This is a genomic window from Streptomyces sp. NBC_00690 (genome assembly GCF_036226685.1).
GTDB lineage: Bacteria > Actinomycetota > Actinomycetes > Streptomycetales > Streptomycetaceae > Streptomyces.
The window spans coordinates 5788603-6018517 of sequence record NZ_CP109009.1 but is presented as its reverse complement, the minus strand read 5'-3'; the positions used below and the strand labels follow the sequence as shown (position 1 = coordinate 6018517).

Sequence of the window (229915 nt, the reverse complement as noted above, 5' to 3'; positions counted from 1 at the left end):
GTTGGACTCCGAGCGCGGCTTCAGTCAGGCGCTGCGTTCCCAGGCCCATGAGGCCGCCAACCGCCTGCACACCGTCGTGTCGCTCATCGAACTGGGGCGGACCGAGCAGGCACTGGCCTTCGCCACGGCGGAGTTGGAGTTGGCCCAGGTGCTCACCGATCGGGTGGTGGGCGCGGTCGGTGAACCAGTGCTGGCGGCCCTGTTGCTGGGGAAGGCGGCGCAGGCGAACGAGCGGGGGGTGGAGTTGGTGTTGGCGCCGGACAGCCGTATCGACGACGGGGTGCTGCCGCCGTCGTTGGCGGCCCGTGATCTGGTGACGATCCTCGGCAATCTCATCGACAACGCGGTGGACGCGGCGTCCGACGCAGCCGCCGCACGGAGCCGAGCGGCGCTGTGGGAGCGGCCCGCCGAAGGCGGCGAAGGCCACACGGACGATACAGACGGCGAAGACACAGTGAGTCAGCGCGAGGGAGGAAGTGCCATCGAGGGCGAGCAGCTCCAGCAGTGCGAGGGGGGTGGTGCGGCGCTGGTCCCGCCGGCCCGCGCGCCCGAGGTCCGGGGCGCGCACAACCTCGCCCCAGAATTCGACGCGCACCTCGACACGCGCCTCGGTACGGACCCTTCCCCGGAGCGGGCGCGCGTCACCGTGACGGCCCTCGCCGGGGAGGGCGAACTGCTGATCCAGGTATACGACACCGGAGCGGGCATCTCCCCGGAACGCACGGACGATGTGTTCCGCCGCGGCTGGTCCACCCATGGCTCCGGTCGGGGGCTCGGTCTCGCGCTCGTCCGACAGGTCGTGGATCGCAGTGGGGGCACGGTGGACCTTATGCCAGGTCCGGACGGCGGCGCCCAGTTCACCGTACGGCTGCCGCTTCGACAGGAGGTGTCGTGATGAGCGAACCGGTGCGCCCCATCCGGGTGTTGGTGGTCGAGGACGACCCGGTGGCAGCCGATGCCCACGCCCTGTACGTCGAACGGGTCTCCGGCTTCACGGTGGTCGGGGTGGTCCACTCCCGGACGGCGGCCGTCCGCGCCCTGGAGCGGACCCCTGTCGATCTGCTGCTGCTGGACCTCTACCTCCCGGACGGCCATGGGCTGCACCTGGTGCGGTCGCTGCGCGCCGCGGGGCACGCGGTCGACGTCATCGCGGTCACCTCGGCACGTGATCTGGCCGTGGTGCGCGAGGGCGTTTCGCTGGGGGTGGTCCAGTACGTGCTGAAACCATTCACCTTTGCGACACTGCGCGATCGGCTCGGTCGGTACGCGGAGTTCCGGGCGGCGGCCGGAGAGGCGAGCAGCCAGGACGAGGTGGACCGGGCGCTCGCCCCGCTCAGGGCCCCTCAGCGCGGGGACCTGCCGAAGGGATTGAGCGGACCGACCCTCGATGCCGTCACCCGCGCACTGCGGGACTCCACCGTGGGGATGACCGCGTCCGAGGTGGGCAGTGCGGTGGGCATCTCGCGGATCACCGCCCGCCGCTATCTGGAGCACCTGGTCAAGGGCGAGCGGGCGGCGCGGAGTCCGCAGTACGGGCAGATCGGCCGCCCGGAACTCCAGTACCGCTGGCTGCGCACCCAGCGCTGAGCACCCATGGGTTCCGGGCTCAGAACACCGACTCGGCCTCGTACATCCGGTCCAGCGGGACCGTCTTGAGTTGCGTCACCGCGTCAGCCAGCGGGGCCATCACCACGTCCGTGCCGCGCAGCGAGGTCATTCGGCCGAACTCGCCCCGGTGCGCGGCCTCCACCGCGTGCCAGCCGAAGCGGGTCGCGAGGACCCGGTCGTAGGCCGTCGGCACTCCACCGCGCTGCACATGGCCCAGGATGACCGGCTTGGCCTCCTTGCCCAGTCGGTACTCCAACTCGGCCGCGAGCCGGTTGCCGATGCCCTGGAAGCGCTCGTGGCCGTACTGGTCGATCTCGCCCTTGCCGTAGTCCATCGACCCTTCGGCGGGGTGGGCGCCCTCGGCGACGCAGATGACGGCGAACTTCTTGCCGCGCGCAAAGCGCTCCTCGACCATCTTCACCAGGTCGGCGACCTCGAAGGGCCGCTCCGGCAGACAGATGCCGTGTGCGCCGCCGGCCATGCCGGACTCCAGGGCGATCCAGCCCGCGTGGCGGCCCATCACCTCGACGACCATCACACGCTGATGGGATTCGGCGGTGGTCTTCAACCGGTCGATGGCCTCGGTGGCGACCGTGACGGCGGTGTCGAAGCCGAAGGTGCGATCGGTGGCGGAGATATCGTTGTCGATGGTCTTCGGCACGCCCACGACGGGCATCCCGGCCTCGGCGAGCATCCTCGACGCGGTGAGAGTGCCCTCGCCACCGATCGGAATCAGTACGTCTATGCCGTACCGCCGCTGCAACTCCCCGCAGTTCTCGGCGGCTTCGCGCAGTCGGGAGCGCTCCAGCCGGGCCGAGCCGAGGATGGTCCCCCCGCGCGCCAGGATGCCGCTGACGGCGTTGAGGTCGAGGGGGCGGTAATGGCCGTCCAGCAGTCCCTTGAAGCCGTCTTCAAAACCGATGACCTCGTCGCCGTGCCCCGTCAAGGCCCGGTGCACGACTGACCGGATCACAGCGTTCAGTCCGGGGCAGTCGCCCCCTGCGGTGAGAACTCCGATGCGCATCGTGCGGTGTCTCCTGCTCGTCGGTGTTGCCAGGGTGACAGGTGATCCAGGAATGAATTGTTTCACGCGCCCGGCGGCTACGCCTTCCATTGACCTTTTCTCCGACTACCCCCTGTCCTACCGGCAAGAACGTCGACACCGGTCCCCGCGCACCCGTACAGGGCCCGGCGAGGGCCTCTTCCGACGCTTCCGCACCGCGCTTCCCACCCACCCGACCCGGCAGGCGCTCTAGCTACCCTCGGAGGTATTGTCAAGAGGGAAAAGCCGCCCTCCAGCGGTTTTTTTGTACGAGCTTTTGTACGAGCCGACACCGGGGCAGCCGTACGAGGGCCGGCGGAGGGCACGGGCCGGTACGGACATGGGCGAGCAGGACGGGAGAGCTACGCGTGACGCGCAGCGTGTATGTGACCGGAATCGATCGCGGCGACGGCCGCCAGGTGGTCGAACTGGGGGTCATGGAGCTCCTCACCCGGCAGGTGGACCGAGTCGGCGTCTTCCGCCCCCTGGTGCACGACGGCCCCGATCGACTGTTCGAGCTGTTGCGGGCGCGCTATCGACTGGCCCAGGACCCGGCGACCGTCTACGGCATGGACTACCACGAGGCATCGGCCCTCCAGGCCGAACAGGGCACCGATGAGCTGGTCTCCCAGTTGGTCGAACGGTTCCACCAGGTCGCCCGCGAGTACGAGGTGGTACTCGTGCTCGGCACCGACTTCGCCGACACCCAGTTCCCCGATGAACTCGCGATCAACGCCCGGCTCGCCAATGAGTTCGGCGCCTCCGTGATCCCCGTGGTGGGCGGCCGGGGCCAGACCGCCGAGTCCGTGCGCGCCGAGGCCCGCAACGCGCATCGCGCGTACGAGGCCCTCGGCGCCGAAGTGCTCGCCATGGTCGTCAACCGGGTCGCACCCGAGGACCGCGCGGTCATAGCCGAGCGGCTGGCCGCCCGGCTGCCGGTGCCCTGTTACGTCCTGCCGGACGAGCCCGCGCTCGCCGCCCCCACCGTCGCCCAGATCACCCACACCCTGGGCGGCACGGTGCTGCTCGGCGACGATTCAGGACTCGCCAGGGACGCCCTCGGCTTTGTCTTCGGCGGGGCCATGCTGCCGAACTTCCTCAAGGCCCTCACCCCCGGGTGCATGGTGGTGACCCCGGGCGACCGCGCCGATCTGGTCGTCGGTGCGCTCGCCGCGCACTCCGCGGGGACCCCGCCGATCGCCGGTGTGCTGCTCACCCTGAACGAACGGCCCAGCGAGGGAATCCTCACCCTGGCCTCGCGGCTCGCACCGGGGACCCCGGTGATCTCGGTTCCCGGCACCAGTTGGCCCACCGCCGCGGAGCTCCTCGGCCTCGAAGGCAAGCTCAACGCCACCACGCCCCGCAAGGCGGAGACGGCGCTCGGCCTGTTCGAACGCCATGTGAACACCAGCGAACTGCTCGACCGACTCGCGGTCGCCCGCAGCGGCCATGTCACGCCCATGATGTTCGAGCACGAACTGTTGGAGCAGGCCCGTTCCGACCGGCGCCGGGTGGTGCTGCCCGAGGGCAGCGAAGAGCGGGTGCTGCGCGCGGCCGATGTGCTGATGCGCCGCGACGTCTGTGATCTGACCCTCCTCGGCGACCTGGAAGTCATCCGGAAGAAGGCCGCCGATCTCGGGATCGACCTCAGCGACGTCCAGCTGATCGACCCCAACACCTCTGAACTGCGCCAGCCCTTCGCCGAGCGCTATGCGGAGCTGCGGGCCCACAAGGGCGTATCGGTGGAGTTGGCCTACGACGTCGTGGCGGATGTGAACTACTTCGGCACCCTGATGGTGCAGGAAGGTTTCGCCGATGGGATGGTCTCGGGCTCGGTGCACTCCACCGCCGCCACCATCCGCCCCGCGTTCGAGATCATCAAGACCAAGCCCGATGCCTCGATCGTCTCCTCAGTCTTCTTCATGTGCCTGGCCGACAAGGTCCTCGTGTACGGCGACTGCGCGGTCAACCCCGACCCCGACGCGGCGCAGCTCGCGGACATCGCCGTCCAGTCGGCGGCCACCGCGGCCCGCTTCGGCGTGGACCCGAGGATCGCGATGCTCTCGTACTCCACCGGCACCTCGGGCTCCGGCGCCGACGTCGACAAGGTACGGGAGGCCACCGAGCGGGTCCGCGGCTCGCACCCCGAGCTGAGGATCGAGGGCCCGATCCAGTACGACGCGGCCGTCGAACCGAGCGTCGCCGCCACCAAACTGCCCGAATCCGAGGTGGCCGGCCGGGCGACCGTGCTGATCTTCCCCGACCTCAACACCGGCAACAACACCTACAAGGCCGTCCAGCGCTCCGCGGGTGCGGTGGCCGTCGGTCCGGTGCTCCAGGGCCTGCGCAAGCCGGTGAACGACCTCTCCCGCGGCGCGTTGGTCAGCGACATCGTGAACACCGTCGCCATCACCGCCATCCAGGCCCAGCCGGACCCCGCCGCGAGCGGCCCGGCCGCGTCGACGACCCGCCCGGCGACGTCAGCGGGCGGCCCGGCAGCGTCCGCGTCCCGATGAACCCGTCCACCACAGCCTCCCGCCGCGAAGAGAGCCCCATGACCGCCACCCGCGTACTCGTCCTCAACTCCGGCTCGTCGTCGGTGAAGTATCAACTGCTCGACATGAGCGACGGCGCCCGGCTCGCGGTCGGGCTCGTGGAGCGCATCGGCGAGCAGACGTCCCGACTGGTGCACACACCGCTGGGCACGGGCGGCGAGCCACGCGAGCGCACCGGACCCGTCGCCGACCATGCGGCGGCGCTGCGTGCCGTGGCCGAGGAACTGTCGTCCGACGGTCTTGGACTCGACTCCCCCGAACTCGCGGCGATCGGCCACCGGGTGGTGCACGGCGGGTTGAAGTTCAGCGAGCCGACCGTCGTCGACGATGAGGTGCTCGCGGAGATCGAGCGGCTGATCCCGGTGGCTCCCCTCCACAACCCGGCGAACGTCACGGGCATCCGCACGGCTCGGGAACTGCGCCCGGACCTGCCCCAGGTGGCGGTCTTCGACACCGCATTCCACACGACCATGCCGGAATCGGCCGCCCGATACGCCATTGATGTGGAGACGGCCGACGAGCACCGCATCCGCCGGTACGGTTTCCACGGGACCTCGCACGCCTACGTCTCCCGGGAGACGGCGAAGCTGCTGGGCAAGGCTCCCGAGGACATCAATGTGATCGTGCTGCACCTCGGCAACGGCGCGTCCGCCTCGGCGGTCGCGGGTGGCCGGTGCGTGGAGACCTCCATGGGGCTGACCCCATTGGAGGGCCTGGTGATGGGGACGCGTTCGGGCGATATCGACCCGGCCGTGACATTCCACCTCAAGCGGGTCGCGGGAATGTCCATAGATGAGATCGATGTACTGCTCAACAAGAAGAGCGGGCTGATGGGACTGTGCGGCGACAACGACATGCGGGAGATCCGACGAAGGATCGACGCGGGAGATCGACGCGCGCTGCTCGCATTCGAGATCTACATCCACCGGTTGAAGAAGTACATCGGTGCGTACTACGCGGTACTCGGCCGGGTCGACGCGGTGGTGTTCACCGCCGGCGTGGGCGAGAACGCTGCGCCGGTGAGGGCCGCGGCAGTGGCTGGCCTGGAGGAACTCGGTCTCGCCCTGGACGCGGGGCGCAACGAGGAGCGGTCGGGCGAGGCCCGTGTCATCTCGGCACCGTACGCCCGGGTGACGGTGGCCGTGGTGCCCACGGACGAAGAGTTGGAAATCGCCCGTCAGACCTTCGCATTGGTGGGTGGAAATCCGCCCGAGTGAGCACCATCGCGCCCATGTGTTCTTTTCACCAGCCGAAATATTCCGAGTCGAAACAAACCGATAGGATCGCCTTATGCGCCGTTCCAAAATCGTCTGCACACTGGGCCCCGCCGTCGACTCGTACGAGCAGCTGAAAGCTCTCATCGAGGCCGGTATGAACGTGGCCCGTTTCAACATGAGCCACGGATCACACGCCGAGCACGAGGAGCGGTACCACCGCGTCCGCAAGGCCGCCGAGGACACCGGCCGCGCGCTGGGAGTGCTCGCCGACCTCCAGGGCCCGAAGATCCGTCTGGAAACCTTCGCCGAGGGTCCGGTGGAGTTGGTCCGGGGCGATGAGTTCACCATCACCACCGAGGACGTGGACGGCGACAAGTCCATCTGCGGCACCACGTACAAGGGCCTGCCGGGCGATGTCTCCAACGGCGACCAGATCCTGATCAACGACGGCAACGTCGAACTGCGGGTCGTCGAGATCGAGGGCCCCCGGGTGAAGACGATCGTCGTCGAGGGCGGTGTGATCTCCGACCACAAGGGCATCAACCTGCCCGGCGCCGCCGTCAACGTCCCCGCGCTGTCCGAGAAGGACATCGACGACCTGAAGTTCGCCCTGCGGATGGGCTGCGACCTGGTGGCCCTCTCCTTCGTCCGTGACGCCCACGACGTCAAGGACGTCCACAAGGTCATGGACGAGGTCGGCCGTCGGGTGCCGGTCATCGCCAAGGTGGAGAAGCCGCAGGCGGTCGCCAACATGGAGGACGTCGTCATGGCGTTCGACGGGGTGATGGTCGCCCGCGGAGACCTGGCGGTGGAGTACCCGCTGGAGAAGGTCCCGATGGTGCAGAAGCGGCTGATCGAGCTGTGCCGCCGCAACGCCAAGCCGGTGATCGTGGCGACCCAGATGATGGAGTCGATGATCACCAACTCCCGTCCCACGCGCGCCGAGGCGTCCGACGTCGCCAACGCGATCCTGGACGGAGCGGACGCGGTGATGCTCTCCGCGGAGTCCTCCGTGGGCGCCTACCCGATCGAGACGGTCAAGACGATGTCGAAGATCGTGACCGCGGCCGAGGAAGAGTTGATGTCCAAGGGCCTCCAGCCACTGGTCCCGGGCAAGAAGCCCCGTACGCAGGGCGGTTCCGTGGCCCGGGCCGCGTGCGAGATCGCGGACTTCCTGGACGGCAAGGCGCTCATCGCCTTCACCAAGTCCGGTGACACCGCCCGCAGGCTCTCCCGCTATCGCGCGTGTCAGCCCATCCTCGCCTTCACCACCGAGGTCGCCACGCGCAACCAGCTGGCGCTGAGCTGGGGCGTGGAGGCTTTCGTGGTGCCGCACGTGCACAACACCGACGCCATGGTGGAGCTGGTGGACGCGGAGCTGCTGAAGCTCCAGCGACACAACGAGGGCGACACCATGATCATCACTGCCGGCTCGCCCCCCGGAGTGCCCGGCACGACCAACATGGTGCGCGTCCATCACCTGGGCGGCCAGAGCTGACGCCTGCCGGTCATCTCACAGGGCCGCGCTCCTCCCGCCATCGTCGGAGGAGCGCGGCCCTTGGCATGTCCGCCCTGGACCCGCAGATCTCGCGGATCCCCCGCCACTCGATGCGACAGCGGGAGTCATCTGCGTCAGTCGTCGTCCTCGCCCGTTTCCACGTAGTTGCGCAGTCCCGGCACGGTCAGCGTGCCGCCGAACTGGCCCGCCTGCCGCACCGTGACATCGGTGAACACGGCGAACGGAACGTCGAGCGGAGGTGGGGTCTGTGGACTGAAGGTGACCGGGATGATGCCGAACAGATTCCCCTTCAGGGACTCCGTGTACATCGTCACCGTGCCTTGCCGGATGGTCGACGTGGAATCCTCCCTGGCCTTCACGTGCATCGTGCTGCCTCCCGGGTACCGGGCCGTCTGGTGGAGGTCCTTGATGTCCACGCTCGACGCCGTGAACTTCAGTGCCTTCTTGACGGTGCCCGCGCCGGTCCGCACCTCGACGATGCCGTGGTAGTTCAGACCCCGGAGGGTCAGCACGGAACTCCGCAGCACCCAGGGGTGTTCGGGCAGCAGCGGGATGCCCGGCTCCAACTCGGCGGCGGCCAGGGCTTCGGGATCGGCGGTGGGGCAGGGGAAGCGCGGCTTCGCTCCGTCCGGGACGTCCTCGTCCTTCTTCGGTTCGAGCCCCTTCGCCTCCTCGTCCAACTCCTTGACGGTGGCGCCGACTTGCTCGGCGGCCTCCTTGATGGCTTCCTTCGTCGGGTCGGCGGATGGCCTCGCCTCTGAGTCCGCAGAGGGCTCCGGGTCCGCCGTCGGGCGATCGGTGCCTTCCGACGCACCCGTCGAAGCGTCGTCCGGCCCGTCGGGGGCTTCATCATCGGGATCTTCCCGGGACTCTTCGCCCTGCACCGCACCGGACTCTGCACCGGACTCGTCGGACTTCTGGGGCGGTTTCCCGTCCGACTTCCCGTGCGACTTCCCTGCGGGTTTTGCCTCTGGCTTGCCGGCGGGCTTCCCGGCCGAACCGGTGGCCGTCGGCCGGTCGGAAGGTTTCTTCTCGTCATCCCCGGTGGACTTCCTCGCCGGAGGGTTCACCAACCCCTCGATGAGGTCCTTGACCGCGTCGCCCACTCCCAACGGATCCAGCGGGTTCCTGGTCTTGGAGGCGGACGGAGACGGCTTCGGAGACGAAGTCGGCCCGGATCCCGACGCCGACTGTGCGCCCCCCGGCAGGTCCTGGGCCGAGGGGGACGCACCGGGCCGGGCATCCTCTTCTTCGCGGCCGTCGTCGCCATCGTCGCCCGGTTCCTCGGAACCATCCGGCCCGTCCGGTTCAGCGGTCGGCCGTGACGGCGATGGCGAAGGCACCGGCGATACGGAGGTGGACGGGCTGGGTTCGGGAGGCGATTTCGTGGGCTCCACCGGTTCGTCCGAGCGGGTGACGCACGGCCCGGGTGCGAAGGGGATCTCCTTCTCGTCGGCCAGGGCCATGCGAGGAGTGAGCCCCATGCCGACCAGGACCGCGGTCGGCATCGCAGCCAGGGCCATCGCCTTGCCCGCGGGCAGTTGGAGCCTGGTCAGCAGGGACTTGCGCGGAGCCGCATGGCGGGGGCCCTTCCTGGCCCGCCCGCCGTCCCCCTCGGGGGGTGTCAGCGGCGAGATGTCACCCTGCACTCTTCCTCCCGCCGTTGGTTTCGGTGGTGGTCTCGGGTGTGTCCGAAGTGGCCGGGACCGGGGCACCCCACTCCCCCGGCTCGATGGAGGACTCCGCTGGGAGAGCGGCAGCCTCGGGCACGGCACGGTCTTCGGCGGGGGTGCCCTCAGCGGTCGGCGGCAGTGGCTCGCCCGGCATCCACGCAATGGAGAGCGCACCGCCGATCATGGCGAAGAGGAATCCGAATACGAAGCCGCCGATGTTGGCCACCGGTAGGGAGACCAGTGCCAGGATGATCGCCGCGACGCCCGCGAAGACCCGGACGAGTGCGTGGAACCACATCGTCAGACCGAGGGTGACCAGCAGTACACCGATGATCAACGAGCCGGCGCCGGCCGTGGTGGCCATGGCGATGGTCAGATTGCCGAGCCGAACGTCGGCGTAAGGGAAGTAGGCGATCGGAACGCCACCGAGCATGGTGAACAGCCCTGCCCAGAAGGGCCGTTGTCCCCGCCAGGTGCTGAACCGCCGCCGAAGGCCGCGGAGGAAGTGCTCATCGTGTCCGGTGGCCATGGACTCGGCGCTCATGGAAAACAGCTCCCTGCTAGCGGTCGTGCGGTGAGAGGGGAGGACGGGCGGGAGCGACCGCGAGAGCCGACGCTCCCGCCCGTCCAGATGTGCCGGATCCCGCTAGCCGGGGAAGCACTCCTTGACGCCCTTGTGCAGCTTCAACTTGAGCCCGCTGAGCTTGAAGGTGCCTGCGGTGGTGGCCCACGCCTTCTGCTTAACGTCGGTCAGCGTCGCCAGGTCGGCGCGCTGAGCGAAGCCGTTCGCGTTCACCTTCCCCTCGGTGCCCGGCTGGATGCCCGGGGCGCCGACGGAACCGGCCGCCACTCCGATGTCGATATTGCGGAACTCGGCGTCCGCCTCCAGGTAGGAGACGTCGAGGTAGAGGTCCTTGGCGGTCACCGGATTGTCGGGATCGGTGCCCGCAGTCAACTCAAGGCTGACGTTGCCGACGAACGGCACCTTCGGCGTGACCACCGACTGACACATGTTGGTGATGGTGGCAGTGCTGAAGCCCGACACGGCGACGGGCTCCGCGAACGGGTTCCCTTCGAGGTCCTTGCCCGATGCGACACTGCCGTACTGAACGAAGTCATGACCGACGAGTGAGTCGGCAGTGACCTTGAACTCCTGGCCGGAGATGCTGAATGACGCGGCGAGTGCTCCTTGGGCCAGACCGATGCCGATCGCGGCCGTTGCGGCCATGCTCGGCACCATGACAAGGGCGAACCGCTTCCATCTGGTTCCGCCACGAGCCAAAGACTCCATGATTTCCTCCTTCTCGGACGTACATCTCCGGATCGGACCGCCAGGTCCGTCCTGAAATGGGAGAAGTGCTTACGTCCTCGGGAAGGAGAGCGCCGTACCGTCCGGCGCATAGCGCGTCCGAAGCACCGGCGATCACCCCCGAGCGACAACCACTGGTCGCGCCTGATGCCTCACGCACAACCTGATTCAGACAGGCCCCACCGACGGTGGGAACCCCCCTGTCCGCGACCGGAGTTGAGGCCGGCCGGCCCGGTGGGGACCCAAGGCGCGTCACACGGCTGGAGACCGGGCGTTGCGGTGTTTGGACCGAGCGTCGCCGATCGTGGTGCATTCCACGCCCGGACACAAGGGGGTTCGTTACTGGCTAGTAACGGGTCGGTGCCGGCGGTATGGCCGACCGCTTTCGCGCGGCCACACAGGGTGCCGCACATCGCCCCACCAGATGCGGAAATCGGTGACCATAGGGGGACAGGAGAGTGCTTTTGCTTTACTACGAGTAACAGCTCGCCGAATTACCAAGTTTTGGTAAAGGGCCGCCACTAGTAGGCATCGCGTCAACAAAAGCGGCGGTGGCGTTCCCGGAACGCCACCGCCATCGACTTCATCGCCCGCCGGGGCCGCAAGGGCCCCCGCGTGCGCGGGTCAACAAGGTCGGAATCAGAAGAGGACCCGGGCCAGGGCCGAGCGGGCCGCCGTCACCCGGGGGTCATCCGGCCCGATCACCTCGAAGAGCTTCAGCAATCGCACCCGTACGGCATCGCGGTCCTCGCCCGCCGTGCGCCGAACGGCCTCCACCAGGCGCCCGAAGGCGTCCTCGACATGTCCGCCGACCAGGTCGAGATCGGCCGCATCGATCTGCGCGTCGGCATCGGCGGGGTCACTCGCCGCCTTGTCGCGCACCTTCTGCGGATCCATGCCGGCGACCCTGCCCAGCAGTTCGGCCTGCGCCAGGCCGAGCTTGGCCTCCGAGTTGCCGGGGTCGTCGGCGAGCACATTGCGGTACGCCTGCACGGCGCCGCCGAAGTCTCCCGCGTCCAGCGCCTGTACGGCGGCTTCCAGCAGGGCGTCATAGGGGCCGACGGGCACCGGGGCGGGGCCGGCCTCCGCAGCGGGCGTCGCATCGGAGTCGACCACGATCCCGGTCAGCCCGAAGCGCTCCTCGCCGACCTGGATCAACTGATCCAGTGTCTGACGGATCTGCTCCTCGGGTGCGGCTCCCTGGAAGAGCGGCAGCGCCTGCCCGGCGACCACCGCAAAAACGGCTGGAATGCCCTGGATACCGAACTGCTGCATCAACATCTGGTTGGCGTCAACGTCCACCTTGGCCAGGACGAACCGGCCGTTGTACTCCAGCGCAAGACGCTCCAGCAGGGGGCTGAGCTGCTTGCACGGCTGGCACCACTCGGCCCAGAAGTCAAGGACGACCGGGACCTCGGCGGACTGCTGGAGCACATCGCGCTCGAAGCCCGCCTCGTCGACGTCGATCACCAGACTGGACGGGGACACGGCACCCCCGCCGCCGTGGCGGGCGGCCTCAGCACGGGCCTGCTCCGCCTTGGCCTTGGCCTCGTTGGCCGCCTTCACCGCGGCGAGGTCGACGACGCCGCTCATGGACATGTTCCTAGGCTGCATGAGTACATCCTCCCCCTTCCGCGCGCGCAAACGAAAAGTACGGACCTTTAGACCGTACGAACCCATGGACGCAGGTACTGCACATGGCTCAAACTGTTCGGCGCGGGGTCCCCACCCGATGCGCCAGTGGTTGTCGCGGAGCGCCTCAGCGCTTTCGCTACGACTCGTAGCGTATCTGTTCGACTTCCGTTCCGTCGCCTCCCACGTGTGAGATTCCTCCGGTGAACTGGCTCACACCAAAGCGCCTACCCGCCGGTATGGTCGCCGTCATGTGCAGCCGTCCCCACCCCACATCAGTACGTACCGGTCGTACGGGACGCCCTCGCAGCACCGAGGCCGACATCGCCATCCTCGAAGCCACCCGGGCGGCACTCGTCGATCTCGGTTGGTCAAAACTGACCATGGGCGATGTGGCGGCCCGGGCCAAGGTCGCCAAAACCACGCTCTACCGCCGCTGGGCGGGCAAGAGCGAACTGGTGATCGACGCCGTGGCCGTGCTCTTCGACGAACTCGAACTACCCGACCGCGGCAGCCTGATGGCCGATGTGGAGGGCGTGGTGTTGCAGTTCGCGAAACTGCTGGAACGACCGGAGACCAGGACCGCACTGATGGCCGTGGTGGCGGAGTCCACGCGGGACGAGGCGCTGCGGGGTCGTATCCGCTCCGCCATCGTGGACCGGCAGAAGTGCTTGGTACTGGAGGGCAGGGCCCGCGCCCAGGCGCGTGGCGAACTGCCCTACGAGGACGACGCAGAGTCCGCCGCACGCAACGCCGATCTGATCTTCGACGTGATCGCCGGGGCAGTGGTCCACCGGACCCTGGTCAGCGCGGAGCCGGTCGACGAGGCATGGGCCCACAGCTTCACCACCCTGCTGCTCTCGGGACTGACCTCCCTGAAGAAGGGCTGACACCGCCCCGGACCGGCTTTCACCTGATCAGTACCGGTCCACGGCATCGGCACCGACGCACGCCGATACGGCACGCACGGCGACGGGCAGAAAAACCACCCGATCACCGTGCGCACCGCGACGGACGATCAGAACCCGGGCGGCTCGGTGTAGGTCCCCCACTCGTCCCGGAGCACATCGCAGATCTCGCCCAAGGTGGCCTCGGCCCGTACGGCGTCCAGCATCGGGCCGATCATGTTCGAACCGTCCCGGGCCGCCGCGAGCATCGCCTCCAGACAGGCACGGACGGCGGCGTCATCCCGGCGCGCCCGGCGTTCGGCGAGCGTCTGCACCTGGTCGCGCTCCACCTCGTGGCTGACCCGAAGGATCTCCAGATCACCGGTGACCGAGCCATGGTGGACATTGACGCCCACGACCCGCTTCTCGCCCTTCTCCAGTGACCGCTGGTAGCGGAAGGCAGACTCGGCGATCTCGCCGGTGAACCAACCGTCCTCAATGCCGCGCAGGATGCCGGAGGTCATGGGGCCGATGGGGTGCTGCCCGTCGGGGTGGGCGAGCCGGCCGCGGTCCTTGATCCGTTCGAAGACCTTCTCGGCCTCGGCCTCGATCCGATCGGTCAGTTGCTCCACGTACCAGGAGCCGCCGAGCGGGTCGGCCACATTGGCGACCCCGGTCTCTTCCATCAGCACCTGCTGGGTGCGCAGGGCGATCTCGGCGGCCTGGGCGCTGGGCAGGGCGAGCGTCTCGTCCAGGGCGTTGGTGTGCAGCGAGTTGGTGCCGCCGAGCACGGCGGAAAGTGCCTCCACCGCGGTGCGCACGACGTTGTTGTACGGCTGCTGTGCGGTGAGGGAGACACCCGCGGTCTGGGTGTGGAAGCGCAGCCACTGGGCCTTGTCCGTCCGTGCTCCGTACACCTCGCGCATCCAGCGGGCCCAGATCCGCCGGGCGGCACGGAACTTCGCGATCTCCTCGAAGAAGTCGAGGTGGGCGTCGAAGAAGAAGGAGAGCCCGGGGGCGAAGGTGTCCACGTCCAGACCACGGCTGAGCCCGAGTTCCACATAGCCGAAGCCGTCGGCGAGCGTGTACGCCAACTCCTGCGCGGCCGTCGCCCCGGCTTCGCGGATGTGGTAGCCGGAGACGGAGAGCGGCTTGTACGCCGGGATGTCCCGGGCGCAGTGCTCCATCAGGTCGCCGATGAGCCGAAGATGGGGCTCGGGCTGGAAGAGCCATTCCTTCTGGGCGATGTACTCCTTGAAGATGTCGGTCTGGAGCGTGCCGTTCAACACGGCCGGATCGACGCCCTGCCGTTCGGCGGCGACCAGGTACATGCAGAAGACCGGTACGGCCGGGCCGCTGATGGTCATGGACGTGGTGACATCGCCGAGGGGGATGTCCCCGAAGAGGACCTCCATGTCGGCCGCGGAGTCGATGGCGACCCCGCAGTGGCCGACCTCGCCGAGTGCGCGGGGGTCGTCCGAGTCCCGTCCCATGAGGGTGGGCATGTCGAAGGCGACGGAGAGCCCGCCGCCGCCCGCGGCGAGGATCATCTTGTACCGCTCGTTGGTCTGCTCGGCGTTGCCGAAGCCGGCGAACTGGCGGATCGTCCACGTTCGGCCGCGGTAGCCGGTCGGGTGCAGTCCTCGGGTGAAGGGGTACTCGCCGGGCCAGCCGATCCGGTCGAATCCCTCGTAAGTGTCTCCGGGGCGGGGTCCGTAAACAGGCTCGACGGGGTCTCCGGAGAGCGTGCTGAAGTCGGCGTCCCGCTTCCGGGCCTGGTCGTAGCGGGCCTGCCAGCGTCGGCGGCCTTGCTCGATGGCGTCAGCGTCCATACAGTCAATTTACTAGGACGTCCTAGTAAATGTCGATGGGAGACCGCCGCGAGCCATACGCACGCGGCGGTGGGGGTCAGGCTCCGGCCGGAACCTTGTTGCCGTCGGTGATCAGGGCGCGGGCCTCACGGCTGATCTTCGGCTCGACAAAGAAGGAGGCCACAGGGATGCAGCCGGCCGCGAGCACCCAGAGCAGCTTGCCGAAGGGCCACTTCGCCTTGGAGCCCAGATCGAACGCGAAGATCACATAGACGATGAAGAGAACACCGTGGATCTGCGAGATCACCATGGTGTCGCCGGTCTCGAAGCCGTACTTCAAGATGATGGCGCCGGTGAAGACGAGCAGCCAGACGGCAGTGATGTACGCCATCACCCGGTAGCGGGTCAGCACGGTTTGTTTCATGGGGTCGAGCGTATCCGGGCAGTCGATGCCCTGTGCCAGCGGGTCTGACCCGTTCCCACCGGCCCCGCAGCCGCTGATGACGGGGATGCGGGGACGAACCCGACGAGCCCCTGCGAAGGAGCGTCGGCGCCGGTTTAGCGTTCGTCGAAATCGGCTGCCGAGACCCGCAACGGCCGCAACATCGCGAAGATCTCCGCACACTCCTCGGAGTCGTACGCGCCGAGCCCGAAGTCCATCTCCATCAGGTCGCGGGTGGCCTCTTCGACGACGCTCCGCCCCTTGTCGGTGATCGACGCGAGGGTGCCGCGCCCATCGTTCGGATTGGGCCTCTTGTCCACGAGACCGGACCGCACCAGTCGGTCCACGGTGTTGGTGACGGAGGTCGGATGCACCATCAACCGCTCACCGATCTTCGACATCGGCAGCTCACCGGCCTTGGAGAAGGTGAGCAGCACCAGGGCCTCGTACCGGGCGAAGGTCAGCTCATAGGGCTTGACGACCGCGTCGACCTCGGCGAGCAGGATCTGCTGCGCGCGCATGATCGAGGTGATCGCCGCCATGGAGGGTACGGGCCCCCAGCGCTGCCGCCAGAGTTCGTCGGCGCGTGCGATGGGATCGAAGGGGAGGCTGAGCGGCTTCGGCACGGCTCCGACCCTATCCATGGACCGCGGGCAGGTCAGCCCCGTCTCGCCCCTCGGTCCGATCACCGTATGAACTCGGCCGATCCAGCGCCGACAAGGCGGAAAACACCTCGGGGCGGGTCGAGTGATCGACCCGCCCCGAGGGAAGTGCCTATGCCTCGACGACACCCTCGCGGCGAGCGCGGGAGGCGATGACCTCGTCGTCCGCGGCACGCTTCAGCTTGCGCTCGGCGTAGAAACCACCCAGCGGCAGGACCGAGAGGACGAAGTAGAGCGCGGCGGTCTTCAGGTCCCACTTGGTGCGGTTCCAGGCGTCCAGCCAGAACAGCACGTACAGGATGAACAGGACTCCGTGGATCATGCCCAGGGCCGGCACCGCGTTGAAGTCGGTGGTCCGCTTCAGCACGGAGGCCACGAGCAACAGGATGAAGGAGACGGCCTCCGGTGCGGAGACCAGGCGGAGACGGTGGAGGGAGGAGGCGGTCTTGATGTCCACGGAGGCACCTTCAGTGGGAGACGATCTTGTGAATGCGCTCACAAGCGCGGGCCCATTGTGTCAGCTTCCTTTGCCATCCCTTTGTCCGGGGTGGGTCCGAGCCGCACGGGTTACTCCCGGATGGCTGTCCTAGTCCCCCATCGGGCGGCTACCGTCGCTATGTGGCAACGTTCCGGCTCCAGGGGAGCAAGGTGCTCGCGGTTGACATGACCGGCGACGCCGTGAAGGCAAAGAACGGGTCAATGGTCGCGTACGACGGCCAGATGGCCTTCAAGAAGCTGTCCGGCGGCGGTGAGGGCATCCGCGGCATGGTGACCCGCCGGCTGACCGGTGAGCAGATGGTCATGATGGAGGTGAAGGGGCAGGGCACCTGCTACTTCGCCGATCGGGCGTCCGAGATCAACTTGGTGGGCCTGCACGGGGACAAGCTGTACGTGGAGTCGAGCAATCTCCTCTGCGCGGACGCCGGGCTGCGGACCGGCACCAGCTTCACCGGGCTGCGCGGCGGGGCGACGGGCAACGGCCTGTTCACCACCACCGTCGAGGGCACCGGCCAGGCGGCCATCATGTCCGACGGACCCGCGGTGGTCCTGCGCGTGACCCCGCAGTACCCCCTGGCGGTGGACCCCGGCGCGTACATCGCCCATCAGGGGAACCTCCAACAGAACTTCCAGTCCGGTGTGACGTTCCGCACCTTCCTCGGCGAGGGCGGTGGGGAGGCGTTCCAGATCCGGTTCGAGGGTGACGGTGTCGTCTACGTCCAGCCCAGTGAGCGCAACACCATCGGAGGGGATGCGTAGCCATGCCGTTCCGAGAGATCAACTCCAGGATGGTCGAGGCGGCCGTCTTCCCCGGCCAGCGGATCTTCAGCCAGCGCGGCGCGATGCTCGCGTACAAGGGCGAGGTGTCCTTCACCCCGAACACCCAGGGCGGTCAGGGCGGGTTGGCATCGATGATCGGGCGCCGGGTGGCCGGCGAGGCGACCCCGCTGATGACGGTCGAAGGCAGTGGCACGGTGATGTTCGGTCACGGCGGCCACCACGTCCACCTCGTACACCTCAGCGGCGACACCCTCTATGTGGAGGCCGATCGACTCCTCGCCTTCGACGGCACCCTGGAGCAGGGGACGATGTTCCTCGGCTCGCAGGGCGGGGTGATGGGCATGGTGCGCGGCCAGGTCACCGGGCAGGGGCTGTTCACCACCACCCTGCGCGGCAGCGGAGCGGTCGCGGTCATGGCCCACGGCGGTGTGGTCGAACTGCCGATCACGCCGGGGCGCTCGATCCATGTGGACCCCCAGGCGTACGTGGCGCATCGCGGTGACGTACAGAACAAGCTCACCACGGCGCTCGGCTGGCGCGACATGGTGGGACGCGGCTCGGGCGAGGGGTTCCAGTTGGAGCTGAGCGGCAGCGGTGCGGTCTACGTCCAGGCATCGGAGGAGAAGCTGTGACCACCCCCGCGCAGAGCTACATCTGGGACCCGACCACCCTGCCCAGCGACGACAACGTCAACCCGTACACCTTCTGTGTGGAGTTGAAGGGCGGTCAGTGGTTCCTCCAAAAGGGGAAGATGATCGCCTACTACGGCCGGATCGACTTCAACGGCATCGGCCACGGCCGGCTGGACCGACTGCTGCGGACCTCGTTCCATTCGCCGCTGCACGCGAGCGACTGGGTGGTGGCCGAGGGCAGCGGCAAGATGCTGCTCGCGGACCGGGCCTTCGATGTGAACTCGTACGACCTGGACCAGGGGAATTTGACGATCCGGTCCGGGAACCTGCTGGCGTACCAGCCGTCGCTGGCGCTGAAGCAGTCAATCGTGCCGGGCTTCCTCACCCTGATCGGTACGGGGAAGTTCGTGGCGGCCTCCAACGGCCCGGTGGTGTTCATGGAACCCCCCATCCGGGTGGATCCGCAGGCACTGGTGGGCTGGGCGGACTGTCCGTCACCGTGCCACCACTACGACCACGGCTATATGACCGGGGTGATGGGCGGGCTGCGTGCCCTGACGGGGATCGGTGGGGCCTCTGGGGAAGAGCATCAATTCGAGTTCGTCGGGGCGGGAACCGTACTGCTCCAGTCGACCGAGACGCTGATGCCGGAGACGGCCACGGGGGCGACGCCGCACCAGGCGGGAGTGCCCGGGGGGCACGGCTCCCCCGCACCGGGCCAGCAAGGTCAACACGGCTCCGCTCCGCGTCTCCCAGGTCAGCTGGGTGATCTCACCCGCCGCTTCGGCCTGTGAGCGGTAGTCTGCGGAGTGTGACGTCGAACGTCTGCACCCCCAGTACGCTGCGGGCTCCGTGCTGACTCCCTGGCCAGTGCCGGGCGTCACACCATGACTTCGTCCGTCTTTCAACTTCTTAGGTAGAATCCATATATGGAGACCGAGACGGCCACTCGCTGGCTGACCGATGACGAGCAGCGCACCTGGCGCACTCACCTGGACGTCAGCCGGCTGCTGATGCACCAACTCGAAAAGGACCTCCAGCCGTTTGGCCTGACCAACAACGACTACGAGATCCTGGTCAACCTCTCCGAGTCCGCGGACCAACGGATGCGGATGAGCGACCTCGCCGCTGCCACGCTCCAGTCCAAGAGCCGCCTCTCCCACCAGATCACCCGCATGGAAACCGCGGGACTGGTCCGACGGGAGAACTGCGAATCCGACCGACGCGGGCTGTACGCGGTGCTCACCGAGCAGGGTACGGAGACCATGCAGCGGGTCGCACCGCACCACGTGGCCTCCGTGCGCCAGCACTTCATCGATCTGATGACGCCCGAGGCACTGGCCGATCTGCGGGCGTCCCTCGCACCGGTCGCCGATCATCTCCGCGGCCGACGCGGCAAGGGCTGAGCGAGGAACACCAGGAAGATCCGGAAGGCGGGCCTTGGGGGGCTCTCTTTCGGATCTCGCCGGATGATCCTCCCGTACCCGGTTCGGCATCTGCCCGCCCGCTGCCACGAGCGGCCGGTGGGCATCCGTACGCGAGCGGGACCCGCCGCCCTTCCGCAGCTGAGGGTCAGACCTACCACCCAGCCGGGCCGACGGCCCGAACGGCCCGGCGAACACACCGCTCACTGGGGCTCCTGATCCTCCCCGCCGGCCCCGGGCGCCCCCGGCAGACTCACCTCGAAGAGCGCACCGCCCTGGGGTCCCTGCCGCACCGTGAGCGTCCCACCGTGACGCTCGGCCACATCGCGGGCGATGGCCAGCCCGAGCCCCGCACCCCCGTCGTCCCTGGTGCGGGCGTCGTCGAGCCGCACGAAACGCTCGAAGATCCGCTCCCGTTCGAGCTCCGGGATCCCCTCACCGTCGTCGGCGACCGTGAGCACGATCCGGTCCCCTTCCGCGCGCACCGCCGCCGTGACCGACTCGTCCGCGTGACGCTGGGCGTTGTCGAGGAGATTGCCGAGCACCCGGGCCAGCTGGGAGCGCGAGCCCACCACGTCCAGCCCGTCGACGACGTCCACCGTGACCGCGATGCGGTCGTGCGTCCGCTGGGAAGCCTCCTCCCGCACCATCGCCCCGAGATCCAGCCGGGCCCGACCCGGCCGCTCCCCCGCGTCCAACCGGGCCAGCAACAACAGGTCGGCCGCGAGTTGCTGAAGGCGTACGGTGTCGGCCACCGCACCCGAAACGTCCAGCAGATCCGGGTGTGCCTCGCCCACTTCGAGTTGGGTGCGCAGCGATGCGATGGGGCTGCGCAGTTCGTGGGAGGCGTCGGCGACGAATCTGCGCTGGCGTTCGACCGAGGCTTCGAGCGCGGCGAGCGTCTCGTTGGTGGTGCGGGCGAGCCGGGCGATCTCGTCGTGCGAGTCGGGCTCCGGAACGCGCCGGGAGAGGTCCTCCGATGCGGTGATGGCCGCCATCTCCGCGCGGATGTCCTCCACGGGCCGTAGCGCCCTTCGGGTCACCAGCCAGGTCACCGCGCCCACGACGACCAGCAGGGCGGGCAGGCCGATCAGCATGGCGTCCCGAACGCTCTCGACCGCCTCCTGTTCGGTGGCGCGCGGTGCACCCCCGAACACGGTGACGGTGGTCCCGCTGCTGTTGGTCGCCTCGACGGCGGCGAAGCGGTAGGGGGCGCTGTCGCCGTCGACGGTGGCGCTGCCGTCGCTGAACTTCTCGCTGCCCGAGACCTGGCCGCGGGCAGGGTCGTCGGAGTCAGCGTCAGCGTCGGAATCCGGGTCGGAATCGGCATCGGAGTCGGTGTCGTTGTCGTTGTCGGCATCCGTGTCGGTGTCGGTGGCTGAGTCCGTGTCCTGGTCCGGGCCGTTCTCCGGGCTGTTTTCCGGGCCTTCGGACGGATCGCTGGACGCGGCACCGGACGGGTCGCGCTCGGACTCGTCGCCCTGCCGTTCGGGCTCGTCGTCCTGCTCGGTGCTCAGCGAGGGCAGCGGTACGGGCCGCACGCTTTGGCTGCTCGTGCCCTCGACGCTCTGGAGATCCGGTGAGACGGCGATGACCTGCCTGTTCTCACCCACCACCTGGACGGGACGGTCCTCGGGGCTCGGTAGGACGAGCTTGTCGGCCGGGGTGTCGAGGGCGAATTGGGAAGCGACCTCGCGGGCAGCGATCTCCGCCTGGAGGTTGATCTTGCCCTCCAGGTTCTGGCGGAGCACGAGGAGCACCCCGAGCCCCGCCGTGATCAGCGCGATCGCCACGACGAGGGTGGCGCCGATGGCCGCCTTGGCCCGTACGGATCTCATGGCGCGGCCACCAGTCGGTATCCCGCACCGCGCACGGTCTGGATGCGGGGGGCGCCCAGCTTTCGACGCAGGGCGCTGATGTAGACCTCGATGATGTTGGGGTCGCCGTCGTAGGCGAAGTCCCAGACGTGTTCGAGGATCTCCGCCTTGCTGACCACGTCACCGGCGCGCACGGCGAGTTGCTCCAGCACGGCGAACTCCTTGGCGGTGAGCGTCACCTCCTCGTCCCCGCGGAAGACCCGACGGGCCGCGGTCTCCACCCGTAGGTCACCCACGGTGAGCCGGGGCGAGCCGCCGGAGCGACCGCGGCGGCGCAGCAGCGCCTTCACCCTCGCGACGAGGACCACGTACGAGAACGGCTTGGTCAGGTAGTCGTCGGCGCCGGTGTCGAGACCCTCCGCCTCGTCGTACTCACCGTCCTTGGCGGTGAGCATCAGGATCGGCACCTCGTCACCCGCGGCCCGGAGCGACGCGCAGACGCGATAGCCGTTCATCCCGGGCAGCATGATGTCGAGGATGACGAGGTCGTACGAGCCCTCGGACGCCTGGTGCAGCCCTTCGAGGCCGTCGTGGACCACGTCCACCGCATAGCCTTCGGCCGTCAATCCCCTGGCAAGGGAGAGCGCCAGCCTCTTCTCGTCCTCCACGATCAACAAACGCATGCGCTCAGGGTCGCAAATCGAAGCTGAAGATCCCTTCAGGTGGCTTCAGGTTGGGTTCAGCATCTCCCCGGCAGATTGGTGTCCACGAAGCCAGCAGGTACGGGGAGGAACCCTCATGAAGCGCAAGATTGCCGTCGCCGTCGCCGTGATCGCCCTGGTGGGCGGCGGTACCTACACTGCGGTCGCCGCGTCCGGCGACCCCGCTCCCTCGTCGAGCATTTCGGCGTCCGAGGCCGCCGGTGCGGCACTGAAGAAGAGCCCGGGGTCGATCGAGTCCATCGGCCTGGACGACGACGCGAAGGGCCAGTGGGAGGTGGAGGTCGTCAGCAAGAACGGCGACGACCAGGACGTCCGGGTGGACGCGAAGGGCAAGGCGTCCCTGTTCTCGGACGACGATGACCGCGACGACGGTGACGACCGCGACTCCGCTGACGACAAGGCCGAGCGCGAGGCCCTGAACGCCGCGAAGGTGAACGCCGAGCAGGCGGCATCCGCCGCCCTGAAGTTCCGTGCGGGCTCCGTCACCGAGGTCGACTTCGACAACGGCCACTGGGAGGTCGAGGTCCGGGACAAGGACGGTCGCGAGCACGAGGTGCGGGTGGACGCCACGACCGGCAAGGCATCGGTCTCGGCAGAATCCAACAACGGCGATGACGCCGATGACAGCGACGACACCAACGACGCCGATGACCGTGATGGCACCGACGACCGTGATGACAGGGACGACAAGAACGACCGCGACGACGACTGATCCCCCCTACCGGGCGGCGCTCCCCCTAGTCGTGGACTGAACGTGGGCTGAACGTGGGCCCAGACCATGGGCATCGCCGCCCCCACAGCCAGGGGCATGCCCCCGGGGCGCCCCGCAGCGCCCCGCCCCTGAACCCCGGCCCGGCCTTGGACCAATCCCCCCGCGTCCAGGCCGGGTCGGGCCTTTGCCCGCCCGGCCCCGGGGCGTCCCGGCCCAGGGGCGTCCCGGCCCAGGGGCCGTCGGATGCGCTACGTCTGCGTCAGTCCCGCCACCAGTTCGTCGGCCGCCGAGTAGGGGTCCGTCTCCCCCGCCACGATCCGCTCGGCGAGCGCCCCGAGCCGACGGTCCCCGTGGAGATCACCGATCCGCTCGCGCAGGGCGGTGACCGCGATCGTCTCCACCTCGACGGCGGCCCGTCGTACCCGGCGCTGTGCGAGGACCCCGTGCTCCTCCATCCAGGCGCGGTGCTTGTCCAGGGCGGCCAGGACCTCGTCCGTGCCCTCGCCCCGGGCCGCCACCGTCTTGACGATGGGGGGACGCCAGTCACCGGGCGAGCGGGCCTCGCCCAACCCGAGCATGTGGTTCAACTCCCGGGCGGTGGCGTCCGCGCCGTCACGGTCCGCCTTGTTGACGACGTAGACGTCCCCGATCTCCAGGATGCCGGCCTTCGCGGCCTGGATCCCGTCCCCCATACCGGGGGCGAGCAACACCACGGAGGTGTCGGCAGCAGCCGCGATCTCCACCTCCGACTGACCCACGCCCACGGTCTCCACCAGGATCACATCGCAGCCCGCGGCGTCCAGGACACGGATCGCCTGCGGGGCCGCCCATGCCAGACCGCCGAGATGGCCTCGCGTGGCCATGGACCGGATGTAGACGCCCGGGTCGGACGCGTGTTCCGACATCCGGACCCGGTCTCCGAGCAGGGCGCCGCCCGAGAACGGCGAGGACGGGTCCACGGCGAGCACCCCCACCCGTTTTCCCGCCTTGCGGTAGGCGCTCACCAGGACCGATGTCGACGTCGACTTGCCGACACCGGGCGAACCGGTGAGGCCGACGACGTACGCGCCCCCGGTCAGCGGGGCCAGTGCCGCCATCACCTCGCGCAGCTGCGGGGACGCCCCCTCCACCAGGGAGATCAGCCGGGCCACGGCCCGTGGCCTGCCCTCCCTCGCATCAGCGACCAGTTGGGGGACGTCCACCATCACTCGGCTCCTCTGTGGTTCGACCGGCCCGAACGGCATGTGCCTGAAGGGATCAGCTCGCCGGTACGCGGACGATCAGGGCGTCGCCCTGTCCACCGCCACCGCAGAGCGCTGCGGCCCCGACGCCACCGCCCCGGCGCTGGAGCTCCAGCGCCAGATGCAGCACCAATCGGGCGCCCGACATACCGATGGGGTGGCCGAGCGCGATCGCACCACCGTTGACGTTCACCTTTTCCGGGGACACCCCGAGGTCCCGCATTGACTGCACGGCGACCGCGGCGAACGCTTCGTTGATCTCGATCAGATCGAGATCGGCGACTTCAAGCCCTTCCTTGCGCAGGGCGTGCGCGATCGCGTTCGAGGGCTGCGAGTGGAGGGAGTTGTCGGGGCCTGCGACATTGCCGTGGGCACCGATCTCGGCGATCCACTCCAACCCCAGCTCCTCGGCCTTGGCCCGGCTCATGACCACGACCGCAGCCGCACCGTCGGAGATCTGCGACGCGGTGCCCGCCGTGATCGTGCCCTCGGCGGCGAACGCCGGACGGAGCCGGCCCAGCGACTCCACGGTGGTCTCGGGCCGGATGCCCTCGTCCTTGGTGACGACGACCGGCTCGCCCTTGCGCTGCGGAATCTCGATGGGCGTGATCTCGGCGTCGAAGACCCCGTTCTTCTGCGCGGCGGCGGCGCGCTGGTGGGAGAGGGCCGCGATCTTGTCCTGATCGGTACGGACGATCTTCAGCAGGGCGTTGTGCCGCTCGGTCGACTCGCCCATCGCGATGTTCTCGAAGGGGTCGGTGAGCCCGTCGTGCGCCATGGCGTCGAGCATTCCCACGGCCCCGTACTTGAAGCCCTCGCGCGACTTCGGCAGCAGATGTGGCGCATTGGTCATCGACTCCTGGCCACCGGCCACGACGATCTCGAATTCACCCGCGCGGATCAATTGGTCGGCCAGTGCGATGGCGTCGAGGCCGGACAGACAGACCTTGTTGACGGTCAGGGCGGGCACGTTCATGGGGATGCCGGCCTTGACCGCGGCCTGGCGTGCCGGGATCTGCCCGGCACCGGCCTGAAGCACCTGCCCCATGATCACGTACTCCACCTGCTCGGGGGCGACGCCCGCGCGCTCCAGCGCCGCCTTGATGGCGAAGCCGCCGAGATCCGCGCCCGAGAAGGACTTCAGGGAGCCAAGGAGCCGTCCCATGGGCGTCCTGGCGCCCGCGACGATCACTGAGGTGTTACCGGTCGTTCCTGACATGAGACAAGATCCCCTTTCAGCACGGAGGCTGAGGAGTGAACGAGGGTTTACCTCAAATGTACTGAGGGGTCCACCACGAGGTCACCGGGCGGTCGGTGTGATCGCGCGCACGTTGCGTAACCGCCGGTACGGCGCTGCACTGGGGGGATGCTGACGCGAATCGACCACATCGGAATTGCCTGCCACGACCTCGACGCGACGGTCGAGTTCTACCGTTCCACGTACGGTTTCGAGGTCCACCACTCCGAGGTGAACGAGGAGCAGGGCGTACGGGAGGCCATGCTCCGGATCAACGGCACCTCCGACGGAGGCGCTTCCTACCTCCAGCTGCTCCAGCCGATCCGGGAGGACTCCCCGGTGGGGAAATGGCTGGCCAAGAACGGGGAGGGAGTTCATCACATCGCGTTCGGCACCGCCGATGTGGACGGTGAAGCGGCGGCCATCCGCGAGAAGGGCGTGCGCGTGCTGTACGACCAGCCGCGCATCGGCTCCATGGGGTCGCGGATCACCTTCCTCCACCCCAAGGACTGCCATGGTGTTCTGACCGAACTTGTCACCTCTGCAACGGAGCACTGACCTCCGGATTCCTGGCCCGGTAGAGTGGGCAATTCCGGGCCGGGGCCGGGTCGGGGCCGCGACGCGTCCTCTCATGTTGATCTGTCACCATTTCCCCGGGGAGCCCGTTCGCCCGGCGAGCGGTGAGAGTGTGAAGCCAGTTGCGACCAGGGGACGGATGGGACCGCGCAGTGCGGGGCTACGAACGCCAGGAGAGCCACCGAGCTGACGACGACCACCTTTCGCGGTTCGAAGCCGAGATGGAACGGCTGAAGACCGAGCGGGAGAAGGCCGTCCAGCACGCCGAGGACCTCGGCTACCAGGTCGAGGTATTGCGCGCGAAGCTCCATGAGGCGCGCCGCAGCCTCGCATCACGCCCCGCCTACGACAACGGCGACCTCGGCTACCAGGCCGAGCAGATGCTCCGCAACGCCCAGGTCCAGGCCGATCAGATGCGGGGGGACGCCGAGCGCGAACTGCGCGAGGCCCGTGCCCAGACCCAGCGCATCCTCCAGGAGCACGCCGAACACCAGGCCCGACTCCAGGCCGAACTGCACACCGAGGCCAACCAGCGCCGCCAGCGACTCGACCAGGAGTTGGCCGAGCGCCGCCAGACCGTCGAAGCCCACGTCAACGAGAACGTCGCCTGGGCCGAGCAACTGCGCGCCCGTACCGAGTCCCAGGCCCGCAGGCTGCTCGACGAGTCGCGCGCCGAGGCCGAGCAGGGCCTCGCCGCGGCGCGCACCGAGGCCAAACGGCTCGCCGACGAGGCCCGCCAGCGGGTCAGCTCGGAGACGGAGAGCGCCCGGTCCGAGGCCGAGTCGATCCTGCTGCGTGCCCGCCGGGACGCCGAACGGCTGATGAACGCCGCATCCACCCAGGCGCAGGAGGCCACCAGCCACGCCGAACGGCTGCGTTCGTCCACCACCGCGGAGTCCGACCAGGCGAGGCAGCAGGCCGCCGAACTGAGCCGCGTCGCCGAGCAGCGGATACAGGAGGCGGAGGAGAAGCTTCGCGAGGCCCGTACCGAGTCGGAACGGGTCCTGACCGAGGCCAAGGAAGCCGCCGCCAAGCAGTTGACGTCCGCGGAGTCGGACAACGAGCAGCGCGCCAGGACCGCGAAGGCGGAGATCGCCCGACTGGTCGGCGAGGCGACCACCGATGCCGAGGCGCTGAAGGCCGAGGCCGAGCAGATCCTCGCCGATGCCCGCGCCGAGGCCGACAAGCAGTTGGCGACCGCCACCGAGAAGGCTCGGACGGCTGCCGCCGAGGACTCCGCAGCAGCGCTCGCCAAGGCCGCCCGAGCGGCCGAGGAGGTCTTGACGAAGGCGTCCGAAGACGCCCAGGAGACCACCCGGAAGGCGAGCGCGGAAGCCGAACGCATCCGCCGCGAGGCCGAGGCCGAGGCGGACCGGCTGCGCGGCGAGGCCGCGGAGCAGGCCGACCAGCTCAAGGGCGCGGCCAAGGACGACACCAAGGAGTACCGGGCCAAGACCGTCGAGCTCCAGGAGGAGGCGCGCCGGCTGCGCGGCGAGGCCGAACAGCTCCGGTCGGAGGCGGTCGCGGAAGGCGAGCGCATCCGTGGCGAGGCCAGGCGGGAGGCCGTCCAGCAGATCGAGGAGGCGGCCAGCACCGCGGAGGGGCTGCTCACCAAGGCGCGCACCGATGCCGATGAGCTGCGCTCCACGGCCAGCGGCGACAGCGAGCGGGTGCGCACGGAGGCGATCGAGCGTGCGACGGCGCTGCGCCGACAGGCCGAGCAGGGCCTTGCCTCAGCGCGCACCGAGGCCGAGCGGCTGCGCGCCGAGGCCGAGGAGCTCGCGGAGGGTGTGCGGGCGGCGGCCGAACGGGCAGCGGCGGAGTTGCGCGAGGACGCCGAGCGGGCGATGGCCGCCCGGCAGGAGGAAGCCGCCGAGGAGCTGGGCCGTCTCCATGCCGAGGCCCAGTCCCGGCGTCAGGCCGCCGATGAGGCGCTGACCGAGGCCCGTGCGGACGCCGAGCAGCTGCGCCGGGACACCGGCGACGAGATCGAGCGGTTGCGCCGGGAGGCCGGCGAGCGGCTGCGTGCGCTTCAGGCCCAGACCGAGCAGGAAGCCGAGCGGCTGCGGACCGAGGCCGCAGCGGACGCAGCGGGCACCCGCGCCGAAGCGGAGAACGCAGCGGTACGGCTGCGCTCCGAGGCCGCGGCCGAGGCGGAGCGGCTCAAGAGCGAGGCGAAGGACACCGCCGACCGGTTGCGCGCGGAGGCAGCAGCGGCTTCCGAGCGGGTGGGTGCCGAGGCCGCGGAAGCGCTGGCAGCAGCTCAGGAAGAGGCGTTGCGCCGCCGCCGCGAGGCCGAGGGCATGGTGGATTCGGCGCGCGCCGAAGCCGACCAGGAGCGCGAGCGGGCCCGCGAGCAGAGCGAGGGGCTCCTCGCCTCCGCCCGCAAGCGGGTCGAGGACGCCCAGGCCGAGGCCCACCGGCTGGTCGAAGAGGCGGACCAGCGGGCCACGGATCTGGTCGCCGCGGCCGAGCAGACCGCGAAGCAGGTGCGGGATGCCGTCGCCGGCCTGCACGAGCAGGCCGAACAGGAGATCGCCGGGCTGCGTTCGGCGGCCGAGCACTCGGCCGAGCGGACCCGTACCGAGGCACAGGACGAGGCGGACCGGATTCGCTCCGACGCCCACGCCGAGCGGGATCGCGCGGCGGAGGACGTGTCCCGGTTGCGGACGCGGGCGCAGGAGGAGACCGAGGCAGCGAACGCGCTGGCCGAACGGACCGTCACCGATGCGATCGAGGAGTCCGAGCGGCTGCGCACGGACACCGCGGAGTACGCCCAACGGATGCGTACGGATGCGTCGAACGCGCTGGCGACGGCCGAGCAGGACGCTTCCCGTACCCGTGCGGACGCCCGGGACGACGCCAACCGGATCCGTTCCGAGGCCGCGACCCTGTCGGATCGGCTCGTGGGCGAGGCGAGTGCCGAGGGCGAGCGGATCAGGACCGAAGCCGAACGACTGCTCGACGAGGCACGCCAATCGGCCGACAAGCGCCGTTCCGAGGCCGCGACCGTGTCCGATCGGCTCGTGCGTGAGGCGACCGCCGAGGGCGAGCGGATCAGGACCGAAGCCGAACGACTCCTCGATGAAGCACGCCAATCGGCCGACAAGCGCCGTACGGATGCGGCGGAGCAGGCCGATCAGTTGATGGCGGAGGCAGGCACGGAGGCGGAGCGGCTGCGCGCCGAAGCCGCGGACACCGTGGGCTCCGCCCAGCAGGCGGCGGAGCGGATGCGGGCCGACGCCCGCAAGGTCGTGGCGGATGCGGAGGCCGTGGCCGAGCGGATGCGCGCCGATGCGCGGGCCGCGGCGGACCGCACGGTGGACGAGGCGCGCGAGGCTTCCGCCAAGCGCCGTCGGGATGCCGCCGAGCAGGCCGACCAGCTCATCAACCGGGCTCAGGAGGAGGCGCTCCGCGCTGCGCTGGAGGCGGAGGAGATGGCCGACACCATGGTGGGGGCCGCCCGCAAGGAGGCCGAACGGCTGCTCGCCGAGGCGACCATCGAGGGCAACACCCTGGTGGAGAAGTCCCGTACGGACGCGGACGAGTTGCTGGTGGGTGCCCGTCGGGACTCGACCGCGATCAGAGAGCGTGCGGAGGAGTTGCGCACGCGGATCGAGAGCGAGGTCGAGGAGCTGCACGAGCGGGCCCGCCGGGAGACCTCCGAGCAGATGAAGACCACCGGCGAGCGGGTCGACCAGTTGATGACGGCGGCGCGCGATCAGCGTGCGGAGGCGGACACCAAGTCCAAGGAGCTGCTGGCCGAGGCGAATTCGGAGGCCAGTTCGGTCCGTATCTCCGCGGTCAGGAAGGCGGAGGGCCTGCTCAAGGAGGCCGAGCAGAAGAAGGCCGAACTCGTACGCGAGGGACAGCAGATCAAGGCCGATGCGGAGGTCGAGGCCAAGCGGCTCGTCGGCGACGGCAAGCGGGAGTTGGACGTCCTGGTGCGCCGTCGCGAGGACATCCAGACCGAGATTTCCCGTGTCCAGGACGTTTTGGAGGCGTTGGAATCCTTCGAGGCGCCGACCACCAACACCAAGGGTTCGAGCGGTTCCTCAGGTGGTGTCAGGGCGGGCGCGACAGCGGGCGCCACCCGTTCGAGTGGCAAGACGTCTGACGGCTAGCCACTCAAAAGGCTGGACATTCTCCAGATCAAACCTGTATCCACTCGATGACACGCCGCTTAGGCCCCTAGGATTCCCTCTATCACCTCACCGGTCTCATTCGACAGGAACCCCATGAGCGACACATCCTCCCCATTCGGCTTCGAGCTCGTGCGGCGTGGCTACGACCGCGGCCAGGTGGACGACCGCATTACCAAGCTCGTCGCCGACCGTGATAGTGCGCTGGCGCGCATCACCTCGCTGGAAAAGCGCATCGAGGAACTCCACCTTGAGACGCAGAACGCCCAGGCCCAGGTCACCGACGCGGAGCCGTCGTACGCCGGACTCGGAGCGCGCGTCGAAAAGATCCTCCGTCTTGCCGAGGAGGAGGCCAAGGACCTGCGTGAGGAGGCCCGTCGGGCCGCCGAGCAGCACCGTGAGCTCGCCGAGTCCGCCGCCCAGCAGGTCCGCAACGACGCCGAGTCGTTCGCCGCCGAGCGGAAGGCGAAGGCGGAGGACGAGGGCGTCCGGATCGTCGAGAAGGCGAAGGGCGACGCCACTCAGCTGCGTACCGAAGCGCAGAAGGACGCGCAGTCCAAGCGGGAGGAGGCGGACGCCCTCTTCGAGGAGACCCGTGCGAAGGCCGCCCAGGCTGCCGCCGACTTCGAGACCAACCTGGCCAAGCGCCGCGAGCAGTCCGAGCGGGACCTGGCATCGCGTCAGGCCAAGGCCGAGAAGCGCCTCGCGGAGATCGAGCACCGCGCGGAGCAGCTGCGCCTGGAGGCCGAGAAGCTGCGTACGGACGCCGAGCGTCGGGCCCGCCAGACGGTGGAGACCGCGCAGCGTCAGTCCGAGGACATCGTGGCCGACGCCAACGCCAAGGCCGACCGGATCCGCAGCGAATCGGAGCGCGAGCTGGCGGCGCTCACCAACCGCCGCGACTCGATCAACGCGCAGCTGACCAACGTCCGCGAGATGCTGGCCACGTTGACCGGTGCCGCGGTGGCCGCGGCGGGCAACCCCGTCGACGACGAGCCCATCTCCCGGGGCGTCCCGGCCCAGCAGTCCCGCTGATCCCCGCCCCGCTCGGGGCCGCGCATGTCGAAAGCCCCCCGCCGCTCAAAAGTGGCGGGGGGCTTTGCGCACGCCGTACGGTGTCCGCATGATCGAGCTGGATGGCCTCACCAAACACTTCGGGAGCAAAGTCGCCGTCGACCATCTGTCATTCCAGGTCAGACCAGGGGTCGTGACCGGATTCCTCGGTCCGAACGGCGCGGGCAAGTCGACGACGATGCGCATGATGCTCGATCTGGACAACCCGACCAGCGGCGATGTCCGGATCGATGGCAAGCACTATCGGGAACTGGAAGAGCCGCTGAAGTACATTGGCGCGCTGCTGGACGCCAAGGCCATGCACGGTGGGCGAAGTGCCTACAACAACCTCCTCTGTCTGGCGCAGGCGAACCGCATTCCGGCGTCCAGGGTGGATCAGGTTCTGGACATCGTGGGATTGACCGCGGTGGCCAAGAAGAAGTCGAAGGGGTTCTCCCTCGGCATGGGTCAGCGCCTGGGTATCGCGTCCGCGTTGCTCGGTGATCCCGAGATCCTGATGTTCGACGAGCCGGTGAACGGGCTCGACCCGGAGGGCATCCATTGGATCCGCAATCTGATGAAGGCTCTGGCGTCCGAGGGGCGGACGATTTTCGTCTCCTCGCACCTGATGAGTGAGATGGCCCTGACGGCCGATCACCTCATCGTCATCGGGCAGGGGCGACTGCTGGCTGACACCTCGATGGCGGACTTCATCCAGGAGAACTCCCGTAGTTTCGTCCGACTGCGCTCGCCCGATCAGGAGCGGTTGCGGGACGTGCTCCGGGAAGGGGGCTTCACCGCGATCGAGGCGGGCTCGGGGGTCCTGGAGATCGACGGCGCGACTTCGGAGGAGCTGGGCGAGTTGGCGGCCCGTCACCAGATCACCCTGCATGAGCTGAGTTCCCAGCGGGCCTCGCTGGAAGAAGCGTTCATGCAGATGACCGCAGGCGCGGTGGAGTACCACGCCCACGGGACGAGCCATGCAGGCCCGCCGTCCGATCAGCAGCCGGGGCCCCAGTGGGGCCAGAGCTACCAGAGCAGCAAGGGAGCCTGACCCATGGCCTCGGTACCCGCGGTCCTCCAGTCCGAGTGGACCAAGATCCGTACGGTCTCCTCGACCACCTGGACGCTGGTGTGCGCGTTCTTGGTGACCGTCGGACTGAGCGCGGCCCTGTGCGCCCTGACGAAGGCGACCTTCGACGACCTCAGCCGCGAGGAGCAGTTCACCTTCGACCCGACCCTCATGAGCTCGTCGGGGATGATCCTCGGCCAGTTGGCGATGGTGGTGTTCGGTGTGCTGGTGGTGGGCACGGAGTACAGCTCCGGGATGATCCGCACGTCGCTGGCCGCCGTACCGCAGCGGGCGACCTTCCTCTTCAGCAAGATCACCGTGGCCACGGCACTGGCCCTGGGCGTCGGACTGGCGACAAGTTTCGCGTCCTTCTTCATCGGTCAGGCACTCCTCGGCGAGCACCGGACGACGATCGGCGCGGAGAACGTCCTGCGCGCGGTCATCGGTGGCGGGCTCTACATGGGCCTGATCGCGCTGTTCTCGATGGCGGTGGCCACGATGCTGCGCAGCTCCATCCTGGCGCTGGGCATCCTGATGCCGTTCTTCTTCCTCGTCTCGCAGATCCTCGCCTCGGTTCCGAAGGCCAAGGAGGTGGCGCTCTACTTCCCCGACCAGGCCGGCGCCAGGATCATGCAGGTGGTCCCGGACGCGCTGGGCAGCGAGGAAACGCCGTACGGGCCCTGGGGCGGGCTGGGCATCATGCTGATCTGGGTCGTGGTGGCGCTCGCCGGCGCCTACCTCCTGTTGAAGAAGCGCGACGCCTGACCTCCGCGCACGGACATCGGTGGGCCCGGGTCGCCGGAAGGCGGCCCGGGCTTCTGCGTGTCCGGTGGCGCTGCCGGCGATGCGACCGACAGTCAAAAACCCCGGTGGGAGGTCGCCGATGCCCCGGAAACGACGTCCCGCGGTCGGTCGGGCACGCTCTGCGACGACGAAAGGTCCACGGCCGGGACCCGCAGGCGGACCATGTGTTACCGCCTAGGACGAACTGGGGAGAAAAAGTTATCCTCCTAGTTCTTACGGGGGGCGTGCGGCTGACCAGCCTGGGCCCCGATGACCAGAAGTCGATGGGGCTGGAGAATGATCGAGGCAGTCGGCCTGACGAAGCGCTACGGCGCGAAGACGGCCGTGTACAACCTTTCTTTTCAGGTGAGGCCGGGTGCCGTCACCGGGTTCCTCGGTCCCAACGGTGCTGGCAAGTCCACCACCATGCGGATGATCCTCGGGCTCGACAACCCGACCGAGGGCAAGGTGACCGTGGGGGGTCAGCCGTTCCGGCAGACGACGAACGCACCCCGGCAGGTGGGCGCGCTCCTGGACGCCAAAGCGGTGCACGGCGGGCGGAGTGCCCGTAACCACCTGCTGTCGTTGGCGCAGCTCTCGGGCATTCCGGCCCGCCGGGTGGACGAGGTCCTCGGCGTGGTGGGGCTCCAGGAAGTCGCCCGGAAGCGCTCCAAGGGCTTCTCGCTCGGCATGGGCCAGCGGTTGGGGATCGCGGCGGCCCTGCTCGGCGACCCCCAGGTGCTGCTGTTCGACGAGCCGGTGAACGGGCTGGACCCGGAGGGCATCCTGTGGGTCCGCAATCTGATGAAGCAGCTCGCATCCGAGGGGCGTACGGTCTTCGTCTCCTCGCACCTGATGAGCGAGATGGCCCTGACCGCGGACCATCTGATCGTCATCGGCCGTGGGCAGTTGCTCTCGGACATGAGCGTGAAGGACTTCATCTCCGCCAACTCGGCCGACTTCGCCCGGGTGCGGACTCCGGACAGTGATCCCCAGCTGCGGGAGAAGCTGTCCGCCGCATTGAGCGAGGCCGGCGGGCACGTGGTGCCGGAGCCGGACGGCGGACTGCGGGTGATGGGGCTGCCGCTGCCGCGGATCAGTGATCTGGCGCACGGGGCGGACGTCCGACTGTGGGAGCTGTCTCCGCACCAGGCATCGCTGGAGGAGGCGTACATGCGGATGACGCAGGGAGCGGTCGACTACCGCTCCTCGACGGACCAGAAGGCCGGGCTGATGCAGCAGCCCCAGCCGGGATTCGGTCCGCCGCCGCAGGCCCCCGAGGTGCCGCAGCAGAGCTGGTACGCGCCACCGCCGCCGCAACACGGCCAGCAGCCGCCGGCCCCCGGCGGCCAGGGCCCGGCTCCGACCGCGGCTGCCGTTCCGACCGCGGATCCGCGGCTGCCGGCCGCCTCGACGCCCACGGCCCCGGCCGCGCCCGCGTCCACCCCTGCCGATCTGACCAAGTCCGAGGACCCGCGATGACCACCCCCTACCAGCAGCAGCACGCGCCCGGAGTCGGTTACACCTCGCCGATCCCGATCCGCCGTGCCCACCTCGGTGACGCCATCGCATCGGAATGGACCAAGATCCGTTCCGTACGGTCGACGATCTGGACGCTCGGCGTGATGGCGCTGCTCCTCATCGGCATCGGTCTGGCCATCGCGGCGGCGATCTCCGGCAGTGACACCGATGTGGACGGGCAGCCGATCCTGTCGCTCGGGTTCTTCGGCGTGCTGCTCAGCAGCATCTGTGTGATGACGCTCGGCGTGCTGACGATCGCTTCGGAGTACGGCACCGGGATGATCCGGACCACGCTGACGGCCTGTCCCTCCCGCGGGAGGGTGCTCACGGCCAAGGCGATCGTCTTCTTCGCGCTGGTGTTCACGGTCACCCTGGCCTTCACCCTGCTCGTGGGTGCGGCCCAGGTGGCGATCATCGACCAGGGTTCGCCCAGCTCCGAGGAGTGGCTGCGCTCCACGCTCGGCGTCAGTCTCTATCTGGCCCTGCTCGGTCTGCTCTCCCTGGCCGTGGGCTCGCTGATCCGGCACTCCGCGGGTGCGATCACGATCATGATCGGGTTGGTGCTGCTGCCGCTGGTGATGGCCATGTTCATGTTCACCGAGTCCCTGTCGTGGCTCCAGGACGCACTGCTCGAATACTCGATCCCCAGCCAGCTCGGCGTTCTCTACGACAACTCCGTGACCGACTCGGGCCCCACGGGTTGGGAGCCCTTGTGGATCATGCTCGGGGTCGCGGCCGTCGCCCTGGGGTCCGCGTACGCGACGATGAACGCGCGGGACGTCTAACGACGTTCAGCCGGCACCGGGCGCAAGCTCAGTGCTTGGGAGCATTCCGGGACCGCTGCACCCGTGAGGTGCGGCGGTCCTTGGCGTTCCAGCACGCCTTGTGCCAGTGGCGCCGGTCCTCGACGCCGCCGTGCTGGGGCCAGGCCACGACGTGCGGCATCCCCGACGGGATCTCCTGGTCGCACCCGGGGCAGCGGTACCGCTTGCCGGCGGCACTTGCTCCGGCGACGTGGCGCACGGACCAACCCTCGCCCTGCCAGGACTCGGTACGACCGAAGCCGCCGTACCTGTCCCCGGGGTCACCGGAGGGCTCGGAGGGATTGTCGCCGCCCTTGGGGCGGTTACGGCGCGGGGACACGTGATACCTCACGGGGCAAGTACGGACGTTTCCTGTCGAGTCCAAGCCTACGGTCCAGGGTCGGGGGTACACGTACTACTCAGCGTGAGAGCTGGCCACTCCTCAGGAGCAGTTACCGGAAAATCGCAAGAACTTCACTTCGTGCCGTGCCTTTGGCACGTGTCAGACGTTATTGCCGTCAAGGGGAGTGACGCGTCGGCCGCAAGGAGGCACAAGGCGATGCGCGTGGGTACGTTCGTACTGGCAGCCCAGTTCCCGGGCCAGGGCCAGGGGGAGGCGCTCCACCGAGCGGTGCGATCCGCGGAGGTGGCGGAGGAAGCCGGCTTGGACACGGTGTGGCTGGCGGAGCATCACTTCGTGCCGTACGGCGTCTGCCCGTCCGCCGTGACGCTGGCCGCGCTCCTCCTCGGCCGCACCCGGCGCATCCGGGTGGGCACGGCCGTGAGCGTGCTCCCGAGCGCCCATCCGGTGACCCTGGGCGAGCAGGCCGCGCTGCTCCATCTGACCAGTGGTGGCAGGTTCTCGCTGGGGGTGGGCCGAGGAGGGCCCTGGATCGACCTGGAAGTCTTCGGCGGTGGTCTGCGCGCGTACGAGTCGGAGTTCCCCGAGTCCCTGGATCTACTGCTGCGCTGGCTCCGTGAGCCCCGCGTGAGTGCGCACGGCCCCCGGTTCTCCTTCCGCGAGGTCGAGGTGGTGCCCCGCGCTGGAGAGCTGCTCGACGGTAGTGCGGGCCCCGAGGTCATCGTCGCCTGCACCTCGCCGAAGAGCGTCCGGCTCGCCGCCGAGCGCGGACTGCCCATGCTGCTGGGCATGCACAGCAGTGATGCCGAGAAGGCGGAGATGGTCGGGCTCTGGCGCAGCCACGCCCTGGCGGTCGGCAGATCCCCCGATGAGGTCGCGGAGGTCGCCCATGTGTCGGCAGGAGTGGCTCAGATCGCGGACACCGCGGCCGAGGCGATGGAGACGCTGCTGAAGGCCATGCCCGGCTGGCTCAAACAGGGGTTGGACGCCCATGTCACCGTCGACGGCCGACGCCGGGTGATGCGCGACCCCGTCGCCTACACCGAGCTGCTCTGCGCACTGCATCCCGTGGGCCCGCCCGCTCTCGCCGCCGATCGCCTGGCTGCGACCGCCGAACGCACGGGCATCACGCGCTTCGCCCTGCTGACCGAGGGTTCGGGGGACCTTGCGACCACGGAGGCCAATGTGCGCAGCCTCGGGACCGAGGTTCTGCCCCTGCTGGCTTGAGCCGCCCCGGAGCCATTCGATCGGTGCCCGCAGGAGGGCGCCGCGATCACGCTCCCCGCTCAAGACCCATGCTGCCGCTCCGACATCACCCGTCACGACTCTCGTGATGCGGAGCGGCAGCAAAAGACATCAGCAGTCGCGCATCTCCGGCGACTGGTTCAGCAACTGGCCCCTGATGGAAGTGAAGCGGGCCAGCCGCTCGTCCACCGACGGGTCCAGCGGGAAGACCGCGACGCGATGGCAGTTCTGGAACGCCAGACGCACGCCGAAGTGCCGTTGGAGCGCACCTCGGATCGCATCGCTGGCGAGAGCGCGCAGCAGTTGACCACGTGCCTGCTCATCCGGCGGGGGCGTCTGGTTGTCGGCAAACTCGCCGCCGTCGACCTTCAGCTGTGCCACCAACGTAGTGATCATCTCCCATGCGTATGGCAGGGAGGTCCGGACGCAGTCGACGAAAGCGGCTTCATCGACTTCGCCTCGCTCGGCCTGTTCCAACAGCGCCGGTGAGACGTCGAGCGACATGGGTTCTCCTCTCGCGACCCCGGGTCACGGGGTCATACGGGCAGGGAAGTAGGCGCCGGAGACACCGCCGTACGGTATGTCGTACGGCGACACAGAGTGCGCACCCGGCGACCTGCTGCATCCACGGTAAGTGCGCCGTCCAGAGCGCACCAGGAGATTGGGAGGACAACCGGCCAACGACGAACGGGGACAAGTGGGGCGACCCGAACTGCCTCAGCCAACCGCAGTGGGGCCTCGCAGCAGGGGAGCGTAGGAGGAATCGCGCCGGGTGGGGCAGGTCGAGTAGCGTTGCCCCTCATGCGCCTTGTCATCGCCCGCTGCTCCGTGGACTACGCGGGCCGGCTCACCGCCCATCTGCCCTCAGCTCCCCGTCTGATCCTGATCAAAGCGGACGGCAGCGTCTCCATCCACGCGGACGACCGCGCCTACAAGCCACTGAACTGGATGTCCCCTCCGTGCTCGCTCAAGGAGGGTGACGGCGATGTGTGGACGGTCACCAACAAGGCGGGCGAGAAGCTGATCATCACCATGGAGGAGGTCCTCCATGACTCCTCGCACGAACTGGGAGTGGATCCGGGTCTGATCAAGGATGGCGTGGAGGCGCACCTCCAAGAGTTGCTCGCCGACCGTATTGAGACGCTGGGCAGCGGATACAGCCTGATTCGGCGTGAGTACCCCACGGCCATCGGTCCGGTGGACATCCTCTGTCGCGATGCCGATGGTGCGACCGTCGCCGTGGAGATCAAGCGGCGCGGTGAGATCGACGGGGTGGAGCAGCTGACCCGCTATCTGGAGTTGCTGAATCGCGATCCGCACCTGGCGCCGGTCAAGGGGCTGTTCGCGGCTCAGGAGATCAAGCCCCAGGCGCGGGTGCTGGCGACGGACCGGGGCATCGGCTGCGTCGTCCTCGACTACAACGCCCTGCGGGGCATCGAGGACGACAAGCTCAGACTCTTCTGAGCCCTCTCGAACAGACGCGGTGCGGCCCAGGAAGCCTGGCTTCCTGGGCCGCACCATGCGTTGGGGGCGTTCAGACCAGGGACGGTGAGGCTCCACCGGGCCCCGCCGGCGCGGACGCCGACGACGGCGATCCGCTCACGGGCGCGCTGCTGATCGGTGCGCTCGCGGTGATCCCGCCACCGGACGTGGAGGGTCGGGGAGTGCTCGAACCGGTCGACGACTGGGACGAGGAGGGCTCGCCCGGGTTGGAGGGTCCGGTGGGCGGCCTGCTCGTCGGCGGTGCGGACGACGGCGGTGAAGTGGGCCGGGTCGACTGCGAGGACGACGGACTCTCCCCCGGCTCCTGTGAGCCGCTCGACGACGGGCCCTCGCTGGACCCGGGGGAGCCGGTGGAACCACTGGATTCGCTTGGCCGTGAGGATTCGAACGTCCTGGAGGACGTGGGGCCCGGGTCCACCTCATCGGAGCTGTCCGGGAGCGGGCTCGTGGAGGCGTCCGGGTCAGCGGGGTCGTCGGCGGACTCGGTATCCGGCTCGTCGGCCTGGAGACCGTCCTGTTCGTCGTCCACGTTCGCGGACTGCCCGTTGCGGACGTTCACGCTGGGCGGCTCCTCACCGTCCCCGGCCATGCCCAGGGCGAGCACCGTGCCAAGGAGGGCGACGATCACGGCGCCCGCACCCGCGGCGACCAGATTGCGTCGGGCGCCGCGCAGAACGGCGAACCGCTTGCCGGGCGCCGAGCGCGGCTCCTTGCGGTCGAAGGAGTAGAGCGGCGGCGCCTGCGAGGCCACCAGGGTCTCCGGGATGACCGCGGTCTCCTGGGTACGGGGCTCCGGTTGCTCGTCGCGTTCATCGCGCTCACTGCGGGTGTCGCCCGGGTCGCTTTCATGGGCGAGTTCGGGCGGGACGACGGCTAGACCGGCCGGCAGGGCGAGGGCGGTCCGACCCGGTGGCAGTTCCAGCTCCGGGGCGGGCACCGGCGGCGGCACGGGGGCCGGGACCGCACTGGGCACCAGACCGTTCTCACGGTCGGCGACCAGTGCCAGTGCGCGGCGCCCTGCGACGGTGCCCCGCTTGTCGGCGAGTGCTCCGCGCATGGCGATGGAGGCTTCCAGCTCCGCCCGGGCCCGGTCCAGGCTGTCCGTGCAGAGGGCCAGAACGCCGAGTTCATGGTGGAAGTACGCCTCTTCGGCCACCTCTCCCGCGATGCGGGCGGCCTCCGAACCGACGCGGAGGACGCGCTCCCAGGCACCCCAGTACAACCCCGCGGCGAAAGCGGGCGCAGCACTGCGGGCGAGGAGGACGGCCGCGCTCGCGTCGGCGGCTTCCGTGCCGGGCACCAGAGCGGTGAGCGCGGCCACGATGGCGTCCGCCTCGGCGACGGCCCGCTCAGGGGTGACGGAGGGGTGCGCAGTCCACCAGGCGTAGTGCTGTGCAGTGGTACGGGCGTGGGCCGCGGCCTCGTCGGCGTACCCGCGCTCGGTGAGTTGGACCAGCACGCCCGCGGCGAGCCGGTATCGCCCGCCGACAGGTGAGAGCAGTCCGCAGCGCATCAGTTCGCCGATGGCGGTGTCCGCGTGGGTGTCGCCGATGAGCGCAGGCAGATGGGCCTGGTGCGGGACCTCCCCGCCGAGGGCGACCGCGAAGCGCAGGGTGTTGCGGGCGGACTCGCTGAGCCGCGAGGCGAGCAGGGCCGCGGGCGCCGCACCCTGGCCGAGCGTCGGCAGGGGGACCTCGCCGCCCGTGGCGTCCATGCGGGCGAAGGCTTCGAAGGCGTCGGGGTCCTCTTGGAGTTCCTGGATCTCCTGACGGAGCGCATCGCACTGCCGCAGGAGCGCGCCGGCCTGGACGAAGCGCAGGGGCAGTCCCTCGGATTCGAACCAGAGGTCGCCGGCCCAGTTCTGCTCGTCCTCGGTGAGGGGCCGGTCCACGGCGCGCTTGAGGAGTTCCAGGGATGCGGGGCGGCCGAGTCCGACCAGGGTGACCTCTTCGAGCCGTGAGGCATCGGTGGGGCCGGGCACCTCAGGGGTGGTCGCCGTCAAGAAGGCGCACTCGGGTGCCGCGTTGAGGAGTTCATCGAGGGCCGCGCCGCCGAAGTCGAGGTCGTCGAGGACGACGATCGCACCGATCTCCCCGATGTGGGAGAGGAGTTGGTCTCGGTCGGGACGCTGCTGGGGGGTGGTGTGGATCGCGTTGAAGAGGTCGTTCAGCAGATCGCTCGGAGTGCGTTGGCGGCCGTTGAGGCGAACGACTCCGTCGGGTGCGAGGTCGGTGCACTCCGCGGCCACGGCGTTCAGCAGGGTGGTGCGTCCGGAGCCCGCGGCCCCGGTGACGCGTATCGAGCGGCCCCGGGCGAGCATGCGTATCAGGCGCTCGCGCTCCTCGTCCCGCTCCAGGAGCGGCAGTCGGGGGGTGGCGGGCCCGGCGAGCGCAGGCGGCCTGCCGATGCGCTCGTGTTCGATCCGTTCCGTGGTACTGCGGCGTACGGCGGTGGTGAGCCGGCTCAGGCCGTCAGGGGTGCCTCCCGGTGGGCAGAGCTCGACTTCGCTCCCGTCCACGGGATTGACGGTCAGCAGAAAGTCGCCGGAGATCAGTCGGACCATGCGGGCCGGTGCCTGCCCGGTCTGTCCGAAGCCCGGTGCCGCGGCGTCCCGGGACGGGCGTACCGTGCCTTCTTGTTCGCCGAAGCTCTCGTTGTCCATCGTCCAAGCCCCCAAATGCACTGTGCATAGGTTCGTCCGCCGCCGCGGTCTTCGCGGAGCCCGCGACGGAGGCAGGTACGAAGGAGCCCCTCCCGGTCCACTTCGTACGCCCGGCCGTCGCTTTGCCCCCCGCCAGCCGTACGAGCCCCGTTGCGGCGCTGGCACGGCGGATGAGTGGGCCCAAGACCCCCGCAGGGTATCCACCTGCGGTGGGGTGCTGCCCCGTCCGCGACGTCACAGTCTCATGAGAATCGCCGCAGGGGTCAGCTCAAAGCCGACTACCGGGCTCTGTCGCCGCAGGTGTTGTACAGCTGTTACCGCGCGGTCGCAGGAGCGTCACCGCTGGCACGCGCCTTTTTCACATCACGGTCATCCCACGGAATCCGGAGCATCCCGGAGATCCCGGGAGGTGACACGGGGTGTGGATCAGACCCGAGGAAGCGATTCAGCGGCCAGGCCGCCTTCGATCGCGAGGATGCGGTGCAGCCGGGTTGCCACCAGCAGGCGCTGCATCTGCGGCGGTACGCCACGCAGCACAAGGCGTCGGCCGCAGCGGCCGGCCCGGCGGTGGGCGCCCATGATGACTCCGAGCCCCGTCGCGTCCCACGAGTCGAGGTCGGTCAGGTCGAGTACGAGGTCGCCGTGACCGTCGTCGACCGCCGAGTGCAGGACCGTGCGGGCGTCCGCCGCGCTGCGCACGTCGAGGCGGCCCCCGACGACCAGCTCGGTGTGGTCGCCCCTGATGTGCATATGCGCTCCCCGGGAAGTGCCTCAGTGCCCTGTGCGAATGCCGCCGGCCGCCCTGGCGTCACTCACGCTGGCTGCTCTGACTGTGCTCGTTCGGTGTGCTTGTCGCTCGTTCGCAGTTCTTGGACGTACTTGTCTTTCACCAACTGACTGCCCGAAGGGCACTCCAGTTGCTGGTTGTAAGCGAACCGATACCGAATTCACCCCTGAGGGTGATGTTCGATGGCCTGTCAGCGGGTTTCGTGGGTGTAGAAGCCCTGGCCGCTCTTGCGTCCGATGTCCCCGGCGTCCACCATCCGGCGCATCAGCTCCGGCGGGGCGAACTTCTCGTCCTGGGACTCGGTGTAGATGTTGCTCGTGGCGTGGAGGAGGATGTCCACGCCGGTGAGGTCGGCCGTGGCGAGCGGGCCCATCGCATGACCGAAGCCCAGCTTGCAGGCGAGGTCGATGTCCTCGGCCGATGCCACTCCCGACTCGTAGAGCTTGGCCGCCTCGACGACCAGCGCGGAGATCAGTCGGGTGGTGACGAAGCCCGCCACGTCGCGGTTGACGACGATGCAGGTCTTGCCGACCGACTCGGCGAACTCCCGCGTGGTGGCGAGGGTTTCGTCGCTGGTCTTGTAGCCCCGCACCAACTCGCACAGCTGCATCATCGGCACGGGCGAGAAGAAGTGTGCGCCGACGACCCGCTCCGGATGTTCGGTGACCGCCGCAATCTTGGTGATGGGGATGGCGGACGTGTTGGAGGCGAGTACGGCGTCGTCGCGCACAAGCCGGTCGAGAGCGCGGAAGATGTCGTGCTTGACGTCCAGCTTCTCGAAGACCGCCTCGACGACGATGTCCGCATCGGCGACGGCGTCGAGGTCGGTCGTGGTGGTGATGCGGGCCAACGCCGCTTCGGCCGCGTCCGCTTCGAGCTTGCCCTTGGCCACGAACTTGGCGTACGAGGCCCGGATGCCATCGGTGCCGCGGGTCAGCGCCTCGTCGGTGACATCGCGCAGGACCACGTCCCAGCCCGCCTGGGCGGAGACCTGTGCGATCCCGGCACCCATGAGTCCGGCCCCGATGACGGCAAGCTTCCTGGCCACTGCGACACCCCTTAACACACGTTTACATTTCGCCTCTCGGGCGGAGGTTAGCGCTCCGCGGCGGCCGTGTGGCGGTGAAGAGATGCGCGTCACGTCTCAAATGACGGACATCACACCGGGGTCGGTCAGTGAGGCGTCCGCACGGCGTAGTCATGGACCTTGGCGCTCAGCAGGTCCTCGATCTCGTCCAGGACGGCGAGGGCTTCCCGGGAGACCTCCTCCGGAGGGCGGCCGGCCATCATCTCGGTCCCGATGAAGCTCATGATGGCCTCGTGCGCCCAGGTGATCTGACCGGCGATCAACTGGGGCAGCGGGTCCACGGGACCCGTCGCCAGTTCGGCGCGAAGCTCCGCCTCCAGGTTCTCCCGCACTTCTTGCTGCATCCCCCAGAGACTGGAGCGCAGCGTGGGCGCGGCATGGACGACCAGCAGGAATCGCTCCCATCCGGCGACCAGTCCCACCCGCGGGGAGACTGCTTCGACCTCCGCGCGCAACTCGCGCAGGACGGCGGCGGCGGCCGACTCCCCCGCCGGCCGCCCACGCACCCAGCGGGCGAGGCGCGTGGTCACCTCCCTGCTGCGGTCGAGGAAGAGGTCCTCCTTGGTGGCGAAGTAGTTGTAGACGGTGTTGACGGAGACATCGGCCGCCTCGGCGATCTCCGCGATGGTCACCGCGTCAAAACCCCGCTCCAGGAAGAGGCCGGTGGCGGTGTCGGAGATGTGCTGTCTGGTCTGGCGCTTCTTGCGCTCTCTGAGTCCCTCGGCCATGCCGGGCATCGTAGCTTTTTACTCCCCCGCTTAAATTTTAGAGTCATTGCAAAGTTTCAGCGACTCTGCTTTTCTGGGGCCATGGCAGTCATCAGTGCAACCGGGCTCGCCCGGACCTTCCCCAGCAAGAACGGACCTGTAGAGGCCGTGCGCGGGATCGACCTCACGGTCGAAGGCGGCGAGATCATCGGCTTCCTCGGCCCCAACGGCGCCGGCAAGACGACCACCCTGCGCATGCTCACCACCCTGTTGGCACCCACGGGCGGCCACGCCACCGTCGCCGGCTGCGATCTGGTGCGCGATCCCGCGGGCGTACGTCGCCGGAGCGGCTACATCGCCCAGTCCGGCGGGCTCGACCCCTACGTCAGCGTCCGGGAGGAACTCACCACCCAGGGCAGGCTCTACCGCATGCCCAAGGCCAAGGCCGTGGCACGGGCGGCAGAACTCGCCGAGGACTTCGGCTTCGCGGAGTTGATGGACCGTCCGACCGCGGCCCTCTCCGGTGGCCAGCGGCGGCGGCTCGACATCGCCATGGGCCTGATGCACAGGCCCGACGTGCTCTTCCTGGACGAGCCCACCACCGGGCTCGACCCCGGCAGCCGGGCCGACCTCTGGGAGCTCGTGCGCAGGCTGCGCGACGACCACGGCACGACCGTCTTCCTGACCACGCACTACCTGGACGAGGCGGACGCACTCGCGGACCGGCTGATCATCGTCGACCAGGGCGTGGTCGTCACCGAAGGCACCCCCACCGCCCTCAAGATCCAGTACGGCGGCTCGCAACACGCCACCCTCCAGGACGCCTTCCTCGCCGTCACCGGCCGCGCTCCGGCCCCCGCCGACGCCACCCCACTCACCGTCTGAGGAGTTCCGATGCTGCTCCACGACACCGCACTGATCTTCGGGCGCTATGCCCGGCAGACCCTGCGCTCCCGGTTCCACATCCTCATCGGCATCCTGACGCCGCTGCTCTACCTGCTGTTCTTCGGGCCGCTGCTCACCGGCTTACCCCTGGGTTCCCGGGGCGACTCGTGGCAGGTCCTGGTCCCGGGGCTACTGCTCCAACTCTCCCTCTTCGGGGCGTCCTTCGCCGGCTTCGGCGCCATCGTCGAGCAGGGACAGGGCGTGGTGGAGCGGATGCGGGTCACCCCCGTGAGCCGTCTCGCGCTGCTGCTGGGCCGGGTCCTGCGGGACACCGCACTCGCCGTCTTCCAGGCCGTGCTGCTGGTGCTCGTCGCGCTGGCGATGGGCCTGCGCGCACCGCTCGCCGGAGTCCTCATCGGTCTGGTGTTCGTGGCCCTGCTGGTCGTCTCGCTGGCCTCGTTGTCGTACGCACTGGCGCTCAAGGTCAGCACCCCCCACGAGTTCGGCCCCGCCGTCAATGCCTTCGTGATGCCGTCCATGCTGCTGTCGGGCCTGATGCTGCCGATGACCCTGGGGCCCGACTGGCTGGACGGGCTGTCGCACGCCGTGCCGTTCCGCCATCTGGTCGACGCCGTCCGGGACGCCTACGTGGGCGAGTACACGAGCGCCTCCATGCTGTACGGCGGGATCGTGGCGGTCGCGTTCGCCGCGCTGGGCGTGACGGTGGGCACACGGGTCGTCCGTACGGCCAGCGCATAACTACGCTGGGCCCATGGTCAACCTGACACGCATCTACACCCGTACCGGCGACCAGGGCACGACGGCCCTGGGCGACATGAGCCGCGTCCCCAAGACGGACCTGCGGATCTCCGCGTACGCCGACGCCAACGAGGCCAACGCCGCACTCGGCACGGCGATCGCCCTGGGGCAGCTGCGGGAGGACGTCGTCGGCGTGCTCGTCCGCGTCCAGAACGACCTCTTCGACGTGGGGGCGGACCTCTCCACGCCGGTGGTGGCGGAGCCGAAGTACCCGCCCCTGCGCGTCGAACAGTTCTACATCGACCGGCTGGAGGCGGACTGCGACCGCTTCCTTGAGGAGTTGGAGAAGCTGCGCAGCTTCATCCTGCCCGGCGGCACCCCGGGCGCCGCCCTCCTCCATCAGGCGTGCACCGTCGTGCGCAGGGCGGAGCGTTCGACCTGGGCTGCCTGGGAGGTCCACGGCGAGAGCATGAACCCGCTGGCGGCCACCTATCTCAACCGCCTCTCCGACCTGCTGTTCATCATGGCTCGGCTGGCGAACAAGGAGACCGGTGACGTGCTGTGGGTACCCGGCGGAGATCGCTGAACCCTCGGTGTACCGCTTCGGCCCCGTCGACCTGGATGACCAGGTGGACGGGGCCGAAGCGCCGAGAACTCCAGAAACTCGCAGAACACCGCACGGGCCTTCGCAGCCCGCACGGGCCTTCGCAGCCCGCTCGGGCCGGGCCCTACGGGCGGCGCACCCGGACCGGCTCACGATCCGGCTTCTGGTCGCTCTGCTCGTCCGCCTTCCGGCCCGGCTTCTGGCCGCCGGGGCCCTTGTGGGGCCAGAGCGCGTACGACAGCGCGATCACACCGTGAATGGCGGTGATCTTCCACGCCTGGTAGATCCAGCCCTCCAGCGAGGCGGAGCGGCTCGGGTCCCCGACGTACCAGATCGCCAGGAGCAGCAGTCCGCTCGCAACCGCGGCGCCCACCACCGTCCCGAACCAGATCTTCGCCTCGTGAACGGCCCGTCCCTTTCCGTAGCGCGGCGGCTTCACAGGCGGCGGCGCGCCACCGAACCGATGGGCCGCATGGCCGTCGAGCCAAGTGACCGTGCGGTGCCCGTGCCCGACGGTGTAGCCGATGTAGAGGGCCGCCAGACCGTGCTTCCAACTGGGGTCCGCGCCGTTCTTGAGGTCGATCGCGGTGACGACCAGCAGCACGACCTCCAACAGGGGCTCGCAGAGCAGCAAGGCCATGCCCGTCTTCGGCTTCTTCAGGATGTAGCGCGTGGCGAGCCCTGCCGCCAGCAGCACCCAGAATCCGACCTCGCAGATGATGATCAGCGTGACGATCACGGCACAACTCCTTTCACCGACTCCAGCGTCTCGCTGAAAGAGCCGCCGATCGTCGTCGCCAGTGACGAAGTCGTGCTGCATCTTTCGATGTACTCGCAGCTCACCCGGGCTGCGGACGCCCTGCACCCGTCCCGCCGTGTTGGATGGGCAGGTGACGTTTCCCCGCCCTCACCGTGACGATGTGATCCTCGCCGTCACCGCGTTCCTCGGCGGTGTGCTGCTCTGGTCGCTGGGGCTGTACACCCAGTCCTCCCGCAACGCGCTGCCCCCCTGGGCGGCCCTGGTGCCGCTGGCCGTGATGTCCGCCCAGTCGCTGCTGCGCCGGATACTGCCGCTCGCGATGCTGGCGATCGCCACGGCCGCGCTGATCGCCGATCAGTTCACGGTCGGCAGCCTGGTGACGGTCGTGGTCTTCACGGATGCGGTGTACGCGGCGGTCGTCTACAGCTCCCCCACCGCGGCCCGTCGGGTCCCCGTGGTGTCCGGACTGATCACCGTGGCGTCGACGATCACCCTGCTCGCCGTGTTCCAGGAACCGGTCGGACTGCTGATCGGGGTCATCATCGGACTGATCACTCTCGCCCCCGCCGTCACCGGGAGCATCATCCGCAACCACCGGGAGGCGGCCGACGCGGCCCGGCTGCGAGCCGAGCAGACAGCGCTGCTCGCCGAGATGGACCGGGTGCAGGCGGTGACGGCCGAACGCAGCAGGATGGCGCGCGAACTGCACGACATGGTGGCCAACCATCTCTCGGCCATCGCCATCCACTCCACGGCCGCGCTCTCCCTCAACGACCCGCGCACAACCGAGGAGGCGCTCGGGGTCATCCGGGAGAACAGCGTCGCCGGGCTGTCCGAGATGCGGCGGCTGATCGGGTTGCTCAGACAGAGCAGCGATGACAACGAACCGGCGGCTGCCCCCACCCTCGCCGGCCTCGATGCCCTGATCGCCCAGGCAGGTACCAACGGGGCTGCCAGCGGGCTCACCTTCAGCCTGAACGACCGGCGGGAGGCAGCGAACTCGCTGCCCGCGCCGGTGGAGTTGGCGGCGTACCGCATCGTCCAGGAGTCGGTGACGAACGCCCTCAAGCACGCGGAGTCGGGCCAGGTGGAGATCCATCTCTCCCATGAGCGGGGGCACGCCCTGACCGTGGAGGTGAACAGCCCGTTCGGGAGGAGACCGGGCCCGCGGGCACCGGGCTCAGGGGCTGGGCTAGTCGGGATGCGGGAGCGGGTCGCCCTGTTGAAGGGCGAGTTGACGGCGGGTCCGGTCGAGGGGCCACCGGGCGGCCCGGCCAAGATCTGGTGCGTACGGGCAGTGCTCCCCGTACGGGACGACGACAAGGAGCCATCGACATGACGGACGAACCCGACGAAAGAAGCGGTCGGCGGACCGGGCGGATCCGGGTACTGGTGGCGGAGGACCAGAGCGCGGTGCGCGCGGGACTGGTGCTCATCCTCAGGAGCGCTGCGGACATCGAGGTCGTCGCGGAGGCCGCGGACGGCGAAGAGGCGGTGGAGTTGACCCGGAGCCTCCGTCCGGATCTGGTGTTGATGGATATTCAAATGCCCCGTCTCGATGGGGTTTCAGCCACCCGACAGATCGTTGAGGACCGTCTCGCAGATGTCTTGATCCTTACTACGTTTGATCTTGACGAGTACATCTTCGGCGCGCTAAGAGCTGGCGCCTCCGGATTCCTGCTGAAGAACACCGAGGCGCAGGGTCTGCTGGACGCCGTTCGCACGGTCGCCCACGGAGAGGGCCTGATCGCCCCGGCCGTGACCCGGCGTCTGATCGCGGAATTCGCAGCTCCCAGCCCCGTTCGCTCCCCTGACGCCCCAGACCCCGCCGTACTGGACGTCCTCACCCGGCGCGAGCGAGAGGTCCTCGTGTGTCTCGGCCAAGGACTGTCGAATGCCGAAATCGCGGTACGGCTGTGCATGGCTGAGGCTACTGTGAAAACGCATGTGAGCCGACTGCTGGGAAAGCTGGACCTCCGTAGCCGGGTCCAGGCGGCCGTTCTTGCGCAGGAGTTGGGAATCTGACCCCATCTCTTCACGCCACCGGCTAGCTTTGGTCTGGACCTATTGACGATTGGTCCAGACCTCCTTACTCTCACCGCAACACACGCTGCAGTGAGCCACGCAGAGTGCGCAGTGCACGGTCCTACCCCACTATCCGGACCTCCCCAAGGAGCACCCTTGAGCACTCAACCCCCACCACTCAACGGCTTGAGAAAACGTATGTCTAAAAGATCACGAATAGTCGCGGGTCTGACCGCGCTCGCCCTGCCCCTGGCCGCAATGGTCGCCATGGCATCCCCCGCACAGGCCGCCACCTCGGCCTCCGCGAGCTATGTCAAGGGATCTGACTGGGGCAGCGGCTTCGAGGGCAAGTGGACGGTGAAGAACACCGGCACCACGGCCATCAATGGATGGACCCTTGAGTGGGACTTCCCCACCGGAACCAAGGTCCTCTCGTCCTGGGACGCCGACGTGACAAGCGCCGGCAACCACTGGACGGCGAAGAACAAGCCCTGGGCCAACAACCTGGCCCCCGGTGCTTCCGTGACCTTCGGCTTCAACGGCCAGGGCACCGGTGCCCCGACCGGCTGTAAGATCAACGGCGCTTCCTGTGACGGCACCCCGCCCGGCGACGCTCCCCCGAGCGCTCCCGGCACCGTCACCGCTGGCGACGCCGATGTGACGGAGACCCAGGCGAAGATCAGCTGGGGCGCCGCCACGGACGACAAGCAGGTCAAGAACTACGACGTCTTCCGGGACGGGGCCAAGGTCGCCACCACGACCTCCCTCACCCACACGGACACGGGTCTGACCAAGGGCACCACCTACTCGTACACCGTGCAGGCCCGTGACAGCATCGACCAGCTCGGTCCGCTGTCCGGAGCCCTCTCGGTGACGACCAAGGGCGGGGTCATCGACCCGGGCGCCAAGAAGAAGATGGGCTACTTCACCAACTGGGGCGTCTACGGACGCAACTACTTCGTGAAGAACCTGGACACCTCCGGCACGGCGTCGAAGATCACCCACATCAACTACGCCTTCGGTAACGTCCAGAACGGTCGCTGCACCATCGGTGACGCCTACTCGGACTACGACATGGCGTACGGTGCGGACAAGTCGGTCGACGGTGTCGCTGACACCTGGGACCAGCCCCTGCGCGGTAGCTTCAACCAGCTGCTCAAGCTGAAGAAGAAGTACCCGCACATCAAGGTTCTGTACTCGTTCGGTGGTTGGACCTGGTCCGGCGGCTTCGGCCAGGCCGTTGCCAACCCGACCGCGTTCGCGCAGTCCTGCTACGACCTCGTTGAGGACCCGCGCTGGGCCGGTGTCTTCGACGGCATCGACCTGGACTGGGAGTACCCCAACGCCTGTGGTCTGACCTGTGACACCAGTGGCCCTGCATCGATCACCAACATGATGAAGGCCATGCGGGCGAAGTTCGGCCCGAACTACCTGATCACCGCGGCCACCACGGCCGACGCGTCTGACGGTGGCAAGATCGACGCGGCCGACTACGGCGGCGCCGCTCAGTACCTCGACTGGTACAACGTGATGACGTACGACTTCTTCGGCGCCTGGGACGCAAAGGGCCCGACGGCTCCGCACTCCCCGCTGACCGCGTACACGGGCATCCCGAAGCCGAAGTTCACCTCGGCTGAGGCCATCGCCAAGTTCAAGGCGAAGGGCGTGCCGGCGAGCAAGATCCTGCTCGGTGTCGGCTTCTACGGCCGCGGCTGGACCGGAGTGACCCAGGCGGCACCGGGTGGCACCGCCACCGGCGCTGCTGCCGGTACCTACGAGCCCGGCAACGAGGACTACAAGGTCCTCAAGAACACCTGCCCGTCCACCGGGACCGTCGGCGGCACCGCCTACGCCCACTGTGGCACCAACTGGTGGAGCTACGACACCCCGGCGACCATCGGCTCCAAGATGGCGTGGGCCAAGCAGCAGAACCTGGGTGGCGCCTTCTACTGGGAGTTCAGCGGAGACACCACCAACGGTGAACTCGCGTCCGCCGTGCACAACGGCCTCCAGTAAGACCCAGTAGGTAACCAGCACTGCACTCAGCGCACAGGAGGGGCCGGGGAGAACCATCTCCCCGGCCCCTTCCGCATGCCCGCCCGCCCACTGCCCGCACAGCCAGCGGTGCCGCGCCCCTCGGACAGGGGGGTGACCGTGCCGCCTACTGAACAGCACCACTGAACATCACCGCAGAGCAGCACCCGCAGAGCAGCACTGGCGAACGCGAACACCGCTGTGGACCTGCGCATGCGGCTGCCCGCTTCCCCCGCGCCGCCGCATGGACCTGTCATCGAGCCCGCCGCGGCCCCGGGGAAACGCCCCGCCAGCGGTACGGCATACAACCACCGGTACGGACCCGCTCTCCTGTCGCCCTCCCGGCCACCCCGCTGAAGTGCTCCCCACCGCGATACGACCGGCGACCATCACCCCTGGCCCGGGGAATCCGGGCACAACAAAGGCGCTGCCCCATGGACAGCGCCCTTCTCCAGCATTCACCCATCACTCGGACGAGACCGCGAGAGCTCCTCGATGGTGTCTGACGAGAGCGGCATCCTCCCGAAGGTCGGGCGGAATGTGCCGGACACGGCTCAGGCCACGTTCACCCGCTGGCCGGGAGGTGCCGCCTCCAACCAGGCCAGAAAGCCGGTCAGGGCGTCCTCGCTCATCGCCAGTTCCAGCCGGGTTCCGCGATGCAGACACCCCAGCACCACCGCATCGGAGAGCAGCGCCAACTCCTCCTCGCCCTCCGGAGTGCGACGGGCGACGACCTCGATCGCCGAACGCTCCAGGGTGCGACGGGGACGCGGGGCGTAGGAGAAGACCCGGAACCACATGATCCGGTCCCCGCTGTAGCGGGCGACTCCGTACACCCATCCCTTGCCCGAGAGATCGGGCTCCTCCGGGAGGTTCCACCGGAGGCTGCAGTCGAAAGTGCCGCCGGAACGCTGGATCAGTCGTCGGCGCAGACCGAAGACGAAAAGGCCGATCCCCACCAGTGTGACGACGGCCAGGACGCTCACCAGCACTGCGAGGAACATCTCCACCCACCTCCTCGCATCGTGCTCGTCCTCGTAACCAAACGCACTGCTCTATGCACCTGCATCGCCTCAGCCGCGACACGGTCTGGATGAGTCCAGACCGGGCCGCGGCTGAGGGTTTGACTGTTGGCGGGGTGCTCAGCGCACCGCCACCGCACGCAGTCGGATGTCGGCACGACGCTCGGCGGCGGCGTCCTCCTCCGACTTGGCACGCTCCAGCGCACGCTCGGCGCGCTGGGCATCGATCTCGTCAGCCAGCTCGGCGATCTCCGCCAGCAGCGACAGCTTGTTGTCGGCGAAGGAGATGAAACCGCCGTGCACAGCGGCGACGACGGTCCCGCCCCCCTCCTCGGAGGTGGTACGGATCGTCACCGGGCCCGACTCCAGCACACCGAGCAGCGGCTGGTGACCGGGCATGACGCCGATGTCGCCGGACGTGGTGCGCGCGACGACCAGGGTGGCCTCGCCGGACCAGACCTTTCGGTCGGCGGCGACCAGCTCGACATGCAGCTCAGCAGCCAAGGGTGGCTCCTCGGGTCACCACCCGGCGAAGATGCCGGGTGTTGGGTCAAAGTCTAATGGGGCTTGCGAAGGGGGACGGGACGGACCCGCCCCCCTTCATGAGTCAAAGACTCAGGAGACGCCCAGCTCCTTGGCGTTGGCCTTGAGGTCCTCAATGCCACCGCACATGAAGAACGCCTGCTCGGGGAAGTGGTCGTACTCGCCGTCACAGATCGAGTTGAACGCGGCGATCGACTCGTCGAGCGGCACGTCCGAACCATCGACGCCGGTGAACTGCTTGGCGACGTGGGTGTTCTGGGACAGGAAGCGCTCCACCCGACGGGCACGGTGGACGGCGATCTTGTCCTCCTCGCCCAGCTCGTCGATACCGAGGATCGCGATGATGTCCTGGAGGTCCTTGTACTTCTGCAGGATTCCCTTGACCCGCGTGGCGGCGTCGTAGTGCTCCTGCGCGATGTAGCGCGGGTCCAGGATGCGGGACGTGGAGTCCAGCGGGTCCACGGCCGGGTAGATGCCCTTCTCGGAGATCGGACGGGAGAGAACCGTCGTCGCGTCGAGGTGGGCGAAGGTGGTGGCCGGCGCCGGGTCGGTCAGGTCGTCCGCGGGGACGTAGATCGCCTGCATCGAGGTGATCGAGTGACCACGGGTCGAGGTGATGCGCTCCTGGAGGAGGCCCATCTCGTCCGCCAGGTTCGGCTGGTAACCCACCGCGGACGGCATACGGCCGAGCAGGGTGGACACCTCGGAACCGGCCTGGGTGTACCGGAAGATGTTGTCGATGAAGAAGAGCACGTCCTGCTTCTGCACATCGCGGAAGTACTCCGCCATGGTCAGACCCGCGAGGGCGACGCGCAGACGGGTGCCCGGGGGCTCGTCCATCTGACCGAAGACCAGGGCGGTCTTGTCGATGACGCCCGACTCGCTCATCTCGTCGATGAGGTCATTGCCCTCACGGGTGCGCTCACCGACGCCCGCGAACACCGACACACCGTCGTGGTTGTTGGCGACGCGGTAGATCATTTCCTGGATCAGCACGGTCTTGCCGACACCGGCACCACCGAACAGACCGATCTTTCCACCCTTGACGTACGGGGTGAGGAGGTCGATGACCTTGATACCAGTCTCGAACATCTCCGTCTTGGACTCCAGCTGGTCGAAGCTGGGGGCCTTGCGGTGGATGGGCCAGCGCTCGGTGACCTCGCTGTTCGCCTCCGGGACGTTCAGCACCTCACCGAGGGTGTTGAACACCTTGCCCTTGGTGAAGTCACCGACGGGAACGGTGATACCCGCACCCGAGTTGGTCACCGCAGCCTGGCGGACCAGACCGTCGGTGGGCTGCATGGAGATCGCACGGACCACGCCCTCACCGAGGTGCTGGGCGACCTCAAGGGTCAGGGTCTTGAGCTTGCCGTCCTCGGCCGGGTCGGCCACCTCGACGGTCAGCGCGTTGTAGATCTCCGGCATCGCGTCGACGGGGAATTCCACGTCGACGACCGGGCCGATGACCCGGGCGACGCGGCCCGTGGCAACGGCCGTCTCAACTGTCGTCGTCATTACTTGTCACTCCCCGCGGTCGCGTCGGCCAGGGCACTGGCTCCACCGACGATCTCGCTGATTTCCTGGGTGATTTCGGCCTGGCGGGCCGCGTTGGCAAGCCGGGAGAGGCTCTTGATCAGCTCTCCGGCGTTGTCGGTCGCCGACTTCATCGCGCGGCGGGTGGCAGCGTGCTTGGAAGCAGCGGCCTGAAGCAGCGCATTGAAGATCCGGCTTTCGACATAGCGCGGCAGCAGGGCGTCAAGGACGTCCTCCGCCGACGGCTCGAAGTCGAACAGGGGCAGGATCTCGCCCTTGGTCCCGCTCTCCTCCACGGCCTTCTCAAGGCTGAGCGGCAGCAGCCGGTTCTGCACCGGCGTCTGCGTCAACATCGAGATGAACTCGGTGAAGACGATGTGGAGCTCGTCCACACCACCGTCCGCCGTGTCCTTCTGGACCGCCGCGATCAGCGGGCCCGCGACCTTCTTGGCATCCGCGTAGGTCGGGTTGTCGGTGAAACCGGTCCACGACTCCGCGACCTTGCGCTCACGGAAGCCGTAGTACGAGACACCCTTGCGGCCGACGATGTAGCTGTCGACCTCCTTGCCCTCGGACCGAAGGCGCGTGGTGAGCTGCTCCGCCGCCTTGATGGCGTTGGCGGAGTAGCCACCGGCCAGGCCGCGGTCGCTCGTGATGAGCAGAACAGCGGCCCGCACCGGGTTCTCGGCCTCGGTGGTGAGGGGGTGCTTCGTGTTCGACCCGGTCGCCACCGCAGTCACCGCGCGGGTGAGCTCGGTCGCGTACGGAGTGGAGGCCGTCACCTGGCGCTGCGCCTTGACGATGCGCGAGGCGGCGATCATCTCCATCGCCTTGGTGATCTTCTTGGTCGCGGTGACGGATTTGATGCGACGCTTGTAGACCCGGAGCTGGGCTCCCATGAGTCAGGTCCCTTCCGTCGTCACTTGCTGGTGCTGACCGGAGCGTCTTCGCCCAGAAGCTTGCCGTCCGAGGTCTCGAACTGGCGCTTGAAGGCGGCGATCGCATCGCCGATGGCCTGGATGGTGTCATCCGACATCTTCGCGCCCTCGGCGATGCTGGTCAGCAGCCCCTTGTGCTCGCGGCGCAGGTGCTCCAGCAGCTCGCTCTCGAAGCGACGGATGTCCTCGACCGGGACGTCGTCCATCTTGCCGGTGGTACCGGCCCAGACGGAGACGACCTGCTCCTCGACGGGCATCGGCTGGTACTGAGCCTGCTTGAGCAGCTCGACCATGCGCTTGCCGCGCTCCATCTGCGCCTTCGACGCGGCGTCCAGGTCGGAACCGAAGGCGGCGAACGCCTCCAGCTCACGGAACTGGGCCAGGTCGACGCGCAGTCGGCCGGAGACCTGTCGCATCGCCTTGTGCTGGGCGGAGCCACCGACTCGGGAAACCGAGATACCGACGTTCAGAGCCGGACGCTGGCCGGCGTTGAACAGGTCGGACTCCAGGAAGCACTGGCCGTCGGTGATGGAGATGACGTTGGTCGGGATGAACGCCGAGACGTCGTTGGCCTTGGTCTCGACGATCGGCAGACCGGTCATCGAACCGGCACCCATGGCGTCGGAGAGCTTGGCGCAGCGCTCCAGCAGACGCGAGTGCAAGTAGAAGACGTCACCGGGGTACGCCTCACGGCCCGGCGGGCGGCGCAGCAGCAGCGACACGGCGCGGTAGGCGTCGGCCTGCTTGGACAGGTCATCGAAGATGATCAGGACGTGCTTGCCCTGGTACATCCAGTGCTGGCCGATGGCCGAACCGGTGTACGGCGCCAGGTACTTGAAGCCGGCCGGGTCGGACGCCGGGGCGGCGACGATGGTCGTGTACTCCAGGGCGCCGGCCTCCTCCAGCGCGCCGCGCACGGACGCGATGGTGGAGCCCTTCTGGCCGATGGCGACGTAGATGCAGCGCACCTGCTTGTTGACGTCGCCCGTGCGCCAGTTGTCACGCTGGTTGATGATCGTGTCGACAGCCAGGGCGGTCTTGCCCGTCTGGCGGTCGCCGATGATCAGCTGACGCTGACCACGGCCGATCGGCACCATGGCGTCGACGGCCTTGTAGCCGGTCTGCATCGGCTCGTGCACCGACTTACGCACCATGACGCCGGGTGCCTGAAGTTCGAGGGCGCGGCGGCCCTCGGTGTCGATCTCGCCGAGACCGTCGATCGGGTTGCCGAGCGGGTCGACGACCCGGCCCAGGTAGCCCTCGCCGACGGCGACGGACAGAACCTCGCCGGTACGGGTGACCGACTGGCCCTCTTCGATTCCGCTGAACTCGCCGAGGACGATCGCACCGATCTCGCGCTCCTCAAGGTTGAGGGCGAGACCGAGGGTTCCGTCCTCAAACTTCAGCAGCTCGTTCGCCATGGCCGAGGGGAGACCCTCGACCTTCGCGATACCGTCGCCGGCCACGCTGACCGTACCGACCTCCTCGCGCGAGGCCGCGTCCGGCTTGTACGCCTGGACAAAGTTCTCCAGCGCGTCCCGGATCTCCTCCGGCCGGATCGTGAGCTCCGCCATCTGGGTTCCCTGCTCTCCTTGTTGGGCCCGAAGTTTCTTAAGGGGGTCTGGGGGCGACCCCCAGGAATCTTCTGCAATCTCTGCACGGCCCAACCGGGCCGCTTACTGCCTTGTTCAGTTGGTGACGGCTGTCAGCCGGCCATCCGACGGGTTGCCTCGTCCAGACGGCTCGCGACGGTCCCGTCGATCACCTCGTCGCCGACCCGCACCGAGATCCCGCCGAGGACCTCGGGGTCCACATCGAGGTTCAGGTGCATCTCGCGCCCGTAGACCCTGGCCAGAACACCGCCGAGGCGCTGCTTCTGGACGTCGGTGAGCGGTACGGCCGAGGTGATGACCGCCACCATCCGCTCCCTGCGCGACGCAGCGAGCTTGGACAGGGAGTCGAGTCCCTGTTCCAGGCTACGTCCACGCGGTGCGGTGACCAGACGGATGATCAGTCGCTCGGTGACCGGGTTCACCTTGCCGCCCAGCAGACTGCGCAGCAGTCCGGCCTTGGCGGTGGCGGTGGCGGCCTTGTCGCTCAGCGCGGCGCGCAGATTCGGGCTGGAGTACGCGATCCGGCCGAAGCGGAACAGCTCGTCCTCGACGTCGTCCAGGACCCCGGCGCGCTGGGCCGAGCTGAGATCGGCGGTGGCCGTCAGCTCTTCCAGTGCGTCGACCAGGTCGCGTGACCTGGACCAGCGGGAGCGGACCATACCGGAGACCAGATCAACGGTCTCACCGCTGACCTGCCCGCTGAGCAGGCGCGATACCAGCTGGGCCTTGGCCTCGCCGGCCTGCGCCGGGTCGGTCAGGACCCGACGCAGCGACACCTCGCGGTTGAGCAGCGCGGTGACGGAGGCCAGCCCCTCGGCGAGCGTCGAGGCATCGACGGACGTGGAGTCCGTCAGTGCGTCGAGCGACTCACGCGCAGTGGCGAGGGCCTCACGGCTCGCTCCGTTCAGGGGCTTCACCGGGTGGCCTCTGCCTTCACAGCGCCGTCTTCCAGCTCGTCGAGGAAGCGGTCGATCGTCCGGCTCTGTCGGGCGTTGTCCTCAAGGGACTCACCGACGAGCTTGCCGGCCAGATCGGTCGCAAGCTTGCCGACGTCCTGACGGAGCGCGGCGGCTGCGGCCTTGCGGTCGGCCTCGATCTGGGCGTGACCTGCGGCGATGATGTCCTCACGCTGCCGCTGGCCTTCCGCCCTCATCTCCTGGATGATCGCGGTGCCCTGCTCGGTGGCCTCCTGGCGCAGCCGAGCGGCTTCGTGGCGGGCCTCGGCGAGCTGGGCCTTGTACTGCTCAAGTACGCTCTCGGCCTCGGTCTTCGCCGCGTCAGCCTTCTCGATGCCGCCTTCGATGGCTTCCCGACGCTGCTCCAGAACCTTGTTGATGTTCGGGAGGAGCTTCTTGGCGAGGAAGAAGAAGACGATGGCGAACGCGATCAGGCCGATGATGAGCTCGTCGGCGTGCGGGATGAGCGGCGGCTGCTCCGCCCCCGCTGCCGCAAGATTGAACTGAGTCACATCAGTGCCTTCCGTGAAATATTGGCTGTCAGGTCCGCGTCCTAGTAGACGAAGCCCATGACGATGCCAATGAGGGCGAGCGCCTCACAGAAGGCGAAACCCATGATCTGGTTGGTACGGATCAGGCCGGCAGCTTCGGGCTGACGGGCGAGGGCCTGGGTACCGTTACCGAAGATGATGCCGACGCCGACGCCGGGGCCGATGGCGGCGAGACCGTAGCCGATCGAGGCGACGTTTCCTTCGACGGCGGCAAGGGTCTGGAGAGCGGACATGCCGGTTCTTCCTTCTCTTTCAAGGACCCGGTGGGGGTTGGCCACCGGACGTCTGGGGTGGAGTGACGGGCGAGGTGGGCTCAGTGGTGCTTGGCGAGCGCGCCCTGGATGTAGCTGGAGGCCAGCAGGACGAAGACGTATGCCTGAACTGCCTGGATGAAGAGCTCGAAGACGATCATCACCATGACCAGCACGAAGGACGTGCCGGCGTAGGCAAAGCCGATGCCGCTCATCAGGTAGTAGGTGGCGAGACTGAACATCACGATCAGCAGGTGGCCGGCGAACATGTTCGCGAACAGTCGGACCGCATGCGTGAACGGGCGGATGAGCAGGTTGGAGAAGAACTCCAGGACCACGACGAGCGGGAGGATCGGGCCGAGCGACTTGTCGTAGCCGGTGATGTTCTTCCAGCCGCCGACGAATCCGTGGGTCTTGAAGGTCAGACCGACCCACAGGACGTACACGATCAGGGCGAGACCCGCCGGGAAAGCAATGAGCGACGTCACCGGGAACTGGGCGAGCGGAATGATCGACCAGAGGTTCATCAACCAGATGAAGAAGAACAGCGACACCATCAGCGGGACGTACTTCTCGCCGTCCTTCTTGCCGATGATCTCGTAAACGATGCCGCGGCGAACGAAGTCGTACCCCGCCTCACCGATCATCTGGAGCTTGCCCGGAACCAGCTTCGGCTTACTGAAAGCGGCCCAGAAGAAGGCAACGACCAGGAACGAGCTAATGAAGGCCAGCAACATCGGCTTGGTGAACTCGAAGCCGCTCACCGTGAAGATCGGCTCGTAGAGGAAGGTGTGCAGGCCCGGAGCTGGGAACCCGCACCCAGAAAAGAGCTGGCAATCGGGGTCGAAGGCGAGCATCTGGGGGTCAGCACTCACCGCGGGCTCCTTCAGCGTGGCGCATAGGTACGGCAACCTCGTTGTGTCGGCGCGGCGCGCAGCCGCGGTTCGGCACTGGACTGGTGTTACGGATGTGAGGGCGGCTGGCGGGCAAGGAGCCTCGCGAATGAGCAGGCGTCAGCTCAGATGCCCGCGCCCGCAGAGCCGCAGTTGGCACCGGACGATAGCAGGAACCAGGACCGGTCTTTATACCGCCCCTACCTCTCACGTCGGCGACCCTGCGTTCTCGGGCTTCTGCGCCTTGGTGCCCTCGGGTTCCACGTAAAGGATCTTGGCCTTCATGTAAGCACGGGCCTGTGCGGCGACCCAGACGAGGGTCGTTCCGAGCAGCGTGAAGGCCATGGCCCTGGCGTTGAAGGCCGTGGTGTCCTTGAACGCCGCCATGAAGATGAAGAGCAACAACAACTGTGCCGTGTAGAGCATCAGACCCATGGCCTGGAACAGGTGCGGCAGGGACCTCGCCGTCCGCTGGAGCACCACGAGCCCCATGCCCATGAAGAGCATGACCACCAAGGTGCCAATGGCCGCACCGATCGCCCCCTTTCCACCGGCGATGCCCGCGCTCACCGCGACGGCAACAACGCCCGCGGCAGCCGTGGGTACGGCGGTGTGAATCAGGGTGCGTGCGTCATTTGACGGCATGGCGGCAGCTCCGCTTGCTTGGTGGGGGCAGTGGTGTCGTCATGGACGAGCCTAATCCGGGTCCGAGTCAGGTCCTCGGGGCCAACAGACCGTCGCACTACGGTCCCTTGGCTCTGTCGCCGGTTCTCGTGAACCGTATCACAAACTATTTGAAGAGGTCTTTACCCGACCGTGTGCCAACTATCACACATGAGAGCGAACCTGCGCGTGTGTGCATAGACCGCCCTTTGGTTCGTCTGGTAATGGGCGATAGTGAGCGCTTTGCTAACGGCGGCTCACGGCCTTCCGATGGTCGGAAATGCGCGAACGGGCACCCATGGCGGTCGCCCCGTTGACGCCAACAGGAAGCGGAGCAGACTCTTCCGGGGCCTCTCCAGTCACAGGAGTCTCATCTGTGTCAAGGGCATCGGGGCCCGAAGTCCCGTTGGGGCGAGGAGAAAGCGGTTGTGCCACCTTCTTGCGTCGCCGATAGCGGGGCGGAACAAATGCCTCCGCCCATCGCGGTGCACGCGGAGTGAACCTCGGCAGCAACAACAGCACCAGACCGAGCGTGCTCAGAGCGACGATGACCATCACGATCCACATCGACGCCGAGTTGACCGAGTAGCCGACCACACCGAAGGCGATCAGAGCCGACCAGAAGTACATGATGAGCACCGCACGGCTGTGGGAGTGCCCGATCTGGAGCAACCGGTGGTGCAGGTGCCCACGGTCGGCGGCGAACGGCGACTGCCCGTTCCAGGTGCGCCGCACGATGGCGAGCACCAGGTCGGCGACCGGAATGGCAATGATCGTCAACGGGAGCAGCAGGGGGATGAAGACCGGCAGGGCCGCATGTGTGGCCTGGCGCGTACTGCCCTCGAAGAAGATCTTCAGGGCGTCCGGGTCCACCTGGCCGGTCACCGAGATCGCCGCCGCCGACAGCACAAGACCGATCAGCATCGACCCCGAGTCGCCCATGAAGATCCGCGCCGGGTGCATGTTGTGGGGCAGGAAGCCCAGGCACATGCCCATCAGGATCGCCGTGAAGAGGGTCGCCGGCGCCGCCGCCTCGATCCCGTAGCTGAACCAGATCCGGTACGCGTAGAGGAAGAAGGCCGCCGCGGCCAGGCACACCATTCCGGCGGCCAGACCGTCGAGACCGTCGACGAAGTTCACCGCATTGATACTGATCACGACGAGCGCGACCGTCAGCAAGGTGCCCTGCCACGACGTCAGCGAGACCGTGCCCACACCGGGTACCGGAATCCACAGGATCGTCAGACCCTGCACGACCATCACACCGGCGGCGATCATCTGACCGCCCAACTTGATCAGGGCGTCGATCTCGAACTTGTCGTCGAGGACTCCGATGATCCAGATCAGTGCGGCCCCGGACAGCAACGCCCGCGGTTCGTTCGACAGCTCGAAGACACTGTTCAGGTTCTGTAGGTGGTCGGCGACCAACAGGCCCGCGCACAGGCCGAAGAACATGGCGATGCCGCCGAGCCGCGGTGTCGGTTCTCGGTGTACGTCACGTGCTCGGATCTCCGGCATCGCCCCGGTCGCGATGGCGAACTTGCGCACCGGACCGGTGAGCAAATACGTCACGGCGGCTGTGACACAGAGCGTCAGCAGATAATCACGCACGGGCTGCCCCACAGGAATCGCTGGCCATCTCAGCCCCACACCCTAGCTGTGGTGGCCACTTGTTTGAGGACACCAGGGGGGCCGGCAATGGTTGCACTCGATTCCGGCTACCCCCGATAAGGCGGAAATCTACCCGCAAGCTCGCGTACTTCTGTACGTACTCTCCGCGACTGCTCCCCTTCATCACGTAGAGCCAACGCAAACAGGGCGGCGATTCGTGCCATCTCCTGCTCGCCCATGCCCTGTGTGGTGACCGCAGCGGTGCCCAATCGGATGCCCCGAGCTCCGCCGTGGGGCAGTGCGCAGGTGTCCAGGACCAGCCCGGCAGCCGCCAGGTGCGCCCGTGCCGCCCTCCCGTCCCGACCGAGCGGGGTGGGGTCGGCGCCGATCAGATGGGTGTCCGTACCGCCGGTGAGCACCCCGAACCCCTCCGCCTCCAAACCGGCGGCCAGCACCCGGGCATTGGCCACCACCTGATGCGCGTAGGTGGTGAACGCCGGAGTCGCGGCCTCTCCGAACGCCACCGCCTTCGCGGCGATGGTGTGCATCTGAGCCCCGCCCTGGGTGAAGGGGAACACTGCACGGTCAACCCGCTCGGCCAGCGCACTGTGGCACAGGATCATTCCGCCGCGCGGCCCGCGGAGCACCTTGTGGGTGGTCGCACAGACGACGTCCGCGTACGGAACGGGATTCGGCGCCGCCCCGCCCGCGATCAACCCCATGGGGTGGGAGGCATCCACGATCAGATAGGCGTCGACCTCGTCGGCGATCTCCCGGAACAGGGCGTAGTCCGGGTGCCGGGGATACGAGATCGAGCCGCACACGACGGCCCGCGGGCGGTGCTCGCGCGCCAGCGCACGGACCCGGTCGTAGTCGATCAGACCCGTCTGCCCGTCGACGCCGTAGCCGACGAAGTCGAACCAACGCCCGGAGAGGTTCGCCGGTGAGCCGTGGGTCAGATGCCCACCTGCGGACAGCCCCATCGCGAGGACCGTGTCGCCCGGTTCGAGCAGGGCGGCGTAGGCGGCCAGCACCGCGGACGAACCGGAGTGCGGCTGTACGTTCGCGTGCTCGGCGCCGAAGAGTGCGGCGGCGCGCCTCACGGCCAACCGCTCGGCCTCGTCCACCCACTCACAGCCGCCGTGGTGCCTGGCCCCCGGGTAACCCTCCGCGTACTTGTTGACCAGCGGGGAGCCGAGAGCGGCCAGCACCGCGGGGGATACGAAGTTCTCTGCGGCGATCAGCTGGAGACCCTCTCCCTGACGGGCCGACTCCCCCAGCACGATCTCGGCGACCTCAGGGTCCTGGCGCAGGAGGGAGTCGAAGTCCGCGGGGGTGGCGGTGGGTGCGGCGATGACGGCCATCGTGGGCTCCGGACCTGGCTTTTCGCGCTGAGGGTGTCCCTCCAATGTAGACCGCGGGGTGCCGGGGTGCGGGGTGGCAGATCCGCACCTGCTCCGGTCAGCGCGGCGGAATCCCGGTGAGCGCGGTCAGGACCGGGTCCAGCGCCTGGTTGATCTCATCACCGATCGAACGGAAGAACGTGATCGGCGCACCGTAGGGGTCGTACACCTCGTCCGCGTCGGGGGTCGGCGCCAGCAGCCACCCACGGAGCGCGGCGGCGGCGCGCACCAGGGCCCGCGCACGTTCGACGACGCCTTCGTCCTTGGGGTCCGGCAGGGTCGTCGGGTCGATCGCACGCACCAGACGGGTGAATTCCTTCAGGGTGAAGGTCCGCAATCCGGCCGAGTGACCCATCGAGATGACCTGGGCCCGGTGGTCGCGGGTCGCGGTGAGCACCAGGTCAGCACGGATCACGTGTTCGTCGAGCAGTTCACGGCCGGTGAAGCCCGTCGAGTCCGCCCCGAAATCCGCGAGGACCACTTCGGCGTTGGCCTCCATCGGGGCGCCTTCGTGTCCCCAGGTGCCTGCGCTCTCGACGATCAGGCCGCCGATGGGCGCGCCGGTGGCGGGGATGTGGACACGGTCGCCGAGGCGGTCGCTGAGGGCATGCCGGGTGAGCCGCTCGGTGATCGGTGAGCGACAGACGTTGCCCGTGCTGACGTGGAGGATCCTGAAGGTGTCGCCGATGGCGTTCGCACCTATGCCACGCCCCTCAGGGGTGATCAAGGGGCCACCTCAAGGTCGGGTACGACCTTCCGGAGCTCGTCGGCGTCGAGTGCGCCGACGCGGAGGAGAACCGGTACGTCGCCGGTGACGTCGACGATCGAGGACGGCACGATCCCGGGGGTCGGGCCGCCGTCGAGGTAGACGGAGACGGAGTCACCGAGCATTCCCTGGGCTGCGTCGCAGTCCTCGGGCGCCGGGTGACCGGTGAGGTTGGCGGATGACACCGCCATGGGCCCGACCTCGGTGAGCAGCTCGATGGCGACGGGGTGCAGGGGCATCCGGATGGCGACCGTCCCCCGGGTGTCCCCCAGGTCCCACTGGAGGGAGGGCTGGTGGCGCGCGACCAGGGTGAGGGCTCCCGGCCAGAAGGCGTCGACCAGCTCCCAGGCGTCCTCGGAGAAGTCGGTGACCAGGCCGTGGAGGGTGTTCGGTGAGCCGATGAGGACGGGCGTGGGCATGTTGCGCCCCCGGCCCTTGGCATCCAGGAGTTCGGCGACGGCTTCGGAGCTGAAGGCGTCGGCACCGAGCCCGTAGACGGTGTCGGTGGGCAGCACGACCAGTTCGCCCCGGCGGACGGCGGACGCGGCCTCGCGCAGGCCGGTCGTACGCTCGTCGGCTTCGTTGCAGTCGTATCGCCGAGCCATCAGGGGGCCTCCTCGTACACGTACACGGTCGTCGTCACGGTGTCGCCTTGCGGGCGGTGGCGAAACGCGGACGGTTGTTGAGATCGGGGTGGTCGGCCGCGTCCGCCCAGCCGGACTCCTCGTTGAAGATCCAGGGCACCTGGCCGCCCTGGGTGTCCGCATGCTCGATCACGACGAGCCCGCCCGGTCGTAGCAGCCGGTGCGCGGTGCGCTCGATGCCTCGGATGGTGTCCAGCCCGTCCTCACCGGAGAAGAGCGCCATCTCGGGGTCGTGGTCACGGGCTTCGGGCGCCACGTACTCCCACTCGGTGAGCGGAATGTACGGCGGGTTGGAGATGACGAGGTCGACCTGCCCGTTGAGCTCGGGCAGTGCGGTGAGGGCATTGCCCTGATGGATGGTGACCCGGGAGCCGTCGGCGTTCTTGCGGGCCCAGCCGAGGGCATCGTCGGAGAGTTCCACGGCGTGGACGCGGGAGCGCGGAACCTCCTGGGCCATGGCGAGGGCGATGGCACCCGACCCCGTGCACAGGTCCACGATCAGCGGTTCGACGACGTCCATGGCCCGGACGGCGTCTATGGCCCAGCCGACGACGGATTCAGTCTCCGGCCGGGGCACGAACACACCGGGTCCGACCTGGAGTTCCAGATAGCGGAAGAAGGCGCGGCCGGTGATGTGCTGGAGCGGTTCGCGGGCCTCACGGCGCGCGACCGCCTCCCAGTAGCGGGCGTCGAAGTCGGAGTCCTGGACGCTGTGCAGCTCTCCCCGCTTCACGCCGTGCACGAACGCGGCCAGCTCCTCCGCGTCGAAGCGCGGTGACGGCACGCCGGCGTCGGCCAGCCGCTGGGTGGCCTGGGCCACCTCGGCAAGCAGCAGGTTCACTGGTCCTCCACCCGATTCGTACGGGGTCTACTGCGGATTACTGGGCGGCGGCGAGTTTTGCGGCGGAGTCGGCGTCGACGCACGCCTGGATCACGGCGTCGAGTTCACCGTCGAGCACCTGGTCCAGGTTGTACGACTTGAAGCCGACGCGGTGGTCCGAGATCCGGTTCTCCGGGAAGTTGTAGGTACGGATCTTCTCGGAGCGGTCCACGGTGCGGACCTGGCTGCGACGGGCGTCCGCCGCGTTCTTCTCCGCTTCCTCCTGCGCCGCGGCGAGCAGCCTGGAACGCAGGATACGCAGGGCCTGCTCCTTGTTCTGGAGCTGACTCTTCTCGTTCTGGCAGGAAGCGACGACTCCGGTGGGGACGTGCGTGATGCGGACGGCCGAGTCGGTGGTGTTGACGGACTGACCGCCGGGTCCTGAGGAGCGGTACACATCGATGCGCAGATCGTTGGGGTTGATCTCCACCTCGATCTCCTCGGCCTCGGGGGTGACGAGCACGCCGGCCGCGGAGGTGTGGATGCGGCCCTGCGACTCGGTGGCCGGCACCCGCTGCACGCGGTGCACCCCGCCCTCGTACTTCAGCCGTGCCCAGACGCCCTGGCCGGGTTCGGTGGCACCCTGGCCGCCCTTGGTCTTCACCGCGACCTGGACGTCCTTGTAGCCGCCGAGCTCGGATTCGGTGGCGTCGATGATCTCGGTCTTCCAGCCCACGCGCTCGGCGTAGCGCAGGTACATCCGCAGCAGGTCACCGGCGAAGAGGGCAGACTCATCGCCGCCCGCCCCGGCCTTGACCTCCAGGATGACGTCCTTGTCGTCGCTGGGATCGCGCGGTACGAGCAGCAACCGCAGCTTCTCGGTCAGCTCGTCGCGCTGCTTCTCCAGCTCCTTGACCTCAGCGACGAAGTCGGGGTCCGACGCGGCGAACTCGCGCGCCGTCTCGATGTCTTCCCCCGTCTGCTTCCAGGAGCGGTAGGTGCCGACGATCGGGGTCAGCTCGGCGTAGCGCTTGTTGAGCTTGCGGGCGTTCGCCTGGTCGGCGTGGACCGCGGGGTCGGCGAGCTTCTTCTCCAGATCGGCGTGCTCGCCGATCAATTCCTCGACCGCCTCGAACATCGGGGGCTCCTGGTTGCTAAACGAATACCTGAGGGACGCCAAAGCGCCGGTCCCAGCCGCCCGCGCAGTGGGGGCGGCCGGGGACCGGCGCAAGTGACTCGCTACTTCTTGGCGGCTGCGGCAGCCTTGCCGAAGCGGGCCTCGAAGCGGGCCACGCGGCCACCAGTGTCGAGGATCTTCTGCTTGCCCGTGTAGAACGGGTGGCACTCGGAGCAGACCTCGGCACGGATGGTGCCGCTGTCGATGGTGCTACGAGTGGTGAACGAGGCGCCACAGGTACAGCTGACCTGGGTCTCGACGTACTCGGGGTGGATGTCGCGCTTCAAGGTGTCTCCTAGTTTCGGGAGGGCTCCGGGTCGCAGGGACGGATTGTCGATGCGTGAACCGGGGCCGACAGACCAGTCTGCCAGGACTGGCCGTATCTCCCAAAACCGGGGTGGTCGCGGAAGTATTCCCCCGTCACGGAATCAACCGCTCCGGGCGGTCATCCGTGCTGTTTGGGTGCCGTATCGGTCGGTACGGGGACGGTGTCGCTGACCACGTCGGCGGCGTCGCTCTTGTCGCCCGCGGACTCCTTGAGGGCGGCGGCGGGGATCGGCTGGTCCAGCCGTAGGGCGTTCCAGACCTGCTGGGAGGCGGCCTTCAGCGGTATCACCCGGTTGGGGTCGACCGGGTCGTATTCCACCGGCATGGTGACCATCTGGACGTCCTCGGCGCCGAGCCCGCCGAGGCTGCGGGCGAAGCTCATGAGCTCGGTGACGGAGTCCAGCTCGGAGTCGGGGGTGATCGCCTTGGTGGCGGTGTCGGCGATGTCGAGCAGCTTCTTGGGGTTGCTCAGGACTCCGACGTCCTTGGCCTGCTGGATGAATGCCTTCATAAACGCCTGCTGGAGCTGGATGCGACCGAGGTCACTGCCGTCGCCGACGCTCTTGCGGGTCCGTACGAGGCCCAGCGACTGCTCGCCGTCGAGGACGTGGGTGCCCGGTTCCAGGTCCAGATGGCTGTCGTCGTCCTTGATCGGCTTGGTGGTGGTGATCTTCACCCCGCCGAGTTCGTCGATGAGCTTCTTGAAGCCGGTGAAGTCGACTTCGAGGTAGTGGTCCATGCGGATGCCGGAGAACAGCTCGACCGTCTTGACGGCACAGGCGGGTCCACCGGTCTCGTACGCGGTGTTGAACATGGCGCGCTGCTGACCGCGGAGGGTCTTGCCGTCACTGTCGGTGCACTCCGGGCGTTCCACGAGGGTGTCGCGCGGGATGGAGACAACACTGGCCTTCTGATGGCCCTCGTACAGATGGACGATCATGGCCGTATCGGAGCGGGCGCCGCCTTCGGCGCCTCCGTACTTGGCGTTGTCCCCCGAGCGGGAGTCGGAGCCGAGGACGAGGATGTCCATGGAGCCGTTGTCGATGTTCTCGGGCCGGTTCTCACCGAGCTTGGCGTTGATGTCGACGCCTTCGAGATTTCCGTCGATCTTGAAGTACACATAGCCGCTGGTGATCCCGCCGACGAGCAGGGCGGCGGCTATGGACCAGGCCGCGATGCGTAGGGGTCTGCGCCCCTTGGTCGGCGGTCTGTCCCGCCGACCACCCGCGCCCGATATTCGGCCTGTGCTCTGGTCTCCCATGTTTCCCCGGTTCCCCATCCGCTGCGTACTAGCCCCTCGTCCCCCTTGTCGACGACGAGCGTGCCCGACCTGTCAAGTTTTGCTCCGCCATTGGGGAGACACTCTGGGCACCGCAAGGGTTGCACGAGTGGCTGAGAACTCCCTGAGAAAGGGGCTGTGCCCACCGTGCGCGGCACGGTGGGCACAGGGAACTGCCGGTGGGCTGACGACGGTCAGCCGAAGAGGTTGTACGAACCCCAGCCGGCACCGAACTGCTTGCGGGTGGCCAAGGCCCCCGTGGACTTGCCGGAGCCCGGGTAGAGCCAGAGCTTCCCGGCCGTGTCGCGGGCCCACAGGTCGGCGTGGCTGTCACCGTTGACATCACCCGTGACCGCGAGGGCGTTCAAGCTGCTGTTCGTCGTCAGCAGGGTGCGGGCGCTGAGCGGTGCCGACGTCTTGCCGGTGCCCTTGTACAGGTAGATCTTGCCGCCCGCGGCACGCGTCACGACGTCCGGGCGTCCGTCGCCGTTGAAGTCGCCGTGGCCGCGGACCATGCTGAACTGGCTCCAGCCGCTGCCGATGAGCGTACGGGTACCGAAGGAGCCGGCGCCGTTGCCCGCGTGGAGGTATGCCTTGCCGGCGCTGTCGACCGCCATCAGGTCGGGCAGTTCATCACCGGTCAGGTCGCCGGGGACGAGGATCTGCTTGTACCCCTTCCAGGTCGAACCGGAGGCGATCTTCTTGTCGGCCAGGGTGTTGCTGTAAGACCAGTACAGATCGCCGTTGGGCAGGCGGTAGAGCAGGTCCTGGCGGTCGTCGCGGTTGAGGTCCGCCTGCAGCAGCAGGTTCACTCCGGAGAAGTCCCCGTAGTTGGCCGAGCGAGTGATGCTCGTGCCCCGGGACTCCCACGCGTACAGCGTCTTGCCGGCGCGGCCGAACAGGTCGGCGCGGCGGTCGAAGCCGGACCAGTTGGTGTCGTTGATCCGGTTGCGCAGGACGCCCTGGAAGGCGCTGACCTTGGCGTAGACCCCGTACTTGCCCCGCTTGGCGCAGTTGGTGTCACCCCAGGAGACGATGCCGGCGAGTCGGCCGCCGACCACCAGCGGGCCACCGGAGTCACCGTTGCAGGTGGTCTCGGAGGTGCTGTTGCTTCCGGTCGGCGCCTTGCCCGCGCAGAGCATGGTGCCGGCGATGAAGCCGGTGCCGTACTCGGGACCGTAGGCGGCGCGGCAGGCGGTGTCGGAGACGATGTCGGCGTCCGCCCGCTTCAGCACGTCGGACATGCTGTTGGGGTTGGTGGAACTGGTGCGGCCCCAGCCGTAGACCTTGCCGTCGGTGCCCGCCTGGTAGAGCGCGGTGTCCGTCGGCCTGACCAGCGGCAGCGGCTTGGCCTTGACCGGCTTGTTCAGGGTCAAAACGGCGACGTCGTTGTTCAACGTGCCGCCGTTGTACTTCTCGTGGTGCCACTGCCGGTACACACCGGTCAGCTGGCCGCCATGGAGGTTGAGCGCTCCGGACGAGGTGGTGGTGGGCACGTGGTTGGTGCCGGTGACGACGGCTCCGGTGGCCTCGTAGTCGATGCCTTCGACGCAGTGTGCGGCGGTGGCGATCTTCGACGGGGAGACCACGACACCACCGCAGAAGTAGTTGTCGCCCGCGCGGTCCTGGAAGTAGAGCTGAGCCATCCAGGGTGCGGTGGCGATCGTGGTCGTACCGCCGCCGATGATGCGGGCGCTCGGGGCCGACTTCTTCCCCGTACGGGGGGTCTTGGCGTCCTTGTCGGCCTTCAGTGCGGCGGCCACGCGCTTGCGCAGTTCACTCTGGGAGGGCTCGGGTGCCTGCAGGGCGCTGCGGGGCGCCGGGCTGGTGGGCGGGTTGTTGTCCACTGCCTGCGCATTGGTCGCCAACAGGCCGGTACCGGCCAGGGCGAGAACGGTCGCCAAGGCCGGGATCTCACGTCTCATGCGGCGCTGCGGCCGACCACCACGGGTGCGTTTCTGCACTCGGTTAACCACCTTGGGTCTGTATGGGGCGAGGCGCACGTGCGCCCGCCGGTGAACACGAGGTGGTGGGGCGTCGAAGAATGTACGAAGCAGGTCTGGTTGTCGAGGCCCCCCGGCCTCTCCTGACACTGCGAACTCCCCCAGGAAATCCCCCCTGGAAACCCCCACCTGGGCTGATGATCGTATGTGTCGGGAGTATTGATTGACCAGCGCCGTACAGCTATCGCACAGAAATGAGACCGCCCCGTCACCTCAAGGGTGACGGGGCGGTTCCGCGGTGGTCGTGCTGACCGTACGTCAGTCGTTGTTGCCGGCCGACGGGGTGGTCTTCTGGATCTGGAGCAGGAACTCACCGTTCGACTTCGTCTGCTTCATCTTGTCCAGCAGCAGCTCGATCGCCTGCTGCTGGTCGAGGGCGTGCAGCACCCGGCGCAGCTTCCAGACAACGGCCAACTCGTCGCTGCCGAGCAGGATCTCTTCCTTACGGGTGCTGGACGCGTCCACGTCCACCGCCGGGAAGATGCGCTTGTCGGAGAGCTTCCGGTCGAGCTTGAGCTCCATGTTGCCGGTGCCCTTGAACTCCTCGAAGATCACCTCGTCCATGCGCGAGCCGGTGTCGACCAGCGCAGTGGCCAGGATGGTCAGCGAGCCGCCGTCCTCGATGTTGCGCGCCGCACCGAAGAACCGCTTCGGCGGGTAGAGCGCGGTGGAGTCGACACCACCGGACAAGATGCGTCCGGAGGCCGGGGCGGCGAGGTTGTACGCACGACCCAGACGGGTGATCGAGTCCAGCAGGACGACCACGTCGTGACCGAGTTCGACGAGACGCTTGGCGCGCTCGATGGCCAACTCGGCGACGGTGGTGTGGTCCTCGGCCGGACGGTCGAAGGTCGAGGAGATGACCTCGCCCTTGACCGACCGCTGCATGTCGGTGACTTCTTCAGGGCGCTCGTCGACGAGCACGACCATCAGATGGCACTCGGGGCTGTTGACCGTGATCGCGTTGGCGATGGCCTGGAGGATCATGGTCTTACCGGTCTTCGGCGGGGCCACGATCAGTCCGCGCTGGCCCTTGCCGATCGGCGACACGAGGTCGATGATCCGCGTGGTCAGCACGCCCGGGTCGGTCTCCAGACGGAGCCGGTCCTGCGGGTAGAGCGGGGTCAGCTTGTTGAACTCCGGTCGGCCACGGCCCGATTCGGGGGCCATGCCGTTGACGGAGTCGAGTCTGACAAGCGCGTTGAACTTCTCGCGGCGCTCGCCATCCTTGGGCTGACGGACCGCGCCGGTGACGTGGTCGCCCTTGCGCAGGCCGTTCTTACGGACCTGGGCGAGGGAGACGTACACGTCGTTGGGGCCCGGCAGATATCCCGACGTACGGATGAAGGCGTAGTTGTCGAGGATGTCCAGGATGCCCGCGACGGGGATCAGCACGTCGTCGTCGGCGACCTGCGGCTCGTTGGTCACGAACTCCTCGCGACCACGACGGCCACGACGGTCGCGGTAACGACCCCGACGACCGCGGCGACCGCCGCCGTCCTCGTCGAAGTCGTCCTGCGGCGGCTGGCTGCTGGGGCCCTGGCGCTGCTGGCTCTGCTGCTGCTGGCGCTGACCGCCCTGCTGCTGGTCGTCGCTCTTGCCGCGGCGGTCGCGCTGACGGTCACGGCGTTCGCCACGCTCGCCGCGCTCACTGCGATCGCCGCGTTCGCCACGCTGACCGCGCTCACGCCGGCCCTCGCCGTCCTGCGCGGACGCGCCGACCGCGGACTCCGCCTTGGCGTCGCCCTGCGGCTCGGCCTTGACGTCCTTCGCTTCGGCGGACGTCTCGGCACGCGAGTCGCTCTGGACATCAGGGCTGCCCGCCTGCGCGGTGGCACGCCGACGACGGCGCTCGGCGACCGGCTGGTCGTCGCTTGCCGGCTGACCCGGGATGTCGATCTGCTGCTGGGTGGCGGCCTTCTCGGCCGCGGGAGCTGCGTCGGCGGCAGGTGCTTCCGCCGTACGCGCCCTTGAGGTGGCGCGGCGCTTCGGCTTGGCCTCGGCCTCGTCGGCAGACTTCGAGGCGGGCGCTGTCGACGGCTTGGCCGTGGACGCTCCGCCGCCGGCCTGCGCCTCCTTGATGACCTCGATCAGCTGGCTCTTGCGCATGCGCGCAGTGCCCCTGATGCCGAGGCCGGACGCGACCTGCTGCAGCTCGGCCAGGACCATGCCCTCTAGGCCGGTGCCGGAACGGCGGCGCCGTGAGGTGGTGCCGGAGGCAGCACCTTCGGCGGGCGCGGAGGTGTCGACATTGTTGTCGGCACTCACGCCCATCAGATCGGTGGTGTCGCTCACGAAGGGTCCTTCCCTGGAGCGGACGTCGGCCTTCTGGCTCGGCGACCGGTTGTGCTGTCCGGCGGTCCGGATGAACGGACCGTGCCGGGGCGGTGGTCCCCGCCGAATGTGGTGCGGCGGAGAGTCAGATACATGCAGGTCCGGCCCGAGATTCCCCCTGCTCGGCCCACTCCTGGCGGAACGGGAGGTGTCGTGCCGGTTCCGGAGCGTGCTCAAAACTGCTCAGGCAGGCTGCTCAGGCAGTTGGGGGAGGCTCCCGGAAGAATGCGCGGTCCCGAATGGGACACGAAGCTCCGAGCCGCAATGGCATCGGTTGCAGACTTGAGGTTAACACTACCGGCTCCAACAAACATTCCCCCTCTCCATCACCGGCAATCCCGTGTCACTGCGAGGTCACTGCGGATGCGAATCGTCACCGGACGAGGTCGCACCCGCCGGAGCGAGCGGCAGCACGCTCGCGCCCGAAGTGTCGATGGCGAGCCGGTTGGCGGCCCAGCCGCTACCCGCCAGTAGGGCGATTTTGTCGGCCGTGCCCTCATCGGCCAGCGCCAGCACCGTGGGGCCGGCACCGGAGATGACTGCGGGGACGCCGTCCGCGCGCAAACGGTTGACCAGATCGACGCTCTGCGGCATCGCCGGGGCGCGGTACTCCTGGTGGAGGCGGTCCTCCGTGGCGGGCAGCAACAACTCGGGACGCCTGGTCAGAGCCTCGACGAGCAGGGCGGAGCGGCCCGCGTTGGCCGCTGCGTCCACATGGGGGACGGTTCGCGGCAGCAGGCCCCGAGCCGTCTCGGTGAGCACCGGATTCTCGGGGACGAAGACCACGGGAACCACGGAATCGGCCGGTTCCATCCTGATGGCACGGGCCGCTCCCCCGTCCGTCCAGGCGAGGGTGAAGCCGCCGAGGAGACAGGCGGCGACATTGTCGGGGTGACCCTCGATCTCGGTCGCCAGTTCAAGCAACGCGGTGTCGTCGAGCCTGACGTCGCCACCTATCGTCACCGCGCGAGCGGCGACGATCCCGGCGCAGATGGCCGCGGACGAGGATCCGAGACCACGCCCGTGCGGAATGCGGTTGGCACAGACGACTTCCAGTCCGCGCGGCTGACCGCCGAGCAGCCCGAAGGCCGTACGAAGTGACCGTACGAGCAGATGACTCTCATCGCGGGGCAGCGTGGAAGCGCCCTCACCTGCGATGTCGATATGCAGACCGGAGTCCGCGACCCTGACGACGACATCGTCGTACAGCCCCAAAGACAGGCCGAGGGCATCAAAGCCCGGGCCGAGATTGGCGCTGGTGGCGGGTACGCGCACTCGGACGGCGGCGGCGCGGAACGCTGGACCGGCCATCGCTCGATGACACTCCTTGGTTCTGACTGCGTGATTTCGGGAGATTCACAACGATGCAACGACGAAACTACGAACAACCGGACACCCGAGGGCCGTAACGGCAACAACACCGCGGCACACGCGGCGGGGCGGGTTCAGTACAGCCTATCGAAGGAAGGTTCTGTGGCGACATAGGGCGCACAGGAGGCGCACGATGCGTGTCGCATGCCTGCTGTGCCTCTACGTTCGCCGATGCCCTGCTTTGCAGAACTTTCGCCGGGGTAGATCTTTCCTTCGGTCGGAAATACGCCGCAGCGGGCCGGCGCGTTCACCGGTTCGGCAACCTGAGGAAAAGAGCCCGGAATACGATTTCTCAAAAGCCGGGCACTTCGCATTCCGGCGTGGCGCCCAAGCCTCGCGCCATCCGATCCCGTCGGAGGTCGTCCGACGGTGACCGCTTCGCGCGCTTCGGGGGGCCCTCCCGGAGAAGGGCCCACCCGCACGATCCGGGCTCAGACGAGTCCGAGCCGCTCTGCCGCAGTCACCGCGTCGACGGGGACCGTCACGGGCTGCGGCGCACCCGCCACCGCCCAGTCCGGGTCCTTGAGTCCGTTTCCGGTGACCGTGCAGACGATCCGCTGGCCGGGATCGACCTTGCCCGCCTCCGCCGCCTTCAGCAGACCGGCCACGGAAGCCGCCGAGGCCGGCTCGACGAAGACGCCCTCCTGCGAGGCCAACAGCCGGTAGGCGCGCAGGATTTCACGGTCCGTCACTTCGTCGATGAAGCCACCCGACTCATCACGGGCCGCGATCGCCTGCTGCCAGGAAGCGGGGTTGCCGATGCGGATCGCGGTGGCGATGGTCGAGGGGTCCTTGACGATCTCACCGCGGACGATCGGCGCCGAGCCGGACGCCTGGAAGCCCCACATCCGCGGGGTCCGGGTGGACAGGCCGTCCGCCGCGTACTCCTTGTATCCCCTCCAGTACGCCGTGATGTTTCCGGCGTTGCCGACGGGCAGTACATGGATGTCGGGTGCATCCCCGAGGGCGTCGACGATTTCGAACGACGCGGTCTTCTGACCCTCGATCCGGTAGGGGTTCACCGAATTCACCAGGGCGACCGGATAGTTCTCGGACAGACTTCTGGCCAGATTCAGGCAGTCGTCGAAGTTGCCGTCGACCTGGAGGATCTTCGAGCCGTAGACGAGGGCCTGACCCATCTTCCCCAGCGCGATCTTGCCCTGCGGCACCAGCACCGCACAGACCATCCCCGCCCGTACCGCGTAGGCGGCGGCGGACGCGGAGGTGTTGCCCGTGGAGGCGCAGATGACGGCCTGGGCGCCCTCTTCCTTGGCCCGGGTGATCGCCATGGTCATCCCGCGGTCCTTGAACGACCCCGTGGGGTTGGCGCCCTCGACCTTGAGGTGGACCTCGCAGCCGGTGCGCTCGGAAAGGACCTGAGCCGGAACGAGCGGCGTACCGCCCTCGCGGAGCGTGACGACCGGCGTCGTGTCCGTGACCGGAAGCCGGTCCCGGTACTCCTCGATGATGCCGCGCCACTGATGGGTTCCCCGCCGGGGGCTGTTGGTCGTCATGGGTCCCTTACTCCCCTTCAACACGCATGATGCTGGCGACACCGCGAACGGTGTCGAGCCTCCGCAACGCTTCGACCGTCCCCGAGAGGGCGGCGTCCAGCGCACGGTGGGTGACGACGACCAGCGAAGCCTCGCCGCCGCCGTCCGGACGTCCTTGCTGACGAACGGTGTCGATCGACACCCCGTGCTCGGCGAAGACCGTGGCCACCTGGGCGAGCACGCCCGGCTTGTCGGCGACGTCGAGACTGATGTGGTACCGCGTGACCACATCGCCCATGGGACTCACGGGCAACTGGGTGTACGCGGACTCCCCCGGACCCGTGGCGCCGGCGAGCTTGTTGCGACAGACGGCCACCAGGTCGCCGAGGACGGCGGACGCGGTCGGCGCACCGCCGGCTCCCGGACCGTAGAACATCAACTGTCCGGCGGCCTCCGCCTCGACGAAGACGGCGTTGTACGCCTCGCGGACGGAGGCGAGCGGATGGCTGAGCGGAATCATCGCCGGGTGCACGCGGGCCGTGACCGACCGGCCGTCGGCGGCGCGCTCGCAGATCGCGAGCAGCTTCACGGTGCAGCCCATCCGCCGTGCGGAGGCCATGTCCGCCGCGGTGACCTCGGTGAGGCCCTCGCGGTACACGTCGTCGAGGCGCACCCGGGTGTGGAAGGCGATCCCGGCGAGGATCGCGGCCTTCGCCGCGGCGTCGAAGCCCTCGACGTCGGCGGTCGGATCGGCTTCGGCGTAGCCGAGCGCCGTGGCCTCGTCGAGCGCCTCGGAGTAGCCGGCGCCGGAGTTGTCCATCTTGTCGAGGATGAAGTTGGTGGTGCCGTTGACGATGCCGAGGACCCGGTTGACCGTGTCGCCGGCGAGCGATTCACGCAGCGGCCGGATCAACGGGATGGCGCCGGCGACGGCAGCCTCGAAGTAGAGGTCACGGCCGTGCTGCTCGGCGGCGGCATACAGCGTGGCACCGTCCTCCGCGAGGAGGGCCTTGTTCGCGGAGACCACCGAAGCGCCGTGTTCGAAGGCGGTGGTGATCAGGGTGCGGGCGGGCTCGATGCCGCCGATGACCTCGATGACGACGTCGATGTCGCCCCGTTTGACCAGGGCTGTGGCATCAGTGGTGATGAGTGCGGGGTCGATGCCCTCGCGCACCCGGTCGGGGCGGCGGACGGCCACGCCCGCGAGTTCCACCGGGGCACCCACCCTGGCCGCGAGGTCGTCGGCGTGCGTCGTCATGATGCGCGCCACCTCTGAGCCGACCACTCCACAGCCCAGCAGCGCCACCTTCAGCGGACGCGTACGCATCATCCGACCTCGCTTCTCAATCACTTCTCAGGGTTGGACCAGTCTCACTCACCGGACGGTGATTTCTATCCCCCGTCCGGTATGCGAGACATCTATCTCACTCAACCGACGTCCAGACGCAGGAGATCTTCCTCCGTCTCACGCCGGACGATCACTCGCGCCGCACCGTCGTTGACCGCCACGACCGGGGGCCTGAGGGCATGGTTGTAGTTGCTCGCCATCGACCGGCAGTAGGCACCGGTCGCGGGTACGGCGAGCAGGTCCCCGGGTGCGACATCGGCGGGCAGGAACGCGTCCTTGACCACGATGTCCCCGCTCTCGCAGTGCTTCCCGACGACGCGCGAGAGCATCGGTGCGGCATCGGATGTACGAGAAACCAGGGCCACGCTGTACTCGGCGTCGTACAGCGCGGTACGGATATTGTCCGACATCCCGCCGTCCACGCTGACATAGGTCCGCAAGCCCTCCAGCGGCTTGATCGTCCCCACCTCGTACAACGTGAACGCGGTCGGACCGACGATGGCCCGCCCCGGCTCCACGGAGATGCGGGGGGTGCGCAGCCCTGCGGCCTCACACTCCCTGGTGACGATCTCGTGCAGCGCCTTCGCGATGTGGTGCGGCTCGCGGGGGTCGTCGGCGGGCGTGTACGCGATTCCGAGGCCGCCGCCGAGGTCGATCTCGGGCAGTTCGACTCCGTGTTCGTCGCGGACCTGGCGCAGCAGACCGATGACCCGGTGGGCCGCCACCTCGAAGCCGGAGGTGTCGAAGATCTGCGAGCCGATGTGGGAGTGGATGCCGATCAGTTCGAGGGCGTCCAGCGTGAGGACCCTGCGCACGGCTTCGGCCGCCTGGCCCCCGGCCAGCGGAATGCCGAACTTCTGGTCCTCGTGCGCGGTGGCGATGAACTCGTGCGTGTGTGCTTCCACGCCGACGGTGACCCGGATCTGCACCCGCTGGCGCACGCCGAGACCGCCGGCGATGTGGGCGACGCGCACGATCTCCTGGAAGGAGTCGAGGACGATCCGCCCCACTCCGGCCCGGATGGCGCGCTCGATCTCCTCGGGCGACTTGTTGTTTCCGTGGTAAGCGATGCGGTCGGCGGGCATTCCCGCGTCGAGGGCGGTGTTCAACTCGCCGCCGGAACACACGTCGAGGTTAAGCCCCTCCTCGTGCAGCCAGCGCACCACGGCCCGGCTCAGGAACGCCTTGCCGGCATAGAAGACGTCTGCGCTCTCCCCGAAGGCATCGGCCCACGCACGGCAGCGGGCCCGGAAGTCCGTCTCGTCGAGGATGTAGGCGGGGGTGCCGAACTCCTCGGCCAACTTGGTGACTTCGATGCCGCCGACAGTGACCACACCGTCCGCTTCACGTCGGACGGTACGGGCCCAGACCTTCTCGTCGAGGGCGTTCAGGTCCGCCGGGGGCGCGGAGTAGTGCCCCTCGGGGAGCACATCGGCGTGACGGGGCCCGGCGGGGTGTGCGGAACGGCTCATGGTGTCTCTCTCACAGATGTACGGGTGCGCTGATGCCGAGCAGGGACAGGCCACCGGCCAACACCGTCCCGGCGGCTTCGGCGAGAGCGAGCCGGGAGCGGTGGGCGGCCATGGGTTTCTCGTCACCGAGGGGGAGTACGCAGTGCTGGAAGTCGAGCAGGGCGTCGGCGGTCGCCTCAAGGTGCCGGGCGAGCCGATCGGGCGCGCCCAGTCGGGCGGCGGACGCCAGGACCGCGGGGTGGTCCTCGACGAGTTGGGCGAGCGGTGTGTCCACCTGCTCATCGGGCACACCGACAAAACCCAACGCGGCGGCGTTGCGGGTGAGGGCACGGGCACGGGAGTGTGCGTAGCGGACCTGGAAGAGGGGGTTGTCCTCGCGCTGGGGCAGGAAGTGCGCCGGAGGCCGGGGGTGGTCATGGGCCGCGACGGAGAGCATGGCCCAGCGGGTCTCGTCGTCGTACGGTACGTCCGGTCCCGAGGCGTCGAGGGAACCCGTCTCCGCGACGAACTCCTGCCCGAACCCCTGGGCCGCCCGCAGCCGCTGAACGCTCTGGGCCCAGAGCCGGATCCGAAGGTCGCCTTCCCCCTGGACGCGGGGAACATCGAGCAGGGGCCGTGGGTCCCGTTGGTCGTCCTGCCCGTCCCGGTGTCCGTAGCGGATTCCCTGCTCCAGCACCCGTCGCACCAGAGCCTGCTGCGCACCCGCCCGCAGGGTGATGTTGAGGAAGCCCGGCCCGGTGATCTCGACGGAGGCGATCCGGGAGTCGTCGACGATCCGCGCCCGGAGGGTCTCGGCGACGGCACGAGGGGGCTGTCCGGCGGGGCCTGCGAGCCGGAGTGCGACGTTGGTGGCGTAGTCACCGCGCCCCCCTGGACGGGGCCGCTCCACACTGACCCGCTCGGGAACGGGTGCACTCAGCACACCGTCCTGCACCGCGCGGTGCACAGCGTGCAGCACGGTTCGCGAGAGATCAGCGGGGGTCACGGGACAAGCGTAGGCGAGGAAGGGGGGCGCTTAGCGAACGTGTTTCGCCATGCGGTCAGCCACAGGCACTCCCCGCGTGCCCGGCCCCGCGCCGCCCGTCAACGGCCGGCGGTGGGTCCCGCCGCATCAACTGCGCCACGAGACGGATCAACTCGGTGGGCTCGAAGGGCTTGGCGAGGAAGGCGTCGACACCGGCGGCGATACCGCTCTCGACCTCGTACTGGGTGCATGCGCTGATGATCGCCACCGGCAGATGACTGGTCGCGGCATCGGCCCGCAGCCGAGCGGCGGTGCGCAGCCCGTCGAGCCTGGGCATGACGACGTCGAGCGTGACGACATCGGGCCGCACCTGTTGGACGACTTCCAGACACTCGGCACCATCAGCCGCGGTCACGACCTCGAAGCCCTCCAGCTCAAGGTTGACCCTGATCAACTGCCGGATGACCCGGTTGTCGTCGACAACGAGCACACGGCCGGACGCGCCTGACACAACTTGAGGGTAGGTCGCCGGCCAGGCTCCCGTCCGGCTTTTCCCCACTTCCGCCTCGTGCGAGCGACGCCGCCCCGTCCACGCGGACGCCCGCCCGCATGGGTTCGTCCGAGGTGGAAGGGGGTGCGGGACGGCCGCGAGGGGCGCGTGGGACGACGGAAATACCTGTTCATGGGGAGCCTGTGGAAGCTGGTAGTGTTCTACCCGTCACCGCCGAACGGCACTGCCGGGCGGGGTGGTACGCCCCCGTAGCTCAGGGGATAGAGCAACGGCCTCCGGAGCCGTGTGCGCAGGTTCGAATCCTGCCGGGGGCACTCGCCGGTCAGCCAGTGGAAACCACGCTCTGACCAGTGCGGATGCCGACATGAAAGAGCGGGAGTCAGTCTTACTGACTCCCGCTCTTTCTCGTTGTCTCTCAGTGGTCGCGACACACCTCCGACACACGGTTCAAGGCGACCGCAGCCAGGAAACCGCTGCACATATCAATCGGCGGATGGTGCAGCAGAGGCGGCACAACCCATGCGATCACGCCTGGAGCCACCAGACGATCAAGCCGAAGGCTGCTGCTCCTGCCGCTCCTGTCAATCCCCGAACGAGACCATGGAGAGCTGTGCGGGCGAGCGACTTCCACAATCTCGCTCGCCGGCGAGCAAGGGGCGTGCGACGTGGTGGCGACAGGGAACTCTTCTGCGTACGGTGAAGCATGACGGGCCTCCTAGGCACGTTGGATCAAGCCCCCGCGCCGGTTCTTGACGGGACGTAGCGCGGGGGCTTCGGTCATCCGCAATGCTGATCTGTGGTCCCGTTTGCGCGCCACGACGGTCTATAACTGCAGCAAATGATCTTGGGGGGATCGTGCGTGTCATGGGCTTGATCCTCGCGGGTCCCGTTATCGACAGGCTCATGGGCTTTGCCTATCCGGCCGACCAGCAAGAGCGAGAATTGCGTAACTGGGCTCGGCGCAACAGCCACGAGATAATCGCAATTTACGACGTCGGATCACTAAGCACGTGGCGCCTGGGTGGCCTCCTCACTGAAGAACGAGGACCCTCTTTCGTTCTCCCGAGGCAACGTTTCGCGCAGGTCCCGCAGTTGTTCCCCTACGATCTATGCCTGCCAAATCATGCAGGCAAGGTCCTTGCCGCCGACACGGGCACTCTCGCACCCTTGTCGCAAATGATGAGCGTAATGCGGAAGTTGCTGTGGGAAGCCGACGAAGAAGATCGCAACCGACGCCCTCAAACCGAGCTCATGCAGGAAGGTCGACGCCGCAAGCACGCGCAGGGCGGCTACGCGTACGGGGCGCCACCTTACGGGTGGGTTGCCGTCCAAGGCGGCCTCGCCCCGGATCCGAGGGAGCAGGAAGCCAAGACCCGAGCTGCGCAGTTGCGCGACCAAGGCGTACCGTTGCGCACTATCTGCTCGATGCTTGATGGCGAGGGACACAAAACTCGCAGCGGCCGGCCGTGGTCTTCCGGAACCCTGTGCCGGATTCTCGACCGGCCGCCGCCCCCGAGTGAAAGCATTGTGAATTTGGAGATCGTGCCGTGGCCGAGACGTCGTGACGGCTCTCGGAGTCGAGGGCGGTTGCGACTACGCCACATCGGCGAGGCAGAGAACAGCTGAATTATGTTCTAGCCCTAGGCCCAATGGCGCCTCGAAGAACTGCAGCAAACATCATAGATGTGTGGACACGTCAACGATTCCGTGCATCCACGCAATCGAATAAGTCACGCCTCCACTATGCGCGACTAGGCGGCGTCACCGTCTGCCTCAAGAACCTGCGAGATCTTGGCGTTGGCAGCTTCCTCATGACCGTCGATGCAGCCGTGGTACCGCCGGTGGATCACCTCCGGCGAGTTGCCGACCCGCCGGGCCACCTCAGCGATCGGCACCCCCGCGTTCAGCCAGCGCGTAATGCACGCGTGCCGCAGGTCGTACGGGCGCCCGGCCAATGGTGAGTCGATGCGCTCCGGCGGTAGGGCGTACTCCCGCGCTTCCTCCCACACTCGCCAGTAGGTGGATGAGCCGACCACTCCCCCGCGCTCGTTCCCGAACACGCGCCCCTCTTCGGCGGTTCCGAACTCCTTCAGGTGCGCCCGGAGGATGGCGACCAGGACGGGCGGGATGGGGACCGGTCGGTCGGTAGTCGCTTCGCGGGCCTTCAGGCCGCGGCGGTCGTGGCGCTCGCCGGAGTCGGTCCACTGTTTCCCGGAAACAGGGCGGGTCTCCCGCAGTGTCAGCGTGCCCCAGCCCTGCTCTGGGAGGTGGCAGTCCGACAGCCGTAGCCCGACCGCTTCCGCCGGCCGTAGCCCCGCGTAGTACAGAGCCGCGTAGAAGGCGACCAGACGCCGCCCCCGGCAGCGGTCCCAGGAACCCACGTACGAAACGGCGGCGAGTAACTGCCGGGCCTGGAGGGCATTCACCAGAACGCGCGGGTCCACCACGTTGTTGGAGCCAACGCGCTTTCGGCGGCTTCGTTGAAGGGGGTTCTCCTGAAGCGTTCCGGTGGCAACGGCGTGTTCGAGAGCAGCGTTCAGGGCCCGGCGGCGCCGCTTGTAGGTGTCGCCTGCCGCCGGAGTGCCATCCAGCTTGTAGCTGACGCGGTACAGCACATCTTCGAGCACATCCGTTTGGGCAAGGTCGCCCAGGGGCCGGTCGGTGGTCGTGATCCAGTCGTACGCAGCCGCGAGTTCGGCTGGCGGATCCTCCTTGGCGTTCGCGGGCACAATCCCCCAGCGAAAGGCCAGCCGAAGGATCTCATCGGCGGGGGTGCCGTCACCACGCTTGACCATGGCGAGCGTCACAGCCGCAAGACCGTCCGCCATGCCCTCACGGGTCTTGGCTGCGCTCGTACGCCAACGTCCGGCCATGTACTTCCGGCAGAACTCGAACCACCGCACGGGCGGTTCGGCGTCCGCTGCCTCAATGGCTTCGGCCGCCGCGCGCACCTCGGACTCAGGCAGTCCCGATTCGAGCTCGAACGCTTCGCCCCTCCGGTTCATGGCCTGCCAAAGCTCGGACCGTCGGCTCTCCGCGAGAGCCGACGTGGTGAACGTGTCGCCGTGCACCTGCCCGGCAACCACCCACCGGAGGCGCCACGGGCGGGACTTGCGGCCGGTCTTGGTGACCTTCCACAGTTTGACGTCGAAGGAGTAGCCCGGCCGGGCAGACCCGCGAGAGCGCCCTGCCGGAGTGTCGTTCTCCGTACTCACGCAGCGTCCTCCCGCTCCGCGAGCCAGCGCTCGTACTCCGAGCGCCGAATCCGTACGTCGCCGTTCGGGAGCTTGATCGAGCGTGGCCCCTTCCCCAACTGGCGCCACCGGTAGAAGGTCGACGGGGCGACCTTCAAATCCGCGATGACCTCTTTGACGGTCAGCTTCTCGTCCCGCGTGCGGGCGCTCATGTCGCCTTCCCCTCGGCTTCGGAATCGGACAGCCCGGACAGCTCCAACTCCGGCTGTCCGGGATGTTCGCGCTGGTCAGTCGGGTCAACCAGACAGTCGGACAGCCCGGACACCTCCGGGCCGGTCCGTGTCCGGGTCTCGGTGTCCGGGTAGTACCGGCCGCCGGGGTCCTTGGTGAGTTGTCCGTCTCCGGCCATGCGGGAGCAGGTACGGCGGATCGTGTCGATGTCGACGTGCGGGAGTGCGCTCGCCATGTCTTTGGGCTTGGCTCCGGGGTGGGCACGGACGTGCCGGAGGATGGCGGCGCGGGTGTCGCCGATGGTGTGGTCGGAGGCGGGTCCGTCGAGCAGGTGCCAGGCTCCGGAGGCTTCCTGGAACTGGAGGGCGTACTCGGCTTCGTTCACGTCGCGTCCGGTTACGTGGAGGATGCCGTCTGCCTGCCCGCGGGCGCGTTTGAGTACGAGGGTGGCGTCTGCTGCTCCGGCGATGCCGTTGGTGCCGGATACCTCGGTGAGGAAGTCCTCGGAAGCGGCTTTGCGGACGTGGTGGACCAGGACGACGGCGATGCCATAGTGGTCCGCGAGCCGCTTGGCGTAGCCGACGGAGACATAGTCGGCGTCGTAGGCCGAGACTCCGGCCGGGGCCTGTCCGCGCATCTTGGCAAACACGTCGATGACGACCATCCGCGCGTCCGGATTGCGCTCCAGCCACTGGGCGATCGCTTCGACTCCTCCTTGAGGGAAGGGCGGGCATTCGGTCACGAGAGTGAGCCCGGCTGGTGCTGGCTGTCCGCCGAGGAGCTTGCCCATGCGGGTCTGGAGACGGCGCGGGGTGTCTTCCAGGGCGAGGTAGAGCACGGGTCCGCCCTGAACGGGGACGGAGTCGAACGCGTTGCCTCCGGCCGCGACGGAGAGCGCGAGCCCGAGGGAGAGCCAGGACTTGCCGACCTTGGGCGGTCCGGCGAGCAGGCTCACACCCTCGGCGAGGATGCCGGGCACGGCCCACTTCGGCTCGGGGAACTCCGCCGCCATCAACTGATCGGCGGTCCACGCGGTCCGGGGGCGCTCCCGCTTCGGCGGTGCCTCCCGGGTGGTCTGCTGCTCGCTGGGGACGGAGTACAGGTGCAGGGGCGGGATGGCGCTGGTGCTCACGCGGCGTTCGCTCCTTCGCTGGCGCCGCCGCGGCGGAAGCCGGAAGCGATCGCGGTACGGCACTCCCCCGGGGAAAGGCCGGCGGTGAGCCCGGCCGCGGTCAGTTCGGCATCGGCGGCGGACTCGTTCAGGTCGCCCCGGCGGATGAAGCGGGCGAGTGCGTAGGCGGCGAAGTACAGGGCACGATTACGACCGCCCTGGCGGGCGGACTGCACCTTTTCCAGCTCTCCCCGCACTGCTGTGGCGACGTAGGCGGAGGCGTGCCGCATGTGGGCCGACAGCGTCTCGATCGGCATCGGAGCAGACGCGGGCAGTGGGGTGAGCGCGTCACTGAGCCACGCAGGGAGGGGGAGCGGCGGCGCGTCGTGAACGATCTCGTACGTGCGCCCGTTCATCGTGCTTCCGGCCGCGAGCACGTATCCGCCCCACGCGCGGGTGTCGACCTTCCAGCCCAGCGCCCCCGCCCCGCTGCGTAGCGTCTTTCCCTCAGGGGCGGTGAAGTACAGGTGCAGTCCACCGCGGCGGGTGCGCACCGTGTACGTCTCGGTCGGCAGCCGCTCACCGGCCTGTTCGCAGAGCACGGCGAACACGTCCATGCCGTCGGTCACCCCCGCCCACTCCTCAGGCGAGGTGTCGTTGTCGTCCTTGGGTACGTCCAGGTCCACCACGAGCAGACCGGCCGGACCGGTGGCGATGCCGATGTTGTACGGCGCCGTACCCCATGCGGCAGCGAGCACATCCGGGTCGAGCGTCGCGCGCTGCTCGGGCGTGCGGTGCCCGTCGGTGCAGCGGCCGGTGCCGGGACAGCGGGCTTCCGCGTGTCCGGCAGGCCGCTTGTCTCCGGGGCGGAGCGGAAAGACGGGCCAGCCGCGCCCGGCGGCGGTGAGTGCGGCAGCGAGCAGCGCTGGAGTAGGGGTCGGTGTCATGCTGGGGGTTCTCCTGTTTCTGCGAAGGGACGGAGAGCCGGAGCGGTCGCTCTCTCGGCAAAAGACCGCGACCGCTCCGGGCGTAGCTACAGGTCGGTGGAGGCGTCCGTGGGGATCTCGTAAATGTCGATCACGTCGTTGACGCCCGACCAGCGCCCCGGGATGAAGTGGACGTAGGCCACGTGCAGGGCGGTGCCGTCCCGGCCGGTGAAGGCGTAGACGTTCACGGTGTCCACTGCCTTGGGGCTCCGCCGGGCCTTCCGGATGCCTGCCAGCGCCGCGTCCAGGCTGATCGGCTCCGGGCGGTACCGGCGACCGTCCACATGGGTGTGCATCGTGACGAACCAGGCGTCGGCGTTCATGACGGTTGTCTCCATCGGGTTCAGCGCTCCTGGGTGGTGACGGCGGGCAGTTCGGGCAGGCCCGCCTCGTTGAGCACGGCCGGGTTGAAGCCGGGCAGCGCGGCGCGGGTGACGAGCGCGGCGGCGAGCTGTTCGGCGTACGCGGCTCCCACGCGCGCGGTTTCGATCTGGGCTCCGGCCCGCAGGGATTCGACGCGTTCCACGTGCGCGTGCGTCTCGCGCCGTTCGCTCACGTGCCGCTCGTGGGCGACGGTGGCTCGGCGGTCGGTGCGCCAGTGGCGGGCGGCGAGCCCGTAAGCCACCGTCGTGGCCAGTGCCCACAGCAGCAGGGGCAGCGAGATGCCGTCGGCGTATCCGGCGACTCCGGCGAGGGCGAGCCCGCCGGAAGCGGCGAAAGCGGTTCCGGCGAGGACGCCGTTCCCCGCACGACCGACGGACGCGCAGACACCGGCCCCCGCTGCTCCGAGGGCGAGCGCGGTCATCAGCACGGCGTTGCCGGTCGAGTGCTCAGCGCCGTTGGCGTTCCAAATCCGGGCGAGGAACAGCACGGTCGATGTGGCCAGTGCCGGGGCGGCTTTGGGGAGAGCGGCGGCGAGCCAGTGGCGCGCGGTGATCTGTTCGTTCATGGGATGGCGCTCCTTCACAGGTTGCCGAGGGCGTTGATGGCGGCGGTGGTGAGTTCGTTGATGGGCCCGGCCGCGCCGGTGGAGGCGAGGAAGAACCCGAACCCGGCGGCGGTGAACGCGGCGCCGTAGCCGAGGGAGTTGGAGCGGAGCAGGAAGAACAGGACCAGTCCGAAGAGGAAGACGAGAGAGACGGTCACGGCCACGACGGGAAACTCCTTTGACAGTGGACGGGGAAGGCTGGGTACGCTGCGCGAACTCCGGGTGCTGGCAAGCCCGGAGGTCTGGCCGACGGTTGCGCCCACCTAGCTCCTGCACAGAGCGGGGTACGTCTTATGACGGGCACCGTCGGCCGTTTCATGTCCGGGGTCAGCGGGTGCCGGCACGGTAGGTGCGGGTGGCTCGGTTGTAGAGCCAGCGGCCAGCGCGTATCCGCTTGCCATGGCCCTTGCAGCGGCGGCAGGTCTTGCCGCGCTTGGGCTTGCCCTTGCGGTTGGCGGTCAGGGCGAAACCGAGCCCGTTGCACCTGCGGCAGGTGCCGAATGGCGAAGCCGCACACAGAGATGCATAACAGAATGTAATCATCGCCAGGCAGGCGACAGTGAGCGCGATCGGGGTCATGAGAGCCCCTTCCAGGGCGGTTTCCGATGTTCTCGCAGGTGAGCGTCTAGCGGCTAGCCTGCTGATCAAGTGCTATGCGTGCCGCTAGCGGGACCTCTAGCGCTAGAGGGTCGGCGGTCTAGCGCTAGAGGCCCCTGGCGGTCAGCTCGCGTCCTACCTACGGTCACGCTCCGCAATCGCATCTGGGACGCGGGCGCGCTCGAAGCCGGTGCGGTTGACGGTCTTGCCGTTGATCCGGCGCGCCACCTGCCCGGTGGTCACCCCGTACGGCTTGAGCGCGGCCGTGAGCTGCCGTGCCTTCTCGGCGGGCTCCATCTCCGACCACGGCCCGTACCGCTCGGGGCGGAGTTCGGCGAGCCGGTCCACGGTGATGTCGTTCCAGGGCTTGGCCTCATCGGCCGACGTCACGGCGAGGATGTCCTCCAGCAGCGTGTCCGCCGTCGTGCGCCGCTCCGGCTCCACGCCCGCGGCCAGACCCGACAGGGTGCCCGCCTCGATCCGGGCCTTGCGGGCCCGGTCACAGATCCGGTCCGCGGTCGGCCCGTCGATGTAGTAGGTGCGGACGATCTGCGGATCGTCCGCGGCACCCACGAGGTAGCCGATGCCCTTGTCCGACTTGGTGAACGACGTTGCGCGGATGCCGTTCTTGTACGTGGACGTGCCGAGGATCATGTCGTTTTCGATCTGGCCCATGACCCGCAGGCAGAACCGCGTGCCCACGTTCGCGCTGATCGCGGTCGGCAGCGAGTCCTTGTCCGGCCGCTGGGTCGCCAGCAGCAGGATCACCCCGAGCGCCCGGCCGCGCTTGATGATCGCCGTGCACAGGACCCCGGCTTCCTTGCCGTACTTCTCGTGCGAGAAGAGTTCCTGGCACTCGTCGATCGACAGCACCAGCGGGTGAAGCCCGAGGGACCGGTTGGCAGCGAGCGCGGGAGTGACCTTGTTCTCCGGGCACTTGTCCTTGGGCAGCCCGCTGATGACCTTGGCGCGGCGTTCCAGGTCCTTGTGGACGTACCGGATCGAATCCAGCGCGGCGGCGCATGTGTCGTCGTCCGGACCGGAGCCGTAGTCGGCTGCCACCTTCTTCCCGATGGCGTCCAGGTCGCCGGTGCCCTTCAGCTCCCAGATCAGAAGTTCCGCGAGCGGATCGAGGGCGGCGGCAAGCAGCGGGGTGCGCAGGGAGAACGTCTTGCCCATGCCGGGCATGGCGCCGATGAGGACGTTGTCGTACATCAGCGTGATGTCGACGTTCCGACCGCGCTGATCGGTACCGAACGGCACCGGCTTGAACAGCGACGCGGCACCGGACCTGGTGAGCGGCCAGGCGGGCGGGGTGACCTTGTTCAGGGCCTTGTCCCCGACCCACAGCATCATCCGCCCGGCGTGCTCATCGGCGACCGGCTCCGGCCAGACACACCCCAGCGGGCGCCGCAGACCGGACGCGAGCTTCTCCCGCCGGTCGAGGATGTCCGGCACGGTCACCCCGTACGGAAGGTCGACATCCGCACGCCAGCCGGGTCCGTCCCGCGTGATCGGCGCGGGGAACTTGATGCCCTCCCCGCCCTTGCCGAGCGCCTTGTTGATCTCAGCGATGCCGAGGGCTCCGAGGGCGCGCTCCACGATGTTGGACGTCAGCCGCTCCACCTCGGTCGTCACGACTGCACGGGAGATGACGGGCTTGTCCGCGGGCGCCCCGAGGAACCCGAGCCCGACCGTCAGCACAGCCAGCGCGACGACCGTCACCCAGGTGGGGGCGAGCGCGTACAGGACCAGGGCGAGCACCGGACCGACGACAAGCGCCAGCACGGCGAGGATGCTGCGGAGCTTGACCCGGTTGTCGCGCTGGCGGGAGAGCTTGAGGTACTGCTCCACGTCCTCACGCCGGGCGGCAACCTGCCGCAGCGGCTCGCCCTCGGTGTCGGCGACCCAGCGCATCGCACCGCCCACGAACTTCGCGGCACCGGCCGGGGCTTGGACGGTGAGGCGGAGCCCGTACCAGGGCAGCCGGACCGCGTGGAACGCGGTGGTGTGCCAGGCGTACCCGCCCAGCCAACCGAGCGCGTTCACGAACTCCGGCTTCGAGCGCGCCCACCCGGGAACCACGGCACGCCGCGACCCATCCCGTACCCGATCCATCACACCGGGACCGGTCGGGGCGGGACTGTCGACCATGACCGTCGGCGACCCCGTGCCGGACGGGTCGGGCGACCGATCGGGCAGTGCTTCGCCCGATCCGCACGGCAGAGAGTCGGGCGCCCCGTCGACCGCCGGGCGGACAGTCGCGTCGGCCGACTCGGTACGGGCCGACCGCGCCTTGCCGAGGTCGACCACATCGCCGTTGGAGTCGGCGTCCATCTCGGCTTCGAGTCGGTTGAAGAGTTCGTTCTCGTCATCGGGGTGCTTCACTGAAGCTTCCTTCTCTCGGGAGGGAAAGGCGGGCCCGGCCGACGCTGTAGGAGGTGAGCGGCCGGGCCCGTACAGGTGATGGTCAGCCCCAGAGGGGCGAAGGTAGGCACGCAAAGTGCGTGCCTTGTTCAGGCGGCGCGCTGTTCCTCGGGGTAGGCGCAGGGAACGCAGATGCCGAGCGAGATCGGGATGACGTACCCCCGGTCCGCCCGGCAGGCGGGGCAGGTACGGCGGGCGAGCGTCGCTTTGGCGAGCGCGGTCCGCTTGGCCGGAGTCATCGGCCGGACCGGTCGGGCGAGGTCGACGCGGTAGAGGAAGGCGACCGCCACACCCGCCTTGCGTCGGCGCGAGCGGCGCATGATCTGCGCGGCTACGGGCTGTCCGCCGGGCCGGAGCCCGAGGGCCCGCAGTTGCCGCCGGGTGGCGTAGCCGTCGGGGGCGAGCTTCCACGGGTAGGTGGGGATGCCGTAGCGGACGCCGGTCGGGTCGTAGCACTTGCCGAACGTCGGGGACATCACCCAGCCGCCCGAGCATCCTTGCCGTTGGTACGCCGACTTCCGCGCCGGCCGGAACGGCGTCCGGTCAGCGGCCCGAGCAGGGTGCCGAGTCCGGCCCGGCGTGTCCCTGCCCGCGCCTGCTTGGCCGCGTACATGGCCTCATCCGCGCGCCGTAACAGACCCGACAGGTCCTCGCCCCGATGGTCGGCGGAGCGGACCCACCCCAGTGACACCGTGGTGCGCACGGCGGGCGCCTGCCCGTCGACCGGACGGGCAAGGACACCGTGCAGAACGGCGAGCAGATCGGCCACGGTCCCGTGCTGGTCGACGATGACGGCGGCGAACTCATCACCCCCCAGGCGCCCCGCCACACCGGACGGGCCGATGTAGTGGGCGAGCCGGTCCGCTGTCGCCTTGAGGAGTGCGTCTCCGGCGGCATGACCGTGGGTGTCGTTGATGTCCTTGAAGCGGTCGACATCTGCCAGCACGACCACGGCCCGAGGGTCCTTCAGCAGTGCGGTCGCACGGGTGGTGAACCCGTCGCGGGTCCACAGTCCGGTGAGCGGGTCGCGCCGGGCCCTGTCCAGACGCCGGCGGAGCCACCAGGTGTGTGCGGTCCATCCGGCCGCGATCGGTCCGGCCGCGGTGACGGCGGCGAATACGGTGTTCATGCGGCCGCCCCCTCGGCTCCGCCGTTCTCGACGGGGTGCAGGCGCCGACTGTCGGACCGCTCGCTCAGCAGCGCGTCCCGTACCTTTCGGGAGTTCGCTGCCGAGCAGCGCAGTGCGGTCCGGATCGATTCCGCGTGGATGCCGTCATCGGCCCAGCCGGACGTGATCTCGCGGGCGTCGATGAGCAGTTCCGCCAGAGACCGGCGCTTCGCGGTCTTGCTGCCCGTCGTCGCTTTGGTGGTGCGCTTGCGAGGCACCTTGGGCAGTTCCGCTGTCTCCGAGCCGGACGGCTCCGGGGAGGCATCGGGTTCGGCAACGGGACTGTCTTCGGCAGGGGAGAGTTCCCCCAGCTTCAGCAGTACGCGTTCCTGGCGCGGGGTACGGGAGCGCCAGCGGCGCCCGTGCCGCTCCCGCAGCGCGGCGCGGGCGAGCTGCCGTTCCCTCTCCCGGGCGAGCGCGTCCGCGTACGAGGTGATCTCCCACAACGTCATGCGCCGCCACAGCCCGAAGGTCGACAGAGGGGCGAGCAGCCAGCGGGAAACCCGGATCTTCTCCATCCGGCGTCCGGTCGCTGCTCCGATCCGAACGGCGTAGATGTGAGCGCCGATCTCGGAGAACACCACCCACAGCAGCGGCATCGTGCCGTGCGCGACCTTCGCCCACATCCCGTGTCCCGCAGCGACGTTCAGCCCGCAGGTCACCCCGGTGAGCAACCAGGGCACGAACCGCACCCACGCGACTGCCATGTCCATCCGGACCAACAGCAGATTGGCCACCGTGAAGACCGGAATCGCCAGGTCGATGCCGACCGGCAGCATCCACGGGGACCCGAATCCCCAACGACTGGCAGCCTCCGAGACCGCGTCAAAGGACGAAGCCAGCCCCAGTGCGCCGACTCCTGCCGCGGCGAGCGCGGCCAGTCCGGCAAGGCCCATCTCCGGGCGGGTCAGGGGTGGTACCGCCGGACGCTCGACGCTCTGCGCCGTCGTCATGCCGCACCCCCAGCGACGATCAGGATCGCGACGACAAGCAGCGAACCGCCTGCGCAGGTGAGGTCAACCGCACGGCACAGACCGGTGAACTTGGCCACCGCGAGACGGGACAGACCCGCGATGTCCGTGCTGAGGCGGTCCTCGCTCAGATGGGCGGTGATCTCCTCCGCGGTGAGCGTGGCCCACAGCGGGAAGCCGTGCCGCCCCTTGATGTTGGGACGTACCGACCGCAGCAGCAGTGCGGCTGCCGTAACCAACAGCGCCATGCCCGCGCCACCTACCGCGAGAGAAGCGGTGCTCAGCGGCGTGTCCTTGGCGACCGTCCAGGTCCCGGCCAGCACAGCGCCGATGAACGCCAGCAACAGACCTGTCTTCGTGTCCGTGTGGGCGATCTCCGCCTTCACCTCGGCGTGCGCGGCCGACAGCTTCGTCTCCGGGGTGCTCATGCCGCCGCTCCCTTCCGGGCGGAGCGCCTGGACCCGGTCGGGCGGGTCAGCGGAAGCGCACCGAACAGCTCCGGCGCGTAGGTCTCGATGACCTCTGCGGCGAGCCGGGTCACGTCGTCCGGCAACTGCGGGTTCTCAGCGAGGATGTCCCGCGCCGCGTCCAACCGGGCTGCCCGCTCCATCTCACTTTCGCCCTCCACACCGAGCCACAGCTCCGGCGGTGTGCCAAGGGCCATTTCCATGAAGTCGTCCACCGAGACGGCCGTATGACCGCCGATATACGCACGCATTGCGAATCTCCCGAGTCGAAGGGACGGAAAAGGCCGGGGCGGTCGCTCTCTCGGCAAAGACCGCGACCGCTCCGGCTGGAACCCGCACCGCTGACGCGGTGCGAGGGAGCGCCCCGGGCCGGATTCGATCCGGCAGCCTCACGCCGAACTCCGGGGCTGAGTCGTGCATCAGGCTGTGTCGGGTTCGTACTCGGGCAACAGAACCGCCCGGAGAGCACCCGCGACACTCTTGGCCTGCCGGTCCCTGGACCGGCTGAACTGGGCGTGCAGACGGACGGTTCCGTCAGCGTCGGTCCGCTCGGGCCAGCGCTTCGCCCCGAGGTAGTCCGCCCAAGCATCGAAGGCGGCCCGCTGCTCCGCCGGTGTCGACGTCAGACCGTGCACGTCGCCCGCCAGAGCCCCGGTCTTCGAGATGCCCCAGTGCAGAACGGGCAGTCCATCCCGCTGGCCGTGGGCCAGCATCGCTGCCAGAGCATCCACCGCCGCTCGCTGCCAGCGGCTCAGGTCTCGGTCCGTTGTCTCGAACGCCATCACCGGCCGCCCTTGGCCTTCGCCGCGTCCCGGCTCCGCCGGTTCGCCTCCGCCAGCTTTCGTGCCAGTTCGGCACGCTGCGCCTCGTTCATCAGCGCACTCCCGCACCGGAGCACGCCCTACAGGGCTTCCACGACTGCCGCAGAGTGCCGGCGGAATCGACCTCGGTCACTGTCGACCCGCCCTTACCGCCACATGCGGTACAAGGCCGGGCCATGTACTCACTCACCACGCCGTATGGCGTGCCGATACGATCCATACGGATCGCCTCCCTGGTATCAGCAGGTAGTAGGTGGTCAAGGCCCCGGCCGGTGTTAGAGCACCGAGCCGGGGCCGTTCTTCTTTGGAGCTGAAACCGTTCCGGCTCCCCTCAGCTCCATCCGTACGGCCGGTGAGCCGGACGGCTGGAGGAGGCAACCGGCCGCAGGGTGCGGACCCCGCGGTTGGGTTGGGTTGCGCTGTACTTCACGCGAAACGCGTGGCCGCCTACTTGGCCGAGGAGAGGCGGCGTGATCCTCATTCAGTTGTCAAGGAACCTGCGTTTCCTTCGAGCCCGCGAGGGCCCTCGGGACATTCGGTGCGCTGGTAGCTCAGCTCCGCGGGTCAAGCGGGCGAGCAGGCGAGTTCCGATCTCCATAAGAGATCTTGTCCTCTACTCCTCTTTAGGAGTAGAGATGACTATGGCGGACCCTGCGGCAGTCGTCAACTCCTCTTGAGGACTTATCCTGAGGTCATCCACGATCAGGGATGGTGAGCCCACGATGGCCAAGCGGTACGAACGGATCGCCGAGCAACTGCGCCAGCGCATCCGCGCCGGCGAGCTGGAGGCTGGTCAGCGACTTCCGGCTGAGACGGCGCTCGCGCAGGAGTACAAGTCCAGCCTGCCGACGATGCGGGACGCTCTGGCCTTGCTGCTCTCCGAGGGGTTGATCGACAAGAAGCACGGCATCGGCAACTTCGTGAGGAAACCGCGGCAGCTCGCACGCAGGGACAACAGGCGCCACCAGTGGGAGAAGAACCGCGCCCGCGTCTCCGAAGCGGAACGACTGACGACCGGCGCGACGGAGCACGACACCGGCCTGACCGTTTCTGATCTCGTGTTCGAGGCGACGTACCGCGAGGTGCCGGCCGACGAGGACCTTGCGGAGCAGTTCGATGTGCCGGTTGGCACGACCCTGCTCAAACGGACCTACCGGACTTCCGGTCGGGGTGAGGACACCCCCTTCAACCTGGCACGTTCCTACCTGGTCCACGAGACGATCGCGGGCAATCCAGACCTGCTCGACGCAGGCAAGGAACCCTGGCCCGGTGGGACACAAAATCAGCTCTACACCGTTGGCATCGAGCTGGACCACATCGTTGAACGCATCACGGCCCGCCCACCCACGGTTGAGGAGATCGAAGAACTCGGGCTGCAAGGCGGCATCTCCGTCATGGCGCTTCGCAAGACATGCATCGACACAAGTGGTCGAGTGGTCGAGGTAGCTGACGTGACACTGCCGGGCGATCGAACCGAACTCGTCTTCACGACACCTTTGGAGAGGTGGTGACCATGACGGCTCTCATCTCCGTCATCACCGCAGTCCACGCGCCTGCGGCTCACTACCTCGGCGACGCCTACAAGTCGCTGTGCGAGCAGCAGTTGCCGGACGGTTGGGAATGGCAGTGGGTAATTCAGGAAGACGGCGAGACCGACGCCGTAACACCCCATGTGCCGGACGACCCGCGCATCAGCTTCGGCCAGGGAAGGCCAGGACGGGCCGGTGTCACTCGAACCATGGCGCTTTCGCGTGCGGAAGGGCGGTACGTCAAGGTTCTCGACGCCGACGACATGCTCACGCCCGGTGCCCTGCAAAGGGATCTTGCCGCGCTCAGCAGCGAACCCGGTGTCGCATGGACGACATCGCGAGTCCTGGACCTCCTGCCCGACGGTTCCACCTTCGGGTTCGATCACGACCCCGAGGAAGGCCCGATCGAGCGCGGCGAAGTCCTGGACCACTGGAAGGCGCACGACTTCAGGGCCCAGGTGCACCCTGCGACGCTCTGCGCCGATCGGGATTTGGTCTTGGCTCTCGGAGGCTGGATGGCTCTGCCGGCCTCCGAGGACACCGGGCTACTGCTCGCGCTGAACGCCGTATCGCGCGGCTGGTTCACCGCGGAGACCGGACTCCTCTACCGCAAGTGGCCAGGGCAGGTCACCAGCCATGCGTCCCACACGCAAGAGAACGAGCGTGCGGCACGCATGGCAGTGGTAGAGGCACGGGCCAGGGTCCTTTCCGGCTTCGAAGCGTGGCGCTTCGGAGACGTGTAATCAGGACCCAGATTCCTCGCGCGTCTGCGGGAGCACCAGCTCCCGCGCGCCGTGCTCGTCTCCCCGGAAGTTGCCGCTCACGCCGAGGTCGTCCCGCGCCTCCTGGTGGAAGTTGTTGATTGCCCGGAAGACGGCCTTGTTCAGCTCGCGCCAGTCCTCCAGTGATCCTTCCGTCTCGCCCCTTGCCCTCCAGGCGACCGCATGGGCTGCGGCGTTGAGGCGGTGCGCGGCCTCAACGACGTCGTCCTCAGCCAGAAGCATGACCCGCTCGAAGGCACGGCTACGCCCGCCCTCAAGGTCGGCCAGCTCAAGAGTCAGCTCTGTCTCACTCCGCTCGATGTTCCTCATGGTTTGCCGGACTTCGTAGAGCAGGACTGATGAATAGATGCACGTCCGGACACAGTCGACGTAGTCGGCGTACGCGTCAAGCTTCCGCTCATCCCACCGGGTCAGCAGGGTGTACCTGTTCCGCTGACGCTCCATCCGATGGTTGGTGAAGTGCGTTGCCAAGCCTCCGAGAAGCACTGCGGCAATGGTGATCAGCTGTCCGGCGATGTCCAAAGGTCCCCCAACCAAGCGTCAGCTCAGCGGGGATCATAGCGTCGGCACAACATACGCGCAGGTCGCGCTATGACAAGCCACTGCCGAGACCCGCCCCGGGGCGTGTGCCCCGGAACCGCCCCCGATGCCCCAGCCGTGCGCCCTGTCGCCAACGCGGAGCACCGCGAAGCCTGGTGGGGTTGGCAACATCGATGTGCCCAGGGGGTGGTTCTCGTTTCACAGTCCAAGTGCAATGCGCCGACCGCAAGCGGCAAGCGGTGCCAGAGGCTGGCGATGATCGGTGCCTCACGCTGCAATCTGCACCGTGGCGAGTGGTCGCCGTACACGATCGAGAAGCGCAAGGCGAAGGGGCGCAAGCGCAAGAAGAAGTGAGCCGAAGCAGGGTCCAGGGTGTGTCCGGGCTGTCCGCCTGTCCGCTTGAAGGGCTGACCTGCACAAACGAGCCGGACAGCCCAGAGTGCATCTGTCTGGTCTGTCCGGTCACAGAGGGTGCACGTCAACGACGCCTTAGCCAACACAGGGCGCAAGAGAGGCTTCCAGGCTGTCCGAGCAGCACACTGACCTGTACAAACGAACCAGACAACCCACGGTTCTGATGTCAGGGCTGTCGGTCACAGAGGGCTGTAGCACCTTCGAGTGTTGCAGCCCATCGGCGAAGCCGACCTCTCAATCGGCCGCAGGAGCCGGAGGCGGCTTCCGAATAGGCCGGTCTCAGCAACATCAGTCCGGGTCGGGCATGGTGTCACCTTCGCCATTCATACCGCGCAATCGCCGCGCCAGGTCTTCAACAGGCGTCCAAACGTATGATCGACCAGATTTACTCTTTTGCAGCAGCCCATGATTTTCCAGGCCGATAAGGTCCTGCCGCGCCGTTTCATAGACAATCATGTGACTTGCCATATGAGACTGAGCCGATACAGAGGCACCTGGATTCTTCAGAGCGTGATTCAGCAGGGCAATCTGCCGGTGATTAAAGATCCTTTGCGCACCGGAGATGCTCTGCTGCAGCTCACGAACTTCCTCCGCCTTCCTGAAGAGGTAATCATGCAGCTGAGAAATAGACCGCTGCAACACACCCAGTTGATAGAGATGGAAGTATGTCAGATCGTTCTCGTCATCTTCAGAATGCAAATAGCTGTGAGCATACTTGGAAGGCGCATTCTTGAGGATTGGCGAGATTGCCACGTATTCAGTGAGCCAATAATCCTGATTCAGCATCAACCAATAGAACAAAACTCTGGCCGTGCGCCCATTGCCATCCTCGAACGGGTGATCATACCCGATCATGAAGTGCACCGTGATCGCACGCAGGACTGGCGGGATATAAACTTCATCCAATTCGCCATTTGCGAAGTCACATAGCCTCTGCACACGCTCGGGCAGAGTTGCAGCAGGCGGCGGGGCATGCAGCAACATGTCACCGTGCCAGACAGCTACACGATCCTCGTGTGGCAGCTGGAAGCGACCAGAGGCATCCGGATTGTCGAGAGTTCCATCCGTAACTACTCGGTGGATCTCGCAAATAATTTCTGGCGTCAGTCGCCGATTGCGGATTTCCCCCACCATGCGCATAGCTTGATAGTTATTATAGATCATCCGCTCATCACGGTCACGCGGCTGACGCTGCGTGCGGATCATATCCTTGGCAACTTTGCGACTCGTGGAAGCGCCTTCAAGCTGACTGGAGTTAATCGCCTCCTCGATCAGAGAATTGATCAGATAACGGTCCCGGGTGGCAGGGTTGGTAACTTGCTCGCTAATACTGATCTTCCCGCTAGCGTCTCTGCTCACCTCCTCCAAAGATTTAAGGACGATGTCCGGAAGCGCGAAAAAGAAGGGGTTCCCATTAACATCCGTCAACGGCAGGGCGCGCTGCACTCGCCGACGTGCAAGCTTGATGCCCGCCCACCACTCTTCGTGCGTCAGACCGTCAGGCGGGTTCTTGTAGCGAAGCTTGTCCCAAGGAAGATACGGATCAGTGGGCCCGGCACCAGGGGCGGTAAGGATACGTTCCAGCTTTTCCTGTTCAGACTTCACGATGAGCCGCATAGTCTCCTCCGGAGGAGGAGGCGGCATCGGCCTTCTCACGTACATGCCTCCCAACTACTAGCGAGCTACTAATTTGCCCCAGACTAGTAGATCAATCTCGCATCCGCACAGGCCAGCGCCGCGATAGCACGGAGCACCGCACCGACCGGCAGCTCAGCCTCCGAGGCCAGCAGCCTCACCTCCAGGACTCGCCCCTGACCCGCCGCATCATCCACACCGCCCGACCCCAACTACTAGCGAGCTACTAATTTGCCCCAGACTAGTAGATCAATCTCGCATCCGCACAGGCCAGCGCCGCGATAGCACGGAGCACCGCACCGACCGGCAGCTCAGCCTCCGAGGCCAGCAGCCTCACCTCCAGGACTCGCCCCTGACCCGCCGCATCATCCACACCGCCCGACCCCAACTACTAGCGAGCTACTAATTTGCCCCAGACTAGTAGATCAATCTCGCATCCGCACAGGCCAGCGCCGCGATAGCACGGAGCACCGCACCGACCGGCAGCTCAGCCTCCGAGGCCAGCAGCCTCACCTCCAGGACTCGCCCCTGACCCGCCGCATCATCCACACCGCCCGACCCCAACTACTAGCGAGCTACTACTTACGTAGGGGACGAGTGTCTAACTGCGTGACAACGCCGACGAACAACGGCGGACGGGCGCGGATGCCTGCAGACCATCAGCACAAGTGCCAGCCAGACCAACCCAAGGCAGCACCCACCGAGTTACTTCGGGAAGAGGGAGTCTCTGAACCACAGCGCTCAACGCGGCTTCGCCCGTACTCGGGGATCAGCTTGCGCAGCGCCCAGGAAACGGATACCTGTGGCTCGTGTGGCACAGCTCCGACACAGTGCGTGTCCCCGTACCGTGACGGACTGCTTTCCTCCCAGGTCAAACGGGATACGAGGTGTGATCGACACATTCACTCCGGAGCCGTGTGCGCAGGTTCGAATCCTGCCGGGGGCACTCCAGCCGGAAGATCGCGATCACATCGCTGACCAGCTGAAGTGCCAAGCATGAAGGCCCGAACTCAGTCCCACTGAGTCCGGGCCTTTGTCGTTGTTGCGCGCTGGTCGCGATGGACCTGCGGTAGAGCCTGCTACGCCTCTGAGGCGCTTCCCCGGGCCGACTCCCTCCGGAGCCAGTCGAGTTCCTGCTCGATCTTCTTGTTCATGGCGGCTTCCTGACCGTAGATGCACCTCTCGTGCACGCGGTGGATGACCTCGGGCGAGGCGCCGACTCTGCGGGCCGCCTCCGCCCCGGGGACCCAGGCGTTGAGCCAGGTCGTGATGCAGGTGGGCCGTAGGTCGTACGGCCGGCCGGCCGGCGAGGATGGATCACTGGAGGTTCGGCGGGAGGGCGCACGTGATTGCTTCCCTTCGCGTTCACGACGAGCCACCACCTCTCCCACCAGGTGAACCCGCCGGCGCTGTGTGGTGCTACCGCAGATACCGCACACACGAGGGTGGGGCATCGAAGGTAGGATAGGTGGCATGAGTGAACCTACCAGCAAGTATTCGATCACCATGCCGCGTGATATCGCCGAGGCCGCCAAGGCCCGCAGTGGACCCTCCGGGCTTTCCGCGTATGTGGCCGCCGCAGTCGCCCGGCAGATCGAGCGCGACAACCTCAACGAGATCATCCAGGTCGCCGAGGCCGAGCACGGCCCCATCAGCGACGAGGAGATCCAGTCGGTGCGTGCCCAGCTCCACCACGCCCGAACCCAACAGCAGACGCAGGGTGGAGCGAACGCAGCGTGACCCGTTCCCCTGCCGCCCCCGGCGGCACGCTCGTGCTCGATAGCGAAGGGCTGGCCAAGGCAGTCCTCCGCGACCGGACGGTCACGACCTGGCTCGCCCTGGCCAGGACCGACGACCTCCGCGTGATCACCTCCGCGGCCACGCTGGTGGAGGTCGTCAACCCCCGGATCAACCGCCCCGCCCTGGAGTGGACTCTCTCCCGCATCGTGGTGGAACCGGTCACCGAGGCCATCGCCCGCCACGCGGCGGCCCTCCTCGCAGACGCCGGCCTCCACGGCCACAAGTGCGCGATCGACGCCATGCTCAGTGCCACGGCTCTCGCCGCACCAGGGCCGGCCACCATCCTGACCTCCGACCCCGACGACCTCACCGCCCTCTGCGGTGGACGGGCGACCGTGATCAAGATCTGACGACACCACAGTGGCGATCACTTGTGACGACGCCGTAGCTCTAGACCCCCGGTTGCCGAATCCTGCCGAGGCACTTCCGGAAGAACTCCCCGACCCGTCCTTCCACAGGTCGGGGAGTTGTGCGTACCCATCACAACTGACGTGTGGTCGGGCGACTTTGCCCGACCGGCTCAGTCGACGCTGCCCCGCCTCCTGTGGATGGCGTGGAAGAGGTTTTGGTAGGCGATGTCTGCGCCTGCCGGGTCGTTCGTTCCACGGAAGAGGTCGAGGGCCTTTTGGCAAACGTCGATGGCCTCGTCGAACCTGCTCAGCTGGATCAGGGCGGTTCCGGTGTTCGCGTACCCGAGGGCCGCGCCGTGCGGGTCTCCGACCGCCTCGAAGATCTCCACGGCTTGGCGGCTGGCGGTGACTGCTTCCTCGTACCGCCCCATGCCGATCAGTGCGCCCGCGAGGTTGGCCGACGCCCTCGCTTCGCCGGGGCGCTCAGCGATCTCCCGGTAGATGGCGGTGGCCGCCAGGTGGGCGGCCACCGCTTCCTCGAACTGGCCCACTCTCCGGCGCGCGCAGCCCAGGTTGTTCAGGGCGATGCCCTCGCTGTGGGAGCCGGTCCCCCGGAGGATTTCCACGGCGCGGAGGTGGTTGTTCAGGGCTTCCCCGGGGCGTCCGAGCTGGACCAGGCCCATCCCCGCGTTGGTCAGCGCGAGCCCTCACCATGGGGTCGCGCGTCGCGGAAGGCTCTGGCGGCCTGCCCATGGGCTTCGACGGCCTCGTCCAGCCGTCGGGCGTCGAGCAGCCCCAGACCGAGGTTGCTCCGGGCGAGTGCCTCGCCGTGCCGGTCACCGATCCCGTGCAGGAGTTCGGCGGCCCGGCTGTGGGCCGAGATCGCCTCCTTGATGCGCCGCACCGCCCTTAGCGTGTTCCCGAGGTTGGTCAGGGAGATCGCCTCCCCGTGGCGGTCGGCGATCTGCCGGGAGAGGTCGACCGCGCTGACGAAGGCTTGGACGGCGCGCTCGAAGTCCCTGACACCTGCCAGGGCCTCGCCGAAGTGCAGCCAACTGTCGCGCTGTTCCTCAAGGTCAGCGGCGGACCCCCGGAGCTCCGTCACCTCGTGGAGCAGTGCGAGCGCTTCATGGAATCGCCGTTGGTCGTTCAGGACGCCGACGAGGTTGGCGAGTGCGTCGGCCCGCTTGCGCCGGTCACCCAGCTCGCCGAAGGCCTCCGCCGCGTGGGTGTAAGCGTGAATCGCCTCGTCGAACTGGCGTTTGTTTACGTACACGTTGCCCAGACCAAGGAGCGACCCCGCCACGCCCTTGCGGTTGCCCGCTCCGCGGCGCAGTGCCAGGACACGGGTGTGGACGGCGGCGGCATCGTCGAACCGCCGTGCTGCGGCGAGGGCCACTGCGAAGTTGTTCATGGCATCGGCCATACCGTCGGGTGAGTCGGACCTGCGGAGGAGTTCGAACGCAATCGCGCTGACGTCGACCCAGTCGTCGACATGGCGGCGGCGGTCGAACTACCGGCTCAGTGCGAAGGCGAGGTGGACGCTGATATCGGGGCGGCCCAGGTCGGCGGCGCGGTGAAGTCCCGGCGGGGCGTCCGTCACATCGAGTGCGGTCGCCGGATCGCCGATCTTCAGGGCGACGGCCTGCCAGGTCGGCCCCTCGTAGGGATAGTGCCCCGTCGCGGCGAAGAGCAGCACCGCACCCAGTGCGTACACATCGGCGGACCGTTCCAACTGTTGCTCGCCCCGGGCCTGTTCCGGAGGCATGCACAGGACACTGCCGACGACGAAGCCGGTGGCCGTCAAGGTGGTACGGCGCTCGGCGAGTACGGCAAGACCGAAATCGATCACCTTGGGGCCGTAAGAGGAGAGAAGGATGTTCTGCGGCTTCAGATCCCGGTGGAGCAACCCCGCGTCATGGACCGTGCCGAGGCCTTCGGCGAGCAGCGCTCCGAGGCTGGCGGTCTCGGCGAGCGGCAGCGGTCCCCGCCCGGCGACCAGGGTGCGCAGATCAGGTCCCGCGACGTACTCGACCGCGAGCCAGGGCTGGTCGGCGTTCGCGTCCGCACCAACGAAGGCAGCGATGAAAGGCCCGTAGACCGTGCGCAGGCTCTCCACTTCGGACAGGAAGCGGGCCCGGGTGTCCTCGTCGAGCACAGAGGGCTTGATGACCTTCACCGCCGCCTGGTGACCGGCCGCGGACTCCCCCAGGAAAACCTGTCCCATACCGCCGGAGCCGATCCGGCACACGAGGGCGAAGCCCCGATCTCCTTCGGGTCGTCGTCCCTCAGCGGTTCCACGGTGTCACGCCCCCCTCGCGGTCCGCACCCCGCACGTCCGCGCGGTGAACCTGCCTGGACCGGGAGGCAGTCTATGCAGGTCCTCCGCCGTCCTGTACCGCCTTGTCCAGAGTCGCCCAGGGGCACGACCTTCTCCCGCCCACTCGTCCAACAGCCCGTGTTCATCCACCAGCCGCATCAGGTTCCGCTCTTCCGTGCGTCGTTGCGGTCCTCGACAACCCGTGCGCCTCTGAGTCCCGCTCACTCCACCGTTGGACGGACATGCCCTCCTCGCACGAACCGTCAGTCCATTCGCCGACCGGAGCGTCGCCGGTGGACGTCCTCCGTCCCATCCCGGCGGTCGTACACGGGTGGCAGTGGGCCAAGCGACCGATTCCCTGCGGTGCCTCACACCCCGCCTGTACTGTCGTCGACCATCCCGGCTCCCCGTACCTTCCGCGAAAGGTGCCGCATGACCAAGCCCACCACCGTAAACCTGACGAAAGCCGCGCCCACCGTCTCCTTGGACAAGCACGGCGTGACCTCGGGACTGATCAAGGTCAACCTCAACTGGACCTCGCCGCAGGCCGCTGCGCAGCGGGCGGCCGGCGAGGCACGGGGATTGTTCGGCCGGATACGGGCGTCACTGCGGTCGGCCGCGGCCAGGACGGTGGATCTTGACCTCGGCTGCATGATCCGCTGCACCGACGGCTCCAAGACCGTGGTGCAGGCCCTGGGCAACGCGTTCGGTGCGGTGGACCGCTTCCCCTACGTCGCCCTGGACGCAGACGACCGGACCGGGGCCCTCGCCACGGGAGAGAACCTGGTCATCAACCTGGACCACCAGGCCGAGTTCCAAAAGCTCCTGCTCTTCGTCTACATCTACGAAGGATCCGGCGACTTCCGCGGCCTCGACGCCGTGGTGACCCTGACCTCCGACCGCGGCGACCGCTTCCGGGTGGTGCTGGACGAGTGCCCGCCGCAGGCGCACGCCTGCGCCATCGCCCTCATCAAGCGCCAAAAGGGCGAACTCGTCATCGTACGCGAGGTGCGCTGGTTCACCCCGCAGGACGGCCCCGGAGTCCAGGACGTGATCTCCCGCGCGTACCGGCTCGGCATGAAATGGACCCCCGGCCGGAAGTAGCGCTCTCGACGGACGACGGCTGGGGGTGGCGGCGCCGGGCGGCCCGAGGTCAGCCGGTGAAGCGGGGCGGTGTACCGGGCTCGGCGTCGATCGGGCGGCGGGCCTCGGCCAGGGCGACCGTGTGGATGAACCACTCCAGGACCGAGCGGATGGCCTCGCTCTGGGTCGCGAACACCTCCAGGGGGAACGACGGGCGCAGGTCCAGCTTCGCCTCGGCGAGGTCGATGCCTTCGACCTCGTTCATCCGCGCCATCAGTTCCCGGCGCAGCGGCTCGTCGTCGAACGGCGGGCGGCGCTTGAGGTATTGGAAGACGACCTCGACGGTGCCCGAGACCGGGTAGATGCCGAGCGGCCACAAGGTGCGTGCGCCGCCCGCAGGGCCCACGTCCACCATGGGGAAACAGCTCGTCTCGCTCGCCGCGCCGTACGCGCGTCGGCCGCCCTGTTCCTCCCAGAAGCGGAGCGCGCTCAGCACGCCCGCCGCGGTCTCGGGCCGCTGGTTGGCGCGGAGTTGGTCCTCGAAGCGGTCCGCGGGGCGGTGCTGGCCCTCCTCGGTGGAGCTCGCAGTGGGCGCGGGTTCGTCCTCGGTCTCCCGGCCGAGCAGGGTCCTCAGGTCGCCCGCGCTCAGCCGGTGGGAGCGGTGGGCCCGGCTCGCCTGGTCGAAGGGGATGCCCTCGGCCTCCAGCAGGGTGCGGGGGTCGTCCGTCCGCTGCTCGTCGGCCCAGCTGAAGCCCGCGGAGATCCGGCCGTCGGACGTCAGGACCCGGTGTGCTCCGTGCAGTCCGGGGTGGGCGGCGATGTGCTGACCCACGGGGTTGGCATGGGTGCCGATCAGCGCCGCGAGATCGCCGTAGGCCGTCCAGGTTCCCGCGGGCATCGCCAGCAAGGCAGCCCGCAGCTCCTGCCAGCCCGCCCATTCGTCGGCACGGACCAGGCCCTCGATGGGACCGGGCCACAGGCGCACGGCGCGCTCGGCCAGTTCGTCGGCGCGGGCCAGGATCTCCGCCCTCCCCCAGCGGTCCTGTGCGGCGATGTGCTGGTTCATCCGCAAGGCACTGGAGTCGAGGATTTCCTGCTTGCGGTGGAAGGGATGGTTGGAGAGCCGAGCATTGTCACCGGAGAGGGTGAGATTGCCCAGGGTGTGGACGAGCCGTTCGTGGAGTTCGCCGGGGCTCTCGCCGTCCTCGGTCTCCTCCGCCAACAGGTCGAACCACTGCTGTGCCGGGGTCTGCGGCAGCACGTGTTCGACGCTGAGCCGCGCCTTGGCATAGTCGACGGGTTCGCTGGCGTCGTGGCTCTCCTCCAGCCGCCGCAGCACCTGGAAGCGCTGGCCACCGCGCCCCGTCTTGTAGAAGGGCCGGGTACGGACCGCCTCGCGGACCGCGGCGTCCCCCGGCCAGGTGCGGGCCCCCGTCTTGTTCCTCGACAGGAACCGGCGCACGGCCTCAGCGGGCGACGTGTCCTTGTCCACTTCCCGCGGAAGCTCCATGAAGACTCGGTTGTTGCCGGTCGTGGACAGACCCGCGAGCAGTCGCCTCACCAGGTAACTCTCGGCGTAGCGCAGCGCCTCGGCCGCCTCGGGTGCCGCGGTCCGGCCGCTGTCGACGAGGTCGAGCAGCCACAGCGCCAGCGGGTAGTGGATCTGACCGCCCCAGCGGGCCAGGCGCTCCAGCACCTCGCGCAACTCCGGGTCGTTCTCCCGTTCGGGCTCCCGGATACGCATCAACCGACCCGCCCGGTCCGCAAGGGTGGTGATCGCAGCCTCAAGGGCTGCCTCGTCCCGGGTCAGCGGCTCCAGTCGCCTCTTCTGGTCCCGGTAGACGTCGCTCTGCTTCGCCCTGCTGTCGCCCGCGACCACCAGGTCGAGCCAGACGAGGAGTTCGAGATTGGCCGGCCCGAGGAGTTTCTGCATGGGCAGCCAAAGATCCCGGTACACCGACTCCCCACGGGTCGGCAGATACATGAACAGGTAGTTGCGCAATAGATCGCTCTGGCTCAGGCCCACGCCAGTGTTGTTGATGGACTCGAAGATGCGGTAGACGTTGTCGCCCTCCGATGCCGTGATGGAGACGATGGAGAGGCAGTTGATGAGAACCGTGCCCACTTCGTTGGTCCACGCCTCTCCGCGGCTCTCCTCCCCCGCGGCCAGGGCGCCGAGGAAGTACCGGTAGGCGGTACCGATGTTGCCCGCGCCGCCGGCCTGCGGGCGGGCGTGGACGCAGGCCGTGTAGGCGGCCCGGTCCGCCTGCGTCGGTAGCAGCCGGTAGTGGTCGTCGCCGTCCTGATAGCTGTTGACCAGGAGGAGGTTGTGGATGCGGTCGGCCTTCTTGGCCTCGTCCCGACCGCGGTAGTGGTCCCGCAGAGCGGTGCAGGCGAGCATCAAGGTGGTGAGCCGCTGCTGGCCGTCGACCACGAGCCACCTCTGTATCCCCCCGGCCACGACACCGTCCGGGGCCAGCACGACGGAACCAAGGAAGTGCGCACTCGGCTTCCTGCCCTCCAGGCGGTCGTCCACGAGCTCGCCCACGTCGTCCCAGAGCTGTTGTAGCTGTTCCTGCTCCCAGCTGTAGGTGCGCTGGTAGAGCGGTACCTGGAACTGCTTCTCGCCTTCGACGAGTTTGCTGAACGTGACCTCATGAGCCTGCACGTGCTGTCTCCCCACCGTCTGAACCGAAGCGACATTCTTCCCCATCCGGGTACGGTGGCCGGGGGAATTCGACGGAGCGCGACCGGGGGGCTGCACATGGCGACGTTGGGAATCCACAAGGACTTCCTGTGGGAGTTCGCCAAGTTGGAGAAGCCCGTCCAAAAACGCGTCCACGAGGTCTTCGACAAGTTCCGGGAGCATCGCCACGCCGGACTCCATCTGGAGAAGTTGGAGAAGGCCAGGGACCCGCGGATCCGTACCATCCGGATCACCCAGTTCATGCGCGGGGTGGTGCTGGCCCCGTCGTCAGGTGACAGCTTCCTGCTGCTCAAGGTCATGCCCCACGACGACGCCATCGCCTGGGCGGTGAAGCATCGGGCGACCGTCAACTCCGCCACCCACGGAATCGAGCTGCGGAACGACGTGGCGCTGGAGCGGGCGACCGCAGGGGTGCGGGAGGCCGCGTCAGCGGACGGTCGGGGGCTCTTCGCACGGGTGTCGGACAAGGACCTGGTCCGGTTGGGAGTTGACGCGGACCTGCTCCCACTGGTGCGGCACCTGAACGACGAGGCCCAGCTCGACGCCCTGGCCAAGATCATGCCGGAGCAGCAGTACGACGTGCTGGCCGGCCTGGCGGCGGGGATGGAACCGGAGGACGTGTGGCGCGAGGTGGTTGTCGCGCAGGTGGAGCGGACGGCCGGCGAGCCGGGCGGCAGCGGTGGGGCGACGGCCTGCGCCCACCAGGACGAACTGACGGCGGCCATGGCCCGTTCGCAGGGGAGGATCGCACTGGTCTCCGGCCCGGACGAACTGCTGGACATCCTGTCGCGGCCGTTCGACGCCTGGCGGGTCTTCCTCCATCCGAGTCAGCGCAAGGTGGCCTACCACCACTCCTACCGGGGCCCGGCCAGGGTCAGCGGAGGACCTGGGACGGGCAAGACCGTCGTCGCCCTGCACCGCGCTCTGCATCTGGCGCGCCGGCTTCCAGCGGACGCGCCGGACGAGTCGATCCTGCTCACCACCTTCACCCGGGACCTCGCCACCGATCTCCGGCACAGTCTTGAGCTGCTGATCCCCGAACCCGAACTGCGGGCGAAGATCAGGGTGATCAACGTGGACGCCGTGGCCAACCAACTCGTGCGCGAGGATCGCGGGGCACCGCTGTCCATCGTCGCTGCGCAGCGGGAGATCACCGCGCGCTGGGCCGACGTCGCCCGGCGCCTCGGGATCGAGTACACCGAGGTCTTCCTCGACCAGGAGTGGCGTCAGGTCATCCTGGCTCAGGACCTGCGCTCCCCCGAGGCGTATCTTCGGGCTTCCCGGGTCGGACGGGGTACCGCCCTCGGCCCGCTGAAGCGGGCACAGATCTGGCGTGCGGTGGACGCCTTCGTCAAGGAGTTGCAGGCGTCGCAGGAGTGGACGTTCCTCCAGATCTGTGCGGAGGCGACCAGGCTGCTGGAGGAACGGGGGGAGGACCGTCCCTACCGTCATGTCGTGATCGATGAGGCTCAGGATCTCCATCCGGCGCAGTGGCGGATGCTCAGGGCACTGACACGGCCGGGTCCGGACGACCTCTTCATCGCGGGCGACACCCACCAACGGATCTACGGCAACAAGGTGTCGCTGCGCAGTCTCGGTGTCGAGGTGACCGGGCGCTCTACCCGGCTGCGAATCAACTACCGGACCACACGGGAGATCCTGGCGTGGTCCACGGCCCTGCTGACGGGTGAGCGGATCGACGACATGGACGGCGGTGACGACTCGCTGGCCGGCTATCGCTCCGCCTTCCACGGCGAGCCGCCGATGCTCATGGGCTCCGACACCAGGTCCGCGGAGATCGCGGGACTGGTGGCGCAGATCGGAGAGTGGACACAGTCCGATGTCTCACCCAGGGACATCGGTGTCGCCGTCCGGTACACCCAACTGGGCAGGGAGATCGCACGGGAGTTGCAGCGAGCGGGCCTGTCGGCGACCGTGCTGGGCGCGTCGTCCAAGATCGGCGACGGAGTTCGCATCGGGACCATGCACCGCATGAAGGGGCTTGAGTTCCGTTGCATGGCCGCTGTCGGGGTGAGCGACGGAGTCGTTCCGCTGCGCGGTGCGGTCACCGCGGAGGATGTGGACGCCCATCAGCATCGAGAGGATCTGCTGGGCGAGCTGAGTCTGCTCTTCGTCGCCTGCACCAGGGCGCGTGAGGCACTCAGGATCTCCTGGCACGGGGACCCCAGTCCGTTCCTCGGTCCGCCCCGGGCGCAATCGGTGTCCCCGCGCTGACGGCTCGCTGCACAGCGCCTGCCGCGGGGCGCCGTCCCGAACACAGCCGTCACGGCGAGGGCATGCGGGCTCCGGTCCGTGGCGTCGCCCTGCTCGGACACCCCGCACCGGGACACACCGCTGAGCTTCGTGGCGTACGGATGTGCGTCCGATGGGACCGGCTTCTTACCCCGCGGGGTGAGCGTTCCACTGGAGAGAAAGAGCTTAGGCTAACCTAACTTCATGTCGGTTGCTGATATATCGGGTCATGCGCACGCCTCGGCGGCGCCGGTCGTGTCCTTGCGGTGGGGGGCGCCGGTGGCCGGTGGGGCCGAGGTGGCTTCGCCCTATCTGCTGACCACCGCCGTCTTCGACGGCACCGAGTCCGGCGGTCCGGCGTTCAGCGAGCCGCACACCCACACCGACGCACTCCTCATGTGGCCGCACACCAGGTCCCTGACACTGCACACCAGTGCGGGGGTACGGCGGCTGATTCCCGGCCAGGGGGTGTGGGTGCCGCCCGGGGTGCCGCACGCCGCCACTGCGGACACCGGGGGCGTCGCCTGCTACACCTATGTGGCCCGTTCCGCGATCCCGGATCGCTGGACATCGCTGCGGATGGTGAAGGTGGGGCGGGCGCTCCAGGAGATGTTGTTGCATCTCGATGCGACGCCCATGCCCGATGACCTCAGGCTGCGCACCCAGCGGGTGATTCTGGAAATGCTCCAGGAGGATCCGCTTCCGGTGCTGGAGGTGCCGGTTCCCGTGGACTGGCGCATTCGGGCGCTGGCGGACGATGTCCTGCGCGACCCGGACAGCGACCGTTCGGTCGAGGAGTGGGCGGCGCGACACTCGCTCAGTGTGCGGACGATCACCCGGGCGTTCAGTCGTGACATCGGTATGTCGTTCAGTCGCTGGCGCTCCCTCGTACGGATGTCCGCAGCGACGGCCATGCTCACCCAGGGCCACCCGGTCAACCTCGTCGCGCACCGCTGCGGGTACTCCACCACCAGTGCGTTCAGCGCCGCGTTCCGACGGGTCACCGGGGCGAGTCCCACCGAGTACCTCCGGGAACGGTCCGTGTCCGTGATTCCCTGACCGGTTCATCGGCCAGGCAGCCAGGCAGCCAGCGGAGGGTGGCCGATTCGCGACGCACCATGGCCGGGACGCAACGCCCGAGGGCTCCGAGGTTCCCTAGCGTTGGTTCAAGTGAGGGTTACCTAACTTCCCCTGCGGAAGGCCGACACCACCCCCTGCGCTCCGGCCATGCGCCTTTCCCGTACCGCCGTGGCGGCCCTCACCCCCAAAACCGCCGTCGCGATGCCCTCGCGGTGCGCACAGCCGAGGAGAACCATGTCCCTACCCACGGTCGCCCCAGCGGCCACACCAGCCCCAGCGCCCCGTCGATCAAGGACCTGGGCCCGGGTCGCCGGCCTGGCGGTTGCCGCCGCCCTCGTCCTGACGGGCTGCGGTGGCACCGATGCCTCGGGCTCCGACGGGAAGGGAAAGCCCGCGGAGAAGCAGAACTCCTCAGCCGCGTTCCCGGTCAGCATCAAGCACGCCCACGGCACCACCGAGATCCCCGAGAAGCCGAAGCGCATCGTCGCCGTCAGCTGGATGAACCAGGACATCGTTGCCGCGCTCGGCGTTCTCCCCGTCGGCGTCGACAAGCAGTGGGGCGGCGACAAGGACGGTCACACCCCCTGGTTCCGCACCCAGGCCGAGAAGCTGGGCGGAAAGCTCCCCGAGACCCTGAACTACGGGGACTCGGGCGAGATGGACTTCGAGCAGATCCTCTCCCTCGACCCCGATCTGATCATCGGCCTGTACTCCGGCATCACCGATGTCGACTACAAGCGGCTCACCGAGATCGCGCCCACCATCCCCTATCTGAAGCGGCCCTTCGACGGGGGCACCTGGCAGGACATGACCCGCACCATCGGCAAGGCGCTCGGCGAGAACGAGAAGGCCGAGGCGCTGGTGACCGACACGGAGGGCGTGCTCGCCGGTGTCGTCAAGGCGAACCCCCAGTTCAAGGGCAAGACCTTCACCTACGGCACCGCCCTCACCCCCGGGTCCACCGAGGCCGGTCTGTACGTCGACTACGACCCCAGGGTCCGGCTGCTCACCGAGATCGGCTTTGTGAACACCCCCTCGATGAAGGTCATCACGGACGGCGTCAAGGGCACCAACTTCTACGGCGGTGTGAGCCTGGAGAAGCTCGACACCGTCAAGGCGGACGTCTTCGTGGGCTGGGCCTACGACCCCAAGGAGGTTCCGTACTCCTTGAACGATCCCCTCTTCAAGCGCTGGGAGCCCATCGAGAAGAAGCAGTACGCGTTCGTCGAGACCGCGGAACTCGGCATGGCCGTCAGCGCTCCGACCGTGCTGTCCATCCCGTGGGCGATGGAGCGGTACGCGCCCCTGCTCGCCGACGCGGTCGCGGGCAAGGGCAGGTCGGACGCCTCCACCTCCTGAACCGGCCCCATCGCCCTCGTACCCCGCACAGCCCACCCACGAGGATCACCCGTGACGACGACCGCACCACCCTCCACACGGCGTGACGCGCCAGGCCCGTACTCCGGTACGGGCCTGGTCCCGCGCCACCGGCACCGCTTTCTGGTGCTGCTCGCCGCCATCGCGGTGCTGATCGCCATGGCCGTCCTCAGCGTCATGGTCGGCGCCCGTGGGATCGCGCCGGGGACCGTATGGGACGCCCTGTTCCGCTTCGACCCCTCCATCGACGAACATGTGATGGTCCGCGATCTGCGTGTGCCCCGTACGGTGATCGGGCTGGTGGTCGGCGCGGCGCTGGGCCTGTGCGGCGCGCTCATCCAGGCGTTCACCCGCAACCCCCTCGCCGATCCCGGTGTGCTGGGCGTCAACGCCGGTGCCGGATTCGCCGTGACCTTCGCCGTCGCGGTGCTCGGTCTCACCGATCCGGCCCAGTTCGTGTGGTTCGCACTCGCCGGTGCGTTCGGGCTGACCGTCCTCGTCTACACCCTCGGTTCGCTGGGCGCCGATCGGGCCACTCCCGTGAAGCTCACCCTCGCCGGGGTGGCGCTCACCGCCGTGTTCAGCGGACTGACCTCCGCGCTCACCCTCAAGAGCCTGGCCACGCTCGACCTGATGCGGTTCTGGGGCGTCGGCTCCATCGGGGGCCGCAATCTCGACATCCTCTCGATCGCAGGCCCCCTCATCGGCGCCGGACTGCTGATCGGGCTGCTCACCGCCCGTTCGCTCAATGCGCTCGCGCTCGGCGACGACAACGCCCGCGCGCTGGGCGTGCCGCTCGGTGTGACCCGGGTGGGCGTCGTCCTCTCGGTCACACTGCTCGCCGGAACGGCCGTCGCCGTCGCCGGTCCGATCGCCTTCGTCGGGCTGATGGTGCCGCACGTGGTGCGCTGGTTCACCGGCCCCGACCAGCGCTGGATCCTGCCCCTCACCATTCTGGTCGCGCCCGCGTTCTTGCTGGCCGCCGATGTGGTGGGACGGGTGGTCATGCCCTCGGGCGAGCTCCGGGTGGGGCTCGTCACCGCACTCGTCGGCGCCCCCGTCCTGGTCGCCCTCGTCCGGCGGCGGAATGTGAGCGGACTGTGAACGACCACTCCATCCAGGAACGGGAACCCGTCGTGACCGCCACCCACCCGCCCGTGCCCTCGGTGGCGACGGTCGACAAGCCGTCCACGGGCGTCGACTTCGGACGTCCCGCCTGGGCCCTGCGGCGGTTCGGGTTCGCCCTGCGCGTGGACCGTCGTACCGTCCTGATCTGCTTTGTTCTCACCGCCGCCATCTGTGTGCTCAGTGTGCTCACCCTGGGCACGGGCTCCATCTCGCTGACCCCCGCCCAAGTGGTGACCGCGCTCTTCGACGCCGATTCGGACCGTCGGGCGCGGCTCGTCGTCGTGGACTGGCGACTGCCGAGGCTGCTGTTCGCACTCGTCTGCGGTGCGGCACTGGCCATCAGCGGGGCGCTCTTCCAGTCCCTCACCAAGAACCCGCTCGGCTCCCCCGACATCATCGGCTTCTCGTCCGGCTCCTACGCGGGGGCGAGCGTCGTCATGCTGCTGTTCGGCACCGCGAACTACCTCGCGGTCGGCACCGGTTCGCTGATCGGCGGGGCCGTGGCCGCGCTGGTGGTGTACCTGCTCGCGTACCGGGGCGGGCTGCACCCGTTCCGGTTGATCATCGTCGGTATCGCCGTCGGCGCCGGGCTCAGCTCGCTGACCTCGATGCTGTTGCTGTCGGTGAGCCCGCACCAGGCGATGTTGGCCGCGACCTGGGCGGCTGGGTCGCTCAGCGGTCTGGGATTCGACGAACTGGTCCCCACGGCCGTCACCTTCGTCGCCCTGGTGCTCTGTTCCATCGCCGTCGTACGGCCCCTGGTGCAGTTGGAGATGGGTGACGACACCGCCGTGGCGCTCGGGGTCCGGGCCCAACGCGCCCGACTGGCCGGCACCGTCGTCGGGGTGGCGCTCACCGCCCTGGTGACGGCCGCCGTCGGCCCGATCGCCTTCATCGCCCTGGCCGCCCCGCAGATCGCCCAGCGTCTGACGAAGAGCTCCACCACGCTGCGGATCGTGCCCGCCGCGCTCACCGGGGCCCTGGTCCTGGTCGCCGCCGACTTCGCCGCGCTCCGCGTGGACCTGCCGGTGGGAGTGGTGACCGTCTGCGTCGGCGGGGTCTATCTCGCCTGGCTCCTCGCCCGCCAGTACGCGACCCGCCGATGAGCCCCGCCCCGCCCGCACCCCAAGGACCCCTCATGTCTCCGAAGACGAAGACCGACCTCCCCGAACCGGACGGCACCGCCGCGCCGGGTCGCACGGACCTGTCCGCCCAGCCGACCGACCGGCACCAGGGCGCCCCGGCCGTCGCGCCCGCGCCCGCCCGGCTGGAGGTGCGCGACGCAACCTTCGGCTATGCCCGCCGTCCCGTCTCCGAGCATCTGAACCTGCAAATACCGGAAGGTTCCTTCACCGCGATCATCGGCCCCAACGCCTGCGGCAAGTCGACCCTGTTGCGCGCTGTGGCCCGACTGCTCGCCCCCAGCGCCGGTCAGGTGCTGCTCGACGGCCGGTCGATCGCTCAGTACCGCTCCAAGGAGGTCGCGCGCCGCCTCGGGCTGCTGCCGCAGACCTCGCTCGCGCCGGACGGCATCAGCGTCGCCGAACTCGTGGCCCGGGGCCGCTATCCGCACCAGAAGATGACCCGCCAGTGGACGGCCGAGGACGAGCGTGCCGTCGCCGAGGCGATGACCGCGACCTCCGTCACCGATCTGTCCGGCCGGCTCGTCGACGAACTCTCCGGCGGTCAGCGTCAACGCGTGTGGGTCGCGATGGTGCTCGCCCAGCAGACGCCCGTCCTCCTCCTGGACGAGCCGACCACCTTTCTCGACATCGCCCACCAGATCGACCTGCTGGAGCTCTTCACCGATCTGCACCGCTCCGGCCGTACGCTCGTCGCGGTCCTGCACGACCTCAACCACGCCGCCCGCTACGCCTCCCACCTGGTCGCCATGCGGGACGGACGGGTCGTCGCCGAGGGCCCGCCGGCCGAGGTGATGACGGCCGATCTGGTGCACGAGGTGTTCGAGCTGCCGTGCCGGGTGGTGCCCGACCCGGAGACCGGTACCCCGATGGTCGTCCCGCTGGCCCGGCACCGACTGCCCGACGGAACCGCCGCGTGAGCCGGGCGCAGGGTGCACGGCCCGGTCCGCCGTCCGGTGCCGGAGCGCTGTTCAAGATCGCGCTGCTGCGCGGTGGACGCGGTCTGCGACTGGGGCTCACCACCCTGGCGTTCATGGTCCACCAGCTCTGCGAGGCGCTGGTGCCGATCCTCATCGGCGTCATCATCGACCGGGCGCTGGAGCCCGCCGATCCGGCCGCCCTGCTGCGCTGGATCGCGGTCCTCGCCGGGGTGTTCCTCGCCCTGTCCCTGTCGTACCAGCGGGCGTCGGCCGCGATGGTCGACGTCTACGGTTATGCCGAGCACGAGTTGCGCCAGCTCACCATGGTGCGGCTCCTGGACCCCTACGGGCTGCGCAGGCGGCCGGGCGCGGGCGAGGCGCTGTCCCTGGTCTCCTCCGACACCTACCGGGTCGCCGGGGTCTCCTGGAGCGTCGTCGACCAGGCGGCCACGATCACCGCGATCCTCACCGCATCGACGGCCCTGCTGCTCATCTCCGTGCCCCTCGCGCTCGGGGTCATCGTCAGCACGGTCCTGGTCCTGCTGCTGATGCGGCGGCTCGCGATGCCCCTCGAAGCGCGGGGCCTGGCCGAACAGGGCTCCGCCGCCCGGGCGGGAGAGGTCGCCACCGACATGATCACCGGACTGCGGGTGCTGTCCGGAATGAACGCCCAGACGGAGGCCGCCAGCCGCTATCGAGAGGCGAGTGATGCGTCGAAGCGAGGGGCCGTCGCCGCGGCGCGGGCCGTTCTGGGGTACTCGGCCCTCAGTCTGCTGCTGTCTGGTGTCTTTCTGGCCGCGCTGGCCACCGCGTCCGGCTATCTCGCCCTCCGGGGTGAGCTGACCATCGGCCAGTTGGTGACCGTCCTCGGGCTCGCCCAGTTCCTCCAGGGCTCCCTGGCCCATGTCGGAACGTTCGCCTCCAACTGGGCCCACAAGCGGGCATCCGCGCGGCGGATCGCCGATCTGCTGGCCGAACCGCCCCTGATCGCCGCCGCGTCGACGGGGGTCGTGCCGCCTGCCCGGTCCCCGTCCGACCCACCGGACCCGTCCGGTTCCCCGACGGCCGTTCCCATCGTCTGGCAGCCGCCAGGCCACGGGACACCGCTGGTGCTGGTGCCCGGGGAGCTCATCGGAGTGGTCCCCCGGCACCCGGCGCACGCACGGAACCTCAGCGACCGGTTGGCGTGCCGCGTCCCACCGGGTCGAGGGGACATCGTGATCGACGGAACCGACGCCGTCGACCTCGGCCCCGAGACGGTCCGCGCGCACATCGCGGCACCGCCCCACCAGGGCACCCTGTTCTCCGGCACCCTGCGGGCCAATCTGACGCCACCGGGTGTCGCCCCCGTACCCGCCGTGGTGCGGGCGGCCGTCCTGGACGACGTACTGGAGCACATCGGCGGCCCGGACGCGGACATCGGCGAGCACGGCAGCAGGCTCTCGGGCGGTCAGCGGCAGCGGCTCCTGCTCGCGCGGGCACTGCACGCGGGCACTGAGGTGGTCGTCCTGGACGAGCCCGCCACCGCGGTCGATCCGGTGACCGAACAGCGGATCGCGGAGGGGCTCGGACGGCTCCCGGGCACCACCGTACTGATCACCACCAGCCGCATCCTGCTGTCCAGCTGCGACCGGGTGGTCGACCTCACCGAGGCGGCCGACGACGGACGCGCGGGCGGTCTCGCGCACGACGACGGCCAACGAGACGACCAACCGAACGGAACACTCCGGTGACCCCGACCGCATCCGCCCCGGACTCGACCACAGCCAAAGCCACGGCCACGGCCACGGCCACGGCGTCGGACGCTGACCATCGGCTGCCCGTTGCCACCCCGCGTCGGACCCGACAGGAGGTGGTGCGCCGACTCGGCCACCACCGCCGACGGTTGGCCGCCACCCTGTGCGTACTGCTCGCCGGTACCGCAAGCGCCCTCACCACCCCTCCGCTGCTCGGCGCCATCGTCGACACGGTCGTCGACGGGGCGGGAACCGGTCGTCTGACCGCACTCGGCGCGGCCCTCGTCGGTGCCTCGCTGGTCAGCGCCGCACTCGGCTACCTCGGTGGGCGGATGCTGGTCGCCCTGGTGCAGGACGTACTGGCCGGGTTGCGCGAGGACGTGTTCGACGCCGCGGTGCGGCTGCCCCCCGACACCTTGGAGGCATCGGGCAGTTCCGATGTGGTCTCCCGGGTCACGGGCGATGTCGAAGCGGTGTCCGAAGCGGCCTCGGGAGTGCTGCCCGACATCACCAGTGCGGCACTCACCATCGTCCTGACCGTGGCGGGCCTCGCCGTCCTCGACCCGCGCCTCGCGGTCGCCGGGCTGGTCTGCGTACCCCTGCACTGGTACGCCACCCGCCGCTTCCTCGCCCGCTCACACCAGGTGTACGGGGACATCCGTCAGTTGGAGTCCACGCGCGGGCAGACCGTCATCGAGGCGGTACGCGGCGCCGAGACGATCCGGGCGTACGGGGCGCAGCACACGCATCTGACCGAACTCGCCGAGCGCAGCGAACGCGCCGTCGATCGGCAGCGTGACGGCGTACGGCTGCGCAACAGCTTCTTCGGCTGGCTGAACACCGCCGAGTTCATCGGTCTGGCCGCCGTGTTGACCACCGGCTATGTGCTGCTCGGTCAGGGCGCGATCACCCTGGGGACGGCCACGGCGGCTGCCCTGTACTTCCACCGGCTGTTCGACCCGATCGGTGTGTTGCTGACCAGCCTGGACGACATCCAGCGCGCGACGGTGGGACTGGCCCGTCTGGTCGGCGTCACGGACCTGGCCCCGCCGGGCGGATCCGCCTGCGCACCGGCCGGCCGGCCGCCGCGCCCCGCGCAACCGCCCGCCGTCTCCGTGGTCGATGTCTCGTACGCGTACGACGGTGCAGCCCGGGAGGCCCTGTGCGATGTCACCCTGTCGATCCCCAGTGGTCGGACCGTCGCCCTGGTGGGCGCCAGCGGTTCGGGCAAGAGCACCCTGGCGCGTCTGGTCGCGGGGGTCGGTCGGCCGGTGCGGGGGCGGATCACGGCCGACACCGGGGCGGAGCAGATCGCCGGATATCTGGTGACCCAGGAGGTGCATCTCTTCGGCGGGACGCTCGCCGACAACCTCCGGCTGGCCAAGCCGGCGGCGACCGATGCGGAACTGGTGGCCGCGCTGCGGGAAACCGGTGCCGACTGGGCGCTGGAGCCGGGCCGGGGGCTCGATGCGGTCCTCGGCGGCCCGGACGGCGCGCCCCTGGACGACGGTTCGGTCCAGCACCTGGCGTTGGCCAGGGCTCTGCTGGCCGATCCGCCGCTCCTCGTCCTCGACGAGCCGACCGCCGAGTCGGGCCCGGCCAGTCGTGCCGTGCTCGGCGCGGCCCTCGAACGGGTCACCCGGGACCGGACGAGCGTGATCGTCGCCCACCGCCTCGAACAGGCCCGGGAGTGCGATCACATCGTCCTCCTCAAGGACGGAGAGGTGGCCGAGGAGGGCACCCATGACGCACTCCTGGCCGCGGCGGGCGAGTACGCGGCCCTGTGGCGTGCCTACACGAGCCCCGCACCACAGACTTCAAGGGAGCGGCCGACCCCTGAACTCGGGGCCCTCCGGATCCAAGCCAATGCCGCACCGGCACCCAGCGCCGGTGTGCAAGCCGACAAGGAGCACTGAACCGTGGAGATCTACCGAGCCGTCGTCGCCAGGGTCGAGCCCCTCACCGCCACCATGGTCCGTGTGGTGCTGACTGGTGGGGACCTGTCGAAGTTCGCCTCGACGGGGGTGGGCGACGAGTATGTGCGGCTGTTCTTCCCGCACGGCCCCGACCGTCATGACCTGTCCCTGCCGGTCGCGACGGAGACCAGTTGGGAGACCCCGGAGGGCAGTCCCACCGCGCCCATGCGGACGTACACGATCCGTGCGGTACGGCCGGAAGTGAACGAGATCGACATCGACTTCGTGCTGCACGACCACGGTGTGGCCGCGACCTGGGCGGCGGGGGCCCAACCGGGCGATCCCTTGGGCTTCAACTCCCCCACCGGGCTCTACGACCCGCCCGAGGACGTCACCCGTCAGATCCTGGTCGCGGACCAGACCGGGTTGCCGGCGGTCGCCCGGCTGTTGGAGAACACCCCGGACCACATCACCACCAGGGTGATCGTCGAAGTGCCGGACCAGGCGTCGGTGCAGCCCCTGCCGGCCCACCCGCGCGCCAAGGTCACCTGGGCGTACGGCGGCAACGGCCACGGCCCGAGCCGGCTGGCGGATCTGGTGACCGCGGCCCTGCCCGAGGACAGCGATCTCACCGGCACCTACGTGTGGACCGCGGGCGAGACCACGGCCCTGCGCACCGTGCGCAAACACTTCCGCAAGACGCTGTCCCTGCCCTCCAGCCGCTTCAAGGTCGTCGGCTACTGGTCTCCCAACGCCGACTCCTGGACTGAGCGTTGGGAAGCGCTGCCGGCCGATGTGAAGGCCGAACTGGAGGCCCTGTGGGAGGACCCGAAGGACGATCTGGAGGACGTCACGATCGCGTACGAGGACCGGCTGAGCGGCCTGGGCCTCTGAATCCGAGCGGGATGCCATGACCGGCCGGCACCTGGTGTCATCTGCCGAGGGCGGCGGCCCGAGCCCGTACACAGGTGGTCGTTAGGGCTGTTGGTGCTGCCGGGTTGGCAGGGCTGTTGTGATCCTGTCAGAGGCGGAAGGAGGCGACCACGGGCAGGTGGTCGCTCCCGGTCGGGGGGAGGGTGTCGGCCGACGTCGGCCGAAGGCCACGGGCGAGGATGTGGTCGATGCGGGCCAGCGCAAAGCGGGCCGGCCAACTGAAGCCGAAGCCGTCCCCGGCGACCTCCTGTGCGGAGGTCATCCCGTCCAGAAGCGAGGCCAGTCCACGATCGTGGGACGTGCCGTTGAAGTCGCCCACGAGTAGGACCTTCGCCGCGGGGTCCCGGTCGACGGCCCGGGCCAGCAGATCTGCTGCCTGGTCCCTGCGGTTGGTGGTGAAACCGGACTCCGAGGTCACCCGGACCGAGGCGAGATGGGCCACGAACACGGTGACGGGCCCCTTCGGCGTGGCGAGGGTGGCACGCAGGGCACGTGGCCACGGCATGATGTCCACGGGCTCGGCCGCCGTCATCGCATAGGTGCTCCACAGACCCACACCGCCCTGCACCGTGTGGTGTCGATAGCGCGCGGGCAGTGCCCCCTGGAACTCCTCCCGTGCGGTGGTGGAGAGTTCTTGGACGGCGATCACCTGGGCACCGGTCTTGGCGAGAGTGCGGGCGGTGCCCGCGGGGTCCGGGTTCTCCGCACCGATGTTGTGACTGACCACGGTGAGCTCCCCGCCGGTCCCTCGTTGGTCGATGAGCGAACCTCCGAACAGACCGAGCCAGGCGAGCCCGGGCAGGAGTGTGGTGATCAGGGCGAGCGGGGCGCGGCGCACCAGCGCGAGGAACAGGAGCAGCGGGATCGCCAGCCATGACCAGGGCAGGAAGGTGTCGACGAGGCTGCCCGAGTTGCGTGCGCCGTTGGGGACCAGTGGGTGGGCGAGCAGGGCGATCGCGTACAGGAGGCTCGCGGCGGCGATCCACCGGCCGTTGGCGCTGCGCAGATCGAATCTTCGTCGTGACCGGTCGTCCATGGCGCGGGGGAGGGCTTCGGTGGTGGTGAGGGGTGCTTCGACGGTCATGGCCGGCCGCCCCTGCGCGCGGCCTCGGCGAGCCGTTCGGCGGCCTGGAAAGCGGCGTCCAACCCTTCGGCGGGTGTGGTGTTCGGCTTCTGGTGCAGTACGACACCGAGGACGAGCCCCGCGTCTGATCCCCGCCCGGTCGTGGCGGCCCACATCAGGGCCCCGCCGGCGGGGGTGCTCGATCCGGTCTTGATCCCGATGTTGCCCGCGGTGCCGAGCAGTCTGTTGGTGTTGGCAAGGGTGCCCGTGGGACCGCCGACGGCGACTTCCGGGGTGGCGACGATCGCCCGGAAGGTCGCGTCGCGCATCACCTTCCGGGCCAGCCGCAACTGATCGTCGGAAGTGCTCATGGTGGTGGGTCCGAGTCCGCTCGCGTCGGTGTACGTGGTCCGTCGCATGTCGAGAGCGGCTGCGGCACGGTTCATCTTGGTGACGAAGGCGGCTTCGCTCCCGGCGTCCCAACGGGCCAGCAGTCGGGCGATGTTGTTTCCCGAGGGGAGGAGCAGCATCTCCAGCAGTTGCCGCTGGGTGAGCCGCTGACCCGCTTCGACACGGACGGTCGACTCCACCGATGAGTGTGATTCGTCCTGCGCCTGTTGGTCGACGGTGATGACCGGCCCGGACTGTCCCTGCCTCAGCGGGTGGCCGCTGAGGATGACATGCGCGGTCATCACCTTGGTGACGCTGGCGATGGGTACGGGTTTCTGCTCACCGCTGGTGCCGGAGGCCCCGGTGCGGGTGTCGGTCACACTCGCCTGGCCGTCCTGTGGCCATGGCAAGGACAGGGCGCCGGTGGAGAGCGAGGGCTTCGACTCCTGGTGCTCCTCGGTTCCGCTGGTGATGACCCAGCCGCCGAGTGCGGTCAGCAGCAGCGCCATGGCCGCGCCCCAGATCACGGGGGCGGGTGCCCGTCGCGGTGGCCGGCGGTCGGGGATCGGACCGTGGTCGGACGGGATGTGCATGGCTGCCTCCGGGGGACGGACACGCGGGATTGCGCATGTCGGTCAGCCTGTGGGAGGGGTGTGTCCGCACCGCTGAGATCACCCGTCGGGCAGCGCTCGGCCATGTGTCAGCCACGCATCAGGCCGGGCACGGATCGGATCACCGCAGGTCCGGGGCCAGATCACCGCCGTTGTCAGCGCGGCCGTTGTCAGAACGCGGGCCAAGCCGGAGCGCGGGCCAAGCCGGAGCGCGGGCCAAGCCGGAGCGCGGGCCAAATCAGATCGTGGGGCGAGTCAGTGCGCGGGCGGGGCCTGGTCGGGCAGTCTCAGGGCGGCGATCGCTCCGCCGTCCTCCGCATTGGAGAAGTGGAGTGTGGCCCCGATGACCCGGGCCTGTCCGAGCGCGATGGTCAGTCCGAGCCCATGGCCGTGGCCGCGTTCCGCAACACCGGTGCGAAATCGTTGCGGCCCATTGGCCAGGAGGGATTCGGGAAAGCCCGGACCGTGGTCCCGTACGGTCACGCTCGTGCCGTCCACGCGTACCTCGACGGGCTCACGACCGTGGCGGTGGGCGTTGAGCACCAGATTGGTGATGATGCGGTCCAGGCGACGCGGGTCGGTCGGAACGCGCTGGTCGTGGACGATCACCGTACGGGTGGGCAGCCCGGTCCGTGTCACCGATTCCTCGACGACATTGCCGACCGGCACGATCCGTTCGTCGGCCGCCTCCGCGCCCGCGTCGAGGCGTGAGATCTCCAGCAGGTCTTCGACCAGTCCGCGCAGCACGCGCACCCGGTCCCGCACGAGTTCGGTCGCCGGTCCCTCGGCCAGCAACTCGGTGGAGGTGACCAGTCCCATCAGCGGTGTGCGCAGTTCATGGGCGACATCCGCGGTGAACCGCTGTTCGTCGATCAGCCGCTGCTGGAGGGACTGGGCCATCGAGTCGACCGCTCCTGCGATCTCGGTGACCTCATCGCCTTTGCGTCCACCCGATCCGGTGCGGGCGTCCAATTCCCCGTCCGCGATGCGCCGAGCGGTGCGCGCCACCCGGCGCAGCCGGCGGCTGAGGAGTTCGGTGAGGACCAGTGAGAGTGGGGTGATCACGCCCAGGGTGGCGGCGGAGACCTTGATGATGGTGCGGTCCAGGGCGGCCAGATTCCGCTGGTCCGCGCTCAACTCGATCTCCACGGCAAGCACCTGGCCGCCGACGGACTGGCCCGCCCACATCCAGGGACCGTGCCGTCTCTCGGTGTCGTACCAGGTGGCGGATGCGCCTCGGGCGCGCTCCACCCGGCTGAGGAGTTCGGGCGGAATCTCCTCCCCCGCCAACACTCCCCGGTCCGGCCGGAAGACGTCCTCGCCCCGCCGGTACTCCTCGATGACGGTCTCCAGTTCGTAGAGGGCACTGCTCCTGCCCTCAGACAGCTGGCGCTGCTCGGTGGCCCGGTGAACGAGCGCGCCCACCGTCACCGCCACCGCGCAGGACGTCAGGACCACCAGCGCGGCGATCTTCCAGCGCAGTGATCGCCAGTTCCACGAGCCCCTGAGGGCATTTCCGTTTCCTGTGCGCATCGCCGTCAGCGCCGCAGCTTGTAGCCGAAGCCGCGGACCGTTTCGATGCGGTCCGCGCCGATCTTCTTGCGCAGGCGCTGGACGCAGAGGTCCACAACCCGGGTGTCGCCGTCCCAGCCGTAGTCCCACACGTTGCGCAGCAGTGTCTGCCGGTCCAGGACGATCCCGGGGTGCGCGGCGAACTCCAGCAGGAGTTTGAGCTCCGTGGGGGCCAGGGCGATCCGCTCTTTGTCGCGGAACACATCGAGCCCACGGGTGTCCACGGTCAGATCGCCGAAGACAAGAGTGTCGCGGTCCGCTGCCGAGGCCGCCCCAGCCGTCTCGGAGGGGTCGGGGGTGAAGGTCGTACGGCGCAGCAAGGCTCGGATCCGGGCCACCAGTACGGGAGTGTCGACCGGCTTCACCACATAGTCATCGGCGCCCGCTTCCAGGCCCGACACCACGTCCAGGGAGTCGCCGCGCGCCGACATCATCAAGATGGGCACCTGGCTGGTCTCCCGCACCTTGCGGCACAGACCGATGCCGTCCAGCTCCGGCAGCATCACATCGAGCAGCAGCAGATCGGGCGCGTGCTCGCGGAACATCTCCAGACCGGTCAGGCCGTCGGCGGCCGAGTGCACCCGAAAGCCGTAGCGCGCCAGGGCCATCGAGACCGAGGTACGGATCACCTCGTCGTCCTCGACGAGAAGGAGGACCGGAGTCCCTTCGGGCGGCTGGGGGGAGCCGGGGACGATGTCCTCCTGCGATGTTGCGCTCACTGCGGGCCTTTCCCTGTACGACGTCGATACCGCTCCACGATCCTCCCTGGTGCTGCGCAGGAGATTCGCCGCGAGCACCTCGACCCGCCGGACCCACTGTGCGGCAGCGACCCATCCGTTGCGCGGAGGCCGTGTATCCAACAGGTATCCGTGGGGCATCGGACCTGCCGACACCACCCGGTGACCGTGGGGCGACAGCTGGACACGGGGCGTACCGGGTGTCTCGTGGCGGTCGGGCAACAGGTCGCGCCGGGCATCCCGTCGGGCTGCGGCAAGCATCGCGGCACCGCTCCAACGGCCCTCCAGTACAGGTGCGTTGGGGCGCTGCGGGGCCGCGCGGCTCTACACTCCCATCCCATCGACTTATGGAGGAACGTTGTGAAACACGAGGAGCAGGCGGCGGACGGGGCCCATGCGGGCCAGGCGCACTCCGCCCGGGTTTATGACTACATTTTGGGCGGCAAGGACCACTACTCGGTCGACGTCGAGGCCGGCAACGCCATGTGTCGGGAGTGGCCGGCTCTTCCGGTCCATATGCGGGCCAATCGCGCGTTCATGCACCGGGCCGCGCGCCATCTGGCGCGTGAGGCGGGCATACGCCAGTTCTTGGACATCGGTACGGGACTGCCCACCTCGCCCAATCTCCATGAGGTGGTCCAGGAGGAGCGTCCGGACGCGGCGGTGGTCTACGTCGACAACGACCCCATCGTGCTCGCCCATGCACAGGCGCTGCTGACCAGTTCGCCCGAGGGGCACACCGCGTACGTGGATGCGGACATGCGCACCCCGGACGCCATCATCGGCTCACCCGCCTTCCGGGAGGCACTGGATCTGCGTGAACCGGTGGGGCTGATGGTCATCGGGATCCTTCACTTCATCCTGCCGCCGGCGGACCATGCCCTGATACGGCGACTGCTCGACCCGCTACCGTCCGGGAGCTATGTGGCCATGTCCATCGGCACGGCCGACTTCGCTCCGGTGGAGGTGGGGCGGGTGGCCTCCGAGTACGAGCGGCGGGGCATGCCGATGTGCCTGCGCACGCGGGAGCAGGCCGAGGCGTTCTTCGACGGGCTGGAGCTCGTCGAGCCGGGCGTCCAGCAGGTGCACAAGTGGCGACCGCCGGCCGACCCGTCACCGGTCGACGACCGGGACATCGCCATGTACGGGGCAGTGGCGCGCAAGCCCTAGGCGTGTCGTTCGGACGGGTCGGTGGCGCGGGTGCGGCCTGCGATGCCGAGGGATGGCGCGCGAAGGGTGCCGGCCGGGAGGCGGCGGTCACTTGGTGGCCGGCACCGTCCTGATCACCTTTCCCGTGCGGTCGGCCAACAGATAGCCCGAGCCGTACTGGTTGGACAGATAGATGGAGATGCCCGCCTCCGACTGGTGGAGGGAGTTCGGCATGTCGAGCACGAGGTAGCGGGAGGTCGGGTCCTCGACGCCCAGGTCCTTCTCGGCCTTCTTGATCAGGGCGGGGACGATGTCCCAGTCGTAGGTGTCGAGTCCCACCGGCTGTTCGCCGCCCATGAGTGTGCCGCTCATGATGCCGCGGGAGACTCCCTCACCGACGCGGTAGTCATAGCTGTCGAAGCGGGTCTTGCTGCCCTTGACCATGCCATTGACGGATGCGTACTCGGGGTACACGACGAACCTGCCCACCTGGTCGGTGCCCATCTCCGCCTTGAGTTCCTTCACCACGAGCCGCAGCCCGTCGGGCGTCAGCAGGCTGGCGGGCTCGCCCTTCTCCTGCCCCTCGGTGTCGTCCTTCTGTTGCGTTCCGGGACCCGAGGGAGAGGGAGTGGCGCCTTTGTCGGTGGACGCGGACGGGGAGGTGGAGCCGCCCGGTGTGGCCGAGGACTTCTTCTCGTCGTCGGGCAGCAACCCGGGCAGCACGCTCCACACCAAGACGGCGGTCAGGGCGGTGGCAAGTAGCGAGGAAACGACGGTCGTGCGGCGTCGGAGCACGGACCGCCGCGGTGGGGCGGACGGCGACACGACGGTCGGCCGAAGGCCGGTGCGCCCGCCCGTGGGGTACGGGGGGACGGCGTCCTGGGACGTCACGGGGTCGATGGGCGGGCCGAAGGTACCGAGCGGCGCGGTGGACGGCGTACTCGGGGGTCCTAGTCGGTACGACGTCTCGGGCGGCACTGTGGAAGCGGGCGGCACCGTGGAAGCGGTCGGCCCGTGCTCGCCTCGGGCGGCGGCAGCCAGCATCCGGTCCACGGTGTCGGCGTCCGGGCGGGCGTCCGGGTCCCTCACCAGGAGGGCCATGAGCACACCGGTCAGCGGGCCCGCCTGACGCGGGGGCGGCAACTCCTCGTTGAGGACGGCGGCGAGCGTGGCGAGGGTCGTCCCCCGGCGCAGCGGATGGACGCCTTCGACGGCGACGTAGAGCATCATCGCCAACGACCAGAGATCGGAACCGGGCCCTCCGTCCTGTCCGGAGATCCGTTCGGGTGCCATGAAGTCGGGTGTGCCGATGAGGGACCCGGTCGCGGTCAGCACGGTCGACTCACGGATGGCGGCGATACCGAAGTCGGTGAGGACGGGACGGCCGTCCGGCCGCAGCAGCACATTGGCGGGCTTCACGTCCCGGTGCTGGATGCCGACGTCGTGCGCGGCGCGCAGGGCGGCCGATATCTCCAGCCCGAGGGCGGCTGCCTCGATCGGCGCCATCGGCCCGCGGGCCAGCCGATCCTGGAGCGAGCCGCCGGTCACCAACTCCATCACCAGCCAGGGGTAGGTGTTCTCGCCGCCGTCGACCACATGGTGGATGGTCACCACATTGGGGTGGTCGACGCGTGCCAGCGCACGGGCCTCCCTCAGTACCCGGGCGCGCAGCAGAAGGGCCGCCTCGGGGTCGTACTCGGCGAGCCCGGGGTCGGGAGGGCGCACTTCCTTCAGCGCCACCGCCCGATCGAGTACCAGATCGCGCGCACGCCACACCGTGCCCATGCCACCACCGCCGAGCCGTGCTTCCAACTCGAAGCGCCCGTCGATGACCCGTCTTGCCGACTCCCCGCCGCTCATGGCCCGGAGCTTACGAGATCGGGAGGACATCCCCGTCCCCGGATCCGGTCCTCCCGCGGGAGTGCTCGTTCGAGGAGGCGCGGTGGCAAGCGGGTCAGGAAGCGCGCTTCTTCGGTGTGGACCGGGTGGTCTGCTTCGTCGTCTTCTTGGCCGCGGTCTTCTTCGCCGCCTTCTCGGGCGCGGCTTTCTTGGCCGTGCTGGTCTTGGTGCCGGTCTTGGTGCCGGTCTTGGTACTGGTCTTGGCGCTGGTCTTCTTGGCGGGCGCCCGTGAGGAGGCGGTCTTCTTCGCGGCCGTCTTCTTTCGTCCCTTGATCGACGTCACCTCGGCCACCGACCCGCTCCCGGACCGGGCGACCGCTTCGCCCTCCGCCCCTTCGCCGCGGGCTTCCTGCGCCGCCTTGACACTGCTCTCCAGAGCAGCCATCAGGTCGATGACCTTGCCGCCGCGCTCGGCGGGTTCAGCTTCGGGCAGCGCCCCGCCGCCCTCGACCTTGGCGGCGATCATCGACTCCACCGCGGTTCGGTAGTCGTCCTGGAGCGAGTCCATGTCCACCTCGCCGAGGGTCTCCATCAGGGCGTCCGCGAGGTCGAGTTCGGCGTCCCGGACCGTCACCTCGGTCTCGGGCGCCACCCCTTCAGGGCGCCGGATCTCGTCCGGCCAGAGCAACCCGTGCATGGCGATCACATCGTCGACGACCCGCAGCATGCCCAGTCGTTCCCGCCCCCGGAGCGCGAACTTGGCCAGGGCGACCTTCTGGCTCCGCTTGAGGGCCTCGCGCAGGAGCGTGTAGGGCTTGGCTGCCGGGACCCCGTTGGCGGACAGGTAGTAGGCGGCGTCCATCTGCAGGGGGTCGATCGAGGCGGCGGGCACGAAGGCCACGATCTCGATCGTCTTGGCCGTGGGCAGGGGAAGGGCTGCGAGGTCCTCGTCCGTGATGGGGATGATCGAGCCGTCGGCGTCCTCGTACCCCTTGCCGATCTCGGCCGCCGTGACCTCCTTGTCCTCCAGCTCGCAGACCTTGCGGTAGCGGATGCGACCGCCGTCCGCTGTGTGGATCTGACGGAAGGAGATGGAGTGGTTCTCGGTGGCGTTCACCAGCTTGATCGGGATGCTGACCAGGCCGAAGGAGATCGCGCCGTTCCATATGGATCGCACGTTAGATCCCTTTCATGAGATTCACACGCATATATGGCTTTCATGCGATTCTCATCGTATGACGCCGATCACCGAGGTGGCCGGGCGGCGGCTGGCGCTCAGCAATCTGGAGAAGGTCATCCACCCGGCCACCGGAACCACCAAGGGCGAGATCCTCCACTACTACGCCACCACCGCGCAGGCGCTCCTCCCCCATGTGCACGACCGCCCGGTCTCCTTCCTGCGCTACCCGGACGGCCCCGAGGGGCAGCTGTTCTTCACCAAGAATCCGCCGCCCGGTACGCCATCGTGGGTAACGACCGCCCCCGTACCGCGCTCGGAGGACCCCCGCGCCCGCCAGGTCGTCATCACCGACCTGCCCTCGCTCGTCTGGGCGGCGAATCTGGTGGTGGAGTTGCACGTACCACAGTGGACGGTCGCCGCCCCGGCCGTCGCCGACCGCATGGTCTTCGACCTGGACCCGGGTGCCCCTGCCTCAGTCGAGGAGTGCTGCGAGGTCGCCCTGTGGCTGCGGGAGCGGCTCGCGGCGGACGGTCTGGACGCCTACGCCAAGACCTCCGGGTCCAAGGGCCTGCACATCCTGGTGCCGCTGGTGCCCACTCCCTCCGCCCAGGTGTCTGCGTACGCCAAGGAACTCGCCCAGGAGGGGGAGAGCGTCCTCCCCCATCTGGTGCTGCACCGGATGAACCGCAAGCTGCGCCCCGGGAAGGTCTTCGTCGACCACAGCCAGAACGCGGCGGCCAAGACCACCGCCGCCCCCTACACCCTGCGGGCGCGGGCCGAGCCGACCGTCTCGGCGCCCCTGACCTGGGAAGAGGTGGAGGCGCGCCGCAATCTGGTGCTGCGGCTGGCGGACATTGCACCGCGACTGGACCGGTACGGGGATCTGATGGGCCCGCTCACCGACCCCGACCGGGCGCGGCCCCTTCCCTGAGGTACCCCCGCACCGAAAGGCGTCGCCCGTAGGAGCCTCCCTCAGCCGTGCACGGTGGGGCCGTCCCGGTGATGCACCGGCCCGGCCCGGCGAGCCCGCACGGGCACCGGCCATCGGGCGGGCCCACCCTGACGCCATGGACGAGAGCCACCCGACCATCGCCCTGCGCCCGCCCGTCGAGGTGATGCGCCCGCGTCCCGTCGATGAGATCCCCGAGCAGGGCAGTACGCCCGGGGGCTTCCAGTACACGGTCAAACTCGACGGATTCCGCGCGATCGCCTTCGTACTGGAGGGCGGTCGGGTCTTCCTCCAGTCGCGCTCCCGTCGGGATCTGGCGCGGGAGTTCCCCGAGATCGCCGCCGAACTGGGGCGGCGGTTGGCGCCGGGGACGGTCCTGGACGGTGAGCTCTGCGCCTACCGGGACGGCCGGCTGAGCTTCACCGACCTGCTGAAGTCCACCACCGAACGGCAACGGCTCGCCGTGCCGGTGTCCTACATTGCCTTCGACGTCCTGGCCGTCCCGGGGCGGGACGTGAGGAACCGCCCGCTGCGGGAGCGCTGGCCGCTTCTGGGAGAGGTGATGGCAGCCGTGGCACCACCGCTGCAACGCGTCCTGGCCACCGAGGACCGGGCCACCGCGGACCTGTGGTTCCGCGATCTGCGCGAGGTGGGCGTCGAGGGGATCGTGGCCAAGGACCTGGACTCCACCTATCGACCGGGCTCCACCTGGTCATGGCGCAAGATCCGGCACGCCGATACGCGCGACGGGCGCCTCCTCGGTGTCTTCGGCGGTCCGGACCGCCCACGGGCGCTGCTGGTCGAACTGCCCGACGGACAGATCGTGCAGACCTCTCCCCGGCTGACGGCCGCGCAGTCCCACCAGGTCGGCGCCATGGTGGGCGATCGCCTCGGCGAGCTGGTGGAGCGACCTGGGCTCGGGCCGGTGCGTCTGCTGGTCGAACCGCTGCTCGTCGAGGTGCTCCAGCCGGCGGGGCGGCGGGAGCCGACGGCCCGGTTCGTCCGGGTGCGCTCGGAAGGCTGACGGACCCCGGCCGCTAGAGGTCCACGCCAGCCGGCCAGCCACCCTCCCCTCCCCGGCCCGGCCCTGCCGGACCGGCGAGCCCCGTCCGGATCAGCTGCGCAGCCAGGTGCGGCGATCGCGTGCCAGTGCGTGGAGCGCCGCGATGTCGGCGGGCTTGTGCACCGCCCCGAGGTCGGCGAACGACGCCACATCGCGCTCCCGGAGCACCCGTACGTCCCCCGGCGCCCCCAGCACTTCCAGTCGCGCCGCGCCCACCACGGCGAGAACCGGGCGCACCGCGGTCGCCAGGGCCGAGCAGGCGCGTTCGGCGCGACCGCGGGTGAGCCGCAGCAAGGGCACCGGCGCGCGCCGACCGGCCTGGATCTCGGGGTCCGCGATCCGCAGCCGCAGCCGGTGGGCGGGCACGGTGTGCACCGCGAACACACCACCGGGGCCGATCAGCAGATGGTCGATGCGGTCGGCGCCCGGCAGGGGGACGGCGTGCAGGACCCGCCAGCCCGCGGCGTCGAGTCGCTCCAGTTCCGCGCCGAGCACCTGATGGGCGCGGAGTCGGGCCCGCGCGGGACGGCGGGGATCGCGCCCCCAGCGCCGGGCCGTTCCGGTCGGCAGGTCCAGTTCGGCGTGGATCGTCTCCCCCGGCCGGTTGGGCGCCAGGTCGTCATCGGGGTGGAGGGCGAGCCTGACCAGGTCAGCGGAGGTCGGCACCGGGGGCGGGCCGATGGTCCAGGCACCGGTGAGATGGGGCGCGAGCACGGTCAGCACGGCTTGGCGGTACCGCTCGAAGACCAGACTGATATGCCCGGCGCAGCCCCCGGGGGCGTCCAGAGCCAGGGGCCGACCGCCCTCCCGGGTGTCGACGGGCTCGGCACCACGGGGATCGCCGACCTCACGGGCATCACGGGCCTCACGGACATCGGGCGGATCGTAAGGGTCGGCAGGGTCGGGGTGGTTGGGTTCAGGGTGGCCGGACCGGGCAGGGTGGCCGGACCGGGCAGGGTGGGGAGGCCGGGCTTCGTCACCCCCATCGCCCCCGCTGTCGTACCAGGCGACGTGCCGGCCGTTCGCCAAGCTGACGTAGAGCCGGGTGCGGCCCTCCCAGAGTGCTGGTGTGACCCGTAACAACGCCATGGCACCGCTCCAACCCCCGCGACCGGAAACCGCTCGTGGGATCCATGGGAACAGCCCCGGGGCCTTTGGGGCAATAACCCCTTGGGGCCATGGGTGTGGTGCAGACTCTCCCCAAGCGCGGGGTTCCGGCGCATAGTTCTGCCGCGGAGTTGTGGCGCTCGGCTCGTGGGAGGGGGCAGGCGTGTTCGGGGGTATCGACGAGGTCGACTGGGCCGCACTGGAACATGCCTACGGTCCGGCGGACGATGTGCCCGAATTGCTCCATGGGTTGACGTCGCAGGACCCACAGGAGCGCGAGGCGGCACTCGACGGGATGTACGGGGCGGTGCACCACCAGGGCGATGTCTATGACTCGACGCTGGCCTGCATACCGTTCCTGCTGGAGCTCGTCAGCGACCCGTCCGTCCAGGACCGCGGCGGCATCGTGGAGTTGTTGACCAGCATCGGCGGCATCGATCTCGACGGCGACGACGAGCTCGACCCGGACGACGCCGAGTTCGAGTACGCGGCGAACTACGCCATGGCCGCATCGGCGGTGACCGCGAGCGCCGATGTATTCCTCGCCCTCGTCGACTCCGACGACCGCGGCGTACGGCTGACCGCCCCGCTCGCCCTCGCCACGCTGCACGGCGAACCCGAACTGGTGCTGGGGCTGCTGAGGGAGCGTCTGAAGATCGAGCAGGATCCGGAGGTGCGCTTCGCCTGTGTGGAGGCGGCGGGCCGGGTGGCGCTACGACACGGCTGGCTGGCGTCCGAGGTCGTGGAGTGGCTGGTGGAACTGGCCGGACTGCCCGAAGGGGTCGCGGGCCCCTTACCGCCGGGCCCGGACGGTTCTCCGCTCCCGACCGCTGCCGACCCCGTGGGCCCGTCCCGCACCTACGACGCTGGCCTGCGGCTCTCCGCACTCGCGCAACTCGCCCGCTGTGCGCCCCTCGCCCTGCCCCCGGACGTGGTCACCGGAGTGACGGGACTCCTGCGCGAGCTGCGGGACGAGCCCAGCGCTCCCGCGGCCCCCGGAGTGATGCCGTCCGCCTCGGGCGGATCGCGACCGGAGCAGGGCCACTTCGTCACCGGCCGCCCCACCCCCTGGACCGGCGATCTGCTGCGTACGCTCCACTCCGGACTGGGCGACCGGGTCACCGACCGCACGGCGCTCCTGGCCGACCAGCTGCGCAGCCCCGACGGCGGGCAGCGGTTGGACGCGGTACGGATGAGCTGTGCCCTGCTGCGCACCTGGCGCGGGGAGTACGCCGAGCTGGTGGGTCTCATCGGCACCCAGCTGGCGAGACGGGAGCCCAGGCTGGCCGATGCCGCCGCGGTGACCTTGGGCGAGCTGTTCTCACTCGCGGCGCCGGCGGCTGATGCGCTGGCGGAGTTCGTGGTGGCCGACCCCGGTCGCTGGGTCCAGGAGTGGGCCACGGGCCCGCGGATGCTGGGCAGTGCGCTGACCGCTCTGGCACGCACGGGCGACCCTCGGGCGGTGCCGGTGCTGGCGCGTCTGCTGGAGCTGCCCGAGACCCCTCAGGACCTGGGGCAGGTGCTGGACCCGCTCGGCGGTGCGGCGATCGCGCTCGTACCGGCGCTGCGCGGGCGGCTGGCCGACATGGCACTGGATCACCGGCTCTATGACCTGGCGGGGCCTGTGCTGTCCGGGCTGACGGCGCTGCGGGCCGTGGAGGCGCTCCCGGAGGTGCTCAGGGTGCTCAGGGGTGCGCCGGAGTACCGCAGGGAGTGGGTGATCGAGTTGGTGCTGCGGGCGCTGACGGCCTTCGGCCCGGCGGCCCGTGCCTCGATACCGGACCTGCGTGCGCTGTTGGTGCGGGCGGGGGGCTCGCAGGCGCTGTCGGGTGCGTTCGGGGCGAAGACGGCGGGTGCGCTGTGGTCGGTGGAGGGCGATCCGACGGTGATACTGCCCGCCCTGCGCACCGCGCTGTCATCAACGGACTCGGGGGCTCGACGTTCGGCGGCCTCGGTACTCGGTGCCATGGGCGGGGCTGCCCGGGAGACGGCGCCCGAGCTCAGTGCGCTGCTGCGGGCGCCGGACCCCTGGACGCGGGTGGATGCCGCGCTCGCCCTGTGGCGGATCACGGGCGAGCCCGATCGGGCGTGGCCGGTCTTGGCGGGCGCCTGGGATGCGCTGCCGTTCACACGCGTTCCGATCGCCGAGCGGTTGGCAGAGACGACGGCCGACAGTGGTACTGCGGTGGCGCACGGGGCACACGGGGCCGTGGAGATGTTGCGGGCGGAGCTGGGCCGGGTCCGACGTCACAACGCCATCGACGGCGGGTACGGCAGCCATGACATCGTGAGGGATGAGAAGCTGCTGGCCCTGTGCCGGCGGGCGCTGACCAGGGAGAGACCGACGACATGATCATTTTCGGTACCAAGGGATACCTCCACCAGCTGGCGATGTTGACCCTCGTCTGCGGGTCCTGTGGCAATCCGGCCGCGCACGCACTGCGCAAGCGGGTCACCAAGTTCACGCTGTTCTTCGTGCCGCTGTTCCCGGTCTCGACGAAGTACTCCACGCAGTGCACGTTCTGCGGGGCCGAGCAGAAGCTCGTCAAGGAGCAGGCCGACCGGTTGTTGGCGCAGGGCGACGGCTGGCAGCAGGGCGGTCAGGGAGGCCCGTCGTACGGGGGGCTCCAGCAGGGACAGCAAGGCCAGCAGGGCCAGAACCCCTACCAGCGCTGAGCAGGGCGGTCACGGGGACCTCTCCGTGACCGCCGGCACCGGACCGGTCTCGCTCGGTCCCACCATCGGGGGCACGGGCCGCTGCGCATAAAGTGGTCGGGCCCGTCATTCCCAGCCACCCCGGAGGACCGTGCCTTCGCGCCCGCTCCGTCTGCCGCTGTTCGCCGCCGCGCTGACAGCGGTCGTCGCCGTACTGCTCGCGGGATGCGGCGGAGCCGGTGAGCTGCGCAGTTCGGGACCCACGGCGACCGCGACCGGCCCGGTGCAGCTGTGGCCGGGGCTGGCACCCGTCACCTCTCCCCCGTACGACTACGGCGAGACGAACACCGCTCCGATCCCGGGGATCGACGTACCGCCGTCCGGGGTGCGCGATCTGGATCCGGTGGCGGTGATCAGGGCCGAGTCAAGGGCGCACCCGGAGTTGTACACCGGCCCCGACGGGGTGTTCCGGAGCACGCTCGCCCAGCTCAAGCAGTGCGACAAGAAGCCGGAAGTCTGTCCGGTGCTGTCGCCGTACTACCGCGATCTGACCGGCGACGGGCTGGAAGAGCTGATCGTGGGGATCAAGTTGCCCGAGCAGTTGACGGCGGTTCGGGTCTATCGCCCCCAGGCGCGCTCCGACGACCTGACGCGGATCATGTCGACGGCTGACCAGTTGGTCCGTGTGCAGTTGGCGGGCCGGGACATCGTGCTGCGTTCGGTGTCGGCGGGCATCCCGGGGTACGAGTACCGCACGGCCTGGTCCTGGGACGCGCGGAACGGCGCGATGCTGCCGACGCGCGACGAGATCGTGCGGGTCGAGGCGACCGGAGACGAACCGGCACCCGGCGCCACCGGCTCCGCTGCGGAGCCACGGTGAAGGCCGGGCGTCTGCTGCCCGGACGCCGGGGCGGGCGCGACCGGCACGCGGTCGCAGGCGAGACGCACTCCGGCCCCAAGCCTCGGCGCCCTTGGCGGGAGCTGCCGCGCTGGGCCGTCAGCCTCACCTGGAAGGCCGCCGTCTTCATCGTGGTCATGTGCTGTGTGCTGGCGACCCTGCTCGGGACGCTGGTCCATGCCGCCGTCACCAGTCAGACCGTCGAGCAGTCCAGGGAGAAGGCCCTGGACAAGCTGGAGGAGGTCACCGACGCCTATCGGGCCGGTGAGCCGCTGCCGCCGTACGCCGGAGTGGACCACGCGGCCCTACCGGGCTCCCTGCGGGCTCTCGCGGTCAAGGGCGAGCGCGGCACCATGGTGAGCAGCTACGACGGCCGCCCCACGATGTGGGCGGCCGGCCCTGCGGACGGTCGGGCGCTGTTCGTGCGCCTCGACTACACGCTCAGCGCGCGGACCATCACGGGCCTCGACCGGGCGATCGTCGGTTCGTCGGTGTTGGCGATCGGGGCGACGCTGCTGGTGGGTGCGTTCGCGGTGACCCGGGTGACGCGCCGGCTGCATCTGACGGCGCAGGTGGCTCGGCGGATCAGCGCGGGCGACCTCGATGCGCGGGTCAACGATCCGCGCACGCGCAACCCGTCCCGCCCACAGGACGAGGTCGCCACGGTCTCGGTCGCCCTGGACTCCATGGCGTCCTCGCTCCAGGGGAAGCTGCTGAGCGAGCAGCGGTTCACGGCGGATGTGGCGCATGAACTGCGGACCCCGCTGACGGGCCTGACGGCAGCTGCCGAACTGCTGCCCGAGGGCCGGCCGGCCGAGCTGGTGCGGGACCGGGTGCGGGCGATGCGTTCCCTGACGGAGGACCTGCTGGAGATCTCCCGGCTCGACGCGGGCAGCGAGACGGTGGATCTGGACGTCCATGAGTTGGGGCGGTTGGCCGAACGGGTGGTGCGGGCATCGGGCACCGAGACCGAGGTGCGTCTGGTGCGGGACGTGACGGTGGAGACCGATCGGCGTCGGTTGGAGCGGGTGCTCGGCAATCTGATCGCCAATGCGCACCGGCACGGCAGGGCGCCAGTCGTCCTGACCGTGGACGGGCTGACGGTGACGGTCACCGACCGGGGGCCCGGCTACCCGGCGTACCTGCTGGAGCACGGCCCGGCCCGGTTCCGTACGGAAGGCGGGAGCAAGGGGCACGGTCTGGGGTTGACCATCGCGGTGGGTCAGGCTGCGGTGATCGGGGCGCGGTTGCGGTTCGCGCAGGCGCCCGACGGCGGGGCGCTGGCCCGTCTGGTCCTTCCGCACCGTCCGGTTCCCAGGCCGCGGGGACCGCTGCTCTGAGGAGGCGCGGCACGCCGCCCGCCGACCGGACCGTGCATGCGTGACATAAAGGACATAAGACTTACCGCTTGCTAAGTTGCCTGCCATGACCGCCACCACCAAGGCGCCGGCACACCCCCCTCCCCTCGCCCCCCACCCGGCACGGCGTCGGGGCGTCGAATTCTCCCTCCTGGTCTGCGCCGTTCTCATCTGCGTCTACGGGTACGCCGCGGTCGGGCTCGCCCGGAACCACGCCGTACCCGAGGACGCACTGCGCTACGGCGGCGGTCTGGGGCTCGTCGCCCTCCTCGCCCACCTCGCCGTACGGCTGCGCGCCCCCTATGCCGACCCCCTCCTCCTCCCGATCGCCGTGCTCCTCAACGGCCTCGGACTCGTCCTGATCCACCGTCTCGACCTGGAGACCCCGAACCACCCCGCCGCACCCGCCCAACTCCTCTGGTCGGCACTCGGCGTGGCCCTGTTCACCGCGACCGTGCTGGTCCTGCGCGACCATCGGACCCTCCAGCGGTACGCCTATGTGTCGGTGGCCACGGCGCTCGCCCTGATGATCGCCCCGATCCTGTTCCCCGCGGTGAACGGCGCCCGGATCTGGATCCGGATCGGCGGACTCTCCTTCCAGCCCGGCGAGTTCGCCAAGATCCTCCTCGCCGTGTTCTTCGCCGCCTACCTCGCGGCCAACCACCATGCGCTCGCGGTCACGGGACGCCGGATCTGGCGGCTCCAACTGCCGACCGGGCGGGTGCTCGGCCCGATCGTGACGATCTGGCTCACCAGCGTCGCGGTGCTGATCCTGGAACGGGACCTCGGCACCTCGCTCCTCTTCTTCGGCCTCTTCGTGATCATGCTCTACGTGGCGACGGGCCGAACCGGCTGGATCGCGGTGGGACTGACCCTCGCCGCCGCCGGGGCGTTCGCCGTCGGCGTGTTCGAACCCCATGTGCACAGCCGGGTGGAGGACTGGCTCGACCCCTTCGCCACCATCGAAGCGGGCCGGGGCGCCGGCCAGGTGGCACAGTCGCTGTTCGCCTTCGGCGCCGGCGGGGTCCTCGGCACCGGCCTCGGCCTCGGGCACTCCACCCTGATCGGCTTCGCCGTGAAGTCCGACTTCATCCTCGCCACCGCCGGCGAAGAGTTGGGGCTGGTCGGCCTCACCGGCATCCTCCTGCTGTACGGGCTGCTCGTGGCGCGCGGCTTCGACGCCGGGCTCCATCTGCGCGACCCCTTCGGCCGACTGCTCGCCATCGGTCTCGCCTCCATCGTCGCCCTCCAGGTCTTCGTGATCACCGGTGGCGTCACGGGGTTGATCCCGCTCACCGGGATGGCGATGCCCTTCCTCGCCCAGGGCGGCTCGTCCGTCGTCGCCAACTGGCTGATCGTGGCCCTCCTGATCAAGGTCAGCCACTCGGCCCGCACCCCCATCGACCCTCCGGAGGCGCGGTGATCCGCTACATCCGACGCGCGGCCTGGCTGTGCTGTGCGCTGCTCGTCGCCCTGCTCGTCAATGCGGCCCGGCTCCAGGTCGTCCAGTCCGACGCGCTGGGCAAGAGCCCCGCCAACCGCAGGAGCGACATCGCCCGCTACGCCGAACCGCGCGGGAACATCATCGTCGGCGGACGTTCCGTCACGGGCTCCAAGGACACCGGCCAGCAACTGCGGTTCGAACGCACCTACCCGGAAGGCCCCTTGTACGCGCCCGTGACCGGGTTCTCCTCGCAGACGTACGGCACCACGCTCATCGAGAACGCCCAGGACCGCGCCCTGGCGGGCACCGACCCGCTGCTCCGCGCGATTCCGCTGTGGCACGACATCAGCCGCGGCCGGCCTCCGGGCGGGGACGTCATCACCACGATCGAACCGTCCATGCAGCGGGCCGCGTTCGCCGGCCTCGGCGGCAAGCGCGGCGCGGTCGCCGCCCTTGAGCCGTCCACCGGAAGGATCCTGGCACTGGTGAGCAGTCCCTCCTACGACCCCGGGGTGCTCTCCGGGACGGGCACAGCCGTCACCGCGGCTTGGGACCGCCTCCAGTCCGCGGCGACCCGCCCCCTGGTGAACCGGGCCATTCGCCAGACCTATCCACCGGGCAGCGCGTTCAAGATCGTCACGGCTGCCGCGGCGCTGGACGCGGGGGTCGTCACCGATGTGGACGCCCCCCTGGGAACACCCGATCCCTTTCTGCTGCCGGGCACCAGGACCCGGTTGCCGAACGCGGTGCGCGGCTGCGGTGACACCTCGCTCGCCCACGCCCTCCAGTGGTCGTGCAACACCGTCATGGCGGACGTCGGAGCCCGGGTGGGGTTGACCGGAATACTGGCCACGGTGCGCGCCTTCGGCTTCAACGACCGCGATCTGCACATCCCGTCCGCGGTCACCCCGTCGAACTTCGACACCCGGATGAGCCCGGACCAACTCGCCCTGTCCTCGATCGGGCAGTTCAACACGACCGCCACTCCGCTCCAGATGGCGATGGTGGCGGCGGCGGTCGCCCACGGCGGTGAGGTGATGCGCCCCCATCTGGTGGACCGGGTGGTGGCCCGTGGCACCCGCGCGATCTCCCGTACCCATCCGATGCCCTACCAACGGGCGATGAAGCCCACCACCGCGCGCCGGCTCCAGGAGCTGATGGTGCGGGTCGTGGAGGACGGCACCGGCGCGAACGCCGCGATCCCGGGGGCACTGGTCGGCGGCAAGACGGGCACGGCCCAGCACGGCTTGGACAACTCAGGGACTCCGTACGCCTGGTTCATCTCCTGGGCCCAGCGGGAGGACGCCTTTCAACCGGCGGTGGCGGTGGCCGTGGTGGTGGAGGACGCGGAGGCGGTGCGCGGGCACATCAGCGGTGGCGGCAGTGCCGCTCCCATCGCCCGCGCGGTGATGGAGGCGGCACTGCGGAAGTGACGCCTGGACCGGGTCTACGCCTCCCCGCCCTCCCGGCCGGCCTGAGCAGCTGGTTAAGGTGCGGCCATGGCTTCCCAGCAACTCGCGCAGGTGAACATGGCGCGGCTCAAGTTCCCCCTTGACTCCGTGGAGTTGAAGGACTTCGTCGACTGGCTCGACCCGGTGAACGCGGAGGCGGACGCCGCGGACGGCTTCGTCTGGAGGTTGGCCGACGACGGCGACGGGAACGCGACGGCGATCCGACCGTTCGACGATCCATGGCTGCTGGTGAACCTCTCGGTCTGGCGCGACCCCAATGCCCTGACCGCCTACATGTACCAGGGCCAGCACCGGGAGGCGCTGGCCCGCCGCTTCGACTGGTTCGAGCGGGTACAGGAGCACATGACGACGATGTGGTGGGTGCCCGCGGGGCACCGGCCGACGGTCAAGGAGGCACAGGAGCGTCTGGTGCTGCTCCGCACCGAGGGGCCGACCCCGCAGGCGTTCACCCTGCGGACGTCGTTCCCGCCGCCGGAGGTGGACCCGACCGACTGACCGTCACCCGGGCCACCGCTCGGCGGTCACCCCTCGTCCGGCACGGGCAACGCCTCCCGTCGCTCCAGCCACACGGCGGGCACCGCGTCGACCCCCGTGCGCGCGGCAACGATCCCGCCCGTGATCGCACAGGTCGTGTCCACATCGCCGAAGCCCTCGGCCGTGCTCCACAGGGCCGCCTCCAGATCATCCGGGTGCCGGGCGGCCGTCCACACCGCGAAGGGCACGGTGTCATCGGCCCTGATCCGGCTGCCGTTGCCCAGGACGTCCGCCGCCTTCCAGGGCTCGGTCTCGAAGGAGAGCCGCACGGCCCGCAGCAGTCCGGCGCGTACGGCGCTCTCGGGGGTGCGGTCGGCGACCGCTTGGACGGTGAGTTCACCGCGGACCGAGAGGGCCGCCGCGATCGCCACCGCCACCGCTCCCGCAACCCCCTCCGGATGGGCGTGAGTCACCCTCGCCGACAACTCGGCCTGTCGGGCGACCTCGACCAGGTCGGCCGCGAACCAGGCCCCCAACGGCGCCACCCGCATCGCCGCGCCGTTGCCGAGGCTGCCACCGTCGAAGAGCAACTGCGCTTGCGTACGCCACTGCTCGGGTGTCTCCAGCAGCAGGGGCAGGAGTTCATGCATGCCCCTGCCGTAGCCGCGGCCCGGGTCGGCGTCGAAGGCGAGCGCGAACCGGGCGGCGAGACGGTCCTGGTCGATCGTGCCGAACCGGACGAGGACATGGTGGATCGCGAGGGCCAGGGCCGTGTCGTCGGTCCAGCGCCAGAGGGGTTCATCGGGGGTGCGGCGCTCGCGGACGTCGGCGAATGCCTGCGCATGCTCGCGGAAGAGGGGGAACCAGCGCTCCCCGAACGCGTCCCCGAGGGCGAGCCCCTCCAGACTGCGGCGGGCGGCTTCCGGGCTGACCTGGATCTGTTGAACGGACATGGCGCCATGGTCCCGGAACGGGCGAGCGGCCCGCATCCCATATCGCCGCGCAGCTGGCGGAGTCGATCGACGACTTCCTCCACCGGATCGGCCGAGCCGGTCCGCAGCGCGGCCGGGAGGACCGTACGGCACGCCCCTTCATCGGCCGTGGTGCCCATGGAACCCGCCCCGGAACGCCTATTGGACAGTCGGTCAGCAAGTTGCCGTCAGGGGATTGACGGGCTTGCTGACGGAGAGTCTCATAAGGAGTGGCCCTCGGAGTCGACCCGTACTGCGGATCGCCTCCGCACCCGGGGCAAGCCGCCAGGTCCACCCTTGACGCTCGCGAGGTGTTCTCCGCCATGACGACCGTGTCCGAAGCCGAACTGCGGACGCTCCACGACGCACTCGGCCCCCTCCGCGACCGGGAACAGGTCGCCGCCCGACTGCTGGAAGCCTCCGCCAAGCACTCGTTCGACCCGGACCGCGAGCTCGACTGGGACTCCCCCATCGAGGAGGGGAAGTGGTTTTGGCCACCGGAGTTGGTCTCGCTCTACGACACCCCGCTGTGGCGCCGGATGTCCGAGGAACAGCGGATGGAGCTCGCCCGCCACGAAGCCGCTTCACTGGCCTCACTCGGCATCTGGTTCGAGATCATCCTGATGCAGCTGCTGGTGCGCCACATCTACGACAAGTCGGTGACCAGCAATCACGTGCGGTACGCCCTCACGGAGATCGCGGACGAGTGCCGGCACTCCATGATGTTCGCGCGGATGATCCAAAAGGGCGACGCCCCCGCGTACCCCGTCCCCCGGCTCTACCACAATCTGGCACGGGCCCTGAAGACCGTCTCCACCACCCCGGGATCGTTCGCGGCCACCCTGCTCGGCGAGGAGATCCTCGACTGGATGCAGCGGCTCACCTTCCCCGACGAGCGGGTCCAGACCCTCGTGCGCGGTGTCACCCGCATCCATGTGGTGGAGGAAGCACGCCATGTGCGGTACGCACGGGAGGAACTGCGCCGCCAGATGGTGACCGCGCCCCGCTGGGAGCAGGAACTCACGCGCATCAGCTGTGGGCACGCGGCCCAGGTGTTCTCCGTCTGCTTCGTCAACCCGCAGGTGTACACGAACGTCGGACTCGATCGTCGCGAGGCCGTCGCCCAGGCGAGGGCCAGCGGCCACCGCCGCGAGGTGATGCAGTCGGGGGCCAGGCGCCTGACCGACTTCCTCGATGACATCGGGGTGCTGCGCGGGCCCGGCCGCAAGCTCTGGCAGCGCTCCGGCCTGCTCGCATGAGAGCTTCCTCCGTCATCGCCCACCGGCCCGGCCGTCCGGTTACGCTGCGGAGCATGACCACTCCCGTCCCGGCGCCCCGCGCCTACCGGCGGCTGAGCGTCGAGGAGCGCCGCAGCCAGTTGCTGTCGGCCTCGCTGCGCCTGTTCGCCCACCGGGCCCCGGACGATGTGTCCCTCGACGACGTAGCCGAGGCCGCCGGTGTCTCACGCCCGCTCGTCTACCGCTACTTCCCCGGTGGGAAGCCACAGTTGTACGAGAGCGCCCTGCGTTCGTCGGCCGAGGTGCTGGAGCGGTGCTTCGACGAGCCCCGGTCGGGGCCTCCCACCGAACGGCTCTCCCGGGTCCTGGACCGCTATCTCGCCTTCGTCGATGAGCACGACGCCGGCTTCAGCGCCCTCCTGCGGGGCGGCAGCGTGGTGGAGACCTCACGGACGAACACGATCGTGGACGGCGTCCGCAGGGCAGCCGCCGAGCAGATCCTGCTGCACCTCGGCGCCGAGGAACCCGGCCCCCGGCTGCGGATGCTGGTGCGCACCTGGATCGCCGCGGTGGAGGCGGCCTCGTTGATCTGGCTGGACGAGGGGAAGCAGCCGGCGCCGGCCGAGTTGCGCGACTGGCTGGTGGACCACTTGATCGCGCTGCTCACGGCGTCGGCGGCCACGGACGGGGAGACGGCAGCCGCGGTGGGGTCGCTCATCGCCCAGGAACGACCCGAAGGCCCGGTGTACCGGCTCGCCGTCCGGGTGCTCCCCCTCCTGGCGGGCGCCTCCCCCACACCCGAGCAGTAGGCGCCCCGGCCTTCCGCGCACCCGACAGCCACCCCGCCGGTCGCCCTGCGCTTGCGCGGCCGGTGGCGTACCGCACCCGCCGTTGAGCGAGACTGTGCAGGTGAGAAGCGAAAGCACCCCCTTTGTCGGTGGCCCCCTCGATGGGCAGGTGCTGCCCGTGCTCGTGGGGCACACCGGGCATCCGCCCAAGTGGTACGAGATCCCCGTCCCCGGCGACGACGGCTCCACGGTGACCGTGTACGCCTACCGTCGGGTCCCGCGCGGCTACACCAAGCGGTTGGGGCTCCAGCGGGGCTGGGCGTACGAGTACGCCCCCGAGGGCAAGGAGCGGCGTCAGCTGCGGTGGCCCTGGTCGAAGCCGCAGGGTCCAGCCGACACGCCGTAGAGCGCGGGAGCCTGCCGTCAGGAGTGACCTCGTTGGGCCGATCCGGTCATCCGGGAGGCGGGGGGAGCCCGTGGGGCGCAGCCTCGGGTCCGGGTGGACGGGCCGCCCCAGCCGGAGGTGATGAGGTGTCAGCGAGGTTGTTGGGCGCGGTGTGCATGGCGATCGTGGTGGGAGCCGCCCCGGTGGTGGGGTCGGCTGAGGCGCCCGGTCCGCTCCGGGGCACCGCTTCGGCGCTCACCCGGCCCGCCGCCACCGACCCGGACACCCACGCGAACACCGACCCCGACCCCGACCCCGACACCAGCGCACCGGAGCCCGCCCCAGGGGCAGTCGCGGGCACGGGCACCGACGAGAAACCCGGGGCCGCGCCGCTGACCGTGGCCACCGCCCTGACCCAGCTCCAGACGCTCTACCACCAGGCGGGGACGGCCGAAGCCGAGTACCGCACCGTGAAGCGACAGCTGGTCGCCCAGCGGACCCGGACGATCGGGTTGACCCGGGGGCTCAGGGCCGCGCGCAAGGCTCTGGCGGACAGCCGCGACGAAGTGGGCCGCATCGCCCGTGAGCAGTACCAGGGGCGGTCCGAGTTGGGCGAGTTGTCGCGCTACCTACAGATCTTCCTCGCCCGTGAGCCCGAGCGCGCCCTCGACGAGCGCCATCTATGGGAGCGCGTCGCCGCCGATCGACTGGCGACCCTGGACCGGCTGCGGGCCGACACCCGACGAGCCTCAAAGCTGGCGACGGCTTCCCGTCGGGCGTACGACCGTGAACTGGAGCTGGCAGCGCGCCAGCAGAAGGCGCGGCGGACGGCGGCCGACCGGTTGGCCGCGGTCGAGGAGGTGCTGGCCTCGCTCTCGCCCGAGCAGTTGGCCGCCCTGACGGCCCTGGAGGACGGTGGGCTCACGGCACCTCGCACCGCGGGTCCGTCGCAGCCTCCCGAGGAGACCACGACGGACCGCGACGCCGACTGACAGTTGCCCTACGGGGCGACTGCCGCCCCGACCTCGGCCACGTACGCCTCGGTGCGGGCAGGGTCGTAGAAGAAGTTTTCGAAGTCCGCGGGGTCGTTGAAGCCGTTGGCGAACCGGTCGGCGATCGGCTGGAGCTGACCGGCTGCGCCGATCAGGTTCAGGATGTGCTCCGGCGGGGGCGCGAGCATGGCGTTCGTCCACTTGGTGACGTGCTGGGCGGTCTCCCAGTAGCGGTCGAAGGTGGCTTGCATCCAGTCCCCGTCGAACGGCTTGTCACCGTGCTCGACGATGGAGTCGAGATATGCGGTGGCGCACTTGGACGCCGAGTTCGAGCCCTGGCCGGTGATCGGGTCGTTGGCGACGACGACATCGGCCACTCCGAGGACCAGGCCGCCTCCTGGCAACTCTCCGATGGGCTTGCGCACGGTCGGCGCGTACCGTCCGGCCAGAGTGCCGCCCGCGTCGGTCAGCTCGACCTTGGTGGCACGGGCGTACTCCCACGGAAGGAAGCGCTCCAGCAGTTCCAGGGTGAGCGCGAGGTGCTCGGAGGGGTCCTTGATCGTCTGGAAGACATCGAGCGGACCGCCGGGTACGCCCTCCCAGAACAGGATGTCGGCCCGGCCGGAGACGGTGTAGGTCGGCATGATGAAGAGCTCGCCCACACCGGGCACCAGATTGCAGCGGACCGCGTCGAACTCGGGGTGCTCCGGGCGGGGGCCGAGGCCGTGCACATAGGCGACCGCGAGGGCGCGCTGCGGGGCGTCGTAAGGGGAACGGGAGGCGTCCCGGCCGAACATGGAGACCAGTTCACCCTTGCCCGCGGAGACCATGACCAGGTCGTAGGTGCGGGAGAAGTAGTCCAGGTCGCCCACGGCGGCACCGTGGATGACGAGTTGTCCGCCACGCTGGGCGAAGGTCTCCATCCAACCGGCCATCTTCACGCGCTGGTCGACGGATTGGGCGTAGCCGTCGAGCTTGCCGACCCAGTCGATCAGCCGCTGGGACTCGGGCCCTGCGACGGAGACTCCGAGGCCCTCGATCTTCGGGGCCTGGGTCTCCCAGAAGTTGATCCCCAGGTCCCGCTCGTGCTGGAGGGCGGTGTGGAACATGCACTGCGTCGACATGACCCGGCCGGAGCGGATCTCGTCGGCCGTGCGGTTGGACATCAGGGTGACCTCGTAACCCTTCGACTGGAGGCCGAGGGCGAGCTGGAGACCGGACTGACCGGCTCCGACTATGAGTATCTTCCGCATCCGGGGGATCTCTTTCGTCTGGGCAGAGCGAGCTAAGGACTATTCAGGAGTGGCTGCGAGCGCGTGAGCCACCAGGGCGAGGAGTGCCTCGATCACCGTGGTTCGCCTGCGCGCGTCCATGATCACAATCGGTACATGTACCGGTATGGTCAAGGCATCCCGCACGTCCTCAACTTCAAACATTTCCGAGCCGTCAAAGTGGTTCACGGCAACGACGTAGGGCAGTCCGCTGCTTTCGAAGTAGTCCAGGGCCGGGAAACAGTCCGACAGCCGACGGGTGTCAGCCAGCACCACCGCGCCGACCGCGCCTCGCGCCAGGTCGTCCCACATAAACCAGAACCGCTGCTGTCCCGGGGTCCCGAAGACATAGAGGACCAGGTCCTCGTCAAGCGTGATCCGGCCGAAGTCCATGGCGACCGTGGTGGTGAGCTTCTCCGGCGTCGCCGTGAGGTCGTCTGTCTCCTCGCTCGCCTGCGTCATCAGCGCTTCGGTCTGGAGCGGGGTGATCTCGGAGACCGAACCCACGAAAGTGGTCTTGCCGACGCCGAAACCGCCCGCCACCACGATCTTGGCGGCGGTGGGCGCGCGGGCATGGTCCAGTTGCCAGTCCCGCAGACCCTCGTCGGCGGCCGTGCGGGCGCTCGGGGGACCGTGCTGCGGCTGCTCGGGGGGATTGTGGACAGGCAGAGTCTCAGAGGCGGCGGAGTCCACTCAGCACCCTTTCCAGCAGTGCGCGTTCCGGGCGTCCCGAACCTTGTCCGGTGCCATATACACGAATCTTTCCCTGGTCCGCCAGGTCGCTCAACAGCACCCTGACGACCCCGAGCGGCATCTTGAGGAGCGCCGAGATCTCCGCGACGGTACGCATCCGGCGGCACAGCTCGACGATCGCCTGGAGTTCGGGCATGACCCTGGGGTTGCCCTGGAGGAGCTCGGGGCGCTCCGGTGGGGCCTCGATGGCCGCCACGAAGGTCTCCACGAGCAACACATGGCCGAATCGCGTACGGCCACCGGTCAGCGAGTAGGGCCGTACCCGGGCGGGGCGGCGGTTCTCACCGCGGACCGGCAGCCCCGAGGGACCGATGGCGTGCGACCCGTTGGCGGTCATCGAGCCCCCTCCAGGGACTGGCGCAGTTCACTGCGGAGTTCGGGGGTGAGCACATGGCCGGCGCGGCCCACGAAGAGACCCATGTGGTAGGCGACGACGGACATGTCGCAGTCGGCGTCGGCGCTGACGCCGAGGAGCGAACCGTCGCTGATCGACATGATGAACACGCAGGCGCCCTCCATCGCGACCATCGTCTGTTTGACCCCGCCGCCCTCCATCAACCGGGCGGCGCCGATGGTCAGGCTGCCGATCCCGGAGACGATGGTGGCGAGGTCGGCGCTGGAGCCCTTGGGACCCTCCTGGTGGACCGACCCGAGGGGAACGGCGTTCTGGGCCGGGTCGGACGAGAGCAACAAGAGCCCGTCGGACGATACGACGGCCACCGAGCGTAGACCTGGCACCTCCTCCACCAGATTGCTCAGCAACCAGTGCAGATTGCGGGCCTCACTACTCAGGCCGAACGTGCTGGTCGCAGTCAACTGCGTGCCTCCTCGACTGTGTCCCCCGCTTCTTCTGTCGCCGTGCGTGCGCCCTGGGCCAACTCCGCTTCGGCTTCGCGACGACCCTCGTCGGCAGCGCGCTGGAATCCGCCGAGCCTGCGTCGCAGGGCCTCGGCGTCAACGCTGCCGGTCCGCTCGCCCGGTGCGGCGGCGGGCTTGACGACCTTGGGTGTGCGCTTGGGCAGGCCCTTGTCGGTGACCTTGTCCCAGACGGGCGCGGGACCGGCCAGCGGCCCGGGCGCCTCGGCCGGCGTGGGGTCCCCGGCCGGCGCGGGGTCTGACGCTACCGGCTCGACCGGCCGGACGGGCGCCGCCTGGCCGGGCATGACCGGATACTGCTCCGGCTCCGGGAGCCGCATCTCGAAGGTGGGTTCATCGGGCGCCTGGGTCTCCGGTGCGCTGTCCGCGGCCCTCTCGTGCACCTCGGGCTCGGCAGCACGCACAGCCGCTTCGGCCGCTTCGACCAGGGGGTCGACGAACGGACCGGGGACCGGTCCGGGCAGCGGCTGACGCGGAGTGCTCGGCAGAGCGTTGGAGTTGGCCTCGGCGACCGACCCGGGCAGGTGCACCGCTGTGGTGTCGGAGCCGGGGCGGTGCTCGGCGTGCGTCTCCCTGGGCAGCAGGCCCTGCGGGAGGACCACCACAGCGGTGACCCCGCCCTGTGCCTGCTCGCGCAGTTGAACACGCACGCCGTGCCGGGTGGCCAACAGCGCCGCGACCCGCAGCCCGAGGCCCTCGGCGTCCCGGCCGGAGGCTGCCGGCGGGGCCGCCTCGTACGACTCGGGGTCCGCCAGCCGGGCGTTGAGCTCCGCGAGCCGTCCCGCGGTCATCCCGATGCCGCTGTCCTGCACCGAGAGCATGATCTCGCCGCTCTCCAACAGCCAGCCGGAGAGCTCGACCTGGGCGTCCGGGGGCGAGAACGAGGTGGCGTTCTCCAGCAGCTCGGCCACCAGGTGGCTGAGGTCGTCCGCGGCGAATCCCGCAACCTGGGCGTGCGGCGGCAGGGACTGGATGACCACCCGCTCGTACCGCTCGATCTCGCTGACGGCGGCGCGCAGCACATCGACGAGGGGCACCGGGCCGGAGTGGGTGTGGCCGTGCTCGGCGCCCGCGAGGACGAGGAGGTTCTCGCTGTGGCGGCGCATGACCGTGGCCATGTGGTCGAGCTTGAAGAGGGTGGCGAGCCGCTCGGGGTCCTGCTCACGCTCCTCCAGCTTCTCGATCACCCCCAACTGGCGTTCCACGAGCCCGAGGGTGCGCAGGGAGAGATTGACAAAGGTGTGGTCGACGGTGTGCCGCAGCCGTTCGAGCTCGGCCGTGAGCTCGGCGGTGTTGTGGCGCATCTCGGCACGGGCGGCGGCGAGCTGGGCAGCCGCCAGGTCCCGTGAACCGGCGAGCTCGCCCCGCTCGTCCTCCAACTGCTCGGCGCGGGCGCCGAGCTCGACGACCTTGCCGTGCAGGGCGTTGAGGGAGCGCACGACCTGGGCGAACTCATCGTTGCGGCCGGTGAAGCGGACCGGCTCCTCCAGCTCCGGGGACGCCGCGAGACGGGCCGCACCGATGCGCAGCACGGCGAGGGGCCGGGTCAGGGTGCGGGCGATGGCGGCCAGGGCGCCGATGGTCAGCAACAAGGTGCCGCCGAGGAGCGCGATACGGATCTCCAGGGCGGTGACATCGTCGTCACGAAGCTGCTCGAAGCCGATGATCCGGTCGGACGCGAGGGACGATTCGATGCCGCGCATCAACTCGATGCGAGCGGTGAGGGAGGACTCCAACTTCTCGCGATTGGACTTGCGATCGCCTTCGGACAGTTGGGGCTGGTCGGTGAGTTTGGTGAGGTAGTTCTCTGCGGTCTTCACCTCGGCGCCGGTGACCGTGGCGGCCAGCGACTCACGGGCGTCTTTGCCCGCGGCCTGGTCGAAGTCGGCGAGCGCCGCGAGTTCGCGTACCCGGGACTGCTGGGCACCGGCGCTCAGCGCGTTGCGGACCTCGGCGGCGGCCTTCGACTCCTCGGTCTCCCTCTCGACGGGGAGTCCGGTGATCTCGTCGAACCCCTGCTCGACCTCTCCCGCGGGCACCGAGAGGGCGGCCAACAGCAGCCCCCGGGTGGCGGACGCCTGTTCGGCGGCGAGGCCGAGGGCGGCGGGTGCGCGGGTGGCCGCCGTGGCGCCCGGAGCGCGGGAGGGTGTCTCGTCGGCGAGTTCGACGGCGAGGGCGTGCAATCCGGTGATGACGGTGGTGTAGGCGCGGTGGGCCTCCATCGCCGTGCCCTTGCCGGTCATCGCGTCACGGCGCACGGACGGCACCGCGGCCAGTTCCCGACGGAGTCCGGCGCGCTCGTCGGAGATGGCCGCCGTGATCTCGTCTATCTGACGGTCCACCCGGGCACTGCGGTTGGCGGTGACCTCACGCCGGTCCTTGTCCCCGGCATCGGCCTCCTGCTCCTCGCGGCCCGCGGCGATGTACGCGGTGACCTCATCGCGCTCATCGGCGAGCGAGTGGGCGAGGGTGACGGCCTGTCGGTTCAACTCGGCGAGGGTGACCAGCCGCTGGGACTCGGTCAGTTCCGCCGAGATCGCGAAGATTCCGGGCAGTCCCGCGCCGACGACGACGAGGCTGACCACCGCCACGCCCGCGACCAGCCTGCTGCGCACGCGCTTGACCCGGCCGTACGCGGCGGGGGCCGGCGGGACGGGCTGTGCCTGGAACGTCTCAGGAACCAGGGGGGCCTGAGGCCGCTTCTTCTGCACCGGTGCTCGCAATCCTGCTTGACTCGTCCGCCCTTTGAACCGTGAAGCAGAGGTGACGACCGGTCATCCACCTGATCCCACCCCTGGTATGACTTAAGACCATTCCAGTGCTTTTGGGAGGGAGGTGCACATCGGCCGCTCCGCCACCTGAACGAGTGAACAACACCAGGGAGTTGGCGAACAACTCCTCTCGGTTGCGACCGGGCGTCAGGAATGGACACTGACTGGATCTTCCGGCCGGGCTTTGACAGGATGCGCGCCCGCAGCTTCGCCCCTTGACCGTTCAGGACCGGTGAACACCCCCTGACCTGGACGTACGGATCGTTTGCGCGATTGTGCAGGCAACGTGAACGACTCATGCAGACTGAGTGTCATGCGCATCGAACTCGCCACTTCGCCCGGCTCGCCCGAACGCCCCAACGAGGACTGGGCGGCCGTGGCCCTGCCCGCGTCGGGCCAGGGTGGAGCACTGGTCGCCCTCGATGGAGTGACCCCTCCGGACGGCGACTACGGCTGTGAGCATGGAGTCCCCTGGTTTACCGCTCGACTGGGCGGGGCCCTGCTCGAACTGTCCGTTTCTCTGCCGGATGATCCCCTGACCGCGATTCTCGCCTCGGCAATTCGACGCACCGCCGATGTTCATCGGATCGGCTGTGACCTTTCTCACGTGAGAACACCTCAGGCAACCGTCGTCATGGCCCGCTGGGGCGGCCCATCGGGAGAGGTGGAGCATCTCGTCCTCTCGGACTCGGTCCTGCTCCTGGAGTCCCCCGAGGGAGAGGTGCGGGCGGTCCTCGACGATCGCATCGACCGACTGCCGCCGGAGTCCCTGCGGACCCATGCGTCGGCCGATCGGCTGCGCAACGCGGAGGGCGGGTTCTTCACCGCCGCCGCCGATCCGGAGGTCGCGACCCGAGCGGTGACGGGCAGCACGCCGATGAGCCGGGTCAGGGCGCTGGCCGCTCTGACGGACGGGGCCTCGCGCTGGGTGGAGATGTTCGACCAGGGCGACTGGACCGGCTGCCTGGGGGTGCTGCGCGAGGAGGGCGCACAGGGACTGATCGACCGGGTGCGGGCGGTGGAGACCGAGGTCGGGGAGAGCGGACGGGTCATCCGCTGGAAGCTGCACGACGACGCGGCGGTGGTGTTCGCGGAGCTGTAGGGCTACCCCTCGCCTGTGCAGCCCTACGGCGGGCCCGCCTTCCGTACCCGGCGGACCGGGAGGGAGCGGCGTGCCGATGCTCCCGTTGCGCGGCGCCTAGTCGAAGCGTTCGCGAGCGCTTGGGGTCAGGACTCCGCACTGACGTTCAGTTGGTGCAGCAGCCTCGCCAGTTCCGCGATCTCCGTGCCGTCCCAGGCTGCCAACCTGCGTACGTAGGTCGCCCGCCGGGCGTCCCTCACTCGGCGGAACCGCTCCAGACCTTCTTCCGTGAGCCGTACGAGTGACGCTCGGCCGTCGGCGGGATCGGGCTCCCTCGACACCAGTCCCACTTCTTCGAGCGCACGCAGCTGACGGCTCATCGTGGCCTTGCCGACGCCGAAGTACACCGCGAGGTCCGTGCCCCGCTGGACCCCCGTCGCCTCCAACTGCACGAGCAACCCGTAGGCGGCGGGCTCCAGTCCGGGATGGACCGCGCGGGCCATCTCACCCGAGGAGGCGCGGGCGCGGCGCAGAAGGACGGCCAATTCCTTTTCCAGGGCGAGGAATGCGCGATCCACTTCCGTTGCGCCCTGGGGCTCAGCTCCGCTCCCCGTACCACTTCTCTGCACGTCAACACCCCTCGTACGCTTTTCCATTCAGGAAAGTTCTCGCCGGCGGTGGTCGTCTCCGCAGCCCGGTCAGTATTTCGCAGACACGGCCCGCCAAGCCCCCGCACGCGCCTTCCTTCGCTCCGCCTTCCGCGCAGTGCACGAGAGATGGCGTGTCCACACCATATTGCTCCATCCAGGCATGTCCGGACATCACCGCCGATCGCTCCCGCTGAGCGCGCCGCAGGCACGCTGTGTCTGTGGACAGATCAGGAAGAAAGCGAACTTTTCCCCCGTCAGGGAGACCGCACCGCTCGTTCATAGCGACGTCCGGTGCGTTCCTCGTAGCCCTCTCCCTCTTCTTCACCTTCCCCTCCGCCGCTGGGGCCGGTGACATCCCGCCCCGCGGGTCGGCGCATCTGGGCATGGGCGTCATCGCCCATGACGGCGAAGGGGGGCTGCCGCCCGAGCAGCGCAGTTTCGAGCCGGAGGCCGCCCAGACCGAAGGCGTCGACGTCGCAAGCCACCAGGGCAACGTCGACTGGCCGGCGCTGTGGACCAGCGGTGTGAAGTGGGCCTATGTGAAGGCAACAGAAGGCACCTACTACAAGAACCCCTACTTCAGTCAGCAGTACGACGGCTCTTACGACGTCGGAATGATCCGCGGCACCTATCACTTCGCCACCCCCGACACGGCGACCGGTGCCACCCAGGCGGACTACTTCGTCGACCGGGGCGGGGCGTGGACCGCGGACGGTCGGACCCTGCCGGGTGCGCTCGACATCGAGTGGAACCCGTACGGGGACGCCTGTTACGGCAAGACCCAGTCCGGGATGGTCACCTGGATCAAGGACTTCCTCGCCCGGTACAAGGCGCGCACCGGTCGGGACGCCGTGATCTACACCGCGACGAGTTGGTGGACGCAGTGCACCGGGGACCACGCCGGCTTCGGTGCGGTCAATCCGCTGTGGATCGCCCGCTACAACACGGCGCCGGGCACCCTGCCGGCCGGCTGGCCGGTGCAGACCATGTGGCAGTACACCTCGTCCGGGCCGATCGTCGGCGATCACAACAAGTTCAACGGAGCACTCGATCGGGTCGTGGCCCTGGCCAACGGCTGAACCGACAGCCCGGCGCGGCCAGGCGTCGCCTGCTCTGAGACCGTCCCGCGCTTCCCTTATGGCCCTGGCCCGTGGTCAGGACCAGTGCGCGGGGCGGTCCAGCGCCGTCGGCAGCCGGGTCGCGCCGTCGCCGCGTGCCGCGTTGACCTGCGGCTGGGTCAGAAAGATCGCACCCGTCAGATCGGCGCCCGAAAGGTCGGCGTCGCGCAGGTCCGCGCCGATGAGGTCGGTCTGCCGCAGATCGGCGCCCCGCAGGTCCGCGGCGATGAGACAGGCGCCGCGCAGGCTGGTGCCCCGCAGATCGGCCCCGCGCAGTCGAGCGCCCATGAGGTCTGCGCCGCGTCGGTCCTTCGGGCGGCGCCCCTTGCCCCCCTTGCCCGCCGGGCGGGCCCCGGCCCGCACCAGTTCGCTGGTGCGCAGCAGCAGGACGTTGACGCGCTGCCGATGAGCCGGAACATCGAGGGCCGCGAGGTCGTCCGCGGACAGCAGGGTCAGGTCCTCGGTCTGAACGAGCAGTTCCCGCAGCGCGCCGTGAAGCTCGCGGGCCGGGGCCAGGGTGAGGGATTCGGCGAGGTACCAGAGCAGCTCATGAAGCTGTCGTACGACGGGGAAGGCCGCGAACATGGTGGGAGCCGCCCCGGGCTTTCGGCGCCAGTCCTCACCGCCGAAGGTGACCTGGGAGACCTTCTGGCCGGCGCCGAAGCAGTCGTAGACGGTGCATCCGGTGAATCCGCTGGTGCGCAGTCGGGTGTGGATGGAGCAGCCGAAGTCGTCGTTCAGCCGGGCGCAGGGGGTGCCGGCCGGTTTGTCGACGGCGAAGTCCGTGGAACGTCCGAAGGGGAGGGCCACACAGCACAGGCCGAAACAGTTGGTGCAGTCGGCCCGCAGGGTGAGGGCGCCGACCTGCGGTTCAGTGGACTCCATGGCCCCATTGTGCGGGCTGCCGGGGGCTGCTCGCGCCTACCGGTCTGTGCGACGACGCGCCCTCATTGATGCCCCTGGGTGGGGTGGGTGCTGTTGGTGCCAGCGGGTGCCTTTTGTGCGCCGACTCCGCGCTCATGGCTGCGGGGCACAGGGCGAAGGGGCCGCAGGGGAGAGTGCGGCCCCTTCTGGCTTCTCTATCGGGGGTGGTCTCCTCCCCCGAGGGAGGCGGCCGGGTCGGTCCCGGGCGGGGCAGCTGCCCCGCCCGGGACCGACCCGGCTCAGGCCGCTGCCGGAACCAGTACGTCGGCCGGGGACAGCGCCAGCTCCAGCACCTGGCGAACGTCCGTCACCGGGTGCACCTGGAGCGTGTCCAGGATCTCCTGGGGCACATCGTCCAGGTCCGCCTCGTTCCGCTTGGGGATCACCACGGTGGTGATGCCCGCCCGGTGGGCGGCCAGCAGCTTCTGCTTCAAGCCGCCGATGGGCAGGACCCGACCGGTCAGGGAGACCTCTCCGGTCATCGCCACGTCCGTGCGCACCTGGCGTCCGGAGAGCAGCGAGGCGAGCGCGGTCGTCATGGTGATGCCGGCGCTCGGGCCGTCCTTGGGCACCGATCCGGCCGGGAAGTGGATGTGCACGCCCCGGTCCTTCAGGTCACCCACGGGCAGTTCCAGCTCGGCTCCGCGCGAGCGCAGGAAGCTCAGGGCGATCTGTGCCGACTCCTTCATCACATCGCCCAGCTGGCCGGTGAGGGTGAGCCCGGAGGCTCCCGTCTCCGGATCGGCGAGGGACGCTTCGACGAAGAGCACATCGCCGCCCGCGCCGGTGACCGCGAGTCCGGTGGCGACACCGGGCACGGCGGTACGGCGTTCGGCCGGGTCCTGCGCCGACTCCGGCACATGATGCGGCCGTCCGATCAGCGGGCGCAGTTGCTCCGCGCCGATGGTGAACGGCAGCTCCCGGTCGCCGAGCTCGTGCTGGGCCGCGACCTTGCGCAGCAGCCTGGCGACGGAACGCTCCAGGTTTCGCACGCCCGCCTCACGGGTGTACTCGCCGGCGAGCTTGCGCAGCGCCGAGTCCTCCAGGACGACCTCGTCCTTCTCCAGGCCCGCCCGCTCCAGCTGGCGCGGCAGCAGGTGGTCCCGGGCGATGACGACCTTCTCGTCCTCGGTGTAGCCGTCCAGCCGGACCAGTTCCATCCGGTCGAGCAGCGCCTCCGGGATGGCCTCCAGCACATTGGCGGTGGCCAGGAAGACGACATCGCTCAGATCGAGCTCGACCTCCAGGTAGTGGTCACGGAAGGTGTGGTTCTGTGCGGGGTCCAGGACTTCGAGGAGGGCCGCGGCCGGGTCGCCGCGGAAGTCCGAGCCGACCTTGTCGATCTCGTCGAGGAGAACGACCGGGTTCATCGAGCCGGCCTCCTTGACCGCCCGGACGATACGACCGGGCAGCGCACCGACGTAGGTGCGCCGGTGGCCACGGATCTCGGCCTCGTCACGGACGCCGCCGAGGGCGACCCTGACGAACTTGCGTCCCATGGCGTGCGCGACCGATTCTCCCAACGAGGTCTTTCCGACACCCGGAGGTCCTACCAGCGCGAGCACGGCTCCGCCACGCCGCCCGCCGACGACTCCGAGCCCTCGGTCGAGGCGCCGCTTGCGCACGGCCAGGTACTCGGTGATCCGCTCCTTCACGTCCTGAAGGCCGGCGTGCTCGGCGTCGAGGACGGCCTTGGCGCCCGCGATGTCGTACTGGTCGTCGGTGCGCTCGTTCCACGGCAGTTCGAGGACGGTGTCCAGCCAGGTGCGGATCCAGGAGCCTTCGGGGCTCTGATCGCTGGCCCGCTCCAGCTTCTCGACCTCCTTGAGGGCGGCCTCGCGCACCTTCTCGGGCAGATCGGCGGCTTCGACGCGGGTCCGGTAGTCGTCGGACTCGTCCTCGCCGTCCTCGCCGTTGATCTCCCGCAGTTCCTTGCGGACGGCTTCGAGCTGGCGGCGCAGCAGGAATTCGCGCTGCTGCTTGTCGACGCCTTCCTGGACGTCCTTGGCGATGGACTCGGCGACGTCCTGCTCGGCGAGGTGCTCTCGCAGTTGCTCGGTGGCGAGCTTCAGCCGGGCGATCGGGTCGGCCGTCTCCAGCAGTTCGATCTTCTGTGCGGTGGTCAGGAAGGGTGAGTACCCGCTGTTGTCGGCGAGCTGGGAGACATCGTCGATCTGCTGCACGCGGTCCACGACCTGCCAGGCCCCGCGCTTCTTCAACCAGTCGGTGGCGAGGGCCTTGTACTCCTTCACCAGCTCGGTGATCTGACCGGGCAGCGGGTCGGGCACGATTTCGTCGATACGGGTGCCCTCGACCCACAGGGCGGCCCCGGGTCCGGTGGTGCCCGCGCCGATGCGCACCCGGCCACGGCCGCGGATGAGCGCTCCGGGGTCACCGTCGGAGAGCCGTCCGACCTGCTCGATCGTCCCGAGCACACCGGTCCCGGCGTAGTTGCCGTCGACGCGTGGAACAAGGAGCACCGTGGGCTTGCTGTTCTCGGAGCGGGAGGCGGCCTGTGCGGCCTCCACCGCTGCTCTCACCTCGGTGTCGGTCAGGTCCAGCGGCACCACCATTCCGGGCAGCACGACCTCGTCATCGAGCGGCAGCACGGGCAGGGTGAGCGGTGTGAACGTCTGGGACTCAGCAGCCATGATCTCCCCTTAGGCAGTGAAGTTGAGCTCTATCGACTCAATAACCTCTCAATGCAGGAAGCCCCCAAGATGTTCCCCGCACCCTGTTCGCTCTGGGCGATCTCCCCGGCCACTCCCTCGCGCCAGCCTCTGACCCGGCCCTGACCTGGTTCTTCTCATAGATGTGCACCGGGGAGCGATACGAGGGGTGCGCGAGGGACTCGCCCCTCAGGGGGATCAGAGCGTGAAGCACGGGCCGGACGACAGTGCCGTCGAAGTGCCGAAGAATCCTCTGGGCCGCGGGCCGGGACGCATCCCCGTACAGCTGCCGATGGCCGTGATCGCGGCCAGCTCCCTCACCAGCCGTGGACCGCACGGGCCCGCCCCGACGACCGATACCCACCGCACGCCCCATGCGCCCCCAGAGCACCCCGTACCACCCCACCGCACACCGCGCGCCCACCATCGACCCCGTACACCCCGCCTTGGCCAAAAGCAGATGCCCGGGGCAGACATCGCGGACACGATGACCACCCACCCGATGGACCGGAGGTCACCCGTGTTTCCACGCGCGAACCCATCCACCACGCTGGTCGCACCCCTTCCCGTCACGCTCGACCGGCGTGACGGCCCCTGGGGCGAGATCGTGCTGCGGCGGCGCGGCGAGCACCACGAGATCATCGCCAACGGGTGCTTCCTGATGGACACCTCCGACGGGCGCTCCGAACGGCTGCTCATCGACGCAGCCGCCGACGCCCTGGCAGGTCGGCGCGATCCCGCGCTACTCATCGGCGGGCTGGGGGTCGGCTTCTCGCTCGCCCGGGCCGCCAGAGACCCGCGATGGCGACATATCGCCGTCGTCGAGCGCGAGGACGCGATCGTCGACTGGCATCTGTCCGGGCCCTTCGCCCGGATCTCCGCCCCCGCTCTCGCCGATCCCCGGACCGTGATCGTCCGCGGTGATCTCCTGGCCCACCTTCGAACCACGAGCGAGCGCTACGACGCGCTGTGTCTGGATATCGACAACGGCCCGGACTGGACCGTCACGGACGACAACGAGGCCCTCTACACGCCGCGGGGCCTCGCCCTGTGCGGACGGGTGCTGCGACCGCAGGGCGTACTCGCCGTATGGTCCGCCCAGCCATCGCCCGCCTTTGAACAAGCGCTGCGGAAAGCCGGGTTCACCGGGGTGCGGACCGAGGAGATCCCCGTTGTCCGAGGAGTGCCTGACGTGGTCCACCTCGCCATTCACCCTGCGTAGCCCAGAGCGCATGTATGCCCTTACGCTGCTGAGCTACACACCGGATCTACAACGAGCGTAAACCTCATGAGAGCGCTCACAGGGGCGGGCGATGGAACAGACGCAGACCACCCACAACGGCGCCAGCGCCACACCAGGGGCCCAGCGCCGGGTGCTGGTCGTCGAGGACGACACGACGATCGTGGACGCCATCGCCGCCCGGCTCCGCGCCGAGGGATTCCTCGTGCAGACGGCCTCGGACGGCCCGGCGGCGGTCGATGCCGCCCAGGCGTGGCAGCCCGATCTGATGGTGCTCGACGTGATGCTGCCCGGCTTCGACGGGCTGGAGGTGTGCCGGCGCGTACAAGCCCAGCGGCCCGTCCCCGTCCTCATGCTCACCGCGCGTGACGATGAGACGGACATGCTGGTCGGCCTCGGCGTCGGGGCCGACGACTACATGACCAAGCCGTTCTCCATGCGGGAACTGGCCGCCCGGGTGCACGTCCTGCTGCGCCGGGTCGAGCGGGCGGCGCTGGCCGCGGTGACGCCCCGAAGCGGCATCCTGCGCCTCGGGGAACTGGAGATCGACCACGCTCAGCGCCGGGTCCGGGTCCGCGGCGACGACGTCCATCTGACGCCCACCGAGTTCGACCTGCTGGTCTGCCTCGCGAACACCCCCCGCGCGGTCCTGTCCCGGGAGCAGTTGCTCGCCGAGGTCTGGGACTGGGCCGACGCCTCCGGCACCCGGACCGTGGACAGCCACATCAAGGCGCTGCGCCGCAAGATCGGCGCCGAGCGCATCCGTACGGTCCACGGGGTCGGCTACGCCCTGGAGACGCCCGCTCCATGAGGCGCCACCCCCGGCCGGGGCGATCCGAGCGGCGAACGGTCTCCATCTCGATCAAGACCAAGTTGGGGATGCTGGTCGTCGTCTCGGTCTTCATCACCACGGGGCTGGTCCTGGTGGCCCTGCGCACCTCGACGGAACTGCGCTTCATCACCGTCTTCTCGGTGATAGCGACCCTGTTGATCACCCAGTTCGTGGCGCACGGGCTCACCGCGCCGCTGGACGACATGAACCGGGTGGCCAAGGGGATATCGCACGGTGACTTCACCCATCGGGTGCGGGGCGCCGATCGCCGTGACGAACTCGGCGACCTCGCCTCCACGATCAATCGCATGGCCGATGACCTGGAGGCCGTGGACAGGCACCGCAAGGAACTGGTCGCCAATGTCTCGCACGAACTGCGCACCCCCATCGCGGCGCTGCGAGCGGTCCTGGAGAACGTGGTGGACGGGGTGTCCGCGGCGGACCCCGAGACGATGCGGACCGCGCTGAAGCAGACGGAACGTCTCGGGCGGCTGGTGGAGACCCTGCTGGACCTCTCCCGGCTCGACAACGGGGTCCTTCCGCTGCGGGCCAGCAGGTTCGAGGTGTGGCCCTATCTGTCAGGGGTGCTGAAGGAGGCAAATCTGGCCGTGGCCCGCCGCGGTCTGGCCTCGGGGTCAGGACACCACACCCGAACGGATGTGCATCTGCATCTGGATGTCTGGCCGCCCGAGCTGACCGCGCACGCGGACGCGGAACGGCTCCACCAGGTCGTCGCCAATCTGATCGACAACGCCGTGAAGCACTCGCCCCCGCACGGGCGGGTGACGGTCCGGGCCCGTCGAGGCGGTCAACCGGAATCCCTGGAGCTGGAAGTGGTGGACGAGGGTCCTGGCATCCCCGAGCAGGAGCGGCACCGGGTCTTCGAGCGGTTCAACCGGGGCAAAGTGTCCTCTCCGCATGGGAAGGGCAGCGACGGCGGCACAGGGCTCGGTCTGGCCATCGCGCGCTGGGCCGTGGACCTCCACGGCGGGCGGATCGGGGTGGCCGAATCAGCCCGCGGCTGCCGAATCCTGGTCACCCTCCCCGGGATTCCGCAGCCCCGCGGTTGACGTGTTGACATAGGGTCTCTTCCGTACGGAACGACTGTCCGCCCCCGGGGGACGCCAAGGTCAGAGAGGGCGACCCCGGTCTCCAAGACCGCGGTGCGCCGCGGGGGCCGCTCAAGGGTGAGCGATAGCCGCACCGACGGCAAAACGTGCTTGTTTCCCGCCATTCTCGGCCCCGAAACCCGTCTTTCGGTGTGACTTGCGCGACGATGACCCATCCAGCCTGCACCTCTCGCCCCCAGGGGCGTAGCCTTGATTCCCGCTGTCCACCACCTTGTGAAGCGGAAGAGGGCGGTTGCCGCCGTGTCGTCTCAGTCCCCCAGTAACTCCAGCTCCCCCGACCTCCGGCCGGGCGGTGCCCCCACGACCGACCGAAGCGCGCAGGGAATTGATCCCGCTGCCGCTTTCGGTGCCAACGAGTGGCTCGTCGACGAGATCTACCAGCAGTACCTCCAGGACCCGAATTCGGTCGACCGTGCCTGGTGGGACTTCTTCGCCGACTACAAGCCAGGCGCCGAGAACACGGCTGCGACCGCGAGCCCGTCACCGGAGGCCGCGGCTGAGCCCGCTGCGGCACCGGTGACCCAGGCTCCGGCCGCACCCGCCGCTGTGGCGCCCGCCAACGGCGCGGCGCAGCCGGGTCGCCCCGTCGCGCAGGCCGCGACGCCGGCAGCCCCCGCAGCACCCGCACCCGTGGCCCAGCAGGCCGCACCCCCGCAGCAGGCTCCGGCCGCGCCCGCTGCCGCTCCCCAGGCAGCTCCGGCGAAGCCCGCCGCCGCTGCCCCCAAGAAGGAAGAACCGGCCGCGCCGGCTGAAGGTGGAGGTGGCCCCGAGTTCGTGACCCTGCGCGGCCCCTCCGCCGCGGTGGCGAAGAACATGAACGCCTCGCTGGAGGTGCCCACGGCCACGTCCGTGCGCGCCGTCCCGGTGAAGCTGCTCTTCGACAACCGGATCGTGATCAACAACCACCTCAAGCGCGCCCGGGGCGGGAAGGTCTCCTTCACCCACCTCATCGGGTACGCGATGGTCCGGGCCCTGAAGGCCATGCCGTCGATGAACTACTCCTTCACCCAGAAGGACGGCAAGCCGACGCTGGTCAAGCCGGAGCACGTCAACTTCGGCCTCGCCATCGACCTGGTCAAGCCGAACGGCGACCGCCAGCTCGTCGTCGCCGCCATCAAGCAGGCGGAGACGTTCAACTTCTTCGAGTTCTGGCAGGCGTACGAGGACATCGTCCGCCGTGCCCGCGGCAACAAGCTGACGATGGACGACTTCACCGGGGTCACGGTCTCCCTGACCAACCCCGGCGGCCTCGGCACCGTCCACTCGGTGCCGCGTCTGATGCCCGGCCAGTCGGTCATCATGGGCGTCGGCTCGATGGACTACCCGGCCGAGTTCCAGGGCACCTCCCAGGACACCCTGAACAAGCTGGGCATCTCCAAGGTCATGACCCTGACCTCCACCTATGACCACCGGGTGATCCAGGGCGCGGCCTCCGGCGAGTTCCTGCGGGTCGTCGCGAACTACCTCCTCGGCGAGGACGGCTTCTACGACGACGTCTTCGAGGCGCTGCGCATCCCGTACGAGCCGGTCCGCTGGCTCAAGGACATCGACGCCTCGCACGACGACGACGTCACCAAGGCCGCGCGGGTCTTCGAGCTGATCCACTCCTACCGGGTCCGCGGCCATGTGATGGCCGACACCGACCCGCTGGAATACCGCCAGCGCAAGCACCCCGACCTGGACATCACGGAGCACGGCCTCACGCTCTGGGACCTGGAGCGCGAGTTCGCCGTCGGCGGGTTCGCCGGCAAGTCGCTGCTGAAGCTGCGCGAGGTGCTGGGCGTCCTGCGCGACTCGTACTGCCGCACCACCGGCATCGAGTTCATGCACATCCAGGACCCGAAGCAGCGCAAGTGGATCCAGGACCGGGTGGAGCGCCCGCACTCCAAGCCGGAGCGCGAGGAGCAGCTGCGCATCCTGCGCCGGCTGAACGCCGCCGAGGCGTTCGAGACGTTCCTCCAGACCAAGTACGTGGGTCAGAAGCGCTTCTCGCTGGAGGGCGGCGAGTCCGTCATTCCGCTGCTGGACGCGGTCATCGACTCGGCCGCCGAATCACGGCTGGACGAGGTCGTCATCGGCATGGCCCACCGCGGCCGGCTGAACGTGCTGGCGAACATCGTCGGCAAGTCCTACGCGCAGATCTTCCGCGAGTTCGAGGGCAACCTCGACCCGAAGTCGATGCACGGCTCCGGTGACGTGAAGTACCACCTGGGCGCCGAGGGCACCTTCACCGGTCTGGACGGCGAGCAGATCAAGGTCTCGCTGGTCGCCAACCCCTCCCACCTGGAGGCGGTCGACCCGGTGCTCGAAGGCGTCGCCCGCGCCAAGCAGGACGTCATCAACAAGGGCGGCACGGACTTCACCGTCCTGCCGGTCGCCCTCCACGGTGACGCGGCCTTCGCCGGCCAGGGCGTGGTCGCCGAGACGCTGAACATGTCGCAGCTGCGCGGCTACCGCACCGGCGGCACGGTCCACGTCGTGATCAACAACCAGGTGGGCTTCACCGCCTCTCCCGAGTCGTCGCGTTCGTCGATGTACGCCACCGACGTGGCGCGCATGATCGAGGCGCCGATCTTCCATGTGAACGGTGACGACCCCGAGGCGTGCGTCCGGGTGGCGCGGCTCGCGTTCGAGTTCCGCCAGACGTTCAACAAGGACGTCGTGATCGACCTCATCTGCTACCGCCGCCGCGGTCACAACGAGGGCGACAACCCGCAGTTCACCAACCCGCAGATGGTGGCGCTGATCGACAAGAAGCGCTCGGTGCGCAAGCTCTACACCGAGTCGCTGATCGGTCGCGGGGACATCACGCTGGAAGAGGCGGAGCAGGCGCTCCAGGACTTCCAGGGCCAGCTGGAGAAGGTGTTCGCGGAGGTCCGCGAGGCCACCAGCCACCCGGCCCCGGCGCTCGTTCCGGACGCTCAGGCCGAGTTCCCCGTGGCGGTCACCACCGCGATCTCCCAGGAGGTCGTGAAGCGGATCGCCGAGTCCCAGGTGAACATCCCCGACAACGTCACCGTCCACCCGCGGCTGCTGCCGCAGCTCCAGCGGCGGGCCTCCTCGGTGGAGGACGGCACGATCGACTGGGGCATGGGCGAGACGCTGGCCATCGGCTCCCTGCTGATGGAGGGCACCCCGGTCCGGCTCTCCGGCCAGGACACGCGCCGCGGCACCTTCGGCCAGCGGCACGCGGTGCTGGTCGACCAGGTGACCAACGAGGACTACACCCCGCTGCTCTACCTCACCGATGAGCAGGCCCGTTACAACGTCTACGACTCGCTGCTGAGCGAGTACGCGGCGATGGGCTTCGAGTACGGCTACTCGCTGGCCCGCCCGGACGCGCTGGTGATGTGGGAGGCGCAGTTCGGCGACTTCGTCAACGGCGCTCAGACCGTGGTGGACGAGTTCATCTCGTCGGCCGAGCAGAAGTGGGGCCAGACGTCCGGCGTCACCCTGCTGCTGCCGCACGGTTACGAGGGCCAGGGCCCGGACCACAGCTCCGCCCGCCCGGAGCGGTTCCTCCAGATGTGCGCGCAGAACAACATGACGGTCGCGATGCCGACGCTCCCGTCGAACTACTTCCACCTGCTGCGCTGGCAGGTCCACAACCCGCACCACAAGCCGCTGATCGTCTTCACGCCGAAGTCGATGCTGCGCCTGAAGGCCGCGGCTTCGAAGGTGGACGAGTTCCTGACCGGCGGCTTCCGCCCGGTGATCGGCGACGCTTCGGTGGACCCGACGGCCGTGCGCAAGGTGGTCTTCACCTCCGGCAAGGTCTACTACGACCTGGACGCCGAGCGGAACAAGCGCGGTATCACGGACACGGCGATCATCCGTCTGGAGCGGCTGTACCCGCTGCCGGGTGCGGAGCTCCAGGCCGAGATCGCCAAGTTCCCGAACGCCGCGAAGTACCTGTGGGCGCAGGAGGAGCCGGCGAACCAGGGTGCGTGGCCGTTCATCGCGCTGAACCTGATCGACCACCTCGATCTGGCCGTCGGCGCGGACATTCCGCACGGCGAGCGGCTGCGGCGCATCTCGCGTCCGCACGGCTCGTCGCCGGCGGTGGGTTCCGCCAAGCGTCACCAGGCGGAGCAGCAGCAGTTGGTGAACGAGGTCTTCGACGCCTGATCCGGTGCTCCGGCTCGCCGGGGCCTGGCTGATGGTTGACGGCTGATGTTCGAGGGGCCCGTTCCGCGCACAGGCGCGGGGCGGGCCCCTCGCTCGTGCCCGGGTGCCATGGGGACCGGGCTACTGGAACGCGGGGCCGCGGGATTTCAGCGCGCCGCCGCTTCCAGCCGCGCGACTTCCCTGCGGAGCAGGCCAGTACCGGTCTTGATGCCCGCGGCGGACAACAGCGCCAGTACCGCCCGGTGCTCGTTCAGCGCCCGCTCGGGGCCCGAGGTGCGCTCCAGTCGCCCCGCGCGGGCCCACTGGGTCATCACGGCCGTCTCCAACAGCCCGGTGGGCCCGCGTTGGGCTCGATGGCAGTAGTCGACCGCGGACTGGAGTCGGGTGGGCGAATCGGCGTGCCGGGCGAGCAAGGCGGAGCACAGGGCCCGGTACCACCAGGCGTACGCGGCCAGTTCCGGATCGTCGACGGTACGGGCGGCTGCGCCGAGCGCCCAGTCCGCCAACTGGAGGTCGGCGGGCTTCCCGTCGGCGCGGAAACGCTCGATGTACGCCTGTCCCAGCAGCGCTCGCCGCCGCGGTAGCTCGGGGTCGGCCGGTCCGGTGGCCTCGATCGCGGTGCGCAGGGCCCGTACCGCGGCGTGGACGTCGTCGGCCGTGTCCTTGTCGACGCCCCGTTCCGTCAACTGTCGTCCGAGGGAGGTGAGGACGGCAGGCCGGGCCGGATCGCGCCGGGCCAGCAGGGGCAGGGCCTCGGTCCAGGCAGCGACGGCCGAGTCGCGGTGGGCCCAACTGCCGGTGGAGAGGTAGCGCTGCTCCAACAGCCTGGCCATGCGCAACAGGATGCCGGCCCGTGCCCGCTCGTCCCGGCCGACGGCGCGGCGGGCCTGGTCGAGGGCCTGGAGGATGCGCAGTCTGGCGTCGTCGTCGAGGAGGTCGGCGGCGAGTTCGATGGCGTCGGCGTAGTCCAACCAGGCCCGGCACAGCTCGCGCCCGTCGACGGCGTCCCAGTCCATGCCGTCGATGCCGGCGTGGAGGTCCTCGCCCGCTCGTTCCGCGTACTCACGGGCGGTCGCCGGGTCCACGGCCGTCGGTCGTACGGGGCCGTCGCCGCGGTGGTGGCGGGCGAGGTCGAGGAGGAGCCCGCCGCGCAGCAGCAGTGCGGGTTCGCGACGCTCGGACGACGGGAGTTCGGTATCGCCGTCGGGATAGGTCTCCTGGGTGTCGGCGGCCCGGTCGAGGAGCCGTTGGACGACACCGACGGCGATCCACAGGGTGGCGGTGAACCACTCCCCCGGGGTGGCCTGCGGCTGTCTGGCCGTCTGGGGCAGGTCCTCACGGCGGGATCGGGACGGCGGCCCGCCAGTCGTCGTGGCGGGGTCCTGCGGCGCCGCGGGGGGTCGTGTGCCGTGCGGTGCGCCCAGGGCGGCGAGCCGGCGCAGGACGCGGATGCGGGTGGTCGCCGCGGCCACCGCGATGTCCTCATAGCGGCGGTCGTAGCGCTCGGGGGGCACGGTCAGTTCGGCCAGGCTGCTGTCGGCGGCGGAGAGCAGCACCGCGGCCACCGACTGCATGCGCCGGGCGGGCTCGTCGGACGCTCCGGCCTGGACCCAGACCCACTCCGGTACGAGCTTGGAGTCGAGGCGTCCCGTCGCCACCTCCTCCGCCATGGCGTGCAGCACCCGGGCGAGGGTGAGATGCGCCCTCGGGGGACCGTCGGAGATGGCGCTCTGGGCGGCGTCCAGGGCGGCGATGAGGTCTTCCGGCAGTGGCCGGACCAGCCAGCGCCGCAACAGGGCCTCGCCGAGTTCCTCGAAGAGCGCGGCCCGTTCGGTGGTGCGTCGTTCCTCCTGGGTGGCGGAGCCGAGCAGTCGGATCGCGGTGTCCAGATCGCGTACGGTGCCATGCTCGCCGAAGTGGGTGTAGGCGGCGCGGGCCTTGGCGACCAGGGCGGCCGGGCCGTTGTGGGTCAGGCTGTCGGGGACCGTCGAGGGCGGTGGGGTGCCGAGGCGGCGCAGGACCTGCGTGGAGACCTGGGCGAAGGCCCAGAGGCCCGGGCCGTCCTGGTCGGCGAGCCGGGACAGGGCCGCCGGGTCGACCGGGGTGGGTGCGGGTACCGCGCCGGCGAGGAAGGCCGCCGCGAGCGCCGGGAAGTTGCGTACGGTCCGTCCGTAGCGCGCCTCGATGTAGTCGGAGCAGTGCTTGAGCACCAGGGCTGCGCTGCTGGCGCCGAGTTGGCCCAGCAGTTCGTCCCGTACGCCGTCGAGGAAGGCGTACGCGGGGCCGCCCTCGGCTTCGGTGGGGCCACTGTCATCGCGCCGCAGCAGTCCGCTGAGCAGCACTTCGGCCAGGACGTCCGGGCCGCTGCGCACGAGCATGGCGCGCTGGACGAGTTGCATCACCGGCAGCATCAGGGGGACGGCGGCCAGATAGACGGCGAGTTGCGCGGCGGCCGGCGAGGCGTGCTTGCGAAAGGCCCGTACGCGTTCGGCGGGTACGAGGTCGCCCGCGGTACGGGGGCGCTCCGGAGCGGGCGGGTGGCGCCGCAGGACCAGGGCCGCGGCGGCCGGCAGGGTCTGCCCGGTGGCTCCGGTGACCAGCCGGGTCCAAGCCTCGAACGACGAGCGGCGCGGGGCGAGCACGGGGATGGGGATGGCGCCCGCGGGAGGGACGAGGGCGCGGGCGGCGCCCCGTGCGGTGAACTCCATCCGACCCGCGGGCCCCTCGCGCCGCCGTAGCACTCCGGGGCGGGCCGGGAGGTGGGTGCGTGCCCACATCCGTTGGGGCAGCGGTTGGACGACGGCGACGGGCGCGGTCGCCGCCCAGGTGTGGAGGAGCTGTTGGATGCGCCCGCTGCGCCACAGGGGGCCGACGCAGTCGCTGAGCACCAGGGTGAGTCTGCGGCCCGAGGGGTCCGAGAGATCGGCGGGCAGGGGGGCGTGCGGATCGATGTGGTGGACGGTGATGTCACGGAAGGCGCCGGCGCGTTCGCAGATCTGCCGGAGCTCCTCGAAGGCGCCGCGCCACACGACCGTGGAGCTGGAGTCGTCCATGACGAGGGCGAGGTGGGCCTCGCGCCTGCGTCGGGCGGCGAACACGGGGACGACGAGCCCGGTGTCGGCGGCGCGCTCGGCGGTGGCGGTCTCGTCGAGCGCACGGCGCTCCGGGCGGGTGGGCGGACGGTAGCGCTGGAGGGGGCGCAGTGAGCGTTCCAGGGCCAGCGGGTCGGGCAGGACCGCGGGATGGGGGACGGATATCCGACGTCGTGCCTCACTGGCCGGGGTGGTCGGGGTGCTCTCCACAGGCGCGGGGCCGTAGAGGCTGGTGGTGCGGGAGGGCTGGGGCTCGGCGGTGCATCCCGCTGCACGGCAGTCTTCGTCCGCGCCATGGGCGTCCGTCGCCGGGGGCACCCCGGGTTCGGTGGCCGCGGGGCGGTCGTCCGGACGGTCGGGCGGAGGGACGGCGGGGAACGGACGGAGCCCGATGGCGGGGGTGTGGCGGGCGAGCCACAGCGCGTCGGCGAGTTCCTTCGCGGTGGGGGCGAGGTCCGCTGCGCGGAGCCTGGTGGCCAGGGCGGTCAGAACGGTGTGCAGGGTGTCCGGCGACCGCACCCCGTCCGCAGGCGGGTCCGCGTCCGGAGCCGGGGTGCCTCGGGGGTGGGGAGGCGGCGCGGGGTCCCGGGACCTTCGGGATGGGCCCATGGCGTCACCCGTGCCTGGTGTCGAGGGGCCGCATCAGGAGGTCGGCGATCTCCTCACGGCGTCCGGGCTCCGTGCGCACCGTGTGCTGGGTGAGGTAGATGGCGTTCAGGAGCTGGTCGGTGGGGCGTAGTTCGCCGTCGCCGTCCTCGCTGGTGAAGTGGCCGATCAGATCGAGGTTGCGTTCGTCCGAGCCCGAGCCGAAGTGGGCCTGCACCATGGCGGCCAGTCGTTCGTCGCGCGGCGGGTCGAGGTGGAGTCGGATGCAGCGGCGCAGCAAGGGGGCGGGGAAGTCCCGTTCGCCGTTGCTCGTCATCACCACCAGGGGAAAGGCGTGGCAGCGCACCCGTCCGCCGTGCACGGGGACGCGGCGGCCGTCGTCGGTGAGCACGCGGACCTCGTCGTGGCCGGGCCTGTCGGCGATCCGTTCCAGTTCGGGCAGGGCGAACTCGCCCTCCTCCACCACATTGAGCAGATCGTTGGGGAGGTCGATGTCGCTCTTGTCGAGTTCGTCGATGAGCAGGACGCGGGGTCGGGTCGCGGGCAGGAGCGCGGTACCGAGCGGCCCGAGTCTGATGTACCGCCCGATGTCGTCGCTGTGCGAGGGGTCGTGGCGTTCGGCGAGTTGGGCATCGTGGAGGCGGCCGATGGCGTCGTAGGTGTAGAGGCCGTCCGTGAGTTCGGTGCGGCTGACGATGGGCCATTGGAGGACGCGACCGAGGCCGAGTTCGTAGGCGATGGAGTGGGCGAGGGTGGACTTCCCCGAGCCGGGTTCGCCGGTGACTAGGAGGGGGCGGCGCAGATAGAGGGCGGCGTTGATCAGTTGGAGCGCTTCGGCGTCCTGCGCGGGGGGTGTCTCGATGCGGTTGCCCAGCCGTCGGAGCGAGGAGGCTTCGATGGGGGGCGCGGCATCCGGTAGCGGCTCGCCGCAGAAGGCGCGCCAGGGCGGGGGCGGGGGGAGCGACGCAATGCGGTCGGGGTCGGGGGCTCCCGTGCCCCGGTAGATCAGCCAGTCGTCCATCGCTCGCTCCTTAGCGGCGGCCCGGGGGCCGTGGCGGGCAACGCGGAATATGTACCCAGTGCCCCGCCGTCCCATGACAAGTCGTGGACGGCGGGTGATGGCGGATTCGGCGACGAGCGCCCGCGGATCAGGGCGAGTCCAGCGGGTCGCCTTCGTCGGCGGGCAGCGGACGGCCGGGGTCGTCGTAGAGCATGGCCGCACCCTCGGCCCAGTGCCTGCTGTTCCGCGAGCCGCTGATGTCGTCCCTGAGGCGTCGTAGGCGCTCGGGTAGTTCATGTGCGTCACCCGCCTGTGCCAGCAGGAGGGCGGCGCCGTCGTGGAAGCGGTCGCAGGTCTCGGTGCAGCCGTACTCGGGGTGGCCGTCGGTGTGCCAGAGGGCGATGCCGTATCCGGCGGTGAGCGCCAGGCCGATGGCCCGTCGTCCGACGCCGCTGCCCACGGGTCTGCACAGGACGGGCACCGCTGACGGCGCCAGGGCGTCGAAGTGCCGGGCCCGGGGCACCTGTCGCACCGGGGGCGTGCGGTGGGCCGTGGGTGTGCCGGCGCGCTCCAGTGCCTCCCAGCGCTGCCGCCATCGCTCGTCGGGATCTCCCCGTCGGGATATGTCGCGCAGCACCACGGTCCGCCGCACGCCGACCTGCGCGGGATAGTGCAAGCGGGCCATTTCGGTGAGTTGCCAGCGGTGTACGGCGGTGTCGAAGCGGTCGGCGGGGAGGGCGACTTCCAGGGGTGCGGGTGCACCGGGCGCGTCCACGGTGGCGAAGATCTCCGCGAGGGGGGTGCGCAGCCGCTGGATCAACCGCTCGGGCGGTACGCCGTCGCCGTGTTGCTCCTCGTGGAGCGGCTCATCGACGCCGTGGCCGTCGTCGACGCGGATGCGCCAGTAGAAGCGCGGGGCGCGGGCGTCGATGACGGGTTCGAGTTCGACGACGACGACGGCCCGGCCGTCCCCGACGCGGGGATAGCGGGCGACGGCGGGCCGCTGACCGAGGGGGGCTGGAACATGGCGGAGTGCGGGCGGCAGCGTGGCCTGGGTGACGACGGTGTGGACGATGCGGGGCACCTCCTGGAGTCGTTGCGCCACCCAGCCCACCAGGGCCGTCGGGTCACCGCCGCGCAGTCGCTCGTACTCGGCCACCAGTTGGAGGTAGTGCAGCGCTGCGATGGCGGCGACCGGCTGTCCGGCCTCGTACAGCAGTCCGTGCCCGTCCCGCCAGGTGTAGGGGGGCAGTTGCCCCGGTGGTGGGGGGATGTCGCCGCGGGCCTTCCTGGCGAGTGCGGCGACCGGTCTGATGCCGTCGGGGGCGGTCATGGCGGCGAGTTGGGAGAGGGCTTCGCGCCGGTCCCGGGGGCTCCACTGGTCGCCGCCGGTGTGGATTCCGGAGCCGGGGAGTTGGTGTTGACGCTCGATCCAGTTGTGCCCGGTGATCTTCGGGGACTGGCCGTGCCAGCGGTCGTGGTCGGCCATCAGCTGCTGGTAGCGGGCGCCGAACCGGCGCAGGGCGGTGGCCGCGATGGCCGTTCCGCCGTCCTTGCCGACGCGCCGCGACTTCAACAGGCCGACGACCGCTCCGGTGTGGGCGTCGAGGACGGGCGATCCCGAGCCGCCCTTGGGGAACTCGGCCTCGGGTCGAAAGCGCAGACCGTGGTCGTCGTCGAAGCCGTTGATCCGTACGGTCGCCTTCCAGCGGACGGCACGCCGAGAGCCCGGGTCGGCGGTGTCGGGGTGATAGCCCTGGACGACGCCGCGACCGCCGGGGTAGTCGGTGCGGTCGGTCAGCCATACGCACTCGTGTTCCACCGCCGCGTCCAGCAGTCGCACGAGGGCCAGATCCTGTTCGACGGGCACCCGCACCTCGGGTCTGGCGGGGCCGTCGAGTAACCAGGCGTCCAGTCGGGCGGGCAGCGGCTCACCGCCGTTGACCTCGCTGCCGGCGACCCAGAAGACCCGGTCGATGGCGCCCCTGAGGTGGGGTGCGAGGACGTGGGCGCAGGTGAGGAGCCGACCGGGGGCGACGAAGAACCCGGTGCCCCAGCATGCGCCACCCTGCTCGTCCGAGGCGCGCAACTGGACGGTGGCGGCGCGAGCGAGGGCGTCGATGACGGGGTCGGACCCGGACTCCGAGGCGTTCACGTGACCGTGGGGGGACATGGGGGGCTGATGGGAGTGGTGGGGGCGGGCGGGTGTCGGGGCGGTGCCGGTACGGGATCGGACCGCTGGGGTGGGGCGTTCGGCGGCTGTGGCGGTGCGGCGGGAGGCGGGACGGGTGTGCCCTGCCCGTCCGAGCCGGGCGAAGGCGAAGGCGAAGGAGACGGGAACGGGGACGGGGACGGGCCGGGGGGTGCGTCCGGGTGGCCCGGCCCCGGAAACCGCCCGTGGGGGTGGCCGGGTTGCTGACCGTGGAGGTACCACGTCAAGGAGACCTGGACCGACGCCTTGCTCTCCCCGGTGGCCAGGACGGCCAGTGCCGCTCCGGACTTGGCAGTCAGCTCGATCCCGAAGGTGACGCTCGCCTCGTCCGGGCCGGCGGCGGCTGCCGCCTGGAGGACCGAGTCGCCGATGCCGGCTATCAGCTCCCGCAGCTGCCGGACCCGGGCGACGGCCTGCTCCCCCACGCCCACGTCCTCCTCGTCCTCCCAGTACCCCCCTCCGGGAGCGGACAGCCGGGCGTGCACGACGGCCCCCCCGGGCAGTTCGATCTGTTGGATGCGTCCGTTCACGGGTCCCCCGCTTCTCGGTGGCCGGCCGGTCGTCACGGGTCCGCCGGTCCGGCCTCCTGGGCCGTAGGCAATCGCCGTAGTCTGATGAGGTAGTCCCCCGTTAGCCCCAGGAGCATGTCTTGTACTTCACCGATCGCGGCATCGAGGAGCTGGAGAAGCGGCGCGGCCAGGAAGAGGTCACCTTCGAGTGGCTGGCCGAACAGTTGCGCACCTTCGTCGACCTCAACCCCGACTTCGAGGTGCCGGTGGAACGGCTGGCCACCTGGCTGGCGCGGCTGGACGACGACGATGAAGACGAGTGACGAATGACCGGTGACCGGTGAGGCGTAGCGCGTGACTGGTGACGACCAGGGGCGACTGGAAACGACAACGAGTAGAGCGGTACGGGCAGCGGACACGACCGCGCGCTGGGCACCCTGCTAGCGGCCCTCCGTAGCGGCCGAAAGTGCGCCGGGCGTCGGCCACCGGGGCGCGTCGCCGTCGTGCTGTTCGTGCTGTTCCGTGCTGTTCGTGCGTCGCGCTTTCCGTCAGTCGTGCTGTTCTGCCGTTGTGTCTGCCGTTGTGCTGTCGTCGTGTCGCTCGCCGCCCGGTCCCCTTGCCAGCCCCCCGCACCCGTAGGCGATCAGAAGCCCGCCGGCGACCACCCATCCGGCGCTGCGCCGACGCAGGCCCCACAGCGCGAGCGGCACCCCTGCGCCCAGTTGCAGGGCCGCGAACGCCCGGGCGGACGGCTGCTGGCGGGAGGTGCCCAGCCAGTGGTCAAGCCCGTCCTCGACGGCCTGGATCTCGGCCCGTACCGCACCGCGCCAGCCGGCCCACTGGACGGTCTGGGCACCGTGCGCCTGGGCAGTGGCCCGGAGCTGGCCGGCGGATTCACCCGGGGCGAGTCCGGGTGGCAGTTCGAGTCCGGCCCGGGAGAGCACGGCGATCAGTCCGAGCAGCCGCGAGCGCGCGTCGGATTCGGGGTCGGGGCGGGTGAGCGGTTCGAGCGACTGGACGTCCAGTACGGGATCGAGGCCGAGGCGGGAGGCGAAGGTCCGCATCGCCTCGTCCTCACCGACGGCGGTGCCGTCCGCCAGCCACACATAGCCGACCTGACGGCGAAATCCGGAGGCCAGGGTGGTTCCCGCACGCTCGCCGTCCCACCACAGGGCGACCACGGGCCCGCTGGTGCCGATCGCCATCGCGGAGGCCCAGCCGGCGAGGACCCGCTCCACGGACTCACCGCTGTCCCGCCAGGGCCTTCCTTCCGGTACGAGAACGCTCCAGCCCTCGCCGGCGGGGGCCAGCAGGAGCTGTTCGCGCAGCAACTGCGCCGGGGGCCGTGCGGCGAAGGGTTCGGCCCGGCACAGCAGCAGTGCACCGGTGGGTGTCGCGTTCATGCCTCTCACGCTAGGCCAGTTCGTCCGTTCATGACCCGGTACGCGCCTCCAATGGTCGGAGGAGCGGACCTTGACACCCACCGCTCGCGATATATCGTATCTAGCGGAAGACGCGATATGTTGCGTCACGGCCGATGGGGAGGTCAGCGTCATGGCGGTGTCGACGTGGGAGGTCAAGGAGCCGCAGAAGCTCGCCTTTGACGGGCCCGTGACCGCACTCAAAGTGCGGGTCGTCAATGGAGCGGTCAATGTCGTGGGGACGGACGGCGACTCGGCCCGGCTGGAGGTCACCCAGCTCGACGGACCCGCGCTGAAGGTGACCCAGGAGGGCTCCACCCTCACCATCGCCTACGAGGACCTGCCCTGGCACAACTGGCTCAAGTGGCTCGACCGCAAGGGCTGGCACCGTGACGCCGTCGTCTCGCTCGCGGTGCCGCTCGGCGCCACCGTGGAGGTCGGGGTGGTCGGCGCGGGAGCGGTGATCTCCGGTGTCCAGGGTGCGACCTCCGTCCGCAGCGTCCACGGGGACGCCACCCTCGTCCGACTCGCGGGCGACGTCGTGGCCGAGACCGTATCGGGCAATCTGGAGACCCAGGGCGTCACCGGCCGACTGCGCTACCAGTCCGTGTCAGGTCATCTGACCGTCATCGAAGGCGGAGCCGGCTCCCGGGTACGGGCCAACACGGTCAGCGGGGACATGCTGGTGGACCTCGCCGCACACGACGACGGTACGGCGGTCCCGACCGACGTCAGCCTGACGACGGTCTCCGGGGAAGTGGCGATCAGGCTGCCGCACCCCGCTGACGCCCAGGTGGATGCCAACACGGCCAGCGGTGCGGTCTCCAACGCCTTCGAGGACCTCCGGGTCAGCGGGCAGTGGGGCGCCAAGAAGATCACCGGCACCTTGGGCTCGGGGACGGGCAAGCTCAAGGCGACCACCATGTCAGGCTCCATCGCCCTGCTCCGCAGGCCGTCCGAGGCATCCGAAGCCCCCGCGGACCCACCTCCCACCGCGAGCGCGGATGACGCTGACCCCACCGACACCGGAAAGGTGTTCTGACATGCCTCCCGTATTCGCCCACGGCCGACTGCGCCTGTACTTGCTGAAGCTCCTGGACGAATCGCCCCGCCACGGGTACGAGGTGATCCGCCTGCTGGAGGAGCGCTTCCACGGTCTGTACGCGCCGTCCGCGGGAACGGTCTACCCCAGGCTCGCCAAACTGGAGGCCGAAGGGCTCGTCACCCACGCCACCGAAGGGGGACGCAAGGTCTACTCGCTCACCGAGGCGGGGCGGGCGGAACTGGCGGGGCGCAGCGGCGAACTGGCCGATCTGGAGTTGGAGATCCGGGAGTCCGTGTCCGAACTCGCCGCGGAGATCCGCGACGATGTGCGCGGCGCCGCGGGCAAGCTGCGCAGCGAAGTGCGGGCCGCGACCTCCAGGGCGCGCACCTCGCACACCCAGGAGAAGGAGGAGTGGGCCAAGACAACCCACGAGTGGCAGGAGCAGGCCCGCCGCGCCCGGGAGGACGCCCAACGGGCCCGCCGTCAGGCCAAGGAGGCCCACGAGAAGGCGCGGGACGATGTGCAGCGCATCGCCAAGCAGGTGCAGGACCAGGTGCAGGACCACTTCGCCCGCGGGGACTGGCCGACGGGCCTGCGCGAGGGCCTGTCGGAACTGACCTCCCAGCTGAGTGGGTTGGCGAGGAATGCGGGGATGCCCTCCGCGCCGGAGGATCCACCGACGCCTCCCCCGACTCCCAGTCCCACTCCACCGCCCACACCGCCCGCACCGCCCGCACCGCCCGCACCACCTCGGCCGAGCTCTCCGGACGAGGAGTGGCTGAGGGACACCCCGTCCACGGGCGACCCGGCCCGGGACCTGGAGCGGCTGTTGGACCGCTTCCGTGACGACATCCGCGATGCGGCCAAGGACCACGGCGTGACCGAGCCGCAATTGGCCACCGCCCGTCGGCACTTGTCCGCGGCGGCGGCCCACATCGTGGCCGCGCTCATCCAGAAGAAGTAGTCCGCCCCCGGTCCGCTCTCTGTGCCCGCTGTGGCCCATGCGGACCGGGGTGCCGCCTCGGGTGCCCGTCCGACGAGCGCCCGAGGTGGTGCGATTCGGGGTGCGCCACCGACCGGGCGCCGGAACGGACGGTTCTCGGACCCGGGGTCAGGACGGCTTGAGCACCACCTTGCCGAACACCTCGCCCGCCGCCATCCGTTCGAAGCCCTCACGGGCCCGGTCCAACGGCAGTACGTCGTCGATCACCGGCCGTACCCCCGTCGCAGCACAGAAGTTGAGCAGGGCCTGGAGCTCGTCCTTGGAACCCATCGTGGAGCCGACGACCTTCAGTTCCAGGAAGAAGATGCGGGTCAGCTCCGCGTGCGCGGGACGGTCCCCGCTGGTGGCTCCGGAGATCACCAGGGTGCCCCCGGGCCGCAGGGACTTGACCGAATGCGACCAGGTGGCGGCCCCAACGGTCTCGATCACCGCATCCACGCGGTGCGGTAGCCGCGCCCCCGGTTCGAACGCCTCTTCGGCGCCGAGTTCAAGAGCCCGGACCCTCTTGGCCTCGTCCCGGCTGGTGGCGTACATCCGCAGTCCCGCCGCCTTGCCGAGGACGATGGCCGCGGTGGCGACCCCACCGCCGGCGCCCTGGACGAGGACCGAATCCCCGGGACGCACCCCGGCGTTGGTGAACAGCATCCGGTACGCGGTGAGCCAGGCCGTGGGCAGACAGGCGGCCTCTTCGAAGGAGAGCTCCTTCGGCTTGGGCAGCACATTCCAGGTGGGCACCGAGACCCGCTCGGCGAACGTGCCCGGATAGCGCTCGGTGAGGATGGAGCGGGGCTCGTCGGGTCCGACGCCGTGGCCGCTCTGACCGATGACGGAGTGGACCACCACCTCGCGCCCTTCCGGGTCGATCCCCGCGGCATCGCAGCCCAGGACCATCGGCAGCCGCTCCTCGGGCAGACCGACGCCGCGCAGGGACCAGAGGTCGTGGTGGTTGAGCGAGGCGGCTCTGACGGCGATCGTGGTCCAGCCGGGCCGGTCCTCCGGAGCGGGGACCTCACCGAGCTCCAGCCCGTCGAGGGGATGGTCGGGGTCGATGCGAGCGGCGTAGGCGGCGAACATGGCTCGACCCTAGGGCGGCAGGGTGGGTGGCGGAACCACACAGGGGTGTGACACGCGCCGCCCCCCGCGATCACGACGGGTACGGGCGGCGCCGCTCTCGGAGCCGTTGATGTGCCGATCAGGGCGGGTCGCGTACCGGACTCGGCGGTGCACCGCGTACCGGGCTCATCGGCGGTGGACCGTGCCGCTTCCCGGATGGCCGCGACCGTTCGGGCTATGCGCACCCGGGTCGGCGGCTCCGCGAAGGCGGCCCGCTGCGCGGGTGGACTCCCGTCGGCGGTCCCGTGTCGGCGGTTCGCATCGATGGGCCCCTGTCGGCGGTCGCGTCTCGATGGTCCCGGACAGCAGCCAGGGCCCCTCCCCCGAAGGGGTGGGGCCCTGAGGCTCGTTTCGCCAGGGCGGCAGGCTCCCGACCGTGAGTGGGTGCGCTGACCCGCAGGTCAGCGCCCGGCCACCCGGGGGCGGGGCAGCCCGCCCGGCGTCAACGCCGGGCCACGCCCTCCGCCCGGGCGGCAGCCGCGACCGCGGCCGTCACGGCCGGTGCGACGCGCTCGTCGAACGGTGAGGGGATCACATAGTCGGCGGCCAGCTGGTCACCCACGACGTCGGCGAGCGCCGTCGCCGCGGCGATCTTCATACCTTCGGTGATCCGCGACGCCCGCACCTGGAGCGCGCCCGCGAAGATCCCGGGGAAGGCCAGCACGTTGTTGATCTGGTTCGGGAAGTCGCTGCGTCCCGTCGCCACCACGGCCGCGTACCGGTGGGCCACATCGGGGTGGATCTCCGGGGTCGGGTTGGCCATGGCGAAGACGAACGCGCCGGGGGCCATGGACGCCACGGCCTCCTCGCGGATCGTGCCGCCGGAGACGCCGATGAAGACATCGGCTCCGGCGAGGGCCGACTCCAGCGATCCGCTGAGCCCCGCCCGGTTGGTGATCTCGGCGAGCTCGCGCTTCACCGGGTTGAGGTCGTCCCGGTCCTTGCTGACGATCCCCTTGCGGTCGGCGACGGCGACATCGCCCAGACCCGCTTCCAGCAGGAACTTGGCGATGGCCACACCGGCCGCGCCCGCGCCGGAGATCACCGCACGCAGATCGCCGATACTGCGGCCGGTCAGCTTGGCCGCGTTCCGCAGGGCTGCGAGGGTCACCACCGCAGTGCCGTGCTGGTCGTCGTGGAAGACGGGGATGTCCAGCCGCTCCTGGAGCCTGCGCTCGATCTCGAAGCAGCGCGGCGCCGAGATGTCCTCCAGGTTCACCCCGCCGAAGGAGGGTGCGAGCCGGACCACGGTCTCGACGATCTCGTCGGTGTCCTTGGTGGCCAGCGCGATCGGCACGGCGTCGACGCCGCCGAACTGCTTGAAGAGGATCGCTTTGCCCTCCATCACCGGAAGGGACGCCTCGGGTCCGATGTCACCGAGGCCCAGCACCGCGGTCCCGTCCGTGACCACGGCGACGACCTGTGACTTCCAGGTGTAGTCGTGGACCAGTTCGGGGTGCTCCGCGATGGCGGAGCACACCTTGGCGACGCCGGGGGTGTATGCGAGGGACAGGTCGTCCTTGTCCCGCACGGGAACGGTGGCCACAATGGCCATCTTCCCGCCGCGGTGAAGCGCGAAAGCCGGATCGAAGGGCTCCTCCGGAGCACTCTCCGTCACACTGTCGCTATGGGGGTTGACGATCTCCGCTGCCATGGGTTGACCCCTTATTTCTTCATCAGTTGAGGGTTTCCACTCCTGGTTGAGGAGGGGCGGGCACCGTGTCCGTGCCCCACGTCGACGGTTGGCCCGCCGGGCAGGGTGAATACGCACACGCGGGCGCGCCGCACACGCGCCCTGAGCCCCGGATGAGGGGTGTAATCGTCCTTCATACCGGACGGAGGCCCCCCAAGACGAGTCCATATCCCGATGGACGGCATGACTCATCGGCGGATATCACGACACGTCGATCTTGTGCCGTATGTCCTCTCTCTGGAGGGGCGCAAGCCGCAGATCTTCCGGCTGAAAGACGCCCCTTCCGTCAATGATTCGGCCCCGAGAGGCCGATCGACGGGAGGTCGGGGGTGTCCCGTTATGCGATTTTGACATGCGCGGCCCCCTGAATGGGCTAGTCCGAATGGCAAGATGCCGAAAACACACAAGGTCGGGACACTCGATGGTGAGTACCTGACCTGGATACGAACAAGAAATGGCAGCTTTCTGACACGCCGGAGGACCCCGCTCATGACCGCAAGCATCACGCGCAAGACGACCGCCCCGAAGACCCGGAAGACCCTCAACTCCCGGATCATCGCGGTAGGCGTTGTCGCGGTCGCCGGCTCCATGCTGCTGACCGCGTGCGGCGACCAGACGAGCAGCAGCAAGAAGACCACCGAGAGCACCGGTTCCAGCTCTCAGGGCGGAGCGCCGCTGCACGATCTGTTGCCCAAGGCGATCCAGGACCAGGGCAAGGTGAAGGTCGGTTCCGACATCGCCTACCCGCCGGTCGAGTTCAAGGACGACGCGGGCAAGACCGTGGGCATCGACCCGGACATCGCGGACGCCCTCGGCAAGCAGCTCGGAGTGGACTTCGAGTTCGAGAACGGCACCTTCGACACCTTGATCACGGGCCTGCGTTCCAAGCGGTACGACATCGCCATGTCGGCCATGACCGACACCAAGGACCGCCAGGACGGTGTCGACTCCGAGACCAAGAAGAAGGTCGGCGAGGGCGTCGACTTCGTCGACTACTTCACCGCGGGCGTCTCGATCTACACCAAGAAGGGCGACGACAAGGGCATCAAGTCCTGGGCCGACCTGTGCGGCAAGAAGATCGCCGTCCAGCGCGGCACGGTCTCCGAGGACCTGGCCAAGGCCGAGAGCACCAAGTGCGGCGCCAAGGGCAAGATCACCATCGAGGCGTTCGACAACGACCTGGAGGCCCAGACCCGGCTGCGCGCCGGTGGCGCCGACGCCGGCTCCTCCGACTTCCCGGTGGCCGCCTACGCCGTGAAGACCTCGGGCGGCGGCAACGACTTCCAGATCGTCGGCGAGCAGGTGGAGGCCGCCCCGTACGGCATCGCCATCGCCAAGGGCAACGACCAACTGCGTGACGCCATCCAGAAGGCTCTGGAGGCGATCATCAAGAACGGCGAGTACCAGAAGATCGTCGACAAGTGGGGCGTCGCCGCGGGCGCGGTGACCGAGGCCAAGGTCAACGGTGGTACCTGAGCCCAACGGGTAGGCATCCCCGGCCGGACCGACCCCCGGCCGGGGTCCCACCGGGCCCGTCACCGGGCGGTTCAGCACGACGCAGGTGAGAACGGGTACACACCTCCCGAGCGCCGCGCACCGTCCCGGGACTTCACCCCGGTGGAGTACAGGACCCCCGATCAGGCCATGTCCCGGCCGACTCGGCATTGAAAGGCTCGTTGTGACAGTCGACATCGAAAAGACGGGGCCGGACGACACACCGCCGCCACCAACCACCCGCCCGGAGGCCATCAAGGCCATCCCGGTCCGCCACTACGGCCGTTACATCACCGCGTTCATCGCGATCGCGCTCTTCGCGCTGGTGGTCAACGCCTTCTCCCAGGGCAAGATCAACTGGGGTGCCATCCCCGACTACTTCTTCGACGACCGCATTCTGGACGGCGTCTGGGAGACCCTGGTCCTCACCTTCCTGTCGATGCTGATCGGCATCGTCGGAGGCATCCTCCTCGCGGTGATGCGCCTCTCCAAGAACCCCGTGACCTCGTCCATCGCCTGGTTCTACATCTGGTTCTTCCGCGGCACCCCGGTCCTGGTCCAGCTCTTCGTCTGGTTCAACCTGGGGCTCGTCTTCGACACCATCAACCTCGGCTTCTACCAGGACGAGTGGTCCGACTTCATGACGCCGATGCTCACGGCGCTCCTGGGGCTCGGTCTGAACGAGGCCGCGTACATGGCGGAGATCTGCCGTGCGGGTCTGCTCTCGGTCGACGAGGGGCAGACGGAGGCGTCGCACGCGCTCGGCATGAGCCAGAGCAAGACACTGCGCCGTGTCGTGATACCGCAGGCGATGCGGGTCATCGTGCCGCCGACCGGCAATGAAGTCATCAACATGCTCAAGACGACCTCGTTGGTCGCCGCGGTCCAGTTCACGGAGTTGTTCCGGCAGGCGCAGAACATCGGCCAGTCCTCCGGCGCCCCGGTGGAGATGTACTTCCTGGCCGCCGCCTGGTACCTGGTGATGACGTCGATCCTGAGCGTGGGCCAGTACTACCTGGAGCGGCACTACGCACGCGGCTCCAGCCGCAGCCTGCCACCCACCCCGTTCCAGAAGATCAAGTCGACCGTGTTCTCGGTGCGTCGTCCGAAGGGAGTCTCCGCATGAGCACGAACGCCATGGTCAAGGCGGAGGGCGTGCACAAGTCCTTCGGTCCCATCGAGGTCCTCAAGGGCATTGACCTGGAGGTCGCCCCCCGGGAGGTCTTCTGTCTGATCGGCCCGTCCGGATCCGGCAAGTCGACCTTCCTGCGCTGCATCAACCATCTGGAGAAGGTCAACGCCGGACGGCTCTACGTCGACGGCGAACTGGTCGGCTACCGCCAGAAGGGCGACAAGCTCTACGAGTTGAAGGACAGCGAGGTCGCCGTCAAGCGCCGGGACATCGGCATGGTCTTCCAGCGGTTCAACCTGTTCCCCCATATGACGGCCCTCGCGAACGTCATGGAGGCCCCGGTCCAGGTCAAGGGCGAGGCACGGGCCGTGGCGCGCGCCCGGGCCGAGCAACTCCTCGACCGGGTGGGCCTCGCGGACAAGGCCATGAGCTACCCGTCGCAGCTCTCGGGTGGTCAGCAACAGCGGGTGGCGATCGCCCGGGCGCTGGCGATGGAGCCGAAGCTGATGCTGTTCGACGAGCCGACGTCCGCCCTTGACCCCGAACTCGTGGGCGACGTACTGGATGTGATGCGCGGTCTGGCCGAGGACGGCATGACGATGGTCGTCGTCACCCATGAGATGGGCTTCGCCCGCGAGGTCGGCGACGCACTCGTCTTCATGGACGACGGCGTGGTGGTCGAGTCGGGACATCCGCGCGATGTGCTGACCAATCCGCAGCACGACCGGACGAAGTCCTTCCTGTCGAAGGTGCTCTGACGGTAGGTCGGTGCGTCAGGGGGCGGTACGGGGAACTTCGCCCGTACCGCCCCTTCGCCCGTCCCGGACGGGGACTACTTCTCCTCGGGCAGGAATTCGGCGCGGAGCATCAGTTCACGGAACTCGACGCGGGTCAGGGACTGGAGCTTGGTCTTGTCCCGGACCGCCTCGGTGATGGTGAGCACGGCACCGTCCGGCAGCCTGAGGATTCCGGAGTAGCCGCCGTGAAATCCCTGCCACAGCATGATGCGCTGCTGCTTCTGACTCCAGATCTCCAGCTGTCCGCTCCCGGGCACCTTCTCCGTTCGGCAGTCCGCCTTGAAGTCGGCCTCGCACTGCCCCGGGGTCAGCATCTCCCGCACACGGTCGCTCCGCATCACATCGTCCTCGTCGAAGTACTCGATGTAGAGGTATCCGCTGGGAGTCAGGATCCGCCCGTCGAAGGGCCCGACCCTGTCCGTGGGGGCCTCGTGGCGGCGATCGTGGGCGCTTTCCGCCTGATGGAAACTCCCGCCTTCGCGCAGCCTCTGGGGCATCATCGCGATGAACCCCTCCAGGAGCGCCTCAGTGCCCGAGGTCACGAGCACCCCGGACACGGGCCCATGGCCGGCGGTCGCCGACGCGCGCTGCTCGTCGTGCCAGGAGTCGAGCGCCGCACCCACAAAAGCTGCTGATGCGAGAACGGCCACCAGCGCCCCGCTCGCCACTGCCATGCGTCGGCTCCTGATGCGGGCGGCCTCGGTGTGGACGTCCTCGCTGGTGACGGTGCAGCGTCCGGCACCGGCCGCCGCCCGCTCCAGCAGATCCTTGATGTCGTTCATACGAGTTCCTCCCGCACCTCGGCCCGCAGCGCGGCGAGTCCGCGGGCCGCATGGCTCTTCACCGTGTTCTCCCGCATGTCGAGCAGTTCCGCGGTGGCCGAGACCGTCATGTCCTCCCAGTAGCGCAGCACGACCACGGCGCGCTGCCGTGGTGTGAGCCGCGCCAGGGCCTCTCGGACCAGTAGGCCCGTCTCCCTGTCGGCCTCCGGGACCCGGGCCTGGTCGGGAATCTCCGCGTACGCATATTCCCGCCGCCAAAACCGCCGCCGGGAGGCGATGAAGGTGTTGATCAGGGTCTTGCGCGCATACGCCTCGATGTTGTCCAGACGCAGATGCCGCCGTCCTCCGAGGACGACCTTGACGAGGGTCGTCTGTACGAGGTCATCGGCCTCGTCCCGGTCGCCGCAGAGCAGATAGGCGCTGCGAAAGAGCGCCGAGCGCCTCCCCTCCACGAATGCGTGCAGCGTGGCATCTTCTTCGGCCCGCCCCATCGCCACCCCTCCCCCGGACCCGCTGGCGCGGGCCGTCCATCTCTTCAGTGCGATGGCCCGCGGAAGGGTTGCACCTACTGCCGGAGCTGGACGGAACATGGCCGGGAACCGTCGAAGGCGGATGCCGGAACGTCACTTCAGGGCGAGAACCAGGCAGTCCGACGGGGACGACCAGACGGTGCGCGCTTCGCCGAACCCGGCCGCTCGGAGGGTTTCAACGTGCCAGTGGGCGGAGGGCGTCTCACCGTCGGCGTGCTCGCCGTAGATCGCGAAGCGCTCGGCCACCGGCCCGGAGAGCGCGGGGTCCCGGCCCGCCAGCGCCCACCACTCGGACCAGTCGACGGCGCCCGCAGCCTTGGCCCGGTCCATCCGGGCGTGCCGGTGGGCACTCTCGGCCGCGTTGATCCGCGGGGTGGAGCCGTCGATCATGCGGTCGGCGTTGAGGAAGACCCCGTCGTCCCGCACGAGCTGGGCGAGTTGTCCGTACAGCGCGGCCAGCGGCCCCAGCCGAAGCCAGTGCAGGGCTGTCGCGGTCAGCACGGCGTCGTACGTGTCGTGGGGCAGCTTCGCGGGCCACTCGGGATCGGTGAGGTCGGCGGTGACCAGGGTGACGCGGTCGTCCCCGGCGAAATGCCCCCGCCCGATCGTCAGCAGCGCCGGGTCGAGGTCGACACCGGTGCTGGTGGCGTCGGGCATGCGGGCGAGGAGGCGGTCGCTGATGGTGCCGGTGCCACAGGCGAGGTCCAGCACCCGCGGTGCGGGCCCCACGGTCGCCTCGACCATGTCCAACATGACCTGGAACCGCTCCTCGCGATCGGGCATGTACCACTCTTGTTGACGGTCCCAGCTCCGCTGCCACGCATCCCAGTCCGCGCTTCGGGGCATCTGCGCCTCTCCCATGAAAGCCTCCCACTCGTAATACCCTGAAACCAGTAACATCCATTACTTCGACAGCCCGACTCTAGACCGCCCCCGGTAAGGACTACAAGTGGAACTAGCCCATTACTCGGACTTCGCAGTGCGACTGGTCAACACCGAGGAGCCGGCCCGCGGCAAGGACTCCCTCACCTCGGTCGAGGTGATCCGGGAGCTCTTCGGGGCGTCCGCACAGGCCGCCCGGCGCGCGACGGATGCCGATGTGACACGCTTCCGCTCGGTGCGCGGCCGGCTGCGAGCGGTCTTCGCCGCGGCCGACGAGGGCGATGAGACCCAGGCCGTAGACCTGCTGAACTCACTGCTGCTGGAATTCCCCGTCAGCCCACAGATCTCAGGGCACGACTTCCGGGACGACGACGGCCGTCCCAAGTGGCACATGCACCTCGCCGAGCACCCCTCCAACGCCACCGCGGGCTATGCGGCGATCGCAGCCATGGGGCTCGCCGTCCATCTGACGGAGTACGGGGTGGACCGGCTCGGCCTGTGCGAGGCAGCGCCGTGCCGCAACGCCTATCTGGACACCTCGACCAACCGCTCCCGCCGCTACTGCTCGGACCGCTGCGCCACCCGCGCCAACGTCGCCGCCTACCGCGCCCGCAAGCGCTTGGAGAGCACCGACCGGCTGCACAGCACGGGGCGTACGGCGGTCAGCGCCCAGGAGACCAGCCCCAGCGCCGACCGCTGACCCTCGGCGCGCGGCCGGTAGCGACCCCGCACCCGCCCCAGGAGCAGTTCGGGCGGGACGGCTCCGAACACCCTGCTGTCCCCTTCGGCACCGGGGTTGTCCCCGAGCACCCACCAGCCGCCCGCCCGCCGCTCGGCGAGCCGTTTCACGATCAGGAGGTCCTGTTGGAGCGGATGGCGCAGCACGGCGACATCGCCGGGCCTGACCTGCGCACCGTAGTGGACCAGTAGCTGATCGCCGGGCTTGAGCGTCGGATACATGGACGGTCCCGACACCTCGGCCACACCGAACGGCGCATTCTGCGCCCGGCCCCGCTCCGACATCCGGCCACCTCCGAGTACCAGGGTAAGTTCCGCCACCAGTCGCATACTGACCCCGGACTTTCGTCCTAAGCCCTAGGGGGCACTCGCGAAATCGACTCTCTCACGGAGTAATGTCCCACCTGAGAAGACGATCACGAGGAAGGACTGCACCATGCTCTCCCGCCTGTTTGCCCCCAAGGTGAAGGTCAGCGCGCACTGCGATCTGCCCTGCGGTGTCTACGACCCGGCCCAGGCCAGGATCGAGGCCGAATCGGTCAAGGCAGTCCAGGAGAAGTTCCAGGCCAACGAGGACGCGCACTTCCGGGCCCGCGCAACGGTCATCAAGGAGCAGCGCGCGGAGCTCGCCAAGCACCACGTTTCGGTGCTCTGGAGCGACTACTTCAAGCCCCCGCACTTCGAGAAGTACCCCGAGCTCCACCAGCTGATCAACGACACCCTGAAGGCGCTGTCGGCCGCCAAGGCGTCGACGGACCCCGCGACGGGTCAGAAGGCGCTGGACTACATCGCCCAGATCGACAAGATCTTCTGGGAGACCAAGCAAGCCTGACGCATGCGCCTGCCTTTTATGGCGTCATTGCAGGTCGAAAGGGCCCCACCGCGCGCAGCGGTGGGGCCCTTGACGCATGTGCGGACGAACCAAGAACGGACCGGGGGCCGGCGCAGCGGTGTCCGTCCCGGGTCGGGCCGGAGCCCGCACGACCGATCCCCGGCATCGGTGGGTCCTCGTCGCACCGGGTGCACCGACGCCCGGGCGATCCGCGTCGATATGGCCGCCAGTGGGCTGTCGACCGACGGCGGATTCCCGGCGAGTGGCCGTACCACTGTCGTACTGTCGTGCTCACCCGCGGGGAGAGGTACCCCGGTTCAGGGCGGGTGACGTGAATGGTGGCCTCAGTGAACAAGTTCAAGCGTCCCGCGAGGAACGACAAGCCGAGCAACGAGGTCATCACGTACCGGCCGAGCCGGGTGCAGATCGCGGTGCCGGCCACGGTGGGCATCCTGCTGGCGACCCTCCTGCTGTACGTGGGACTGCTCTTCACCGATGACCCGATGCCCGTGAGTCAGCTCAGGAACGGTGTGCTGATGGCCGCGATAGCGGGCGCCGCGTGCTGTGTCATACCGCGGCCCCGAGGAGTGCAGGCCACGGCGTCCGCGCTGATCGTGGCGCGCGGACCGCGGGGGAAGATCCCGTGGGGGGACGTCGCTGCGATCCAGGTGGGGCGGACGATCTGGGGTCGGCGTCTGGTGGTGGTGCGGAAGAACGGCAACCAGTTCGCCCTGCCGTCCCCGATGTCCATGCTGGACAAGCGGTTCGACGAGAAGGCCGCCGAGTTGCTGGCGTACTGGGAGTCCCGCCGCAAGCGCAAGCGCTGACGCCCGGACGCTCCGCGCCGCGCGTCAGCCTGGTCATCGGCTGGTTGCCTCCGAAGCCCGTAGGCCGCACGGGTGATGGATTGCCATGAATGCCCCCTGATGGGCGTAGACAGGAGCCCGGCAGACCAGATCAGCGCCCGGTGCGGTACGGGGCGCTGGGGGCGAAGGAGTTGAGCTGATGCGGTGGACCGTCCATGGGGAACGGCAGATCTACAAGAACCCGTGGGTCAATCTGTGGCTCGCGGACGTCCAACAGCCGGACGGCCTCCGTCTTGAGCACCACGTCGTGCGGATGCGGCACCTCGCGGTCGCGGCCGTACTGGACGAGCGGTCGCGGGTGTTGATGATGTGGCGGCACCGGTTCATCACGGACACCTGGGGTTGGGAGCTCCCGATGGGGCTGATCGAGCCGGGCGAAACCCCCCAGCAGACGGCGGCACGGGAGGTCGAGGAGGAGACCGGTTGGCGGGTCGGGTCGATGAAACCCCTGGTCTACGCCCAGCCCGCGAACGGCATCACGGATTCTGAGCACCATGTGTTCCGGGCCGACGGCGCACACTACGCCGGCCCACCGACCGAGATGAACGAGTCGGACCGCATCGAGTGGATCGAGTTGACGCAAGTCCGGGCGATGATCGACCGCCGAGAAGTGGTCAGCGGCGGCAGCCTGGTGGGGCTGCTCTATCTGCTGCTGGACGAGGCCACTTCGGGGCGCTGACGGTCAGGCGGCCGGGGTGATCAGCGGGCTCTTGTGGCGGCGCAGCCACTGACGGTAGACCGCAGCCCGGGTCGCCGCCTCCCGATAGGCGGACTCCAGGTCCGTGTACACCTCGTCGTACGGCTCCTGGGGGCCGGGCGGGGTGCACAACAGCAGCCGGACGGCGAGGGGATCGCCGAGCAGGGGTCGTACGGCCATGTCCTCCCGCCCGCCCGAGGTCGGCTGGCAGGGGGCGACGGCCTCGCCGACCGCGATCAGCGAGGCGGCCGTGTGGTAGTCGCCGTGCAGAACCGGTGGATTGAGTCCCGCTGCGGCCAACACCCGGCGCAGACCGTCCCATTCGCCGTCGACGGTCGGATCGACGATCCATCGATCGTCGGCCAGATCCCTCAGCTCCACGACGGGTGCGGCGGCGGCCGGATGGTCACGTGACATGGAGACGAATTGCGGCTCGCGCTCCATCAGCACCCGCCGGAAGACGCCGTCGGGGACCAGCAGTGGGCAGCCCTCGACCTCATGGACGAACGCCACGTCGAGTTGCCCGGACGAAACCATCCTGAGCAGGGCGTTCGCCGAGACGTCCACATGCAGCGAGATATCGGTGTCGGGCAGTCTGCGCCGCAGTCGGCCGAGCCAGCCGGGCAGCGCGCTGCTGGCGGTCGAGCCGACGCGCAGTCGGGCGCCCTGCGCTCGGGCAGCGGCGGCCTTGGCCTCCACCACGAGGGCTGCCATTTCGGCCACCAACGGTCTGGCTCGGGTCAGTACGGCCCGCCCCAGGGGCGTCGGTCGACAGCCGGACCGCTCGCGTGAGAACAGTTCGGCGCCGAGGGAGTTCTCGATCCGTCGCAACTGGGTCGTCAGGGACGGTTGGCTGACGCCGAGTCGGCGTGCAGCCTTGTGCAGACTGCCGGTCTCCGCGATGGCGCACAAGGCGCGCAGGTGCCTCACCTCTAGCTCCATGACCCGAGAGTAGGGCGACGCCAACGGCCGCACCAGAGACACAGTTCGGGCACAGCGGACGGACGGGGACAGTGTGATGCAGCGGGGTTATCACCAGTTGGCATCATCCGCCGGTGGGCGCTCTCCCCGAGACTCTGCGTTACGCATCCGTTCCCCGGGTCCAGCAGGACTCATCGGTTGTGTGCGCACGATCCGATTCACCGGATTCCCAACCGGACGAGTAGGAGCCCCCCATGCGTCATCCCAGAACCGCGTTCTCCGCCGCACTCACCGTCGGCCTCACCCTGGCTGCCGCACTCGGTGCCGTCCCCGCCACCGCCGCCGTCCCGGCCGACTCCCCCACGAAGGCCGCCGTCCCGTCCTACGTCGCCTACGAGGGGTCCGCCGCGGACACCAAGGCGACCAGGGCATTCTTCCAGGCCGTTTTGAAGTCGGTCGCCGAGCAGCGGGCCGCCAACCCCGGCGCCCGTGTCGTCACCGTCACGTACAACGCGACCAGCGCGCCCACCTTCCGCAGCCAGATAGCGCGCAGCACCCAGATATGGAACAGCTCGGTCACCAATGTGCGCCTCCAGGAGGGCAGCAACCCGAACTTCCGCTACTACGAGGGAAATGACGCCCGCGGTTCCTACGCCAGCACGGACGGCCGCGGACGCGGCTACATCTTCCTCGACTACCGGCAGAACCAGCAGTACGACTCGTACCGGGTGACCTCGCACGAGACCGGTCATGTGCTCGGCCTGCCGGACAACTACCGGGGTCCGTGCAGCGAGTTGATGTCCGGTGGCGGCCCCGGGCCGTCCTGCCGCAATGCGGTGCCCAACACCCAGGAGCGGTCACGGGTGAACTCGATCTGGGCGTATGGGCTGGCCGCTGCGGCTGCGCGTATCTCCTGACCATGAGCGGGCCCTGAGGTCTCCACCGCCAGGACCGCAGGGGCAGGGCCCGCACTGCCGGGGGCGTCCCGTTACCAGGAAGCGGGGCGCCCCCTCCTTCCTCACCGTGCCCGCACTGCGGGTGATGTCGTACCGCCCCGAGAGCGCCCCCTCGTCCTTGGATGAGGGGGCGCCCTTGGCGTTCGTGCGTTCCGGTCGATCCTCGGGTCGGATCAGACCTCGGCGCACACGTGTGATCCCAACTCGGCCCCGGGGGGCAGTTGTTTCTGGATGCGGTCCAGCGCATCGTCGAAGTCGCCTCCTGCGACTCCGGACTCGTAGGCGGCTCCGCCGTAGTGCAGGGTGAGGTTGAGGTCCGCCCGATCGAGGGACCCTTCGGGCCTCAGTTCACCGAGCGTCAGCAGACAGCTCAGTGTGGCGCGCTCGACACCGCCGTCCACATGGACGGGCAGCGGTATGTCCCACTCCAGTACGCAGGAGGAGAGGACTCCCTCCGCTCCGACGACCTCCAGGGCGGCAAAGGTCGCCCCTTCGTACTCAACACCCCTGATGCGCGTGCGCAGTTGCCGTCCGTGCGCCGCGATCGTGACCGCTTCCGCGCCACGTCGGTCGCGGTACCAGCCCGCCCAGACTTCAGTCGAATCCGATGACATGGCGCGGACTGTAGCGGTATGTGGCCCTGCCCTGAACAGCCGGGATGGTTCATCGGCCATCGAAAGCCGGGTCGGATCGCCGCCCCGAGGGGCCGTGCCGTGGTTTCCACGCGCGACGGGCGGCCTGGGCGGTGGCTTCGGCCGAGGCCCAGGAGGGGCGAACACCCCGGGATTCCCCGCCGCTCGACGGCGGCTCCGGCCGGGCCGACCGCGCTCCCGACGTCGCCGCGCCGTCTGGGGGCTGCGGCCCTTCCGCCTCGTTCGCCGCCCGTATGTTCAGCCTATTGGGGTATGAACGGGCCTGGCCGTCCACCTGGGAAAGCACGGGATCGCCGGGGCGGCACCCCGGTCATCAGCGTTCGTACTGCCGGACGACCACGCCGTTGTCGAAGGCTCGCGAGGAGACCAGCGAGAAGTCGTCAACACGGAACTCGGCGTCGAACATCCGCATTCCCTCACCCAGCACCACGGGGTAGGTCTTGATGACGAGTTCGTCCACCTCGTCACGGAGTTGCCCCGCGAGGTTGGCGCCCCCGCAGAGATAGATGGAGAGCCCCTCCTCCTTCTTCAACTCCCTGACCCGGCCGACGGGATCGGCCGAAACGATCTCCACCTGGGGGTCGGGGGATTCGGTGAGGGTGCGGGAGACCACGATCTCCCGCAGATGGGCGTAGGGGCGGGTGATGCCCTCCTGGAGTGCGAGGTCATAGCTGGCGCGCCCCTGGATCACGGTGTCGTAGCGGCTCAGGGGCCGGTCCTCGACCCCGAAGTGTTGACGGGCCATGGCCGGCAGGGTGTCCGCCTGCTCCGTTCGCATGTAGTCGAGGTAGTCGCCGACCACAAACCTGTTGAAGAACACGGCATCCCCTCCAGGGGCGCCGATGAAGCCGTCGATCGATGCGGCGACGTAGTAGCTGAGCTTGCGCAAACCGGTCCCGTTCGTCGTGGAGTAGCCGTCGGGCGGCGCGACGCGACAATGAGTGACCCAGTCACCCGGTCGCCGTCAACGCAACCACTCCACTCATAGTGCTTCAGGCATAGTGGTTTGGCAAGCACTGTTCTCCCGGAACCGGTTCCGTCGCCCGGGGCGCTCTCAGCGGGTGCGGCGCGTGACGAACTCCGCGAGGGCCAGAAGGTCCCCCGCCGCAGCGAGGTCCGGGACCGCCCGGGACAGTTCGTGGACCGCCCTGGCCATACGGTCGGACGCCTGGAGTTGTGCCCAGTCCTTGCCTCCGGCCCGGTCCACCGCATCCGCGGCAAGACCGATCGTCCGGCCCGTCATCGGGCCTCGGTAGAGCTCCGCGAGCTCCGCCCCGGCAGGTGTGCCGGAGGTGAGCGCCGCCACCACGGGCAGCGACTTCTTGTACGCGGCGAGATCCGCACCCGCAGGTTTGCCCGTCCGCCCCGGGTCCCCCCAGATGCCGATCAGATCGTCGATGAGCTGGAACGCCAACCCGGCCTCACGGCCGAAGGCGTCCATCGCCTCGGTCTCCTCCGGACCCGCTCCCGCGTACAGCGCCCCCACCGCACAGGCACACCCCAGCAGCGCCCCCGTCTTCGCGGTGGCCATCTGGACGCACTCGTCCAACGAGACCTCGTGGGGAGCACGCTCCTCGAAGGCGCAGTCCGCCTGCTGGCCTGCGCAGAGCTCGATCACACAGGCCGCGACCCGCTTCGAGGCCGCCGCGGCGGCGGGATGGGTGTCCTCCGCCAGCAACCGCAGGGCGAGGGCGAGCATGGCGTCACCGGCGATGATGGCGTCGGCGGTGCCGAAGACCGTCCACGCGGTGGGCCGGTGCCTACGCGTGGAGTCCTCGTCGATCACATCGTCGTGCAGGAGCGTGAAGTTGTGTGCCAACTCCACGGCAGCCGCGGCCTGCACGGCCTGTCGCGGCTCTCCGCCAAGCGCACGGACAGTGGCCAGCACCAAGGCGGGTCTGATGGCCTTCCCGGCGGGCTTGGTGGCGGAGGTCCCGTCCGCGTGCTCCCACCCGAAGTGGTACATCGCGACGTGGCGCAGGGAACCGGGCAGAGATTCGACGGCTGCACGGAGTCGGGGATCGACGGCGTCGCGGGTACGTTCCAGAAGGGCGAGGGCCTCACGGCCCTCGACGGCCTCCGACATGGTCAACGGCTGGTCCTTTCACGGGACGGACGGGGCGGTTCACAGCGGTGGGGCCCCAAAGCGGCAAGCACGGCCGGACACCGCCCCCTGCCCCGCCGGCCGGAGCACGGGGAGCCGGGCGGCAGGGCCGGTCCTGGAAGTCGAAGATGCGAGGAGCAGCCGGGTGCGACAGGGCGCAGCGGCGGCCGGGGCGGGTGTGAGCATGGCCGCCCCGGCCGGTGACGGCTCAGCTCCAGCGGCTCACCTCGACGTTCTCCAGGACGCCCAACGCGTCAGGGACGAGGACCGCGGCCGAGTAGTACGCCGTGACGAGGTAGGAGATGATCGCCTGCTCGTCGATGCCCATGAAGCGCACGGACAGGCTCGGCTCGATCTCGTCCGGAATGCCCGCCTGCTGGAGCCCGATGACACCCTGCTCGGCCTCACCGGTACGCATACAGATGATGGACGTGGTCCGGGCCGGGGTGATCGGGATCTTGTTGCTGGGGAAGATGGGCACACCACGCCACGCCGGCACATGGTGTCCACCCACCTCCACGCTCTGCGGCACCAGTCCGCGCCGGTTGCACTCGCGACCGAAGGCGGCGATGGCCCTCGGGTGAGCGAGGAAGAGCTTCGATCCCCGCCGCCGGGAGAGCAGTTCGTCCATGTCGTCGGGGCTGGGCGCGCCGTCGTGGGGCTGGAGGCGCTGCTCGTAGTCGCAGTTGGCCAGGAGACCGAACTCCCGGTTGTTGATGAGCTCGTCCTCCTGGCGCTCGCGCAGCGCCTCGACCGTGAGCCGCAACTGCTGCTCGGTCTGGTTCATCGGCTGGTTGTACAGGTCGGCAACCCGGCTGTGGACCTTCAGAACGGTCTGCGCGACGCTCAGTTCGTACTCGCGGGGGGACGCCTCGTAGTCGACGAAGGTGTGCGGCACCACCGCTTCGCCGACATGGCCGGCGGAGAGGTCGATGGCCGCCTCGCCGTACTTGTTGGTCCGCTGGCGGGGCAGGGCCGCGACCCCCGCCAGATGGGTCCGCAGCGACTCCGCCCGCTCCGCGAGGTTGAGCACGTCGCTGCGGGTGAGCACGAGAACGGTGCAGGCGGTGGCTGCACGGGCGGTGTACTGCCAGGTGGCGTCGGCTTCCACCAGCGCTTGCTCGCCCAGGTAGGCACCGTCGGCAAGGACGTTGACGACGGCTTCGTCCCCGTAGGGGCCGGTGCCGATCTGCTCGACCCTGCCGTGGGCCAGCAGCAGGACGCGGTCTGCGGGCGAGCCCGCCTCCGCCAGCAGTTGACCTGCGCTGAACTCCTGCTGCTCGCAACGGTTCGCCAATTCGCCGAGGACACCCTCGTCGTCGTACTGCCGCAACGCGGGCAGCTCCCCCAACTCGGCGGGGATCACCGCGACCCGCTCACCGGTCTGGACGAAGGTGACCCGGCCGTCACCCACCGCGTAACTCAGTCGGCGGTTCACCCGATAGGTGCCGCCCTGCACCTGCACCCACGGCAGCGCCCGCAGCAGCCACCGTGAGGTGATCTCCTGCATCTGGGGTGCGGACTTGGTGGTGGTCGCGAGATTCCGCGCGGCTGCCGTGCCGAGGCTCTGCTGCTGTGGCGCCTGCTGATCACGTACTTCGTCGCCGACAGAACCAACCGAACCAACCGACATAGGACTCCCTCTCGATCACAGTCTGATCTGCGAGGTCCGACCAGCCGGCCTGACCTGCGAGGGAAAGACTTGCAGTGTGGATGGGCCAGCACCATTACACGAACGGATGGGAATACTTACCGACTAACGGGGCATGTTGCGCAGAATTCAACAATCCGTTTGATTGAGTGACCGAATCGGCTCGCACACCACTCGTACGCATGGCTCCCGACGGGGCAGCGGGTAAAGGCTGGACAAGCCAAGTACGGAACATTCCGTACCCCTCTGTACCTCAGGGAGTCGGCCATGGCCTCACCCATGTCCGCGAGCACGTTCCTCAAAGCGCTTCGCGACGAGGGGCTGACCGTCGTCCAAGTCGGTGACTGGCGCACCCACAACCGCAACCACAAGGGACCCTGGGGGCCCGTGCACGGAGTGATGATCCACCACACCGTCACCCGGGGCACGGCGGGAACTGTCGCCCTGTGCCGCGACGGGCGCAGCGATCTACCGGGACCGCTGTGCCACGGCGTCATCGACAAGGAGGGCACCGTGCACCTCGTCGGCTTCGGTCGCGCCAACCACGCCGGCATGGGCGACGACGACGTCCTGCGGGCGGTCATCGCCGAGAAGGCCCTGCCCCCGGACAACGAGGCCAACACGGACGGCAACCGGTACTTCTACGGTTTCGAGTGCATCAACCTCGGCGACGGCAAGGACCCCTGGCCCGCCGCCCAACTGACGGCGATCGAGAAGGCGTCGGCCGCCGTGTGCCGGGTGCACGGCTGGGGTGCGCGTTCGGTCATCGGACATCTGGAGTGGCAGCCAGGCAAGCCCGATCCCAGGGGCTTCACCATGGCCTGGCTGCGGGAGCGCGTGCAGGAGCGGCTGAAATGATGCCCGGCCCACCGGGCCGGCCCGGTGGGCGGCCCGCCTGACCGGCTCCGCGGCCGGATCGAGCCGACCCCGCCCACCCGAGGATCGCCCTGTCCGCGCAGGTGACAATGGGTGCATGCCGATGTCAGCGCCCGACCCCACCGCCGCCTTGGAGCCCCGGCTGCCCTCTCCGCTCCAACCAGTCGACGATGAGCGCTTCGCCCGCCACGGCCTCCGTCTGCTGCTCAAGCGCGACGATCTGATCCACCCGGACATCCCCGGCAACAAATGGCGCAAACTGGCGCCCAATCTCAGGGCCGCGGCCGGGCGCCCCCTGCTGACCTTCGGCGGCGCCTACTCCAACCACCTGCGGGCCACGGCAGCGGCCGGCAGACTGCTCGGCTGCCCCACGATCGGCGTGGTCCGCGGGGACGAGTTGGCCCACCGCCCCCTCAACGACTCCCTCGCCCGATGCGCCGACCACGGGATGCGGCTGGTCTTCGTCGACAGGGCCACCTACCGCCGCAAGAGCGAGCCCGAGGTGCTGGCGCGCCTGCTGCGCGACTCGGCACCGGACGACGCCTATGTGATCCCCGAAGGCGGCAGTAACGCCCTCGCCGCCGAGGGGTGCGCCTCTCTCGGCCGGGAGCTGCGTGGGCGGGCGGATGTGGCCGCCGTCGCCTGCGGCACCGGAGGCACCCTCGCCGGACTGGCCGCCGGTCTCGGGCCGGACCAGCGGGCGCTGGCGTTCCCCGTACTCAAAGGCGACTTCCTGGCCGCCGAGACGCTCCGCATCCAACGCTCCGCCTTCGGCGGTCGCCGAGGGGCCTGGTCCCTGGACGAACGCTTCCACTGCGGGGGCTACGCCCGGACCACACCCGAACTGAACGCATTCGCAGCTGAGTTCGAAGCACGTCACGAACTCCCCGTGGAGCGTACATATGTCGCCAAAATGCTCTGGGGTCTGACCGTGCTCGCCACGGAGGGTGTCTTCCCCCCCGGCACCCGACTGGCAGCCGTCATCACGGGTCAGCCCGACTCCTCCTCCCGATAGGCGGCGGCCTCCTCCAGGTCGAGGCGCCTGAGCAACGTGCGCATCATCTCGTCATCGATGCTGCGGGCGTCCCGCAACCGTACGAACACCTCGCGCTCGGCTTCGATCATCTCCCCCGCCAGTCGTCGATAGGTGTCGTCGGCGGACTCCCCCGTTCGCTCGTTGACCGAGCCGAGCCGCTCCCAGACCGCATTGCGCCGTCGCTCCATCACCGTCCGCAACCGGTCCGCCAGTGCTTGCGGCAGCGCATTGCGCTCGTCCGTCAGCAACTCATCGAGCCGTTCGTCCGCCGCCTCGGACGCCTCATTCTGCGCCTGAGCCTCGGCCAGCGTCTCGGCGTAGCGGTCCTTCTTCGGCAGTTTGAGCAGCCGGATGAGCGCCGGCAGGGTCAGCCCCTGGACCACCAGGGTGCCGATCACGGTGGTGAAGGTCAGGAACAGCACCAGGTTCCGCGCCGGAAAGGGCTCGTCGGCGGCCGTGGTCAGGGGGATGGAGAACGCGATCGCCAGGGAGACGACGCCCCGCATCCCCGCCCAGCCCACGACCACTGGTGCCCGCCAGTCGACGCCCGGCTCCCGCTCCCTGATGCGCGTCGACAGCGTGCGCGGCAAGAAGGTGGCGGGAAAGACCCACAGGTAGCGCATCGCCACCACGAAGACGAAGACCCCGATCGCGTACCCCAGGGATTCGGCGACGCCGTAGGTGCCCAGCCCTTCGAGCACATAGGGCAGCTGGAGGCCGATCAGCGCGAAGACCGTGGACTCCAGGATGAAGCCCACCATCTTCCACACCGCCTCCTCCTGGAGCCGGGTGGCGAAGTCCACCTGCCAGCGACGATGTCCGAGGTAGAGCGCCACGACCACCACGGCGAGCACCCCGGAGGCATGGACCTGCTCGGCGGCGGCGTACGCGATGAACGGAATCAGCAACGACAGGGTGTTCTGGAGCAGCGCCTCCTTCAGATGCGTGCGCAGCCAGTGGATCGGCACCATCAGCAGCAGCCCCACCCCGACCCCGCCGACCGCTGCCAGCAGGAACTCGCCGATCCCCCCGGCCCAGCTGGCCCCTTCACCGATCGCTGCGGCGAGCGCCACCTTGTAGGCGGTGATCGCCGTCGCGTCGTTCACCAGCGACTCGCCCTGGAGGATCGTGGTGATCCGGTTCGGCAACCCCAGCCGGCGGGCGATGGCCGTCGCCGCGACCGCGTCCGGCGGCGCGATCACGGCTCCGAGCACCAGCGCGGCCGTCAACGGCAGTTCCGGGATCAACTGGTGGGCGAGATAGCCGACCGACACCGTGGCGAAGAGGACGTACCCCACAGACAGCAGCGCGACGGGTCGCACATTGGCGCGGAGGTCGAGGTACGAGCTGTCGAGCGCGGCCGTGTGCAGCAGGGGAGGCAGCAGCAGCGGAAGCACGATGTGCGGATCGAGCGTGTAGTCCGGCACCCCGGGGACGTACGCGGCGATCAGCCCGATCGTGACCAGGAGCAGCGGTGGCGGTACGGGTGTTCTGCGGGCGGCTCCCGCGATCACGGCGCTGACCGCGATCAGCGCCACCAGTGGCAATGCGTCCATGCGCCGTCCCTCATGCTCGTCCCTCGGTGTCCTGGGATCCGGCCCGGCCCTGCTCGGCCTCGGTCGGCTGCCCGACCCGTCGCCTGGGCACCCGGCGCCGCTCGTCCGGGCGACAGCATGGCCGATCGGACGGCGAAGCCCCTCCTAACGCCCCCGAACGCCCCGTCGCGCCCCCATACGTCCCGGCACATCCCGTCGCATCCCGTCGTCTCACGCCCATTCCGGCGGTTCGGCGCTCCCAGCGAGAACGTCCGCCCTTCGCGCCGTAACCTGGCGAACATGAGCGAGTGTCCGCACACAGCAGCACTGCCTCGCCCGGAGCCGGCTCCGTCGAGCGAGACCTGTCAGGCGTGCCTCGCCGCGGGGGTCCAGCCCGTGCATCTGCGGCTCTGTCTGGTCTGCGGTTCCGTGGGCTGCTGCGATTCATCGCCGCTGAGGCACGCGAGCGCCCACTTCGCCGAGACCGGCCACCCGGTGATGCGGAGCTTCGAGCCAGGTGAGAGCTGGCGATGGTGCTTTGTCGACGGTTCGATCGTCTGAAGTCTGGGTACGTCAACCCTCCCCCGCATCCTCGCAATTGGGTCACGCAGACCTCTAGCCACTGTGTGTGGCTATATGCCTACCATGAGTGACAGTTGCTGAGGATGGGGGTCCTGCGACACAACGCTATGGATCGCGATAGCGTCGCCGGGCCAGTACTGCTACGCACGGACTGTGTAGCGACGGCTTCGGGATCTTTCTCCCGCGGCCCCGAAAGAGCTTGTACACCTTGGAGGTGAGGGTGTCCCAGATCGCAGGCGAGCCCGGGACCCAGGACTTCGTGGAAGTCCGGCTGCCCGCAGCGGGTGCCTATCTGTCGGTGTTGCGTACGGCCACGGCCGGTCTCGCGGCGCGATTGGACTTCACCCTCGACGAAATCGAGGATCTGCGGATCGCGGTCGACGAGGCGTGCGCCATCCTGTTGCAGCAGGCGGTTCCCGGTTCGGTCCTCAGCTGTGTGTTCCGGCTCATCGACGACTCGCTGGAGGTCACGGTCTCCGCGCCGACGACCGACGGCCGGGCGCCGGAGCGCGACACCTTCGCGTGGACGGTGCTCTCCGCCTTGGCGGGGAAGGTCGACTCGTCGGTCGCCGATGACCGGACGGTCTCCATCAGTCTGTACAAACAGCGCGGCGCCGGCCCCGGGCCGGCATGAGAGACGGGGACGGTCCAGTGCGGAACGAGGACGGTCCGGTGCGCGACGAGGCACCCGCGGTGCATGACTTCCCGGAACAGCAGGCAAGGCCACACCCGGTGGACGGAGTCGACGGCCACCCGGCAGGGGCGGAGCCGGCACAGGTCGGGGGCGCACCCCCCAACTCCGTCGGGGAGGACCTCAGCCAGCCGAGTGTCAGGGGGAGGGCAGATTTCATGACCGACGATCAGCAGCACGATCCACGTGACCGCAGCGGGGCTCGGGCGATGTTCGTCGAGCTCCGAAAGCTCCCGGATGGGTCTGCTGAGAAGGCGGAGCTGCGCAATCGGCTGGTCCGGATGCATCTACCTCTGGTCGAGCATCTGGCCCGACGGTTCCGCAATCGCGGGGAGCCGCTCGACGACCTCACCCAGGTCGCGACGATCGGGCTGATCAAGTCGGTGGACCGGTTCGACCCGGAGCGCGGTGTCGAATTCTCCACCTACGCCACGCCCACGGTGGTCGGCGAGATCAAGCGCCACTTCCGGGACAAGGGCTGGGCGGTACGGGTGCCGCGTCGCCTCCAGGAGCTGCGGCTCTCCTTGACGACGGCGACGGCGGAGCTGTCGCAGCAGCACGGCCGCTCGCCGACCGTGCATGAGTTGGCCGAACGGCTCGGCATCTCCGAAGAGGAGGTCCTGGAGGGCTTGGAGTCGGCGAACGCCTACTCGACGCTCTCGCTGGACGTGCCCGACACGGATGACGAGTCCCCTGCGGTGGCCGACACCCTGGGCTCCGAGGACGAGGCGCTGGAAGGTGTCGAGTACCGCGAGTCACTCAAGCCGCTGTTGGAGGATCTGCCGCCGCGCGAGAAGCGGATCCTACTGCTGCGGTTCTTCGGCAACATGACGCAGTCGCAGATCGCCCAGGAGGTGGGAATCTCGCAGATGCACGTATCGCGGCTGCTGGCCCGCACCCTGGCGCAACTGCGGGAGAAGTTGCTGGTGGAGGAGTAGCGGGGGCTGTCCTCGCTATTCGGGGCTGTTCGGGCCGTGACCGCTCCTGGTGGTCACGGCCCGCTCTGCGTTCCGGGCCGGAGGTCCTGCACCGGCATAGCCGTCACGCTCGGCGATCAAAAAGCGCGGGGCGGTCGGTGGCGGCGAGCTCAGCCATGGTCGGGCGGGAATGCCCCACGTGGCGCGGCAAGGCCGTCTCAGGAGCCCCTGGACGCCCTCTGGGCCCCTGCCGCACCGGCCCTGTCGTCCCTCGTACGCCTGTGACGGTTCGCCCGTCGAGTGTGCCGCCGTGCCTATGCGTCGCGGGCGCCGGGACCGCGGATCCCCAGGGCCTGGGTCGTCGTCGGATTGACGAGGAGCACCAGTCCGGTCACGGCGACGGCGGCGACGAGCATCCCGAGCGGAATCAGTCCGCCCGATGAACGCAGCAGCGTCCACGCGGGGATCAGCGCCATCAGATGGGTGATCATCGCGGGGCCCCGGCTCCAGCTGCGCTGCCCGAGCAGACCGCGGGCGGCGGCCAAGGGCAGTGCGCCGAGCGCGATCATGGTCAATCCGCCCATCTCGGCCTGGGTCGGGCTCTCGGGGCTGCCGAGCAACCCCATCACCAGCATGTAGATGCCGTAGCCGACCAGCGCCAGGCCCTCCAGGCCGGACACGGCCGCGGCGGCGGTCAGGCGGGCGGGGCGGGGGGTCGGGTCAGTACTCACCCCAGCAGGGTAACCGGCCCCACTCCCACCGGGCCGGAGCAGGGTTCGCCGTGCTCAGGAGCGGGCCCGCCGTCCCACCTGGCACCCTCGCGGCCTGCACCCGAACTGGGCCAGGTACCCCCAGGTGGGTACGCTGCCTCACATGCGCGCACTCCTCGTGGTCAACCCAGCAGCTACCACCACCAGTGCACGCACCCGTGATGTGTTGATCCATGCACTGGCCAGCGAGATGAAGCTGGAAGCCATCACCACGGAGTACCGGGGCCACGGCCGTGACCTGGCGCGCCGGGCCGCCGAATCCGGCGAGATCGACCTGGTCGTCGCGCTGGGCGGGGACGGCACGGTCAACGAGGTCGTGAACGGCCTGCTCCACCACGGGCCCGAGCCGGAGGGGCTGCCGCGGCTCGCGGTCGTGCCGGGCGGTTCCACCAATGTCTTCGCCCGTGCGCTCGGGATCCCCAATGACGCCGTCGAAGCCACGGGTGCGATCTTGGACGCGCTCCGCGAGAAGAGCGAGCGGACGGTGGGCCTCGGCCTGGCGTCGGGCACGCCCGGCACGGAGGACGAGTCCGTGCCCTCCCGCTGGTTCACCTTCTGCGCCGGGGTCGGCTTCGACGCCAGTGTGATCGGTCGCGTCGAACAGCAGCGGGCCCGGGGGAAGCGGTCGACCCATGCGCTGTACGTGCGCCAGGTCATGCGCCAGTTCCTGGACGACCCCCACCGCAGACAGGGCGTGATCTCCCTGGAGCGCCCCGGCGCCGATCCGATCACCGATCTCGCGCTCTCCATAGTCTGCAATACGTCTCCGTGGAGCTTCCTGGGCAATCGGCCGCTGTACGCCTCTCCGAAGGCGTCCTTCGACACCGGTCTCGACGTTCTCGGTCTGACCAAACTGTCGACGCCGGCCGTAGCCCGCTATGCCACACAGCTGTTGATGTCGAGCCCCGAGCGAGGGCCGCACGGCAAGCACGCGACGACACTCCACGACCTCACTGACTTCACCTTGAATTCAAAGGTTCCGCTGCCCTTTCAGATGGACGGTGACCATCTGGGGCTCCGTACGAGCGTGACGTTCACAGGCGTACGCCGTGCACTGCGTGTGATTGTGTGAGTGGAAGGGCCTCTAGTCCTTTATCTCGAACGTACGGACTGGACTCCACCCCATAGAAGTACGGCTGTGACCTAGTCGACACCGAGGAATCAAAAAAAAGTTTCCGGAAGGGGTTGTATCCGTCGCCGAGGTTTGCGAGTCTCTTCATGGCGATCGGGACGGCCCGCAGAATCGGCCCCACAGACCGCCAGAACCCCTCCTCTAAACCCTGGACCACGTCGGCGTGTTCGGCGTTCGGCCCTTCCGTTGTGGGGGGATTCGTGAAAGCGTTCACATTCACAAGCAACCTGCATGTCATACAAAGAGAGGTAGCAGCCATGGACTGGCGTCACAACGCCGTTTGCCGCGAGGAAGACCCCGAGCTCTTCTTCCCCATCGGCAACACCGGTCCTGCGCTGCTGCAGATCGAGGAAGCCAAGGCCGTCTGCCGTCGCTGCCCCGTCATGGAGCAGTGCCTGCAGTGGGCGCTTGAGTCCGGCCAGGACTCCGGCGTCTGGGGTGGCCTCAGCGAGGACGAGCGCCGCGCAATGAAGCGCCGCGCCGCTCGCAACCGGGCGCGTAACGCCAGCGCCTGATTGCCACCGCACCGAGCCTGAGCCTCCGGCGGCGCGTACAGAGAGTACGCACTCACCGCCCACGAGTCGCAGCGCGCAGCCAGTAAAACTCACAGCATTCGAGCCCCGGACCATCTTCTCTAGGTCCGGGGCTCGCTGCTGTGCCATTCCTCACGGAGTACGCGGGGAATATCGGGTAAGGCTATTTCTGGGCGCTGACCGGAATGTCGAGCACCACTCGGGTGCCGTGTCCCGGTTCTGTCACAGGAAGCATGTCGAACACGCCGCCCAACTCGCCTTCCACCAAGGTCCGCACGATCTGCAATCCAAGATTTCCGGCCCGTTGGGCATCGAATCCCTCGGGCAATCCACAGCCGTCGTCCTGAATGGTGATCAGCAGCCGGCCCTTCTGCTGAGGGTCGCCGGAGCGTTCTCCGCGGACCGCCGCGACTTCCACGAATCCCCGTTCTCCCGCGGGGAAGGCGTGTTCCAGAGCGTTTTGGAGCACTTCGGTCAACACCATCGACAGCGGGGTTGCGACTTCGGCGTCCAGAACACCGAAGCGTCCCGTTCGACGGCACACGACCCTTCCCGGGGAGATCTCGGCGACCATGGCGATCACCCGGTCCGCGATCTCGTCGAATTCGACCCGCTCGTCGAGGGTCTGCGAGAGCGTCTCATGCACGATGGCGATGGAACCGACCCGCCGTACGGCCTCGTTGAGCGCCTCGCGGCCCTGGGCTGAGTCCATGCGCCGGGCTTGGAGCCTCAAGAGCGCGGCGACGGTCTGGAGGTTGTTCTTCACCCGGTGGTGGATCTCCCGGATGGTCGCGTCCTTGGTAATCAACTCACGCTCGCGACGACGTAGTTCCGTGACGTCGCGCAGCAGGACGAGCGAACCGATCCGGCTGCCCTTGGGCTTCAGCGGAATAGCGCGCAACTGGATCACTCCACCGTTGCCCTCCACCTCCGTCTCCCGCGGCGCATAGCCACTGGCGAGCTTGACCAGGGCTTCGTCTACCGGGCCGCGCGAAGGGGCGAGATCGGCGGTCACTTGGCCGAGGTGATGGCCGACGAGGTCCGATGCCAGTCCGAGCCGGTGGTAAGCGGAGAGGGCATTGGGGCTCGCGTACTGCACGATCCCCTCGGCATCGAGCCGGATCAGTCCGTCACCGACCCGTGGTGAGGCGTCCATGTCGACCTGCTGCCCGGGGAAGGGGAACGTTCCGGCAGCGATCATCTGGGCGAGGTCTGAGGCGCTCTGGAGATAGGTGAGCTCCAACCGCGACGGCGTGCGCACGGTCAGCAGATTGGTGTTGCGCGCGATCACCCCCAGCACCCGGCCGTCCCGGCGCACGGGGATCGACTCGACCCGTACGGGAACCTCCTCGCGCCACTCCGGGTCGCCCTCGCGCACGATCCGGCCCTCGTCGAGCGCGGCATCGAGCAGCGGGCGGCGCCCGCGCGGGACGAGATGGCCGACCATGTCGTCCTGGTAGGAGGTCGGGCCCGTGTTCGGGCGCATCTGGGCCACCGACACATAGCGGGAGCCGTCCCGGGTGGGGACCCACAGGACGAGGTCCGCGAAGGACAGGTCGGAGAGCAGCTGCCACTCCGAGACCAGCAGATGCAGCCATTCGAGATCGGACTCGCCGAGCGCGGTGTGCTGGCGTACGAGGTCGTTCATGGAGGGCACGAGTGCGAGCGTACCCGCGTGGCGGGCGCTCACCGGGGCCGGGCTTGATGAGACTTGATGAGAGATGGATGAGAGTACGAACAAACAGCGCCAGATAGATGGACATCTTCGAATGGTCTAGTCCACAATAACGAGCACAAGAACTTCCGCTCTCCCCGCACAGGAGAGTGGAACCGAGGCCCCGGTGCTCTCTGCCCTGACTGCATCGAGACCTCCCCCACGGCCCGGCGGGCCCGCACACCCGCCCGGCCGGAGCACTCCGGGCTGCGGTGCCGGACGGGTTGAGGGTCCCGTCAGGCGCCGCGGCCCGCGGGTATTTCCGGGCCCGTCGCGGTCCGATCGACGCCAAGACGCCCCTCGGCGCTCAGTGGGTCTCCGTCACCTTCGCCAGGGCCCTCGGCGCATCCGGGTCCTGCCCCCTGGCGATGGTCACCTCGTACGCCAGCATTTGGAGCGGCAGGATCTCCAGCACCGGCTGAAGCTCCTCCACCACACCCGCCGTGGGCAGGACAAAACCCGCCGACGCCGCCGCCACCTGGGGCGCGGGCCCCACCACCACCAGATCGGCGCCCCGGCCGCGCAGCCGGTCGAGGACCGGTTGCAGCGCCTCACCGCCCTTGCCGTCCGTCACCACGGCGATCACCGGGGAGATGTTGTCGACCATCGCCAGCGGACCGTGCAGCAGATCGGCTCCGGAGTATGAGAGGGCCGGGATATAGCTGGTCTCCATCAGCTTCAGCGCGGCTTCCTTGGCAGTGGGATAGCCGTAGCCGCGCGAGGTGATCACCATTCGTTCGGCGAACCGGTAGCGCGATGCCAACTGACGGACCTCGTCCTGGCGCGCGAGCACCTCGGCCGCCAGGTCCGGCAGCACCCGCGCCGCAGCCCCGTCCCCGCCGCGCAACCCCTCCACCAGCAGATAGAGCGACAGCAGCGAGGCCGTGTACGTCTTGGTGGCCGGCAGTGCCTTCTCGGGGCCGGCCAGCACGTCGATGTGGAACTCGGAGACCGCGGCCAGCGGGGAGTCCGGATTGTTGGTGACCGACAGGGTGATCGCACCGGCGTCCCGGGCCGCGCGGGTGGAGGCGACCAGATCGGGCGAGCCGCCCGACTGGCTCACCGTGATCACCAGGACGTCGCGGAGATCGGGGCGGGCGCCATAGGCCGTCGTGGTGGACATCGAGGTCAACCCACAGGGCAGCCCGAGCCGCACTTCCAGCAGGTACTTCGCGTACAGCGCGGCGTTGTCGGAGGTACCGCGGGCCGTCAGCAGGACGAAACGGGGGGCTCGGGCAGCGATCTCGGCGGCGATCTGGCGAATCCTCGGCGCACCGCGGGTGAGGATCCGCTGGAGCACCTCGGGCTGCTCCGCCATCTCACCGGACATGATGCGGCCCGGGCGCTCGCTCTGGTCGGATGACGTCGTGGCGGTCATGCGCTGTGCCTCCAAAGAGCGTTCCGTGCTCCGGGGCGGACGTACTGCTGGCCCCTCCAGCAACCGTGGCGCGCTGCGCTTCCCCGCCTGCGCACAGGGAACGAGGACGACCGAGTGCCTCGACCGGGAACCGCGCGAACCACTGCCACGATCGTACGGTCTGCCGGGTTGACCAGCACGTTCCTGGCCAGAGCTCTGGGCTGGCGCCCAGGCGGCCGGTGCCAGCCGCTTTCACGGTGTACGGGGCACCGCGTGCGCGCGACACTGCCGGGCAGAAAGGGGCATGCAAAAGGGCCGGTGTCGGGCGCGGTCCCCTCCTGCTGTGCCGCGCCCGACACCGGCCCTCCGGGGCGACCGCGAACGAACGCGGTGGTGCTCCCGGGGCTCGTACGAACGGGCCCCTCGTGGCCGTGGTCCTCCCAGTCGGGAGGTGCGGCGGCGAGAGGCCCGCTCCTTGGTTCACCTGCCGGCGATGACCTCCGCCGCGGCCCGGCCGCAGACGGGCGCCGCGCCGAAGGTGGCGATGTGCAGGGCGCCGGTCGGCTCGGCCTGCGGCACCCCCATCTCCACCACGATCGTGTCGGGGCGAGCGGTCACCAGGGCGGTCAGTGCCTCGGCCATCCACGGGTGCCGGTGCGCATCCCGCACCACCGCGACCGTGCGACGCTCACCGGCAGCGCCCAGGACCTTGGCGACCAGCACATCGGTGCCGTCGGCCGTCGCCTGATCGCTGCTGTAGGTCTCCTGGCCGGAGCCGGGCAGCAGCTCACCGATGGCTGCGGCGGCGCCCCAGGGGGTCTCCGCGCCGGCGGCGCAGTTGGCCTCGGGCGAGAACGTCGCCACCTGTACGGGGCCGGTGACGGCATCGTGCTGGGCACCGCGGGTCACCCGCAGCGCCTGGCGGGCGGCGGCGAGACCGACGGAGGCGTCCGGAGCGCGCCGGCCGTCGGGGTGGGCCTGCTCAGCGGTCCACGCGGAGAGCGCGCGAACCCGGCTCGCGGCGTCGACCAGCCGCTCCTCGGGCAGTTCGCCCGAGTGGACGGCGTCCACGATGGCGCCGGCGAGGTCGATGACGGTGTCCTCACCGAAGGAGTCACCACCGGTGCAGATCGCGTCGGCGCCCGCGGCGATGGCGAGCACGGTGCCCCTGGCGACACCGTAGGTGCGCGCGATGGCGCCCATCTCGATGCCGTCCGTGACGATCAGCCCGTCGTAGCCGAGCCCGCCTTCGGACTTGGGGGCGCGCAGCAGGGAGGTCAACACCCGACGGCTCAGGGTCGCCGGGTGCTCGGTGTCGAGCGCGTTGACCATGATGTGCGCCGTCATGACGGCCTTGACGTCCTGGTCGATCGCGGCCTGGAAGGGGATCAGATCCCGCTCCCTCAGTACGGTCTCGGACACCTCGATGCTGGGCAGACCCAGGTGCGAGTCGACCGCCGTGTCACCGTGGCCGGGGAAGTGCTTGGCACAGGCGGCCACGCCGACGGACTGGAGTCCCTCGACCCAGGCTGCCGTGTGCCGGGCGCAGAGCTGGGTGTCGGCGCCGAAGGCCCGGACCCCGATGACGGGGTTGTCGGGGTTGGCGTTGACGTCGGCCGATGGCGCCCAGTTGAAGTTGACGCCGCAGGCGGCCAGCGAGTGGCCGAGTTCACGGGCCACGTCACGGGTGACCGCCAGGTCGTCGATCGCTCCGAGCGCGAGGCTGCCGGGCCAGGACGAGCCGCCCATGACCTCCAGCCGGGTGACGTCCCCGCCCTCCTCGTCGATGGCGACGAGGATGTCGGGGTTCTCCTTGCGCAACTCCGATGTGAGCGCCGCAACCTGCTCGGAGTCCTTGCAGTTGCGGCCGTACAGCGCCACCGAGAGCAGGCCCTGAGCGACGGTGCGACGGACCCATTCGGGTGCCGTGGTGCCTCCGAAGCCTGGCTGCAGAACAGCCAGGGCGTCCGCGTACAGAGGGTCCTGCGCACGGAGTCCGCTGGTCGGGATTCCCACCGGGATCAGCCTTTCACTGCGCCATCAGTAAGGCCGCTGACGGCCTTGCGCTGAAGGAAGACGAAGAGGAGCAGGATCGGAATGGCGAAGATGGTGGAGGCGGCCATGGTGGCGCCCCAGTCGTCGCCGAAGGTGGAGCGGAAGCTGGACAGCCACAGCGGAAGCGTCTGGTACTCCGCGTCCTTGTTGAGCACCAGCACCATCGGGAACTCGTTCCACGCGGTGATGAAGCCGAACATGGACGTCGACATCAGACCGGGCGCGAGCAGCGGCAGGATCACCTTGAGGAACGCCTGACGGCGGGTGCAGCCGTCGACCATCGCGGACTCCTCCAGTTCCTTCGGCACGGCGGCGACGAAGCCGCGGAGCGTCAGGAGGGTGAAGGGCAGCACCATGACCATGTAGAAGAGGGTCAGGGGGATCAGGCTGTTGAGCATGTCGGCGTCGCGCACGATGAAGTAGATCGCGATGACCATGACTTCCCACGGCGCCATCTGGGCCATCATGAAGCCGACGATGAAGCCGCGCCGGCCCTTGAAGCGCATCCGCGCGAGGGCGAAGGACGCCGCCAGCGAGATGATCAGCGAGAAGACGACGGCCAGGACGGTGACGGTCAGCGAGTTGCGGACCAGCGTCCAGAAGTTATCCGCGTTCAGGGCGGTCTCGAAGTGCTGCAGCGTCGGGCTCGTGGGGAACCAGACGGGGGTGTCCGAGACGATGTCCGGCGTCTTCTTGAACGACGTGGCGAACATCCAGTACACGGGGAAGATGAAGCCGACAATCAGCAGTGCGGCAGTGATGTTGGGCCAAAGACGGCCAAGCAGTGAGCGCTGCATCACGCATCCTCCTCTTGCTTCAGGACGATCCGGAGGTAGTACGCGGTGAGCGCCAGCATGATCACGATGGTGAGCATGGCGATCGCCGAGCCCATGCCGTAGTGCTGGTTACCGATGCCCTCGATGTACGCGTACACGGGCAGGATCTCGGTGAGACGGTCCGGGCCACCGGCATTGATCGTGTAGACCTGTACAAACGCCTTGAAAACCCAGATGATCTCAAGGAAGGTCGTTGCGTACAGGAACGGCCGCATGAAGGGGAGCGTGACCGAGGTGAAGCTCTTCCAGGCGCCTGCGCCATCGAGCGAGGCGGCTTCGTAGAGCTCCTTGGGAATGGTGGTCGTCGCTGCGTATAGGTTGATCGCGACGAACGGTATGGACTGCCACACGATGAGCAGCGTGACCACGAAGAACGTGGACATCTGGCTGCCCAGCCAGTTGTATTCCGCCATGTTCTCGAAGCCGAACTGGACGAGGACCCAGTTGACGACACCGAAGCGCTGGGCGAAGAGCCACTGGTAGACGGTGGTGGAAGCGACGACCGGCATGGCCCAGGCGAGGACGAGGCCGATCAGCAGAGCCACGCGCATCCGCTTGCCGAGACGCGCGAGCAGCAGCCCGACGAGCGTTCCCAGCAGCATGATGAGGACGACGTTCGCGGCGGTGAAGGCGATGGAGCGGCCGGTGACCCGCCAGAAATCCGAACCCGTCAGGATTTCCTTGTAGTTGTCAATTCCGTTCCATTCCGTGAGGTGCTGGATCAGCTGCCTCATGTTCAGGTTCTGGAATGACAGGATGCCGTTGTTGATCAGCGGATAACCGAGGAAAACCAAGGTGACCGCGACAGCGGGGAGCAGAAGCAGATAGGGCAGAAGCGCTCCGGCTCGTCTGCTCTCCGGAGGTTTCCCGTGTCCTCCATTGGTCCGCCGGTGGACCTTCATCGGGCCGGATGGCGGCCTCTCGGTCTGCACGGTCATGCTCTTGCCATCTCTTCCTAGGCAACTGGGGGGAAGCAGAAGTCGGGGGCAGCACGTGTGCCTGTAGGGGGGTGGGTTCCGGTCCGGAACCCACCCCCCTACAGCGGGTGCTTACTGCTTCTGCGAGAGACGCTTGTTGAACTCGCCCTCGACCTGCTTGGCAGCGTCGGCCGGGGACTTACCGTTCAGGACCGCGGTCAGGTAGGTCTTGATCGGGTTCGGAGCGTTCTCCACGGCGGCCCACTCGGCGATCAGCGGGGTGGTGCCACCGAACTTGGCGGACGGCGCCGCGGCCTCGGCGACCGGGTTGCCCGCGAGGTTGGAGTTCAGCGACTCCTTGTTCGGGATGACGCCGTTGAGCTTGGCGAGCTGGCCCTCGTACTTGTCGGACAGGGCGAGCTTCAGGAACTCCTTGGCGAGCTCCTTCTTCTTGCTGCCCTCGGCGACGGCGAGGTTGGAGCCACCGAGGAAGACACCCTCGGGCTTGTCGGCCGTCTCACCCGGGATGGTGAAGTAGCCGATCTCCTTCTCGATGGCCGGGTTGGCCTTGATCGCCGTGCCGGCTTCCCAGCCCATGCCGATGAAGGCGCCGGTCTTGCCCTTGGCGAAGATGTCGGCCTGCTGGGGGGTCGCCTCGTCCTTGTCCTTGGGGGCCTTGGAGTAGGACTGGAGCTTCTTGTAGAGCTCGGCAGCCGCAGCGACCTTCGGGTCACCGAGGTTGGAGACCCACTTGTCCCCGTCCTTCTTGACGAGCTCGGCGCCCTGTCCGATGGTCAGGCCGACGAAGTAGTACCAGTTCTGGCCGGGCAGGTAGATCGGCTCTGCCTTGCCCTTGGCCTTGATCTTGTCCAGGGCCGCGTAGAACTCGTCACGGGTCTTCGGCGGCGCGGCGATGCCGGCCTCCTTGAACACGGACTTGTTGTAGAGGACCACGCGGTTAGCGAAGTACCACGGGGTGGCGTACTGCTTGCCGTCGATGACGGACGCCTTGTTCAGGTTCTCGGCCCAGTCGCCGCCGATCTCCTTCTTCAGGTCGCCCAGGTCCGCGAGGCCACCGGTCTTGGCGTAGGCCGCGGTCTGGGTGTTACCGATCTCGAAGACGTCCGGCGGGTTCTCCTCCGAGAGGGAGGTGGTCAGCTTCTGCTGGATGCCGTTCCACTGCTGGACCTCGAACTTGACCTTGGCGCCCGTGGTCTTCTCGAACTCGGCGGTAAGGTCCGCCTGCCACTGGTCGGGGGTGGAGCCGTCCATCGCCCAGACGGTCAGCGTCTGACCCTTGTAGCTATCAGGACCCTTCGACTCGCTGCCCTTGTCGCTGTCCTTGTCGTCGCTGCCGCATGCCACGAGACCGACCATCATGCCTGCGACGCCGATCGCCGCGATGAGCTTGCGCTTCACGCCACCCTCCTCAGGGATGTCTGCAACCCCTGCCCACCGCGAAGCTGATGCCTAGTACTGCTCGTACCGCCAAGCCGATGCCTAGTACTGCTCGTGGGGCTGGGAACTGATCTTTAGTGGTTTAGACCAGCACCCGGAGCTTGGCCTAGACCTTTATGGCTGTCAAGGCTCGACCGGAAGGCCCGACACGTCCGTTATCAGACCGACATCTGACCGTCAGCGTGAAGCCATGACGGAGCGGGCATCCATGTTCAACCGCTCCGACAGAGGCCCCAGACCACAGCAGTATTACCTGGGGCGAGCGGCGTTGGGGGCCGTTCGAGAAGACCGCTCGTCCGACCGTTCGAAAGCCGGCCACACACGGCACACGAGCCGCTGACGCCCCCGGAGACCGAAGGGTCGCAGTGCTCCCGGGGTCGGCCACCACCGTCGACCGCCGACGGGTCCGCCGTCGCCGTGGGGGCTCGACGGGTCGCACCCTTCGAGCCCCCGCGCGGACGCGCCGTCGATCACGGGGCACACTCACACAGGGACGCCTCCGACATTCTCGACGCACTCCCGCCTCGACCCATCACGCGCCGTCCCCCGGTGATCGACAACCGCTGCCGAACCGGCCGCGGACCGGACTCCACAGGTTGCACACAGGAGACGGAGGCACCCTCCCCAAGCCCTCCCGGGTGCCCTGACCGGCCACGCCTTCCGTACTACGGTCTGGCAGCAACATTGCCCGATGGACTAGACCAAGCGTGGTCCCCTCGGTGTATAAGAGGTGCACTCGTGCCCGTTGCCCGGCCGGGCACCCGAGAGGGTGACGCCCTGAGGCCAGCCCATGCCACGATGTGAAACCTAGTGATGGAGGAATCGGTGACGGCAGCAGCACAACAGCCAGGCAAACAAGGCTTGGCCTCGGACGGGGGCGGCACCGAGGGCAGGACGGGCCCTGTCACACGGACCTCGCGCGTGCCCAAGTACTACCGCCTCAAGCGTCATCTGCTGGAGATGACGGAGACCCTCCCCCCGGGCACACCGGTGCCACCCGAACGGACTCTGGCCACCGAGTTCGATACCTCGCGCACCACCGTCCGGCAGGCGCTCCAGGAGCTGGTGGTCGAGGGACGACTGGAGCGGATCCAGGGCAAGGGGACCTTCGTCGCCAAGCCCAAGGTCGCCCAGGCGCTCCAGCTCACCTCCTACACGGAGGACATGCGCGCCCAGGGTCTCGAACCCACCTCACAACTCCTCGACCTCGGCTATGTCACGGCGGATGACCGACTGGCCGAACTCCTGGAGATCAACACCGGGGGCCGGGTACTGCGCATCGAGCGACTGCGGCTGGCGAGCGGGGAGCCGATGGCGATCGAGACCACGCATCTGTCGGCGAAGCGCTTCCCGGCCCTGCGGCGCTCGCTGGTGAAGTACACCTCTTTGTACACGGCACTCGCCGAGGTCTACGACGTCCGTCTCGCGGAGGCGGAGGAGACGATCGAGACCTCGCTGGCCACCCCGCGTGAAGCCGGGCTGCTCGGGACCGATGTGGGACTACCGATGCTGATGCTCTCCCGGCACTCGGTCGACGCCAACAACGAACCGGTGGAATGGGTCCGGTCCGTCTACCGGGGCGACCGCTACAAGTTCGTGGCACGTCTACGTCGCCCGCTCAACTAGACCAGCCGGTCCGGGACCGCCCCGGCTCCGGGAACTCCCCCGGACGGCACCACCAACCCCTCACGCCCAAACCTGCTGAACCTGCTGAACCTGCCAATAAACGACGACACCAACGACACCGACGGCCCGGTCCGCACCGGCCGTGCGGACGGCCGCCGGAAACGGCCGCCCTCGTCGCGCGACCCGATCACCCCCACCGGGCCCTCCCAGCGCGCGACGACCCCGCGCCCTCCCGCCCCCTCGTGCGATCCGCACGAGATCGCCGATCGGCGCAGCGGTAAGCGACCTTGCCCGGGAGTCCCCAGCTGGTGAACGGCGTCGAACCGCCGGTCACGAGCCATCCGCTGTTGAGCGGTTTCGGGTTTGCGGTTTCGGCATTTCTCCGGTGGAACGGTACGTGGCCGACAACGGCTATCCGCCGTGGTGCCCCCCATTGCCGCCCGGCACTTCGAAACCCTCCATGCGTACGGGAATTCCCGCGATGTAGGGGAAAGCCCGGGTGCCGAAAGTCCATGTCGAAGCACTGACACCTGCGGACACGGTCCCACCAGGGCCTTTCATCGCCCTCCGGCAGCTCGGCATCCGGCTTGGTGATCGACGGACGGCTCCTCTCGTTCGTATCTCCATTCGCACTCTCCTTCATGTCGCCTTCTCATGGCGTCATGGCGTCATGGCGTCGGTTGAGCGGGGCCGTTCCACACCGCGCGGCTTTCTCCACCCCTCAGCCTTCCGCGGATCGGTCCCCATTCCGTGCGCACCCGGGCGCTTCTGGCCTGCGCCCACGCGCGGATACGCGTGGGCACGGATCGCCCATCGGATCGCGCACACCGGATTCGACGGGGTCGTACGCACCCGTCCGTGCGTCCGCTGTGCCCACTGTGCCCGCTGATTCCTGCCCCGGCACCCAAGCACGGGCACCGCCACGGAACGAGGAACCATCGCCGAGCCCGTGACCCCGATGCCGTGGGCAAGAAGCCCCGTGGCCGTCCCTGAGAACCCCGCCGACGCCCCTGCGAACCCGTCGAACGGCCGTCACCGACCCCTCGAACCCAGGCTTTCCAGGGCCACAGCCCCTACGCCGCAAGGGCCCCGGCTTCCCCCTCGCATTCCGCCACGACACAACATGTGGGGGGTACTTCCAGCATGCCCCCCCACATGTATGCTCATCTCGCTGTCGTCGCAGAGGAATCCGGTGCGAATCCGGAACTGTCCCGCAACGGTATGTCGTGGTGCGCTTTGTCGTACCTGTACGAGTCCGGCCGACTGCCGACAGCGCGCCCGGTTCAACCGATCCGGGTGCCCAGACGTCCGGGCCTCGCGGTTGGGCCGGGGGACGCCGCACAGTGCTGCCCCAAGTCGGGCATGCGCTCGGGCGGCCCTGCCCTCCCCGCCCGTCGGCCCGCGAGCCGAGCGAGGGAGAGCACCACGTGACCATCGCGCCTGCCGATCCGGTTTCAGGCACCGCCGACATCTCCGAGCAGATGCCGCAGCAGGTTCCCCCGTCGCGGAACGGCGAGGACGGACCGGGAACCGCATTGCTGCGGACCCTGACCGATCTGACCGCCGATCTGCCGGACACCGACCCCGGTCGGGTCGCCGCCGCTGCGCTGCGCGGACGGAACGCCGGATCAGACACGGCCGAACTCCGTGGACTCGCCACCGATGCCGCCGCCGGACTGATCTCCGAGGACCCGGCGTACTCCCGGCTCGCCGCCCGGCTGCTGACCCTCACCATCGCCGAAGAGGCCGAGAGCCAGGGAGCATCCTGCTTCTCCGCGTCCGTCGCCGTCGGCCACACCGAGGGTCTGATCGCCAACCGCACCGCCGCGTTCGTGACGCTCCACGCCGAACGCCTCGACGCGACCCTCGACCCCACGGCCGACGACCGCTTCGGCTACTTCGGGCTGCGCACCCTCTACAGCCGCTACCTGCTGCGGCACCCCATCACCCGTCAGGTCATCGAGACGCCCCAGCACTTCATGCTGCGCGTCGCCTGCGGCCTGGCGGAGGACGACTCCGTACGCGCCCTCGACGAGGTCACCGCGCTGTACCGGCTGATGAGCCGGCTGGACTACCTGCCGTCCTCACCCACCCTGTTCAACTCGGGCACCCGCCACCCGCAGATGTCGTCCTGCTATCTGCTGGACTCGCCCCTGGACGAGCTGGACTCGATCTACGGCCGCTACCACCAGGTCGCCCGGCTCTCCAAGCACGCGGGCGGCATCGGGCTCTCGTACTCCCGCATCCGTGCCCGCGGCTCTCTGATCCGCGGCACCAACGGGCACTCCAACGGGATCGTGCCGTTCCTGAAGACGTTGGACGCCTCCGTCGCCGCCGTCAACCAGGGCGGCCGACGCAAGGGCGCTGCCGCCGTCTATCTGGAGACCTGGCACGCGGACATCGAGGAGTTCCTGGAGCTGCGCGACAACACCGGCGAGGACGCCCGGCGCACGCATAACCTCAACCTCGCCCACTGGGTGCCGGACGAGTTCATGCGGCGGGTCGACACCGACGGTGAGTGGTCGCTGTTTTCCCCGTCCGACGTCCCCGAGCTCGTCGACCTGTGGGGCGATGACTTCGACGCCGTGTACCGGCGCGCGGAGGCCCAGGGCCTGGCCCGCAAGACCATGCCCGCCCGAGAGCTCTACGGGCGGATGATGCGTACCCTCGCGCAGACCGGCAACGGCTGGATGACCTTCAAGGACGCGGCCAACCGCACCGCCAACCAGACCGCCGAGCCGGGCCACACGGTCCACTCGTCGAACCTGTGCACGGAGATCCTTGAGGTCACCGACGACGGCGAGACCGCCGTGTGCAACCTGGGCTCGGTCAACCTCGGTGCCTTCGTCGTCGACGGCGCCGTCGACTGGGAGCGGCTGGACTCGACCGTCCGTACCGCCGTCACCTTCCTCGACCGCGTGGTGGACATCAACTTCTACCCGACCGAGCAGGCGGGCCGCTCCAACGCGCGCTGGCGCCCGGTCGGCCTCGGCGCCATGGGCCTCCAGGACGTCTTCTTCCAGCTGAAGCTGCCGTTCGACTCGCCCGCCGCCCGGGCCCTCTCCACCCAGATCTCCGAGCGGATCATGCTCGCCGCCTATGAGGCGTCCTGCGCACTCGCCGAGCGCCACGGCACCTTCCCCGCCTGGGAGAAGACCCGTACGGCCCGCGGTGTGCTGCACCCGGACCACTACGGCGTCGAACTGCACTGGCCCGAGCGCTGGGCCGCCCTGCGGGAGCGGATCGCGACGACGGGCATGCGCAACTCGCTGCTGCTCGCCATCGCCCCGACCGCGACCATCGCTTCCATCGCCGGTGTGTACGAGTGCATCGAGCCCCAGGTCTCCAACCTCTTCAAGCGCGAGACGCTCTCCGGTGAGTTCCTCCAGGTCAACAACTACCTGGTGGAGGAGCTGAAGCGGCTCGGTGTCTGGGACGCGACCACGAGGGAGGCGCTGCGCGAGTCCAACGGCTCGGTGCAGGGCTTCACCTGGGTGCCGGCCGAGGTGCGCGAGTTGTACCGCACGGCGTGGGAGATCCCGCAGCGCGGCCTGATCGACATGGCAGCCGCGCGCACCCCGTTCCTCGACCAGTCCCAGTCGCTGAATCTCTTCCTGGAGACGCCGACCATCGGGAAGCTCAGCTCGATGTACGCCTACGCCTGGAAGCAGGGCCTGAAGACGACGTACTACCTGCGGTCGCGACCGGCCACCCGGATCGCCCGTGCGGCCTCCGGCACCACGAACGCCGTCCCCACCCCTGCCCCTGTCCCCGCGCAGCAGACCCCCGAGACCACCGAAGATGCGGTCGCCTGCTCGCTGGAGAACCCCGAGTCCTGCGAGGCGTGCCAGTAATGCCCACCCCCCAGCCCGTCAAGAACCTGCTCGACCCCGGCTTCGAGCTCACCCTGCGCCCGATGCGCTACCCGGACTTCTACGAGCGCTACCGGGACGCGATCAAGAACACCTGGACCGTCGAGGAGGTCGACCTCCACTCGGACGTGTCCGACCTCGCCAAGATGACCCCGGCCGAGCAGCATCTGATCGGCCGGCTGGTCGCCTTCTTCGCGACCGGTGACTCGATCGTCGCCAACAACCTCGTGTTGACGCTGTACAAGCACATCAACTCCCCGGAGGCACGGCTCTACCTCAGCCGTCAGCTCTTCGAGGAGGCCGTGCACGTCCAGTTCTATCTGACGCTGCTCGACACCTACCTCCCCGATCCGGAGGACCGCACCGCGGCGTTCGCGGCCGTGGAGAACATCCCGTCCATCCGGGAGAAGGCGCAGTTCTGCTTCCGTTGGATGGACTCGGTCGAGAAGATCGACCAGTTGGAGTCGCAGTCCGACCGGCGCCGGTTCCTGCTCAACCTCATCTGCTTCGCCGCCTGCATCGAGGGGCTGTTCTTCTACGGCGCCTTCGCCTACGTGTACTGGTTCCGCTCCCGCGGTCTGCTGCACGGTCTGGCCACCGGGACGAACTGGGTGTTCCGCGACGAGACCATGCACATGAACTTCGCGTTCGAGGTCGTGGACACGGTCCGCAAGGAGGAGCCCGAACTCTTTGACGACGCACTCCAGCAGCAGGTCACGGACATGTTGAAGGAGGCCGTGGAAGCGGAGCTCCAGTTCGGTCAGGACCTGTGCGGCGACGGACTGCCGGGCATGAACACCGAGTCGATGCGGGAGTACCTCCAGTGCGTCGCCGACCAGCGGCTCACCCGGCTGGGCTTCGCCCCGGTGTACGGCTCGCAGAACCCGTTCTCGTTCATGGAGTTGCAGGGCGTCCAGGAGCTGACCAACTTCTTCGAGCGCCGTCCGTCCGCCTACCAGGTGGCCGTCGAGGGGTCCGTCGACCTGGACGAGGACTTCTAGGCTGCGGCAGTCGGCCATGTCGTTGTGCGCCCCCGGTCCGGGGCCGGTTCTCCTACCGGCTCCGGGCCGGGGGCGCTGTCTGTTGGGTAGGCACGCCCCGCTGCGGTGTGGTGTGAGGCAGGACGCACACCGCGCTACCGGCCGACGCCGCACGTGCTGGGGACCGGGTCGGCCGGGTACGCGTCGCCGATGACGCCGGGGTGGGAAGCGTCACCGCTGGCCCCGGCTTCGGGCCCGCGGTCGCTCGCGGCGGTCCCGATCGGGGTGAACCGCAACGGAACCGCGACCGGTGCCGCATCCGGCCGGACGGGGCCGGTGGGCGGAACGAGCTCGGCAGCCCGGATCAGGGGGGCGTCTTCGCGCTCAGCCGCCCGGAGTTGACGGTCGACGGAACGATCTCTGACATGGCCGACAAGCGAGGGAAGTACGAGAAGGGTGAGAAGTCCCAGGACGATGAGGTAACCGAGGAATGTGTCCATGTCCTCTACTGTCCTGCCGCCGCAGCAGAAAAGTCAGTGGCAGGACTGTCATGGATCATCGAATTACTGCCACACTCGATCCATGTTGAAGAATGTCGCCACCGTGCTTCTCGAAGGCGTACATCCCTTTGAACTCGGCGTGATCGGTGAAGTGTTCGGCCTGGACCGCAGCGACGACGGCATGCCCGTCTACGACTTCGCGGTGGTGTCCGCCACGCACCGGACCCTGGCCACCCATGCCGGCTACTCCATCACCACGCACCACGGTCTGGAGCGACTGGACGCTGCGGACCTCATCGCCGTGCCCACGGGGGGCGACTATCCGACGCGCGACTATCCCGAAGACCTCCTGGCGGCTCTGCGCCGGGCCGTGGACCGGGGCGCCCGGGTGCTGAGCGTCTGCACCGGTGCCTTCGTCCTCGGCGCCGCCGGACTGCTCGACGGCCGCCGCTGTACGACCCACTGGCGCCATGCCGAGGCCCTCGCGAACCGCTATCCGCACGCCGTCGTCGATGCCGACGTGCTGTACGTGGACGAGGGGTCGATCATCACATCGGCGGGCACGGCGGCGGCGATCGACGCCTCGATCCATGTGCTGCGTCAGGAGCACGGCCCGGAGATCGCCAACCACGTCGCCCGACGCATGGTGGTCCCGCCGCACCGCGACGGCGGCCAGGCGCAGTACATCGAACGGCCACTGCCGCGCACCCGGTGCGACACCGTGGGAGAGGTACTCGGCTGGATGGAACGCCACCTCGACCGGGAGATGAGCGTGGACCAACTCGCCGCCCGCGCCCATATGTCCACCCGGACCTTCGCCCGCCGCTTCCAGCAGGAGACCGGAACCACGCCGTACCGCTGGCTGCTGCGACAGCGGGTCCTGCTGTCACAGGAACTCCTGGAGTCCACGGACGAAACGGTCGACGCGATCGCGAGCCGCTCGGGCTTCGGCAATGCGGCGGCCCTGCGCCACCACTTCCTCCGTACGCTCGGCACCACGCCCAACGCCTACCGCCGCACCTTCCGCGGTCCGGTACCGGTGGGATAGGCGCGAACAGACACGAGCGGGCCCCGGCACCGAGTGCCCGGGCCCGCTCGTCGCACGGTCAGTCGTTGGCGACGACCGCGTAGCGCGGAGTGCCCTCGGCCATCTGCTGCAGCGCGTCCTTGCGGTCCCGCTTGGAGAGCCGGTCGATGTAGAGGTACCCGTACAGGTGGTCGGTCTCGTGCTGGAGGCAGCGGGCGAAGTAACCCTGGCCGCGCACCTTGATGGGGTTGCCTTCGAGGTCCTGGCCGCGCACGACCGCATGGTCGGGGCGGGCGAGCGAGGCGTAGGCCGTCGGCACGGAGAGGCAGCCCTCGTTGGAGTCGTCGAGGTGACGCTCCTCGGGGGGAAGCTCCTCAAGCACCGGATTGACGACGTACCCGACGTGACGCACACCGTCGTCGTCCGGGCAGTCGTAGACGAAGACCTTGAGGTCCACGCCGATCTGGTTGGCGGCCAGCCCCACGCCCTCGGCGGTGCGTTGGCTGGCGAACATGTCGTCGATCAGCGCCGCAAGCTTGTCGTCGAACTCCGTGACGTCCTTGCACTCCTTGTGGAGCACCGGATTGCCGACGACCGTGATGGGGCGCGAGGTGCCGCGCTCGCGATGTGCGAGCTCACGTGCCTCGCAGTCTTCCGTGTCCACGACGAAACCATCATTGACCTGCTGGTCCGTCTCCTGCTGCGACGCCATGTCAGCCGTACGCCTTCCTCAGTACCTAGTGAATGCCCAGTGCCCGCCCTGTGGGGCCCATGTCTGCCCGCGTCAGCCGGTTGGTGCGGTCGCGCTGTGCCCCTCCACACTACGGGCAGCGTTCAGCAGACCTCTTCGAGATCGCGCCACTCCCGAGTGTCCGGACTGTCGGATACCCAGCCGTCCAGCAGACCGCGCACCAGCCCCGCGGGGGCCGCGATCCCGCACTCCCGCTCCGGGGACCACAGATCGCCGGACGTACGGTGACCGAGTGGTCCCGGCTGACCCGGCTCGCTGTGATCGTGCGGATCGAGGTGCTCCCCCTCACCCTCGGCGCTCGGCATCCTGCTCTCGGAGCAGGCGCGACAGAGCAGCCGTACGGATGACGACCAGTCCTCGGCGGCGAATCCCGCGTCGGACGCCAATTGCTCCAGCGCGTCCCGGTCGGCCTCGGTGGCGGCCTCCAGCAGGACCACCCAGGTGGGGACGGGCGAGGGCGCCCACAGCTCGATCTCGTCGAAGACGGGGTAGGCAGGTCCGGCGGATGTCGTTCGCTCACCGTTGGGCACGCCGTCGTGGAGGACGACCTCGCCCCAGCGCCGCCCGGAGGAGGGCAGGGGGATCGAGAGCACTTCCATCCGGGCGGGGTCGAGCCGCCGCCCCCAGACGACCTCTGCCTCGCCCTCAGGCGAGAGCCGCACGGCCGCACTGCCCAGGTTCATGCCGACGGCGGCGCCGCTCGGCCCGGCGCCCACACCGCTGCGGGTGGGCAGACCGGGCACCTTGAGTCCGTACGCCTGCCAGGCGCGGCGGGCCAGCGGCCAGTCCTGCAGCGCGGTGGCCGCGATGCCCACGTTCCACCAGTCGGGGGCTCCGGTCTCCTTGTCCAGGAGGGCCACGGCCCGCAGTCCTGCGGCGCGCGCCTGCTCCCAGTCGTGCCGGAACTTGTGCAGCAGAGCCAGATTGAACCAGGACTCCGAGAGCCAAGGCTCCAGATCGGCAGCCCTGGTCAGCAGCGCGCCCGCATCTTCGTACCGGCCGTCGCCGATCAGCGTGAACGCGCGGTCCGTGGCCTGCCGCCACGAGGCGGAGGGCCGATGCCGTACCTTCCCGAAGATCTTCACGATTCCCGCCTGCCGATCGCTCGGGGAAGTTCCCCCGGACGCTCTGTGTGTGTCTGCTTGACGCAGGTTCTCTGTCCTCTTTCGCATCCAACCATGCCCGGTCGACGGCTGGCTCATTACCCATGGGTTACCCAGGCTGGAGGGGTGCCAGACCCGCCTGGAGCGTTCCTGGATCACGCCTGGCGCACCGGTGCCTGTGTACCCCGCGCCAGCACCCTGGCCAGCGCTTCGACCACTTCCCGTTGATGGTCGGCCTCGGGGGCGAGCCGCAGCCGCTCCAGGGCCGCCAGCGCCCCGCCCGCGCCCCCTCCATGTGCCCCGGTGAGATCGTCGTATGCATTGACCGTTCGGACGATCCGAGCGGCCAGCGGCTGTTCGAACGAGGGGTCGGCCTGGCGTTCCACGATGATGGCCACGGCGGGTGGCACACCGGTCTGGCGGGCGACGGCTCCGCTGAGCAGGGCGATCCGACGCTGCTCGGCCACCGGGAGTAGTGCCGTCGCCCCGTCGGGTACCGGGTCCACCAGGGAGAGCTGTCCGATGTCGTGCATCAGGGCCGCGTACTCCAGCACGGTGAGGTCCTTGCCCGCGAGCCCGACCTCCCGGCCGACCGCGCAGCTCAGCTCGGCGACCCGACGGGCGTGGCCGGGCGGGGTGTAGCCGGCGATCTCGGTGGCGCGGGCCAGGGAGACGATGGTCTGGCGATAGGTGGCGCGGACGCCCTCGTACCGCCGGAAGGAGAGCTGGGTGAGCAGGAGCGGTACGCAGAAGACGGGCAGGGCCCAGAGCCCGGCTGCGGCCACGGCGAGGGCGATGACGGCGCCGGTGGCGCAGACCGCGGAGCCGATGCCGAGCAGCGCGCGCAGTTCGTCCCGGAGCAGGGACAGATAGGGGAAGCCGGTGCGGGCCCTGAGCATCACGGCGGCGAGCACGGCGTCGCACAGGGCGGTGAGGAGCAGCAGCACCAGGAGGAACAGTGCGTAGTAGGACTCGTCGGACCACAGGGGCAGCTCGCCCGAGTTGTAGAGCGGCTGAAAGCAGACTGCGGCGAATCCGACGGTGAGCACCCGACGGACGACGTGGTCGGGCGAGGGCCCTCGGCCGCGCGCCACGTGGGGGACGATGCCGATGAGCACGGCGGCGAAGACGACGGTCGTGACCTGGAAGACGCCGTGGCTGGTGGGTCCGCCGCCGCACTCGCCGAGCAGGGCGTAGGCCAGCGCACCGGCAGCGCCGAGCGGTGCGGCCTCGCGCTCCGAGGGGACGGTGCCGCAGCGGGCCAGTTCACCGATGGCGATCAACGCGCCGAAGGCCAGTGCCACGGTCGGTTGGTGTACTCCGTGCCACAGGGTGGCGGCGAGGGCGGTGCAGACCAGCGCACCGGCGGCGAGGTAGATCAGGGCGATCACGGTGGCGCCGGTGACCCCGGGCGCCGGTATCGGGCTCGCGGTGCCCCCGAAGGGGCGCGGGTCGCTCGCTGGTGGGGGATTCATCAGGGGTCCCCCGCGGGGCGTTCGCCGGCTCGGTGGGCGGACGGTTCATCCGCGGCGGCCCACCGACCCGCGCTGCCGTGGGCGAAGACCCGTACCGGTTGGGCCGGGATGTCGTGCGTTTCGGGCCGATCACGCCGGCCCCACGTGCCCTGGGGCAGTGGCTCGTCGGAGGTGACCTCGGTCTCCCAGCCGTGACGGTCGAGCGCGCGCACGAGGGCGTGCACCATCCGGGGGTCGAACTGGGTGCCCGCGCAGCGCTCCAGTTCGGTCAGGGCGGTGGTCACCGGTCGGGCGCGGCGGTAGGAGCGGGTCGAGGTCATGGCGTCGAAGGCGTCGGCGACGGCCACTACCCGGGCGCACTCCGGGATGTCGTCCCCGGCCAGTCCGTAGGGGTAGCCGGTGCCGTCGACCCTCTCGTGGTGGTGCAGGATCGCGGCCCGGGCCTCGCCGAGGAAGCCGATGCCACGCACGATCTCGTGACCGTACTCCGGGTGCAGTTCGATGACCCGCCTCTCCTCGGGGGTGAGGGGGCCCTCCTTGCGGAGCACGCGGGTGGGGACGCCGAGTTTGCCCACGTCGTGCAGGATCCCGGCGAATCGGATGACCTCGATCCGGTCTTCGGCCAGGCCCAGTTCGCGGGCGATGAGGACCGAGGCGCGGCCGACGCGCTCGCTGTGGCCACGGGTGTAGCGGTCCTTGATGTCGACGGCCTGCACCAGGGCGCGGATGGTGGCCTGGTAGGCCGTGCGTTCGCGGTGGTACTGGGCGAAGAGCCAGCAGGAGATGTACATCGGGAGCAGGACGAAGAGGGCTGAGGGCCAGCCGTAGGGGCTCTGCCAGAGCACCGCCATCATCAGCCCGGCCAGTCCGTGGACCAGATGGGGCAGGAGTGCACCGAGGACGGGTCCGTGCCAGCCGGCCCGCAGGGGGGTGCGCTCGGCCGTGGCCAGGATGCCCGCTTCGAGGACGGTCAGCACCAGGCAGAAGGCGAGCGCGCCGGCCGCGCCGGGGAGCAAAACGAGGGGGAAGTCGATGGGACTGGGCCCGGGGCCGGGCGCGTGGTCGCCGCCCAGCAAGTCATAGGTCTGTGCGGCGCCCCAGATGGCGAGGGCCAGTTGGGCGGCGCGCCAGATGCGGCGCAGGGCGGCCGGGCGGCGCTCGACCCGTCCCACGAGTGCTCCGGGGATGGCGACCAGAAGGGCTGCGGACGGTGGCAGCAGGAACGCGGCGGCCAGCAGGACCGGGAAGAAGGATCCCGCGCTGACGGGGACGGACCGGCCGAGATGTCGGCAGCGGGCGGGCAGTTCGCAGGCCGCGTAGAGCCCTGCGAGCAGTGCCACGGCCACCCAGTTGATGCCGGCCCCCGGCCGCAGGGCGGGCAGGGCGAGCAGCACGGTGCTGAGCACTGCGCAGAGAATGTACGCGTGTGCCGCGGCCGGTACGGACCTCAACTCCCCGCCCCCTTCTCACCTCGCGCGTCACGCTAGCGAGTTGGGGCGCCTGGGGCGGGTGGTCGGGGAGCCGTTCGCACAGACGAGTGACACCGGGCGCGTACGAAGGTGTCGAACTGGCATTCTAGTCGAATGCTCGGCGGTGGCCGTACGGCAAAAGGGTGCACCGCATCCGCTGCGGCGCACCCTCATCGGACGTCCTGTCGGACGCCTTCAACTCACTCGCCCTGGACCTCCGCCGGGCCCACCGTGGCGCGCGACGCGCTCTGCACGTCCTCGTCGGGCACGGTCTGCCCGGAGCGGATCAGATCGATCCGGCCCATGACCTTCGCCCGCAGGTCGGTGGGGACGTCGTCCTGCCCGCAGCAGCGCTTGACGAGCTTCTTCACCGCCTGTTCCAGCCCGTACTTCTCCAGGCAGGGAGAGCACTCCTCGAAGTGAACCTCGAACTTGGTGCAGTCACCTTCGGGCATCTCACGGTCGAGGAACTCATAGAGGTGGTCGAGAACCTCTGAGCAGTCCGTCTCGTGCGGCTCTCCGCAGCTCATGAGCCCGAGCCTTTCGCTTCGTTCGACTCCCCCGCACCGGCCGGGACGAGACCGCGCTCACGGGCGTAGTCCTCCAACATGCCGCGCAGCTGTCGACGGCCCCGGTGCAGGCGGGACATCACCGTCCCGATGGGTGTACCCATGATGTCCGCGATCTCCTTGTACGCAAAGCCTTCTACGTCGGCAAGATAGACCGCGATGCGGAACTCCTCCGGAATGGCCTGGAGCGCGGCCTTCACGTCGGAATCCGGAAGATGGTCGAGGGCCTGCGACTCGGCGGAACGCAGACCTGTCGACATGTGCGACTCGGCGCGCGCCAGCTGCCAGTCCTCGATCTCCTCGGCAGCGCTGCGCTGGGGCTCGCGCTGCTTCTTGCGGTACGAGTTGATGAACGTGTTCGTCAGGATCCGGTACAGCCACGCCTTGAGGTTGGTGCCCTCGCGGAACTGGTGGAACGAGCCGTACGCCTTGGCGTAGGTCTCCTGGACGAGATCCTCGGCATCGGCCGGATTGCGCGTCATGCGCAGCGCGGCGGAGTACATCTGGTCCAGGAAGCCGAGGGCGTCCCGCTCGAAACGGGCGTTGCGCTCCGCAGCCGTCTCCGCGGGCCGTGACGTCTCCGCGGGCTCTGCGTCTGCCTGTGCCGCCTGGCCGTCGTCGGTCCCAGTGACCGGACCCACCTCCTCCAACGCTGTGGCGGGACCGAAAGTGGACCCGCTCGAATCGGAGAATAGTCGACCTTCGGTGGCCAGCTCCTGTCGACCGGCTCCGCCCGGCGCCCGAACAGCGGCGGTCTTCGCCGCCGTCAGCACGGACCACTCCAGGTCAGCGCTGTGCGTACGGCGGGGGCAGATGGTCGAACTCATGCGAGGTACTCCCTACTCCGAGCTCGGATGACTCAGGTCCTGACATCCGCTGCAACAGACCCGGGGCACCCGGCATTCCCGTCCTCGTCACGCCTCGGCCAACAGGGGATGCAGCCAATCCCGTACGGCTTCGGTGATGAGCGTCACGGTGTCCTGTTCGGTGCGGCCGGAGCGCTTGGGTACGGCAAAGGCATGATCGGCGTCGGGGATCCGAGTGAGCGTGTACGCGCCTTCGGGGAACTCCTCCGGGGTGCCGAAGGGGTCACGGGCGCCCTGGACGACGAGCGTGGGGACCTCGGTGCCGAGGAGTTCCACCGCCCGGGAACGCTCCGGACGCCCCGGCGGATGGAGGGGAAAGGCCAGGGCGAGGACGGCGGCGGCATCGAGCTCCGTGGCCAGCCGGCAGGCCACCCGGGCTCCCGCGCTGCGTCCCGCGGCGACGACGGGAAGGCCGGATCCGCACAGGCTGGGCCACACGCCCCGCCAACCACGGTCGAGGGTGGCGGGGGCGGGCGCGACCTTCTTTCCCGCCACGCGCCAGGGTTGCTCCACGAGGGCGACGCTCACCCCGTGCGCGGGCAGCGCGGCGGCGAGGCCCGCCAGATCGCGGGCGTGGACACCGCCACCGGCGCCATGGCCGAGGGCGAGCACCAGACGGGGGTGAGCGGCGTGGTGCCAGTTGATGCGCGCGGTCCCGGCATCGGTCTCGACCAGCTCGGTGCTCGGGGCCGGCAGGGCACCCGCTTCAGGGCTCATGCTCACGGCCTGCCAGCCTTCGCCGCCGCTGTGGTGTCTGTCGCGTTGTCGGCGTTCATGTCCTTCGTGGCACCGGTGACGGCGGTGGCGCCCGGTCCCGTGTGGTCACGCGTACGGGTCGCTGGGGAACTGGTGCGGCGGTGATTCACGCACCCATCCTGCCCCGCCCCACCGCCCACGCCGGGCAAGACCACCCCGACCTGGTCGCGTCGGGAGGGGACACCGCAGGTCCGAGCGGGTCAGAACAGCGTGCTCTCCTCCGGTGCGGCCAGCTCCGCCAGCAGTTCCGGCCCGTTGTTGCGGACGTTACTGACGGCCGTGGGAACGGCGTAGGCCCGCATCAGCCCCTCGGGCGGCGGCTCCAACAGCGACTTCAACTGCTCCAGGTCCGTGCGCGAGGGGTCCAACCAGTCGTCCCAGCGGTCCGGGGTCAGCATCAGCGGCATCCGGGGGTGGATGTCCGCCAGGGAGCCCGGACCGTCGGCCGGCGCCACCCCCAGCGGCCCCTGCTCCGCCTCGGTCGTGAGCACGGTGCAGGTGACCCACCAGGCCCGGGGGTGCTCGTCGGGGAGGGTGCGGTCCCGCCAGAACTCGTACAGGCCCGCCATCGCGAAGATCGAGCCGTCCGCGGGAGTGACGAAGTACGGCTGCTTGCGGGGTCGCTTCTTCTTCCCCGCCTCTTCCAGCTGTCGTTCGTCGACGCCGGTGACCCACTCGTAGTACCCGTCGGCGGGCAGGATGCAGCGGCGTGAGGCGAAGGGGCGACGGAAGGAGGGCTTTTCGTGCACGGTCTCGGACCGGGCGTTGATCATCCGGGCTGCCCCCTCGGGATTCTTCGCCCAGGACGGCACAAGCCCCCACTTCAAGGTGCGCAGCTGGCGAACCGGACGCGGGTCATCGGCGTCTTTCAGAGGGCGTTCGAGGATCGCGTAGACCTCTTTGGTCGGGGCCACGTTCCAGTCGGGCGCCAAGGTCTCCTTCGGCTCCCACTGCTCCACGTCGAAGACCTCGACCAGGTCTTCGGGCTTACGACTCGCCGCATACCGTCCGCACATAACTGCAACACTGCCACTTCGGAACGCCGTCCAAGGAGCCGCCCCAGAAATGGATATGATCCATTCCGCTTCCCGTGAGTCCCTGGCCTCCTCCGCGCCCGAGGGCCGGACGGACCCGGTGCTGGCCGCCGACTCCATCGGGCGATCACTCAGTGATCTCTGGGACCGGGTCATCAGCACCCAGCCCGCCCCGGAACAGTGGCTCGTCATAGCCACCGCGGTGCTCGCGCTCGCCGCCGTGGCACCGCGTCCCCTGTGGCGACTGTCCCGCAACGCCATCACCATCGCCCACGAGGGCGGCCACGGCCTGATCGCCCTGCTGACCGGCCGCAGCCTGGAGGGCATCCGGCTGCACTCGGACACCAGCGGGCTCACCGTCAGCCGTGGCAAACCCACCGGCCTCGGCATGATCCTCACCGCAGCCGCCGGCTACACCGCCCCGCCCCTCCTCGGCCTCGGTGGTGCCTGGCTGCTCGCAGCCGGACACATCACCCTGCTCCTATGGCTGGCCACGGCGCTGCTCCTGCTGCTGCTCGTCATGATCCGCAACGCCTACGGCGCCCTGACGGTGATCCTCACCGGTGCCGCCTTCCTGCTGATCTCCTGGCTCGCCGGCTCCGAGGTCCAAGCGGCCTTCGCGTACACCGCCGTCTGGTTCCTCCTACTCGGAGGCGTGCGCCCGTCCTTCGAACTCCAGGTCAAGCGGCGCCACGGCGGAGCGCCCGACTCCGACGCCGACCAACTGGCCCGGCTCACCCATGCGCCGGCCGTCCTGTGGCTGTTCCTGTTCCACGCAGTGGCGGCGTGCTCGCTGATCGGCGGCGGGCGCTGGCTGCTGGACCTGTAGGAGTGGTGCACGGTTTCGCCAGCATTTGATCAAACGGGCAGCCGTCCCGGAGCCACTAAAGTAAAGACCATGACCGAAGCCTCCGTGCACCCTGCCCTCTGGCCCGCCCCGCTCGCGACCCAAGCCGTCGAGGCGACGGTGACCGTGCCCGGATCGAAATCGGTCACCAACCGCGCCCTGGTGCTCGCCGCACTCGCCGCGGAGCCCGGCTGGCTGCGCCGCCCCCTGCGGTCCCGCGACAGCCTGCTGATGGCCCAGTCGCTGCGAGCGCTCGGCGTCGGCATCGAAGAGGGCGTCGGCGCGGACGGCGAGGGCGAGGTCTGGCGGGTCATCCCGGCCGGGCTCCACGGCCCCGCCACCGTCGACGTCGGCAACGCCGGCACGGTGATGCGCTTCCTCCCGCCCGTCGCCACCCTCGCCGACGGGCCGATCCGCTTCGACGGCGACCCTCGGTCGTACGAGCGTCCCCTCCACGGGGTGATCGACGCCCTACGGGCCCTCGGTGCCCGCATCGACGACGAAGGGCGCGGCGCGCTCCCGCTGACCGTCCACGGCGGTGGAGCGCTCGACGGCGGGTCGGTGGAGATCGACGCCTCGTCGTCCTCGCAGTTCGTCTCCGCACTGCTGCTCTCGGCGCCCCGTTTCAACCAGGGCGTGGAGGTGCGGCACATCGGCACCACCCTGCCGTCCATGCCCCACATCCGTATGACCGTCGACATGCTGCGCGCCGTGGGAGCGCAGGTGGACGAGCCGGAGACCGGCGGCGAGCCCAACGTCTGGCGGGTCTCCCCCTCGGCCGTCCTCGGTCGCGATGTCACGATCGAACCGGACCTCTCCAACGCCCAGCCGTTCCTCGCCGCCGCTCTGATCACCGGCGGCCGGGTCACCATCCCGGACTGGCCCGAGCGCACCACCCAGCCCGGCGACGCCCTGCGCACGATCTTCACGGACATGGGCGGCTCCTACGAGTTGACGGACGCGGGTCTCACCTTCACCGGCACCGGCCGGATCCACGGCATCGATGTGGATCTCGGCGAGGTCGGTGAGCTCACCCCGGTGATCGCCGCCGTCGCGGCGCTGGCCGACTCACCGTCCACCCTGCGGGGCGTGGCGCATCTGCGTCTACACGAGACGGACCGGCTGGCCGCGCTCACCAAGGAGATCAACGAGCTGGGCGGCGATGTCACCGAGACCGAGGACGGCCTCCACATCCGGCCCCGCCCCCTGCGCGGCGGTGTGTTCCACACCTACGACGACCACCGGATGGCCACCGCGGGCTCGGTGATCGGGCTCGCCGTCGACGGCGTCCGGATCGAGAACGTGGCGACCACCGCGAAGACCCTGCCCGACTTCCCGCGAATGTGGGCAGACATGCTCGGAGCGGGAAACTGAACGGGATCTGAGATGCGGCGCTACGGCAAGAACCCCGACGAGGACGACGTACGCGTCCGCCCCAACCGCAAGGGCAACCGACCGCGGACCAACATCCGCCCCAAGCACGAGGACGCCAGCGAGGGCATGGTCCTCACGGTGGACCGCGGACGGCTGACCTGCCTCGTCGAGGACCGAATCATCCACGCCATGAAGGCCCGTGAACTGGGCCGCAAGGCTGCGGTCGTCGGCGATCGGGTCTCCATCGTGGGGGATCTCTCCGGGGACAAGGACACCCTGGCTCGTATCGTCCGCATCGGTGCACGGTCCTCCGTGCTCCGCCGCACCGCCGACGACGACGATCCCTATGAGCGGGTCGTCGTCGCCAATGCCGACCAGTTGGCCATCGTGACCGCCCTCGCCGACCCCGAACCGCGCCCCCGGCTGATCGACCGCTGTCTTGTTGCCGCGTACGACGGCGGTCTCACTCCCCTGCTCGTCCTCACCAAGTCGGACCTCGCCTCCGCGGACGAACTCCTGGAGATGTACGGGGCGCTGGGCGTCCCCCATGTGGTGACCAGTTGGGAAGAGTTCGGCGACGGCGTCGCGGCCGGGTTGATGCGTGAGCATCTGTCAGGACGTACGACAGCCTTCGTGGGGCACTCGGGCGTCGGCAAGACGACGCTGGTCAATGCCCTGGTACCGGAAGAGCGTCGGCGCTCGACCGGTCATGTCAACGCGGTCACGGGCCGGGGCCGGCACACCACCACATCGGCGCTCGCTCTCCCCCTCGCGGACGAGAAGGGGGGCTGGGTGATCGACACCCCCGGAGTGCGCTCGTTCGGGCTGCACCATGTGGATCCGTCCCGGGTGATCCTCGCCTTTCCCGACCTCGAACCGGGCACGGCGAACTGTCCGCGCTCCTGTAGCCATAACGAGCCGGACTGCGCCCTCGACGCCTGGGTGGCGGAGGGCCACGCCGATCCGGCCCGGCTGTACTCGCTGCGACGGCTGCTGTCGACCCGCGAGCGACGCGAGGGCGACTAAAGCGTGCATTGGCGGTCTTCGGATATCGATACGGGCATAATCACATCAAGTCCGACGAAGTCTATTGAAGACTGATGAAGTCTCACGAAGCAGTCACCGACTGTTGGAGGCGCGATGGCGTGGCTGCTCGTGGTGGTCGCCGGAATCCTGGAGACGGGGTTCGCCGTCTGTCTGAAGCTCTCGCACGGGTTCACCCGCCTCTGGCCGACCATCGCCTTCGCCGCCTTCGCCCTCGGCAGCTTCGGATTGTTAACCCTGGCGCTGAAGAAGCTCGATGTGGGCCCTGCGTACGCGGTGTGGACCGGGATCGGCGCGGCGGGCACGGCGATCTACGGCATGGTGTTCCTGGACGACGTGGTCTCCGCGCTCAAGATCGTCTCGATCTCCTTCGTGATCATCGGTGTCATCGGGCTCCAGCTGTCGGGCTCGGCGCACTGAGCGCACCGAGTGCACCGAGCGCACCGAGTGCACCGAGTGCACCGAGTGCACCGAGCCAACTGAGTGCGTGAGTGCCTGAATACGGGAACTTCGAGGTCAGTCGGCGACGGGGCACAGCAACGGACCCACAGCGGTACGGGCCTCCCCCACCGGAGCCGGGGCGACGACGTGGGACAGGGTGAGCCGGACCGCGAACTCGCAGCCGTGAGCGGAATCGGGCGACTCCCGGGGTACGGCGCAGTCGAAACCGTCCGCCGCCAGAGTGGCGCAGAGGCGGTCCCGCACCAGGGCGACCATCGCACCCGGTGTCAGCGGGCCGGCATCGGCGGGTCCGCCATCAGGCGAGATCCCCGGCTCGGGAAGCCGATCGCCCCAGCAGCCGGTGAGAAGGGCACGCAGCAGCCGGTTCTCGCTCGCCTCTTGGATCGTCCACTCGGCGAGAGCCTCCCGACGCCGATGGCCCACGTCGGGGGGGCCTCCCGGAACGGCGGCGGCCAGAAGTCGGTCGACGCCATGGAGATAGGCGTCGGCTTCGCGGCGCACCAAGGCCCGCGCCAGCCCGCCCTTGCTCCCGAATTCGTTGTAGAGCGTCTGGCGGGACAGCCCGGCGGCGGCTGCGACATCCCCCATCCGCACCGCGGACCAAGGCCGTTGGGCCAGGGCTTCGAGGGCGGCACTGAGCAGGGACTCTCGGGCTGACGGCACATCGCCTCCCCGGCTGCGGGGCCCGGATCGGGCGTCCGGTCCCGCGTACGGCTCTTTACCCAGACTTGGGGCGCGGCCCTAGGGTGTCAAGGGCGACGGTTCGGCCCCGGCCGGCCGCCATCCGGCCGCTGCGGACGCCGTCCGGCGCTCGCCGTGATCATGCCCGGGTCGCCCCGATAGGGTGAGGGCATGCCCGACTACCACGACGATCTCCGTCTCGCCCATGTCCTCGCGGACGCCGCCGACGCCGCGACGATGGACCGGTTCAAGGCCCTGGACCTCAAGGTCGAGACCAAGCCGGACATGACACCGGTGAGCGAGGCGGACAAGGCCGCGGAGGAGTTGATCCGCGGGCAACTCCAGCGGGCCAGACCACGCGACGCGGTCCTCGGCGAGGAGTACGGCATCGAGGGCACGGGGCCGCGGCGCTGGGTGATCGACCCGATCGACGGGACCAAGAACTACGTCCGCGGCGTGCCGGTCTGGGCCACGTTGATCTCACTGATGGTGCAGGGCGAGGGCGGCTTCCAGCCAGTGGTCGGAGTCGTCTCGGCACCGGCACTCGGGCGTCGCTGGTGGGCGGCCCAGGGTGGCGGAGCCTATACGGGCCGCTCCCTGACCTCGGCGAGCAGACTTCAGGTCTCCCAGGTCAGCTCCATCAGCGACGCCTCCTTCGCCTACTCGTCGCTGAGCGGCTGGGAGGAGCAGGGCCGACTGGACGGCTTCCTGGATCTGACCCGCGCCTGCTGGCGGACCCGCGGCTACGGCGACTTCTGGCCGTACATGATGGTGGCCGAAGGCTCGATCGACATCTGCGCCGAGCCGGAGCTCTCGCTCTGGGACATGGCGGCCAACGCCATCATCGTCACGGAGGCGGGCGGCTCCTTCACGGGGCTGGACGGCCGCCCCGGGCCGCACAGCGGAAACGGCGCCGCGTCCAACGGGCTGCTCCACGCCGACATGCTCGGCTATCTGCACGGACAGAGCTGATCACCCCGTTGCCCAACGAGCCCGCCGTCTGACAGGCCGTCTGCCTGACAGGCCGTCTGGGCTCACTGGGCGATGGGCTTGTCGGGTGATCGGGCTCGACGGGCGCCGCCATCGGCCTGCGCCGGTTCGGAGCTTGGGAGTTCGGGCCGGCCCCGCCGCGCCGGCGCCCTCGTTGCCGGGCACCCCGCGCGGCGGCACCTCGGCGCACATATCCCGGCCCCGGCGGCAGGAGATCATCCCGGGCCCGAGGTCCGAGATCTCGAAGATCGCCCAACCGGACTGTCCCCCTCAGGTCTCAGAACCAGTCGTGCGCACCCCCTTGCTGCCCCTCCCCAAGGCTGCGACTCTAAAAGTCGACCCTCTTGTGAACTTGTGAATTCTTTCTCTAAGGGCTCACGCACGGGTTCACCCGAGGGCCGCAAGAGGCCCGAATCCCTCAAGGAGGTGGCTCCATCCATGCTCGTCCGTGACGCCATGAGCACGGTGGTCCTCACCATCGGACCCACCCACACGCTCCGTCAGGCCGCCGGCCTGATGGCTGCCCGTAGAGTCGGCGCAGCCGTCGTCCTCGACGGTGACGCCGGGGGCGTGGGCATCCTGACCGAGCGCGACATCCTGAAGTCGGTGGGGATCGGGGAGAACCCCGATCGAGAAACCGCCGGCGCCCACACCACCACCGACGTCGTCTTCGCGGCACCTTCGTGGACGCTGGAGGAGGCGGCGGAAGCCATGGCCCATGGCGGCTTCCGCCATCTCGTCGTCCTCGACAGCGAGGGGCCGGTGGGCATCGTCTCCGTCCGCGACATCATCCGCTGCTGGGCTCCCGTGCGCCGTCAAAGGGCGGCGCTCGTCGGATAGCGGGGCCTTCCGCGGACTCGCCGGTGGCGAGGATCGCCCAGGCCCCCGGTCCTTCGCGGTACGACCGCCGTGCCCGCCGACCCGAGCACGGAGCGACCGCGACCAGGACCACCCACCACGGCCGGCCACAGTACGGCCGGGGACTTCAACCGCCCCACGGCATCGATCACCATCGGCGCCGACCGAACGACACCCTCGACCGGACGGCCCGACCGCGCGATGAGTGCAGCGCGGCGTAAGGGCCACGACTCCCATCCGTACCGACCGATCCGTACGACGTGACCGGACCGGTGGCTTCCCTGTGCGCACAGCGAGGCCGCCCGTCCGTACCGACCGATCCGCCCTGACGTACTGTCCGACGATCCGGGCGACCGACCCGGTCGTTCCACGAGAACGTGTCCCTGGAACGACCGCGCACAAGAGAAGGCCGGACCTCCCTGGACAGGGGTCCGGCCTTCCCGCTCACACGGCAAGCGCGTTTCAGCCGCGCAGGGCCTGAACGGCGGCTTCGAGCCGCTTGCCGAAGTCTCCGTCGGCCTGACGGAAGTTGTTGATCGCACGCTCGGCGATGTCGTCGCGCGAGACCTTGGCGATGAAGCCGGAGAGGTTCTCGATCAGCCGGCTCCTCTCGCCCTCGGACATCAGCCGGTAGAGATTGCCCGCCTGGACGAAGTCGTTGTCCTCGGCATGGCTCGGTGCCTCGTGGTTTCCGGTGGCACCGGAGACCGGGGTGGCTGACCACAGCGGCTTGTCGGTCTGGAACGGACCGCCGAAGCTGTTGGGCTCGTAGTTCTTCGCGCCCTGGTGACGGCCGTCGTAGAGGAATCCATCACGGCTGTTGGTCCGCGCCTC

General features: G+C 69.1%; 209 protein-coding genes, 1 tRNA gene and 1 riboswitch (2 of these 211 running past the window's edge). Of the genes, 90 read left to right on the top strand and 120 right to left on the bottom strand.

Annotated elements, in window-relative coordinates; all coding sequences use genetic code 11:
• Both OID54_RS26560 and OID54_RS26555 read left to right on the top strand, forming a co-directional pair.
• Window positions 1-895, top strand: partial view of a sensor histidine kinase gene (locus tag OID54_RS26560; RefSeq protein ID WP_329023478.1) — the 3' end only. 953 nt of this gene lie to the left of the window's left edge; the window shows 895 of its 1848 coding nt (coding positions 954-1848); its start codon lies beyond the left edge, outside the window; the stop codon is at window positions 893-895.
• Window positions 895-1587, top strand: a complete 693-nt coding sequence (locus OID54_RS26555; RefSeq protein ID WP_329023477.1) for a response regulator — start codon at window positions 895-897, stop codon at window positions 1585-1587. Before OID54_RS26560 ends, OID54_RS26555 begins: the two co-directional genes overlap by 1 nt.
• 19 nt (window positions 1588-1606) lie before the next feature.
• Here the strand turns inward: OID54_RS26555 and OID54_RS26550 are convergent, their stop codons facing one another.
• The gene (locus OID54_RS26550; protein WP_329023475.1) at window positions 1607-2632 is read right to left on the bottom strand and encodes an ATP-dependent 6-phosphofructokinase; all 1026 of its coding nucleotides are present in this window, start codon (window positions 2630-2632) and stop codon (window positions 1607-1609) included.
• A gap of 386 nt (window positions 2633-3018) precedes the next feature.
• Between OID54_RS26550 and pta the strand changes: the two genes are divergently transcribed.
• From pta to pyk, 3 genes are all read left to right on the top strand, one after another.
• Window positions 3019-5166 (top strand): phosphate acetyltransferase, encoded by a 2148-nt coding sequence (pta, locus tag OID54_RS26545; RefSeq protein ID WP_329023473.1) that lies wholly within the window; start codon window positions 3019-3021, stop codon window positions 5164-5166.
• 38 nt (window positions 5167-5204) lie between these two features.
• A complete protein-coding gene (locus OID54_RS26540) occupies window positions 5205-6422 on the top strand; it encodes an acetate kinase (RefSeq protein WP_329023471.1) in 1218 nt (405 codons plus the stop codon).
• Between the two features lie 73 nt (window positions 6423-6495).
• Window positions 6496-7920 carry a pyruvate kinase gene (gene pyk, locus OID54_RS26535; protein ID WP_329023469.1) on the top strand — a complete coding sequence of 475 codons (1425 nt, stop codon included), beginning with the start codon at window positions 6496-6498 and terminating at the stop codon, window positions 7918-7920.
• 134 nt (window positions 7921-8054) lie between these two features.
• Here pyk and OID54_RS26530 read toward each other — a convergent pair whose 3' ends face one another.
• The 4 genes from OID54_RS26530 to OID54_RS26515 form a co-directional block, all read right to left on the bottom strand.
• A complete protein-coding gene (locus OID54_RS26530; RefSeq protein ID WP_329023468.1) occupies window positions 8055-9590 on the bottom strand; it encodes a hypothetical protein in 1536 nt (511 codons plus the stop codon).
• Window positions 9580-10158: a DUF6114 domain-containing protein gene (locus OID54_RS26525; protein WP_329023466.1), complete on the bottom strand. Its 579-nt coding sequence runs from the start codon at window positions 10156-10158 to the stop codon at window positions 9580-9582. Before OID54_RS26525 ends, OID54_RS26530 begins: the two co-directional genes overlap by 11 nt.
• Window positions 10159-10260: 102 nt before the next feature.
• Window positions 10261-10905 (bottom strand): DUF6230 family protein, encoded by a 645-nt coding sequence (locus OID54_RS26520; RefSeq protein WP_329023464.1) that lies wholly within the window; start codon window positions 10903-10905, stop codon window positions 10261-10263.
• Between the two features lie 657 nt (window positions 10906-11562).
• On the bottom strand, window positions 11563-12537 hold the full coding sequence (locus OID54_RS26515; RefSeq protein ID WP_329023462.1) for a tetratricopeptide repeat protein: 975 nt from the start codon (window positions 12535-12537) through the stop codon (window positions 11563-11565).
• Between the two features lie 257 nt (window positions 12538-12794).
• Here OID54_RS26515 and OID54_RS26510 point away from each other — a divergent pair, with 257 nt between their 5' ends.
• Entirely contained in the window at window positions 12795-13445 is a 651-nt protein-coding gene (locus OID54_RS26510; protein ID WP_329027800.1) for a TetR/AcrR family transcriptional regulator, read from the top strand.
• A gap of 128 nt (window positions 13446-13573) precedes the next feature.
• Here the strand turns inward: OID54_RS26510 and OID54_RS26505 are convergent, their stop codons facing one another.
• The 4 genes from OID54_RS26505 to OID54_RS26490 all read right to left on the bottom strand — a co-directional run bounded on the left by OID54_RS26505 (window position 13574) and on the right by OID54_RS26490 (window position 16814).
• The gene (locus OID54_RS26505) at window positions 13574-15274 is read right to left on the bottom strand and encodes an acyl-CoA mutase large subunit family protein (RefSeq protein ID WP_329023460.1); all 1701 of its coding nucleotides are present in this window, start codon (window positions 15272-15274) and stop codon (window positions 13574-13576) included.
• Window positions 15275-15350: 76 nt separating this feature from the next.
• Window positions 15351-15677 (bottom strand): DUF3817 domain-containing protein, encoded by a 327-nt coding sequence (locus OID54_RS26500; RefSeq protein WP_329023458.1) that lies wholly within the window; start codon window positions 15675-15677, stop codon window positions 15351-15353.
• A gap of 134 nt (window positions 15678-15811) precedes the next feature.
• A complete protein-coding gene (locus OID54_RS26495; RefSeq protein ID WP_329023456.1) occupies window positions 15812-16321 on the bottom strand; it encodes a MarR family winged helix-turn-helix transcriptional regulator in 510 nt (169 codons plus the stop codon).
• A gap of 148 nt (window positions 16322-16469) precedes the next feature.
• Window positions 16470-16814, bottom strand: a complete 345-nt coding sequence (locus OID54_RS26490) for a DUF3817 domain-containing protein (RefSeq protein ID WP_329023454.1) — start codon at window positions 16812-16814, stop codon at window positions 16470-16472.
• Between the two features lie 161 nt (window positions 16815-16975).
• Between OID54_RS26490 and OID54_RS26485 the strand changes: the two genes are divergently transcribed.
• The 4 genes from OID54_RS26485 (at window position 16976) to OID54_RS26470 (ending at window position 19673) form a co-directional block, all read left to right on the top strand.
• Window positions 16976-17614: an AIM24 family protein gene (locus tag OID54_RS26485; RefSeq protein ID WP_329023451.1), complete on the top strand. Its 639-nt coding sequence runs from the start codon at window positions 16976-16978 to the stop codon at window positions 17612-17614.
• Between the two features lie 2 nt (window positions 17615-17616).
• The gene (locus tag OID54_RS26480; protein ID WP_329023450.1) at window positions 17617-18267 is read left to right on the top strand and encodes an AIM24 family protein; all 651 of its coding nucleotides are present in this window, start codon (window positions 17617-17619) and stop codon (window positions 18265-18267) included.
• Window positions 18264-19061, top strand: coding sequence for an AIM24 family protein (locus tag OID54_RS26475; RefSeq protein WP_329023449.1), 798 nt, complete (start codon window positions 18264-18266; stop codon window positions 19059-19061). Before OID54_RS26480 ends, OID54_RS26475 begins: the two co-directional genes overlap by 4 nt.
• A gap of 135 nt (window positions 19062-19196) precedes the next feature.
• The gene (locus OID54_RS26470; RefSeq protein ID WP_329023447.1) at window positions 19197-19673 is read left to right on the top strand and encodes a MarR family winged helix-turn-helix transcriptional regulator; all 477 of its coding nucleotides are present in this window, start codon (window positions 19197-19199) and stop codon (window positions 19671-19673) included.
• Between the two features lie 221 nt (window positions 19674-19894).
• Here the strand turns inward: OID54_RS26470 and OID54_RS26465 are convergent, their stop codons facing one another.
• Together OID54_RS26465 and OID54_RS26460 are read right to left on the bottom strand one after the other, a co-directional pair.
• Window positions 19895-21529, bottom strand: coding sequence for a sensor histidine kinase (locus OID54_RS26465; RefSeq protein WP_329023445.1), 1635 nt, complete (start codon window positions 21527-21529; stop codon window positions 19895-19897).
• Window positions 21526-22191: a response regulator transcription factor gene (locus OID54_RS26460; protein ID WP_329023444.1), complete on the bottom strand. Its 666-nt coding sequence runs from the start codon at window positions 22189-22191 to the stop codon at window positions 21526-21528. The genes OID54_RS26465 and OID54_RS26460 overlap by 4 nt, the downstream gene beginning before the upstream one ends.
• A gap of 115 nt (window positions 22192-22306) precedes the next feature.
• On the opposite strand from OID54_RS26460, the gene OID54_RS26455 reads away from it, so the two are divergent.
• Entirely contained in the window at window positions 22307-22942 is a 636-nt protein-coding gene (locus OID54_RS26455) for a PepSY domain-containing protein (protein WP_329023442.1), read from the top strand.
• Window positions 22943-23190: 248 nt separating this feature from the next.
• Here the strand turns inward: OID54_RS26455 and meaB are convergent, their stop codons facing one another.
• Both meaB and OID54_RS26445 read right to left on the bottom strand, forming a co-directional pair.
• Window positions 23191-24147 carry a methylmalonyl Co-A mutase-associated GTPase MeaB gene (meaB, locus tag OID54_RS26450; RefSeq protein ID WP_329023440.1) on the bottom strand — a complete coding sequence of 319 codons (957 nt, stop codon included), beginning with the start codon at window positions 24145-24147 and terminating at the stop codon, window positions 23191-23193.
• Between the two features lie 52 nt (window positions 24148-24199).
• Window positions 24200-25402: an acetyl-CoA C-acetyltransferase gene (locus OID54_RS26445; RefSeq protein WP_329023438.1), complete on the bottom strand. Its 1203-nt coding sequence runs from the start codon at window positions 25400-25402 to the stop codon at window positions 24200-24202.
• Between the two features lie 147 nt (window positions 25403-25549).
• Here OID54_RS26445 and mce point away from each other — a divergent pair, with 147 nt between their 5' ends.
• The 7 genes from mce to OID54_RS26410 all read left to right on the top strand — a co-directional run bounded on the left by mce (window position 25550) and on the right by OID54_RS26410 (window position 35352).
• Window positions 25550-25978, top strand: a complete 429-nt coding sequence (gene mce, locus OID54_RS26440) for a methylmalonyl-CoA epimerase (RefSeq protein WP_329023435.1) — start codon at window positions 25550-25552, stop codon at window positions 25976-25978.
• Window positions 25979-26148: 170 nt separating this feature from the next.
• On the top strand, window positions 26149-30120 hold the full coding sequence (scy, locus tag OID54_RS26435) for a polarized growth protein Scy (protein ID WP_329023433.1): 3972 nt from the start codon (window positions 26149-26151) through the stop codon (window positions 30118-30120).
• A gap of 114 nt (window positions 30121-30234) precedes the next feature.
• The gene (locus OID54_RS26430) at window positions 30235-31173 is read left to right on the top strand and encodes a cellulose-binding protein (protein ID WP_329023431.1); all 939 of its coding nucleotides are present in this window, start codon (window positions 30235-30237) and stop codon (window positions 31171-31173) included.
• Between the two features lie 88 nt (window positions 31174-31261).
• Window positions 31262-32245 (top strand): ABC transporter ATP-binding protein, encoded by a 984-nt coding sequence (locus OID54_RS26425; protein WP_329023429.1) that lies wholly within the window; start codon window positions 31262-31264, stop codon window positions 32243-32245.
• Window positions 32246-32248: 3 nt separating this feature from the next.
• A complete protein-coding gene (locus OID54_RS26420; protein ID WP_329023428.1) occupies window positions 32249-33028 on the top strand; it encodes an ABC transporter permease subunit in 780 nt (259 codons plus the stop codon).
• 315 nt (window positions 33029-33343) lie between these two features.
• Window positions 33344-34528, top strand: a complete 1185-nt coding sequence (locus OID54_RS26415; RefSeq protein WP_329023427.1) for an ABC transporter ATP-binding protein — start codon at window positions 33344-33346, stop codon at window positions 34526-34528.
• Window positions 34525-35352, top strand: coding sequence for an ABC transporter permease subunit (locus OID54_RS26410; RefSeq protein WP_329023425.1), 828 nt, complete (start codon window positions 34525-34527; stop codon window positions 35350-35352). Before OID54_RS26415 ends, OID54_RS26410 begins: the two co-directional genes overlap by 4 nt.
• A gap of 28 nt (window positions 35353-35380) precedes the next feature.
• Here the strand turns inward: OID54_RS26410 and OID54_RS26405 are convergent, their stop codons facing one another.
• Complete coding sequence (locus OID54_RS26405) at window positions 35381-35710, bottom strand: ATP/GTP-binding protein (RefSeq protein WP_329023423.1); 330 nt, start codon at window positions 35708-35710, stop codon at window positions 35381-35383.
• Window positions 35711-35929: 219 nt separating this feature from the next.
• On the opposite strand from OID54_RS26405, the gene OID54_RS26400 reads away from it, so the two are divergent.
• Entirely contained in the window at window positions 35930-36958 is a 1029-nt protein-coding gene (locus OID54_RS26400; RefSeq protein ID WP_329023420.1) for an LLM class flavin-dependent oxidoreductase, read from the top strand.
• A 129-nt stretch (window positions 36959-37087) separates the two neighbouring features.
• Here the strand turns inward: OID54_RS26400 and OID54_RS26395 are convergent, their stop codons facing one another.
• On the bottom strand, window positions 37088-37480 hold the full coding sequence (locus OID54_RS26395; RefSeq protein WP_329023419.1) for an SCO5389 family protein: 393 nt from the start codon (window positions 37478-37480) through the stop codon (window positions 37088-37090).
• A 297-nt stretch (window positions 37481-37777) separates the two neighbouring features.
• Here OID54_RS26395 and nucS point away from each other — a divergent pair, with 297 nt between their 5' ends.
• Window positions 37778-38440, top strand: coding sequence for an endonuclease NucS (nucS, locus tag OID54_RS26390; RefSeq protein ID WP_329023418.1), 663 nt, complete (start codon window positions 37778-37780; stop codon window positions 38438-38440).
• Between the two features lie 70 nt (window positions 38441-38510).
• On the opposite strand, the gene OID54_RS26385 is transcribed toward nucS, so the two are convergent.
• The 4 genes from OID54_RS26385 to OID54_RS26370 all read right to left on the bottom strand — a co-directional run bounded on the left by OID54_RS26385 (window position 38511) and on the right by OID54_RS26370 (window position 43743).
• Window positions 38511-41141 (bottom strand): ATP-binding protein, encoded by a 2631-nt coding sequence (locus OID54_RS26385; RefSeq protein WP_329023417.1) that lies wholly within the window; start codon window positions 41139-41141, stop codon window positions 38511-38513.
• Window positions 41142-41567: 426 nt separating this feature from the next.
• Window positions 41568-41891 (bottom strand): STAS domain-containing protein, encoded by a 324-nt coding sequence (locus OID54_RS26380; RefSeq protein ID WP_329023415.1) that lies wholly within the window; start codon window positions 41889-41891, stop codon window positions 41568-41570.
• A gap of 227 nt (window positions 41892-42118) precedes the next feature.
• Window positions 42119-42976 (bottom strand): 3-hydroxyacyl-CoA dehydrogenase family protein, encoded by an 858-nt coding sequence (locus OID54_RS26375; protein WP_329023413.1) that lies wholly within the window; start codon window positions 42974-42976, stop codon window positions 42119-42121.
• A gap of 125 nt (window positions 42977-43101) precedes the next feature.
• Window positions 43102-43743 (bottom strand): TetR/AcrR family transcriptional regulator, encoded by a 642-nt coding sequence (locus tag OID54_RS26370; RefSeq protein ID WP_329023411.1) that lies wholly within the window; start codon window positions 43741-43743, stop codon window positions 43102-43104.
• An 81-nt stretch (window positions 43744-43824) separates the two neighbouring features.
• Between OID54_RS26370 and OID54_RS26365 the strand changes: the two genes are divergently transcribed.
• The 3 genes from OID54_RS26365 to OID54_RS26355 are packed head-to-tail and all read left to right on the top strand — an operon-like array spanning window position 43825 to window position 45952.
• Window positions 43825-44607: an ABC transporter ATP-binding protein gene (locus OID54_RS26365; protein ID WP_329023409.1), complete on the top strand. Its 783-nt coding sequence runs from the start codon at window positions 43825-43827 to the stop codon at window positions 44605-44607.
• Window positions 44608-44616: 9 nt separating this feature from the next.
• The gene (locus OID54_RS26360) at window positions 44617-45366 is read left to right on the top strand and encodes an ABC transporter permease (protein WP_329023407.1); all 750 of its coding nucleotides are present in this window, start codon (window positions 44617-44619) and stop codon (window positions 45364-45366) included.
• A gap of 13 nt (window positions 45367-45379) precedes the next feature.
• The gene (locus OID54_RS26355) at window positions 45380-45952 is read left to right on the top strand and encodes a cob(I)yrinic acid a,c-diamide adenosyltransferase (protein ID WP_329023406.1); all 573 of its coding nucleotides are present in this window, start codon (window positions 45380-45382) and stop codon (window positions 45950-45952) included.
• A gap of 142 nt (window positions 45953-46094) precedes the next feature.
• On the opposite strand, the gene OID54_RS26350 is transcribed toward OID54_RS26355, so the two are convergent.
• Window positions 46095-46709: a hypothetical protein gene (locus OID54_RS26350; RefSeq protein ID WP_329023404.1), complete on the bottom strand. Its 615-nt coding sequence runs from the start codon at window positions 46707-46709 to the stop codon at window positions 46095-46097.
• A 151-nt stretch (window positions 46710-46860) separates the two neighbouring features.
• On the opposite strand from OID54_RS26350, the gene OID54_RS26345 reads away from it, so the two are divergent.
• From OID54_RS26345 to OID54_RS26335, 3 genes are all read left to right on the top strand, one after another.
• Window positions 46861-48069, top strand: coding sequence for a sensor histidine kinase (locus OID54_RS26345; RefSeq protein WP_329023402.1), 1209 nt, complete (start codon window positions 46861-46863; stop codon window positions 48067-48069).
• Window positions 48066-48755 carry a response regulator transcription factor gene (locus OID54_RS26340; RefSeq protein ID WP_329023400.1) on the top strand — a complete coding sequence of 230 codons (690 nt, stop codon included), beginning with the start codon at window positions 48066-48068 and terminating at the stop codon, window positions 48753-48755. Before OID54_RS26345 ends, OID54_RS26340 begins: the two co-directional genes overlap by 4 nt.
• A gap of 198 nt (window positions 48756-48953) precedes the next feature.
• Window positions 48954-50771: a glycoside hydrolase family 18 chitinase gene (locus OID54_RS26335; RefSeq protein ID WP_329023399.1), complete on the top strand. Its 1818-nt coding sequence runs from the start codon at window positions 48954-48956 to the stop codon at window positions 50769-50771.
• Window positions 50772-51343: 572 nt separating this feature from the next.
• Here OID54_RS26335 and OID54_RS26330 read toward each other — a convergent pair.
• From OID54_RS26330 to OID54_RS26205, 26 genes are all read right to left on the bottom strand, one after another.
• Window positions 51344-51793, bottom strand: coding sequence for a DUF2550 domain-containing protein (locus tag OID54_RS26330; protein WP_329023397.1), 450 nt, complete (start codon window positions 51791-51793; stop codon window positions 51344-51346).
• A 138-nt stretch (window positions 51794-51931) separates the two neighbouring features.
• Entirely contained in the window at window positions 51932-52315 is a 384-nt protein-coding gene (locus OID54_RS26325) for a F0F1 ATP synthase subunit epsilon (RefSeq protein WP_329023395.1), read from the bottom strand.
• A 111-nt stretch (window positions 52316-52426) separates the two neighbouring features.
• The gene (gene atpD, locus OID54_RS26320; protein ID WP_329023394.1) at window positions 52427-53869 is read right to left on the bottom strand and encodes a F0F1 ATP synthase subunit beta; all 1443 of its coding nucleotides are present in this window, start codon (window positions 53867-53869) and stop codon (window positions 52427-52429) included.
• Window positions 53869-54786 carry a F0F1 ATP synthase subunit gamma gene (locus OID54_RS26315; protein ID WP_329023392.1) on the bottom strand — a complete coding sequence of 306 codons (918 nt, stop codon included), beginning with the start codon at window positions 54784-54786 and terminating at the stop codon, window positions 53869-53871. Before OID54_RS26315 ends, atpD begins: the two co-directional genes overlap by 1 nt.
• A gap of 20 nt (window positions 54787-54806) precedes the next feature.
• A complete protein-coding gene (atpA, locus tag OID54_RS26310; RefSeq protein WP_329023389.1) occupies window positions 54807-56399 on the bottom strand; it encodes a F0F1 ATP synthase subunit alpha in 1593 nt (530 codons plus the stop codon).
• A 131-nt stretch (window positions 56400-56530) separates the two neighbouring features.
• Entirely contained in the window at window positions 56531-57346 is an 816-nt protein-coding gene (locus OID54_RS26305; RefSeq protein ID WP_329027799.1) for a F0F1 ATP synthase subunit delta, read from the bottom strand.
• A 5-nt stretch (window positions 57347-57351) separates the two neighbouring features.
• Window positions 57352-57906, bottom strand: a complete 555-nt coding sequence (locus tag OID54_RS26300; RefSeq protein WP_329023388.1) for a F0F1 ATP synthase subunit B — start codon at window positions 57904-57906, stop codon at window positions 57352-57354.
• A gap of 41 nt (window positions 57907-57947) precedes the next feature.
• A complete protein-coding gene (atpE, locus tag OID54_RS26295; protein WP_137993321.1) occupies window positions 57948-58178 on the bottom strand; it encodes an ATP synthase F0 subunit C in 231 nt (76 codons plus the stop codon).
• Between the two features lie 80 nt (window positions 58179-58258).
• A complete protein-coding gene (gene atpB / locus OID54_RS26290) occupies window positions 58259-59071 on the bottom strand; it encodes a F0F1 ATP synthase subunit A (RefSeq protein ID WP_329023386.1) in 813 nt (270 codons plus the stop codon).
• A 225-nt stretch (window positions 59072-59296) separates the two neighbouring features.
• Window positions 59297-59734, bottom strand: coding sequence for a hypothetical protein (locus tag OID54_RS26285; RefSeq protein WP_329023384.1), 438 nt, complete (start codon window positions 59732-59734; stop codon window positions 59297-59299).
• A 264-nt stretch (window positions 59735-59998) separates the two neighbouring features.
• Window positions 59999-61363, bottom strand: coding sequence for an MraY family glycosyltransferase (locus OID54_RS26280; protein ID WP_329023383.1), 1365 nt, complete (start codon window positions 61361-61363; stop codon window positions 59999-60001).
• A 107-nt stretch (window positions 61364-61470) separates the two neighbouring features.
• Complete coding sequence (gene glyA, locus OID54_RS26275) at window positions 61471-62727, bottom strand: serine hydroxymethyltransferase (RefSeq protein WP_329023382.1); 1257 nt, start codon at window positions 62725-62727, stop codon at window positions 61471-61473.
• Window positions 62728-62824: 97 nt separating this feature from the next.
• A complete protein-coding gene (locus OID54_RS26270) occupies window positions 62825-63493 on the bottom strand; it encodes an arsenate reductase/protein-tyrosine-phosphatase family protein (RefSeq protein ID WP_329023381.1) in 669 nt (222 codons plus the stop codon).
• Entirely contained in the window at window positions 63490-64137 is a 648-nt protein-coding gene (locus tag OID54_RS26265; protein ID WP_329023379.1) for an L-threonylcarbamoyladenylate synthase, read from the bottom strand. Before OID54_RS26265 ends, OID54_RS26270 begins: the two co-directional genes overlap by 4 nt.
• Before the next feature lie 34 nt (window positions 64138-64171).
• Window positions 64172-65017 (bottom strand): peptide chain release factor N(5)-glutamine methyltransferase, encoded by an 846-nt coding sequence (gene prmC / locus OID54_RS26260; protein WP_329023378.1) that lies wholly within the window; start codon window positions 65015-65017, stop codon window positions 64172-64174.
• Between the two features lie 37 nt (window positions 65018-65054).
• A complete protein-coding gene (gene prfA, locus OID54_RS26255) occupies window positions 65055-66134 on the bottom strand; it encodes a peptide chain release factor 1 (RefSeq protein WP_329023377.1) in 1080 nt (359 codons plus the stop codon).
• A gap of 101 nt (window positions 66135-66235) precedes the next feature.
• The gene (gene rpmE, locus OID54_RS26250; RefSeq protein WP_250918244.1) at window positions 66236-66460 is read right to left on the bottom strand and encodes a 50S ribosomal protein L31; all 225 of its coding nucleotides are present in this window, start codon (window positions 66458-66460) and stop codon (window positions 66236-66238) included.
• Between the two features lie 158 nt (window positions 66461-66618).
• Window positions 66619-67761 carry an LCP family protein gene (locus OID54_RS26245; RefSeq protein WP_329023375.1) on the bottom strand — a complete coding sequence of 381 codons (1143 nt, stop codon included), beginning with the start codon at window positions 67759-67761 and terminating at the stop codon, window positions 66619-66621.
• A gap of 212 nt (window positions 67762-67973) precedes the next feature.
• A complete protein-coding gene (locus OID54_RS26240) occupies window positions 67974-69704 on the bottom strand; it encodes a trypsin-like serine protease (protein WP_329023373.1) in 1731 nt (576 codons plus the stop codon).
• Window positions 69705-70040: 336 nt separating this feature from the next.
• The gene (rho, locus tag OID54_RS26235) at window positions 70041-72077 is read right to left on the bottom strand and encodes a transcription termination factor Rho (protein ID WP_329023371.1); all 2037 of its coding nucleotides are present in this window, start codon (window positions 72075-72077) and stop codon (window positions 70041-70043) included.
• A 393-nt stretch (window positions 72078-72470) separates the two neighbouring features.
• The gene (gene thrB, locus OID54_RS26230; RefSeq protein ID WP_329023370.1) at window positions 72471-73427 is read right to left on the bottom strand and encodes a homoserine kinase; all 957 of its coding nucleotides are present in this window, start codon (window positions 73425-73427) and stop codon (window positions 72471-72473) included.
• Between the two features lie 491 nt (window positions 73428-73918).
• On the bottom strand, window positions 73919-75001 hold the full coding sequence (gene thrC / locus OID54_RS26225; protein WP_329023367.1) for a threonine synthase: 1083 nt from the start codon (window positions 74999-75001) through the stop codon (window positions 73919-73921).
• Window positions 75002-75008: 7 nt separating this feature from the next.
• Window positions 75009-76307: a homoserine dehydrogenase gene (locus OID54_RS26220; protein ID WP_329027797.1), complete on the bottom strand. Its 1299-nt coding sequence runs from the start codon at window positions 76305-76307 to the stop codon at window positions 75009-75011.
• Between the two features lie 101 nt (window positions 76308-76408).
• On the bottom strand, window positions 76409-77800 hold the full coding sequence (lysA, locus tag OID54_RS26215) for a diaminopimelate decarboxylase (RefSeq protein ID WP_329023365.1): 1392 nt from the start codon (window positions 77798-77800) through the stop codon (window positions 76409-76411).
• 10 nt (window positions 77801-77810) lie between these two features.
• Window positions 77811-78785, bottom strand: coding sequence for an ArgS-related anticodon-binding protein NrtL (nrtL, locus tag OID54_RS26210; protein WP_329023363.1), 975 nt, complete (start codon window positions 78783-78785; stop codon window positions 77811-77813).
• Window positions 78786-78840: 55 nt separating this feature from the next.
• A complete protein-coding gene (locus OID54_RS26205; protein WP_358876005.1) occupies window positions 78841-79323 on the bottom strand; it encodes a response regulator in 483 nt (160 codons plus the stop codon).
• A 194-nt stretch (window positions 79324-79517) separates the two neighbouring features.
• Here OID54_RS26205 and OID54_RS26200 point away from each other — a divergent pair.
• A tRNA-Arg gene (locus OID54_RS26200) sits at window positions 79518-79589 on the top strand.
• A 550-nt stretch (window positions 79590-80139) separates the two neighbouring features.
• Window positions 80140-80901 (top strand): hypothetical protein, encoded by a 762-nt coding sequence (locus OID54_RS26195; RefSeq protein WP_329023359.1) that lies wholly within the window; start codon window positions 80140-80142, stop codon window positions 80899-80901.
• 125 nt (window positions 80902-81026) lie between these two features.
• Here the strand turns inward: OID54_RS26195 and OID54_RS26190 are convergent, their stop codons facing one another.
• The 15 genes from OID54_RS26190 to OID54_RS26120 all read right to left on the bottom strand — a co-directional run bounded on the left by OID54_RS26190 (window position 81027) and on the right by OID54_RS26120 (window position 92197).
• Window positions 81027-82490 carry a tyrosine-type recombinase/integrase gene (locus OID54_RS26190; RefSeq protein WP_329023357.1) on the bottom strand — a complete coding sequence of 488 codons (1464 nt, stop codon included), beginning with the start codon at window positions 82488-82490 and terminating at the stop codon, window positions 81027-81029.
• A complete protein-coding gene (locus OID54_RS26185; RefSeq protein ID WP_329023355.1) occupies window positions 82487-82681 on the bottom strand; it encodes a helix-turn-helix transcriptional regulator in 195 nt (64 codons plus the stop codon). The genes OID54_RS26190 and OID54_RS26185 overlap by 4 nt, the downstream gene beginning before the upstream one ends.
• Entirely contained in the window at window positions 82678-83832 is a 1155-nt protein-coding gene (locus OID54_RS26180) for an AAA family ATPase (RefSeq protein ID WP_329023354.1), read from the bottom strand. The genes OID54_RS26185 and OID54_RS26180 overlap by 4 nt, the downstream gene beginning before the upstream one ends.
• Window positions 83829-84758, bottom strand: coding sequence for a bifunctional DNA primase/polymerase (locus OID54_RS26175; RefSeq protein WP_329023353.1), 930 nt, complete (start codon window positions 84756-84758; stop codon window positions 83829-83831). The genes OID54_RS26180 and OID54_RS26175 overlap by 4 nt, the downstream gene beginning before the upstream one ends.
• 86 nt (window positions 84759-84844) lie before the next feature.
• Entirely contained in the window at window positions 84845-85135 is a 291-nt protein-coding gene (locus OID54_RS26170) for a hypothetical protein (protein ID WP_329023351.1), read from the bottom strand.
• Window positions 85136-85140: 5 nt separating this feature from the next.
• On the bottom strand, window positions 85141-85746 hold the full coding sequence (locus OID54_RS26165; protein WP_329023350.1) for a hypothetical protein: 606 nt from the start codon (window positions 85744-85746) through the stop codon (window positions 85141-85143).
• Window positions 85747-85760: 14 nt separating this feature from the next.
• A complete protein-coding gene (locus OID54_RS26160) occupies window positions 85761-85949 on the bottom strand; it encodes a hypothetical protein (protein WP_329023348.1) in 189 nt (62 codons plus the stop codon).
• 163 nt (window positions 85950-86112) lie between these two features.
• Window positions 86113-86364 (bottom strand): hypothetical protein, encoded by a 252-nt coding sequence (locus tag OID54_RS26155; protein ID WP_329023346.1) that lies wholly within the window; start codon window positions 86362-86364, stop codon window positions 86113-86115.
• A 153-nt stretch (window positions 86365-86517) separates the two neighbouring features.
• Window positions 86518-88770, bottom strand: coding sequence for a cell division protein FtsK (locus tag OID54_RS26150; protein WP_329023345.1), 2253 nt, complete (start codon window positions 88768-88770; stop codon window positions 86518-86520).
• A gap of 128 nt (window positions 88771-88898) precedes the next feature.
• A complete protein-coding gene (locus OID54_RS26145; protein ID WP_329023343.1) occupies window positions 88899-89285 on the bottom strand; it encodes an RRQRL motif-containing zinc-binding protein in 387 nt (128 codons plus the stop codon).
• Complete coding sequence (locus OID54_RS26140) at window positions 89285-89938, bottom strand: GGDEF domain-containing protein (RefSeq protein WP_329023342.1); 654 nt, start codon at window positions 89936-89938, stop codon at window positions 89285-89287. Before OID54_RS26140 ends, OID54_RS26145 begins: the two co-directional genes overlap by 1 nt.
• Entirely contained in the window at window positions 89935-90930 is a 996-nt protein-coding gene (locus OID54_RS26135; RefSeq protein ID WP_329023340.1) for a DUF2637 domain-containing protein, read from the bottom strand. The genes OID54_RS26140 and OID54_RS26135 overlap by 4 nt, the downstream gene beginning before the upstream one ends.
• Window positions 90927-91376, bottom strand: a complete 450-nt coding sequence (locus OID54_RS26130; protein WP_329023339.1) for a Pycsar system effector family protein — start codon at window positions 91374-91376, stop codon at window positions 90927-90929. The genes OID54_RS26135 and OID54_RS26130 overlap by 4 nt, the downstream gene beginning before the upstream one ends.
• The gene (locus OID54_RS26125) at window positions 91373-91666 is read right to left on the bottom strand and encodes a hypothetical protein (protein ID WP_329023336.1); all 294 of its coding nucleotides are present in this window, start codon (window positions 91664-91666) and stop codon (window positions 91373-91375) included. Before OID54_RS26125 ends, OID54_RS26130 begins: the two co-directional genes overlap by 4 nt.
• A gap of 168 nt (window positions 91667-91834) precedes the next feature.
• Entirely contained in the window at window positions 91835-92197 is a 363-nt protein-coding gene (locus tag OID54_RS26120) for a hypothetical protein (RefSeq protein ID WP_329023334.1), read from the bottom strand.
• A 761-nt stretch (window positions 92198-92958) separates the two neighbouring features.
• On the opposite strand from OID54_RS26120, the gene OID54_RS26115 reads away from it, so the two are divergent.
• Window positions 92959-93747: a GntR family transcriptional regulator gene (locus tag OID54_RS26115; protein ID WP_329023332.1), complete on the top strand. Its 789-nt coding sequence runs from the start codon at window positions 92959-92961 to the stop codon at window positions 93745-93747.
• A 2-nt stretch (window positions 93748-93749) separates the two neighbouring features.
• On the top strand, window positions 93750-94508 hold the full coding sequence (locus OID54_RS26110; protein ID WP_329023329.1) for a glycosyltransferase family 2 protein: 759 nt from the start codon (window positions 93750-93752) through the stop codon (window positions 94506-94508).
• Here the strand turns inward: OID54_RS26110 and OID54_RS26105 are convergent, their stop codons facing one another.
• The 3 genes from OID54_RS26105 to OID54_RS26095 form a co-directional block, all read right to left on the bottom strand.
• On the bottom strand, window positions 94509-95069 hold the full coding sequence (locus OID54_RS26105) for a hypothetical protein (protein ID WP_329023327.1): 561 nt from the start codon (window positions 95067-95069) through the stop codon (window positions 94509-94511).
• Window positions 95070-95789: 720 nt separating this feature from the next.
• On the bottom strand, window positions 95790-97118 hold the full coding sequence (locus OID54_RS26100) for a Fic family protein (protein ID WP_329023326.1): 1329 nt from the start codon (window positions 97116-97118) through the stop codon (window positions 95790-95792).
• Between the two features lie 1097 nt (window positions 97119-98215).
• Entirely contained in the window at window positions 98216-98590 is a 375-nt protein-coding gene (locus OID54_RS26095; protein WP_329023324.1) for a hypothetical protein, read from the bottom strand.
• A gap of 19 nt (window positions 98591-98609) precedes the next feature.
• On the opposite strand from OID54_RS26095, the gene OID54_RS26090 reads away from it, so the two are divergent.
• Both OID54_RS26090 and OID54_RS26085 read left to right on the top strand, forming a co-directional pair.
• Window positions 98610-98876, top strand: a complete 267-nt coding sequence (locus OID54_RS26090) for a CopG family transcriptional regulator (protein WP_329023322.1) — start codon at window positions 98610-98612, stop codon at window positions 98874-98876.
• On the top strand, window positions 98873-99286 hold the full coding sequence (locus OID54_RS26085; protein ID WP_329023321.1) for a DNA-binding protein: 414 nt from the start codon (window positions 98873-98875) through the stop codon (window positions 99284-99286). Before OID54_RS26090 ends, OID54_RS26085 begins: the two co-directional genes overlap by 4 nt.
• A 170-nt stretch (window positions 99287-99456) precedes the next feature.
• Here OID54_RS26085 and OID54_RS26080 read toward each other — a convergent pair whose 3' ends face one another.
• The 3 genes from OID54_RS26080 to OID54_RS26070 all read right to left on the bottom strand — a co-directional run bounded on the left by OID54_RS26080 (window position 99457) and on the right by OID54_RS26070 (window position 101513).
• Entirely contained in the window at window positions 99457-99969 is a 513-nt protein-coding gene (locus tag OID54_RS26080; RefSeq protein WP_329023319.1) for a tetratricopeptide repeat protein, read from the bottom strand.
• 11 nt (window positions 99970-99980) lie between these two features.
• Complete coding sequence (locus tag OID54_RS26075; protein WP_329023316.1) at window positions 99981-100700, bottom strand: tetratricopeptide repeat protein; 720 nt, start codon at window positions 100698-100700, stop codon at window positions 99981-99983.
• 99 nt (window positions 100701-100799) lie between these two features.
• The gene (locus OID54_RS26070; protein ID WP_329023314.1) at window positions 100800-101513 is read right to left on the bottom strand and encodes a serine/threonine-protein kinase; all 714 of its coding nucleotides are present in this window, start codon (window positions 101511-101513) and stop codon (window positions 100800-100802) included.
• Between the two features lie 525 nt (window positions 101514-102038).
• On the opposite strand from OID54_RS26070, the gene OID54_RS26065 reads away from it, so the two are divergent.
• Complete coding sequence (locus tag OID54_RS26065) at window positions 102039-102710, top strand: hypothetical protein (RefSeq protein WP_329023312.1); 672 nt, start codon at window positions 102039-102041, stop codon at window positions 102708-102710.
• Window positions 102711-102759: 49 nt separating this feature from the next.
• On the opposite strand, the gene OID54_RS26060 is transcribed toward OID54_RS26065, so the two are convergent.
• Window positions 102760-105357 (bottom strand): GmrSD restriction endonuclease domain-containing protein, encoded by a 2598-nt coding sequence (locus tag OID54_RS26060; protein WP_329023311.1) that lies wholly within the window; start codon window positions 105355-105357, stop codon window positions 102760-102762.
• A gap of 96 nt (window positions 105358-105453) precedes the next feature.
• Here OID54_RS26060 and OID54_RS26055 point away from each other — a divergent pair, with 96 nt between their 5' ends.
• From OID54_RS26055 to OID54_RS26015, 9 genes are all read left to right on the top strand, one after another.
• Window positions 105454-107631: a UvrD-helicase domain-containing protein gene (locus tag OID54_RS26055; RefSeq protein WP_329023309.1), complete on the top strand. Its 2178-nt coding sequence runs from the start codon at window positions 105454-105456 to the stop codon at window positions 107629-107631.
• Window positions 107632-107853: 222 nt separating this feature from the next.
• Complete coding sequence (locus OID54_RS26050; protein ID WP_329023307.1) at window positions 107854-108708, top strand: helix-turn-helix domain-containing protein; 855 nt, start codon at window positions 107854-107856, stop codon at window positions 108706-108708.
• Between the two features lie 255 nt (window positions 108709-108963).
• The gene (locus OID54_RS26045) at window positions 108964-110088 is read left to right on the top strand and encodes an iron-siderophore ABC transporter substrate-binding protein (RefSeq protein ID WP_329023305.1); all 1125 of its coding nucleotides are present in this window, start codon (window positions 108964-108966) and stop codon (window positions 110086-110088) included.
• Window positions 110089-110139: 51 nt separating this feature from the next.
• Window positions 110140-111210, top strand: a complete 1071-nt coding sequence (locus OID54_RS26040) for a FecCD family ABC transporter permease (RefSeq protein ID WP_329023304.1) — start codon at window positions 110140-110142, stop codon at window positions 111208-111210.
• A gap of 53 nt (window positions 111211-111263) precedes the next feature.
• Window positions 111264-112340: a FecCD family ABC transporter permease gene (locus tag OID54_RS26035; protein WP_443055795.1), complete on the top strand. Its 1077-nt coding sequence runs from the start codon at window positions 111264-111266 to the stop codon at window positions 112338-112340.
• A gap of 32 nt (window positions 112341-112372) precedes the next feature.
• Complete coding sequence (locus OID54_RS26030) at window positions 112373-113296, top strand: ABC transporter ATP-binding protein (RefSeq protein WP_329023300.1); 924 nt, start codon at window positions 112373-112375, stop codon at window positions 113294-113296.
• A complete protein-coding gene (locus OID54_RS26025; protein WP_329023297.1) occupies window positions 113293-115029 on the top strand; it encodes an ABC transporter ATP-binding protein in 1737 nt (578 codons plus the stop codon). The genes OID54_RS26030 and OID54_RS26025 overlap by 4 nt, the downstream gene beginning before the upstream one ends.
• A complete protein-coding gene (locus OID54_RS26020; RefSeq protein ID WP_329023295.1) occupies window positions 115026-116948 on the top strand; it encodes an ABC transporter ATP-binding protein in 1923 nt (640 codons plus the stop codon). The genes OID54_RS26025 and OID54_RS26020 overlap by 4 nt, the downstream gene beginning before the upstream one ends.
• Before the next feature lie 3 nt (window positions 116949-116951).
• Complete coding sequence (locus tag OID54_RS26015; protein ID WP_329023293.1) at window positions 116952-117842, top strand: siderophore-interacting protein; 891 nt, start codon at window positions 116952-116954, stop codon at window positions 117840-117842.
• A gap of 127 nt (window positions 117843-117969) precedes the next feature.
• Here OID54_RS26015 and OID54_RS26010 read toward each other — a convergent pair whose 3' ends face one another.
• The 4 genes from OID54_RS26010 to cseB form a co-directional block, all read right to left on the bottom strand.
• On the bottom strand, window positions 117970-118917 hold the full coding sequence (locus OID54_RS26010) for an endonuclease/exonuclease/phosphatase family protein (RefSeq protein ID WP_443055794.1): 948 nt from the start codon (window positions 118915-118917) through the stop codon (window positions 117970-117972).
• Window positions 118918-118961: 44 nt separating this feature from the next.
• Window positions 118962-119927: a D-alanyl-D-alanine carboxypeptidase family protein gene (locus OID54_RS26005; RefSeq protein WP_329023289.1), complete on the bottom strand. Its 966-nt coding sequence runs from the start codon at window positions 119925-119927 to the stop codon at window positions 118962-118964.
• A 273-nt stretch (window positions 119928-120200) separates the two neighbouring features.
• A complete protein-coding gene (locus OID54_RS26000) occupies window positions 120201-121403 on the bottom strand; it encodes an ATP-binding protein (RefSeq protein WP_443055793.1) in 1203 nt (400 codons plus the stop codon).
• Between the two features lie 80 nt (window positions 121404-121483).
• Entirely contained in the window at window positions 121484-122212 is a 729-nt protein-coding gene (gene cseB / locus OID54_RS25995) for a two-component system response regulator CseB (protein WP_329027796.1), read from the bottom strand.
• Window positions 122213-122614: 402 nt separating this feature from the next.
• Here cseB and OID54_RS25990 point away from each other — a divergent pair, with 402 nt between their 5' ends.
• Window positions 122615-123424, top strand: coding sequence for an SAM-dependent methyltransferase (locus OID54_RS25990; protein ID WP_329023285.1), 810 nt, complete (start codon window positions 122615-122617; stop codon window positions 123422-123424).
• An 87-nt stretch (window positions 123425-123511) separates the two neighbouring features.
• Here the strand turns inward: OID54_RS25990 and OID54_RS25985 are convergent, their stop codons facing one another.
• Both OID54_RS25985 and ku read right to left on the bottom strand, forming a co-directional pair.
• Window positions 123512-125263 carry a serine/threonine-protein kinase gene (locus OID54_RS25985; protein WP_329023283.1) on the bottom strand — a complete coding sequence of 584 codons (1752 nt, stop codon included), beginning with the start codon at window positions 125261-125263 and terminating at the stop codon, window positions 123512-123514.
• A 94-nt stretch (window positions 125264-125357) separates the two neighbouring features.
• On the bottom strand, window positions 125358-126419 hold the full coding sequence (gene ku, locus OID54_RS25980) for a non-homologous end joining protein Ku (RefSeq protein WP_329023281.1): 1062 nt from the start codon (window positions 126417-126419) through the stop codon (window positions 125358-125360).
• Between the two features lie 58 nt (window positions 126420-126477).
• Here ku and ligD point away from each other — a divergent pair, with 58 nt between their 5' ends.
• Both ligD and OID54_RS25970 read left to right on the top strand, forming a co-directional pair.
• Window positions 126478-127353 (top strand): non-homologous end-joining DNA ligase, encoded by an 876-nt coding sequence (gene ligD / locus OID54_RS25975; protein WP_329023279.1) that lies wholly within the window; start codon window positions 126478-126480, stop codon window positions 127351-127353.
• A 136-nt stretch (window positions 127354-127489) separates the two neighbouring features.
• Window positions 127490-128395 (top strand): ATP-dependent DNA ligase, encoded by a 906-nt coding sequence (locus OID54_RS25970; RefSeq protein WP_329023277.1) that lies wholly within the window; start codon window positions 127490-127492, stop codon window positions 128393-128395.
• Between the two features lie 90 nt (window positions 128396-128485).
• On the opposite strand, the gene OID54_RS25965 is transcribed toward OID54_RS25970, so the two are convergent.
• Entirely contained in the window at window positions 128486-129523 is a 1038-nt protein-coding gene (locus OID54_RS25965; protein ID WP_329023275.1) for a nuclease-related domain-containing protein, read from the bottom strand.
• Between the two features lie 181 nt (window positions 129524-129704).
• Here OID54_RS25965 and OID54_RS25960 point away from each other — a divergent pair, with 181 nt between their 5' ends.
• The 7 genes from OID54_RS25960 to OID54_RS25930 all read left to right on the top strand — a co-directional run bounded on the left by OID54_RS25960 (window position 129705) and on the right by OID54_RS25930 (window position 137863).
• Complete coding sequence (locus tag OID54_RS25960; RefSeq protein WP_329023273.1) at window positions 129705-131894, top strand: PBS lyase; 2190 nt, start codon at window positions 129705-129707, stop codon at window positions 131892-131894.
• On the top strand, window positions 131891-132217 hold the full coding sequence (locus OID54_RS25955) for a zinc-ribbon domain-containing protein (RefSeq protein ID WP_329023271.1): 327 nt from the start codon (window positions 131891-131893) through the stop codon (window positions 132215-132217). Before OID54_RS25960 ends, OID54_RS25955 begins: the two co-directional genes overlap by 4 nt.
• A gap of 130 nt (window positions 132218-132347) precedes the next feature.
• Window positions 132348-133076, top strand: coding sequence for a hypothetical protein (locus OID54_RS25950; RefSeq protein WP_329023269.1), 729 nt, complete (start codon window positions 132348-132350; stop codon window positions 133074-133076).
• A gap of 155 nt (window positions 133077-133231) precedes the next feature.
• Window positions 133232-134434 (top strand): HAMP domain-containing sensor histidine kinase, encoded by a 1203-nt coding sequence (locus tag OID54_RS25945; protein WP_329027794.1) that lies wholly within the window; start codon window positions 133232-133234, stop codon window positions 134432-134434.
• A gap of 85 nt (window positions 134435-134519) precedes the next feature.
• A complete protein-coding gene (locus OID54_RS25940) occupies window positions 134520-135875 on the top strand; it encodes an FtsW/RodA/SpoVE family cell cycle protein (protein WP_329023267.1) in 1356 nt (451 codons plus the stop codon).
• Window positions 135872-137329 (top strand): penicillin-binding transpeptidase domain-containing protein, encoded by a 1458-nt coding sequence (locus OID54_RS25935; protein WP_329023264.1) that lies wholly within the window; start codon window positions 135872-135874, stop codon window positions 137327-137329. The genes OID54_RS25940 and OID54_RS25935 overlap by 4 nt, the downstream gene beginning before the upstream one ends.
• A gap of 66 nt (window positions 137330-137395) precedes the next feature.
• Window positions 137396-137863 (top strand): DUF3291 domain-containing protein, encoded by a 468-nt coding sequence (locus tag OID54_RS25930; protein WP_329023262.1) that lies wholly within the window; start codon window positions 137396-137398, stop codon window positions 137861-137863.
• Between the two features lie 26 nt (window positions 137864-137889).
• Here the strand turns inward: OID54_RS25930 and OID54_RS25925 are convergent, their stop codons facing one another.
• Entirely contained in the window at window positions 137890-138795 is a 906-nt protein-coding gene (locus OID54_RS25925; RefSeq protein WP_329023260.1) for an ADP-ribosylglycohydrolase family protein, read from the bottom strand.
• 341 nt (window positions 138796-139136) lie between these two features.
• Here OID54_RS25925 and OID54_RS25920 point away from each other — a divergent pair, with 341 nt between their 5' ends.
• From OID54_RS25920 to OID54_RS25905, 4 genes are all read left to right on the top strand, one after another.
• The gene (locus tag OID54_RS25920; protein WP_329023258.1) at window positions 139137-140072 is read left to right on the top strand and encodes an AurF N-oxygenase family protein; all 936 of its coding nucleotides are present in this window, start codon (window positions 139137-139139) and stop codon (window positions 140070-140072) included.
• 53 nt (window positions 140073-140125) lie between these two features.
• Window positions 140126-140860 (top strand): TetR/AcrR family transcriptional regulator, encoded by a 735-nt coding sequence (locus tag OID54_RS25915; protein WP_329023256.1) that lies wholly within the window; start codon window positions 140126-140128, stop codon window positions 140858-140860.
• A gap of 100 nt (window positions 140861-140960) precedes the next feature.
• Entirely contained in the window at window positions 140961-141245 is a 285-nt protein-coding gene (locus tag OID54_RS25910) for a hypothetical protein (RefSeq protein ID WP_329023254.1), read from the top strand.
• 125 nt (window positions 141246-141370) lie between these two features.
• A complete protein-coding gene (locus OID54_RS25905) occupies window positions 141371-142216 on the top strand; it encodes a hypothetical protein (RefSeq protein ID WP_329023252.1) in 846 nt (281 codons plus the stop codon).
• An 8-nt stretch (window positions 142217-142224) separates the two neighbouring features.
• On the opposite strand, the gene OID54_RS25900 is transcribed toward OID54_RS25905, so the two are convergent.
• The 5 genes from OID54_RS25900 to OID54_RS25880 are packed head-to-tail and all read right to left on the bottom strand — an operon-like array spanning window position 142225 to window position 147827.
• Window positions 142225-143469 (bottom strand): styrene monooxygenase/indole monooxygenase family protein, encoded by a 1245-nt coding sequence (locus OID54_RS25900; RefSeq protein WP_329023250.1) that lies wholly within the window; start codon window positions 143467-143469, stop codon window positions 142225-142227.
• Window positions 143470-143508: 39 nt separating this feature from the next.
• Complete coding sequence (locus OID54_RS25895) at window positions 143509-144180, bottom strand: GTP-binding protein (RefSeq protein WP_443055679.1); 672 nt, start codon at window positions 144178-144180, stop codon at window positions 143509-143511.
• Window positions 144161-144577: a DUF742 domain-containing protein gene (locus tag OID54_RS25890; RefSeq protein WP_329023248.1), complete on the bottom strand. Its 417-nt coding sequence runs from the start codon at window positions 144575-144577 to the stop codon at window positions 144161-144163. Before OID54_RS25890 ends, OID54_RS25895 begins: the two co-directional genes overlap by 20 nt.
• Window positions 144574-145056, bottom strand: a complete 483-nt coding sequence (locus OID54_RS25885; RefSeq protein WP_329023246.1) for a roadblock/LC7 domain-containing protein — start codon at window positions 145054-145056, stop codon at window positions 144574-144576. Before OID54_RS25885 ends, OID54_RS25890 begins: the two co-directional genes overlap by 4 nt.
• Window positions 145053-147827 (bottom strand): sensor histidine kinase, encoded by a 2775-nt coding sequence (locus tag OID54_RS25880; RefSeq protein WP_329023244.1) that lies wholly within the window; start codon window positions 147825-147827, stop codon window positions 145053-145055. Before OID54_RS25880 ends, OID54_RS25885 begins: the two co-directional genes overlap by 4 nt.
• Before the next feature lie 373 nt (window positions 147828-148200).
• Here OID54_RS25880 and OID54_RS25875 point away from each other — a divergent pair, with 373 nt between their 5' ends.
• A complete protein-coding gene (locus OID54_RS25875) occupies window positions 148201-148989 on the top strand; it encodes a hypothetical protein (protein WP_329023243.1) in 789 nt (262 codons plus the stop codon).
• Between the two features lie 125 nt (window positions 148990-149114).
• Here the strand turns inward: OID54_RS25875 and OID54_RS25870 are convergent, their stop codons facing one another.
• On the bottom strand, window positions 149115-149624 hold the full coding sequence (locus OID54_RS25870; RefSeq protein WP_443055678.1) for a MarR family winged helix-turn-helix transcriptional regulator: 510 nt from the start codon (window positions 149622-149624) through the stop codon (window positions 149115-149117).
• Window positions 149625-149896: 272 nt separating this feature from the next.
• Between OID54_RS25870 and OID54_RS25865 the strand changes: the two genes are divergently transcribed.
• Window positions 149897-150697 (top strand): lysozyme, encoded by an 801-nt coding sequence (locus OID54_RS25865; RefSeq protein WP_329027790.1) that lies wholly within the window; start codon window positions 149897-149899, stop codon window positions 150695-150697.
• Between the two features lie 75 nt (window positions 150698-150772).
• Here the strand turns inward: OID54_RS25865 and OID54_RS25860 are convergent, their stop codons facing one another.
• Window positions 150773-151621, bottom strand: coding sequence for a pentapeptide repeat-containing protein (locus tag OID54_RS25860; RefSeq protein WP_329023239.1), 849 nt, complete (start codon window positions 151619-151621; stop codon window positions 150773-150775).
• Window positions 151622-151899: 278 nt separating this feature from the next.
• A complete protein-coding gene (gene lon, locus OID54_RS25855; RefSeq protein WP_329023237.1) occupies window positions 151900-154311 on the bottom strand; it encodes an endopeptidase La in 2412 nt (803 codons plus the stop codon).
• 520 nt (window positions 154312-154831) lie between these two features.
• On the opposite strand from lon, the gene OID54_RS25850 reads away from it, so the two are divergent.
• From OID54_RS25850 to OID54_RS25835, 4 genes are all read left to right on the top strand, one after another.
• Entirely contained in the window at window positions 154832-155551 is a 720-nt protein-coding gene (locus OID54_RS25850; RefSeq protein WP_443055792.1) for a spermidine synthase, read from the top strand.
• Between the two features lie 91 nt (window positions 155552-155642).
• On the top strand, window positions 155643-156380 hold the full coding sequence (locus OID54_RS25845; RefSeq protein ID WP_329023234.1) for a response regulator transcription factor: 738 nt from the start codon (window positions 155643-155645) through the stop codon (window positions 156378-156380).
• Window positions 156377-157471, top strand: a complete 1095-nt coding sequence (locus OID54_RS25840) for a HAMP domain-containing sensor histidine kinase (RefSeq protein WP_329023232.1) — start codon at window positions 156377-156379, stop codon at window positions 157469-157471. Before OID54_RS25845 ends, OID54_RS25840 begins: the two co-directional genes overlap by 4 nt.
• Window positions 157472-157771: 300 nt before the next feature.
• Window positions 157772-161659 (top strand): multifunctional oxoglutarate decarboxylase/oxoglutarate dehydrogenase thiamine pyrophosphate-binding subunit/dihydrolipoyllysine-residue succinyltransferase subunit, encoded by a 3888-nt coding sequence (locus tag OID54_RS25835; protein WP_329023230.1) that lies wholly within the window; start codon window positions 157772-157774, stop codon window positions 161657-161659.
• A 146-nt stretch (window positions 161660-161805) separates the two neighbouring features.
• Here the strand turns inward: OID54_RS25835 and OID54_RS25830 are convergent, their stop codons facing one another.
• From OID54_RS25830 to OID54_RS25815, 4 genes are all read right to left on the bottom strand, one after another.
• Window positions 161806-165360: an SAV_2336 N-terminal domain-related protein gene (locus tag OID54_RS25830; protein ID WP_329023227.1), complete on the bottom strand. Its 3555-nt coding sequence runs from the start codon at window positions 165358-165360 to the stop codon at window positions 161806-161808.
• A 4-nt stretch (window positions 165361-165364) separates the two neighbouring features.
• A complete protein-coding gene (locus OID54_RS25825; protein ID WP_329023225.1) occupies window positions 165365-166378 on the bottom strand; it encodes an AAA family ATPase in 1014 nt (337 codons plus the stop codon).
• A gap of 127 nt (window positions 166379-166505) precedes the next feature.
• Window positions 166506-168530 (bottom strand): VMAP-C domain-containing protein, encoded by a 2025-nt coding sequence (locus OID54_RS25820; protein WP_329023224.1) that lies wholly within the window; start codon window positions 168528-168530, stop codon window positions 166506-166508.
• Window positions 168509-169099 (bottom strand): CU044_2847 family protein, encoded by a 591-nt coding sequence (locus OID54_RS25815; RefSeq protein ID WP_329023222.1) that lies wholly within the window; start codon window positions 169097-169099, stop codon window positions 168509-168511. Before OID54_RS25815 ends, OID54_RS25820 begins: the two co-directional genes overlap by 22 nt.
• A 119-nt stretch (window positions 169100-169218) precedes the next feature.
• On the opposite strand from OID54_RS25815, the gene OID54_RS25810 reads away from it, so the two are divergent.
• Window positions 169219-169401, top strand: coding sequence for a DUF6104 family protein (locus tag OID54_RS25810; RefSeq protein WP_329023220.1), 183 nt, complete (start codon window positions 169219-169221; stop codon window positions 169399-169401).
• A 225-nt stretch (window positions 169402-169626) separates the two neighbouring features.
• Here OID54_RS25810 and OID54_RS25805 read toward each other — a convergent pair whose 3' ends face one another.
• Complete coding sequence (locus OID54_RS25805; RefSeq protein ID WP_329023218.1) at window positions 169627-170481, bottom strand: hypothetical protein; 855 nt, start codon at window positions 170479-170481, stop codon at window positions 169627-169629.
• Window positions 170482-170632: 151 nt separating this feature from the next.
• On the opposite strand from OID54_RS25805, the gene OID54_RS25800 reads away from it, so the two are divergent.
• The gene (locus OID54_RS25800) at window positions 170633-171541 is read left to right on the top strand and encodes a DUF4097 family beta strand repeat-containing protein (protein ID WP_329023216.1); all 909 of its coding nucleotides are present in this window, start codon (window positions 170633-170635) and stop codon (window positions 171539-171541) included.
• A 1-nt stretch (window position 171542) separates the two neighbouring features.
• Window positions 171543-172508 carry a helix-turn-helix transcriptional regulator gene (locus OID54_RS25795; protein WP_329023215.1) on the top strand — a complete coding sequence of 322 codons (966 nt, stop codon included), beginning with the start codon at window positions 171543-171545 and terminating at the stop codon, window positions 172506-172508.
• A 147-nt stretch (window positions 172509-172655) separates the two neighbouring features.
• On the opposite strand, the gene OID54_RS25790 is transcribed toward OID54_RS25795, so the two are convergent.
• A complete protein-coding gene (locus tag OID54_RS25790; protein ID WP_329023213.1) occupies window positions 172656-173621 on the bottom strand; it encodes a zinc-binding dehydrogenase in 966 nt (321 codons plus the stop codon).
• Window positions 173622-174102: 481 nt separating this feature from the next.
• The gene (locus OID54_RS25785; RefSeq protein WP_329023211.1) at window positions 174103-175314 is read right to left on the bottom strand and encodes an NAD(P)-dependent malic enzyme; all 1212 of its coding nucleotides are present in this window, start codon (window positions 175312-175314) and stop codon (window positions 174103-174105) included.
• Between the two features lie 528 nt (window positions 175315-175842).
• On the opposite strand from OID54_RS25785, the gene OID54_RS25780 reads away from it, so the two are divergent.
• The 3 genes from OID54_RS25780 to OID54_RS25770 all read left to right on the top strand — a co-directional run bounded on the left by OID54_RS25780 (window position 175843) and on the right by OID54_RS25770 (window position 178737).
• On the top strand, window positions 175843-176829 hold the full coding sequence (locus OID54_RS25780) for an ABC transporter substrate-binding protein (protein WP_329023209.1): 987 nt from the start codon (window positions 175843-175845) through the stop codon (window positions 176827-176829).
• Window positions 176830-177031: 202 nt separating this feature from the next.
• Window positions 177032-177973 carry an amino acid ABC transporter permease gene (locus OID54_RS25775; RefSeq protein WP_329023206.1) on the top strand — a complete coding sequence of 314 codons (942 nt, stop codon included), beginning with the start codon at window positions 177032-177034 and terminating at the stop codon, window positions 177971-177973.
• Window positions 177970-178737: an amino acid ABC transporter ATP-binding protein gene (locus OID54_RS25770; protein ID WP_329023204.1), complete on the top strand. Its 768-nt coding sequence runs from the start codon at window positions 177970-177972 to the stop codon at window positions 178735-178737. The genes OID54_RS25775 and OID54_RS25770 overlap by 4 nt, the downstream gene beginning before the upstream one ends.
• A 74-nt stretch (window positions 178738-178811) precedes the next feature.
• On the opposite strand, the gene OID54_RS25765 is transcribed toward OID54_RS25770, so the two are convergent.
• The 3 genes from OID54_RS25765 to OID54_RS25755 all read right to left on the bottom strand — a co-directional run bounded on the left by OID54_RS25765 (window position 178812) and on the right by OID54_RS25755 (window position 180949).
• On the bottom strand, window positions 178812-179558 hold the full coding sequence (locus tag OID54_RS25765) for a hypothetical protein (RefSeq protein ID WP_329023202.1): 747 nt from the start codon (window positions 179556-179558) through the stop codon (window positions 178812-178814).
• Entirely contained in the window at window positions 179555-180049 is a 495-nt protein-coding gene (locus OID54_RS25760; RefSeq protein WP_329023200.1) for a sigma-70 family RNA polymerase sigma factor, read from the bottom strand. Before OID54_RS25760 ends, OID54_RS25765 begins: the two co-directional genes overlap by 4 nt.
• A gap of 132 nt (window positions 180050-180181) precedes the next feature.
• Window positions 180182-180949: a class I SAM-dependent methyltransferase gene (locus OID54_RS25755; protein WP_443055677.1), complete on the bottom strand. Its 768-nt coding sequence runs from the start codon at window positions 180947-180949 to the stop codon at window positions 180182-180184.
• 88 nt (window positions 180950-181037) lie between these two features.
• Here OID54_RS25755 and OID54_RS25750 point away from each other — a divergent pair, with 88 nt between their 5' ends.
• Window positions 181038-181670, top strand: a complete 633-nt coding sequence (locus OID54_RS25750; RefSeq protein ID WP_329023198.1) for a CGNR zinc finger domain-containing protein — start codon at window positions 181038-181040, stop codon at window positions 181668-181670.
• On the opposite strand, the gene sodX is transcribed toward OID54_RS25750, so the two are convergent.
• On the bottom strand, window positions 181571-181993 hold the full coding sequence (gene sodX, locus OID54_RS25745) for a nickel-type superoxide dismutase maturation protease (protein WP_329027786.1): 423 nt from the start codon (window positions 181991-181993) through the stop codon (window positions 181571-181573). The genes OID54_RS25750 and sodX overlap by 100 nt on opposite strands.
• Before the next feature lie 151 nt (window positions 181994-182144).
• Between sodX and sodN the strand changes: the two genes are divergently transcribed.
• The 3 genes from sodN to OID54_RS25730 all read left to right on the top strand — a co-directional run bounded on the left by sodN (window position 182145) and on the right by OID54_RS25730 (window position 184085).
• Complete coding sequence (gene sodN, locus OID54_RS25740) at window positions 182145-182540, top strand: superoxide dismutase, Ni (protein WP_329023196.1); 396 nt, start codon at window positions 182145-182147, stop codon at window positions 182538-182540.
• A 347-nt stretch (window positions 182541-182887) separates the two neighbouring features.
• On the top strand, window positions 182888-183367 hold the full coding sequence (locus OID54_RS25735; protein WP_329023195.1) for a hypothetical protein: 480 nt from the start codon (window positions 182888-182890) through the stop codon (window positions 183365-183367).
• Between the two features lie 178 nt (window positions 183368-183545).
• Window positions 183546-184085 carry an NUDIX hydrolase gene (locus OID54_RS25730; protein ID WP_329023193.1) on the top strand — a complete coding sequence of 180 codons (540 nt, stop codon included), beginning with the start codon at window positions 183546-183548 and terminating at the stop codon, window positions 184083-184085.
• A gap of 3 nt (window positions 184086-184088) precedes the next feature.
• Here OID54_RS25730 and OID54_RS25725 read toward each other — a convergent pair whose 3' ends face one another.
• On the bottom strand, window positions 184089-185045 hold the full coding sequence (locus OID54_RS25725; RefSeq protein WP_329023192.1) for a LysR family transcriptional regulator: 957 nt from the start codon (window positions 185043-185045) through the stop codon (window positions 184089-184091).
• Window positions 185046-185278: 233 nt separating this feature from the next.
• On the opposite strand from OID54_RS25725, the gene snpA reads away from it, so the two are divergent.
• Window positions 185279-185941, top strand: a complete 663-nt coding sequence (snpA, locus tag OID54_RS25720; RefSeq protein WP_329023191.1) for a snapalysin — start codon at window positions 185279-185281, stop codon at window positions 185939-185941.
• Between the two features lie 212 nt (window positions 185942-186153).
• Here snpA and OID54_RS25715 read toward each other — a convergent pair whose 3' ends face one another.
• The 4 genes from OID54_RS25715 to OID54_RS25700 all read right to left on the bottom strand — a co-directional run bounded on the left by OID54_RS25715 (window position 186154) and on the right by OID54_RS25700 (window position 190370).
• Window positions 186154-186594 carry a DUF6304 family protein gene (locus tag OID54_RS25715; RefSeq protein ID WP_329023190.1) on the bottom strand — a complete coding sequence of 147 codons (441 nt, stop codon included), beginning with the start codon at window positions 186592-186594 and terminating at the stop codon, window positions 186154-186156.
• A gap of 352 nt (window positions 186595-186946) precedes the next feature.
• Window positions 186947-187522, bottom strand: a complete 576-nt coding sequence (locus tag OID54_RS25710; RefSeq protein ID WP_329023189.1) for a dihydrofolate reductase family protein — start codon at window positions 187520-187522, stop codon at window positions 186947-186949.
• Window positions 187523-187687: 165 nt separating this feature from the next.
• A complete protein-coding gene (locus tag OID54_RS25705) occupies window positions 187688-188719 on the bottom strand; it encodes a family 2 encapsulin nanocompartment cargo protein polyprenyl transferase (protein ID WP_443055791.1) in 1032 nt (343 codons plus the stop codon).
• Between the two features lie 226 nt (window positions 188720-188945).
• Window positions 188946-190370: a family 2B encapsulin nanocompartment shell protein gene (locus OID54_RS25700; RefSeq protein ID WP_329023185.1), complete on the bottom strand. Its 1425-nt coding sequence runs from the start codon at window positions 190368-190370 to the stop codon at window positions 188946-188948.
• A 285-nt stretch (window positions 190371-190655) separates the two neighbouring features.
• Between OID54_RS25700 and OID54_RS25695 the strand changes: the two genes are divergently transcribed.
• Together OID54_RS25695 and OID54_RS25690 are read left to right on the top strand one after the other, a co-directional pair.
• Entirely contained in the window at window positions 190656-191246 is a 591-nt protein-coding gene (locus OID54_RS25695; protein ID WP_329023183.1) for an N-acetylmuramoyl-L-alanine amidase, read from the top strand.
• 121 nt (window positions 191247-191367) lie between these two features.
• A complete protein-coding gene (locus tag OID54_RS25690) occupies window positions 191368-192279 on the top strand; it encodes a 1-aminocyclopropane-1-carboxylate deaminase/D-cysteine desulfhydrase (RefSeq protein WP_329027783.1) in 912 nt (303 codons plus the stop codon).
• Here the strand turns inward: OID54_RS25690 and OID54_RS25685 are convergent.
• Window positions 192255-193856, bottom strand: a complete 1602-nt coding sequence (locus tag OID54_RS25685) for a Na+/H+ antiporter (RefSeq protein ID WP_329023180.1) — start codon at window positions 193854-193856, stop codon at window positions 192255-192257. The genes OID54_RS25690 and OID54_RS25685 overlap by 25 nt on opposite strands.
• 279 nt (window positions 193857-194135) lie before the next feature.
• Between OID54_RS25685 and OID54_RS25680 the strand changes: the two genes are divergently transcribed.
• The 3 genes from OID54_RS25680 (at window position 194136) to OID54_RS25670 (ending at window position 196046) form a co-directional block, all read left to right on the top strand.
• Window positions 194136-194396, top strand: coding sequence for a UBP-type zinc finger domain-containing protein (locus tag OID54_RS25680; protein WP_329023178.1), 261 nt, complete (start codon window positions 194136-194138; stop codon window positions 194394-194396).
• A 241-nt stretch (window positions 194397-194637) separates the two neighbouring features.
• Window positions 194638-195051 carry an anti-sigma regulatory factor gene (locus tag OID54_RS25675; protein ID WP_329023176.1) on the top strand — a complete coding sequence of 138 codons (414 nt, stop codon included), beginning with the start codon at window positions 194638-194640 and terminating at the stop codon, window positions 195049-195051.
• Entirely contained in the window at window positions 195048-196046 is a 999-nt protein-coding gene (locus OID54_RS25670) for an RNA polymerase sigma factor SigF (protein WP_329023174.1), read from the top strand. Before OID54_RS25675 ends, OID54_RS25670 begins: the two co-directional genes overlap by 4 nt.
• 293 nt (window positions 196047-196339) lie before the next feature.
• On the opposite strand, the gene OID54_RS25665 is transcribed toward OID54_RS25670, so the two are convergent.
• The gene (locus OID54_RS25665; protein WP_329023172.1) at window positions 196340-196756 is read right to left on the bottom strand and encodes a hypothetical protein; all 417 of its coding nucleotides are present in this window, start codon (window positions 196754-196756) and stop codon (window positions 196340-196342) included.
• Window positions 196757-196898: 142 nt separating this feature from the next.
• Here OID54_RS25665 and OID54_RS25660 point away from each other — a divergent pair, with 142 nt between their 5' ends.
• The gene (locus OID54_RS25660; RefSeq protein WP_329023170.1) at window positions 196899-197867 is read left to right on the top strand and encodes a diacylglycerol/lipid kinase family protein; all 969 of its coding nucleotides are present in this window, start codon (window positions 196899-196901) and stop codon (window positions 197865-197867) included.
• Between the two features lie 317 nt (window positions 197868-198184).
• Complete coding sequence (locus tag OID54_RS25655) at window positions 198185-198442, top strand: WhiB family transcriptional regulator (RefSeq protein ID WP_003953983.1); 258 nt, start codon at window positions 198185-198187, stop codon at window positions 198440-198442.
• A 181-nt stretch (window positions 198443-198623) separates the two neighbouring features.
• Here OID54_RS25655 and OID54_RS25650 read toward each other — a convergent pair whose 3' ends face one another.
• The 6 genes from OID54_RS25650 to OID54_RS25625 form a co-directional block, all read right to left on the bottom strand.
• Window positions 198624-200108 carry a histidine kinase N-terminal domain-containing protein gene (locus tag OID54_RS25650; protein WP_329027781.1) on the bottom strand — a complete coding sequence of 495 codons (1485 nt, stop codon included), beginning with the start codon at window positions 200106-200108 and terminating at the stop codon, window positions 198624-198626.
• A gap of 373 nt (window positions 200109-200481) precedes the next feature.
• A complete protein-coding gene (locus OID54_RS25645) occupies window positions 200482-201552 on the bottom strand; it encodes an SIS domain-containing protein (protein WP_329023169.1) in 1071 nt (356 codons plus the stop codon).
• Window positions 201553-202011: 459 nt separating this feature from the next.
• Window positions 202012-203547 (bottom strand): glycoside hydrolase family 3 protein, encoded by a 1536-nt coding sequence (locus OID54_RS25640; protein ID WP_329023167.1) that lies wholly within the window; start codon window positions 203545-203547, stop codon window positions 202012-202014.
• Window positions 203548-203552: 5 nt separating this feature from the next.
• Window positions 203553-204383, bottom strand: a complete 831-nt coding sequence (locus OID54_RS25635; RefSeq protein ID WP_329023165.1) for a carbohydrate ABC transporter permease — start codon at window positions 204381-204383, stop codon at window positions 203553-203555.
• Window positions 204383-205360: a carbohydrate ABC transporter permease gene (locus tag OID54_RS25630; RefSeq protein ID WP_329023163.1), complete on the bottom strand. Its 978-nt coding sequence runs from the start codon at window positions 205358-205360 to the stop codon at window positions 204383-204385. Before OID54_RS25630 ends, OID54_RS25635 begins: the two co-directional genes overlap by 1 nt.
• A 111-nt stretch (window positions 205361-205471) precedes the next feature.
• Window positions 205472-206758, bottom strand: a complete 1287-nt coding sequence (locus tag OID54_RS25625; RefSeq protein WP_329023161.1) for an extracellular solute-binding protein — start codon at window positions 206756-206758, stop codon at window positions 205472-205474.
• A 900-nt stretch (window positions 206759-207658) separates the two neighbouring features.
• On the opposite strand from OID54_RS25625, the gene OID54_RS25620 reads away from it, so the two are divergent.
• The 3 genes from OID54_RS25620 (at window position 207659) to OID54_RS25610 (ending at window position 213296) form a co-directional block, all read left to right on the top strand.
• Complete coding sequence (locus tag OID54_RS25620; RefSeq protein WP_329027779.1) at window positions 207659-208423, top strand: GntR family transcriptional regulator; 765 nt, start codon at window positions 207659-207661, stop codon at window positions 208421-208423.
• Between the two features lie 1158 nt (window positions 208424-209581).
• Window positions 209582-209708: riboswitch (cobalamin riboswitch) on the top strand.
• A gap of 142 nt (window positions 209709-209850) precedes the next feature.
• Complete coding sequence (locus tag OID54_RS25615; protein WP_329023159.1) at window positions 209851-212277, top strand: ribonucleoside-diphosphate reductase subunit alpha; 2427 nt, start codon at window positions 209851-209853, stop codon at window positions 212275-212277.
• On the top strand, window positions 212277-213296 hold the full coding sequence (locus OID54_RS25610) for a ribonucleotide-diphosphate reductase subunit beta (protein WP_329023158.1): 1020 nt from the start codon (window positions 212277-212279) through the stop codon (window positions 213294-213296). Before OID54_RS25615 ends, OID54_RS25610 begins: the two co-directional genes overlap by 1 nt.
• 134 nt (window positions 213297-213430) lie before the next feature.
• Here the strand turns inward: OID54_RS25610 and OID54_RS25605 are convergent, their stop codons facing one another.
• A complete protein-coding gene (locus OID54_RS25605; RefSeq protein WP_329023156.1) occupies window positions 213431-213775 on the bottom strand; it encodes a hypothetical protein in 345 nt (114 codons plus the stop codon).
• Window positions 213776-213857: 82 nt separating this feature from the next.
• On the opposite strand from OID54_RS25605, the gene OID54_RS25600 reads away from it, so the two are divergent.
• Window positions 213858-214823 carry a GlxA family transcriptional regulator gene (locus tag OID54_RS25600; RefSeq protein WP_329023154.1) on the top strand — a complete coding sequence of 322 codons (966 nt, stop codon included), beginning with the start codon at window positions 213858-213860 and terminating at the stop codon, window positions 214821-214823.
• Window positions 214824-214881: 58 nt separating this feature from the next.
• On the opposite strand, the gene def is transcribed toward OID54_RS25600, so the two are convergent.
• The 9 genes from def to OID54_RS25555 form a co-directional block, all read right to left on the bottom strand.
• Complete coding sequence (gene def, locus OID54_RS25595) at window positions 214882-215514, bottom strand: peptide deformylase (RefSeq protein WP_329023152.1); 633 nt, start codon at window positions 215512-215514, stop codon at window positions 214882-214884.
• Window positions 215515-215636: 122 nt separating this feature from the next.
• Entirely contained in the window at window positions 215637-216638 is a 1002-nt protein-coding gene (locus OID54_RS25590; protein WP_329023150.1) for a tetratricopeptide repeat protein, read from the bottom strand.
• 173 nt (window positions 216639-216811) lie between these two features.
• Window positions 216812-218131, bottom strand: a complete 1320-nt coding sequence (locus OID54_RS25585) for an HD-GYP domain-containing protein (RefSeq protein WP_329023148.1) — start codon at window positions 218129-218131, stop codon at window positions 216812-216814.
• Window positions 218131-219582 carry an HD-GYP domain-containing protein gene (locus tag OID54_RS25580; protein WP_329023145.1) on the bottom strand — a complete coding sequence of 484 codons (1452 nt, stop codon included), beginning with the start codon at window positions 219580-219582 and terminating at the stop codon, window positions 218131-218133. The genes OID54_RS25585 and OID54_RS25580 overlap by 1 nt, the downstream gene beginning before the upstream one ends.
• Before the next feature lie 218 nt (window positions 219583-219800).
• Window positions 219801-220130 (bottom strand): mycothiol system anti-sigma-R factor, encoded by a 330-nt coding sequence (rsrA, locus tag OID54_RS25575; protein WP_329023144.1) that lies wholly within the window; start codon window positions 220128-220130, stop codon window positions 219801-219803.
• Complete coding sequence (locus OID54_RS25570; protein WP_383534158.1) at window positions 220127-220810, bottom strand: sigma-70 family RNA polymerase sigma factor; 684 nt, start codon at window positions 220808-220810, stop codon at window positions 220127-220129. Before OID54_RS25570 ends, rsrA begins: the two co-directional genes overlap by 4 nt.
• Window positions 220811-221083: 273 nt before the next feature.
• Window positions 221084-221752 carry an alpha/beta hydrolase family protein gene (locus tag OID54_RS25565; protein WP_329023140.1) on the bottom strand — a complete coding sequence of 223 codons (669 nt, stop codon included), beginning with the start codon at window positions 221750-221752 and terminating at the stop codon, window positions 221084-221086.
• Between the two features lie 2 nt (window positions 221753-221754).
• A complete protein-coding gene (locus tag OID54_RS25560; RefSeq protein WP_329023138.1) occupies window positions 221755-221901 on the bottom strand; it encodes a hypothetical protein in 147 nt (48 codons plus the stop codon).
• Window positions 221902-221991: 90 nt separating this feature from the next.
• Entirely contained in the window at window positions 221992-222807 is an 816-nt protein-coding gene (locus OID54_RS25555) for an SOS response-associated peptidase (RefSeq protein WP_329023136.1), read from the bottom strand.
• A gap of 49 nt (window positions 222808-222856) precedes the next feature.
• Between OID54_RS25555 and OID54_RS25550 the strand changes: the two genes are divergently transcribed.
• The 4 genes from OID54_RS25550 to OID54_RS25535 all read left to right on the top strand — a co-directional run bounded on the left by OID54_RS25550 (window position 222857) and on the right by OID54_RS25535 (window position 226510).
• Window positions 222857-223654 carry a M50 family metallopeptidase gene (locus OID54_RS25550; protein ID WP_329023134.1) on the top strand — a complete coding sequence of 266 codons (798 nt, stop codon included), beginning with the start codon at window positions 222857-222859 and terminating at the stop codon, window positions 223652-223654.
• Between the two features lie 69 nt (window positions 223655-223723).
• Window positions 223724-225046, top strand: a complete 1323-nt coding sequence (gene aroA, locus OID54_RS25545) for a 3-phosphoshikimate 1-carboxyvinyltransferase (RefSeq protein WP_329023133.1) — start codon at window positions 223724-223726, stop codon at window positions 225044-225046.
• Window positions 225047-225058: 12 nt separating this feature from the next.
• Window positions 225059-226072, top strand: a complete 1014-nt coding sequence (rsgA, locus tag OID54_RS25540) for a ribosome small subunit-dependent GTPase A (protein ID WP_329023132.1) — start codon at window positions 225059-225061, stop codon at window positions 226070-226072.
• A 114-nt stretch (window positions 226073-226186) separates the two neighbouring features.
• The gene (locus OID54_RS25535) at window positions 226187-226510 is read left to right on the top strand and encodes a DMT family transporter (RefSeq protein ID WP_329023131.1); all 324 of its coding nucleotides are present in this window, start codon (window positions 226187-226189) and stop codon (window positions 226508-226510) included.
• 96 nt (window positions 226511-226606) lie between these two features.
• Here OID54_RS25535 and OID54_RS25530 read toward each other — a convergent pair whose 3' ends face one another.
• Window positions 226607-227215, bottom strand: coding sequence for a TetR/AcrR family transcriptional regulator (locus OID54_RS25530; RefSeq protein ID WP_329023130.1), 609 nt, complete (start codon window positions 227213-227215; stop codon window positions 226607-226609).
• A gap of 189 nt (window positions 227216-227404) precedes the next feature.
• Between OID54_RS25530 and hisN the strand changes: the two genes are divergently transcribed.
• Both hisN and OID54_RS25520 read left to right on the top strand, forming a co-directional pair.
• Window positions 227405-228205, top strand: coding sequence for a histidinol-phosphatase (gene hisN / locus OID54_RS25525; RefSeq protein ID WP_329023129.1), 801 nt, complete (start codon window positions 227405-227407; stop codon window positions 228203-228205).
• Window positions 228206-228661: 456 nt separating this feature from the next.
• A complete protein-coding gene (locus OID54_RS25520) occupies window positions 228662-229063 on the top strand; it encodes a CBS domain-containing protein (RefSeq protein WP_329023127.1) in 402 nt (133 codons plus the stop codon).
• Window positions 229064-229543: 480 nt separating this feature from the next.
• Here OID54_RS25520 and OID54_RS25515 read toward each other — a convergent pair whose 3' ends face one another.
• On the bottom strand, window positions 229544-229915 hold the end of the coding sequence (locus OID54_RS25515) for a catalase (RefSeq protein WP_329023125.1). The gene runs 1080 nt beyond the window's last position; only the last 372 of its 1452 coding nucleotides appear in the window; its start codon lies off the right edge, out of view; it ends in the stop codon at window positions 229544-229546.

What these genes read in the sequence shown, in the direction of transcription:
- OID54_RS25780 (WP_329023209.1), top strand. Translation starts at nt 175,843, where the DNA reads ATGACCGCAAGCATCACGCGCAAGACGACCGCCCCGAAGACCCGGAAG.
- OID54_RS25945 (WP_329027794.1), top strand. Translation starts at nt 133,232, where the DNA reads ATGTGCTGTGTGCTGGCGACCCTGCTCGGGACGCTGGTCCATGCCGCC.
- OID54_RS26100 (WP_329023326.1), bottom strand. Translation starts at nt 97,118, where the DNA reads ATGCGGCTCATCGTGAAGTCTGAACAGGAAAAGCTGGAACGTATCCTT.
- OID54_RS26095 (WP_329023324.1), bottom strand. Translation starts at nt 98,590, where the DNA reads ATGCCCCACCCTCGTGTGTGCGGTATCTGCGGTAGCACCACACAGCGC.
- prfA (WP_329023377.1), bottom strand. Translation starts at nt 66,134, where the DNA reads ATGTTCGAGGCGGTCGAGGAATTGATCGGCGAGCACGCCGATCTGGAG.
- OID54_RS26010 (WP_443055794.1), bottom strand. Translation starts at nt 118,917, where the DNA reads ATGGACGACCGGTCACGACGAAGATTCGATCTGCGCAGCGCCAACGGC.
- OID54_RS26355 (WP_329023406.1), top strand. Translation starts at nt 45,380, where the DNA reads ATGGTCAACCTGACACGCATCTACACCCGTACCGGCGACCAGGGCACG.
- OID54_RS26365 (WP_329023409.1), top strand. Translation starts at nt 43,825, where the DNA reads ATGGCAGTCATCAGTGCAACCGGGCTCGCCCGGACCTTCCCCAGCAAG.
- rsgA (WP_329023132.1), top strand. Translation starts at nt 225,059, where the DNA reads ATGCGGCGCTACGGCAAGAACCCCGACGAGGACGACGTACGCGTCCGC.
- OID54_RS25680 (WP_329023178.1), top strand. Translation starts at nt 194,136, where the DNA reads ATGAGCGAGTGTCCGCACACAGCAGCACTGCCTCGCCCGGAGCCGGCT.
- OID54_RS25605 (WP_329023156.1), bottom strand. Translation starts at nt 213,775, where the DNA reads ATGGACACATTCCTCGGTTACCTCATCGTCCTGGGACTTCTCACCCTT.
- OID54_RS26410 (WP_329023425.1), top strand. Translation starts at nt 34,525, where the DNA reads ATGACCACCCCCTACCAGCAGCAGCACGCGCCCGGAGTCGGTTACACC.
- OID54_RS25645 (WP_329023169.1), bottom strand. Translation starts at nt 201,552, where the DNA reads ATGACCGCCACGACGTCATCCGACCAGAGCGAGCGCCCGGGCCGCATC.
- atpD (WP_329023394.1), bottom strand. Translation starts at nt 53,869, where the DNA reads ATGACGACGACAGTTGAGACGGCCGTTGCCACGGGCCGCGTCGCCCGG.
- OID54_RS26265 (WP_329023379.1), bottom strand. Translation starts at nt 64,137, where the DNA reads ATGGCTCGGCGATACGACTGCAACGAAGCCGACGAGCGTACGACCGGC.
- OID54_RS25755 (WP_443055677.1), bottom strand. Translation starts at nt 180,949, where the DNA reads ATGGGAGAGGCGCAGATGCCCCGAAGCGCGGACTGGGATGCGTGGCAG.
- lon (WP_329023237.1), bottom strand. Translation starts at nt 154,311, where the DNA reads ATGGCTGCTGAGTCCCAGACGTTCACACCGCTCACCCTGCCCGTGCTG.
- OID54_RS26285 (WP_329023384.1), bottom strand. Translation starts at nt 59,734, where the DNA reads ATGCCGTCAAATGACGCACGCACCCTGATTCACACCGCCGTACCCACG.
- meaB (WP_329023440.1), bottom strand. Translation starts at nt 24,147, where the DNA reads ATGGTGGACGTCCCCCAACTGGTCGCTGATGCGAGGGAGGGCAGGCCA.
- OID54_RS26425 (WP_329023429.1), top strand. Translation starts at nt 31,262, where the DNA reads ATGATCGAGCTGGATGGCCTCACCAAACACTTCGGGAGCAAAGTCGCC.
- OID54_RS26470 (WP_329023447.1), top strand. Translation starts at nt 19,197, where the DNA reads ATGGAGACCGAGACGGCCACTCGCTGGCTGACCGATGACGAGCAGCGC.
- OID54_RS26065 (WP_329023312.1), top strand. Translation starts at nt 102,039, where the DNA reads ATGACCAAGCCCACCACCGTAAACCTGACGAAAGCCGCGCCCACCGTC.
- OID54_RS25655 (WP_003953983.1), top strand. Translation starts at nt 198,185, where the DNA reads ATGGACTGGCGTCACAACGCCGTTTGCCGCGAGGAAGACCCCGAGCTC.
- OID54_RS25555 (WP_329023136.1), bottom strand. Translation starts at nt 222,807, where the DNA reads ATGTGCGGACGGTATGCGGCGAGTCGTAAGCCCGAAGACCTGGTCGAG.
- OID54_RS25770 (WP_329023204.1), top strand. Translation starts at nt 177,970, where the DNA reads ATGAGCACGAACGCCATGGTCAAGGCGGAGGGCGTGCACAAGTCCTTC.
- OID54_RS25920 (WP_329023258.1), top strand. Translation starts at nt 139,137, where the DNA reads ATGACGACCGTGTCCGAAGCCGAACTGCGGACGCTCCACGACGCACTC.
- OID54_RS25930 (WP_329023262.1), top strand. Translation starts at nt 137,396, where the DNA reads ATGGCTTCCCAGCAACTCGCGCAGGTGAACATGGCGCGGCTCAAGTTC.
- OID54_RS26155 (WP_329023346.1), bottom strand. Translation starts at nt 86,364, where the DNA reads ATGACCCCGATCGCGCTCACTGTCGCCTGCCTGGCGATGATTACATTC.
- lysA (WP_329023365.1), bottom strand. Translation starts at nt 77,800, where the DNA reads ATGAGCCGTTCCGCACACCCCGCCGGGCCCCGTCACGCCGATGTGCTC.
- OID54_RS26510 (WP_329027800.1), top strand. Translation starts at nt 12,795, where the DNA reads ATGGTCGCCGTCATGTGCAGCCGTCCCCACCCCACATCAGTACGTACC.
- OID54_RS26090 (WP_329023322.1), top strand. Translation starts at nt 98,610, where the DNA reads ATGAGTGAACCTACCAGCAAGTATTCGATCACCATGCCGCGTGATATC.
- OID54_RS25765 (WP_329023202.1), bottom strand. Translation starts at nt 179,558, where the DNA reads ATGAACGACATCAAGGATCTGCTGGAGCGGGCGGCGGCCGGTGCCGGA.
- OID54_RS26045 (WP_329023305.1), top strand. Translation starts at nt 108,964, where the DNA reads ATGTCCCTACCCACGGTCGCCCCAGCGGCCACACCAGCCCCAGCGCCC.
- OID54_RS26540 (WP_329023471.1), top strand. Translation starts at nt 5,205, where the DNA reads ATGACCGCCACCCGCGTACTCGTCCTCAACTCCGGCTCGTCGTCGGTG.
- OID54_RS26170 (WP_329023351.1), bottom strand. Translation starts at nt 85,135, where the DNA reads ATGGAGACAACCGTCATGAACGCCGACGCCTGGTTCGTCACGATGCAC.
- OID54_RS26195 (WP_329023359.1), top strand. Translation starts at nt 80,140, where the DNA reads ATGGGCTTGATCCTCGCGGGTCCCGTTATCGACAGGCTCATGGGCTTT.
- OID54_RS25875 (WP_329023243.1), top strand. Translation starts at nt 148,201, where the DNA reads ATGCGCATCGAACTCGCCACTTCGCCCGGCTCGCCCGAACGCCCCAAC.
- OID54_RS26075 (WP_329023316.1), bottom strand. Translation starts at nt 100,700, where the DNA reads ATGAACAACTTCGCAGTGGCCCTCGCCGCAGCACGGCGGTTCGACGAT.
- OID54_RS26520 (WP_329023464.1), bottom strand. Translation starts at nt 10,905, where the DNA reads ATGGAGTCTTTGGCTCGTGGCGGAACCAGATGGAAGCGGTTCGCCCTT.
- OID54_RS26315 (WP_329023392.1), bottom strand. Translation starts at nt 54,786, where the DNA reads ATGGGAGCCCAGCTCCGGGTCTACAAGCGTCGCATCAAATCCGTCACC.
- OID54_RS26500 (WP_329023458.1), bottom strand. Translation starts at nt 15,677, where the DNA reads ATGAAACAAACCGTGCTGACCCGCTACCGGGTGATGGCGTACATCACT.
- OID54_RS26080 (WP_329023319.1), bottom strand. Translation starts at nt 99,969, where the DNA reads ATGGGCCTGGTCCAGCTCGGACGCCCCGGGGAAGCCCTGAACAACCAC.
- OID54_RS25635 (WP_329023165.1), bottom strand. Translation starts at nt 204,383, where the DNA reads ATGCAGCGCTCACTGCTTGGCCGTCTTTGGCCCAACATCACTGCCGCA.
- OID54_RS26445 (WP_329023438.1), bottom strand. Translation starts at nt 25,402, where the DNA reads ATGTCAGGAACGACCGGTAACACCTCAGTGATCGTCGCGGGCGCCAGG.
- snpA (WP_329023191.1), top strand. Translation starts at nt 185,279, where the DNA reads ATGCGTCATCCCAGAACCGCGTTCTCCGCCGCACTCACCGTCGGCCTC.
- OID54_RS25730 (WP_329023193.1), top strand. Translation starts at nt 183,546, where the DNA reads ATGCGGTGGACCGTCCATGGGGAACGGCAGATCTACAAGAACCCGTGG.
- OID54_RS25900 (WP_329023250.1), bottom strand. Translation starts at nt 143,469, where the DNA reads ATGCGGAAGATACTCATAGTCGGAGCCGGTCAGTCCGGTCTCCAGCTC.
- OID54_RS26340 (WP_329023400.1), top strand. Translation starts at nt 48,066, where the DNA reads ATGACGGACGAACCCGACGAAAGAAGCGGTCGGCGGACCGGGCGGATC.
- OID54_RS26430 (WP_329023431.1), top strand. Translation starts at nt 30,235, where the DNA reads ATGAGCGACACATCCTCCCCATTCGGCTTCGAGCTCGTGCGGCGTGGC.
- OID54_RS25610 (WP_329023158.1), top strand. Translation starts at nt 212,277, where the DNA reads ATGCCCACCCCCCAGCCCGTCAAGAACCTGCTCGACCCCGGCTTCGAG.
- OID54_RS25520 (WP_329023127.1), top strand. Translation starts at nt 228,662, where the DNA reads ATGCTCGTCCGTGACGCCATGAGCACGGTGGTCCTCACCATCGGACCC.
- OID54_RS25955 (WP_329023271.1), top strand. Translation starts at nt 131,891, where the DNA reads ATGATCATTTTCGGTACCAAGGGATACCTCCACCAGCTGGCGATGTTG.
- OID54_RS25970 (WP_329023277.1), top strand. Translation starts at nt 127,490, where the DNA reads ATGGACGAGAGCCACCCGACCATCGCCCTGCGCCCGCCCGTCGAGGTG.
- OID54_RS25790 (WP_329023213.1), bottom strand. Translation starts at nt 173,621, where the DNA reads ATGTTCGCCGCCTACGCCGCTCGCATCGACCCCGACCATCCCCTCGAC.
- OID54_RS26115 (WP_329023332.1), top strand. Translation starts at nt 92,959, where the DNA reads ATGGCCAAGCGGTACGAACGGATCGCCGAGCAACTGCGCCAGCGCATC.
- OID54_RS25550 (WP_329023134.1), top strand. Translation starts at nt 222,857, where the DNA reads ATGGATATGATCCATTCCGCTTCCCGTGAGTCCCTGGCCTCCTCCGCG.
- OID54_RS25985 (WP_329023283.1), bottom strand. Translation starts at nt 125,263, where the DNA reads ATGAGCGGCGGGGAGTCGGCAAGACGGGTCATCGACGGGCGCTTCGAG.
- OID54_RS26465 (WP_329023445.1), bottom strand. Translation starts at nt 21,529, where the DNA reads ATGAGATCCGTACGGGCCAAGGCGGCCATCGGCGCCACCCTCGTCGTG.
- OID54_RS25845 (WP_329023234.1), top strand. Translation starts at nt 155,643, where the DNA reads ATGGAACAGACGCAGACCACCCACAACGGCGCCAGCGCCACACCAGGG.
- OID54_RS25660 (WP_329023170.1), top strand. Translation starts at nt 196,899, where the DNA reads ATGCGCGCACTCCTCGTGGTCAACCCAGCAGCTACCACCACCAGTGCA.
- OID54_RS25850 (WP_443055792.1), top strand. Translation starts at nt 154,832, where the DNA reads ATGGACCGGAGGTCACCCGTGTTTCCACGCGCGAACCCATCCACCACG.
- OID54_RS25670 (WP_329023174.1), top strand. Translation starts at nt 195,048, where the DNA reads ATGAGAGACGGGGACGGTCCAGTGCGGAACGAGGACGGTCCGGTGCGC.
- OID54_RS25700 (WP_329023185.1), bottom strand. Translation starts at nt 190,370, where the DNA reads ATGTCGGTTGGTTCGGTTGGTTCTGTCGGCGACGAAGTACGTGATCAG.
- OID54_RS26330 (WP_329023397.1), bottom strand. Translation starts at nt 51,793, where the DNA reads ATGTTCCTCGCAGTGCTGGTGAGCGTCCTGGCCGTCGTCACACTGGTG.
- OID54_RS25870 (WP_443055678.1), bottom strand. Translation starts at nt 149,624, where the DNA reads ATGGAAAAGCGTACGAGGGGTGTTGACGTGCAGAGAAGTGGTACGGGG.
- atpE (WP_137993321.1), bottom strand. Translation starts at nt 58,178, where the DNA reads ATGTCCGCTCTCCAGACCCTTGCCGCCGTCGAAGGAAACGTCGCCTCG.
- OID54_RS26525 (WP_329023466.1), bottom strand. Translation starts at nt 10,158, where the DNA reads ATGAGCGCCGAGTCCATGGCCACCGGACACGATGAGCACTTCCTCCGC.
- OID54_RS26185 (WP_329023355.1), bottom strand. Translation starts at nt 82,681, where the DNA reads ATGAGCGCCCGCACGCGGGACGAGAAGCTGACCGTCAAAGAGGTCATC.
- OID54_RS26005 (WP_329023289.1), bottom strand. Translation starts at nt 119,927, where the DNA reads ATGCACATCCCGTCCGACCACGGTCCGATCCCCGACCGCCGGCCACCG.
- OID54_RS25805 (WP_329023218.1), bottom strand. Translation starts at nt 170,481, where the DNA reads ATGAACGCGACACCCACCGGTGCACTGCTGCTGTGCCGGGCCGAACCC.
- OID54_RS26505 (WP_329023460.1), bottom strand. Translation starts at nt 15,274, where the DNA reads ATGGACGCTGACGCCATCGAGCAAGGCCGCCGACGCTGGCAGGCCCGC.
- thrC (WP_329023367.1), bottom strand. Translation starts at nt 75,001, where the DNA reads ATGACGACCAACAGCCCCCGGCGGGGAACCCATCAGTGGCGCGGCATC.
- atpA (WP_329023389.1), bottom strand. Translation starts at nt 56,399, where the DNA reads ATGGCGGAGCTCACGATCCGGCCGGAGGAGATCCGGGACGCGCTGGAG.
- OID54_RS26515 (WP_329023462.1), bottom strand. Translation starts at nt 12,537, where the DNA reads ATGCAGCCTAGGAACATGTCCATGAGCGGCGTCGTCGACCTCGCCGCG.
- OID54_RS26360 (WP_329023407.1), top strand. Translation starts at nt 44,617, where the DNA reads ATGCTGCTCCACGACACCGCACTGATCTTCGGGCGCTATGCCCGGCAG.
- OID54_RS25650 (WP_329027781.1), bottom strand. Translation starts at nt 200,108, where the DNA reads ATGAACGACCTCGTACGCCAGCACACCGCGCTCGGCGAGTCCGATCTC.
- sodN (WP_329023196.1), top strand. Translation starts at nt 182,145, where the DNA reads ATGCTCTCCCGCCTGTTTGCCCCCAAGGTGAAGGTCAGCGCGCACTGC.
- OID54_RS25840 (WP_329023232.1), top strand. Translation starts at nt 156,377, where the DNA reads ATGAGGCGCCACCCCCGGCCGGGGCGATCCGAGCGGCGAACGGTCTCC.
- OID54_RS25565 (WP_329023140.1), bottom strand. Translation starts at nt 221,752, where the DNA reads ATGAGCCCTGAAGCGGGTGCCCTGCCGGCCCCGAGCACCGAGCTGGTC.
- OID54_RS26550 (WP_329023475.1), bottom strand. Translation starts at nt 2,632, where the DNA reads ATGCGCATCGGAGTTCTCACCGCAGGGGGCGACTGCCCCGGACTGAAC.
- hisN (WP_329023129.1), top strand. Translation starts at nt 227,405, where the DNA reads ATGCCCGACTACCACGACGATCTCCGTCTCGCCCATGTCCTCGCGGAC.
- OID54_RS25925 (WP_329023260.1), bottom strand. Translation starts at nt 138,795, where the DNA reads ATGTCCGTTCAACAGATCCAGGTCAGCCCGGAAGCCGCCCGCCGCAGT.
- OID54_RS25965 (WP_329023275.1), bottom strand. Translation starts at nt 129,523, where the DNA reads ATGGCGTTGTTACGGGTCACACCAGCACTCTGGGAGGGCCGCACCCGG.
- sodX (WP_329027786.1), bottom strand. Translation starts at nt 181,993, where the DNA reads ATGTCGGAGCGGGGCCGGGCGCAGAATGCGCCGTTCGGTGTGGCCGAG.
- OID54_RS25725 (WP_329023192.1), bottom strand. Translation starts at nt 185,045, where the DNA reads ATGGAGCTAGAGGTGAGGCACCTGCGCGCCTTGTGCGCCATCGCGGAG.
- OID54_RS26460 (WP_329023444.1), bottom strand. Translation starts at nt 22,191, where the DNA reads ATGCGTTTGTTGATCGTGGAGGACGAGAAGAGGCTGGCGCTCTCCCTT.
- OID54_RS25600 (WP_329023154.1), top strand. Translation starts at nt 213,858, where the DNA reads ATGTTGAAGAATGTCGCCACCGTGCTTCTCGAAGGCGTACATCCCTTT.
- OID54_RS26175 (WP_329023353.1), bottom strand. Translation starts at nt 84,758, where the DNA reads ATGACACCGACCCCTACTCCAGCGCTGCTCGCTGCCGCACTCACCGCC.
- OID54_RS25915 (WP_329023256.1), top strand. Translation starts at nt 140,126, where the DNA reads ATGACCACTCCCGTCCCGGCGCCCCGCGCCTACCGGCGGCTGAGCGTC.
- OID54_RS26140 (WP_329023342.1), bottom strand. Translation starts at nt 89,938, where the DNA reads ATGAACACCGTATTCGCCGCCGTCACCGCGGCCGGACCGATCGCGGCC.
- OID54_RS25585 (WP_329023148.1), bottom strand. Translation starts at nt 218,131, where the DNA reads ATGAATCCCCCACCAGCGAGCGACCCGCGCCCCTTCGGGGGCACCGCG.
- OID54_RS26125 (WP_329023336.1), bottom strand. Translation starts at nt 91,666, where the DNA reads ATGCGTGCGTATATCGGCGGTCATACGGCCGTCTCGGTGGACGACTTC.
- OID54_RS25630 (WP_329023163.1), bottom strand. Translation starts at nt 205,360, where the DNA reads ATGACCGTGCAGACCGAGAGGCCGCCATCCGGCCCGATGAAGGTCCAC.
- pyk (WP_329023469.1), top strand. Translation starts at nt 6,496, where the DNA reads ATGCGCCGTTCCAAAATCGTCTGCACACTGGGCCCCGCCGTCGACTCG.
- OID54_RS26455 (WP_329023442.1), top strand. Translation starts at nt 22,307, where the DNA reads ATGAAGCGCAAGATTGCCGTCGCCGTCGCCGTGATCGCCCTGGTGGGC.
- OID54_RS25705 (WP_443055791.1), bottom strand. Translation starts at nt 188,719, where the DNA reads ATGTCGGAGGCCGTCGAGGGCCGTGAGGCCCTCGCCCTTCTGGAACGT.
- nucS (WP_329023418.1), top strand. Translation starts at nt 37,778, where the DNA reads ATGCGCCTTGTCATCGCCCGCTGCTCCGTGGACTACGCGGGCCGGCTC.
- OID54_RS25860 (WP_329023239.1), bottom strand. Translation starts at nt 151,621, where the DNA reads ATGGAGTCCACTGAACCGCAGGTCGGCGCCCTCACCCTGCGGGCCGAC.
- OID54_RS26415 (WP_329023427.1), top strand. Translation starts at nt 33,344, where the DNA reads ATGATCGAGGCAGTCGGCCTGACGAAGCGCTACGGCGCGAAGACGGCC.
- OID54_RS26050 (WP_329023307.1), top strand. Translation starts at nt 107,854, where the DNA reads ATGTCGGTTGCTGATATATCGGGTCATGCGCACGCCTCGGCGGCGCCG.
- OID54_RS25795 (WP_329023215.1), top strand. Translation starts at nt 171,543, where the DNA reads ATGCCTCCCGTATTCGCCCACGGCCGACTGCGCCTGTACTTGCTGAAG.
- mce (WP_329023435.1), top strand. Translation starts at nt 25,550, where the DNA reads ATGCTGACGCGAATCGACCACATCGGAATTGCCTGCCACGACCTCGAC.
- OID54_RS26120 (WP_329023334.1), bottom strand. Translation starts at nt 92,197, where the DNA reads ATGGCGTTCGAGACAACGGACCGAGACCTGAGCCGCTGGCAGCGAGCG.
- thrB (WP_329023370.1), bottom strand. Translation starts at nt 73,427, where the DNA reads ATGGCCGGTCCAGCGTTCCGCGCCGCCGCCGTCCGAGTGCGCGTACCC.
- OID54_RS26240 (WP_329023373.1), bottom strand. Translation starts at nt 69,704, where the DNA reads ATGAGACGTGAGATCCCGGCCTTGGCGACCGTTCTCGCCCTGGCCGGT.
- OID54_RS26385 (WP_329023417.1), bottom strand. Translation starts at nt 41,141, where the DNA reads ATGGACAACGAGAGCTTCGGCGAACAAGAAGGCACGGTACGCCCGTCC.
- def (WP_329023152.1), bottom strand. Translation starts at nt 215,514, where the DNA reads ATGGCGTCGCAGCAGGAGACGGACCAGCAGGTCAATGATGGTTTCGTC.
- OID54_RS25685 (WP_329023180.1), bottom strand. Translation starts at nt 193,856, where the DNA reads ATGGACGCATTGCCACTGGTGGCGCTGATCGCGGTCAGCGCCGTGATC.
- OID54_RS25695 (WP_329023183.1), top strand. Translation starts at nt 190,656, where the DNA reads ATGGCCTCACCCATGTCCGCGAGCACGTTCCTCAAAGCGCTTCGCGAC.
- OID54_RS25535 (WP_329023131.1), top strand. Translation starts at nt 226,187, where the DNA reads ATGGCGTGGCTGCTCGTGGTGGTCGCCGGAATCCTGGAGACGGGGTTC.
- aroA (WP_329023133.1), top strand. Translation starts at nt 223,724, where the DNA reads ATGACCGAAGCCTCCGTGCACCCTGCCCTCTGGCCCGCCCCGCTCGCG.
- OID54_RS25825 (WP_329023225.1), bottom strand. Translation starts at nt 166,378, where the DNA reads ATGGACGACTGGCTGATCTACCGGGGCACGGGAGCCCCCGACCCCGAC.
- OID54_RS26055 (WP_329023309.1), top strand. Translation starts at nt 105,454, where the DNA reads ATGGCGACGTTGGGAATCCACAAGGACTTCCTGTGGGAGTTCGCCAAG.
- OID54_RS26480 (WP_329023450.1), top strand. Translation starts at nt 17,617, where the DNA reads ATGCCGTTCCGAGAGATCAACTCCAGGATGGTCGAGGCGGCCGTCTTC.
- OID54_RS25715 (WP_329023190.1), bottom strand. Translation starts at nt 186,594, where the DNA reads ATGTCATCGGATTCGACTGAAGTCTGGGCGGGCTGGTACCGCGACCGA.
- OID54_RS26370 (WP_329023411.1), bottom strand. Translation starts at nt 43,743, where the DNA reads ATGGCCGAGGGACTCAGAGAGCGCAAGAAGCGCCAGACCAGACAGCAC.
- OID54_RS25785 (WP_329023211.1), bottom strand. Translation starts at nt 175,314, where the DNA reads ATGGCAGCGGAGATCGTCAACCCCCATAGCGACAGTGTGACGGAGAGT.
- OID54_RS26380 (WP_329023415.1), bottom strand. Translation starts at nt 41,891, where the DNA reads ATGCACATCAGGGGCGACCACACCGAGCTGGTCGTCGGGGGCCGCCTC.
- OID54_RS26030 (WP_329023300.1), top strand. Translation starts at nt 112,373, where the DNA reads ATGTCTCCGAAGACGAAGACCGACCTCCCCGAACCGGACGGCACCGCC.
- OID54_RS25830 (WP_329023227.1), bottom strand. Translation starts at nt 165,360, where the DNA reads ATGGGCCCATCCCGAAGGTCCCGGGACCCCGCGCCGCCTCCCCACCCC.
- OID54_RS26145 (WP_329023343.1), bottom strand. Translation starts at nt 89,285, where the DNA reads ATGTCCCCGACGTTCGGCAAGTGCTACGACCCGACCGGCGTCCGCTAC.
- OID54_RS26555 (WP_329023477.1), top strand. Translation starts at nt 895, where the DNA reads ATGAGCGAACCGGTGCGCCCCATCCGGGTGTTGGTGGTCGAGGACGAC.
- OID54_RS26110 (WP_329023329.1), top strand. Translation starts at nt 93,750, where the DNA reads ATGACGGCTCTCATCTCCGTCATCACCGCAGTCCACGCGCCTGCGGCT.
- OID54_RS25890 (WP_329023248.1), bottom strand. Translation starts at nt 144,577, where the DNA reads ATGACCGCCAACGGGTCGCACGCCATCGGTCCCTCGGGGCTGCCGGTC.
- rsrA (WP_329023144.1), bottom strand. Translation starts at nt 220,130, where the DNA reads ATGAGCTGCGGAGAGCCGCACGAGACGGACTGCTCAGAGGTTCTCGAC.
- OID54_RS26395 (WP_329023419.1), bottom strand. Translation starts at nt 37,480, where the DNA reads ATGTCGCTCGACGTCTCACCGGCGCTGTTGGAACAGGCCGAGCGAGGC.
- OID54_RS25690 (WP_329027783.1), top strand. Translation starts at nt 191,368, where the DNA reads ATGTCAGCGCCCGACCCCACCGCCGCCTTGGAGCCCCGGCTGCCCTCT.
- OID54_RS25800 (WP_329023216.1), top strand. Translation starts at nt 170,633, where the DNA reads ATGGCGGTGTCGACGTGGGAGGTCAAGGAGCCGCAGAAGCTCGCCTTT.
- OID54_RS26220 (WP_329027797.1), bottom strand. Translation starts at nt 76,307, where the DNA reads ATGCGTACGCGTCCGCTGAAGGTGGCGCTGCTGGGCTGTGGAGTGGTC.
- OID54_RS26130 (WP_329023339.1), bottom strand. Translation starts at nt 91,376, where the DNA reads ATGAGCACCCCGGAGACGAAGCTGTCGGCCGCGCACGCCGAGGTGAAG.
- OID54_RS26070 (WP_329023314.1), bottom strand. Translation starts at nt 101,513, where the DNA reads ATGGGACAGGTTTTCCTGGGGGAGTCCGCGGCCGGTCACCAGGCGGCG.
- OID54_RS25760 (WP_329023200.1), bottom strand. Translation starts at nt 180,049, where the DNA reads ATGGGGCGGGCCGAAGAAGATGCCACGCTGCACGCATTCGTGGAGGGG.
- OID54_RS26335 (WP_329023399.1), top strand. Translation starts at nt 48,954, where the DNA reads ATGTCTAAAAGATCACGAATAGTCGCGGGTCTGACCGCGCTCGCCCTG.
- OID54_RS25940 (WP_329023267.1), top strand. Translation starts at nt 134,520, where the DNA reads ATGACCGCCACCACCAAGGCGCCGGCACACCCCCCTCCCCTCGCCCCC.
- OID54_RS26245 (WP_329023375.1), bottom strand. Translation starts at nt 67,761, where the DNA reads ATGGGAGACCAGAGCACAGGCCGAATATCGGGCGCGGGTGGTCGGCGG.
- OID54_RS26135 (WP_329023340.1), bottom strand. Translation starts at nt 90,930, where the DNA reads ATGACGACGGCGCAGAGCGTCGAGCGTCCGGCGGTACCACCCCTGACC.
- ligD (WP_329023279.1), top strand. Translation starts at nt 126,478, where the DNA reads ATGACGCCGATCACCGAGGTGGCCGGGCGGCGGCTGGCGCTCAGCAAT.
- OID54_RS26165 (WP_329023350.1), bottom strand. Translation starts at nt 85,746, where the DNA reads ATGAACGAACAGATCACCGCGCGCCACTGGCTCGCCGCCGCTCTCCCC.
- OID54_RS25820 (WP_329023224.1), bottom strand. Translation starts at nt 168,530, where the DNA reads ATGTCCCCCCACGGTCACGTGAACGCCTCGGAGTCCGGGTCCGACCCC.
- OID54_RS26420 (WP_329023428.1), top strand. Translation starts at nt 32,249, where the DNA reads ATGGCCTCGGTACCCGCGGTCCTCCAGTCCGAGTGGACCAAGATCCGT.
- glyA (WP_329023382.1), bottom strand. Translation starts at nt 62,727, where the DNA reads ATGGCCGTCATCGCCGCACCCACCGCCACCCCCGCGGACTTCGACTCC.
- OID54_RS26400 (WP_329023420.1), top strand. Translation starts at nt 35,930, where the DNA reads ATGCGCGTGGGTACGTTCGTACTGGCAGCCCAGTTCCCGGGCCAGGGC.